This window comes from Acinetobacter sp. yr461 (genome assembly GCF_900110445.1).
Taxonomy (GTDB): Bacteria; Pseudomonadota; Gammaproteobacteria; order Pseudomonadales; family Moraxellaceae; genus Acinetobacter; species Acinetobacter calcoaceticus.
The window spans coordinates 1-230,686 of record NZ_FODU01000001.1; the positions used below are offsets into that span (position 1 = coordinate 1).

A 230,686-nucleotide genomic window follows, 5' to 3' on the forward strand; every position below is an offset into this window, starting at 1 on the left:
CTGGTGGACCGTATTATTGTCGTTAACGAAGGCAAAATCGTGATGGATGGTCCAAGAGATCAGGTCCTTAATCAATCAACAGCCCAACAAAAACAAGTGCAAGGGGGTAATTCATGAGCGAACCACAACAAGAACAAGAACTCACCCGTTCAATGAATGTCTCTTATACTGAGCCACCATTACCACGTGCCAGTTTAGTGATCTGGATTGTGGGGATTGGTTTAGTTATTTTCTTTATCTGGGCATGGGTATTTAAACTTGAAGAAGTCTCTACCGGCACGGGTAAAGTGGTTCCATCGTCTAAAGAGCAGGTTATCCAGTCTTTAGAGGGCGGTATTTTAACCAAGCTGAATGTACAAGAAGGCGATATTGTTCAAAAAGGCGAAATTCTTGCACAACTAGATCCCACCCGTTTGGCATCGAATGTCGGTGAATCAAGATCTTTGCTTATTTCTGCTCAGGCGACAGCTTCACGTTTGCGGGCAGAAGTAAATGGTACACCATTGGCTTTTCCTGAAATTGTGCTGAAAGAACCAAAACTTGTACATGAAGAAACCGCATTATTTGCATCCCGCAGAGCTAATCTCGAACAAACACTTGCAGGTTTTAGACAGGCTTTGCAACTGGTACAACAAGAGCTGGCAATGACCGAACCGTTAGTTGCTAAAGGCGCGGCAAGTGAGGTTGAAGTTTTACGTTTACGTCGCGAAGCAAATGACCTTAGAAACAAAATGAATGATGCGCAGAACCAATATTTCGTAAAGGCTCGTGAAGAGTTATCTAAAGCCAATACCGATATTGAAACGCAGCAACAAGTCGTACTGGGTCGTAGTGACAGTTTAGATCGTGCTATTTTTAAAGCACCAGTACGCGGTGTTGTGAAAGAAATTGCGGTTACCACCCATGGCGGTGTTATTCCGCAAAATGGCAAGTTGATGACCATTGTACCGATTGATGAACAGCTACTCATTGAAGCGCGTATTTTACCGCGTGACATTGCATTTATTCGTCCGGGACAAGAAGCACTGGTTAAGATTACTGCCTATGACTACTCAATTTATGGTGGTTTAAAAGGTAAGGTTACGGTTATTTCTCCAGACACGATTCGTGATGAAGTTAAACAAGACCAGTTCTATTATCGTGTTTATATTCGAACCGATTCAGACAAGCTTTATAATAAAGAAGGTAAGGCATACGGTATTACACCGGGTATGGTGGCAACTGTAGATATTCGTACGGGTGAAAAAACGGTACTGGATTACTTGCTTAAACCATTCAATAAAGCCAAAGAAGCTTTAAGAGAAAGATAATAAAAAAAGCCCCGAGATTCGGGGCTTTTTTTATGGGTTTGATTCTATTAAATTCACGTTATAATTTGATTTTTATTATGCTTTATTTAATTTATGGCTTTTACGATTGCATCACCCGTTACGTTTGAAGAAGAAATTAAAAAAAGTAGATTTCAAGCTATCGCTGCACCAGTAGAAAATGAACAGCAAGTTAAAGAATTTTTAGAACAAAACAAAGATATCTCGACAACTCATCAATGCTGGGCATGGAAAATTGGTCACAATGTTCGCTTTAATGATGATGGTGAACCTTCAGGAACAGCAGGGCGTCCAATCTTGGCAACCATTGAAGGGAATGACCTGACTAATATTATTGTAATGGTTAACCGTTGGTATGGTGGAATAAAGCTAGGGACAGGCGGCCTTGTAAGAGCATACGGTGGCTGTGCTGGGCAATGTTTGCTATTGGCTGAGCGTATTGAACTCATTGCAAAGAAAACTATTTATTTTTCCTGTCACTTTAATGAGTGGGCAATATTTCAATATGAGCTTACTCAACAACAAATTGAATATCAGGAAACCTATACTGCAACGGGTGTAGATATCGAAGCAAGACTACAAATACATCAAATTGAGCCACTTGCCTTAAAACTCAGAGATGTAACGCGTGGTCGTGAAGAGTTAAAAACTGAAGAGGAATTAAATGATGACTGATTCCTTACTCAAATATCGGGAACAACATAAGCACCGTTTAAATTATATGCCATGGCTATATTGGACTTTAAAACCTAAAAATCGTGTTTGGGCCGAAGAGTGGCAACAAGAATATCAGGCTTATTTGATGGAGATGGAAACAGTTGAGATTGGTAAAAACTGTTTTATCTCGCCCTTAGCTCACATTTTTGCTGAACCGGGACGAAAAATTATTATTGGTGATAATTGTTTTATTGCAGCAGATTGCAGTTTGCATGGACCCCTTGAAATAGGTAATGAGGTCGCGATAAATCATCATTGTATTTTAGATGGGGGGCGAGCCGGCATAAAGTTGCATGATCAGGTCCGTATTGCTGCATATTGCCACTTATATGCATTTGATCATGGTATGCAGTTAGATCGTCCACTTTACCAGCAACCTGTCACCTCTAAAGGAATTGAAATTGAGCAGGACGTTTGGTTGGGTGCACATGTGGGTATTAAAGATGGTATTAAAATAGGTAAGCATGCTGTGGTCGGCATGAATAGCATGGTGACCAAAGATGTGGAACCGTACCATATTGTAGGTGGCAATCCCGCAAAATTTCTTCGTTTAAGGGAATAATTCAGTCTCAATAATGTAATAAGATGTTTGATCTTTAAACAAAAAAGTTGATTTTTATACATAAAGCTTAACATACGAATTTTTATCTATGTTAAGTTAAAGCTAAGTTTTAAGAATAATCTCCAAGGCAAAAGACCTGAAGAAGAGAGGCTGACATGAACCGTGTTATTGCGTGTATTGACTCATCACCGTGTATTAATGCTATTGCCGATGCAGCAGCATGGGTTGCTAAAGCAACCGGACGAGAACTTGTATTATTACAAATTCTAGACTATTACCCTGCAAGTTATCATCTTGGTGAAATTAGTGGAGTAATTGGCTTTGAAAGCAATGCAATGCTGCTAAAAGAGTTAGCTGAGCTGGAACAAAAACAAAGTGAACTCGCTTTAGACTATAGCAATAATTTACTTCGTCATATTTCGGATCTTATTCAAGAAAAACATGGAATTACATGTTCAAAAATTCAAGAAAAAGGTGATTTTTTAGAGCAAAGTTTTAATCTCTTGCATGAAAATGACATCGTAATTTTAGGTCGAGTAGGTGAAAGAGCTGCCGAAAAACAGAAACCTATTGGAAGTAATGTAGAAAACTTTATTCGTGGGGCCAATTGTACTGTTTTGACCATTGGCGAAAACTTTAAAATACCGACACGATTTATTTTCGCCTATGAATATTCTCCGACATGCCAAAAAATGATGCGTCGTATTGCTCAAAGTGATTTATTGCGAACACTGCAATGTCATTTGGTTTATGTCGGCGATCATCCAGAAGTACTCAATGAACCTGAGCATTACCTTAAACAAGCGGGTATAGATGTAGTGACCGTATATCGCTATGGCGATGTTGCACAAAATATTTTAGAGTACCAACAAGAGCATGGTATTCAAATCATTGTGCTAGGTGCATTCAGTCATAGCAAAATTCATCAGTTCTTCTTAGGAAGTATTGCAACAACCGTATTCCGAAACGCGACTGTGCCATTGTTGGTAGCTAAATAATAAGATTTGCATATAGTTATCCGCAAATCTTGTGGATAACTATATGGAAAAGCAACTGTAATAAAAGTAATTTATTGATTATAAATAATAAAATAAAAAAGACGATTTTTTAACCATTATTTCACAATTGCAATTGCGAAGCCATCATGGCCTTTTGAGCCAACTGTTTGTAATGCTGTACAAGACAAGATTTGTGGATGGTTTTCGAGGGCTTTAAACATTTCACGGATGCCTTCAATACTTGGTTTTTTATTATCTGGATTTAAAATATCACCTGCGCGAATCACATTATCAAGCACAATAATTGTACCTGATCTGGAAAATTTCAGGCTCAATTCTAAATATTCCGGATATCCCTGTTTATCTGCATCAATGAAAATAAAATCAAAAGGCTCGATAGATTGAGGATCAATCTCAGAAAGAATATCTGCGGCACGGCCAGTTTTAAGTTCAACTTTTACAGGAAGATTTGCATGGTCGATATTTTTTTGTGCCATTTCTGCGTGAGTGTCACGGCCTTCTATCGTCAGTAAATAACCATCTTCAGGTAACGCACGGCCTAACCAAATTGTACTGTATGCAGCAAAGGTTCCAATCTCTAAAACTCGTTTGCATTTATTCATTTGAATAAGCATCTGCAAGAACATTCCTTGGTTAGGAGCCACTGCAAGATGATTTGAGAAGCCGTGTTCATCGGTATTTTTTAATGCATATTCGAGTCGCGGGTCTTCGGGAATTAAATGTGAATCGATATATTCGTCAATGTCTGTCCACATCTGCTGCATAATCAAATTTACCTATATGTTGATAGGGGTATTTTAAACGTTTATGCCTAGAGTGCAAAAATCTTCGTTTCAGTAAATTTTGGTTGATTATTGAATGAGCAAATTACTTTTTCTGAGTTATCAACCCAAATTAAACAAGGAGTATAAAAAGGTTCATTTCTTGCTTATTTTTATCAATGTGTAGTTAGGGATGTATAAATGAGAATTACGTTGTGTGCTTTCACAAGTGTAGATTTTGAAGAGGGTATTGAGGTTTATTGTTCAGCTTTTAGTAATGAGCCATGGAATGAGCAGTTTGATGATTTAGAACCAATTAGAAAATATTTTGAGAGATATTTTCAATATTCATCTTCTTTTGGCTTTTGTGCAAAATGGGGAAACCAATTAATTGGTGTAGGAATGGGGCATATTCACCCAACTATACAAGGACTTCGTTATTATCTAGATGATTTTTTTATTCATCCCCAATATCAGGGAAAAGGAGTTGGTTCTAAGCTTTTAAAGTATATAGAAGGAAAGTGTAGAGAAAATAATATAGAAACCATTGTTTTGCATACTTTAAGAGCATCTATTTCCGAAGATTTTTACAAAAAGCATGGCTTTAAAAACCGCTCAAAACTCATCTCTTTAGCCAAACGTTTGTAATGGGTTTAAGTGAAAACTCCTTTCGATTGAAAGGAGTTTTTTAATTTAAAAATTACACATCGAACTGCTTCGAGTTAAATCAGGTCCCCAAGTACGATAGCCTTGAGTATCGATATGAATTTGTCCGGAGCTATATAAACCAATACCCATATTTAAGCTTTGACCATGCTGAGCCCAGAATTGACAGAGTTTAAATTTGGTATTTTCAATAAATGCGTAATCTTGAGCTTGTGGAAACTCAGGACCAATACGGAAATCAATTGCAGAATTAAATAAATGCTTAGAAGAGCTTGCGCCACCAGCACATTCATTTAAAGGTAAATCTCGGTAAACCGAGGTTACTTCAAAGTCGGTTAGAACTTTTGATGCAACTAAATATTTAAATACGCGAAGGGTCGATAAAGAATTTCCCCAAAGTTCACGATTAGGCACAGCATATTCTGAACGCCCACATTTTTGCCAATCGCGTGCTGAACGTAATAGCTCAAAACTTGGCACAATGCCCGCGACATTATTTCGGGTTAAGAATTTTTCGTATTCACGAACACGTTCGTAATTTTCACCAGAACTTAACCAACCTCGATAAGATGTAGGCTCAACTTTAGGAGGAATTGGGCGCTCGATAATAACGCGCTCTTGTGGAATAAAGATTCGTTTACCACTTGGAGAGGTTTTGCCTGTTGTTGTGTGTTGGGGAGAGCTGACACAACCTACCATAACCGCTGGGATTATGCATAAGGGCACCATACTCTGCAAAAACTTCCGCATAAGAAAAATTAAGCACTTATAAATATTGCGGCTATTTTAATGCAAAACAGTGCACAAATTACGAGGAAATTGCAATGAAATGTTTGAATAGGGTATAAAAAAGATCAGCGGTTGCTGATCTTTTTTGAAATTACTTTTCAAGATATTGTAATTTATCAGGTTTGCCGTTCCATTCTTCACGGTCAGCCGGTTGATCACCAATTTGAGTAATGTTAGGCCATTTTTGAGAAAGGTCAGCATTGAGCTCAATAAATACTTCTTGACCTTCTGGTAACTCATCTTCAGAGAAAATTGCATTTGCCGGGCACTCTGGTTCACATAATGCACAGTCAATACATTCATCCGGATTGATCACTAGGAAATTCGGACCTTCGTAAAAACAGTCTACAGGACAAACTTCTACGCAATCTTGGTATTTACATTTAATACAATTTTCAGTGACAACAAAGGTCATGGCGACAGCTACCTAAAAAATATGGTTTCATTTCGAATAGCTTATTTTAGGCAAAAAAGGGGTAAACAAACAATTGCTTTTATTGATATTCTTTATTCATGCATATGAAGATAAGTTAATACGTTGATAATCAAACGGATCTTCCATCCTTAAGATGTGTTAATCTATAAAATTAAAATTATAATATGTTTTATAAAACAATTACTTAAGAAATATTTCCTTTAAATATTCAGATGTCATTTAAGTCAAGCCATCTATTTTATTAAATACCTTAATTTCTCATTTTTTCTTTTACAAATTTTGATTTTCTGCTTTTTTTGTTGAAAATCACTTAAACCTGTAGAACTAAAGGGTACAGAGCAAATGGATATCTTCAGGTTCTAATTGCCAAAGTTGTTGATCTGGGACACTTAACGGTTCTGCACCATGCTTAATGTAGAAATCTACAGTGCGTCGACTTGGTGTCGCTGAAATATACAGTTGATTTGCACCGAGTTGTTTGGCGGACTCTTTTGCGGCTTGCATAAGTTTGGCACCAATGCCTTTACCTTGTTGGTCTGCATCTACATAGAAATAGTGGAGTAATTTCGCGTGAGGGTAATCCGCTATAAGTTGATTTGAGACTACGCTCACACCAACCAGTTTTTCTGCGGCATCAAATGCACCGACAAATATTGAGCCTTGCTCAAAGAGTTGTTTCAGTTTGGGTGGGTCATTTTCTAAATGATATGAGTCCCAATGTTGGACATCAAAAAAACAATCAACCAATTCTAAGTGTTGATTTTGAATATACATTTGAGTGATTAATTCACGGCGGCTAATCTGCTGCCAAATAAGATCGATTTCTGAACTTTGTAAAGATCTTAAAATCATATAAATATTATTCTCCGATATGAATAAGCAGACCTAAGCCTGCTTATTCAGACGTGATTTATTAGGATTTTAGTGCAGCTTTTAACTCGTAGAGTTGTTCAAGCGCCTGACGAGGCGATAAGTTATCGACTTCAATTTGTTTAAGTAAATCTAGAGCAGGGGATGAAACCTCTATTTCGACAACTTTCTCTATGACTTGTGAACCAGCGTTCGCATCTGGTGGCGCAAACAAATCATTTTGAAAGCTCGTTTGTAGATGTTGCTGCTGCTGTTTCTCCAAAATACGCAAACGTTTTTGAGCTTCTTTAATCACATTGGCAGGAATACCCGCTAATTTTGCGACCTGTAAACCATGACTTTGACTTGCAGGGCCTTGCTGAACCTTATGCAATAAAATCAGGTTACCGTTAAGCTCTTGCGCCGTGACATGGTAGTTATCAATTCCTGCTTCACCACCAAGTTCAGTCAACTCGAAATAATGGGTTGCAAAAAGACATAAACATTTGACGCGTTTGGTTAAATCAACCACGCATGCCCATGCTAAAGACAAGCCATCATAGGTACTGGTTCCGCGGCCAACTTCATCCATCAAAACAAGAGATTGATTAGTCGCATGATGCAGAATTTGAGAGGTTTCTGTCATTTCAACCATAAAGGTCGATTTGCCTGTAGATAAATCGTCGGCTGAACCAATACGAGTGAAAATACGATCGATTGGACCGAGTTTGGCTGCTTTGGCTGGAATATAACTGCCACAATAAGCCAATAAACTAATTAATGCCGTTTGACGCATGAATGTTGATTTACCACCCATGTTTGGGCCGGTAATGATTGCCATGCGATGTTGGCTATCAAGAAAAGTATCATTTGGTGTAAATGGTGCTTTATTTAATGCTTCAACTACAGGATGACGGCCTGCCTGAATTTTAATGCCCGTTTCTGGGGTAAATTCAGGACGCGCCCAATTGTTTAAGCGTGCTTGATGAGCAAAGTTAGCAACCACATCAATTTGAGCAATTGCTGAACTCATCATTTGGAGATGAGCAATATTTTCGCGAAGGTTTTCAAGTAAAGCTTCAAATAATGCTTTTTCACGTGCTAATGCACGCGACTCGCTCGACAGGACTTTATCTTCAAAACTTTTTAACTCAGGGGTAATGTAGCGTTCAGCATTTTTTAGAGTCTGGCGACGGATATAGTCGGCTGGAGCTTGCTCTGCTTGAGCACGAGTGAGTTCAATGTAGTAACCACTTACACGGTTATAACCGATTTTAAGTGTGTTAATGCCTGTACGTTCACGCTCTTTAATTTCTAAATCAATGAGGAATTGACCTGCGTGATCGCGAATTTGGCGTAATTCATCAAGATCAGCATCATATCCTTCTGCAATTACATTGCCATCACGAAGTAATACAGGTGGGTTTTCAACAATGGCTGCCATCAAATGTTGATGAAGCGCTTTAAAATCACCAAGTTCTTGATCAAGTTGAACTAATAGTTTGGATTTTTTCGCTTGAATGACTGGAGTTAATGCCGTTCTTAAAGCTGGAATTTGTGCACATGCATGACGAAGTTGTACTAAATCACGTGGTCGCGCACTGCCCAGTGCAACACGACTAAGCACACGCTCAATATCACCAATTTCTTTAAGGACCAAACGAACTGGGCTTTCATGATATCCCTGAATTAATTGCTCAATGGCATCTAAACGAGCATCGAGTAATGCGGTATCACGAACAGGTTGCATCAGTGTACGGCTTAATAAGCGTCCACCCATTGCAGTTTGGCAATCATTTACCAGTTGGAATAATGACGTTCCGTGTTCAAATAACGGTTCAATAATTTCTAAGTTACGACGTGTGATTGGGTCAAGCGCAATAAAGTCTGTGCTTTGTTCAAGTTGAATTGAACGAATATGCGGTAATGCAGTTTTTTGTGTTTCTTTTGCATAGTGAATGAGTGCAGCGGCAGCAGCTTTGGCTAAAGGCAATGGGTCTAAACCAAAACCTGAAAGCGTTGATACTGTAAACTGGTCACATAAGGTTTTTTGTGCATTATTTTGATTGAAGTCTACATTCGGGCGTTTGGTAACGGGACAATCTAAGTGCTTTTTAATTTGTTCGATAATATTCGTGTCGACCAAGTCTTCATCAATCAAAATTTCACTTGGCATTAAACGCGCAAGTTCGATAGGCAATTGTTCTGGCTTGTAATCTTGTTGTTGAACTTTAAAAATGCCTGCACTTAAGTCGAGTAAAGCAAAACCAATCTGATTTTGATGGATGCATAATGAAACTAGATTGGATGATTGATAACTGCTGAGTAATGCATCATCAGTTAATGTACCCGGAGTGAGGATACGAACAACTTTACGATCAACCGGACCTTTACCTGTTACTTCTCCAACTTGTTCGCAAATGGCTACAGTGCGCCCAGCTTTGACAAGACGTGCAAGATAACCTTCTGCCGCGTGATAGGGAACACCCGCCATTGGAATAGGTCGCCCACTGGCTTTGCCACGATGGGTTAAGGTGATGCCTAAAAGTTTGGCTGCTAAATGAGCATCTTCAAAGAAGAGTTCATAAAAGTCACCCATACGATAAAACAGCAACGCATGTTGATAGTCCGTTTTGACTTTGAGATATTGCTGCATCATAGGTGTATGAGAAGATAAGTCAGCCATGATTTCAGCGCTATTCATGCGTATTAAACCCTTAAAAAATCAATAATAAATAAGTTAACTTTGAAAGTTTGGTTATCGAACCAATTCTAACAACTTCTGTGTAAATCTGACTTAATCTAAGAAAAAAGTATACCTTTGTAGTGTACCTTTTTTAGTGTCAATATTGAGTTAACAGTGTGTGAGAACTTAACTTAATTTTTCACGGTTGCTATCTTAACAAATTGAGACTGATTGACAAAAAGGATTCCTAAAATGAGCGAGGAAATAAATAGCAAAAAGAAAGTGGCCTTATCAGCTCAAACTATCACTCAATTTCTGCTGTATGAAATCAATAAGCGCTCTTGTTTTAGCGGGTAAGTAACGGCGATTTGAATAAAGTGCGAACAATTGCAATGGAGCTGCCGATTGTTCAAACTCAACCTCGATTAACCGTCCATCGCTAATGTATGGTTGGCAGGCTTGTTTGGATAGAATTGCAAAACCGACACCTGATATCGCAGCTTGTCCGGCCATCTCTCCGCTGTTTACTCGATAATGCCCTTTAACCTTGATGGTCTCGAATTCACCCTTTTTATTGACAAATTGCCAAGGTGCACCTTTGAGTGCACTTACCGTTGTAATACAGGGCAATTCTTCAAATTGCTGGATATGACTAGGGGTGCCATAACGCTGAATGATGGAGGGGGCTGCAACAATGGTACAAGGGATAGTCACCAGATGACGGGTGATGTAGTCACTGTTATCCATCTGACCGCGGGTAATAATGATAGCTAAATCCAGATCATCTCGAAGAGATTCGAAACCTGACAAATTGGTAACACAGCTGATCTCTAGGTCCGGGTACTGACAGGCGAAATCGGCAATAACAGAACCCAGCAATGCAGGACCTATTTCATTGGGAATACATATACGTAATGGGCCCTTGAGTTGCATTTGTCGCAACGTTAATTCTGTCTCAGTTTGCTCAAGCGCCTCCAGTAATGGCTTTGCTCGGGTATAGAGTAGTTGCCCCGCCTGAGTGAGTTTCATATGTCGGGTGCTACGCTCAATGAGCTGAAGATCCAGTTTTTCTTCTAACTGAGAAATACAGCGACTAACATTTGATGTCGGCATTTCAAGGATTTTCGATGCCCCAACAAAACTTTCTCTTTCAACCACAGCAATGAACACTTTTAGGGTATTAAAATCCAGAGCTGGACGCATCAATTATCCCATATTTGATAATAATATGTGCCATTTCTACCATATAATAAACACCATTGATAGTAGTTAAACTTGGATATCTTTTATCCATAGGTTGCTTGCTATGCCTCCGGTCAATCATAAAGTCCTCATACGGATAGCTATCGTAATTGCTTTTGTCCAGTTCACGAATGCACTGGAATATATGGTGTTCAACCCTGTTTTTGTTTTTATGGCAGCAGATTTTGCAGTGCCTGTATCGTTCTCAGGTTATGTGTCCGGCATGTACACACTTGGTGCCGTTCTTTCGGGAGTTATTGCCTTTTACTGGATTGGTCATTTCAATAAGAAAAATTTTTTAATCGCTAATATGGCGCTGTTAGGTTTACTAACACTTTTGACTACATTTACATCCAGTTATAGTCTTCTGCTCGCACTACGATTCTGTGCAGGGCTGGTTGGTGGTACGACAATGGGTGTGGGTATAAGTATATTGATAAACAACGCACAGCCTAACTTGCGCGGAAAAATGTTGGCGACGGTGATTGCGTCATTTTCGATAGTAAGCATTGTAGGAATGCCCACTCTATTATTTCTGTGCACAAATTATGGTTGGCATGTGGCTTTGTGGCTAATAAGTGCATTGTGTGTGTTGGCATTGCCATTGATTGTATCCATCATACCCCAAGACCCAGTCTCTTTAGACACGCTCCGTGCGCTGCCCCTCGATATGGATACTTTACTGTTCGCCTCCAGTAATGCGCTTGTACAGTTTAGTCCTATGCTGGTCATTCCTATTCTGGCGCCATTAATGATACAGCAGTTGGGCGCTTCGCAAGATCTACTGCCTTGGCTCTTCTTCAGCGGGGGCGTTATAGGTTATCTGTCTACAAAAATCACAGGGGCGTTAACCTCCCGTTTTTCTGCTTTGATGCTGGCTACAGGTTCAACCATCGTCTTTATATTGAGTTTGCTGATACCAATTCTAGGCTACCAATATGCAACGTTATTTATTACTTTATTTCTCGGCGCATCTTACAGTCGTTTGGTGTCATCTTCGGTGGTTTCGATTCAGTTTCCTGATGATAGACAACGAGCTGGATTCTCTTCATTACAGACATCAATCATGTATCTGGTTACAACCATCGCATTCTTCCTGTCTGCTTTTTTATTACCTGATCATGGTATGGCACCACAAAATGTAAACAAGTTACTGATGATATGTGCAATTTCTGCAGCAGGGTTCCCAATTCTCGTTATTATTCTGCAAAAGAAACTGGCTAAACGTTTTCGTCCAACATAACTCTAAAGTCGCTATTTTTCGGTACATTAAAAAGGTGTCGACTAAAAAGATTTTGGCCTTTGGCTCATCACTAACTTGAAGACTACATTATTTCTTATGATGTAAGTTTAACGTCTATGTAATAAAAAACTGATGGATAAATTGGCTATCCATCAGTTTGGGTTCTATTTATAAATCACGAGCAACTAGAGTTAAAATGTCGTAAGTTGCGACAAGTTCACCACGTTGATTTTTGACTTTAATATCCCACACCACAACCCCATGAGCAGGCTGAGATGGATCTTTTTGTGGCTTAGGTGTTTTCTGCTTACAGGTCAATTCAACCTGAATCGAGTCACCAATTTTAACTGGTTCAACAAAGCGTAAGTTGTCCATACCGTAATTGGCAATAACTGGACCTTGCGCTGCATCTACAAACAAACCTGCTGCGGCAGAAACAATAAAGTAGCCGTGCGCAACGCGTTCACCAAAGAAAGACTCGGCAGCTGCAATTTTGTCGGTATGTGCATAGAAGTAATCACCACTTAAACCAGCAAAATTGACAATATCTGCTTCACTTACGGTGCGCCGCGCCGTTAATAAACGTTCACCAATGACTAACTCATCAAAAGACTTTTTAAATGGATGTACACGGTCTTCGTTGACCTTAGAACCAGCAGTCCATGAGTGAGTAATTTGTGTCAGGCTGTTTGGAGAACCTTGAATTGCTGTGCGCTGCATATAGTGTTTAACGGCGCGAATACCACCTAACTCTTCACCGCCACCTGCACGACCAGGGCCGCCGTGTACTAAATGTGGAAGTGGAGAACCATGTCCTGTACTTTCTTTAGCTGAATCTGCATCGAGTACATGCACACGTCCATGCCAAGGCGCAATTTTTTGAATAATCTGTTCGATATTCTCATCGTTATTTTTAACGACTGAAGCCACTAAGCTACCTTCACCACGTGAAACGAGGTCGGCCAATTCTTCAATGTTTTGATATGGCATGAGTGTACATACTGGACCGAAAGCTTCTGTCGTATGAACATGTGTCGCTTGCAAAGGTTGTTCGCATAACAATAAAGTTGGAGAGAAAAAAGCACCTTTTTCAGGATCGTCCGCATTAAATGTAAAGGAGTCACTGTCACCAAAAACAATTTTTGCATCTTTGCTGAGTTCAGCAACTTTTTCTGCGACGTCATGTTTTTGTTTAATGCTTGCTAAAGCGCCCATGGTGGTTTCTTCTTTTTGAGGGTCACCCACCACAACTTTAGCAAGTTTGGCAGTCAGCTTCTCTTGCACAGTCGCTAATAAATTTTCAGGAACGAAAGCACGACGAATTGCAGTACATTTTTGACCTGCTTTTGTGGTCATTTCACGGAAGACTTCACGCACAAACAAATCAATCGTTTCTTCATTTGCCTCTAAGCTTAAAATTGCACTGTTTACCGAGTCGGCTTCCATGCTAAAAGGAATCGAATATTTATTGAGGTGAGGGTGGTTACGTAGTTTTTGGCCTGTGTAGGCAGAACCCGTAAAAGTGACGCAGTCTTGTGGACCTAAATGCTCTAACAGGTCATAAGTCTGACCGCAAATGAGTTGTAGTGAGCCTTTTGGTAATACATGGGCTTCTTCAATGGCTTTTACAACAGCTTGAGTTAATTGAGAACCATCGGTTGCAGGTTTAACAATACATGGCACACCCGCAAGTAGAGTCGGTGCAATTTTTTCAAGCATTCCCCAAATTGGAAAGTTAAAAGCGTTAATGTGAACTGCAACACCCGCTTTAGGACTTAAAATGTGTTTGGCACCGAAAGTGCCATTTTTAGATAATTGAATCCAGCTGTCTTCGGTAATAATTTTTTCATCATTGAGTTCGCGGCGAACCAGACTTGAATAAGCAAATAATGTCTGGATACCACCTTCAATATCAATCCATGCATCTTTACGGGTTGCGCCTGTTGCATAGGCAAGTTTGTAGAACTCTTCTTTACGTTCAAGTAAATATTGAGCAATTTGTTTTAGGGCATTTGCACGTTGGTGGAATGTCCAGTTTGCTAGTTCTGAACCATTTTGTTTGGCATATTGAACAACACGTTTCATATCAATGCCATGACTACTTACGGCATAAATAGCTTCACCTGTAATGGCATGGAAAACAGGACGTAGTTCTTCACTCGTCGAATGCCATGTTCCATAGACATAAGAAGCAAGGTGAGGTAGTTGATGCTCAGACTGCTGAAAATCTGTGTCAGTTGTGGTTCCTTCTAGGTGTGCTTGTTCAAGCATGACTAAACTCCTTTTTATGTGATACATCAATTATAAAAATTGCAAAAATATGATTCATAATTTCAGATTAATTTGTCTAAAAGTCAACTTTATTTTGATTTTTAAAAGTAAAAAAGTTTTTTACAATTGGTTAATTTTTATTAATTTCAATTATTTAATGTGTTTTTGTTTGGTGGATTTAATTTGATACTAAAAAATAGGTTGACTTTGTTTTTAGTGTATCGAAAAATAGATTTAAGGGTGATGCCTACAGGGAATGAAAGAATGGAAAACAACTACCAGAAATTTGAACAAAATATTGCCAATGACATTACGATCGAGGCTAAGGATGAAATGCCGGATGCCTATCGCAAAACATTGATTCGTCAAATCGGGCAACATGGCCATTCTGAAATTGTAGGTATGTTGCCTGAAGGGAACTGGATTACTCGTGCGCCAACTTTAAAACGTAAAGCAGTTTTGTTGGCGAAAGTACAAGATGAAGCTGGGCATGGTTTATATCTGTACAGCGCGGCAGAAACTTTGGGTGCTGACCGTGATGACATGATGGAAAAATTGATTAATGGGAAAATGAAATACTCATCAATCTTTAACTATCCAACTTTGACTTGGGCAGATGTTGCTGCAATTGGCTGGCTTGTCGATGGGGCAGCGATTGTCAATCAGGTAGCACTTTGCCGTACTTCATATGGGCCATATGCACGTGCAATGGTACGTATTTGTAAAGAAGAAAGTTTCCACCAACGTCAAGGTTTTGAAGCGATGATGGCTTTGGCAAACGGTACACCAGAACAAAAACAAATGGCACAAGATGCGGTAAATCGCTATTGGTGGCCTGCACTCATGATGTTTGGCCCAAGTGATGAGCATTCTCCAAATAGCGCACAAAGTCTGGCGTGGAAAGTCAAACGCTTTGGTAATGATGAATTGCGTCAAAAGTTCGTGGATAACACCGTACCGCAAGTGTTGCAGCTTGGCTTGGAAGTACCGGATCCAGATTTGAAACTGAATGAAGAAACAGGCCACTATGAGTTTGGCGAAATCGATTGGCACGAATTTAATGAAGTGATTGCCGGACGTGGACCGTGTAATCACGAGCGTATAGAAGCGCGCCGTAAAGCATGGGAAAACGGCAAATGGGTTCGTGATGCGGCAGTGGTCTACGCGAAAAAACAGAAGCTTGAAGCGAACAAAGTGGCTTAACAAGATTTATGGAAAAATTTGAGGAAATCAAAATGGAAGATAAAAACAACTGGTCACTCTACGAAATATTTGTACGTAGTAAACAAGGTTTAAGCCACCGTCATGTGGGTAGCTTAAGAGCACCAGATGATGAAATCGCACTTCAACATGCACGCGATGTTTATACACGTCGTAATGAAGGAATTAGCATTTGGGTGATTCGTTCAGAACTCATTAAGTCTTCACAGCCAGATGAAAAAGCTGAATTTTTCGATCCTGCTCTAGATAAGGTTTACCGTCATCCGACTTTTTATCATATTCCAGACGGCATTGAGCATATGTAAGGGGTTGGAAAATGAATCATTCAGTTTTATCTAAATTCTTATTACATATTGGCGATAGTCAACTGGTTTTATCTCAGCGTTTAGCTGAGTGGTGCGGGCATGCACCCGAACTTGAAATTGATATTGCTTTAGCAAACATTGGTTTGGACTTATTAGGTCAGGCAAGAAACTTTCTGACATTGGCAGGCCAATATGATGAAGCTAAACGTGATGAAGATCAGCTTGCGTATTTCCGTACTGAGCGTGAGTTTTTAAATCTATTGTTGTGTGAACAACCCAATGGTGATTTTGCACAAACGATTGTACGCCAATGGTTAATAGATCATTACCATCTTCATTTATTCACTGCTTTAACACAGAGTTCACTTCCTGAGTTAAGTGCGCTTGCTGTGAAATCTTTAAAAGAAGTGAAGTATCACATTCGTTTTTCTACAAGCTGGATGGAGCGTTTGAGTTTAAGCACAGATGAAGCTCATCAACGTGTTCAAGACGGATTAAATAATTTATGGCGCTTCACTGCCGAGTTATTTGAACTCAATGCAGATGAACAAGCCTTAGTCGCACAAGGTGTGATTCCAGATTTTTCAAATGAAAAAGAACAATGGAACCAAACCATTGCAGATGAGCTTAAGCGTTTTGAATTGAATGTTGCTGTGAACGGTGCTTATCGCCGTGGTGCGAAACAAGGATTGCATACCGAGCATTTAGGTTATTTGTTGGCTGAAATGCAAAGTATTCAAAGAACTTATCCAGGAATGACTTGGTAAGACAAGGAGGTGAGCCATGCACATGATTCGTCATTGCATCGACCAATGTTGGGATGTTCTACAAACGGTAAGTGACCCTGAAATTCCGGTTTTATCGGTTGTGGATTTAGGCATGATTCGGGGCGTAGACATTAACGATCAACAAGAAATTGTAGTTCGTCTAACGCCAACATATAGCGGTTGCCCAGCAACAGATATGCTCAAAGCACAAATTGTTGAGGCATTTACCGCAGAAGCGTTGACCCCAGTCAAAGTGATGGTCGATTTATCAGAAGCATGGACCACGGACTGGATGTCTGAAGTGGGTAAAAAGAAATTGCAAGTTTATGGCATTGCGCCACCTGAAGGGTTGGCACATCAGTGCGGTACGCATGTTCATTTGATTGATGGTATCGAGTGCCCACGTTGTAAAAGCCGACATACCCGACTGTTAACAGAGTTTAGTTCTACCGCCTGTAAAGCACTTTATAAATGTCAGGACTGTCTTGAGCCTTTTGATTACTTCAAATGTATTTAAGTCTTTAGATAAGGAAATCAGCCATGAGCCAATTTGTACCATTAAAAGTAAAAAGTATTACGCCTCAAACCGATCAGGCAATTTGTATTGCATTTGACGTTGTACCAGAACAACAAGAACAATTTCAATTTCAACCGGGCCAACACTTAACAATTCGTCATTTAACCGAAGCTGGTGAAATCCGTCGTTGTTATTCAATTTGTAGCTATGCGGCAAAAGAAGACATCAGTATTGCTGTTAAAAAAATTGATCAGGGTCAATTTTCACATTGGGCAAATGACCATTTAAAAGTGGGCGATGTGCTTGAAGTGATGCCACCACAAGGCGTGTTTTTTCAAAAAGCAGCCAAGATGGGCGGGCAAAACTTTTTAGGTGTTGCTGCGGGCAGTGGTATTACCCCAATTTTATCGATTGTTAAGCAAGTTCTGTTTGAACAGCCTGAAGCTAAATTTACGTTGCTCTATGGCAATCGTTCATGGAAACAAACCATGTTTGCCGAGCAAATTATGGATTTGAAAGATCAGTTTAAAGAGCGTTTTCAACTCATCAATATTTTTTCTCGTGAGTTCAACGATAGTGAACTAATGAACGGTCGTATTGATGAAGAAAAGCTAAAACAACTTTTTGATTTTGATGTGCTTGAAACGAGTTTTGACCATGTGTTTGCATGTGGTCCAGACGAAATGATGAATGCCGTAGAAAACACGTTGCCAAACTATGGTATTGCAAAAGAAAAAATCCACACTGAACGTTTCCACACAGGACAAGCCCGTAAACGTAGTGCTGAAGCTGATGCAAACCGTAAAGAGGAAAAAGTAAACATCATTTTAGATGGTCGTGAGCTGATTGTTTCTGTGGCTCAAGACGATGAAAGTATTCTTGATGCGGCTTTACGTGCGGGTGCTGACTTACCGTATGCCTGTAAAGGTGGGGTGTGTGCAACATGTCGTTGTAAAGTTGTTTCTGGTGAAGTGGATATGTTCCTTAACTATAGTCTTGAAAAAGATGAAGTCGAAAGGGGCTATGTGCTCAGTTGCCAGACCTTGCCAAAGGGCTCGAATGTTCGTTTGAGTTTTGATGAATAGAGGCCTCTCATGCAAGAGTTGATTAAAGCCAGCACAGCAGCTGACGGTGTTTTGTTATTAACACTAAACCGTCCAGAAAAAAGAAATGCTTTAAACAATGCAACATTGCAATGTTTATGCGAGTTGCTCGAAAAAGCTGAACATAATACTCAAGTCAAAGCGGTGGTTTTAACGGGTAACGCTCAATGTTTTGCGGCTGGGGCAGATCTTAGCGAGTTGGCTGCTATGGACGCTGTCACTTTGCAACTCGATATTCGTCCGAAGCTTTGGCAAAAAATTGATGCTTTTAGTAAGCCGCTCATTACCGCCGTCAATGGCTATGCCTTAGGCGCTGGGTTTGAGTTGGTTTTGCATTCAGATATGGTGATTTGTGGTGAAAATGCCCGTTTTGCTTTACCTGAAATTGGTCTTGGCATGTTGCCGGGTGCAGGCGGAACACAGCGTTTGGCGCGCTTGGTTGGGCAACAACTCACCATGCGCTGGGCCATGACAGGTGAGATGATTTCGGCAAAACAAGCAGAGCAACATGCTATTTGCAGTCAGGTTGTACCGACTGAATTAACCGTTGAATATGCTATTCAACTTGCAGCCAAAATTGCGAAACAAGCGCCTTTAGCGATTCGCGTGATTAAACAGTCAATTAAAAGTATTCATGAAACGACTTTAAGTCAGGGACTCAAGTTTGAACGTCAAAACTTTGTCTGGCTGGCGGCTACAAAAGATCGAAACGAAGGGATTAATGCTTTTTTTGAGAAAAGAAAGCCAGTGTTTAGAGGTGAGTGATGGACTATCAAAATATTATTGCTGAAGAAAAAAATGGTGTTGGCTACCTGACATTTAACCGCCCAAAAGCACTGAATAGCTTTAACGTCGATATGCACCGTGAAGTTGCTGAGGTTTTAAACCTGTGGAGCAAAAATCCGGATGTTCGCTGTGTTGTGATTAGTGGCGAAGGCCGAGGCTTTTGCGCAGGCCAAGATTTAGGTGATCGTGTAGTAGACCCAAATGCTGAAGCTCCAGATTTAGGATATTCCATTGAAACTTACTATAACCCGCTCATTAAAGCGATTGTAAATATGCCAAAGCCTGTGATTTGCGCCGTAAATGGTGTGGCAGCAGGCGCAGGGGCAAATATTGCGTTGGCGTGTGACTTGGTGATTGCAGCTAAATCGGCAAACTTTGTACAAGCATTTTGCCGCTTAGGTTTAGTTCCAGACTCGGCGGGTACATGGTTTTTACCACGTGCTGTAGGCCATGCGCGTGCTATGGGTCTGACTTTGTTAGGTGACAAGCTACCAGCAGAAACAGCAAAAGAATGGGGCATGATTTGGGATGTTGTAGAAGATGCCGAGCTTAAAACAAAAGTCACGGAACTTGCAGAACGTTTAGCGAAACAGCCTACTTTCGGTTTATCTCTTATTAAAAAAGCAATTCATCAATCAAGCAATAACACCTTTGATGAGCAAGTGCTATTAGAGCGTGACTTACAACGTATTGCTGGACGCTCGGAAGATTATCGTGAAGGTGTACAAGCCTTTATGAGTAAACGTGAACCAAATTTTAAAGGGCGCTAAGCATGACAGATTTAGACTTATCTCACGCCCGAATTGCCGTAATTGGTTCTGGCACCATGGGCATCGGCATTGCCCAGTTAGCCATCGTCAATGGACACTCGACCATTTTATATGATCTGGACGCTCAAAAAGCACAACAAGCCGTTGAGGGCTTGGAGCAGACTTTTAAAAAGCTGGTTGAAAAGAGCAAGCTCACACAACAGCAAGCTGATGAAGCCTTAGCGCGTTTAACTGTGGTGAATCAAGTTGAAGCGCTACGTGATGCTGACTTGGTCATTGAAGCGGTCGTTGAGAAAAAAGAAGTTAAACAATCTTTATTTAAACAACTTGCTGAAATTTGTAGTGCGCAAACCATTTTTGCAAGCAATACATCTTCAATTTCAGTGACTGCAATTTCGGCGGGCATTGCTCATCCTGAGCGCGTAGTAGGTTTACACTTTTTTAACCCTGCGCCAGTCATGAAACTGGTTGAAATTGTACAAGGATTAAAAACACCAAACAGTTTATGTTTGGCTTTAAAAAACTTAATGCTCGGTTGGAAAAAAATTCCGGTACTCACCAAGTCGACTCCAGGTTTTATTGTTAACCGAATTGCACGTCCGTTTTATGCAGAAGGTTTTAGAGCACTGCAAGAACAAGTTACCAGCTACAACCAGCTAGATTATGCCTTAAAGCAGTGTGGCGGTTTTGCGATGGGACCGTGTGAACTCACCGACCTCATTGGGCAAGATGTTAACTTTTCGGTGACCCAAAGCGTTTACCAAGAATTTTTTTACGAGCCACGCTACCGTCCAAGCCTAATTCAAAAAGAGTTAGTCGATGCTGGCGCTTGGGGCCGTAAGTCAAAACAAGGCTTTTATACCTACAATGAAAAAAATCAGTACGAGACGTTCCAGCCTAAAGCTGTGGTTACCAAGTCAATTGATGCACGTATTCAGCTAAAGGGTGCTTGGTCTCAGCTACCTGCTTTTTTAACGCGTTTAGGTTTAAAAAGCGGATCTGCGAGTGATGACAATATTCTTCAAATTGATGATATCGACTTACGTTTAAGCCAAGGTGAGTCAGCCAATATTCATTACCTAAGCCGTAAAGTGGTTTTAATGGATTGGCATCATGATTTTGAACAGGCGCAGACTTTAGTACTCAGTCATAACGAACTATGTGAAGCAAGTGACCTCGCTAAAGTTGAAGCTTACTTTGCACAGTTTGGTATCAGCGTGATGTGGATTAAAGACCATCCGGCACTGTTAACCTTACGTACCATCGCTTTACTCGTTAATGAAGCCTGTGAAGCAAGTTTACATGGTGTTGCGAGTCTGGAAGATATTGATAATGCCATGAAATATGGAGTGAATTATCCTAAAGGTCCTTACCAGTGGTTGACACAAATGGGTGGCGCTTATGTGCTCCAAACCTTAAATAACTTATATGCACTGTATGGAGAGGAAAAATATCGCGCGAGTATCTACCTCAAGCAATATGTAGCGAAAACTCAAAACATTGCTACTCAATATTCACGTGATATGACCGCATTTGCATAATCAGGAGTCAACATGGAAGACGTTTTAATTTGCGATTTTATTCGTACCCCAATTGGACGATATGCAGGTGCCCTAAGTGCTGTACGTGCAGATGATTTAGCTGCATTGCCAATCAAATATTTAAAAGATAAACACCCGAACTTACCGTGGAATACGGTAGACGAAGTATTTTTAGGATGTGCTAACCAAGCAGGTGAAGACAACCGTAACGTTGCACGTATGGCAACACTCTTGGCAGGCTTACCTGATACAGTCCCAGCGATGACCGTCAATCGTTTATGTGCCTCTGGTTTAGATGCGGTAGGACTTGCGGCACGCTCAATTAAAGCAGGTGAAGTGCAGTTCGTTTTGGCAGGTGGTGTTGAGTCGATGAGCCGTGCACCATTTGTACAAGCTAAACCAACCGAAGCGTTTAGCCGTACACCTGAAATTTATGACACCACCATTGGCTGGCGCTTTGTAAATAAACAACTTAAAGCTCAGTACGGCACAGACAGCATGCCGGAAACTGCCGAAAATGTAGCTGAAAAATATCAGATTAGTCGTGAAGACCAAGATGCTTTTGCATTGCGTAGCCAACAAAAAACGGCTGCGGCACAACAAAACGGTTTTTTTAACGATGAGATTTTGCCTGTCGAGATTGTAGATCGTAAGAAAAACGTGAACGTTGTTAATCGAGACGAACATCCACGTGAAACGACACTTGAAGCACTCGCAAAACTAAAAGCGCCGTTTAAAAAAGAAGGTGGTTCGGTCACTGCCGGAAATGCCTCTGGTGTAAATGATGGTGCCGCGAGTGTGTTAATTACCAACCGTGAATTTGCAGATACACATGGTTTAAAACCTTTAGCACGAGTGATTGGTATTGCAAGTGCAGGGGTTGAACCCAAATATATGGGTATAGGTCCTGTTCCGGCTGTGCAGAAAATTTTAAAGCAGACAGGTTTAACGCTAGATCAGATGGATGTGATTGAACTGAATGAAGCATTCGCAGCCCAATCTTTGGCTTGTATGCGTGAACTCGGTCTAAAAGATGACGATGAACGCGTTAACCCAAATGGTGGTGCGATTGCGTTAGGGCACCCGCTAGGTATGAGTGGTACACGTTTGGTGATTACGGCAACACGTGAGCTAAAAAAACGAGGTGGACGCTATGCACTTTGCACGATGTGTGTGGGTGTTGGACAAGGCGTCGCACTGATTTTGGAAAATTTAAATTAATTCAGACGGTTTTTAAAATTATATAATGAGGAGAGAGGCGATGGACAGCCTTACAACGGATAATGTTGAGCAATTAACACTTGCAGAACTTAGAGAGCTGCAAACTACACGGTTAAAACAAACCCTGACTTTTGTATATGAAAATAGTCCGGTCTATAAGAAAAAGTTCGATGACGCAGGTGTACATCCTGATGACTTCGTGACTTTAGACGATCTGGCAAAGTTTCCATTTACAACGAAACAGGATTTAAGAGACAACTATCCGTTTGGGATGTTTGCCGTACCGCAAGAGCAAATTGTGCGTTTACATGCGTCATCAGGAACAACGGGTAAACCGACCGTGGTGGGTTATACCCAAAAAGATATTAACACTTGGTCAGACATCGTTGCGCGTTGCTTACGCATGGCAGGTTTAACTGCTAAGGACATGATTCAGGTTGCTTATGGCTATGGACTATTTACAGGTGGTCTAGGCGCACATTATGGCGCTGAGCGTTTAGGTGCAACGGTTATTCCAATGTCTGGCGGGCAAACTGAAAAACAAGTTCAGCTCATTCAAGACTTTAAACCGACTGCAATTATGGTTACGCCATCGTATTGCGTGAGCATTATTGAAAAGCTCGAGCAACAATTTGGTACTGCACGTAATACGTCTTTAAAAGTCGGTATTTTTGGTGCCGAGCCGTGGACCAACGAACTGCGCCGTGAAATTGAAGAACGCCTCAACATTAAAGCACTTGATATTTATGGTTTGTCTGAGGTGATGGGACCGGGTGTTGCCATGCAATGCCTAGGCGAGGGCGAGGGATTAACCATTTGGGAAGATCATTTCTATCCGGAAATTATTAACCCTGAAACTGGCGAAGTTTGTAAAGATGGTGAACTTGGCGAATTAGTCTTTACGACCATTACTAAAGAAGGCTTGCCGATTATTCGTTACCGTACCCGTGATTTGACCCGTTTGCTCGCTGGAGAAAATCTGACAATGCGTAAAATGGATAAAATTGTGGGCCGTAGTGACGACATGCTGATTATTCGCGGTGTGAATGTTTTCCCGACCCAAATTGAAGAGCAAATTTTGCAAGTTCCGAATTTAGTTCCAAATTATGAAATTTTGGTGACTAAAAAAGGACATATGGATACTTTGCATATTCGTACAGAGATGTGTCATAACTGTACTATACAGGCCAATCAACTTGCTCAGGAGTTGATGAAACGTATTAAAACCATGATTGGGATTAGCGTTACTGTAGAAGTTGTGACAGAAGCGACCTTACCTCGTTCGGAAGGTAAGGCAAAGCGGGTAATCGATATGCGTCAGATTGCTTAACATCAAGATCATTCAGGGTATAGAATCTATACCCTGAAACTAAACACCAAGACATGAGTATGAGTGCAAAAATACAGCAAATAATTGATTCTGTTGTAAAGAATGAAACCTTAAGTGGAACTTCGCTTATTTCGACAATTTTTGGAGATTCAGTACTTCATCGGGGTGGAAACATTAGTCTTGCGAGCCTGATTCAGTTATTAGAGCTGTTTGGTTTTAATGACCGTGCTGTAAGAACCTCTGTTTTTCGTTTAGTTAAAAATGATTGGTTATGTTCAGACAAAATCGGCAGAACCAGTTTTTATCGAATTACCGATTCAAGCCGTTCGACTTATTTGCAGGCCGAGCAACGTATTTATAACGACCAGATGAAAGAGTGGGACCATTATTGGGATCTTATTCTGATGTCTAGCCTCGACACTGAAAATAAAGCGTTGCTAAAGAAAGAACTCGAATGGTTAGGATTTGCCAATATTTCAACAAACTTAATGGCTTATCCGGGTTGTAACCGTATTGAACTGCAACGCTTGTTGGTTGACTTAAATATGAGTGAGCAAGTGGTGGTGTTTAAAGCCGAAACATTGCAGCTCTTTAATAATTCGGTCGATACCATTGGTCGTATGCTCAGAACCAACTGGCCAATCGATGAATTACGCCAAAGATATTTACAGTTTCTCGATATTTTTAGAGAAATTGGCGTGTTGCTGATGCAAGAAAACGAACAACTCGAACCTGTTCAGGCCTTTCAAATTCGAACTTTGCTGATTCATTATTATCGACGGATTTTATTGAAAGACCCTGCATTGCCGCTTGAGTTGTTGCCGACTGACTGGCCTGCGATTAGTGCACGAACTTTATCAATGAATATTTATAAAAAAGTATTTGAACCTGCCGATGAATACTTCTTGTCTGTTGCTGCAACAGCAGAAGGGCCTATGCCAAATGCCACAGCACATTATTGGCGCCGTTTCGGAGGTTTGGTTGCGACAAATGAGAGGTTAAATCATGCCTTGTTATAGTATTGACGGTGTTATTCCAGTCGTAAGTCCAGAGGCTTTTGTACACCCAACCGCTGTTTTAATTGGTGATGTGATTATTGAAGCGGGCGTATATGTGGGGCCATTTGCTTCATTGCGTGCCGATTTTGGTCGTATTCATATTAAGCAAAATGCCAATATACAAGATAACTGCACCGTACATGGTTTTCCGCAAAGCGTGACGTTAGTTGAAGAAATGGGGCACATTGGGCATGGCACAACTTTACATGGCTGCCGCATTGGAAAAAATGTTTTGGTCGGCATGAACAGCGTAATTTTAGACTATGCCGAAATTGGTGAAAACACTATTATTGGCGCAAATAGCTTGGTCAAAACCAAAGATATTATTCCGGCAAATGTATTGGCAATGGGTAGTCCTGCCAAGGTGGCACGTGATTTATCAGAACAAGAAAAAAAGTGGAAAACCAGAGGCACGCAAGAATACATTGAGCTTGCACAGCGATGCTTAAACTCAATGCAAGAAGTTCAGCCTTTAAGCTCAGAGTTAGATGACCGCCTGACCTATAAGGACTTTAATTCTTCAAACTATCAGATTAAACAAGATAGTGTTTAACGACGATTCATAAGTCGATTTCAATACACATGAGTTCATAAAACTTAAGGAATACTCGCACGAGTAGGGAGACGTTTGTGCAAAAAATGGAAACCACTGCGGTTGATCAATTCGCAGAGCTATTGGGTGTTCAAGTGCTGCATCGCAGTTTTGATGAAGCGCGTTGCCAGCTTCATGTGAAAGACGAACACATGAATGCCTTGGGCGGCGTGCATGGTGGCGTCATATTTTCTTTAGCCGATATCGCTTTTGCGATGGCTTGTAATGCAGGGGATGCGCCATATACTGGCCTACAGGCGGATATTCGCTATATGAGTGGTGCGAAAGATAGGATGTTATTTGCAACGGCAACCAAGGTCGGTAGTAGTAAAAAATTTGCGCATTATGAAGTGTTAATAACAGACGGTTTGAATAATAAAGTCGCTTTATTTACATCTACATGTTACAGGCTCGCACCATAACATGCGGTTATGAGGCTTATTTCTCCGTTTTTTGTAAGCATTTCCAGATTTAAAAGTTTTTTATTTTTTAAATAGATTGTACTTTTTTATCTCATTAAATCAGGTGTCTACAAAACACTCATCAATGAGCCAATTTCATTGATTTATTCAAGATCAAGTTGATTATCGTCTTTAGTAATTTTAATTTTTAACTTTTTATATTTGCGTTTGTTTGGATCAATTGCAGAATTTATGACCTCATCTGAGAAAGAGGAGCATAACATTAATTTTGCGTATGCACGGTAGCCTATTAAAATTCTGCGTAGCGGATAGTCCGTTCTTGTAGAGTAATATTCGATACGCGAGTTAAGCTCTTGTAGTAGGGTCTGTTCGGCCATTCGAATAATTTTCTGTAAGTGGTGCATTGCAGCATATAGAGATTTAGCTAATCAAAGAAGGGTTATTTAGGAATGATATGAAATTTAGAAAATTAAACACTGATATTGCTTATTAAAATATTCTAGACATACAATTTATTTTTTATCACCTGTAAGTTTAAACAGATACGCTAAAATCATAATATACTGATAAATAATGAAAAAAATTACTGGTAACAACTCTTTTTCGAGCAACTGGTCTATGTGTGTTATAGTCAAATTCGATTAATAATTGGTATTAAAATGGATATTTGTATTGGCGGCATACTTGATGGTCAAAAAAGAAAGGATGATCAAACTCATTTCAAAGTAGACAACCATTATTCTGATCATGGTTCTCAATATAATAAAGAGTATTTTCATTTAGATGGACAACTTCATTCATTTTGGGTAAGTGAAGAGCTTGGCTTGTATGAGGCACAAAAAAGAGTTGAATTAATACTAAATACGAGATTTTTAGTTACCTAAATTAAAATAATTTATTTATAAGAAATAATATGAAAGAAGTCCAATATTGGACTTCTTTCATATTATTTAAAATTTTATCTTTTTATTTATTTTTTTCTTCATTATTTTTAATTGATGAAGAGTCTTCTGATTCAGATGGCTGAGCTGGTTTTTCAACTTTATCCTCATTTGGTTTTGGATCGGAATCATTCTGGTTTTGAGTTGCTTTTTTTGAAAAGTCTTTGAAGTCAGACATTTTAAACTTCTTAATAAGAGTAGTGAAGCTTAATCGTATACCTTTAACTGAGTTACATTGCGGTAGTTATAGGGGTGGTATGTAGAGATATGTTCCTTTATATATTTTTATATTGAAATAATTTTTAAAAGATATCTTATATGTTGATTTAAATGGTGAAATTTAAATTAATGGTGAGAATTAATTAATATTTTAAATTTATTTTATTTATAGAGGGTAATAAAAATTTAATATTCATGTCTACATTAAAGAGTGTGGGGGTTTTATAGCATTGTTTTTATGGGTTAAATTTGTATTTGAGAAGTGAAAGTGAAATTAATAAAATTTAAAATAATAGAAAATATAGAGATTTAAAATATTTATTTGGTAGGGGGAGTTAAAATATCTATATTATTTTGATAATAAACAACGGTATTACATTCAGATACACTTGCGTTGTATCTATATAAAGATAAAGGGCCTATGTTAACTAAGTGTTAGATAATCATCTGCACAACATTAAATAGGAGAGACTCTAATGTCTCAGGACCAAGTTAAAAGCGATCAAGACAAATCAAAAGAGCAACAACAGCAACAACAAGATGGTAAAGAGTTTGAGCCTAAAACTCCTGATCAAAATGATTTAGAAAAATTGAATGAAAATGATAAAAATGAGAAAAAATCATAATATAGATAATTATATTTTTTCTTAAAAAATTGGTTGGTAGAAAGAATAACCATTCTTTTTGCCAATTTATAAAATTAAGAGGAATATTTTTAATATGTATTTTATTCTAATAGTTTTTATTTTATTTATTTTTGCTTATATTTTATTTAAAGTTTTTTCTAAAGTTAATCTTGAGCTCCCCGAAAGCACCCTGAAAATAGCTGGGAAAATATTTACAGAGAATAAAAACTTTTTTGAACATGAAATAATTGTAATTTTATACCAAGAAGAATTGATAACTTTAGTCGGTAACCAAAATGGTGGCAGATTTAAGGTCTTTAAAAATGCTGTAATATGCCTCGAAAAAGAAACAAATAAAATCGCAGTATATATAGATACTTTAAGAGTAGGGTATCTTAATAAAATAAACTCTTCTAGTTTTGTTAATTTTTTAAAAATAAAAGGTTTTAGTGAGAGAGATGCTTTTGAAGTTGATGCAGTTATAATGAGTGAAGAATCAAGCCAATGGAGCGTAAAGCTAGACATACCATACGATATGGAAAAGTTTAGGTTTGATAAATATTAAAATCCAATAAATATTGGGTTAATTCTTTGTAAGATATATTTTGGTACATATTTTTTAGGATTGGAAATAAAAAAAGATCATAATTAATTGTAGTGATAATAAAAAGGAGAAAAGATATGGAACTGAGAGCAGTAAAAATGCATAAAATGTTTAGAGATTTTCATGAAGAAAAGGCGCTTGGCTATATAGGAGAATATGATGAAAAACATGATCTTGTAGCCATATATAATATTTTAAAAGAAAAAATGCAAAAAATAGAAGGAACCTATCAATGGATTCTACCTTCATCCGGTGAAGTGTTTTTTGTTGAAGAAGATCCACTCTATGTTCGTTAATTAATTTTCCCGTCTAAAAAATCACAAGGATATCAGCTAATGAAGTTTCTAAAAATTCTAAGTTTTAGTGCTATTTTTACGTTATCCGCACATAGTTATGCAACTGTCAGTGGGGGACAAAAGATTGAAGTATTGGGTTATCTGGAAAAAGAGAAAAAACTTTATGTATTAAGACATTATGAAGATGGTCGAGGACGTCTACCACAATTATATTATTATCTATTAAATAGTAAATCGCCTGATAAACTTATTGAAGTTAAATCTCTTTATATCAATCCAAAAACTCATAAAATTGATTATGATCAAGATAGTACAGCGTTTAATAAGGCTCTAAATAAAATTAAAAAGAATTTAACCCCTTTGCTAGTAAGTAAGAGTAAGACTGTAAAAATTCAAATATTAAAAACTCATCAGAATCAAGTATCGGCTTGGTTCGATCCTTCAGGAAAGATCACCCAATATAAAACAGAATATGTTGTAAAATCGCCGTCTTTAAAAAGTAAGACCCATGTTGCTGTTCATTACACCAAAGCAATAAAAATTTCCCAAAATTATAGCGTACCTAAACAAAATAAGAGGTTAGTTGTCGTTAAATATCTGGGGGTTCCAGAAGAAACTGGTTACGATATTGAAGACCCTGTTTTACTACTCCCTATGAAAAAATAAATTTAAGAGTAAATTATTTTCTTGGTTCAAATCGGCAATATACACAGCACCTGTGTATATTCCGCTTAAAAAAATATTCTCACTAGGCTGTTTTATTTATCCCTTTATAAACCCCAATTTAACAATAACTCACTCATTATTTATTCTTACTTTTTAATGATCTAATTTAAATCAAATGTCATTTTGTGTGCTTGACTGCAAAAGGGTTGGACACTATCCTTTGCCTGCTGGCCTACATTGCCAGTCGGTCGTCGCGGACCGTCCCTTAAGGGCATTAAAGGTTTTAAACTTTTAGTGTGTACACCCTCGTGCCCCCTCTATGGTGGAACGGAGGGGGACACCCTTGGGTGTGCTGGAGTCTTAAGGCCAGTCCGCGAACCCCCTTCGTTCTGCCACCATAATTTTAATGTCGGCAGAACTCCCAATAAAAAGGAGTTGGCTTTGCACATCCATTATTTCTTGGCTCTCAATGCCAAAGTCTATAACGACACAACTTAAAAATTTAAAGCAGCTTGAATGCCCTAAGGTTTTCAGGCTTTAAGTCATTACGGCTCAAAAAAACTTATTTAAACAACAAAACTTGAGATGTGCCACGCACAGTCTTTACGGCTTTGCTGTGCCTTTTTTTCTCCCAAAGAAGTATCTCATTTAGAAACAACAAGAATTTATAACGGTAAAACTATGCCAAATTTAGTACTTTCTACACGTGCCATACAAGTTATCAATAAGTCGATTGATTTATTTCACCATCGCGGATTTCACACTGTTGGGGTCGATAGAATCGTGCAAGAGTCTGAAATTCCCAAAGCGACTTTTTATAACTACTTTCACTCTAAGGAACGGTTTGTTGAAATCTGTTTGATCGTACAAAAAGAACGTTTAAAAGAAAAAGTAGTTTCAATTGCTGAATATGGTCTTGATGCGGGTGCGATGGATAAACTCAAGAAACTGTATTTTTTACATACTGATTTGGAGGGGCTGTACTATCTATTATTTAAAGCAATTTTTGAAACGAAACTGACCTATCCAAACGCCTATCAAGTTGCCATTAAATATAGAACGTGGCTCATCAATGAAATCTATAGCCAGCTTATAAAACTAAAAACCGATGCGACTTTTCAGGATGCAAAACTATTTTTATATATGATTGAAGGGGCCATTATTCAGCTTTTAAGCTCCGATGGGGCAATTGATCGGGAAAAGGTGCTGGATTGTTTTTTGGCAGGGTTGAATAAGGTGTAGAGAATATCGAAGTAATCTTCTATGATCTTCAAGAATAGTTATATTAGAAATTAAATAACTGTCATGTCAGTCATTTGCTAATATCGGTTTCGACTTGTTTATATCCAATAGAAAACTGAATGAATTTAACGAGATCATCTTCGAGATCTAATAATTCAGTAAACTTGTTTTGACAAATATAGCGAAAAATAATTTCATAAGCGCCGCCAATAGCTGCATCATAAAATAAATCAGGGACACTTACCCATTGTTCGGGGTGATTCATTTTAATGACGTTATGTATAGATTTTAGTCTTTTTCCTAACTCTGCGAAAAACAAATTACGTTGTTCTAGACAGCGACTTCCCGCATTTGGGAACTCGATTGCCCAAGCCTTGGTGAAGTCTTGTTCACTATTACAAAGTTGCAAATAGGCGCGGACAGAGGATCTAATCCATTGATCTGCATGAATACCTTCAAGTTTAATATCAGAGAGAACTTGCTCAAATAAAGCTTTTCTACCTAAATCATCCGCTGCTAGAAAACAATCTTCTTTGTTCTCAAAAATTTCATAAAAGGCCTGCTTCGATACTCGTGCTCTTTTTACAATGTCTGTAATGGTTGTGGCAGCAAACCCTTTTTCTGCAAATGCACTGATGGCTGCTTTAACCAAACGTCGGCGCTGCTTTTCACGTGTTTCTTCGGTTAACAGGCTAGTACGACCTCTGGGTAAGCCCGCTGCTTGAGTATCGTAAGCGCCAGAGAGTTTTTCCACACTAATTCTTCTAAAATTTGAAATCTTGCTAAAACTATCACTAACCGCTTTTTGGCTCAAGATTGTTTTTTTAAAACATTGAGCTCTTGAAATAAATATATGAATTTCAATTGGATGAAAAATAACTATTGACTAGAAATATAAAGCAATCTACAAAAGAACTAATTGGTACTTTTGTAATTGGAATAATTATGTCTACGCTTGAAGCCATTAAACCTAAACCATCTTCCATAGCCCATCGCCTGAAAGCTTCTTTTCCAGTCAGACGATTAAGTTTTGATTTCACCAGTTCAAAGCGCTATTGGTTTGATAATGACGCTTATTGCACGCATTTAATGAATGCAATGTCAGCTATTTTTCCCCAAGGAGAATTAATGTTGATTGAGGCTTTGAGAAATATTCGGGACAAAATTGATGATGCTGCGCTGCAAGCGGAAATAAGTGCTTTTATTGGACAAGAAGCGATGCATGCTAAAGAGCATTTGGCATTTAACCGTTATGCAGATGAACAGCAAATCAATATCAATGAGCTACAGAATGAAGTTAAAGCCTTATATGCCCTAATGCAAAAAATATTACCAACTATGCATATCATGTCGGTTGGTTGTGCAATTGAACATATCACTGCAACCTTAGGTGCCGAACTCTTGCGTAATGATAACTGGAATCATCGCTTAGTAGGTCCAGTTGCTGAGTTATGGCTATGGCATGCAGTTGAAGAAAATGAACATAAAGCAGTATTTTTTGATGCTTATGTCGCATCAGGCGGGGGATATTTATCACGTATTTTTTATATGACATTTGCAGGAAGCATTTTACTGTTCTTAATTGCAAATAACACACGAAGATTACTCAAAGCAGATCAAGTACTTTCTTTAAATGGCATCGCTAAATTTTTTAAAAAAGCAGTCGGTAGTCAAGGATTACTGACACTACAAACCGTTAAAGATTTTTTAGATTATTACCGACCTGATTTCCATCCTTTTGACCACGATACCAAAACGTTAGAAAACCTTTGGCAACAGCGTTTAGACCTCAAAATTTAAATTTTTAGAACAGGACCTGAAATGAAACCAACCTTAAGTGCTGATGTAAATAATATTCAAGCGCAATCTGAAGAAATCGTTGAACGATTTCTAAACGCACTAGTGGAACAAGATCATGTCACGATCAGTGAATTGCTCCATCCCGACATCCTTTATACCAATGTTTCTTTACCGACATTTAAAGGTGGAAAAAGGGTCGCTGGTCTAATAAAGCTTGCGCTTAGCCGCACAAGAAAATTACAAGTTAAAAATCATCAAATTGTTGCTAAAGGGAACGTGGTCCTCACTGAGCGTACCGATATTGTGAATATTGGACCATTTCATGCTGGATTTTGGGTATGCGGTACATTTAAAGTTGAAAATGGAAAAATAATTTTGTGGCGTGATTACTTTGATTGGTTAAATGTGAGCAAGGGACTCATCAGAGGATTTCTGGGAATAGGAATAACCAGTTTACGTCCAAAAATTTAGATTAAACATCAATAATCTGTCCAAACGTCAGGTCCGTCTTCGATTTCATCTAATGTTAATAAACATTGATCAAGTTGCTGCTGAAGTTGTTCCAAATCAATATTTTGACCGATAAAAACAATTTCCTGTCGACAGTCGCCTGTACGTTGGTCCCATTTTTCAAAAATACTATTACGACGATAAGTATCCTGAGGCCAGTCAGTCTGATTAATAAAATTCCACCATTTGCCTACATATTCCCATGCAAATTGATTTCCTGTTTGCACCAGCATTGCAATATCCTGATAACTGTTGGCAAACCAGATGTAGCCTTTACAACGTAATAAAGCACCATTATTCCATGCCTGCTGTAAAAAGCTCTGAAAACGCTGAGGATGAAAGGGAAGGCGTTCACTATATACCCATGAAGAAATACCATAATTTTCAGATTCAGAATGAATATTTTCATTCGGATCCATATGTTTCATCCATCCTGGAGATTTCACCAAATCAGGCAAATTGAATTTATGAGTATTTAGAATTTTTTCGAGATCAATTTCACCAAAGGACATGGGAAAAATTTCTGCTGCTGGGTTAAGCTCAGTGAGTAGTGATCGCAATTGATAAAATTGTTCTTGTCCAATCACATCAACACGACTGACTAAAATAACATTTGCATATTCAACTTGTTCGATCAATAGATCAGATAAAGGGCGTGTTGTCGGTAACTGTTCATCTTGATGAGCTGTCTCTACTTCGTCATTTGATTGAATCATTTGAGCAAAGTTTTCGCCATTTACTACAGTGACCAGCGTATCCAAGCGGGCCAGTTCACTTAAGCTAAAACCATTTTGATCAAGAAAAGCAAAAGTTTCGGCAACAGGCATGGGCTCTGAAATACCTGTTGATTCAATTAAAATATAGTCAAACTCTGCTTTGCGTGCGATTGTACTAATTTGTTCGAGTAAATCGGCTCTTAATGTACAACAGATACATCCGTTGCTCATTTCAATCAATTGATCAGTACCACGACTGAGATCTACATGACGACGCACATCTTCAACATCAATATTAATTTCACTCATATCATTGACGATTACTGCTACTTTCATATTCTGCTGATGATTCAGAATATAGTTGAGTAGGGTGGTTTTGCCTGAACCTAAAAAGCCAGATAAAACAGTCACAGGAATACGAGAGGAATTAAGTTCAAATTCTGATTTTAATGATATTGCTGTCATGTAAGATCTCATCAGTTCGTGATAATGAATATAGAAAATCAGGTTAAGAAGAGGCCTGAGCTTTGTCCAAATAGCTTTCAAATAAATCAACGACTACAGAACCTTCAAGAGTTGCATCTCCCCATAATTCCTGTGTTGTAAATTCCACATGATAAGTTGGTTGTGGTAATGCATCGGAATGACCATGACCCGCAGCATCTGGAAATGGCCATTTTTCTGTGGTGCGGTGAAGGACAACACCTGTTTTTCCTCTTACATAAGCAGGTACACGAATATGACCGGAAATATATTCATCGCGGACTGTAACCAAGTCTCCAACTTCAAATGGTGGACGTCCTGAAATTGCTGCGCGGCCATTTGAATGGTGTGGATTGGCGAGCTGAAAATGAGAACCTAAAGCTTCATCCAGTTCTTCTTGTGTAATCACACCAGTTTCTGTGAGCAGAGTTGCTGTTGCAATCACATAACGCTCGTAATATTCAGTCCCAACATGTTGCCGTAATCCAATACGTTCCACAGCATGACGAATCTGATCAATATTAAATTTATTTAGATGTCCGGCACCTAGAAACATTAATGTGTAGGCGAGGTGTTCCCAGTCTTTTTTAAATACAGGTTTGTAACTTTTACTATTAATTTGGTGATCAATTGGGCCAAAACCTTGCATACCACCTAAATCATGAAAACCATCCATTATCATTACTCCACTATATAGTTGATAAAGCGTTACTAAAAACTAAGGCAATTTTGGTAAGGCAACACCAATAAGTACGTCCTTTGTGATGAGCTTTTGAAGTTCTTCTTCAGTCATATGCTCAGTTCCTTCAGGACGCATTGGTAATACCAGATAGCGTGTTTCGGCAGAGGTATCCCATACTTTAATTTTGATATCTTCGGGTAATTCGGTGCCCAGTTCTTTTAGTACTGTGCGACCTTCACGCACTAATCGCGCCCGAAATTCAAAACTCTTGTACCATTCTGGTGGTAAGCCCAACACGGGCCAGTTAGTGCAAGAACAAAGGCTGCAAACAATCACATTTTTGATTGTTGGTGTATCTTCAAGGGCAATAATATATTCTCCCTGCGGGCCGGTATAACCAAACATTTCACAGGCTGCTGTACCATTACTTAATAAAAGCTCGCGATAGGCTGGGTCAGCCCACGCTTTAGCAACCACATGAGCGCCGTTAGCCGGATCAAATTTATTGGCAAGCAGATCAGTTAAACCTTCAATAAATCCTTCTGGTATTAATCCTTTATTGCTCAGCACTTTGTGTAATGCCCATGCTCTCTCGCCTGGGGTGGAGTTTGATGTTTTAGAAACAGATGTACTCACGTGTAATACTCCTTGGTAGAGATGAGTTTCAACGAACCATATTCATGAAGAAATGGTTTGATTGAATGAACGTTTTGATTTCGCTTAAAAAGTTTTCCAGTCAACGGCTGCTTCAAAAGCTGCTGCTGCTTGATAAATCGTGCCTTCGTTAAAGTGACGTCCGATGAGCATCATGCCAACAGGTAGATCATCTACGAGACCGCATGGAACACTCATCGCTGGATGGCCCGTAATATCTTGTGGTGCTGTATTTCCAATCATTTCAAATGCACGGGTAATATATTCAGTTAATGAACAATCTGAGTCAGGCAGAGGTTGGGCAACAATAGGGAGAGTTGGCATTAATAACAGATCGTATTCAGCCAATTTCCGGTCATAACCTGCACGGGCACGTCTTACAATATTTTGTGCTTTAGCGTAGTAACGACCTGAATAGTTTCGAATGCCGTATTCGCCCACAAACATACAGACTTTTAATGTTGGAGAAAGTTGATCGGCTTTTTGGCGCCAGTCTTTATGTTTATCGAGTAGTTTGACATCGTATAAGCCTTCCCAGTTGAAGCCCATGCCATTCCCATGCATCATTTGTGCAGTCAGGCCTTCACAGCCGATCGGTGTCCATAATGCACCTGCGAGTTGATGTTCAGGTAAAGAGATTTCTTCAACAATTGCACCGAGTTTTTCAAACTCCGCTGCGGCTTGGCGGACTTTGTCTGCCACTCTTAAGTCCATATTGGGTAGAGCAAAGCCTTCCTTAACAATACCGATTTTTAAACCCTTCACACCACGATCTAAATAACTTGTGTAGTTTTCAACATGAACAGCATATTGACGTGGATCCAGCCCATCGATGCCTGCGATGACTTCAAGCAGTAGTGCATTATCTTGAACCGAACGGCTTATTGGCCCTGCATGATCAATCGTATTTTCAATAGGCATAATCCCGCTATATGGAACCAGTCCATGGGTGGGTTTCATCCCATAAACACCACAAAAAGCAGCCGGAATACGGATTGAGCCGCCTTGATCGCAAGCAATTGCTAAATCAACATCGCCGTTTGAAACAAGTGCAGCACTCCCAGATGATGAACCACCTGCACAATAGCCGTGACGATATGGATTGTGTACTGGGGCAGGGTCTGAGGTGTGGCTGCCACCCGATAAACAGAAATGTTCACAAGTCGCTTTACCTAAAATCGTAGCACCTTCATCAAGCATACGAGTAACGACAGTGGCATCATATTCTGGGATGAAACCTTCCAATGTGGATGAACCATTCATCATTGGAACGTGAGCAAGTGAGACATTATCTTTCAGAGCAACGGTTTTTCCTGCAAGTTTTCCAGTGGTGGCACCTTTAACTTCAGTTTTGTAATACCATGCATTGAGATGATTTTCGGTTACGTCAGGACGATAAAGTTGAGTACGTGGGTAGTGGACTTCTGGAATTTCATCAGCCAGTTCATCAATCAAATCGTATGCATCAAAATTTGCTTGCATAACACTTAGATATTCCTCGGCTTCTGCGTCAGTCAACTGCATGTGCAGGTTGTTTGCAATCTGTTTTAAATCGTCGATAGTTGGTCTTTGAATTGCCATAATTTTTTACCCGTCACTTATTATTCTGACTGAAGATATGTTTTAAATTAGTCTGTTCTTTTCTTGAAAACTTGATTTAAAGCGCCAGACATTTGTTCAAAAAGGACAACATGAGCAGTTATCCTGATAGGGGCTAACTTTTAAAAAATGCGTAAATAACGCAAGTTCAAACGGAAATCTTCTTTCAGGCCATTTTCCACTGAAAGATCACGTCCCAGCTGCACGACGAACTGGTCTTTAGGCGTCATAAATTTGCTAATAGCAAAGCGAATGTTGGTGGTTTGGGTGGAATCATCCTGTGAAACATTATTGATTTTAGTTTCACCACCCCAGTTATGACCGATGCCTAATCCCAGAGAGGTTGTGGCATTTGGCATATAGCGTCCCATGACTTGTGTTTCAAACGAGATATCCTGTTTAAGGGTGTCAGAATTTGCTCCGTAATTATCGTTATTGGTGTAAAACACCACATCACCCACCAGATCTAATGCCCAGTTTGGTGTGAAATGCTTAACATATGCACCCTGTAGATCGAGTTTCCAGCGATTACTCCCCAAATTTAACGGTTTATCATTGTCGTAATCTCCGGTCGGAGCATTAATATAAAGCGTTCCTGCAAGAACATCTTTAGCATCATTTAAGCGATAGCGGACAGGAGCGGTTAAAACAAGATCTCCTATACCAGAGGTGCTCCCAAGTCCGCTGGCATTGTCTTTACCTTCAACGCGACCAAAGGGTAATAAGAACTGTGGCTCAATTGTGACGCGATCGCTGAGTTCGAATACATGGATCATCCTTGCGATTCCTATGTTTGATTCGACTTTCATATCTTTTGCGGCAGTTGAACCATTGCTATAAAGTGCATCGGTCGTGGCATGTTGATAATATATTGCACCGAGAGTTAGGCCGCCGGGAGCTTGCTCATAGTCACCTGGCATCACTTCAGCCCCATGTGTTTCAGCATATGCAGCCAGTAGGGCTATTAACATCATGTAATATTTATAATATTTTGAATTCATTTGCATTTCCTTTAGGCAATAACCAGCCATGAGTACAGTCAGACTGTGCCTGTATTCTTGTGAAATAAAATAATTTTTAGGGTTATTTAGGGCGTTTGTGCGTCCCGCATCATGCCTGTTTGGGAGTGGCAATTGATGTATTCAAATATTTGATGTTTGGCATCACTGACTGAAACTTCATGATAAAGACGCAAGTTTTGTAAGCCAGTAACAACTTTGAAAAAAGTGGTAAAAATTCTGAGATGTGTGGGATGTGATTCTGCCCAACGTTCTAGTTTATCTAATGAGCGCCAGTAACCTATATCGTAAGCGATATCAAGTAAGTTACCATCAAGATCAACATTCCGAACAAAGCGGTTGCTATAGCATCCTACAGATTGGCCTTCATCGCGAAGGAAATCCATGCCATCCTGCAATGAAGGAAGCATTTCATTAAAATATAATGCTCTTTCTTGTTCATCTGCATTGACCCAGTCCTGACCAGAGCGGATTAACGTAATATTGTCATGGCCCTGTACGACAACACGTCCACCTTTTTGAGGATCACCTGAAAGTATAGTTAATTCACCATTAGCTAACATGCGATCTGTCTGTGAAACCGGAAAGCGCTCTCGTGCAGATCCCCAATATCCATGTTCTTGAATATCATCACTGATACTATCCATAACAGCGCCTACACCCGGCAAATCTTCTTTAAACGCATATAAGGTTTCAAATTGTTCAGCCCGTGGCGAAACAATTTCACGAAAATAACCGATGCCATCATTTAGACGTTCATCTGAATTCCACCAGTCATTGACCTCTGCTAAACGTGCCCATTGACAGTAGGCAGCGGGATCACGCCAGTAACCCACTACAATATAATTTTCATAGTTCTGATTATCAGTATGATGTGTTATATCGTGGTTTAATGGTCCGTTTTCTAAACCAAAACTTTTTACGATGTGCTGCATCGCTTTTACAGCCGCAGCTTTTTGGTCAGGTTTAAACTGTATACCTAAATAAGCCATCACAACCTGCTGAAGATCAGCATCAGCCCGAGCTACCCACATGGCAAATGGGGGTTCATATTCATCATGAATACGGCGGCTTAGTGTGCGAGGACATTTTAGATGTTTGTCGATTGCTGATTCCATTTCCTTTCTCCTACATCTCTTATTGCAGTGTTTCAATCGCAAAATTCGTATTGCCTTAATCAAAACAATTAGGCGTTGTTTTAACGGTTGTTTATGTTGGGGGAGTACCGTCGTTATATTGATATTACGCAAGGCATAAAACGAAACTTGGTCAGAATGGACAATCGCTTGTTTAAAAAAGACAGGTTTTAATTTGATCAAAAAAAATATATCGTTTAATTTATAGTGAGCTGTTGATGTTGCAGGATTGCTCTATCAGCATCTAAAAAAGTATAAGTAGATGAATAAAACAAACGAGTCTTATGGAAAAGACTTTAACTGTGCAAAGAGATAACAGAAGAGTAGTGGTATGAAAGTTGCTTGATAAAAGCAAGACCTATTTTTTGACATCTTGCGTAGTCGTATAAGGGATTAAATTGCCATGAATCATTATCAGTCATTAAATCCGATTCATTATTCAACTCAAGATATAAATGCATCTGAACGTTTCGAATATTGGAACGATGTTGTGTTACGGCACTGTATTCCAGCTCAAAGCAAGCCTGAAGATGAAAAATCTTTTAATGGTGAATTAAGTGTACGTCATCTTGGTTTGATAGATATATGCACTATTTCATCAACTATGCACTTTTGGGAACGCACTGAAAAGCATCTACGGTTTGGGCCAAATGATGATTTGTGGCTTGGATTTATGGAAAATGGTTGTGGACAATTAGCCCAAGGTGGCAGAACAACACAATACCGAAATAATAGCCTCATGCTATACGATGCTGCACAAACCTTTCAGTTCAATTTGGCTGGAAGCAAAAATCACTTAATCCGAATTCCTCGTTATTTATTAATCAATCGTGTGCCTAATATTGAACATTTAACTGCTCAAGTTTTGGATGAAACTCGGCCTGGAATTATTCCTTTGCGTGAGATGCTACGACAATCAGTAGATCAAACATTTGATTTTTCCAACATAGATTTTGCTGAACGCTTTACTAAATCAGCTTTAGAGTTATTGGTATTAAGTTTAGAAGTACAGGATATTGCGAAGGTAAATATCGAACGGGATTTGTATAGTAAAGCGATGAGTTTTATTTTAAGAAATTTACAAAATCCTGAACTTAACTTAGAAAAGATTGCACAAGCACATTGTGTATCAACACGAACATTGAGTAGGGCATTTGCAAGACATCAAAAGACAGTCATGTCAGTCATTTGGTCTGAACGTTTAATAGCAAGTCGTGATGCGCTAAAAAGTGGTCGGGTGGCTAGCATTTCTGAAGTAGCTTTAGATTATGGTTTTACTGATTTTTCACATTTTAGCCATGCATTCAAAAAGGCTTTTGGTGTAACACCTCGAGAATATTTTAAAAAATGTTAAGAATATTTAGAAGATTTGGAAAAAATTGCATGGCTCTTAAGATAAAGGATTAAGTCAAAAAACCATGCAATTTATAAATAAAGTTTTTTAAAGACCTCAAAGCTTATTTAATTCGATACCACGTTTGGTTCCGACCAATTATTCAGCTTTTTAGATTTGGAGAACATCATTTTAGAGTTGCGTATTTCGATAAAACCAATTTACACAAGCATCCGCCAAAATTTGTGTGGTATCAAAGCTCACATCTAAAATTGGAGATTGGATTGCATGTAATCCAATCGGAATTTCTGTACAAGCTAAAATAATCGAACCAGCACCTTTATCTATGAGTCTTTGGCTTAATTCTTGAAAAACGCTACCCGCTTTAGCCGATTCATTGCGTTTTACAGCATAAACAGCCGGCATAAATTCCTGTTCTATCTCTTCATCTGAATTAATGACAAAAGGGATGTGATGCTTGCTTAACTCAAGTTGATACAACTGAGTAGAAAGGGCACCTTTAGTTGCCAATATTCCAACCTTATCACCAGATTGATAGTTCTTTAAAATCTGTTGCACCGTAATTTCAACCATATTTAAGATTTTAATATGGGTATGTTGCTGTAAGTCAGAATGCCAGAAGTGCGCGGTATTACATGGAATTGCGATTTTAGAAACGCCACTACGCTCTAAAATTTTTAGTCCATGTATCATTGCATTTAAAGGGCTTTCACCTAAGTTTCTAAGTGCAAGTTGTCGGTCAGGAATACCACCATGATTCCAAGCGATTGTTGGAATATGTTCCTGATCTTTAGTGGCAGGGCTTGCATCGAGCAGACGCTGTTGAAAATCAACAGCAGCGCCCGGTCCCATACCACCCAAAATTCCAAGGATGGGGAGTTGTGAAAATTCAGTCATCTTACAAACGGTATGCATCTTTTTTAGAGAAGGTTTTACGATAACCGAATAAGCCTACGGCACCGCCTGTATGAAGGAAGATCACTTTGTCATCTTTAGTGAAATGACCTTGACGAATGAGGTCGACTAAGCCCGCAAAACCTTTACCCGAGTAAACAGGGTCAAGCAAAATACCTTCAGTTTGAGCCAGAAGTTCAACTGCTTCAACCATGCTATCAGTTGGAATACCATAGCCATCGCCAACATAGTCACTATTTGCAATCACTTTTTCACGGGCAATAAGATCTGCGCTTAAACCAAGATGCTCTAAAGTTGCGCGAGTAAGTTTATAAACATTTTCTTCTTGTTTAGATTTTTCAGCACGAACACTAATACCGAGTACTGGTAAGTTTGAGTGAGTTGCCGCAATACCCGCTAAGAGGCCAGCTTGAGTACCCGTGCTACCTGTTGCATGTACAAGATGAGTCGGAGCGAGTTGAATCTGGTTAAGTTGGTTGATTAATTCAATTGCTGTTGATACATAACCTAAAGCACCAATAGCGTTTGAGCCACCACCCGGAATAATATACGGGCGATCACCTTGTAGTTCTAATTCTTTTGCTTTGGCTTCTAAAGCCGCAACCATGTCTGTGCCACCCGCAACAACTTCAATTGATGTTGCACCTAAAATCTTGTCCAACAATAAGTTTCCGTTATTGTAATATTCATCTGTACCATCACTAACGCGTTGTTCGAGTAAAACAGATGCTTTTAAGCCAAATTTATTTGCTGCCGCAATCGTTTGGCGAACATGGTTAGATTGAGTTGCACCTTGAGTGAGTACATGGGTTGCACCTTTTGCAAGTGCATCACCAATTAAAAATTCTAATTTGCGGGTTTTATTACCGCCTGTAGCCAGCCCTGTAGCATCGTCTCGTTTGATGTAAATCTGGGGACCATTTAACGTTTTAGTTAAATTGGGTAAAAGCTCTAGAGGAGTAGGTGCATGAACAAGTTGAACACGCGGCAAATGACTTAATAACATAATAATGTCCTAAAAATTTAATGTATGTAATCAATCATGCGACTTACTTCTTTGCGCATAATTTCTAAAATATGTTTTTTGGTTTCAATAAATTCTTGCTGTGGCGCAATATTTTCAATGCTGCGCGCACGGGGTAAATTCACTTGAATATCTTCAGCAATACGCCCAGGATGGCCTGCCATTAAAATAATGCGATCTGCTAAAAGTAGAGATTCATCAATATCGTGAGTAACAAATAAAACGGTAGTTTTATTGTCTTGCCAAAGCTGAGTCAGTGTTTCCTGCATCAAAATACGTGTTTGAGCATCTAAAGCCCCAAAAGGTTCATCCATCAATAAAATCTTTGGCTTCATAACCCACGCACGGGCAAGGGCAACACGTTGCTTCATACCACCTGAGATTTGCCAAATTCGATGATTTTCGAATTTCTTCAAGCCCGTTTTTTCTAAATAGTATTCAGTTTGCTCAGCAATATATTTAGCTTCAGCTTTTGATTGTTTAAGTGGAAATTGAATATTTTCTTTTACTGTGAGCCAAGGAAATAACTGAGCCTGTTGAAATACAACAGCTCGGTCAACGCCCGGTGCTGAGATGGTTTGACCATCTACATAAATGTCACCTAAAGTTGGTTTTTCAAAACCAGCAAGTAAGTTCAAAATAGTTGATTTACCACAGCCAGAAGGCCCAAGTAAGCAAACAAACTGACCTTCAGTAATTTTCAGATTAATATCTTCTAAGACCGTATTTTCCGTTTTGTTTTGTTTAAATATTTTCTGAACATTATTTAGCTCAATAAATGGTTGAGTCATTATGCTTTTCCTGTCCAAGGGGCCCATTTTTGCTGTGCTTTCACAATGAGCCAATCTAAAATAAAGCCAATTGTTCCAAGTAAAATAATTCCGACAATCACAACATCTGTACGCAAATAAGAGCCGGCATTAATAATCATCCAGCCTAAACCAGAAGTTGCTGCAACCATTTCCGCTGCAATTAATGATGTCCAACCAATGCCAATAGATAAACGAATGGTGGTGAAAATCTCAGGAAGCGAAGAGGGTAAAATGACACGAAATAATATTGCTGTTTTTCTTAGGCCCATCGTTTGTGCTGCTTGAATCAAACCATATGGAACGTTTTGGCTTGCAGCTGTTGCACCCACAATGACACTAAGCAAAGTCGCAATAAAAATAAGGAAAAACTTAGATTCCTCGCCAATCCCTAGCCACACAACAACTAATGGAATGAGGGCAATTTTGGGAATAGGGCGTAAGAATTGTACAAATGGATCTAAAACGGCATTAAGTACAGGGCGACGACCCATTAATAATCCCAAAGGCACACCAATAATGATTGCAACGAAGAATGCAAAGAATGCACGCGCCGTACTTACTAAAATGTGTTGGTAAAAAGGAGCATCACGGTAACCGTTTTTAAATAAATCTAAAACGGTATCTAAAATCTGTAGAGGAGAGGGCAACAAAATTGGTGAGACAAGTTTAAATGTACACACAAGCTGCCAAATCATCACAAAAGTGATTAGCGATAATGTACTAATCACTTTTATTTTAAACGGGTTCAACTGAATCATCTCATAACCTTATTTTGTCGCTTCAATAAGGTATTTACTGTCGATATTAGGCGCATAACTCTTTGGAACATCTGATTGTTTCAACTCGCCAATATTGACTAAGAATTTAGCAATATCTTGAGTTGCTTTAGCTAAGCCAGAGTTTTCATCGTTTGGTGTCGCACCTAAATATTTTTCAGTGGCTTGATCTTTCAGAGGAATATACTCAATACCAGCAAGTGTGGTTTCGACTTGATCATATGGAAGGCTTAAATATTTAGAAATTTTTTGGGAAGCAGCTTTAGGATCTTGTTTATATTCATCAACTTGTTCTTGGTAAGCTTTCAAGAATTTAATTACAAGATCAGGGTGTTTTTCTGCAAACTCTTTACGGACAGCAAAGTTGTTGTAAACCAAAATGCCTTTTTCATTTAGCGTCGTTGTACGATAAATTTCTTTACCGCCTTCTTTTTCTAGCTGCTGAGTAAATGGTCCCCAAACATAGGCTGCATCAATATCACCACGTGTCCATGCAGAAACAATTTCAGCAGGCTTAAGTGGGATTAATTTGATTTTTGATTTATCAATTTTATTTAATGCAAGGGCCTGTTCTAAAGCATATTGTGCAGTGGAGTTTGCGGGGAAGGCAACTTTTTTACCTACTAGATCTTGCAGGTTTTTAATGTCAGGACGGACGATTAAACGTTCTGCACCAGAAATTAGACCTTCCAAACCAATGATTTCAATTGGTAGCCCACGAGTGATACCAGCAACAGCTGGGCTTGAACCAAAACGAGCAATATCAATTTCGTTTGCGGCGAAGTAATTAATTACATCTGCACCCGAAGCAAATTCAACCCACTTAATTTTTGTACCTAAAGCTTTTTCAAAATCTCCATCAGCTTTACCAAGAACCCAAACTCGTGGGCCGCCGCCCCAAGCAAACCGTACTTCTTTTGGAAGTTCAGCAGCAGACGCAGTTTGAGGCGCTTCTACCTTAGTTTCATTATTTTGCTGTGAATTATTTCCACAACCCGTTAAAAGTGCAAAGCTGAGAACCCCTAATGATAAGACCGCATTTTTAAAGTGAAAATGTGTTGCAAACAACATTATATTTCCAGTAATTTTCGAAATTTACTCGATCTTAGTGAAAATTTATGATTAATAAAAATATGAAAAAGTGGAATGGATATATGCAAAGATGAGTTTATATTTATGAATAAAAAAGCATTATTTATCACTTAAACTTGATAGTTGTCCTTTTAGTTAAAATTGGTGCATGAAAAAATAAGAACTTTTTAAAACTATTTACTTATAGGTTTAGTACATGATTAAACTTATTAATTAACCTAAGAATATTCAAAAAATTGCATGGCTCTTGAGATAACAGATTAAGTCAAAAAACCATGCGATTTATAAATAAAGTCTTTTAAAGACCTCGAAGCTTATTTAATTCGATACCACGTTTGGTTCCGACCAATTGCAGAGATACCAATGTATCCACGAGCGATAAGTTTGCTCCCATCTGGTGACATTGTTGCACTAAAACGATATGTCTTATCTGACTGTGGGTCGAGGATAGATCCTTTGTCATATTTATTTTGACCTACACTTTTTAAATTTTTGACGATGGTTAAACCAATTAAAGATTTGTTTTTGTAGGTACCTTCACACATCGTACATTTGTTGGCTTCGTTTGGGACGAGTATTTTTTCGATGTTAGCAGAGAGGTTACCATTTTTATCTTCGCTAAATTTTACCAGTGCTCTGGGTTCATTGGTTGCATCATCAATTGTTTTCCAAACACTGCCATGTAGTTTGTCTGAAGCAAATGAATGAATCGAATAAAAGCTGAGTAAAAGTAATAATAAATATTTTTTCATATCAATAGTTTCTCTAATTAAAAATGGATGGCTTTAATCGCCAGAATGATTCATTTTAAATTTAACTTCACAATCTTCTTTATATTGAATCAATAAGATAAATAATATGTAAAGTTATAATCTATTTCCCGTAATATTATTTTGATCGTTTTTTTTATGCAATTGCGATAATGGACATAATCATTAAATTGGGTCTCAAAAGCCGATGATCAGATTATTAATAATCTTTAGAAGTAAGGCGAGTAGACTGGTATACATTGTGATAAATGATGACAAAATATGTGTTTAAGAGAAATAAAAAACATCAACTACTTTTAAAATTAATTAGATTGCGTGCAATACGTCACAAATTATAAAAAATAATATGAAAATCATTTGTTTAGTATTGATTGACAATCCGCAATATTAAGTTTTATAACTAAACCATCCTGAAAACTGTTTCTTTAGTAAGAACAGAGAAATAACAATATAAAGACGAATAGATATTAGAACGAAAATATAAGGAGAAGAAATGAAAGTCATTAGATATGCCTTATTTTCTCTTGTGGGAATGCTGATAATAAATAGTGCAGATGCTGGAAATACATCTACAGCATTAAAGGTCAGTTTAACCATTGTAGAAACGTGTGAAGTTTCCACACAAGGAAATTTAGATTTTGGTTCAGTTGTTCGCTCTCAGCCAGTTGCTGGTGCAAGAACGGATGTATCTGTCCAATGTACCCAAAATACACCGTATCAATTGGCAGTAACTTCAGACAATAACTTTGAACTTAAATCTGCTGCAAGCACAGCATCTGTTGCATATGTACTCTATCAAGATGCTGGCCATACCCAAATTTGGGGAGGATCAGGGAGTAAAATACGTTCAGGAGTCGCTACAGGAATGAAAGAAATTATTCCTATTCATGGGGCAATTACATCGAGTACCAATGTTCAGGCAACCAAGTATGAGGATTGGGTTCGTGTGAATGTCATATATTAACAATAGAAAAAATAATGATGAATATAAGAACCACTGAAACACTTAACAAATCAGTAGCAACCGATACTCGCCATCCTTTTCAATAGGTGCCCTATGAACACAAGGTAAAACCTGCTGTGTAGGATGGTCTACAGCCAAACGCCACAAATGTCCTGTGCCTAAATTTACAGGTTGGGCGTTAAGTTTAGGTTGATAATGTAAATCAAAAAAATACTCTGCCAAGAAAGCTTCAAATTCAGCATCTGGGCCATCATGTAATTCTTTGAGCTTGTTTCTAATTTCTGGGATTAAAACTTTTTGTTCAACCTGATCATTGGGCACAATATCGCTAGCAGCGCCGTGATAAGTACATAAAAAGGTGTCGGTTTCAATTGGGGAGCGATCAACATGAAATGAATATACGTCTGTTGAAATGAAATCTAGCTCTTCATCGCGCTCATAATGTTTAAGTAAGTTAAGTACTGGCGATGCACCAAATTCAGTTAACTGCTCGATATCTTCTAAAATAGTTTTCCTTGCCAAATTGCCTTGTTCTGAAAGCTGTAGCGCTAAAAGGTCTTCAACAGTAACTTCTGTAATGTTTTCTTTTAAATGAAGTTTATTCACAATTTCTTTAAAGTCACCAACCAAATTTCTGTGCCAACACATCGCATTTGCCTCTCCTTGAAACTTTGTACTTATAAGTTCAGGGAAACTAGAAACTTGTCTAATTTGATTGTTGTCAGAAAATGCATTCTTCATATGAGAATTAAATAAAATAATAGAGCATGTCTAATATTATAGCCTGAGCTTAGTCGAAAATATTCTAGTCCAGCTTATTAAGCCGATTTAACCTTACTCCAGAAGAACGTTATTTGCCTCTGAAGTAAGGTTATTAGAAGTCGACTGATCTATTTACCACTCATATTTCACGCCCACTCGAAAATTGGTTGGAGCGCCGTAATAGCTATTTGTCGTCGCTAAATGGTATTTCTCATTAAATAAGTTATTAACATTAAAATTGAGCATAAGATTATTGTTCACTTTATAACGTGCCATTAAGTCGACTAAAGCGTAACTTTCTTGAGTAAATCTACCCGTTGCAGAGACTGCATTTTTCTCATAGATTTCACTTTGCCAACGAACACCGCCACCAATAGTAAGGGCTTCATCAAGATAAGGCAGGGTATAGGTAGTAAACAGTTTGGCTGTGTTATTTGGTACACTGGTATTTAATCGGTTGTCTTGGCTATCTTTTGATAAGTTACGGCTAAAGCTTGTTGAAACTTGCCATAAATCGGTCAACTTACCTGTCGCTTCAATTTCAAAGCCGCGGCTTTCAGTGCCAGATTCTGTTCGATATGCTTGAGAACCATCTGGGGCAAATACATCGGTTAACGCGACAGCAGTATTGTCCTCTTTAGTTTGGTAAACAGCCGCTCCGACATTTAACTGATTATCAAAAAATTCACCCTTAATACCCAGCTCGGTACTATTACCTATTAATGGGTCTATGTATTCGCCTGTAACGGCTTTCTTATCTTGCGGTGAAAAAATATTGGTGTAGCTTGCATACGCAGTCCAGTTGTCAGTGAAATCATAGGTAACACCGACATATGGAATGACTTTGCCGCTTTCTTCTTGTGTTGTATAGGTAGTCTTATTGTTAGCATCTGAATGGTTACCCGTTACGCGCTCCCAGTCTTCTACACGTGTGCCTAAAATGACTGCAAGATTATCGGTTGCTTTAAGACGAATGGCACCAAAAATAGATTGGCTACGGTCATCTCCGCTGTACCAGCCATCTATTTTTGTTTCGGGGCGGTTAGGTGTACTACCATCCCAAGCAAAAATATCGTTTAGAGTTCCATCCCATGTCATTTTATCGTCAACTGTGTTATTCCAGCCCGAATAGGTAGGGCGTTTATTTTTACTTTTTGTGTAAGTCGTGCCGAGTACTACGTCATGAGTTTGATTAAACAAATCAAATGAACCGTTTAAGGTTAAATTGAACAAGTCTTGAGTTGGGCGATAATCCCAACGGGTTGCATACAACATCGCGCCGCTGCCTGTGGCCTTATCGATTCCTTTACTTGAGTAGGTATAGCCTACAATTTCGTCTGAGTCTGTAATGGTTCTAGACACCACACCTTTTAATTTCCAGCGGTCATTAAACTGATGTTCAATATCTGCAAAGTAAGATGTAGTAGAACGGTCAGACCCCGTCCAACTCGCTGCCGCTGAATCTGAGCGAGACCAGTCGATTAATGTCCCGTCGGTATAAAAGCTAGGTAAGCCACCTCTAGCGACGCCAGTCATGTCAATTTGTTGATAGCTAGCACCTAAACTACCTTTGGTTTGATCGGTTAAATCAGCTTCTACTACGGCATAAGCCACTTTACGTTCTTCGTTGTAGCGGTCGATATAGGAGTCTGATTTTTGGTAGGCAAATAGGGTACGACCACGAATACTTCCTGATTCATTAAGCGGTGTAGAAACATCAATATCGGTACGGTAAGAATCCCAAGAACCAATGTCAGCACTCACCGAAGCTTTAAAGTCCTGTAATGGTTTTTTGCGGACCAGATTGATACTTGCGCTTGCACTTCCAGCACCCGTCATTAAGCCATTTGCACCTCGCACAACCTCTACACGATCAAATAAAGCCATGTCCTGACTTTGGAAAATACTTGAATATGAACTCATGAGCTTCACGCCATCGAGTAAATAACTATCTACTTCTTTACCGCGAGCGTAAATAGGGGAATTATCACTACCAATATTTCCGCCTTGTTTAATAGAGAGTCCTGCCGCCTGACTGACAACATCGGTTAATTGTGTCAGGTTCTGATCTTTCATTTGTTGGTTGGTGATTACACTGACCAGTTGAGGTGTTTCTTTCAAACTTAAAGCTAAGCCTGTAGAAGCCGTGGTGGCTTTCGCCGTATATAAACCTGAACCTTCGGTTGTTAGGTTTTCGCCATGATCAGCATTAACATGAATTGTTGCTAAATGGGCCGTACCTGCTACACCACCCGCCGTATCAAATTCTTTACTGCTATTTGCTTTGGTTTTAATTGCTTCTAACTGAAAGACTTTGGGTTCAATCGGAGCGGGAGATGACTTTACTCGAATGCTATAGCCGCTATTGTTGACTTTAACTGCTTCAAACGGATGATTTTGTAATAATAGACTTAAAGCATCGTCAACAGCGTAATTCCCTTTAAGTGCTTTGCTTTTCGTTTTTGAAAGGCTGGCATTATCGTAGCTAATGGTTGTACCTGTTTGAATCGCAAGTTGCTTAATGGCCTGATCAAGGGTGCTTTGATTAATTGAAATACTATAAGTTTGTGCAGCGTAAGCAGAAGTTGTGGTAAGCGCCGTGACCACCAATGGCGTACTCCACAGTACTGCACGTATAGCCAAAGCCAATTTACTTTTTGCTTGATAATCCTTCATGTGGTCTTCTCGACAGAGAGTGTATTTCTCTATAAGTCGAACCAGATCAAAAAAAGGGTCATGTTTTTTTATCTTTTTTTAATATTTAACAGATAAGGACTGTAATAGGTCAGTTCAAGTTGATGGCTATAGGCCAAAGTTTCTAAGCTTTGCTGAGGGTTTTTTAGAGAAAATACGCCAGAAATCTTAATATTTTTTAATTCTGGGTCGATGCTATAGGTTCCTTTTTTATAGCGGAATAGTTCATCCAACACTTTTTGTAGCGGCCACTGATCTACCACTAAAAGTTGTTGTGTCCAGTAAGGCTGATCATTATCGAGTGGAAGTGATTTTGAAATATATTTTTCATCAAAAAAAGCACGCTGACCTTGTTTTAATATCTGCCGTTTAGATGAGTTCTCTGGCTCAATGGCTACTGCATGTTTATAAACTTTAACTTTTGTTTGTTCGCTATTTTCTTGGCGAACCGTAAATTGAGTACCTAAGGCTTCTACTGAACCATTCTTGGTTTCGACAATAAATGGCCGATGCTGAGCATCTTTTGCCGTTTCAATATAGATTTCGCCATCAATTAATTTTATTTGTCGTGTCTCTTGCGTGAAATTTACATCGACATAGCAATTACTTGCCATAATGAGTTGAGAACCATCTTTTAATAGCACTTTCTTAATTTCGCCCACTTGGGTGTGGTAGTCGGACTGCCATTTTTCCCAAGGTATGCAGTAGGCTGACAAGCCAACAATGACTAAACCTGAAAGGCTTAACAGCATATTGCGTTTTGCAGCGAGATTAAATTTTTGATTAGACTGAACCAAAGCTTCTGAAGGGAAGTTATCTGCAAGGTTTGATAAACCGTGGCTAAATTTTTCCATTTGCTGGAGTGCTAATTGATGTTCTTTTTTTTCAGCTTTCCATTGCTCAAACTGTTGCTGCTGTAACGCTGTCATTTCCCCTGAATGCAAAAGTACCAACCAATCTGCGGCTGCATCTAAAACATGGTGAGGGATTTTAGTGATATCTGACATAGGAGAGAAATTTAAGCGCGTTTAACAGGTTTAATTATAAAGATCTATACATGCCAAAAAAGCTTGTTTCATATCTCTTTTTACCGTGGCCTCAGAAATATTGATTTTTTCACTAATTTCTTTATAAGTCATGCCGTCTAGTTGAGACATCAAAAACACTTGAGCCGTTCGGGTCGGGAGTTTTTCCAAAATTAAATGAACCTGATACAAGGTTTCTTGAATATGAACTTCATGTTCGGCAGAGGGGTAATATTCTTCTGGAAGGTTTTGTAGGGTATCTAGATAGAGATTTTCAATATGTTGACGGCGCCAATAGTCAATCATGACATGCTTGGCGATTCCCATTAGCCATGCTTGTGGTTCCTTAATTTGTTTAAAACAATATTCGCTTTTTAAAGCACGATAAAACACTTCCTGACTCAGGTCTTCAGATTGATGATGATGCTGAAGTTTATGTTTAAACCATGACAAGAGCGTGGTTTGCTGAGAACGGTAAATTTGGCTAAACCATACTTGTTTATCTACATTCAGGTTCATAGCAGAGGAGCCCACAAATTGGTAATGAGTAGCACAATTAAACAAACATTTAAGATATTCTTAAATAGTAATGATAATTATTATTAATATCAATCATTGAAACGATATATTCTAAAAATGGTAATGTTCTAATTTTTCACTATTTAAAGCCTGTACCTTCGTCGCTGAGGCATGTATCGTTAGGGAATAATACTTTAAAATTATAGGGTGATTGAAAAAGCAACATCATTCAATTAAACAACTGGACTGTACCACCAAAATTAAAATAACACTGATCTCAAGACGAATCATATAAAGAATAAGGGAATAAAACATGAAGTTTTATTGGTGAATATTGAAAAGGAAAATCAATGAGCAAGATGGGGGTCTATGAAGAAATATTTTACGGTTGATTTATTTATGATAGCTTCATCTTACTTTAAAAAACGTCAGAAAAATTACCGTGCCGTAAAGGATCAGCAGCTTACAATCGCAGCAAAAGCGAATATCTTTATTTGCATTATTTTTTGCTTGTTTTGGACCATATATTTCGCATTTGCACAAATGTGGTTGATTGTTGGTATGGACATCTTTTTTACACTGATCTCCATATTTAGCCTTTTTCTCATTTATATCAACCGTGTTTCAGCGGGCATTCTTTTATCTCAAGTCGTTTTGCTTGTTTTTCCAGTCATTTTTTGCTTATTTTTTGATGTAGCTACAAGTGACCGTCCGCAGGTGGCTCAATTGTTTTTACCTGCTGGGGCGATATTGGGATATTTAAATTACCGTAGAAATCCAAGCTTTTTGCAAATCGTTTTAATTCTATTATCGATCGGGTGCTTTATATTTTTTAGTGGCAGCTCTTTTAATCTTGAGAGCGCTATACCTTTGCCCGAAGATATTCGTGACCATGGTGGATGGATTGCAACTTGTGTCGCTACGCTCATGATTTGTATTTCAATTTACACCATGCAATTAGAGATACAAACAGAAAATACCATGGTGCAAGACCTACGCTTAGCACTGGCAAAAGAACAATTTGAGCTTTTTTATCAACCGCAAATTAATGCTTCTGAAACGCTAATTGGCGCAGAAGCTTTATTACGATGGCATCATCCTGTTTTAGGTTATGTTCCCACAAAAGATTTTATTCCCGCGGCCGAAACTTTTGGGTTAATGCCAGAGATTGGGGAGTGGGTATTGGCTCAAGCCTGTAAAGTTTTAAAAGATTGGAGTAAAAAAGACGAGACCAAAGATCTTACACTTTCAATCAATATTAGTGCTGATCACTTCATGCAACCAAACTTTGAGCAGACTGTGATCGGGCTGATTCAGCAGTATGAGATAAATCCATCTCGACTCATATTAGAAATCACTGAAAATATTGCTTTAACGAATTGTGTAAGCATGATTGAAAAAATGCATTTCTTGTCTAAAAATGGAATTCAGCTTTCTCTTGATGATTTTGGTACAGGATATTCATCTTTAAGCTATTTACAAAAAATGCCCATTAGACAAATCAAGATTGATCGTAGCTTTGTACAAGCAGCTTTGGATGATAAACGTAGTAATAAATTAGTCACTGGTATTATTAAAATTGGACTAGATTTGAACCTTCGTGTGTTAGTAGAAGGAATAGAAACCGCTGAACAATTTAGCACTTTTAAAAACAATGGCTGTACTGAGTTTCAGGGCTATTTATGGGGACGTCCAATGCCTTTAAAAGATTTTCTTGAACAATTACCGCATCTGAATAATTTTTGATGTTCTTCTTATTTTTTATGAGTTTTTTTAAGAAAAAAGAGAGCTAAAGCTCTCTTTTTTCTTAACTTCGTTATGTTTGTTTATTGCGTTTAGCCCAATGCTTTTTAAATTAACTGGAAACTCAATGATATTACTTTTTATCCAAAGAGATAGTTCCAGGACCAGTGAACGCTAATAAAATGAATCCCCCTATAATGCTTATATTTTTGTAAAAATTAATCATATTAGGATGAACGGCATCACCTGTCATATTCCAATACGCATGGCCGATGATTGCAGTTCCTAGTGTGTATAAAGCAAAAATTAAAGCAACTGGACGGGTAAAGAAGCCAAGCACAATAAGAAGAGAACCACCTACTTCCATTGCTACAGCAATAGCGGCTGCAACAACAGGGAGAGGGGTATGTAATGATTGCATGTAACCCACAGTGCCCTCAAACCCAATCAATTTTGGTATACCTGAGATGAGAAAAAGAGCAACTAGCAGTACACGTGCAAGTAATAATAAAATTGATCTGGCACTTTTTAGCTCAAAATATTGTAAGTTATTCATGTGAAATACACCTTATATGTATATTGTTGATAGTGTGATAGAGAGCACCTTTAATCGTTTTTGATAGTTCTAATTAGAGTGGTTGTACTCTTATAATTCTATATCGATAGCCGAATCAGCCCATATCAAACATGGCGTTCCTTAGTGTGAGTATAGTATCACCTAGAATGTTTCACAATTGCGTCCTCTGAACCTAGATATCCTTGTCTTTAAAGAATTTCCTTATTCATTTGCTTATGAGCAGTTCTGACCTATAAAACTGCAAAGATATTATTTAGAATAAATTTAAATTAACTAGTGATATGTAATAACAGCTAAACATTAATGATGAAAGATACGGATATTTATTAAACGGGTCACATCATGTCAAGCTTTAAAATAAATACACTTTTACTTTCTCTTATCTCTTGTTCGGTCTTTTTTACAGGTTGTAATGACAGCAATTCTTCTGATGATAATTCGACAGCAAATCAAGAAATACCAGCAGCTCCAAAGGGCGTAGGATATGAAGATACCGCTTTTGTACCATCAAATATCACCACCATTGTAGATTCATGGATGACCAATCAACGTGGTGATGCACGTTATGCAACGGTTGAAACAAATGCTGGTGTACGTGTGCTGAGTGGCTTTTTAGATGTATGGACGCCCTCAAGTTTATTTGTAGATGCGGGTCAATCTGCGGAGGCAAAAGACGGCTTTCCGGCGGTAGTCGAATCAAACTGGGCAGGTTTGCCGGGTGACAGTACGGACGGTACAAAAAAGAATGCAGATGTATTGAACTACAATATTAATTATTCAATTCAGACGACTCATAAACGTACAGACGAAGAAGCTATACGTGCCTATTTAGATGATAGACGTGGAAAAAGTTATAGCGTGACGACAGGGATGGGAGCATTAACCGATCCATGGAGAAAGCTTACTGGGCAGACCACCACAATCAATTCAGTGCCAGCCGATGCCGCACAAGTAAAATATGATGACAAAGGAAATAATAGTGGGCTGACGACGGCTGATGGAAATGCCAACTTTGGAAAAGTCGTTGAATTTGTTCAAGCGATGGGAAATAACTCTTCGACGGAATCAGCAAAACGCTTTTATAAATATGCTCGTCCGTGGCGCTGGAGTTCTGAAGTTATTGTAGTGCCTAGTTTAGAGTCTGCAAAAAGTAGTACACCAGCAACGGACGGTGGTTTCCCAAGTGGACACACTGCCGAAGCTGGCCGAAATGCAATTGCAATGGCTTATTTAGTGCCTCAGCGTTATCAAGAACTGATCGCTCGTGGTTTAGATTTGGGTGATTCACGTATTATTGCGGGAATGCATTCAGCTATGGATGTGATTGGTGGACGACTTCAGTCAATTGCAGCAGATGTTGCGAACTTAAATGCCATGACTGTAGAGCAACGAAAAGAAGCGTATCTTCAAGCGCAGACACAGCTTATGAAAGAAACCAATAGCTCAACGTTTGAATCATTTTATAGTTTGGCTAAAACACCTTATGACGCGAATGACCGTTTTGCCGATCTTGAAAAATTAAAACAACAGGTTAATCACTGGATGACCTATGGTTTTAACCAAATTGGCGATAAAACAAAAATAGCAACAGTGCCTAAAGGGGCTGAGGTTTTACTGGAAACCCGACTTCCTTATTTAACAGCCGATCAGCGCCGTGTAGTACTAAAATCGACTGCGCTTGCTTCGGGTTATCCTGTCATGGATGATGCCGAAGGATATGGTCGCTTAAACCTGTTCAGAGCGGGCGCAGGTTATGGCAGTTTTGATGGTGATGTAAATTTGACCATGGATGCGAGTTTAGGTGGCTTTAGCCAATATGACCAATGGAGTAATGACATTACGGGTGCAGGTAAACTCACTAAATCAGGCACGGGAACTTTAGCACTGACAGGAAATAACTCTTTTACTGGCGGTATTGATTTAAAACAGGGTGGTTTAGAAATATTGTCTGAGCATGGTGCTGGTCAAGGCGATATTTATATGCATGAAAATAGCCTATTAAAAACCAACGCAGCTAAAACAGTTAACATTGCGGGTCATTTAACTCAGCTTGCAGGAACGACATTCAACATCACTTTAAAATCGAATGTACTTCCAGCAGTTCAGGTAGCAAATACGCTTACTTTAAATGGAACATTGCAGCTTGTCACAAAAGACAATTTAGCAGCAGGCACTTATACGGTGTTATCAGCTAAAAAAGTCCAAGGCACCTACAAAAAGGTGACACTCAATGGCAAGGATATTACGCCAATCTATCAAAATAATAGCGTTAAGTTCACGGTGTCATAAGCGTAATGAGGATAACCGATATCCATAGTTAAAATGTAATTGGGCCACTCCAGATGTGTAATTAAACAATTTTGAAGAGTGGCCCGACTAAGTAATATGTTTGAATAATGGAAACAAATATATTTACATACGAATTTTGCTATAGATAGATTTTACCTGTTCGGGGCTAATTGCCAACATGTGAATCGCGCCGTGAATCATTCCATCTAACAAATGAAAGTTCACCTGAACACCCGCATCCTTCAATTTTTTAGCATATCTTTCACCATCATCACGAACGGGATCATATTCACACACAAAAATGGTTGCATCTGGTAGTCCCTCCAAAGACTGAGCGAGTAACGGACTTACAAGTTCATTCTGTTTTTCACTTTCATGCTGCACATATTGATCCCAGCAATAAACCATTGTGGATGATTCCAAACCATAACCTTCGGCGTATTGGCTATAAGACTTGCTACTCATCGTGGCATCTAAAGCTGGGTAGAAAAGAAGTTGATGGCTCACCTTAATTTCTGGGTGTTGTTTTGCCATTAGACATGTGGCCGCAGCTATGTTTGCGCCGGCACTATCTCCACCTACAGCAATACGGTTTGGATCAATTCCAAACAGTGAAGCATTCGCATTGATATAGCGGAATGCCGTAAAAAAATCATTTAGAGGAGTTGGAAACTTAAACTCTGGAGCCAAGCGATAGTCCACAGAAAACACAACTTGTTGAGTTGATTCTGCTAATAACCGACAAGCGCGATCCCATGCGTCTAAACTTCCCAGACACCAGCCTCCACCATGAGCAAAAACCAAAGCGGGCCGTTGCTCAGCGTTTTCTAGAGAATGGGGAATATAAACACGCACTTCAATTTCGGCACCATCTGACACAGCCACATAAAAACTTTGCTGATAGCTTGCATCATGTTGAATGCCTTGCTGATCAATAATGTCTTTATTTACTTGTTCCCTTAGCTCTTGCAAGGAGTTTACGGCTTGTGCGATTGGTCTGGATTTAAGCCAGTTTTCAATTTCAGCAAGTAGAGGCATGGCTTTTTTCCTGCTGTAAAAAATCTAAAATGAGAGAACTAAATGTTTCTGACTGTTCTTCCATAATGAAATGACCGCAGTCTTTTACAATCGCACTGGTTAAATGAGGTGAAACCTTTTTCATGGTTTCATAAGGCGCATTATCTGTGGCATGTTCAGCGCCTATGGCTAAAACTGGCATTTCTAAACTTTTAGTTTCTCTAATTTTATTTTGACGTATGGTCTCTGGAATAGAGCGGTAATAATTAAAACCTGCCGTTAAACGACCCGGAATTTTATAGGCTTCAATATAAGTTTCAGTCGCAACTTTATCTTTGTGCCACGACCATTTATCAAACATATAATTTAAATAAGTATCTTCACGGCCCGCGATTAAAGCTTCAGGTAAATCTAGGGTTTGGTTAAACATGAAGTGCCAAAGAAAGATATTTTCACTCGGCTCAACAAAAATAGGAGGTGCGGGGGCCAAACCGGGAATCACAGCTTCTGTTACCGCAAGACGAGTCACTGACTCAGGAAAGTCAGATGCAAGCGCATAGGCAACCCACATCCCAATATCATGACCAACAACCGAATAAGTTTGATATTCAAGTTCAGTCATGAGCATCGATAAAATTTTAGCGATACGTCCCGTATCATAGCTTCCATCCAGTGGAGCTGAATTTCCTGTGCCGGGTAAATCAACAGCGATTGCCTGATAACCCTGTTTCGCCAATTCAACCATGACTTTATGCCACGCGTACCATGTTTGCGGCCAGCCCGGAATAAGCAATACAGCTGGACCTTCCCCTAAGATGACGTAGTGTAATTTTTTACTTTCGATGTGAATGTAATGATGATGGAATTCGTTATATAAGTTTTCATTGAATAATTGAGTTTGCATGTTGATCTCTTACGATTCCTTAAATACCTAATAACTGATTAATTTGAGTCTGATTCACAGGGGCAGCAGCAAAGTCATCAAACACTTTATCGGTGACATGAATAATATTTTGTTTAATAAACTCGGCACCTTCGCGCGCGCCATCATCCTTATTTTTGAGGCAGCATTCCCACTCTAATGTTGCCCAGCCTTCGTAGTCGTAATGCGCTAACTTGGAAAAAATCGCTTTAAAGTCAACTTGACCATCACCTGTAGAACGGAATCGAGCCGCTCGATTTCCCCAGCTTTGATAGCCGCTATACATTCCTTGGCGGCCTGTAGGATTAAATTCGGCATCTTTAACATGGAACATGCGAATGAAATCTTTATAAATATCGATATATTCCACATAGTTCAGTTGCTGCAAAACAAAATGGCTTGGGTCAAAAAGAATATGGCAACGTGGGTGGTTATGAGTTCGCTCTAAAAACATTTCAAATGTAATGCCGTCATGCAAATCTTCACCGGGGTGAATTTCGTAGCAAAGGTTGACGTCTTGTTCATCACAAGCATTCAAAATAGGAAGCCAGCGACGCGCTAATTCATCAAACGCCGTTTCGATGAGTCCTGACGGTCTTTGAGGAAATGGAAATACATAAGGCCATGCTAGCGAGCCAGAAAATGTCCCCATGTCTTTAAGACCTAAACGGGCAGATGCTTGAATTGAAGCGAGCATTTGCTGTTTTGCCCACTCGGTTCTAGCAGCTGAATTGCCATGTAAATGAGAGGGGGCAAAGTTATCGCACATTGAGTCATAAGCAGGATGCACAGCCATTAACTGACCAAAAATATGAGTCGTTAACTCACTAATTTTTAAGCCATGATTGTTTAAAGTACCTAATATTTCATCGCAATAATCTTGGCTTTCTGCTGCCAAATTGACATCAAATAAACGCTTGTCCCAAGCAGGAAGTTGTACCGCTTCAAAGCCTTGGTTTGCTACCCAAGCAGCAATATCTTCTAGACGGTTAAAAGGGAAAACATCATCACTAAATTGAGCAAGATGAATACTTGGGCCTTTGATGGTTTTCATAATAAAACTTAATTGGTTGTTGATCGACAAACAATAGGCTTAATTTTGGATAAAAACAACTTTTTATTGGAAAATCAAAACAAAACGAAAGTATTTTGAATAAATCTCATTGATTTATTTGTGAAAATATTTTTTTCGAATAATAATAAAAAGACGTAATAAATTTGATGAAGTGTCATTATGGCTGGCAGACCAAGAGAGTTTGATCGAGAAGAAGCCCTCGTAAAAGCGAGAGATTTTTTCTGGCTTCACGGCTATGAAGGCACATCAATGTCAGATTTAGTTGAAGTTTTGGGGATTGCCTCAGCTCGAATTTATAAAGCATTTGGCTCTAAAGAGGCTTTGTTTAGAGAGGCCGTAAATCACTACGAAAAAAATGAAGGTAACTTTGCGTTAAATGCTTTAAAGCAAAAAAATATTAAGGATGCAATAACGCAATTATTTCAAGATGCGCTAGCGCTTTACACGCAAGCCAATCACTCGTATGGCTGCATGGTTGTGTCTGCAGCGAGTGTATTAGGTGAAGAGAACCAAGCTGTTTTAGACTGGATGAAAGTACAGCGTATTGCACGGGGTCAGAGTCTAGTCGACAGATTTGTTCAGGCAAAATCAGACGGTCAATTGGTGGCAGAGGCTGACCCTAAAACCTTAGGGCAATATTACGCACTTGTTCTGCATGGACTATCTGTTCAGGCAAGAGATGGATATTCACAAGAAGAGCTTTCTGAGGTGATTAATTTTGCATTAAAAAATTTAGATCAATATGTTGTAAATGTTTAATCAATTGGGTTTATTTGATTTGTGGGGGCAGAACTCCAGATATAAGAGATCTGTCTTTCTACCAAAGAATCCAACTTTGGGTGTTTCAATACTTGGTGTCAGCTCACGATAAAATTTTCTGTTTTAATTTCTTTTAATTCTAATAAATATTCAAGATGTCCTAAGAGTTGTTCATAACTTTCTTTGTCATAAACATCTTTTGAATAATGTAAACCTGTTTGAGCAATAGCAGTAATTTTTTCATATTTTTCATGCCAAACTTTCGTTCAAACAGTTAGGGATTTGAAGAGAGTTAGAATTTTAGTGTATTAAAAAATTGACATAGTGTGATTGTGGTTGAGTACAGCAATGTCAAAAAAAAAAGAAAAAATGAAATTACTATTCCTCTAGGAATTGTTTTACAGGTACAGCTCTTTTGACATCAAAAATGGCTGATCATTATTGTGAGGGAAGGGACATATGCGTTTTTCATTGCCAGCTAAAATTGCAAATAATATTGATCGTTCGGGTTTAATAAATAGTATGCCTTTCAATCCAGATACGTCATTGAGTACGCCCCAAGGAAAATATACCTGTGTTCACTATGGAATTATGATTCCAAATTTACCTGAACCTTTTAATTTCCTAAATATTATTGTGGTCGTGGGACAACCTCAAGTTAAGCTATTTCGAAATCAACATTTAATCAAGACAAGTGATGTAGATACGGCTAACGTTTTAATTGGTACAGCTACTGGAACCCCTGATCACTTTAATGGCTATAGTGTAGAAAAAGATTGCACACTAGTGACTAATGGTAGCTACTTAAAGTTTGGCAATGATGTGACGATTGAAGGAACATATCCCGAATTTTATGCTCACCGTGAAGGCCACAACTTTAATTTTGATTTAAAGCTTCGTGCAACAGATAAAATTGCACACTTCACGAATCTTGTGGGTGGTTTATATGACCATTGGGCTTTGCTGTGTGAGTACGAAGGATATGTAGAGCAAGCGGGTGTAAAAACAGAAATTAAGGGTTTATGTACTTACGAATATGCTCGTGGCATTAGTGTCAAACTTCCCATTAACTTTTTTACCTATCAAATTTTAAATATTGATGAAAAAACCCAAGTCCTATTTGTAGATTCGTTTGGTCCATTAGGTTTAACGTTGCAAAGTAGAGTCTATGTGCGCTCTCTAGATGACCATGGCGGAATTTATTCTCGTGGTTTTAAATCTATTGTTCATGAATATGAGCCTGAAAGAGTTACGACGCCAGATGGAATTAGTATGCGTTTACCACATAAATTTAGTTGGCAAGTGGATGATGATCATGGAAATCTGCTAATTAAAATCGATGGTATTACTAACCGTGACTTTAAGTATGGTATGGCGGGAGGCTATGCGGGAAGTTACCAATATAATGGGCTATTTAAAGGGAAACCAATAGAAGGTAGAGCCTATATTGAATACATAGACCCGAAATAATCTTAAAATTTAATCAAGCACTTGTCCTCAATACGTTCTGCTTTTTACATCGGGTCGGGGCGTTTTTGAAAATTACATTTACATGTATAAGAGCTTTAAACTTACGGTTCATACTGAATAAAAACTTTATTGTTAACTTAGTTAGGTGGTATTTTACTCAGCTATTGCTTTGGTTTCGATTGAGTTTGTAATTGTGAGCATGTCTATAAAAGAATCAAAAATTCGTAGTGATGCGGGCATCTTTCCTTGGCTAACTTATTTAACAATGAAAGACATGGGATTAGATACGGATGCTATCTTCTCAAGTGTTAATTTTTTAGAGCATGCACTGAATATCCCAGATAAAAACGTAAGATATGACAATCGTATTCAAGAGAAATTTTGGGCTGCTGCTGAAAAGGTCAGTGGTAATAAAGATATTGGATTAGTCGTAGGCGGGCGAATGCCTGTACTACGTGGCGATTTATTTGAATATGTATTCTTAAGTAGTGCTACTTTCGGTCAAGGTCTAAATACAGCAATAAAATATTATCATCTATTTACCAGTGCATTTGATGTTTTAAAGCTTGAGGTAAAAGGCGAGGATGCTTACTTGATTGGTTTAGAGCATTCTATTCGGCACTATTTAGAATGTGCGATCTCAGTTTTATTAGCATATTTAAAACATGTTTCTAATGAAAAATTTAAGCCTTTAGAAGTGTGGCTGACTTATCGTGAAGGTGCGGATGCAAAGCGATATCAAGAGATCTGGGGATGTCCTGTATATTTCAATATGCCTGAAGGGTGTATCAAGTTTAATGCCAGTATTCTAAATGACTCTTCTGTAGCGGCTAATAAAACATTAAATAAAATCCATGAGACTATTATTGAAGAATCTTTAAATCAGATAGAAAAGCATGAACTGGTTTTTAAAATCGAAAATACTCTTCAAGATCAACTAAAATCAGGAAATTTTAAAATAGATGATATTGCTAAAACACTCAATATCAGTTCAAAAGCCTTAAGAACTGACTTAAAAGAAATTGGTACGAGCTATGAAAAAGTATTAAATGAATACCGTCAAAAGCTTGCACGCGATTTGTTAGAAAACACACAGTTAAAAAGTGATGAGGTGGTTTACTTGCTAGGCTTTTCTGAGCCTTCAGCTTTTTCTAGAGCATTCAAATATTGGACTGGTGAAACTCCTTCACAATATCGGAAACGTAAAAGTAAAAAGATTATTACTCTTTAAATGTATTTGACTTAATCATGAGCGGTAGACCAAGTTCAGATAATAAATCTGTCCGTGAATTTGGAACACTTTTTCTCTCTAAATCAATAAGCTCAATAAATTCTTTATTAAATTGTTTTCTAGGGTATTTTTCTAAAATTTCATTTCTAAAAGATAGGGGAAGTCTATATAGACCGTCACTAATCACATCACAGGATGCGCCTTGCTGTAATAGAGTAATTTCAGCTGGGTCAGAATGATCTATATAGCCATTCATATGTAAGCAGATGGCATTTTTAATAACTTCACTTTTCTTTTCATCAAAGCTATGTTCTCTAGCTTTTAGCTCAAATTGTTTGGCGCTCTCATAGGTAAAACAGTTACAACCTTTACTCTGAATATGTTGCTCAGTTAAGCCAATATCATGAAAAAGTGAGGCTATTAAAAGTGATTCATGGTCAAATTGCTGTTTTTGTATATTGCCTAAGGCAGCTCCCCAGAAGTAGGTCCGCCATGAATGATTGCAGATAGATATATTTGCTTTTGCTTCTAGTTCATCAAGTGCGACTTTAACCATTTGAGTATCTGGTATTACGATCTGATTCATATCAAAATCGTTGGAAGTTTTGAATCGAAAGTAATTTATTTTTATAGAGGCCATAATACTTGGCAGCATAATTTTTTGAATTAACTTAATTTTCTCTTTAAAGCTAAGCTGACCATTTGTAGCTTGCATCCAGTTATATGAACCAATTCTTATAGTTTTCATTAGTAGATCTCATTTTAGAGCAATTACTCTAAAATATTGCCGCAGGTGATTTTTTGCAAGTTGTATCTTTTAAGAAATTGATAGTTTTTTGATTAATATATGTTTATATAATTTTTTATAGCATTAAAAGCTAACAGGAATCTCATAGGTTACAAATTCGTATTTTGGACCTGTAGATTTTGAAACTACTTTACCCCCTAGAGATTCTGCAATTTTTCGACTTGGATAGTTCTCTTCAGCGACTGGATAAATAAAATAGTCAGGCTTAACAAAGTCGACTGCCCATTTAGCGACTGCTGATACAGCTTCTCTTCCATAACCATGAAAATGGTAATCTTCGCGTACCCATATGCCTAACTCTGGGTTACTAGTTTGAATACGATGTAGGCCAACCAGGCCTATAAATATTTGAGTATGGGCTTCTCTTATAACAAATATAATTTCAGATCCAGCTTTGAAGTTTTTTAACCAATCATTCCAAGTTTGATCGAACTCATGTCTTGGTTGAGGATCCCAAGCCATATAGCGTGTCAGGGTAGGCGTAATACAGTTGTAAATTTCATCTGCATCTTCTGCTGTAAAAGGGTTTAAACTCAGTCTCTGAGTAGAAATACTCACTTCATGCAAGCTCATAATAGTCCTTATATAAATCACTTAAATTTAATTGTTATCAAAAATATATTATCCATATTAGTCTTAAATAATGAATAAACTATCACTAATAATAGCTATAAAAGCGTTTTAGTCTTGAATGGTAAAAATAAAGGACTACATTCATAAGCTATCTATAAAATATGTTGAAACGTACTGATGATATACTTTATTGGAATAGACAACGATAGGAGAAAATAGTGTCTTACGCATGTCCATGTTGTGGTTATCTTACATTTGATGACTTACCCTATGGCTCTTTTGAAATCTGTCCAGTTTGTTTTTGGGAAGATGATAATGTTCAGAATGAAGATCCTGATTATATGGGGGGAGCAAATGGTATTAGCTTAAATATGGCTAAGCAAAATTTTCAATTACTTGGAGCAATAAAAAAAGAATTGATACCATATGTCCGTAAAGCTCTTGAAGAGGAAATACCTCGATAAATAAATATACTGGTATAAATGGGATGGAATAAAATAAATTTACATATTTACGTCCCCTGTAATGAGGTTTTATCAATTTATTTGAAATTCTTAAAGCAGAAATAATAGCTATTTGCTTTTATACGCATGTTTTATAAACCCCAATTTAACAATAAATTTTAATTATTTATCCTTACTTTTTAATGATCTATTTTAATACGATTGTCATTTCGTGTGCTTGACTGAAAGAGGGTTGAATACTATTCTTTGCCTGCTGGCCTACATCGCCAGTCGGTTTTAGCAGACCGCATCAAACGTACATTAGAAGTTTCGCGCTTCTAGTGTTGAGCCCTCGTGCCCCCTCTATGGTGGAACGGAGGGGGACACCTTCGGGTGTGCTGGCCACGTTTGACCAGTCTGCTAACCCCTTTCGTTCTGCCACCATAATTTTAATGTCTGGCAGAACTCCAAATAAAAAGGAGTTGGCTTTGCACATTCATCATTTTTTGGCAGCTATTGCCAAAAGTTATAACGACACAACTTAAAATTTTTAAAGCAGTTTGATCGCCGTTAGGCTTATCAGACTTTAAATCATTACGTCTAAAACTTAGCAACAATAAAACTTGAGATGTGCCAAGCACAGTCTTTATGGCTTTGCTATGCCTTTTTTATCTCATTTATATACAACAAGAATTTATTTTAAAACGGTAAAACTATGCCACATTCAGATCTTCCATTTCGTGCTTTAAACGTGCTTCACACTTCAAGATTTCTCTTTAATAAATATGGCTTTCATAACGTCGGGGTCGACCGAATTATCGAGTCGGCAAAAATTCCCAAAGCGACTTTTTATAATTACTTTCACTCAAAAGAAAGGCTGATTGAAATGAGCCTAACCTTTCAAAAAGATGGACTTAAACAAGAAGTAATTTCAATCATCTATGTTCAAAAAGACTTAACGTTACTTGAAAAACTGCGCAAGATTTACTTTTTACATGCCGACTTAGATGGGCTTTACCATTTGCCGTTTAAAGCCATTTTTGAAATTTCGAAAACACATCCAAAGGCATATCAGACCGTAATTGATTATCGGAACTGGCTGATTAATGAAATCTATAATTTGCTTTTAACCACCAACACAAATGCTTCAAAACAAGATGCTCACATGTTTTTGTTTGTGATTGATGGAGCAATGGTTCAGCTTTTAGACCCTAATAAACCAGATGAAAGAGAGCGGTTGCTTGAGTACTTCTTGGTGGGGGTTGGGTAATTTTTTAATAGCGTCCGCATTTAAAGATGATATGTCATTTTTAGACAAGGTTGATGTCATTAGTGCACAAGTCAGGTCAATATAAATATGTTGAAATCAGATTTATCAAATGGGGCTGTAATAAATAATTAAGCTCCAAATTATCTAAATTTATTAAATATAATTTATTGATTTGTAGTGAGGGAGATTTAAAAGCTATCAGGATTAATAAATATTAAATTGAGCTAAAAATAATCATTATGCCTAGTTTTTAATTATAAAAATATAAAACTAGGAAAGTGATTAATTATATTTAAAGGAAAGGATTCTATGTATATATCTAAACAAGGATGTATAGGTACACTCGTGCTTTTATATAGTATGAGTGCAAATGCAGAAGTTAGTCTAAAAGATAATTTTAAGTTCACAGCTAATTTTATTGATTTAGCGATGTATAGCCAAGAAAGTGCTGTAGATGACAATTTTACTAATTCAGCAGGTTTGTTTTTAAATACTGAAATTAAATTGGCGAATGAAAGTCAGGATTTTGGGGTTTTAAAAGCACAATATGTATTTAATGGTTTAAATGATGATGCACAGCTAAATACCTCAAACAATTGGTTTGGAGGCGTAGGAAGTTATGTCGGTGGAGCAATTGCTGCCAATGATTTGGCTTCATCCCAACTCAGTTTGCTGACTTGGGATAAGTATTGGAGTGATAAGAAACTATACACTTCCGTTGGGCGTACCAACCTAAGACGGTATTTCCTCTATAACAATTGTCAAAATATCCTGTTATGTACTGACCCGATTAAAGGGGCAATGGGTTCATTACCGACTAACTATGCGTATTGGGGCGGCTATGCCAAATATAATTTATCAGACCATATCTATATGCATGCAGGAGTTTTTGAAGTCAACACAGATGATTATGTCTATAAGAAAAAAGGATTAGATTTCTCATTTCATCACCAACTAGGTTACAGCCAAGTGTATGGTGTGGGATATAAAGATAAAAATAGTAAAGCAGAGTTGTTATATTTTTATAATAATTCTGAATATCGTAATGCATATACTCAAGAAAAATATAATGGTACAGATGGTTTGAATTTTAGATTTAATCATGATTTTAATAATCAGAATATTCCAACTGTATTTGGTGCTTACTCATATATTGATGAGAAAAACCAGCCTTATAAAAATTATTGGGAACTCGGGTTAAGCTACAAAATAAATCAAGGAAAAAATCATTTAGGCGTGAAGTTCGGTCAGTCTCAACTCAATGATGACTATGTTTTAATAACAGAAAAAATTAATGGTAATAATAATAAAACAACCTCTTTTCTTTCTTTAGATACCGATATTAATTACAAACGTCTGACTCTAAGCCCATTCGTACAATACATCTGGAATCCAGATAACTACTACCGTTCTACAGGAAAAACCTTCAACAGCAATGTGATTGTCGGTTTAGTTACTCAAATTAAGCTCTACTAAGGGAAAAAAGAGATGAAGATTACAAAAATTAGCTTACTGTTCACGAGTCTATTCGTCAGTAGTGTCGCTTGCGCTGAATATAGCTGTCAGCAGTTGGAACTAAAGGATTGTCCAACGACCGTAGATAAAAAATTACCTGACCCACATGATATGTTGACATGGACACAACAACAAAGGGTGGTTGGTTTTAGAAATACATTCCGTAGTTATGATGGCAGTGTTTTTCACCCTGATAAGAAAAACATACTTGCGCTACCAAAGCTAAAGAACAGCATTAAAAATAAGGATATCCATTACTCGGTAGATGGGAAAAACTATAATTTAAATGATTATTTAAAAAGTCAAAGTGTTGCAGGTCTGATTGTATTAAAAGATGGCAAAATTGCTTATGAATATTATGGACAAGGCAATAATGAGACGACTCTATGGACTTCTCGTTCAGTGGCAAAGTCTATTGTGGCAACGCTCATAGGTGTTGCTATTCAACAAGGTAAAATCAAATCGATAGATGATCCAATCATTCAATATTTACCTGATTTGAAAGGAACGGCTTGGGAGAAAGTATCCTTAAAACAGCTTTTACAACACACATCAGGCGTTGAATGGAATGAAAACTATAAAGATCCAAATTCAGATTTTGCAAAAATGACCTATTGTGAGGCAGCTAACGATCCAGATGCTTGTGTCTATAAAAATGTAAAAAACCTGAAAGCGAAATATGAACCGGGAACGGTATGGTCATATAGCACAGGTGGGGCATATCTGGTGGGTAAAGTCTTAGAAGCTGCAACACATGAGAATATTGCTAAATACCTAGAAGATAACGTCTGGAAACGGGTAGGCATGGAGCGAGAAGGTGTTTGGCAGTCTTATACCCGCAATCAAGTTGATATGGGGGGCCATGGGTTTAATGCAACTTTACGTGATTATGCGCGTTTCGGACAATTTATATTGAATGACGGACGTGTTTCTAATGGAGACAAGATGTTACCTGATGGTTGGACAGCCCAAGCGACTAAATGGAATCAAGCGAAAGGCTCTGTCTCAGAAAACTACCCAAAAGGCATATATGGTTTTCAATGGTGGAACTCACATGCTAAAAAAGGTTCGCCATTAACGACTCAAAATTCTGATGAAACTTTCTGGGGACTGGGTATTTTTGGGCAGATGTTAGCCATTAACCCTAAAGACAAGATTGTCATGATGCAGTGGAGTACATGGGAAACTGCAATGCCATCCGCTGAGCTTGATAATGAAAAAAGTTTATTTTTTAATGCGGTAACTCAGCATCTTACTGAGCAAAAATAAGCAGTTTTTATAGCTTAGCTTGTCACGAAATTTTAACTTGATATTTAACAAAGGTAATTTTAGAATCCGCCCAACTAATTTTTAGGAGCTTCAATGTGAGTGCTTGCTCGAGTGACAGTAGTCGATCGGTAATAGTCTAAGTATCCACTGAAGTCCTGACAGACCTCTTTTTGTGGATGCAAGAAGAGGTCTTTTATTTTTATCTTTTCATTTCTATTATTAGCCCATGATTTAATCATGACGGGTTGCAGTATTCGCATATGCTCCATAACTTATGGGAGTGATGCCAATGGTATTTATTTTAAAGAAACGCTCACTTATTTTTGGTTTCTGCTTCTTGGCTTTATCTAACGCTAGCCATAGTGGAAGACCTATGGTTGTTGACGATGCAGCTCTTGTTTCGCCAAAAAACTGTCAACTCGAAACATGGATGCAGCATAATCCTGACAACAAAGAATATTGGGCAATGCCTGCTTGTAATTTTGGTGGTAATTTTGAATTTGCTGTAGGGCTGGGAAGAGTAAGCGAGGATACTGAGCATGTCAGCTATACAACCTTACAAGGTAAAACCTTATTAAAGCCTTTAGAAACCAATAATTGGGGAGTTGGTTTTTCTTTTGGCACTCAAATGAATACTAAAGATTCTTCAAAGAAAGATTGGACTGTCAATGTTCCATTAAGTGTTTCTACTTTCGATGATAAATTTTTAATCCATGCCAATATGGGTTGGTTACGCGAAAATACCACGCATAAAAACCAGACCACGTGGGGAATTGGAACCGAAACACAACTTACTCATCCTTTAACGCTCACTGCCGAAGTATATGGCAACGACCGAAATGAATCCTTTTACCAAACAGGTTTTAGATACATGGTCTATAAGGACTTTGCTCAATTCAATGCAAGTTATGGCAATCAAATCTCTCATCACGATAATGCATTTTTCTCTGTCGGATTTGTATTCCTAACAAAACCATTTTTACTTTGATGATTTAGAAATATCTGAATCTATCAATAAATCTGACAGATTCTAACTTTTGATATCAGATAAATACATTTATCCTAATTGGACTTGAGCACAAATTCTTGAAGTGTTCCTCTTTTAGTTAGATTTTTAGGTATTTAAAAAATGAATAAAATGCACGTAACTTTAGCGGTAATTATCGGCTTAATTGTTGGTGGAGTAATCGGCGCTCTAGGTTACTCTAAAACTGTTGCACGTTATGACGCCATGACCACAGCATGTGTAATGGTCAATCAAGCGGTTGAACATGGGATCTTGAAACCTGAACAAGTGAAAGAGTTAGGTGAGTTAACAGGTCAAAGCCTTAAAAAAGATTATGAATCTGTTGCATCCAAATTCAAATTCTCTGAAAAGCAATTAGGTAACGCATCAGAAGGCTCTAATTGTAGTCAGTTTATTGTTGGTGTGAATGCCGCAAAATAATGAGTAGGAAGCCCGCAGCGTGTGGGCTTTTTTATGAAGCCTTTTATTAGAATTTATCAAGAGAAGAAACAAGATCAGCTGAACATATTATCTACAAACTGCTATAATAATTTTCATCACAAAATCTAACTTAAGCTTGCTCCAAGAGCAGGCTTTTTGTATGCGCAAATAAACCTCCTAGGAAATATGAAGCGATATCTAAAACAAATTAAATCAACCACTTCTCATTGGACAACAGAGCAAGACTGTTTCTTGATAGAAAATAATTCTCTCCCAATTCATGAACTCATAGAACATTTGCCTTTTTCTGAAGAAGAAATAAGAGTACGTAGAGCTGTTTTGGGTTTAGTGCGTAGAGATAAACAGATGAGGACATATTAATTTTACCATTTGGTAAAAAATAATATGAAAGTAAATGTTTCTAATTATCTCTATTCAACCATTCATTTTGTGGATGAGTTATCAAAACCATAATTTTTTTAGGTGTTTTTTTGGTGTGATTTACATAAGGCACTAATTACTTACAAACCACACCAATAAGATTACCTTTACTTACACTTCTTTGAGCATAATCAAAGTCATAAAAGATTCTTAGATCAGCACTTTATAACAATAGTACGGAGAGAGAGGTTAATGCCAAAGTATCTAGCTGTAGCCGAAAAGGTTTATAAAAATATTAAAAAAGATAGCTTATTCACTGATGACATTACTCAGAATCTTAACTGTTTAATTAGTCAGATTCGAAAAGCAATCAAGGGAACTGAGTTTAAGCTCAAGTTCAACTATATAGATTTTGAAGAGAACTTAACCAAACCTTTAAGTGAATGCAAAGTTCAAATTGACTTGAGTGTCATGCCAAAATTTGCAAATGAAGGAGAGTATCTTCTTTGGTTAGCTGGTTTTATAGAGCGAATTACGGAAGGTGGAAAACCTAAATTGCCGCCAATTTCACAATTTCTTCCGCCAGGCTTTAAGATGTCGAAAGATGCATTTCCTGTATCTGTAGCTCCTCAAAAAGAAGAGCATGCAGACATGATTATCAATTATTTTAAATCTGAGGATTTTAGTAAAAACAATAAAACTCCTTCATAAAAGAATATAGAAGTGACGTCCACCATACTTCTATATACTGCTGGTTTAACTTCAGCGACCGCCTTCTGGGGCGGTTTTTTTTGTCTTAAATCTGCTCATAACTAACTTTTAAACTTGTCTAAACTCAGATTTTAAAAAACATTAAATGTATGTAAATGTTCAGCTATGCAGTGTTTTTATATAAATAACAAAAACTTAGTTGTATTGTGTGGTAAATAGAAATATACATTTTTCACATAAGCAACGTGTCAAGTAACGCAATTAAACATTTAGCTGTTCATAATCTTTAAAAAAAGGGGAATATAAATAATATGAACGAAAATGCCGAGTTAATAAAATACATAGACGTTGCTGAAAATGTATATGAACGTATCTATGAAAATAATCAAGTTTCAAATAACTTGATTGTTAACCTTAATCGAATTATGGCGGAAATCAAAAAGCAGGCCGAAGAAAAAGATCTCAAATTAAAGTACAACTCTATCGACTTTGAATATTGCTTGAGTTTGCCTTTGGCAGATAGAGATATAAAAATTGATTTAAGTTTGATTCCTCATTTTGAACATCGTGATGAATGCATTTTATGGCTAACCAATTTTATTGGAAAAATTAGTGTGCAAAAAAAGATGATGAGGCAAAAACTAAATTATCATTAAAAGGAATTAGATTGTGAATGTATCAACGAACTGTCTTTAGACGGTTTTTTGTGGGTGAAATATATAATATGATTTACCTTAGCTTGATATTCCATAATTAGAAAATGACATAGAGCACTTTAAAATGAAAAAGCTTGTAATGACTTTTGCTGTATTGATTCAACTATCGACCTATAGCATAGCTAATGATTCTACGGGCTATGTCGGTACGGGTGGGATTCAATATCTCAAAAATTCGCAGATTGCCATGCAAAGCGAAGATCTATTTATTAGTAAAAAACTAATTAAAGTCGATTACCTCTATAAAAACCTAAGCAATAAAGATGTCACTGAAACCATTTTATTTCCCTTACCGCGTATTGATAATTTCTTTGAGTCTGATTTTGCCCATACAGAAGAACTTTTAAAAAGTTTTAAGATCGTGGTGGATGGTAAAAATATAAAACCGGAAATGCATGTCAGAACGTTTATTCAAAAAGATGAAAAATCACCTCTGATTGATGCCACGGATGAGTTTAAGCAATGCGGTTTTAGTGAAAAAGACATGCTCAACCCATGGGTTCGAGACAACTATGATTATGAATATTATGTAGATAAGCTAAAACAATGTAAGAAGCCGAACATACAAAAAATCTTAGCCAATTTTAAAAAAGATGATGTCATCCCGTGGTCATCTCAAGTGATCTATAGTTGGAAGCAAACCTTTAAAGCCAATGGTTTGACTAAAATTCACCATGAATATAAACCCTTGGTGGGTGGCTCTGTTGCTTTATACCCGGATGAATACAACCAGCAATTTTGTATGGACAAACAATTTAAGCAGGGCTTAAAAAAAGCCAGCGCCCAAAACTCCCCGTTTAGTGCTTTGGGCTATATTTTGACAACTGGTGCAAATTGGGCAAAGCCAATTGAAAACTTTAAGTTAACCATTGAGCGTGATAAAGACGAACTAGTTTCATTTTGCTGGGATGGTCAAGTTAAAAAGATTAGTCCAACTCAATTTCAGATGACTAAAACCAAGTTTGTTCCTAAAAAGGATCTAGATATTATTTTTGTGAGAGTGAAATAAGCCGAACTCAAATAAAAATAAATAAATGGCTAGCCTAATCATGTTAAGAAATTCCATACTATAAAAGTAGAGGGATTTCTAATGTGGGATATAACGTGAATTTAAAGAATCTGGAAGCTTTTTATTGGGTTGTGACTTTAAATAGCTTCAATAAGGCTGCAACTAAATTGCAAACAACCCAACCTGCGATATCTCAAAAAATCACATCTCTTGAAAATGAATTAGGTTTTAAAGTTTTAGACCGAAGTTTGCGAAAATTTAAACTGACTCACAAAGGCATCACACTATTTAAATATGCTGAAAAGTTTATGCGGTTGGAAACCGACCTTGTCGCAGAGCTTACCGAAAACCAGCACCTGACGGGAACAATTCGTTTAGGTGTTTCCGAAACAATCGTTTATACGTGGTTGGTCGAATACATCGAAAAAGTTCAACAAGAGTTCCCAAAAGTTTCAGTCGAAATTGTGGTCGATCTAACACCTAATTTACAAGAAGGCGTTCGGACAGGGGACTTGGACATGGCCTTTTTGCTTGGGCCAACATTGGCTTTTGAATGTATTGAACAGGCATTGTGTGACTTTGAGCTGAGTTTCTTGGCTTCACCTTCCTTTAAAGGCTGTGTAGCTCAAATGTCTTTTAAAGCTCTTATGTCTCATACCATTTTAACTTACCCAAAAATTACCTATCCCTATAAAGAATTAAAAGCCAGAATGAAAGAGCAAGGCATTGATGAACCACTTTCAATTACCAGTTATTCATTAGCAACTTTATTGCGTTTAGCCGAACAGGGCCTAGGCATTGCAGTCGTACCGACCTTAACGGCGTTAAAAGAAATCACTGATGGTCGACTAGAAATATTAAATACCCCCATTCAGTTAAAGACATTTCATTTTACCTCTATCTATATTCATGGGAATGACGTTGCCTTGAAAGAGAAATTGACAGAGGTCGCCGTTAAAGTATCGACGAGCGCCATGAAAAGTCTCAATGAAAGAATCCAAAAATAAAAAGTTCTCGTTATTTTTCTAGATAAATTTTTTGTTCCAGAATAGCTGTTTGACTGTAAAGCCATAAAAGCAGCTTATGCAGTTCGATAAGTAAAGCTTATCCTGATTTTTTAATAAACATTAAATCTTTTAAAATCATGTATTTGATTTTTTAATTTTATGTAAAAAGTCTTATTGTCCGTAGGGATGAGCTATGTTTTTATTTTAAATACAAGATTTGATCACCGATTGTGTTGATTGGGGAACAGGGAATCTTTGTCATTTAAAAGGATTAAAGAATATTGTTTGGGAAAAATGATGTTCTTGGTTCAACCTGAAAATAGCGTTGTTAAGCTCAAATGGATGAGGAACGCATTAATATGTCTTTACTGAAATCTTCTTTTTTATCAGATCGCCAATGGGCCATAGTTGCCTCGATCTTTATGATGGCGACCTCTGCAATGGGGCCCGGCTTTTTAACCCAAACTGCTGTATTTACAGTGAAGTTAGGTGCGGCATTTGGCTTTGCCATTTTAGTTTCCATTCTGATTGATTATGTGGTTCAACAAAATATTTGGCGAGTGGTAACCCTCACTCAAATGCGTGCATCGGATATTGCCAATAAAGCAATTCCCGGCAGTGGCTACTTACTGGCGTTTCTGGTCATTCTCGGTGGTTTTTTCTTTAGTATTGGTAACATTGCAGGTGCTGCCTTAGGTCTCAATGCGCTTTTTGGCCTCGACACAAAGTGGGGCGGTATTTTAAGTGGTGCTTTAGCTATTTTGATTTTTGCATCAAGAAAAGCAACGCTTGCCATGGATAAAAGCATGATCGTGTTGGGATTGCTTAAAATTCTCCTGATTATTATTGTTGCCGTGATTGTGATGCCTCCTGTGGGTCAAGCTGTACATCAAACCTTTGCTCCAGACCAGATCGACTTTGCCATTATTACCACCATTGTCGGCGGTACAGTCGGTGGTTATATCTGCTATGCCGGTGCACATCGTTTACTCGATAAAGGTGCGGTTGGCCCTGAAAATATTGATGAAGTCGCTAAAGCTGCAACCAAGGGGATTATTGTTGTCGGCATCATGCGCTATGTGCTGTTTTTAGCATTTTTAGGTGTAGTGGTGAGCGGGGCAAATATTGATTTAGCCAGCCATGACGCCAATCCGGCAGCTCAAGCATTCCAATATGCAGCGGGTACATTTGGTTTTAAATTGTTTGGTTTAATTTTCTGGGCAGCCGGTATTAGTAGCACCATTGGCGCAGCATATACTTCAGTGTCGTTCTTTAACGTGTTTAAAAAGAACTTAACACCAAAACAAAACAACTATACGACCATTACTTTTATCGCATTGGCTTTATTACTCTATGTGTTATTGGGCGCAACCCCAGCAGGTCTACTCATTTTTGTGGGTGGTTTTAACGGTTTAGTGTTGCCAATTGGTCTTACAATTTTTGTGTATGTTGCTGCGTGCCGTAAAGATTTAATGGGTAATTATAACTATCCAAAATGGTTGCTTATTTTGGGTGGGTTAACATGTCTGTTGACGTGGTGGATGGGTTATATGTCATTTACGACAGTGTTTAACTATTTGACCAAGCTTTAAGCCAGACTTTGTTAAGTGATAAAGGAATAATGCCATGTTTGTAGATTTAAATAGTGATTTGGGTGAGAGCTTTGGCTCATGGAAAATGGGTAATGATGATCAGATTTTACCTGTCGTGACCAGTGCTAACATTGCTTGTGGTTTCCATGCTGGCGACCCGCTCGGCATTTTAAAAACGGTTCGTAAAGCCGTTGAACTTGGCGTGACGATCGGTGCGCATGTTTCTTATCCAGACTTAGTTGGTTTTGGCCGCCGTAATATGGATTTGTCGCGTGATGAACTGATTGCTGATGTGCTTTATCAAATTTCTGCACTCGATGGTTTGGCTAAAGTGGCAGGCTCAAAAGTGCAATATGTTAAACCACACGGTGCACTCTACAACACCATTGCCCATGACCAAGCTCAGGCAGCAGCCGTCATTGATGCGATTAAAATGTATAACCCTGAATTGGTTTTAGTCGCTTTGGCAGGTTCAAATTTGGTAGAGCAGGCGCGTGCGGCTGGTTTAAAAGTCGTGTCTGAGGCATTTGCAGACCGCGCATATAACAGCGATGGTTCACTGGTGTCTCGTCGTCTAGAAGGAGCGGTTTTACATGACTCGGCATTTGTTGCTAGTCGTGTGGTTTCAATGCTTAAAAACGGTGGAGTTGAGTCAATTGATGGTGTCTTTACCCCAATTCAAGCCGATACCATTTGCTTACATGGTGACACCGACGGTGCGTTAGAGATGTCGGCAGCCATTAAAGCCGAGCTTGTAAAAAACAATATTGAAATCCGCCCGTTTGTAAATAAAGCATAAGGAAGAGCGCAATGTATAAGGATATTAAAGTCGACCCAGCTCAACTTGAAGCCGCTTTAGAAGCGCGTTTAAAAATTCGTGTTGGTTTTGATAAACCAACGGCAGGCATGGGCGCGGGCATGACACAGGTCAACATGATTTCGGTGCCAAAAGAGTGGGCTTACGATTTTCTGTTATACGCACATCGCAACCCTCAAAGTTGTCCAGTGCTTGATGTGCTCGAAGAAGGCATCTATGCAACTAAGCTTGCGGAAGACTCAGACATCCGAACCGATTTTCCACGTTATCGCGTTTGGAAAGATGGCGAAATGGTCGATGAAGTGACTGATGCAAGCGAGATTTATAATGCCCATCCAGATTTAGTCACGTTCTTAATTGGTTGCAGTTTTTCATTTGAAACGGCTTTGCAAGAAGCGGGTATTGAAGTTCGCCATATTCATGATGACACCAATGTACCGATGTATCTGAGCAATATTCAGTGCCAGCCAGCAGGCCGTATTTCAGGAAACATGGTGGTTTCAATGCGACCAATTCCATCTCATCAAATTAGTGAAGCTGTGAAAATTACCGCGCGTATGCCAAGTGTACATGGTGCGCCTGTACATATTGGGCACCCTGAAAGCTTAGGAATTTTGGACGTAAACAAACCTGACTTTGGTGATGCTTCTCGCATAGAAGCGGGTGAAATTCCAGTGTTTTGGGCTTGCGGTGTAACGCCTCAAGCGGCAGTCATGAACTCAAAAATTCCTTTTGCCATTAGTCATGCACCGGGCTACATGTTTATTACCGACATTCCTGACCGCGCTTGGATTGGCTAATTGGACTAAAGAAGAATTAAAAGGATAAGCAAATGCGTTTTTTATCGGTAAACGCCGATTGTTTTCTGATTGAGCTTGCAAGCCTCGAAGAAACATTGGCGTTATACAATAAATTGCAAAATACGCAATTGAATGGAATTAAAGACTTAGTCCCTGCTGCAAAAACAATTTTGGTTTTTTTTAACGAGATCGAAACCAATTTTAAAACGCTGGTTGCTTCAATTCAGAGCCTTAAGATTGATTCAGGGTTTGAGCGTAGCGGACAAGAAGTAATTGTACCGATTCGTTACGACGGTGAAGACCTTGCTCAGGTTGCAAAGTTGCAAGGATTATCTGTTGCCGATGTGATTAGAAAACATCATGAAAGCGTTTGGAATGTGGCTTTTATTGGTTTTGCGCCGGGCTTTGCTTATATGAGCAGTCCCGATAAGCCATTTACCGATATTCCACGCTTAACGGTTCCACGTAAAAAAATACCGTCAGGCTCTTTGGGCTTGGCTGGAAAATACTCTGGTATTTATCCAAAAGACAGTCCGGGTGGCTGGCAGCTTATTGGTACTACATCAGAAAAAATGTGGGATTTAGAGCGTAAAAATCCGGCACTACTTTTACCGGGCATGACCGTATATTTTGAAGATGTCACGCATCGCCCAACGACCGTGAATGTACCGAAGCAAATTACGCGTACGGTTGAGCCTAAGCAATCTACGCCACTGTTTAAGATCACTGCACCAAGTTTACAGATGCTCATTCAAGACGAAGGGCGTTTAAACCAGACCAATATTGGCGTTGGTGTTGCAGGTGCAATGGATGTTTCGGCCATGCATAGTGCCAACCGTATTGTGGGTAACCCAACTAACACACCCGTCATTGAAGTTTTAAATGGCGGCCTAAAAGCCAAAATGCAGCATGCAGGCGTTATTGCAGTGGCTGGGGCTATTTCAAACATTCGAGTGAAATTTGCTGATGGTCAAACCGTAGACTTTGAAAGCTATCAACCGATTGATCTGGATGAAGGTGATGAATTTCAAATTCAGCCACCCACAGCAGGCTTAAGAAACTATTTGGCAGTGCGTGGTGGCATAGACGTTGAACCTGTTTTAAATAGTGCTTCGTTTGACAGTTTGGCAGTGTTAGGGCCAGAGCCTTTAAAGCTTGGAGATACCATTTACCAAGGGCAAATTAAAGCCGCCAACATTAGCGTAAATAAAGTGGGTAAGTTCGATTTACCAAAAGCTGGCGAGTTGGTTGAACTAGACATTGTGATGGGACCACGCACAGATTGGTTTGAGCAAGACAGTATTGAACTGCTCTGTCAGCAAGAATGGCTTGTGACCAACGAAAGCAACCGCGTTGGGTTAAGACTTTCAGGTGAGCAGCCTTTAACTCGCAAAATTACCCATGAACTGGAAAGTGAAGGCACATGCATTGGTGCTTTGCAGATTCCACCGAGTGGTCAGCCTGTTTTGTTTATGAATGATCACCCTTTAACGGGCGGATATCCAGTCATTGGCGCTGTTGCTAAACACCATTGGGATTTGGTGGCGCAGATACCAGCAGGTTGCCATATCAAATTTAAAAAAATTGCCGAATTTACAGATTTTGAGAATGAATGATGAATACAGAAAAATTATTGATTGCTAACCGTGGTGAAATTGCCGTTCGTATTATTCATGCTTGCCGTGACATGGGAATTTCATCGGTCGCGTTATATGCAGATGACGATATTGGCAGCATGCATGTCGAACTTGCAGACGAAGCATGGGGCTTGGCTGGTGCAACCGCAAGCGAAACCTATTTAAATATTCCAGCCATTATCGAAGTTGCCAAAAAATCGAAAGCGACCATGGTGCATCCGGGTTACGGCTTTTTATCTGAGCGTGCCGAATTTGCCCAAGCTGTGATTGATGCTGGTTTAAAATGGGTAGGGCCATCACCAAGTGCCATTGAAAAACTAGGCGATAAAATCGAAGCGCGTAAAATTGCCGCTTCGGTAGGTGCGCCGTTAGTTCAAGGCACGCAAGACCCACTTAATAATGCAGATGAAGCTTTAGGTTTTGCCAAACAATTTGGTTTACCCATTGCCATTAAAGCTGCGTTTGGTGGCGGTGGCCGTGGCTTAAAAGTCGCTTGGAAACTCGAAGAGGTTAAAGAGCTTTATGAGTCGGCAGTACGTGAAGCAAAAGCTGCCTTTGGCCGTGGTGAATGTTTTGTTGAGCAATATTTAGATAAACCGCGTCATGTAGAAGCACAAGTGATTGCCGACCAGCATGGCAACATTGTCGTGCTTGGTACACGTGATTGTTCATTGCAACGCCGTAACCAAAAGTTAGTCGAAGAAGCGCCAGCACCGTTTATTAGTGATGAGATTTACCAGCAAATTTTAATCTCGGCAAAAGACATTTGTCAGGCAGCAAACTACGTTGGCGCGGGTACAGTTGAATACTTACTGAGTCGTGACGGCAAGCTTTCATTTTTAGAAGTAAACACCCGTTTGCAAGTCGAGCACCCAGTTACCGAAGAGACGTCAAAAGTCGATTTGGTAGTTGAGCAAATTCGTGTTGCGCAGGGCCAAGCGCTTTCTATTAAAGAAACACCAAAAGCCCAAGGCCATGCGATTGAGTTTCGTATTAATGCCGAAGACCCAGCACGTGGTTTCATTCCGGCCTTTGGTGTGTTGAGTTTATTTGAAGCGCCGTTTGGTAACGGTGTACGAGTCGACACAGGTGTTCGCACTGGCTCTTTAGTGTCTAGTCATTTTGATTCACTCATGGCAAAACTGATTGTGACTGGCCCAACTCGTGAAGTTGCAATTGCCCGAGCTAAACGTGCTTTGAAGCAATTTAAAATAGAAGGCGTGGCATCAGTTTTAGACTTTCACCGTGCAGTACTCAATGAACCTGACTTTACCGATGAGTTTAATGTCCACACCCGTTGGATCGAAAATGACTTTAAACAAGAATTAAAGCCAACTAAACGTGGTATTCCAAACCATCAACAACCAATGCTACTCAGCTATATTGAAATTGATGGCAAGTTACACCGTTTAGGTTTACCTGCGGGGATGTTTGCACAAGGCCCAGCCACCGCAGTTCAAGCGCAAACAGCCGAGCCAGAAGTAAGTGCTGAGCATTTACTAGCTCCGATTAATGGTGTGATTAGCGCTTGGAAAGTTGAAAATGGTGAGCAAGTCACCGAAGGCCAAGTGGTTGCCATTATGGAAGCCATGAAAATGGAAGTGCAGGTACTGGCACACCGTAGTGGTGTTATTCAGATTGAGGCAGAGAAGGGTGCGACCTGCCATGCAGAAACTGTGATTGGTAGCATTAATTAAGATTTGAACATGTGATTTGGCCTGATTGAGCGTTGGTTCAGTTGGGCTTAATCTATTTTAGCCATTGAGCTATTTGGAGTGAATGTTGCCACTTACGCCATTATTACCTGTTTATTGGCAGCGTTATTTTCTGGGGATTGTGGGTTGTATCGCCGTAAGAAGTTGATGGATTAGTGAGTGGTTTATTGGGTGGATTACTTGATTCTTGCTTAGTTAGCTCTAGTTAAAATTAATTTGAAGATTAAAGCTGAAAATAATCTCAAAAGAAGCTTAAAGTACTTTTAATGTTAAGTAGAAAAAATAAGGTTAAGTTTATTTAGTTATAGACAAGATAGATTATTTAAATAACCTTAATAGTAACAAATAACAGCTCAATATATTACACTGGGATAGATTCCTGGGGGGAGCTTATTTGTGCAGTCACTATTACTAATATTTGGATATTTTTTTGTTTGGTGTATTTATATTCTAGCTTTGTTATTGCCTTACTATGTTGCTTATTCAATCATAGAACCTCATAGTTTTATGGGGACAGTGGGAGTTTTTGTTTTAGGCTCAGTTATTGCTCCTTTAATTGTTATGGCAGCTATAACAGTTCTAGGAACAATTGGTCTAAGTTTTGATGCGTTAAAGAATAAATTTTCAAAATCGAATTCTTATGAGAAAAATTTAAAAACTGTTTATACAGAACCTGAAAAAAGAAAAGGTAAATCACTTATTTATTTTTTAATTTTAATTATTTTTATATGTGTAGGAATTATAATTTATTTATTGAATTCTCCCAAAAGCTATGTTGAGCAACCAGCCTACAGTGAAGCTGATAGTGTATATCAAGATGAGAATAAATTTAACAATCCTATAAATAATATTGATTATCAAGCTGAGAGTAGTGCCTCCTATACGAAGGATAGTGATATTTTATCTGAAGAAGAGCAACCGAAAGTATTAGAGGAGGAGTTAAATGAAAGTAATTCGACAAATCTTAGCTCACCTAATTTAACAACTTTAGGACCTTCACACTTAAAATTAGATATCCATTTCATTGATGAAAAAGGAATCTCTTTTAATATGGATTTTAAAAATACTAATAGACCTGAATTAAATACTTCTGGAACTTGTACTTATACTAAAAATCCCTTAGAAGGAGAAACTAGATACTCCAAACTTATAGAGAAGGAGTTGTCAGTATATGCTTTATATGAGTGTGATAATGGAAGAACAATAGAGGTTTCTAAGTTTAATGAATTAGATCAAGACCACTTAATAATGACCTTAAGTTTGACGAGTAATTCCAATAGAGTTTTTTATAGTGGTGAAATGGTTGAACCATAAAAAATTTAATTTTATATACTCAAAAGACGTTATAAAAATATTTATCTAAAGTTAAGAGGGTTAGAGTAAGTTAAATTTCAGTGATCTTTGACTTAACCAATTTTAATTATTTAACTACCCAACTGCTCTACTTTAATACAAATGTCAATTCCTACGCTTGACGCCAACAAAAGTGAATACTATCCTTTGCGTGCTGGCCTACATTGCCAGTTGGTTTTAGCAGACCATCAGCCAAAGTACACGAAAAAGTCTAACTTTTTTGTGGAAATCCCTGTGTGCCCCCTTTACGGTGGAACGGAAGGGGGACACCCTCGGGTGTGCTGGATTCTTTGGCTCCAGTCTGCTAACCCTCTTTCGTTTCACCACCATTATTTAGCAGTAATGCGGTGAAACTTCTTTTATAGCCAAAGGAGTCCGCTATGCGTACTAATTCTTCTCAATTTTTGGCCTTTGCCAAACTCTCTCTATTCATACCGCTTGAACAGTCTTTAAAACGGTTTAATCGACTCTAGGTTTTCTACGCCTTAAGAATCGTTACGATTCAAAAATCATAGCAACAATAAAACCAGAGATAGCTTAGGGCACATTTTTGTGCTGCTTATTCATGCCTGTTTTTTAACACTCATTTTAAGAGTGACGGCATTTCTATCTCTTTTAGATACAACAAAAAATTATTTTAAGCGGTATACATGAAAAATTTAGAATCTTCATTTAGAGCGCTGCGCGTGCTTCACGCAGCAAAAGATTTATTTAATCAAGATGGCTTTCATAAGGTCGGTGTCGACCGAATTATTGCAGAAGCCAAAATTCCCAAAGCTACTTTCTATAACGACTTTCACTCAAAAGCCCGACTCATCGAGATGTGTCTGACTTTTCAAAAAGATGCGCTCAAAGTAAAAGTATTTTCCATTCTTAATTCATATAAAGAGCAAATGGTGCTAGATAAACTTAAGCAGATTTACCTTTTACATGCCGACTTAAATGGTTTTTATCATTTGCCCTTTAAAGCCATTTTTGAAATTGAAAAGCTCTACCCAAAGGCTTATCAGGTTGTAACGGAATATAGAACTTGGCTAATCAACGAAATTTATAAACTGCTTTTAACCGTCAAAACTACGGCTTCAATGAAAGACGCCCACATGTTTTTGTTTGTGATTGATGGGGCAATGGTTCAACTTTTAAGTAAAAACAGTGTAGATGAGCGAGACAAGTTACTAGATTATTTTTTAATAATGCTGTCTTAGCGATAAACCCAAACACATTTTAAAAGTAAAAAGCCCGTAATTGGGCTTTTTATTTATTCGAGCTCTAGTTGATCGTCATCTTTTGTGACTTTGATTTTCAACTTTTTATATTTACGCTTGTTTGGATCTAAAGCAGAGTTTGTTACTTCATCAGCAAATTTTGGATTCTGCATGAGTTTGGCATAGGCTCTGTAACCTATACGAATTCTGGTAGGTGGACAATCTGTTCTTTTGGAATAATATTCAATAAGCGAATTTAATTCCTTTAACAAACTCTGATGTTCCATTGTATTGCTTATTTTCTATTAATTAGTAAGTTATTTTCAGCATACTAAACTTTAGAAAATTTCTAAAGATGTGGTTGATATACATCATTTTTAATAAGTGTTAATTTAATTGCATTTGTTTTATTAAGAGTGAATTAATTTGCATTTTATTTGGTATTTCTGATTTCTTTTTAATCAAACAGTCATAACCAAGGTGTAAATTAATGTTAGAAAAAGAAAATAGATAGAAGATTGCCACGAACAATAACTATTTAAGCAATTTTCTCACACTGTGGTATTAAGCTGACTTTAACGAGTCGGCTTTTGTTTTTGTGGCTAAATAAAAAGCCCTTAATTGGGCTTTTTATTTGATATGTCTCAATTAAAACTTAAGTTTTTTAAGTCCACGGCTTACGCCATTTTCTAAAGCTGCTTTAATGATAGGGCCAATAAAAGGCACTCGACCTTTAAAGCTAATGGTGTAATCCAAACGAGTACGGTTGTTTCCCAAATCAATAAACTTCATCACACCACGGTGACCTTTAATTGGGCTAATGCCGCTGGTAATCGCATATTCGATGAGTTCATTTTCTTTGTAGATTAAATTAGTTTCAACAAATGAAGGTGTAAATGGAATAGACATTTTACGAGCAGAGCCAACACCATTACGAGCGTCTTTTCCGTTGCTAATGCGAGTCACTTTAGCTGGAGCGAAAAGTTTGCTTAGGTTTTCATGCTCACTCAAGGTTGCAAAGACCTTGTCTACGGGTGCATCAAATTCTTGTACGATGTTGATTTTTTGAGTTTTTAACATCTTATTCCCTCTGAAAATAATTTTGACATGGGTGATTGTCAGAATTTGGATATTAGCACGCTTTGGGCAATGGGGGAATTCTAATCCGTCGGAGTTTTGAGTCTTTAGCAATCAGAGCCTGAATTTATCAATTGACCTAAATAGTAAAACATCTGTTTTAACCTAACATGGTAATTAAAATTTAAACGCCTAATATCTATGCTTGGGATAAGAACGAGTACAACAAAAATGAATGCTGTTCAGCCAACAAAGCCCGCAGGTATTATACGGTATTTAATAAGTAAACTGAGTGTAATAGGCCTCGTAGTCTGTGTCACAAGTGCATCTGCCGCTAAAGAAATAAAATCAGGAGATTCGGCAATGGGTTATCAAAATCAAGCTGCTTGGCAACAAATTGAACAATTTCTTCCTCAAGAATTTCATATTCCTAAAGACCAGTTACCAAAAGAAGAATGGTGGGCTTGGAATGGTAATAACATCCATTTAGATACTTATCGAAATCCAAATGCAAAAATTAAAGTGATTTTATTTCATGGTGTGGGTACGAATGGTCGACAAATGTCGATGATTTTAGGTAAACCATTGGCTGATCGGGGATATGAAACAATTGCAGTCGATATGCCGGGATATGGTGTCACTCAAGTTAGTAAAGGCAAGGTTATTAGCTATAACGATTGGGTGCAGGCTGGTAGTGATTTAATTGATATTGAAATAGCAAAAGATAGTCGTCCGGTTGTGCTTTATGGTTTAAGTGCAGGTGGAATGCTGACGTATCATGTTGCGGCAAAGAATAAAAAAGTGAAAGCAATTGTTGGAATGACTTTTCTTGACACAAGTAGCCAGAAGGTTACAGACACTGTAGCAAGTAACTTATTTATGAGTCGAGTAGGGACGCCAATTGCGCATTTGACTGCAAAAACACCTCTGGCCTCAATGCGGATTCCAATGAGCTGGACAAGTAAAATGAGTACTTTGGTGAACAATAAAGAGGCTTTAAAGGCTTTTATGAAAGATAAAACCTCGGCTGGTAACTCGGTTTCACTCACATTTTTAGACTCATATATACATTACAAACCTGAAGTGATGCCTGAAGAGTTTAATGTGTGCCCAGTCTTGTTAACTCAACCAGAAAAAGACCGTTGGACTCCACTTGATTTAAGTACACCATTTCTTAGCCGTATTCAGAAGGTACCTGTAAAAACCGTAATATTGGAAAATGCAGGGCATTACCCATTAGAGCAACCGGGTTTATCTCAAATGGTTGATGCTATTGATAGCTTTTACAGTATTACGGTGAAATAACGAGTAATTGTGACCCGTTTTAATTCTGCTCGTTACGGGTTTTTATTTCTTAATTTTTTAAAGAAAGGTTGAATCACAGACCAGTTGGTTGAAACCCAGCAAATAAAAGAACCAGTCGTAACCATGGCTGTACCTTGCCAAAAGCTTAAGGGTAATTGAGTTTGTAAAACAAACATTGCCAAAATAGAAGAAATAATAGGGGTGAAATACGAGGCCACTACAAGCATGGTAATGTTTCCATGAATGATGCCAATGTTCCATGCCGCATAGCCAAAGCCAATTGCAGCAGATGCAACTAAAAGGGTGATTACAGTTGGAATGTCCATCGAGGGAATGGCGAATTGCCCAGAGACAAGCAGCTTGAACCATAGTGTGAGTGCGACACAAACAAAGAAAATAGAGATCGGGTTTTGCCCATTACTCATTTTTTTGGTGAGTACACAGTAAAAAGCCCAAATAATGGCACCTACAAATGCCAAAATATAGCTCAGAGGGTTGCTATGAAAATTATCGACAATGCTACTTAGACTAAAATCACCGCTTCCAGTTTGAATAAAAATAATGCCGGAAATTGAAATAAGTAAGCCGAGAATAATAAGAAAATTAAACTTTAATTCCTTAAAAATAACAAAGGCCAAAACCGTTAAACTCGGCCACAGATAGTTAACAATGCTAACTTCAATTGCTTGTTGAGGGCTTTGAGAGTAAGCAATCGCAAAAGAAAAACACAGCTCGTAAGCAACGAACAGGATTGTGCCCAATATTAAATATTTTTTGGAAATTTGCTTAAAGTCTGGAACTTTGAAAATGGCAAGCAACAGTAGCGCACTTAAAGAATAAATAAGCGTAACACCTAGCTCAGGTCCAATGGCGGCACTGACTTGTTTCATTAAGCCCACCATAGATGCCCACATGAGAATGGCGCTTAGACCAATCAATGTTGCTAGATTTTTTGACATAAAGTTCAGTAAATAACGGTTAAAAAGGGTAAAAGATTAAGCTGTGCTGGCGAAAGGAATAAATTTTCAAGATAGGGAATATAGGACAAATTATATAAAATATAAACAATTAAATTTATTGATTGGTTGAATCTGCTATGTTTATTTAAGCATAAAATTGGGTAAAGAAATTTCGAGTAAAACAACATTGTGACGAGGAAAATATGGAAGTTATTAAAACGGTTGGTGTGGTAGGTGCAGGTGTAATTGGAGCAAGTTGGACCGCCTTATTTTTATATAAAGGATTTAAAGTTAAGGTTTACGACCCGTATCCTATAGATGAAGCGATTTTTAAAAAAAGAATATCTGCAAATTTAAATGATTTATTGGCTTTGGATGGAAACTCTGAGTATAGCCATGCTCTACAAGATGTATTACTTAATTTGGAAATTTCTAATCACTTAAAAGATGCAGTTTCAGAAGCTGATTTTATTCAAGAAAATGCCCCTGAACGTCTGGATGTAAAACAAAAGCTGTACCAAGAAATCACCTCATATTGCCCTGAACACACCATTATTGCTTCAAGTTCGTCGGGCTTAAAAGTGTCTGATTTTCAAAAAGAGGCCCAACATCCTGAACGTATTTTACTAGGCCATCCTTTTAATCCGCCTCATCTTTTACCTTTGGTTGAGATTGTTGGTGGTACTTTGACGTCTCCACAAGTTTTGAAGCAGGCTTCCGAGTTCTATAAACAATTAGGCAAGAACCCAATTGTTTTAAATAAAGAAGTCAAAGGGCATGTAGCAAACCGCTTGCAGGCTGCGCTATGGCGAGAAGCCTTTTCACTGGTTGAAAAAGGCGTGTGCTCTGCCGAAGATGTTGACGTCGCGATTACCAGTGGACCGGGTTTAAGATGGGCGCTATTTGGTCCCTACATTAATATGCAGCTTGCAAACCAAAAGGGCTTTAAAGAGGCGATCCATCATTTAGGTCCACCGATGACAGAATGGTGGAACGATATGCAAGCATTTCAACATTCAGAAGAAACAACGGACTTGTTAGAAACACAAACCAACCAGCTGTTAACACAATATGAAGATATCGATTTATACCAAACCAGAGATAAAGGATTGGTGGATATCTTAAAGCTCAGACAGCAACTCAAGTTAGATTAAGCCTAATCTTTACGACAGAGCCAATCATTTTACTGTAGAGATGATTGGCTTTTTGTTAGATCAATAAGAAAAACATTCCTAATTAAAATTGCTGTGCATTCATTAATTGTTACTCAAATCTCTATAGAGGCAATTACTGCGGTATTGATGCTTTGAAATGCACAATTTTTAGTGCAGCTTTTTACTTTGTATTTTAAATCGCACTCAAATTGCCCAAGTTTAGTATTACTTTTAACCAAAAACGTAATACTAAGCTGGCATGTCCTTTGCATAGTCATAAACAATCAAAAGTGATCTAGGGTTCCGATACTTCATGTATGACTGGACCGAGAGTTCACGGTTCCTAGCGAACTACACGGAGGGATAAAAGCCCGGGAGGAAGTCTAAAACTATCCGACAGGAGTAGCTATGAACACTACAACTTATCATAACAATCAGGCAATTTGGACCGAACTTTTACCCGGTGGACATCACTGGTCGGGTCGTATTCAAAAGGGAACCATTCTTAGATTTAAATCACTTGGCGCGCAAGCAAACGTTTCTTTGTTTTGTGTAAATGCTGCCGATGTGCTTGAACGCTTTAACATGCCTGACAGTTTAAAAGGGCAACACACAGCCTATTTAAAAGCTTCCAATGTGCTCTATTCAGACCTTGGTCGTGTCATGGCTTCAATTGTTCATGATGATCATGGTTGGAACGATGCACTCTGTGGGCCAAGCCGACCAGAACAAATTGAAAAGCAATTTGGAACGCGTACATTTCAAGATGCCCGCAATGATATGTACCAAAACGGCTTAGACAGCCTACTCATTGAAATGTGTAAATATGGGCTTGCAAGCCAAGACCTCAGTGCCGCCGTTAATCTATTTTCTAAAGTTGCGGCAGATGAAAGCGGGGCTTTGTCTTACGTAAATTCTGATAACACCGATCAAACCATTGAGCTGCGTTTTGAAATGGACTGTCTGCTATTTTTATCTGCTGCACCGCATGGTTTAGACACCAGCTCAAGCTATCAACCTGCCGATATTCAACTCAGTTTATTTAAAGCCAATTCCTTAACAGATAGCGATATTTGTCGTGATGCATGTTCGCAAAATCAGCGTGCGTTTCAAAACACAGCCCGCTACTACGCACTTAGCAATATTTAAATCAGGAGAAGCATCATGACAGTTTTACAATCATTTGAAAAAGCAGTTTTAAATGAAGTTTGTCCTGCGGGTGAAGCGTGGATGTGTGAGGTTAAAAAGGGCCAATATTTTCGAATTATTGATCTTGAGGGAAACCAAGCGGTCGATACTTTGTTTATGAGTGCCGAAAATCCAACTGAGCGTTATAGCGCAATGGATACTTTGGCCATCAACCAACACATTTATTTAGAAAAGGGCACCAAGCTCTACAGTAACTTGGGTCGCCCAATTGCGGTTATTCATGATGATAACTGTGGCCGTCATGACACCATTGGTGGTGCTTGTTCATGTGAAAGTAATACAGTTCGCTATGCACATGAAACTTACCCAATGCATAGTTGCCGCAACAATTTTATGTATGCCTTGGCAAAACACCCAATTGCAAAAAAGCATGGCTTAAATGTCCGTCATATTGGTCCAAACATTAACTTTTTTATGAATGTGCCTGTTACACCAGACGGGCAGCTTAAATTTGATGATGGAATTTCAGGACCGGGTAAATATGTCGAAGTTCGGGCAGAAATGGATTTAATTGTTTTAATTTCAAATTGTCCGCAGCTCAATAACCCATGTAATGCCTATAACCCAACCAAAATTCAGTTGGTTGTCCGCGAAGCGGAAGGGGTGTAAGCATGTTTAAAAAAGTTCTGATTGCCAACCGTGGTGCAATTGCCTGTCGTGTGATTCGCACCCTAAAAAAACTCGGTATTGCTTCGGTTGCTGTTTATTCGGAAGCCGACCGTGATTCTTTACACGTGACTTTGGCCGATGAAGCTTTCCTGATTGGCTCTGCGCCTGCGCATCAAAGTTATTTAAATATTGAAAAAATCCTTGAGGTTGCTAAACAGTCGGGGGCAGAAGCCATCCACCCTGGTTATGGTTTTTTGTCTGAAAATGCCGAGTTTTGTGATTTGTGTGAAAGCCAAGGCATTGCGTTTATTGGGCCAACTTCAAGCCAAATGCTCGATTTTGGTTTAAAGCATACGGCACGTGAACTCGCTATTAAAAGCAATGTGCCTTTACTTCCGGGTAGTTCACTCCTTGCAGACGAAGCTGAAGCTTTGACAGAAGCAGACCGTATTGGTTATCCGGTCATGCTTAAAAGTACCGCGGGCGGCGGTGGTATTGGCATGCGTTTGGTCTGGAATGAAACCGAATTAAAAGATGCCTATCAAACCGTGTCATATTTAGCACAGGTCAATTTTAAAGATGCGGGATTGTATTTAGAGAAATTTGTACAGCATGCGCGCCATATTGAAGTTCAAATTTTTGGTGATGGGCAAGGGGAAGTTTTAGCGTTGGGTGAGCGTGATTGTTCGGTACAACGTCGTAATCAGAAAGTGATTGAAGAAACACCTGCGCCACACTTAAATGAACAGCAACGCGACTACCTTCAAAAAGTTGCTATTCAACTCATGCAGTCGGTGAATTACCGCTCGGCAGGCACAGTTGAGTTTGTCATGGACACTGAAACTCAAGAATTTTACTTCTTAGAGGTCAACACACGTTTGCAAGTTGAGCACGGCGTGACCGAGCAAGTGTTTGGTGTCGATTTAGTCGAGTGGATGGTCACTTTGGCAAGTGGTGACTGGTCAGCACCGACTGAACAGTTAGAGCCAATAGGACATTCGATTCAGGTTCGTCTTTATGCTGAAGACCCGATTAAACAGTTCCAGCCGAGTGCGGGTTTACTCACTCATGTGAAATTTGACCCGAAAGCACGTGTTGAAACATGGGTAGAAACAGGTTCAACGGTGTCGTCTTTTTATGACCCGATGATTGCCAAAATCATTGTGACTGCTGTAACACGGGACCAAGCCATACAGGCAATGAGTATTAGTCTTGCCAACACGCAAGTCGCAGGGATTGAAACCAATCTGGAATATTTACAAAACATTATTGCTTGCGATGTGTTTGCTTTAGGTACTCAAACCACCCGATTTTTAAATACGTTTGAATGGAAAACTCAAAAAATTGAGGTGTTGCAGTCTGGTATTCAAACCGCCATTCAGGATGTAACAGGCCGATTAGGTTATTGGGATGTCGGTGTACCGCCATCGGGTGCGATCGACCCACTCAGTTTAACTGTGGCAAACCAACTGTTAGCCAATGAACCAAATACCGCAGGGCTTGAATGTACTTTGCAAGGTCCAACCTTAAAATTTCACTGCGACAGCCAAATCGTGATTACAGGCGGTGATATGCCTTCGCAACTTGATGGTGAATTGGTGCCAATGTGGCAAACCATCAATGTTAAAAAAGGCCAGATTTTAAAATGTGGACTTATTCGCTCAGGTTGCCGTAGCTATATAGGCGTTAAAGGTGGTTTCGATGTTCCTGACTATTTAGGGTCACAGGCGACTTTTACTTTGGGTCAGTTTGGTGGGCATGCGGGACGTAATTTATTAATTGGCGATATGTTGCCGATTACTGAATATTCAACTCAATCGACTACCGCTTTAGCTCAAGCACAAATTCCTAGCTTTACCCAAAACTGGGAAATTGCCGTGATGTATGGGCCACATGGTGCGCCAGACTTTTTCACTAAACAAGATATTGATACCTTCTTTGCCAATGAGTTTGAAATTCACTATAACTCAAGCCGTACAGGCATTCGTTTAATTGGACCAAAACCTGAATGGGCGCGCGAAGATGGCGGCGAGGCAGGCTTACATCCTTCCAATATTCACGACAATGCTTATGCCATTGGGGCAATTGATTTTACTGGCGATATGCCAATTATTTTGGGTCCAGATGGTCCGAGCTTAGGCGGTTTTGTATGCCCCGCGGTAGTTATTCATTCCGAGCTTTGGAAAATCGGGCAGCTTAAAGCAGGTGATAAGGTCAAATTTGTACCTGTGAGTTATGCACAAGCAAAAGCACTCGATCAAAAATATCATCAAAGCTTAACCGCGGCTGATACAACTTTGGTTGATTTTAATCCAATCATTCAAGCAGAACCCGATACTCTAAAAGATGCAGTTTTGGCAATTTTAGAAGGTGAAGCTGACTTACCAAGCGTGACCTATAGACCAGCAGGGAATAGCTATTTGTTGGTGGAATACGGTGAGTTAGTACTCGATCTAAATTTACGCTTCCGTATTCATGCACTCATGCAATGGGTCGAAAATCAGAATATTCAGGGCATTATTGACCTAACACCGGGCATCCGTTCACTACAAATTCATTTTGATTCAATCCAGCTCGATCAACTTGAGCTTTTACACAAACTTCAACAAGCAGAAGCCGAGTTACCCGACATTCAAAATATGCAGGTGCCTTCACGTACTGTCTATTTGCCTTTGGCTTGGGAAGATTCACAAACTCAACTCGCAACCGAGCGCTATACACAAATTGTTCGTCCAGATGCGCCTTGGTGCCCAGATAACGTCGAGTTTATTCGCCGTATTAATGGTTTAGCTTCAAAGCAAGCGGTTAAAGATGTGGTTTACAGTGCGAATTATTTGGTGATGGGTTTAGGCGATGTGTATTTAGGTGCACCAGTTGCGACACCACTCGACCCACGTCAGCGTTTAGTCACCACAAAATATAACCCTGCGCGAACTTGGACACCTGAAAATGCTGTGGGCATTGGCGGTGCTTATATGTGTGTATATGGTATGGAAGGGCCGGGTGGCTACCAGTTTGTTGGCCGTACCACCCAAATGTGGAGCCGTTACCGTAAAAATGCCGACTTCGAAGATGGCAAACCGTGGTTATTACGCTTTTTTGACCAAGTTAAGTTTTATGAAGTCTCTGAAACAGAACTTCTGCAAATGCGCGAAGACTTTAAGGCGGGCCGTCTACAACTTCGCATTGAAGATGGCGTGCTCAATTTAAAAGAATACAACGAGTTTTTAAAAATACATCAAGACAGCATTCAAGCCTTTAAAGACATGCAACAAGCCAATTTTGAGGCTGAACGCCGCCGTTGGCATGAAGCAGGTTTGCAAGAATATATATCTGAAAGTCTAGATGCAGTTGATGAAGGCGAAACCGTAGTTATTCCTGAAGGGGGCTGTGCAGTCGAATCACACATGCCAGGCTCAATCTGGAAAATCGAATGCGCGTCGGGAGATATTGTTGAAGAAGGTGCAACCCTTGCGGTAATTGAGGCAATGAAAATTGAAATCCCGATTATTGCGCCTGAACGCATGAAGGTAGAAACCATTACCATTGAAAAAGGGCAAACCGTAAAAACGGGACAAGTACTCTTTACCTTGGCACCTGTCGCTTAAACCCAAAAGAGAGCATCTATATCGATGCTCTCTTTTTATCTTATACTTCAGATAAATGCTTTAATACTTTATGACCATGTTCAATTGCTTCTAATTTAATTTTCGACTCTGGATTACCTGATAAAGGCGAAACGTCATAAAGCAAGTAAGTGGCGCTTAACTGCATTTGCGTATATTGAATTGAATATTGAACTGCTTTCAAAAAGCTATCAATTAAGTTTTCTCGGTCGTTCACCATATCGGCTTCTTTTTGCCCGACTGTCATACTAATGATGACTTTTTTATCTTTTAATTTATCGCCTTGAGAGCCATAGGCAAACTGATAAGTAAAGACTTCATCAAACCATAATTTCAAAATCGCCGGCATATTAAACCAGAACATTGGGTATTGCAGAATGATCGTGTCGTGGCGTAACAAGGCTTCTTGTTCAGCACTTACATCAATTTGATAGTCTGGATAAAGCTGGAAAATATCTCGGACTTCTAGATCTGGATAGGTTTTAACAAGCTCCTCTACAATTGCTTTATTTGCAATTGATTGAGCGTAGTAGGGATGAGCCAAAATAAGTAAAGCCATGAGAGTACCTTTTAACTATAAAAATCATAGTCACTATAATTTTTATAGTATTGGCGTACAATAACTATCAAAGTTGATAGGTAGCGTTTAAAAATGGCAAATACTGAAAATACATGTGAAGTTACGGTAAATGGAAAAACTTATCCATGTCATATCAGTATGGCTATGGACTTAGTTGGTGGAAAATGGAAATGCGTTATTTTGTATTATTTAAAAGATGGGTCGAAACGCTTTAATGAAATCAAGCAACTCATTCCTACAATTACTGAAATGACATTAAGCCTTCAACTCAAGCAATTAGAGCAAAGTGGCTTAATATCTAGAACTGTATATGGTGAAAAAGCACCGATCAAAGTTGTCTATGAAATGACAGATTTTGGAAAAACTTTTAGACCAGTTCTAGATTCTTTATATGTATGGGCGCATAGTTTGATTAATCTATCTGAAGAGTCAAAATCAAAACTCAATTTATTGTGATTTAATTAATATATAAGATTGGTTTTATTGTTCACATAAATTAGCCCCATCCCTGTGCATGGGGCTTTTTTGCCCAAAAATCACTCATAAATACCCACCAAAACTATCAAACCGCGCTTAAAAACTGGCACATTTTCTGCATCTCTTATCAGTAATACAAAAACTGAATTTGGTAATACCAAGCTAGAGGTGCGATATGAACGATGTAAAACCCGTGGTTCAACCAAAGCAAACTTTAAAAGCCTTTTTAGTCGAATTGCTCAGCGTTCGTGCAGGCGTATATATCAAACAAAACAATTATCCGACTAAAACAAAAGGATAAGACTGTGGCAAAACAAAAGTTAGCTCGAATCAGTATTACCGTGCCTGAAACGACACTCAACGCACTCGATCAGAAAATTGTCGAGCAGAGCTATGAAAGTCGCTCGCAAGCCATTGTTGACATGATTAATAAACACTTAATTGCAGAGCAAGCACAGGCCAATGAAGTCATGGTAGGCACCTTGACGCTACTTTATGACGCCAGTCAAATGACCCTGCGCAATCAATTGGTTGATTTACAACAACAGTTTTTAACACAAGTAATTAGTTCACTTCATATCCAGCTTGACCAACAAAAGATATTGCAAGTCATGTTAATGCAGGGCTCGAGTTCTGAACTCAGGCAGATTAGCCAGCAATTTATTGTGCTGAAAGGGGTGATTAAAGGGCATTTAGAACTGATGGATGCCGTGATGCCACCTATACAGCAAAATGACTAAATGAGGAGTAGCGTGTTGAAAAATTTATGGACAATCCAAGACTGGAAAACAGCATATCAAACTGGACAAATCCATATTGAAAGTCTGATTGCTTATGTTGCAGAAATTAAAAATGATGACCATGCATGGATTGAAATTGCATCGAACGAGCAGATTCAATCGCAAATTGATGTTTTAAAAGACCAGAATATTGCTGACTTACCTCTGTACGGTGTGCCGTTTGCAGTTAAAGATAATATTGATGTTGCGGGTTTTCACACCACTGCTGCTTGTGAGGATGTTCAATATTTAGCTAAGAAAGACGCTGCCGTAGTTGCCATGCTGAAAAAAGCAGGGGCAATTGTGGTGGGCAAAACCAATCTCGATCAGTTTGCTACTGGACTGGTTGGCGTTCGTTCTCCCTATGGTGCAGTAAAAAATAGTTTTAACCCTGAATATATCAGCGGTGGTTCAAGCTCAGGCTCTTCGGTGGTGGTTGCCAACGGCATTGTGCCTTTTAGTTTGGGTACCGACACGGCAGGGTCAGGCCGTGTACCTGCGGGCCATAACAATATTGTAGGCCTAAAACCGACAAAGGGCTGGTTCTCTACCACAGGTTTAATTCCTGCATGTCGGACCATTGATGTCATTTCCATTTTTGCACTGCATATTGATGACGCTTGGACAGTCGCCAACTTAATGCAGGGATATGATGAGGCAGATGAATATTCACGAGCGCATCCAGCCAATGTACCAACTCAGTTTTCTAAACGAAAAATTGCCATTCCTGCTCAGCTTGAATTTTATGGTGATCTTGAATCTGAAAAAGCCTTTTTAGTTGCAGTCGAGCGCGTAAAAAAGCTGGATTATGAAGTTGAGAATATTGATTTCAGCTCTTTTAATGAGCTTGCCGCTGCACTTTATAATGATGCATGGGTAGCGGAAAGAACGGTCGCCGTTGAACGCATGACAACACGTGACAAAGCACATCCGGTTATTGCCCAGATTATTGCGCAGGCAGATCGCTTCAAAGCAACAGATGCACTTCAAGCAGAATATAACCGTGCGGTATTAGCGCGAAGAATTAATTTGGTATTAGAGCCTTTTGATGCCTTAATGGTTCCAACCGCACCAACTATTTATACCATTGCCGAAGTTGAAGCCGATCCGTTAACTAAAAATGCGCACATGGGGGCCTATACCAACTTTGTAAATTTTGCTGATCTTTCGGCTTTGGCTTTACCTAATGTACTCCGTGAGGACGGCTTACCAAGTGGAGTAACCTTTATTGCACCAGCTTGGCAGGATCAGGCACTGGCAAATTTTGCGCAGCTCTGGCAAACCGAAACATTACTAAGCTTGGGTAAATCAACTCAACACTATCAAAAAAGTCTAGAGATCCAGTCCAACCATTCAGTGCAGCTTGCAGTTGTGGGAGCTCACTTAACAGGTATGCCCCTTAATTTTCAGCTGACTAGCCGTAATGCTACTTTGCTCAAGAAAACTCAGACTGCAGATACCTATAAGCTCTTTGCTTTAAAAAATACCACACCACCAAAACCCGGCCTGCAATGCGATGCAGCAGGTACTTCCATTGAAGTTGAAGTGTGGGATGTTCCTTTAGCAAATTTTGGAGCGATTGTGGCTGAAGTACCTGCACCACTTGGCATTGGCAACCTCAAATTAAAAGATGGAACATGGGTCAAAGGCTTTATTTGCGAAGCTTATGCCATTCACGATGCAACCGATATTAGCCATTTTGGAGGCTGGCGAGCCTATATACAGTCACTCAATCAAACCGCTCAAAGTGTTGTTAGTAAAAATGTTGGGGAAGTTTCTATATGATGAAAAAAGCGTTTTTATCCGTATCTATTTTATCGGCAGTTGTATTGGGTGGGTGTGACAATACAGCTAAAGTGCCCGAGGCTAAACAAGACTCTCAGGCAGCCACAAATACAAAACCAATTACCATTGGCTATAGCGATTGGCCGGGCTGGGTGGCTTGGCAAGTAGCCATTGAAAAAGGTTGGTTAAAAGAAGCAGGGTTAAATGTAGAGTTTAAATGGTTTGATTATTCGGCTTCGCTTTCAGCTTTTTCGGCAAATCAGCTCGATGCTGTTTTGGTCACCAATGGCGATAATTTGGTAACCGCTTCGGGTGGCACTCAAGGCATGATGATCATGGCAACGGATTATTCCGCGGGTAATGATGTCATTATTGCAAAAGAGGGCATTAACACCATTCAAGACTTAAAAGGAAAATCAATCGGCGTCGAAAAAGGCTTGGTTGACCATCTTTTACTGGCAACAGCTTTAACCGACCATAACATTAAAGCGAATGAGGTGAAGCTAGTAAATTCAGCGACTAACCAATTACCTCAAGTGTTTAATAGCCCAGATATTTCTGCCATCGCAGTCTGGCAACCTGTTGCAGGTCAGGCCTTAAAAGCCGTAGCGGGTTCTAAAATTATCTATACGTCTAAGGACAAGCCGGGTTTAATTTATGACACTCTGACTGTCAATATGAGCCATTTAACTGCTCATCAAGAAGAATGGAAAAAAATCATTCAGGTGTGGGACAAAACAGTTAAATATATTAATGACCCTGCAACCCATGCCGATGCAGTTAAAATCATGGCAAACCGTTCAGGGGTTGACCCGAAACAATATGAGTTGATGGTCAGTGGAACGCATCTATTAGATATCAATGCCAATAAAAAAGTATTTGCTAAATCTGAAGGGTTTGACTCAATTTATGGCTCTACTTATCACGTCAATAAATTCAACGTTGAAAATGGTATTTATAAAACTGAACAAAATGTAGATGGGCTGATTTACCCAACACTGGTAGAACAACTTAAATAAGCCAAATAAATAAAAAGCCCAAGTTCAACTTGGGCTTTTTAATATCTTTATTATTTCTCTGTGCTGACCTGAGTCATACGCGGTATTTTTGGTAAATCTTGTAAAGCTGGGTCAAGTTCATCTTCGTCAGCATGTACCAAATAATCAACCCGTGAGCGGAGCTGTTTAAACTCAGGTGTACTCATTAAGTCCAGTGAGCGTGGACGTGGTAAATTAACTTCAATAATTTCCTTAATTTCACCTGGGTTGGCTTTGAGTGCCACAATTCGGTCTGCCAGTAAAATGGCTTCATCCATGTCATGAGTCACAAAAATAATGGTGATATCAATGTTTTGCCATAAATCCATTAAATGCTTTTGCATTTTTTGACGTGTGTGCGGGTCGAGCGCACCAAAAGGTTCATCCATCAGTAAAATTTTAGGTTGATTAACCAGTGCTCTAGCAATCGCAACGCGTTGTTTCATGCCGCCAGAAAGTTGATGTGGATACTGATTTTCATATTTTTCTAAACCAATAATATTGATCCATTCACGGGCTTGCGCCTCTGCTGTCATTTGACTAGCGCCGCGCATTTGCGGACCAAACATCACGTTTTCTTTTACAGTTTTCCAAGGGAAAAGGGTATAACCCTGAAACACCAGGCCGCGTTCAGGACATGGGCCAGTAATGCATTCGCCGTCTACTAAAACTTCTCCGCTATGGTATGGGTCTAAACCTGCAATGACACGGCTCAGCGTCGATTTACCACAACCAGAAGGACCAATCACACAAATAAATTCTCTTTTATGAATTTTCAAATTGAGTTTATTTAAAACCGTACGTTCTGTTTGACCATGTTTAAATACTTGGCTGAGCTGTTTGGCTTCTAAAATAACAGGGCGTTCATAAATTTTTTGAAAGTATTCATGCGCGTTAAATGTTGAATCATTCATTATTTTGCTCCTACTTTCCAAGTGAACATCCGCTCACCTAACTTCATTAATGCCCAATCACATACCAGACCAATCACCCCAATAATCAAAATAGCCGCATAGACATTGTCAAAGTTTTGATAGCGCGCCTGTTGAGTAATAAACCACGTAATACCAGAGGTTGTACCAATCAATTCTGAAACAATTAAATAGGTCCATGCCCAGCCCAATAACACCCGTAAGTCACGATAAATATCGGGTAAGGCAGCGGGGATCACCACATGGAATAAACTTTTGAGTTTGTTGGTACCAAGGGTATAACCAGCTTCAATTAAGCTTCGATCTACCATTCGGGTGGTATTGGCGATAATTAAAATTTGCTGAAAAAGCGTACCAATCACAATAATTGCAATTTTAGGGGCATCATTAATTCCTAAAATTGCCACTGCAAGTGCGCCAAAAGCTGGTGCAGGCAAGTAACGGAAAAACTCGACAAACGGCTCTGTTAACAGTGAAATGCGCTTAGAAAAACCACACAAAATACCCAGTGGAATCCCAATAAGCGAAGAGATAAAAAAGGCGGAAAACACCAGTTTAATACTGTGCCATAAACTTTGATGAAACCACGGTGAATCAGGTTGTTCGGGTGGTGTGGTAAAGGCGGTGACCAAAGCCTGAGCGACTTCATGAGGAGCGGGTAAATAAATCGGATTAACTAAAATACCTTGTGGTGGTGCAGAATTTCGATTGACTGCATTTTGTGCTTCGAGATAGAACACATTTTTATCAACACGACTTCCTACTTGTAAGTAAGAAACACTTCCCGAACTCGTGATTTGTACTTGAGGATGCCAAACAAAAGGTAAGTAACTGATTGCGCACCAAAGACATATTGGAATAACGAAAGAACAAATACTGAGAATCAGCTTGTTCTTTCGCGTAAATTCCTTTGCAACATAACCCATATCGAGAGCTCCCCATTTTGATCAGTATTACGATTTTCATAAAACGTAATATTATTAAGCAAAATAAGTGCCATCTTTAAGGTGCTCTAGATGAGTTAAGAAGGTGAGGGAACTAAAGTTTCATGTAAATAAACCCAATAACATTTTTCGCCTTCTACTTTAATGCAGGCTGTGGAAGTACGTACTGTCTCGGTTTCATTGGTTTGTTGATGTTCCTGATATTGCACCCAACAATAATTTTCAAATTCGTATAAAGCTGTGCTTTTAAGTATGGTGATTCTTAAAGAAGGTTTGTTGCCGATATTTTGGCTAAATAAACTATTCACTTCAGTTAAACCAATGCTCTGACCTTGAACCGTGACCATCTTAAAATTTTGATCGAAACTATCTAAAAGCGGGTTAAGACTCTGTTCTGCATTTTGGCCTGTAAATACATTTTCGATCAAAACGTGTAGGTCAATCACGCTTTGAATGGCCTGATTCATTTGGTTAGACATGTGTTTTCTCCTTTAAAATGGGAATGAGTGAAAGTAAGCAGAGGACTGCTGCAATTAAAAAAGTATGTTGATAACGAATGAGATCGCTTGAGCCAGACATCAAGTTATATATCGAAATGAGAATAACAGTACCGACACTAAATGAAACTTGTCGATTAATATTCCAGAGCACACTGCCTTGTAATAAATCTTGCTCAGTAAAATCAATTAACGAGCTAATTTGGGCAGTATTGGCGCTTAAGCCGCCTCCCATACCTATCACTAAATAGGCGAATACTAAAAAGCTTATGGGGCTAGTGTTTGAAATAAAAAATAAAAGAAAGATTCCAAGGCTATGAAGGGTAATGCCAATAATAAGTAAATATTTCTTTCCTAAGCGTTGATAGAGTAGGCCACCGCTGATCATTGCCACCAGCGCACCTGCTGCATAGAGCAACATGAATGAGCCAGTTTGTTTTGCGCTAAAGCCAAGGTTAACCTGTAAATTAAAAATATTGAGTAAATTAACGCCTGTAAAAATACCGGGAACAGCGTAATAGACAATAAATGCATTGCGTAAATTTTTATTTTTTAATAACTGAAGGTTAAGAACAGGATGATCGATTTTTTTCGAATGTTGAATGTAAAAAATAAGCATTCCCACCGAAATTAGAAAACTGCTTACAGCCAACGTGAGATTCTGATAATCACCATAGAATGAAAATGAGAGTAACAAACATAACAGGCTTATATTAAAAACAACCAAGCCTTTTATGTCTGGTCTTTCACTCGACACATTCTCTGTTTTTTTTACCCATATCCACGCTAGAAATGAGGCAAGTAAAGAAAATGGAAGATTAGAAAAAAATACCCAACGCCAATTCAATGAATCAATAATTACACCACCAAGGGCGGGTGAAAAAGCTGGAGCAATTAAGGCAATTGCCATAATCATTGTAGAAATGCGTTGGCGTTCTTGATTGGGAAATAAGGCATATACGAGTGCTTGGCCTACGGGAATTAATAAACCTCCAGCTATACCTTGAATAAAACGCCAAAAAATTAAGCTATAAATCGATTCACTAAAGCCAGTAAAACAAATGCTTATAGAAAATAACAGCATCGAATAACACAATAACTTTTGGTTCCCAAGCTTGGTGGCTAACCATAAACTCATGGGCATGATTAAAATGAGGCCGAGAATATAGGCATTTGTTACCCAAGCGACCATGAATTGGCTGACTGAAAATGATGATGCAATATTAGGTAAAGCAATTGCTGACATAAAAATGTTAATGCAATCAATAAAGAACCCAAGTAAAAACACCGTTGCTATTTTATATCGATAAGACATACCTACCTCCGTGCAGGCAGGGTAAGATTCAGCTCTTTTATTGTCGATGCAGCCGAAGTAAAATCATTGTTTAATAATTTCAAACAATCGGCTGAATTGTGCAAAAAAATCTCAAGCAAATTACCAGTTTTTTACAAGTTGTCGATTCCGGGTCTTTTACTAAGGCCGCCGAAATTTTGGGACTGAGCCGATCAATGGTCAGTATTGATATAAAACAATTAGAAAAGCAGTTAAATACAAGCCTCTTAATTCGAAATACCCGTAATATTGCATTAACTGAAATAGGTCAGCATTTTTATCAAGATTTTAAACAAATCCTGCTTCAGATTGATGAGGCTTTTGAACGAAGCCAACATTTAGGAACAAGCATTACAGGCACTTTACGTTTTTCATCAACCAATGAATTTGGTCAACGTTTTATTCTGCCTTTACTTCCTGAGTTTTGTCGGCTTTACCCACATTTACGCTTACAGTATTCGTTTAATTCATCTCTCGATGATTTAGTCACTGAAAAATTAGATCTTGTTATACGGCTAGGAAATTTAAAGAATTCATCTCTAAAAACTCGAAAAATTGGGGAATATCCAATTTATATAGTTGCCACTCCGCAATTTATACAAAACCATTCTGTAAAAAATATATCCGATTTGGCAGATGTTCCGTGGATTGGTCACACCTTATTAAATTGGCAAGATTCGCAATATATTTTGCAAAATAGTTTAGGCGAGCAATATTCATTACCTTTTATTCGAAGTCAGTATGAATCAAATTCGGTAACAGCAATTCATCAAATGGCTCTTTCATCCTTAGGTATTGCGATTTGTCCTGCATGGTTAGTTGATGAAGATATTCAACAAAACCGCTTAATTCGGTTATTCCCTGATTTCTCGTTACCGCTACAAAATATTCAATTACTTTACCCTAGTACTTCTAATTTACCGGCCAAAACTCGGGCATTTATAGATTTTTTGGTGGCCCGTCTTTCTTTTAGATAAACTAAAAAATATGTAAGTTATGAACGATAAGCTATTTTATATAAATAGACAATTCTGTCTGTTTTTTATAAAATAGCGCTGATTATGACTCAATTTTATAATAATGATGTCCCATAAAATATTTCAAATTTTAGATAGTTTAGGTTTGGTTGCACAGAATCGTGTACTTCATGTGCAATTTTCCAACCCATCATTAAACAATCAAGTCTTCTTGCAACGTATTGAAGGCGAACATACGCTCAACCAAGGCAGCGTTGCTGAGCTACTGTGTCTGTCGACTAACGCACACATCGCATTAAAACAATTTATTGGCTGTCAGGTTGCCGTCGATCAGGTCACTGACATGGGCCAGTTCTTTAGAACTACAGGCATTATTACCGAAGCGAGCCAAGGGCAAAGCGACGGCTCACTTACTATTTATAACCTGACCTTAAAAGACCCAACTGCACTTTGGCATAAACGCCGCAATAGCCGCGTGTTTATGAATAAAAGTGTGCGCGATATTAGCGAAATTTTGTTTAAAGAATGGCAGGGTAAAAGCCCATTATTTGCCTCAAGCTTAACGCTCGACACGGCAGGCTTAACTAAAGACTACGATGTGCGTCCATTTGTGATGCAGTCAAACGAAAGCGATTATGACTTTTTAACCCGTTTGTGGCGTAGCGAAGGCATTAACTGGCTAGTCGACGAATCGCAGCTTTTGGTCGCTGACCCAAATGCATCCATTCAGCCGCAAGTCTTACGTTTAATTGATGATAACCAAAATTATCAGGCCCTTGAGCGCCGTAGCCTACGCTACCAACGTAGTAGTGCTACAGAACAGTTCGATACCATTACCCAAGTTAAAGCTGAACGCCGCTTACAACCAACTTCGGTTCATGTGCAACGCTGGCAAGCCGATGCCTTACAACAAGAAGAAGGTAGCGGCAGCGTACAAGGCACCCAAAAGCACAGCGAACACTATGACAATGCTAGCCTGAACCTTGAAGATGCATGGCACGTTAGCCCCGCTTGGATGCAAGACCTAAAAGGTGAAGACCAAGCCACAGCTTCCGGGAATAGCCAGATTGAACAGCTCAACCAGCACATTAATGCTTATCATCACCTGAGTTCGAAACAGTTTACGGTTTCGGGCAACGTCCGCGATGCACAGGTCGGTTATTGGTTTGAACTGAATGATCATCCAGAACTTGACCAACATGACAGTGCCGACAAAGAATTTTTAATCTTAAGCAAACACTACTATAACCAGAATAATTTACCGAAAGAATTACAACAGCAACTTGAGCGTCTATTACCAAAAGACAAGCTCAAGGCAGCCCAACTCGACACGCAAAACCCTGAGCAGCGCCACTTTGCTGAACTCAATGTCGTTCGACGTAACATAAAAGCTGTGCCTGAGTATAGCCCGCTACAACACCGACCAGCTGCTTACCCGCAGCGCGCTAGAGTGGTGGGATTAGAGGGTGAAAGCATTCATGTTGACCAGTGGGGACGTATTAAAGTCCGCTTCCTGTTTACTCGAACTGATGACCATAGCCATGACGGTGGAGCGGGAAGTAACGACAATGATACCGACTCGGCTTGGGTAGATGTGCTCACCCCGTGGGCGGGTGCAGGTTACGGTGCACGCTTCTTGCCACGTGTCGGTGAGATTGTTGTCATCGACTTCTTTGACGGCAACATTGACCGCCCGTTTGTGGTGGGGCGTATTCATGAAGCTGAACGTCACCCCACCCAGTTCGACCAAAAAGGCCAACTGCCCGACACCAAAAAGCTCAGCGGCATTCGCTCCGAAGAAGTCGACGGCAAAGGCTTTAACCAACTACGTTTTGATGATACTACAGGGCAAATCAGTGCCCAGCTACAAAGCAGTCATGCAGCTAGTCAGCTAAACTTGGGTAACTTAAGCTATCCAAAAGACAAAGCCGAAAGTGACGGTCGTGGTGAAGGTTTCGAACTCAGAACAGACCAATGGGGTGCGGTAAGAGCTGGCAGTGGTTTACTTGTTAGCACCCACAAACAAGAGCAAGCCCAAGGCGTACACCTAGAGGCAGCTGAGGCCAAACAACAAATCGAAGGCAGCCTCAACATTGCCAAGGCACTCAGCGAAGTTGCTAAAAATCAACAAACTGATCCATTGGAAGTGCTTGAGAACTTAAAAACCTTCATAGAGCAAATTGAAGAAAAAGATCAAGACAAAGCTGCTGCTTTTAAACAAGCCTTGATGATATTAACTGCACCTAACAGTATTGCTCTAGCCAGTAATGAAGACATTCACCTCAGCGCAGATGCTCAGTTAAGCCAAACTGCTGGAGACAGCATTAGCCTGTCTACACAAAAGAACCTGATTGCGCATGCCCAAAATAAAATCAGCCTTTTCGCAGCGCAAGAAGGGGCAAGGCTGTACGCAGGCAAAGGCAAAGTTGAGATACAAGCACAAGGCGATGGAGCAGATTTAATTGCCCGTAAAGCTGTTCAGATTATTTCAACAGAAGACAAAATTGAAATTAGTGCTTCTAAAGAAATCGTTATCACGGCGGGTGGATCTCAACTCAAGATTAATGGCTCGGGAATTTTCCCTGTCACTGGTGGTAAGTTTGAGGTGAAAGCTGGACAGCATTTGTTTATGGGGGGAGGAAGTGCGAATTTTAGTTCTTCACTACCACCTCCGCCTAAACGTGGGCAGGGTGTGCTCGAGCTTTTACATGACTATTCACATGGTGAGTTTGTTAAAGGTGGAAGTTATACAGTTGTCGACAACTTAGGAAAAGAAGTCACTGGCAAGTTGGATGATAAAGGATTCGCAAGAGTTTCCGGCTTAGCGACAGGTGCAGTGAAAGTCTTCTTTGAGCCAGACCACCGTGATCCTTGGGATACAGCAAGTGATTTTAAACGCCCAGTTGAGTGGCCAAATAAGAATGATGTGGATAATGAGCAATCAGATTCATTAATTGCGCAAATGAGTAAAACAGCCCAGTCCAAACTTGGTGAATTATCTAAACAATTAACCAATCCTGCGAATATTATGAAAAATATTCAAACTGCACAAAGCATAAAATCTGAAGGGGCAAAGGCTTTAATGCCAATGTTAAAAACAGAGGCGAAGGGATTAGTGACTGATCAAGTGAAAAGCTTTTTACCCATTTCAGAAGTAGGCCAAAAAATAGGGAACAATATTGATCTTGCATCAATTCAAAAAATAAATGACTTCAGCAAATTAAGTTCTGTTGATAGCGGTAGTTTGGTTACTAACGCGCTTCCTCAATATTTGCAAAGCCCTTTTAAAAAGAATTCGTAGAGAAATTAAATGTCTGGAAAAACAGAAGTTGTTAAGCCGTTATCAGAAGTTGCTATTAAAGATGTTAGCCATTCAAAACAAAAAATAGATAATTGGTTAAAAAGTCATACTCATCAAATTGTGACATTAGACTTGGTCGCAAGTGTAATGGGGACAATTCCAATTATTGGAAATGTGATGGCTGCCATCGATGTGGTTTCCGACATTTGCTATATCTATGATAAAGGTTTTCAAAATGCCGATATTATGGATTGGACCACAATGGGTATCGACCTTATTGGGGTTGCGCCTATTCCGGGAACAACAGCAATCCGTACTTCTGCTCGTCCAGCCCTGTTTCTAGTCCGTCAAGAAGTTAAACATGTGGGTAAAGCTGCTTTAGGTGAAGCAGTTATTGTGGTGATCTCTAACCATTTAAACGATCAGGTTGCAGGGGACATAGAAAAATTCTGCAAAACTGGGTTAAACAAACTAAATTCAATTTTAGCCACTTGTGGTGGAACTGTCCAAAATGCTACTACACAAATTAATGGCGGAATTGTTCGAGTTGTAACAAAAGGCCAAGTATTTACAAATGCAGGCTCAAATACAAACCGCGCTCAACAGCAAGCTGCCGGTGTTATTAAAGGAATAAAAAGTGGCGACTTAACGCGAGCTGGAAAAAATTTAGTTTACATGACCGAAAACTGGGGGAAGGCTCTTATTAAAACAGGAGCAAACTCCAATGCTAAAGTTGTTACTGCTTTAGTTCCAGCACATTTAAAGCAGCCGATATTAAATGTAGGCGCAACGATTAATAAAATTGGTATCACTGCCAATACTAAAATTAAAGGCTTGGGAAATGCAGCGCAGCCGCAAACAATTGGGTGGCTATTTGATGTATTGAGAATGAGTGCTTCTAAATTCAGGAAAAAGAAACCAGCTCAAGTTAAGCCAACTCAAACTACACAAGTCAAACATGATAAGAAAAATAATAAATTAGAAAAGGCGAATACAGAACATACTGCGACTCATAATGCGAATGCATGTAAAAACTGTAAAGGTGGTGCGACTAAACGATCGATTACCTTTGCCATGGGTACTGAGTTTTTAAACCATACCGATGCACAAATTCACCCGTTACTAATAGAGCAATTTTCGAGAACGTACGTATCGAACTTATATCAGTATGATCAATCGATTTTCGGAGCGCGGTGGATTACACCTTTTACAACCAAGATTGCTCGTTGTTCTAGTTACAACATTAATGAACCTAAAGAACCGATTGAGCAAGAGGGCTGGGAATATATTGGTAGCGATGGCCGTCCTGTTTGTTTACCAGAGCTAAAAGTTGGGCAGAGTTACTATGATGAAGTGGAAACTTTTACTTATACAGTTGTCTCACCTGAAATTAGAGCAGTTTCATATGGTGTTTCAGAAACTCGCTTCTATCAAAAATATAAAAATGAATTTCGTTTAGTCTCCATAGAACGTCAACATGGATTTAGTATTGGACTACGTTATGACTATGAATTAGAAAATGGTGATAGCTATCTATCCGACATTATATTTAAACAGCAACAACAAAATTTGGCGCATGTAGCATTACAAATTAATGATGTGCAAAAAGTTGTTGCAGCTTGGTTGGTTGAAGATGGTCAACTTCTGAGACAACTATCAGCATATCAATATAACGAGCAAGGCGATTTAATTAAGGCAACCAATGAGTTTGCTGCTTCTTATGATTATCAATACCAAGCTCACTTATTGACTCGTTATACTGATCTTACTCAAAGAGGAATGAACTTAAAGTGGGATGGGGTTTTACCTAGCTCAAAAGCGATTGAAGAATGGGCCGATGACTATAGTTCCGCTACTAAATTAGATTGGGATGAAAATGTTCGAGTAACTTCAGTCATGGATATCGATGGTAACGTGACTGAATACTATTATGGTATTACGGGTTACACCTATCGAATTATTTATCCAGACAATTTGCAAGAATGGTTCTTTAGAGACCAAGCAAAAAATATAACATCGCATATTGCTACAGATGGAACAGAAACATCGTATACCTACGACGAACGCGGTAATGTCTTAAGTATGGTTCAGGCCGATGGCTCAACCTTCTATTATGAATATGACGAAAAAGATAATCTGACCGGTTTTGTTGATGCTGAACAGGGGCGTTGGTTTAAAGAATACGATGTTTCGGGAAATATAATTAAAGAGATTGATCCGCTGAAGCGTGAAACAGTCTATGCCTATAATGCAATGGGTTTGGTAACTTCCATTAAAGATGCGAAAGGCGGTAAGAAGACACTTAAATATGATGATCAAGGCAACTTGGTTACGTATACGGATTGTTCGGGTAAAAAAACTCACTGGCACTATGATGACCGCGGGCGCGTCAAATTTATTGAAAATGCTTTAAAGCAAAAAGTTGAATATTTCTATACGGAATTAATTGCTGAACCAAGACAGCCTATAGCAAAAGGGTTGCCGCTGAATGCTTTTGGACAGCTCGAAAAAATTAAACATGCTGATGGGGCTGAAGAGCATTTTATTCATGACGAAGAAGGTCGATTATTAGTTCATATTGACCCTAAAGGCCAGCAGACACGTTATGAATATGATGCGGCTGGTTTAATTACTAAGCGTATTGACCCATTAAATCAAACTTTAAAATATCAATGGGACCGTTTAAGTCGCTTAAAACGTTTAATTAATGAAAATGGCGCAAGTTATGAATTTATTTATGATGTTGCGGGTCGATTAGTAAAAGAAATTGATTTTGATGGTAAAGAAACTGCTTATACGTACGATGAATATAATGGTCGTTTAACTAGTAGCATTGAGGTCGCTTCTGCCTATGGTCAAGATTTCAAAGATCGTGCTGTGCCTAAAGACCGTATTCAGCAATTTATTTTTGACAGTATGGGACGTTTAGAGCAACGTACAGCAGGATATGGCTATCAAGGGCAAGAGCTTGAAGAAAAACAAACAGAAGAATTTTCTTATGATGGCTTAGGTCATTTAGTTCAGGCTAAAAATGCCGAAACTAACTTGCAATGGTTTTATGATGCCGCAGGCAATTTAATTAAAGAACATCATCAAGATGTTGTGACTCAGAAAACTGCTGTGTGGAAACATGTCTATGATGAATTAAATAATCGAACTACAACTATCCGACCAGATGGACAGAAAATAGATTGGCTGACTTACGGGAGTGGACATGTCTATGGCATGGCTTTAAATGGTGAAGATATTGTTAGTTTTGAACGTGATGATTTACATAGAGAGACATTACGACACTATGCAAATGGTCTTAGCCAGCAACAACGTTATGACGAAGTCGGGCGCTTAACTCAGCAATTAATGTTGAATGGGCATGACAAAGGATATCAGGCCCAAACTCAAAATAATGCCATCCAGCATACCAATCAATTGATTGAACGCTTATATCACTACGATAAAACAGGTGAGTTAACCCTCATTAAAGATACACGTCGTGGAACCATTCACTATAAATACGATCCTGTTGGGCGTTTATTAGAAGCGACCAGTAAGCTTGGGAAAGAGACATTTAATTTTGACCCAGCAAGTAATATTCTAGATCGCTATAACAGTACCAAAGAGCAAACTTCACAACATACTACTACTGAAAAAGGTTATGGCTATAACCGCTTAGTCAATAACGTGGTGCAGGAATATCTTGAACAACAATATCAATATGATGCTTTTGGGCAACTGATTCGACAAAAGTCATCACAAGGTGATTTAAATCTTGAGTGGGATGTGTTGGGACGTCTTGTACGTAGCCGAAACAATCAATACACGGCGCATTATCGTTACGATGCGTTAGGCCGACGTATTCAAAAAAGAAGTAAGCACCACCATACAGGGCAAGAGCAGAACATTATTTATGGCTGGGATGGTGATACTTTAGCTTATGAATCTAGCGCTGATATAACAAAACACTATTTCTACGAAAAAGATAGTTTCGTGCCTTTGTTGCAAGCGGCGTATCATCACTCAATTGAGCTGCATCAAACCCAAGACTGGACAGAAAAAACATATAGTATTTATAAAGACCCGTTATGGAATACGGTAAAACAAAGCCAAGGCTTTGATAATGTATGGTTCTATCACTGCGACCACTTAGGCACACCGCAAGAAATGAGTAACCAGACAGGCGCCATTGTCTGGAAAGCTCAATATAAAGCTTGGGGTGAGTGTAAGGTAGAACAGGCTAAATCAGATTTCTTTGAAAAGTCAGAAATTATTAGCAATAACATCCGTTTCCAAGGTCAGTATTTTGATGGCGAAACAGGGCTTCATTACAACCGTTATCGTTATTATTCGCCGTATGTAGGGCGGTTTATTAGTAAAGACCCGATTGGTTTGTTGGGTGGATATAATTTATACCAATACGTAGATAATCCTATAGCTTGGATTGATCCATTTGGTCTACGCAAGAAAAGAGGACGTGATGCACCTAGACACGGACCTTCGGCTGTAGAAAAAGTGAACAATAGAATGCCCATAAACTCATGTTTTGCTGGTAAAACTATGATGGGTAAAGATTTACCTGCCTCAGTGCGTGGTAATTATCCTAATGGAGTTCCTTTTAACATGAAAGGTTTCCCTGATTTTTCTAGATATGCTAAAACTACGGTAAATATTGGTAGTTTTACTAAGGATAGTGTGGATTTCCGCAGTGCAAATGCGAAAATAGGCTTAAGTGGTTCACAAGCACCTGATGGTTTTGTATGGCATCATACGGATAAAAATGGGGTTCTTCAATTAATTCCACGAGATATTCATGATGCTGTGCGTCATACCGGTGGCGCAGCAATTTGTGGTATTAGGTAATAGAGGTTTATATGGAATATAGAAATATAGAGTTTGATAAAATTGCTAAAAGCGAACAGCAATTACAGTCGCTCTCATTTATTGGTATTAATTATGATAAAAAATTAAAAAAAGCATTAACAGAAGAATATAAAAATCCTTCTGTTGTTGATATTAATATGCTTAAAGACTTTGAGGATAAATATAATTTAGTTCTTACGGAAGAATATAAGAATTTTTTATTGGAAACGAATGGTGGAGTACCTTCAAAGAGTATTTTTGATCTTACTAAGAAAAAGGATGTTGTTATAGGACATTTTTTTACATTGTACTCTAAGGTTGAAATGTACACTCTTGAAAACAATAATAATTCTGTAATTTCCTTTCCTGTGGGATATTTTTCAATAGGTGACACAGTGAATGGGGATTATATTTTAATAAATTTAATCATTAATGATAGTGATTATGGTGCAATCTTTATATTCTTTCATGAAAAAGATGAGTTGAAGAAAGTATCTAATTCATTCAATGAGTTTTTAGATAAATTACATGATTGATTTTTAATTTGAGATGTTCTAGAAAATAAAAATTAATTTTAATATATTGAAAGACACCCTTAATTTGGAATAAATCATTTTATTATGATTTTTCAATAATAGGGTGTTTTATATAGGTTAGTTATATGAGTAAATAAATGAAAAGTTGGGATCAAGTGACTAAAGATTCTAGTGATTTTATTTCATTCTTAGAACAAGGAAATTTCTTTAATAAACCATTTCTGATGAGTGGATATTATAAAATCATTACTGATGCTAAGGTTGGTATGAATTATGCTACGAATGATGACTTTGATACTTTTGATGAGTGGGAAACTGTAACGGATACACCCAACGTATTTCCAGATGATTTTGAATGGAATGATAAGATTAAATATAAGTTAAAACAGAATAATTATTTTGATTTTGAACAAAAAGAATTTAATGGTGCTAAAGAAAAATGGGTTTATGGGGGAGCTTGTATACTTACTGAATTAATGTACAGAGATATAGGGATTATTTTTCAGTGTTATGCGAATGATTGTTTCCCAGAAATCTGGAAAAAAATTCTTGAAGTCTATTTAAATGGTGGGTTTCCATGTGGTTGGGATGATCATCTACCTAATGGTAAATTAGTAGTTTACTCAAATAACTGAATTATTTTTTGTTTTATGAAAAGTATAAAGTTTATAATACTTATACTTTTCATAGGTGTTATTAAATTTGAGATGAATAAAATTAAAAAATCTATAAGCTTGTGGAATCTTGATGATAACTATTTGTCTTTTTTAGGTAAATTTAGAGAAATAGAAATTACACCCGATATTATAATATTGGGATATGAAACAGCATTAAAAGAAAATCAACATCTTTATGAAAATTATCCTGAAATTAGTGAGAAAGTTTGGGTGATTGGTCGTGCTAGTCAAGGTGATGAGTGGTTTATAGGTAAGGAAAAAAATAATATCTTGTTTTATGATCATAACCAAGGCGAGTATTTGAAGATTAATCAGTTTCTAGATATGAAAATTAATTTTGAAGACTTTCTTAAAATGGCATTTTCTTATCAAAAACTTGAAGAAGAATTGAATGTGCACGAAGAGCTTAATAAATTTGAACAAGATCAATTTAAGAAATTAGTCAATTCTATTAATGAAGGTTTATATGAAAGATATCCATTTAAATATTTTTAAATTTTTAATTGTATGGAGCCTTGATAATTTTTAGATAAAAATATTTGATACTATTTAATTGTCTTAAATGGAAATGATACAGGGCCATCTGATATCAAAAGATACATAACTAATTTTAAGGTGTTGTTAACTATTTTTTAATGTATAAAGCGTTAACAGGAAAAACTATATGTCACAATTAAATTTTTTACCAATTCACACAAAATTTGGGATTCTTTCATCTCGCACTGATTTTTGGTTAAATGAGTTTAAATTTAATCCACAAGGCAATAACTTAGAAGTTGATTTAACATTTAGTCAGATTAAAAAAGATGAAAAGGGTAAAAGTTTTAAATCGCCTGAGTTGTTATCAATTGTTTTTACAAATGTGAATAATTTTAAAATGTTTCAATATGATGATTTTGAGCATATTTATTCTCATAAATCCAATTCAAATTTAGACTATGCAAATTATGACAAGAATGGCTTGAATCTCTATCTTTTATGGACATATGATCACTGCTTTGAAATATATGCAAAAGGTTATTCTTTTTTACCAACAATAAATGATAGGAGCGTAAGTTAATTAGAAATAGGTTATATAGATTATTATTTAAATATATGAATTTATTAGAAATAATTGAAAATAGTGATGATTCAAAGTTATTGGATTTGAGTTGTGATCAAGATGAAATTACGTTGACTATAGCTCATGATCATTTTGATAAAACTATTCGTATCACTTTTCCTTTTCAAAACTTTTTTAGTAGTTTTTCGAGTAAAAGTGATGGTATATGTTTTTTATCTATTGAAAATATAAAAGACACACTAAATGTAAAAAATGGAGTTTATATTCCTTCTACAGATTTTGGTGATTTTATGTATGACGTGAGAGAAGGTAATAGCAGTGGATATGGTTTGAGAGAAAGTAAATTTAAAATTTTTTTTAAAGTTATAGGAAGTTTTAAAGTAGTCATTCCTGTTGAAAATTTTGAAAAAATCAAAATTGAATTTTTAAATAATTAATAGATAAAGTTTTAAAAGTATTAGTCTGGCTAATGCTTTTAAAACTTAAATAATTCTTAGGTATATTTTTAATATATAGTTGAAAATATTCATAACTTTTTTAACTAACTTGTAGGTTTTGTGAGCTTTTATACGATTTATCCATCTGAGTATATTGATAGAGATTTCTCCTTTGATGTGAAAGGGAAACAAGAAATTATCGTTGATTATTTTAAATTTGATTTAAGTGATAACTTTTTAAAAAATCCTAGAATAAATTTAGATTATGATAATATTTTTTCTGATCAATTAAATGAGATATTAGAGACTGATTTTTATTATTCATCTTCTGGAATTTTACTATTTTCAAAAAGATTTTTTAATGAAATGAAAGAAATTCTTGAAGATGAGAGTGATTTCTATAAGTGCTATATGAAGAATGAAGAGGTAGATATTTATGCTATGTATATTAAGAGAAAAAACAATTTATTAGATGAAGATGACTTCATAAAAAAAGATCTTGTAACAGATGACTTTTTTATTGCTAGAGATACGGATAAACCTTATATCTATGTAGTAAGTCAAAAATTTGTGGATACTATTAATAAATTTAAATTAAAAATGAATTTCTTAGAATACTAAAATATTAACAACTTTTAAAAGTGAACTAATAGCGTAAGTTGTTAATTCACTTTTTTATATTTATCACGAATAGCATTCTCATTCATTCGTGTATTCATATGGTTAAGTTTTTCTTTACAAAATAGACAGATGTTTCTGTATTTTATAAAATAATGCCAATCCTGACAAAATTTTCATAAAAAGATGTTATCTCATATACATAGAATTCTAGAAGATTTGGGTATCAGCTCGCAAAAACGCGTGCTTCATGTTCAATTTTCTAATCCATCGTTGAATACTCAAGTTTTTTTACAAAGTATTGAAGGGCAGCATCAGCTAAATGAAGGACTGACTGCTGATTTATTTTGTCTTTCTACTAATGCCCATATTTCATTAAAACAATTTATTGGTTGTCAGATTGCAGTCGATCAAGTAACTGATCAGGGGCAATTATCTAGAACTACCGGAATTATTACCGAAGCCAGTCAGGGGCAGAGTGATGGTTCATTAACATTGTATAAATTGAAACTACAAGATCCGACCGTGCTATGGCATAAACGCCGAAATAGCCGTGTATTTATGAATAAAAGTGTACGGGACATTACTGAAATTCTATTTACTGAGTGGCAGAACAAAAGCCCGTTGTTTGCTTCTGCCTTAACTTTGGATTTAAAAAACCTAAGCCAAGACTATGATGTTAGACCTTTTGTCATGCAAAGTAACGAAACGGATTATGAGTTTTTAACCCGACTTTGGCGTAGTGAAGGTATTAACTGGTTAATTGATGAAGCTCAGTTGTTTGCCACTAATAGCTCGGATGAGATTCAATCACAAAAGTTACGTTTAATTGATAATAATGAATCATATTTAGCATTAGACCGAAGAAATATCCGTTATCACCGTAGTAGCGCTGTTGAACAACAAGACAGTATGACAAGCCTTGTGGCAACCCGAAACTTGCAATCTACAGCCGTGCATGTACAACGCTGGCAGGCTGATGCCTTAAGTCAAGAAGAAGGCATGGGCAGTGTTCAGTCAAAGCATAGTCATAGTGCTAATCAGGATAATGCGAGTTTAAGTCTAGAACATGCATGGCATGTCAGTCCTGCTTGGATGCAAGACTTAAATGGGGAAGACCAAGCCACCGCATCGGGTCACCAGCAGCTAGAAAAACTCAATCAAAATCTATCTGATTATTATGCATCTCAATCGAAATATTTCCGTGCACAAACCACAGTACGTGATGCGCAAGTTGGCTATTGGTTTGAATTGAATGAACATCCAGAAATAGATACGCATAGCGGATCAGACAAAGAATTTCTGATTATTGGTAAAAGATTCTATTTGCAAAATAATTTGCCTAAAGATTTGCAACAACAAATCAATCAACTTTTTAGTCAAAGCCAATGGCAAAACAATCAATCAGGGCTAAACGACCAGACTGAGCGTCAAGGTAATGAACTCATTTTGTCCCGTAGAAATATTAAAACTGTTCCTGAGTATCATCCGTTAGAGCACCGACCAGCAACTTACCCACAGCGCGCTAGAGTGGTAGGCTTGGAAGGCGAAAGCATTCATGTTGACCAGTGGGGGCGCATTAAAGTCCGTTTCTTATTTACCCGTGGTGACGACCATAACCATGATGGCGGAGCAGGAAGCAACAATAATGACACTGACTCGGCTTGGGTGGATGTATTAACCCCATGGGCTGGCGTTGGTTACGGTGCACGCTTCTTACCACGTGGGGGTGAGATCGTAGTGATCGACTTCTTTGACGGCAATATTGACCGCCCATTTGTGGTGGGTCGTATTCATGAAGCCGAACGTCACCCGACCCAGTTTGACCAGAAAGGCCAATTGCCAGAGACCAAAAAACTCAGTGGTATCCGCTCCGAAGAAGTCGATGGTAAAGGTTTTAACCAACTACGTTTTGATGACACCACAGGGCAAATCAGTGCCCAGCTACAAAGTAGCCATGTGGCAAGCCAACTCAACTTGGGTAACTTAAGCCATCCAAAAGACAAGGCGGAAAGTGATAGCCGTGGTGAAGGTTTCGAACTCAGAACTGATCAGTGGGGTGCAGTCAGAGCGGGAAGTGGCTTACTCATTAGTACCCACAAACAGGATCAAGCTCAAGGTGTACATCTAGACGCAAATGAAGCTAAGCAACAAATCGAAGGCAGCCTTAACAATGCTAAAGCACTCAGTGAAGTGGCTAAAAATCAGCAAACTGACCCGTTAGATATGCTTGAGAATATTCAGACTTTCTTAGAAATTCTTAAACAAGAAGATCCTAAAAAGGCTGCTGAGTTTCAATCAGCGGTAATGGTGTTGGCATCTCCAAAAAGTATTGCTGTAAGTAGCAATGAAGATATACATTTCAGTGCAAATGGTCAGCTTACTCAAAGTGCAGGAGATAGTATTAATATCAGTACGCAAAAGAATATAGTGAGTCATGCGAGCCAAAAAATTAGTCTATTTGCAGCCCAACAAGGCGCTCGCCTTTTTGCTGGTCAAGGTAAAGTAGAAATTCAGGCGCAAGGTGATGCCTTAGATGTGATTGCTCGAAAAGGTGTGCAGATTATTTCAACCGAAGACACGGTTTTTATTACTAGTCCAACTGAAATTAATCTGACCGCAAATGGATCTCAAGTTAAGTTGAATGGTTCAGGCATTTTCCCTGTTACAGGCGGTAAGCTTGAGGTGAAAGCTGGTCAGCATTTGTTTATGGGGGGAGAACAAGTTACTCCTCCTAAAAAGCAGGAAAATAAACCTTATTATTTGACTTTTGAAATTACTGATTTAGATGGAAAGCCAGCGAAAAATGTAGAGTATATTGCTTTTAGAATGGATGGTAGCCGGCAAAAGGGGCGAACTAATGCCCAAGGTTTAACTCAAAGATTTGAAACTGATGGCTCAGAACAAATTTCCATTCATATTAGTGATGAAAATGCTTCTAAATATAAACTAGCGGCAAAAGGTTAGAGATATAATGAATCCTTATACTACTTTTGAATATACAATAGTTTTCTATAATCAAAGAAATAAAGAATTACCAAATGTAAAATACAGCATAATCTTTTTCTGTGAAGATGGGACGAAAGAGACTTATAAGGGTGCTACAAACCCAAAAGGACAAACAAAACCAATTTCATTAAATCAAAATGGAAAATTGCATATTTTTGTTGAGGGGCATGAAACTATTTTCAGCCCTAAGAAGACTATAAAGCCTATTTTGGCTGAAGGAAGCAATATAGTTGAAGTAAATGCCATAAGCCTTAATCAAAATGCTTTTTTCTTAACAAAAGCTCAGTATGAACTCAAGCAGAGAAAAGCAAATAAAGATTTGGAAGAGCTAAGAAAAAATGCTAAATCAGTTAAACAAAAAAACTTTTTTAATTTGTCAAAAATACAACCAACTTTTCCTTTGGATTTAGCAGAAGAATTAAATGAAAGAATTAATATGTCTTATGAGGAATATAAAAAAAAGAATACTCATGTCGTAAAAAAAACAAAATATCTTAAGTTTAAAAACTATGCTTTATATAGATTTATTGATAGTGCAGGAAATGGGATTCCAATTGTAGATTATCAAATTTTTGCTCAAGATCAGAGTAAACCCTTAGTTAATTTGAAGCCTGGCCCACCTGATAAAAAAGGGTATACTCAATTAGCTTATACGTATTTGAAGAGTAGAGTTACATATACTTTAGGAACCACAAAAAAAAATAGTGAATGGTATGAGCCAATAACTTGTGTAGATAAACAAGTTATTTATCAAATTATTTTTCCTACTTCAACAGCGGTAACTCAGCCTGATATTAATCATAAGGAAAATATGGGTGCAAGACAAAAACCACCTATTGTGATTAACCCTTGCACGAATGAAGTGCTTGTTTTACCGCCCGCAGTCTATGCTGAATTTGATAAAAAAACCAAGATATTATCTGATGCAGTGAAGGAAGTTCATAAATCTAATAAGGATCTAACACAAGCAATCCAAAGTCGTGATTTAGAAGAAATTAAAGAATTGGAAAAGCGTTTAAATATAAATCAGGAAAAAGCCATTGAAAAGATTAATGGTGAATTTAAGCAAAGAGCTGATTTAAGAGAAGTCTGGGTAGTTGAGAGCACGGGTAAAACAAACGAACAAGCATCTAAATATAATTTAAAACGACGTTATTTAAAAGTTACTGAATATGAGGAGTTAAAAGCAAAGCGTAGGAACCCTCAGACAAGTGTAGATGTAACCGCGAATCAATATACAGTACAACAACCTGCACAAATCCGTAGTAGTTTCGAAAAAATTTCGCAGCAACTTTTGACAGCAAAAGGGAGTGTTGGAAGTGATGAGAAAGCTGTTTATAACCTAATAGGAGGTTTGGGTGGGGAAATTGCAGAAGAATACAAAAATAGTAGAGATATTACAGTTACCCAAGAAGCACAATGGATGCGCATGGTCGCAGGGGCAAGTGGTGAAGGTTCAATAAGTGCTGCGCCGAAAGGTGTAAGTATTAAGGCTTCTGGAGATATGTCGACTAAATGGACATTATTTGAAGGAGTGAAAGAGTGGCGTAAATTTTATCCTTGTGAAACAGGCTGGAAACTTGAATATGATAACTATGATTTAGGAACAATCCGTTTTTTAATTGGGGCTGAGATATCTGGTTTTTCAGGAGCAAATTTAGGGATCGCTGGTAATCTATCCGTTGATATTTCTTATCAAGGCACAACTCAGGTCATAAAGGCTGCTGTAAGACCAACAGAAAGATCAATGAGTCAGATGGTAGATCGTAATAAAAAGCCTATGTTTCAACCTGCGCAAGGAAGTTTGAAAATAATTGGTGATAATCGGGAAAATGCACAGAATCAGGGAAATATTGGTATTAATGCATTTGCTGGAGCTCAAATACAAGGTTTACTTAAAGGGGCTATAGAGTGGTTTAAGCCTAAAGGTGATGGTAGTGGTGAGGGCGAGTTTGTGGCAATCGCTTCAGCTGCAGCTGGGGGGGGAGTTAGTATGGGAGCAGGTGCGCAAGGCCAATTTCAAATTGGTTATGACCCTGATTCAGGCAATTTTAAAATATTGGTAGCAGCTCATTTGTGTTGGGGCGTGGGAGCAAAAGGAGTTGCATCATTTGTTGTGGGCACGGAGCATTTATTGAGTTATCTTGGTTTTGTTAAATCACAAGTTGCTCATGCAGGATTTAAGACACTACTATACATAAATGAAGCGGCATTTTTGTTGGCCGCACAAATTTTAGCTTATTGTATAGGTGAGAACCATCCTGTAACAGAAAATATAAAAAAAATATCAGAACTATATGGGGAGTGGCTTGATAGGTTGGACATAGATCAAGGGCGTTATAAAACTGCGCAAAATATAAACTCTAGTTCAGGGAAAAAAGAATTACTTTATGCAACGCCTGAAACTAAAGGAATTTTACTTTATGCGGTAACTCATTGGACGGATCGCACAGCCCCTATTTTTGATATGAACGTTAAATTCTCAGATATGAAAATTGAATTTTTCCCAACTCGAAAAACAGCGGTGATTAATATCTTAAAAACATGTATTTCTACAGAAGAATGGGAAAATACAATTCAGCATATTAATCCACAAGGAGTAAAACTTACTAAAAGTCAATTAGGTAAGGTAGAGGGGGATATTATTCGTTTCCTTAATTATGGAAGTGATGAAAAGTACGCTGAAGATATAATCCGTTGTTTAAATTCTGGTATCGAATATAAAGGTACCCAAATTAATACATGGCTTCAGGATTATTTAAAATATCGTAAAGGAGCAAAAAAGATAGCAGGTTCTTTGAATTATATGTTGGTAAAAAATCAGGATGATATTCGTTTTAGACAGCTGCAAATACAGCAAGCAGTGTGGGATGGCAAGGAAGATATGACTCTCATGGCGAGTAATCAAGATATTCTGAAACCTTTTGATGATGCTTCTGAAGGTAAAGTATATAAGACTTAGTCGCCTTATATACTTTTGTCTTTTAGTAATTAATAGCACATCGTACAGAATTCAACCTGTTTAAATCTATATTATATTTTTTAATATCAGGATCATTTGATAATTTGGGATCTTCAATAGGATGAAGTGCATGTCGACTAAAGGTAAATCCTCCAAACATTTGTAAGTTCTGACCATCAGACGGCTCTGAGCTTCTTACGACCTTTAGAGTTCCTGTTTTAGGACCCTGAGGGTTTTTTTCTGGAGATTTGCTGTAATATAGAGGGTCATACCAATCTAGCATCCACTCATAATTATCAGTAATCATGTCATATAAACCTAACGGTGTGGCGGGAAATTGTTGGAGAATAGAAATAGCTTTATTCGCATGATATCGTTGTTTTGAAAGACTACGTTGTTGAAAGCTCCAAACGTTTTTACCACTATTAATACTACCGTTATTTGTTGGATAAAGAATGTATTGTCCACGATTTCTTGCTGCATATTCCCATTGCGCTTCGGTAGGTAAATCCATTTTTAAATTTAATTGTTTTCCTAACCACTGACAGTAGTTTCGTGCTTGCTGCCAATTGATGCCTGCCGCAGAATCAGGAATACGATATTTTTTTGAAATGTTATCAAATTTTCCTACTTGGTTTTGCCCAGTAACTTCGGTGTATACATCAAAGTCAGCATAAGTTGCTTTTGTTGCGCTTAATGCATAATTATCTAAAGTAACTTTGTGTAAAGGTTTGCTATCTGCATCACTATCGTAGGGTAATTTGTCTGGGCTTTTTTGCTCGCCAAAATCCCCCATCATAAAAGTACCACCTTTAATCTCTACAAGATTCTTTTTGGTTTTATCAAGTAGTTGTTGCAACTTCTTTTGCTGCTCTGATGAGAGATTTTGGTTGGTCGTTGGGGTTTCTATTTGCTGTGTATTATTTGTTGATTTAGCACACGCGCTTAAAGCAAGGCTTGAAAATAAAACAACAGCTATATTCTGTTTCATCATTTTGTTGGAAATCATTAGGTTGAATATTGATAAAACTATTTTAATAAGAGATGTAAAAGATATAAAGAGCGGTTTTGTTATTCAACTAAATGAATAATCAGCATAGTTTATAAAAAAATAAAAGAACTAAGATATTTTATAATTCTTTACCTTATGCTTACAAAAACAAACTTAATTTTTTTGCTTCTAGATTTTTGATGAAAATATATTGAAAAAGCATGCTTAGGGGCGGGAGTGGTACTTTTTAACCTTTATCATGGAAACTAAATTTATTTAAAAAGTATAATAGATAGACAGATTAGTCTTGACAAGTTTCATGGTTTTTTGTAGCGCAATTTTTTACTATAATTTTTGATGGTTTGTTCGTAACCAAATAGAAGCACCTTGTAGTTAATATAAACTTAAATATTGTTAAGCAAATGTTTCAAAAAAACTAAATAAATGATATTTAAATAAATTTTTCATTCAGTTTTTATTTTTATTTATTTGATTAAAATCAACAACTTATTTTTAATTACAAAAAATAACAATATTATATTTTTATAAGAATAACTTTATTAAGCTATATTTTATAACCATCTTAACTATTTACTTTTAGTTTAAGTTGATATGATTTTTATATAAAATATGTTTGTTTATATGATAAACTGCGCATAAATTTTTTGAATATAAGGTTTATAGTCTGATTTTTTAATGTTTTCTCAATATTAACTTTTCAGTAAAGCCTTGAATAAATAAGAAAACAGAGGAATGAAAGTTGTGTTGAAACGAAGTATTTTGATACTTTTTCTGACTGGAAACATTATCGGTCTATCAGGTGCTCAAGCAGCAGAACTAGAGCCTGTAAAACTTAAAAAAAGTTGTATTAAAAAGAATCCGTTAGCAGAAGGCCAAAATGATCCTGAGCTATTGAATATTTTTAAGCAAGTTTGTGATAGTGATAATACGACTCAAAAAAATGATTTATTAGCTAAAGCAGCCATGCGGTTTTATCAAACCAATCAACCAGTTAAGGCTTTGAATTTGGCTAGTCAATTGCAAAGTCAAAATATACGCGGTTCATTAATAACAGATGTTTTATTTTTATCTGGTGTAAGCATTGCAAATAACTCATTGCAGCAAATGCGAAGTCAGGAAATGCGTTATTTAAGCAACGATGTAACGTACCCACCCGCTAAACAATTAATTGAAAATATTCATATTTCAATGCCTGCGCCTGATACTTCAAATGTTAAGGCTGCTACAGAAGGTGGCTCAGTTGATAACGAACGAAGAAGTTATAAAAAACAAACTGTAACACGTAACAGAGTTACTACTTCCAGAACAGCAACTAAACGAGTAGCAACTCCAGCAAAAGCAACTGCGGTTAAACAAAAAACTGCCCCTGTAGCCAATGTTAATAAATCAAAAAGTTCGCCTTTTGACCCTTTAATTAAATAATCAGGAATAGAATCTTATGGCTAAGAGAGAAAGCGTACAAAAGAAGCTTCAGCGAATTCGACCTCCACGTGTTCAGCTTACATATGATGTTGAAATTGGTGATGCAAAAGAAGCGAAGGAACTACCATTTGTTGTTGGTGTGATGGGTGATTTTTCGGCAGCATCTGAGCTTGAACGTACAAAATTAAAAGATAAAAAATTCATCAATGTCGACTTAGATAATATTGATGAAGTTATGGAGTCATTGTCTCCAAGAGCAGCTTTTCAGGTAGATAATACGCTAACGGAAGAGGGCGGGAGAATTGCAGTTGATTTAACATTTAAGTCAATGGAAGATTTTCGCCCAGAAAATGTTGTTCAACAGGTTGACCCATTAAAGAAACTGGTTGAAGCACGTGAGCGTTTAACTGATTTGAGAAATAAGATTTCGAATAGTGAGCGTTTAGAAGACTTACTTGATGAAGTGCTTAAGAGTACTGATCAGATCCGTAAATTAAGTGCGGAGGCTGATCATGAATAATACTCAATCTGCAGCAATGTCACTTGTTGAAAATGAACAAGTTAATCTTTTAGACTCGATTGTTGAAGAAAGCCGTATTGCCCGAAATGAAGAAGAACATTCGCGTGCAAAAAGCTTAATCGGTGAACTTGCTAAAGAAGTAATGGCAGGAACAATTACAGTTTCTGAAAATATGACTTTATCAATTGATAAGCGTATTGCCGAAATTGATGCACTGATTTCAAATCAATTAAGTCAGATCATGCACAATGAGCAATTCCAAAAGATTGAGTCAACTTGGCGTGGTCTTTACTACTTCTGTCAAGAAACACCATCTAATCCGCTCATTAAAATACGTATGTTAAATACGACTAAAAAAGAGTTGGTAAAAGATTTCCAAGGTGCTACAGACTTTGATCAAAGTACTTTGTTCAAAAAAATCTATGAAGAAGAGTATGGGTCTTTTGGTGGTGCACCATATTCAGCACTCATTGGTGATTTTGAGTTTGACCGTACGCCTTCTGATATGTATTTGCTTGAGCAAATCTCTCATGTAGCAGCAGCAGCTCACGCACCATTTGTTTCAGCTGCTAGCCCAAGCATTTTGGGTCTTGAGTCATTTACAGACATTGATCGCCCTAGAGATGTTTCAAAAATCTTCGAAACGGCTGAATATGTTCAATGGCGTTCATTCCGTGACAGTGAAGACTCTCGTTATGTCGCATTAACATTGCCGCATGTGCTTGGTCGTCTTCCTTACCATCCAAAAGAAGGAACAGCTACAGAAGGGTTTAACTTTGCTGAAGATGTTTCAGGTGCAAACCACAACGAATATTTGTGGATGAATGCTGCTTATGCTTTCGGTACGCGTTTAACAAATGCATTTGATATGCATGGTTGGTGTGCTGCAATTCGTGGTGTTGAAGGTGGTGGTCTAGTAGAAGGCTTGCCAGTTCATACGTTTAAAACACAAGATGGCGAAGTGGTATTCAAGTGCCCTACAGAAATTGCGATTACTGATCGCCGTGAAAAAGAATTAAGCGATTTGGGCTTTATTCCTTTAGTGCATTGTAAAAATACCGATTACGCTGCTTTTTTTGGTGCGCAATCAACTCAAAAACCTAAAAAATATGACAATGATACAGCAAATGCTAACTCTGCTTTATCAAGTCAAATTCAGTACATCATGGCCGTTTCACGTATTGCTCATTATTTAAAAGCAATGATGCGAGATAAAGTGGGTAGCTTTGCTTCTGCTGGAAATGTTGAAGCATTCTTAAATGAGTGGTTGTCACAGTATGTATTGCTGGATGATGGTGCTTCTCAAGAAGCGAAAGCTCAATACCCACTACGTGAAGCGTCTGTAAAAGTTGTAGAAGATCCTGCTCAACCAGGTCACTACAAATCTGTGGTTTTCTTACGACCACATTTCCAGCTGGACGAGTTGTCAGTTTCTTTGCGACTTGTCACTGAGTTACCTCAGTCCTCAAATTAATAAAGGTCAGCGAAAGAATAACTTTAAATTAAAAATAGGAAAGTTCTAAATGAAAGATATATACGTTGAGTTTCGCGGTAAGTATAAAGTTGATGGCGAGTCTCGTGATTCTGAGCACAAAGGCTGGTTAGAAGTTAACTCTTGGTCTCACAACATTCGTCAACCTAAATCTGCTACTTCAAGTAGTGTTGGTGGTCATACTGCTGAACGTGTTGAACATTCAGATATGCTTTTTATTAAAGACCTAGATGCAACTAGCCCGAAATTATGGGAAGCATGTTCAGCTGGTTATACATTTGATGAAGTACAAATTGATTTTTATCGTGCGAATGGCGACAAACGCATCAAGTACTTACAAATTAAATTGAAGCATGTTCTTGTTTCTAGTGTAACTCCAACAGTTAACGAAGAAGGTGTTCCAACTGAAGCGTTTGGTTTGAAATACGCAGCTGTTGAGTGGACATATAACCAACAAGATATTAACGGTACTGCTAAAGGTGCTGTTACTAAGAAATGGTCACTTTCTAATAATACTGCTTCTTACGCAGCATAATTATTTAAGTGAATATTTGGTGGAGGCTGACATAAAGTTAGCCTCTGCTGTCTTTAACCATGCTTGTTGTGAACTCGAATGAATTTAGATCGGCTTTATCCATACGGATTTCGTTCAACTCTGTTTGATCGTTTAATTCCTGAAAGTGAAGATTATGCAAAAGGTCTTTCTATTCAGCAATTAAGAGAATCGGTAGCGAAAGATTTAGAAGACTTGCTAAATAGTCGGGTCGCTAAATTGGACCACGTGGTCGATGATTATCCGCTAGTTAAAAAATCTATACTTCAGTTCGGGATTATTGATTTTGTGGGGCTTTCTACAGCCAATCCACTAGATCGAGATAAGATTTGCCAATCAATTGAACAATCAATTGCAGCTCATGAGCCCAGATTAAGACAAATACGGGTAGAGATGTTGTTGGATGGACATAATATGGGGGCATTGTGTTTAAGCATTCAGGCTTATCTAAATATTCATCCACTGTATGAACCTGTCGTTTTTGATGCATTGCTAAAACCGACAACGCAACAATATGTAATTTCGGCGAGAACCTAGGCGTAGTGGGTGTGTTGTGATAGAAGAGCTTTTACCGTTTTACGAAAAACAACTACAAGAATTTGGTCAGCAATCTCGAGAATTTGCCCAAAAATATCCGAAAATTGCTCAGCGTTTATCGTTAAATCAAGAGCAAATTGATGATCCGCATATTGAGCGTCTCATACAGGCGTTTTCATTAATTGCTGCTCGCATTGATAAAAAACTTGCTGATAGTTATGACGTATTTACACGTTCTTTATTTGAGGTGATGTTTCCTCAATACTTACGACACTTTCCAGCTTGTTCGGTGGTAAGTTTCGAAGATATAAATAAAATCAAACAGCTCACAGAAGCACATATTGTTCCTCCACACACAGTCTTGAAGTCTCGCAGTTTTAAAGGTGTTCAGTGTGAGTTTAATACCACGCAAGAAATCAAATTACTCCCGATAGTTTTGCAAGCGCTAGAGTTTAAAAGTACACCTAGTGCACATATGCATTTAAGTCAAAATGCGACTTTAAGTTTTAAGTTTGAAATTTTTAATCATGCTCATTTATGTTTAGTAAATGAAAAACTTCCTATTTATTTAGATGCAATTTCTAATTTTCCGCTTCAAGTACTAGACAGTATTTTTAAGAAGGGAACAACTTTTGCCATCAGAATAGGGCAGAAAGTTGTAGCGCTGGATAAAAATCCATTTGAGCTAACTGGTTTTTTAGAACAAGAAAGTTTATTACCACTCGATCAGCATACTCATCATGCGTATCGTTTGCTCATGGAGTATTTCTGTTTTCCTGAAAAATTCAATTATCTTAAGCTAGATTTAGACTTTTTAAAGAATCTATCTCTAGAAGAGAGTGATTTTGAACTGCTTATCTATTTTAAATTAAATTTAAATGATCAAGCCGTAGTTCGAAATTATTCTGAATTAAATGTCGCTAATTTTAAATTGTTTACTACACCAGTCATTAATTTATTTGAAAAATATGCTGAACCTCAAAAGGTCGTACACAAGCAATTAGAATATCCGTTAATTACAGATGCACATCATCCTGAGTTTTATCAAGTCTATTCAATTACTGAAATGAATATGGTGCGTGAAAAAACCAGTCACGAAGAAAGCTATGTTCCAGTGCTGCCTTTTTTTGCGATGAGCCACTACCATGCAGACAAGGCTCGCTTTTTCTATTCAGTAAACTATCAAAAGTTACAGCCCAATTTCGTCGAAATGGGTTATTCAATTATTTCTAAAAATTTAAATCCTTCTTCAACACGTTCAGATTTTATTAGTACAAAATTATTATGTTCAAATCGTGACTTGCCACATGAAGCATTAGGGCAGTCTAATAATATATTAAACTTAAATGATAGTAGTCTGGCCAGACGTGCGATTGTTTTAAAAAGACCCACTAAACCTTATCAATTTGGACAAAGCCAGACTGAGCAGTGGCGTGTCATTTCACACCTTTCATTAAATATTTTAGCTTTAATGAAAGGTGATGCCGTATCTCATATTAAAGAGTTACTTGCTTTATATAACTTACCGTTATCAAAAGAAAATTATCTAATTATTGAATCAATTAAACATCTTGAATTTTCACTTACTCACAAACTGGTAGATGGTAAACCATTCCCAATGTTTGTAAGGGGCGTAAAGGCCGAGTTACAAATTGATTCATCTGTATTCAGAGGGCATAGCCTATACATTTTTAGCCAATTGTTAAGTCGTGTTTTTAATTTAAAGGTCCAAATTAATAGTTTTGTTGATTTGGTTGTTAAGGATTATTCATCTCAGCAGGAGTTATACCAATGCAGTCAGAACGTTGGTGGCAAGACTCTTCTATAACAGCTGAGCTGTTTACCAAGCCAAAGTCTTTTGAATTTATTCAAGCAACACGTCTATTAAGGCACGATTCAAGTCGTGCGGTTGGTTCATCTTGGAGTGATCATTTCAAGTTTGAGACATCCTTTAATTTAAATTTTCCTGCTACAGAAATTGAAAATTTAGAATTAACGGATGAGCGGATTTATATCACGAATTTAATCGTTGGTCTTACAGGTATACAAGGTGCTTTACCTTATACATATACGAATAAGATTAAACAGGCCCCACGTCAGCAAAGAGCTGAAACTAAAGAGTTTCTGAGCTTATTTAACCATAAGCTTACTGCTCAATATGTAGAGTCCAGCATTACATATAATTTACCGATTCGATATGAGACTGAGTATAAAAACGATTATTTAGATATTCTGCATGCATTGAATGGCTATGTGCGCTCCCAACATCAGCAAACAGAGCTTGATGACTATTTTGCAGAGTTTTCTGGATTAATGCAGGGCCAGAATAATACAGTTCATGCATTAAAAACGATGCTGTCCTGTATTTTTAAGCATGAAATTACGATTAAAGAGTTTATACAAGAATCTTTTAAGTTGGCGAGTGATCAATTAACAACTTTAGGTGGAGGTCAGCCGAGCTTACTTGGCATTAATACGTTTTGTGGGGAAACCATTCAGCAAATTGATGGAAAAATTGAAATTCAGATTGGACCACTAAAGCGTCAGCAATATTTAAATTTCCTCCCAAATCAAGAGTTGAGTTTAAAACTAAAAAAAATTGTAGAAACGTGGTGTAGTCCAACTTTATCGATAGATCTGCGGCTCGTATTAGATGAGTCAGAAATACAACCTATTTGCTTAACTAAGAATAACCAGAACGGTTTAGGGCAGGGTTCTTTTCTCATATCACGACAACCAAAAGTACATAGTCATGAAACTTGCTATAGCCTTATTGGAGAGAGAATGTGATTAAAAAAATATTACTCTCATTTATTGCTATTTTTACAGTGGTTAGTGGATTTATTATTTTCTATTGGCGTGACGTTCAATATAACCCTGATAAAGGTGATTTTTTTCTTTATTTCTTATTATTGCCAGCAATTATTACATTGGTGATCTTATCGCCTTGGTTAATTTATAGTGCCTATAAAACTTACAAAGATAAAAAAGAACAATCTATAAATCAAAATAAAGACGATGCTAATCAAAAGCAAACCACTGTAATTGACGCACCACTCGAACAGTTAGATTTTAATATTTACTCTGCTTTTGCAGTACATGCATTAGGTGAGAATGAAACAATTATTGAGCAGTTACAAAACTTCAAAAGCCCAGAGTTAGACAATCAACTGTTAAATTCTTACGGGTTGCCTCTATTATCTTATCGTATTAAAGACTTGGATGAAGACAATCATGAGGAGAGTGATTACTCATCTCCACGACAAGTTCGTATGATGTCATTAATAAAACAGCAACTAGAACAAAATATAGAAAATTTATATCTTCTTGCAGAGCATTTAAAACGTTCGACTTTATTTTATGAGTCGCAACAATCTCGTGAATATCATATGCATCCGGCATGGGTTGATCCCGAGTCTGAATATGATGATGTTGAAATGCCTGTAGTCGAAGTTTACCGTTTAAATCGTTTAAATTTACATATCCTTCTTTCGGAGGATTTACTACATATCTGGAATGATGATCAAAGTAATGAATTAATTTTAGAATTCTTTGCTGAGATTGGTATTGCTCCGCAAAAGGTTCATATTGAATATCATTTTTTTGGAGAGCAATTAGCTTATCAAGAGTTGATACACTTATTAAAAGGTATTCATAAAAGAGAGCATGAGATGTTCTTTTTAGTCGTCGCCGATTCAGAAGTTGATCAAGATCTAGTCGATGAAAAATCTTGGATGATTAAAGATTATATTCCTGCTGAATTTGCAGCAAGCTGTTTACTCGCAGATCCTTTAGTAAAAATTCAAGAATTAGAGCCTACTAAAGCACTGAAAGTGGTTGTGGGCCAACAAGATACAGCGAAGCTTTTTAATAACTTTGAATTTAATGATTTACCTCAGCATGAGGGTGAGGAACCTTATGTGCTGATATTGTCAGATCAGACGGATATAAAAGTTTCGAAGAAATTGCAGCAACACTTTCTTAAAACACCTGTAGAACCGCATCACTATATTTATGTGAAATCTTCATTAGGGCATACCCAACATTTAGCTGATATTTATGGCTTTATGCTAAGTATGCATTTCCCTGAACATATCATTCCTTTTGTCTTTGGTGAAAATACGGTGTCAGCACATACGTTTGTGCAGCATGTCACCGAAAATTCAGAAGATGATGTGATGGTGTTGAATAACTAATTTAAACTTTGGACTTAGAACGAGAATAGAATGCATACAATTTTAGGCTACTTGTGGCAGTACATCACGAATCCTAAAGCAATTATCGCCTTGTCATTGTTCGTGGCATTGATGTCTTCATATACTTCAATTCCCCGTCATATATTCTGGGCTTTAGCGACTGCCTATGCTTTGGGTCTTATTGTTTATGGTATCTATTGGCTTATTCAACGAAGAAAACATGCTGCTCAAGGTGAAGAGTTAGCTGAAGCGATTGAAAAAGATAATCAAGCTGAGTACGGAAAAAATAAAGATAAAGAAGAGCTTCAGCTTGTTAATCAACAAATGAAAGAATCAATTCAACTGATTCGTAAATCTAAGTTGGGTGATAAAAAAGGGAATGCTGCACTTTATGAACTTCCTTGGTATATGGTTATTGGTAACCCCGCTGCAGGTAAAAGTTCAGCTATCTATAATTCGGGTTTAAAGTTTCCATTCGAAGAAACGCATCAGAAAATGGTATCTGCTGGGTTAAGTGGTACTCGAAATTGTGACTGGTTTTTCTCTACAGAAGGTATTTTACTCGATACAGCTGGTCGTTATTCTGTTTATAGCGAAGATCATTCTGAGTGGTTAGGTTTCTTAAATATTCTAAAAAAGAACCGTTCTAAAGCTCCTGTCAATGGTTTGATTTTAATTGTCAGTATTGCTGAGCTGATTAGTCAAAGTCCTGAAAATTCGTTAAAGCTTGCTAAAAATTTACGTGCTCGTATTCAAGATTTAACTGAGCGTTTAGAAGTGGTTGTGCCTGTCTATTTAGTCTTTTCAAAGATGGATTTGATTGCAGGTTTTACAGAGTTTTTTGAATTTTATGAAGCTCAGGAATATAACCAAGCTTGGGGTGCGACTCTTCCTTATGAACAGAGTTCCTCCCACAATGCCGTAGATTTATTCGAGAAACATTACAATATTCTTTACGATGGTTTAAAAGGGGTAAGTTCGACTCATTTAAGTCGCTGCCATTCGCAGAATATTTCTCCAAGTGTAATGACTTTTCCATTAGAATTTAAAACATTAAAACCAGCTTTAAAAAGCTTTATTGCGACACTTTTTGAAGATAATCCATATCAATTTCAACCAGTTTTCCGTGGATTCTACTTCACTAGTGCTTTGCAGGAAGGTGTCATTGAAAGTCCAATGACTGAGCAAATTGCACAAGAATTCCAGCTTACTCAAATTGCTCAAAGTGATTTAAAAGATCATTCAAAAATTACCCCTAACCACGGTTATTTTTTAAATGGTCTATTTTCAGATGTTATTTTAAAAGATAAAGATCTTGTTAAGCAGCATGTAAATGCTGGTAGAAAACGTCAGCGTTACATTGCATTTATTGGCGCTTTGGCGGGTGTTTCAATTATTCTGGGTGTTTGGGTTTGGTCATATCGCAATAACCAGCAATTGATTGGTGAAGTTCAAGCAGATTTAAATAAAGTTGTTCAATTAGAAAAATCTTCAGGCCAGCAATTATCAACCCAGTTAGAAGCTTTACTTATTCTTCAAAGACGTCTACAGCAGTTAGATGAGTTTGATGAAAATAGACCACTTAAGTTTAGTTTTGGTTTATATCAGGGCAACGAACTTCGTGAAAAACTAAAAGCGGAATATTTAAAAGGCGTTAAGCAAATTGTTTTAACACCGACACAGCAAAATATTGCTCAATATTTGCAACGCGTAAAAAATAATGAAGCAACATTAAAAGCCAATCATACGAATGTTGAAATTAAACAAACTGCTCAGTCTCAACAATATTTGGAACCTTCAGATACAAATCCTCAAGATGCTTACAATGCATTAAAAGCATATTTAATGATGAGTAATCCACAGTATATGGATGCAAGTCATTTAAGCGATCAGGTTACGCGTTTCTGGCGTTCTTGGCTTGATGCCAATAAGGGCCAAATGCCACGTGCAGATATGATTCAGGAAGCTGAACAGATCTTGTCATATGCAATGACTTTAGCAAATGATAAACAATTTCCAATTTTAGATGCAGATTCGCAAATTGTTGATCAAACACGTCAAGTGTTGCTCTCTGTTGTCAGAGGAATGCCTGCGCGTGATCGTGTTTATAACGAAATAAAAATGCGTGCTGCGGTACGTTTCCCTGCGCTTACTGTAAGTCAAATTGTGGGTGAGGCAAATAAAAATGTTGTATTGGGTAGTTATGCATTGCCTGGTGTATTTACCCAAAAAGCATGGAATGACTATGTAGAAAAGGCGATTGAAGAAGCGGCAGATAAGCCAACAGATAGTAAAGACTGGGTGCTAAATAGCCGTCAATCTGATGATTTAACTTTCTCAGGCAGCCCTGAACAAATTAGAAAGCAACTGACAGCACTCTATAAGCAAGAATATATTGCAGAATGGAGAAAATTCTTAAGTGGTATTCATTATGCTAAAGCTGGCCAATTTGCCCAGCAAGTAAAAAATATTGATGTTTTAGGTGAGCCACAGAACTCTCCGATTCGTACCTTAATTGAAAGAGTGGCAATCGAAACAAACTGGGATAATCCAGTTGTGCAAGCAGAACTCGCAGCTCCACAAAAAGGATTTGTTGCGTGGTTTAAACGTAAAGTTTTAAATCATGATGATAAGGTTGCCAATCAAGTTGCAACAAATGCTCAGGGCGCTATTTCTCAAGAATATCAAATGTTCTATCAGTTGGTTCGCAAACGCGATGATCAACAAGGTAAATCATTACTTGATGAATATATGACAAATTTAGCTCTAGTTCGTAGCAAGTTTAACGAGCTTAAGAATGCAGGTGAAGTTGGGCCTAATGCGATGACATTAGTCAAGCAAACCCTTAATGAGCAAACTTCTGTATTTAACCAGACGCAAAAAATTGTAGATGAAAAAATGGCGGTTGGTTTCAATGAAATTGATCAGCGATTACTACAAAAATTGGTAGTTAGTCCACTTACGCAGGCTTTTGAAAGTTTAATTACACCGACACAAGACGAAATTAATAAATTGTGGGTAATGCAAGCTTATCAACCATTTACAGCAAATCTTGCTAAGAAATATCCATTTAACTCATCAGCTTCTTTGCAAGCGACAAGCAGTGAAATTGGTCAAATCTTGGGTGAGAATGGTAGTATTTCACGCTTTGTAAAAGAAAGCCTTGATCCATTTGTGATCCGTCGTGGTTATACGTTAACGTCTAAAACATGGAAGGATTTAGGAATTAGTTTAAATCCTCAATTCGTCATGAATTTCCAAAGATACGTTACTCCAGCGAATGGTATGGCAACAGGTGAGTTGAATGCTCAAGCTCCAGCAGCACCAGCAACCAACCAATCGAACTTCCAGTTCTACCCAATTCCAAATCCACAATTGCTTTCATATACCGTTGATATTGATGGTCAGCGTATGACTTATGAAAATGGTGTGCAGCAGTGGGTTAACTTTATTTGGCCAAATCAAGGCAGTATTCCAGGTGCTCGTATTACTGCAGTAGATTTACAAGGTCAAACGCACACGATTTTTGATGAGCCAGGTGAATATGGTATTAACCGTTTAATTGATAGTGCTCAACGTAAAGAACAAAATGGCGGATTTGAAATGCTTTGGCGTAGTAAGACCGACCCATCAATATTTGTAAAAATGAATTTCCGTCTAATCAGCAGTAATTCAGGCAGCATTGGTTCAAGCCGTGGTTATGCAGGTATGCAACTGGTTGATAAAGTCACTGCCGATAAAGCAGCTCGAGTGGTGTCTGCTCAGCAGGCGCCAGCTCAAGTGGCTCCAGCAAAAACAGAAAATCCTGTTGCAGCACTCGCTCAGCCTTCTGTGGGAGTTAAACCATGACATGGAAAATAACCTCTATGCGAAAGGAGGAGCAATAATGCAAACATTAAAAACAACTCCTTTGTATTACGGCAAAAGTCCTGCACGAGGCGACTTTTTAAAAACAAAAGGTCAGAATGCTCTAATACAGTTGCTTGATCAGTGGATTACTGAAGCATTGGAATATGCGATGCAATCGGGCAGCTTTAAAGAAGCTTATAGCACGTTGCCTTCTCTGGATTTCTTCATTGCCAACCCGAAAGAAAATATGTTTTTGGTTGCGAACTTACTCGCAAGTGAAGATAGTTCAGGTCGATCTTTTCCAATGGTGCTGAGCCATTTATTAGAAATTGATTTACCGTATGATAATTTGTTATATGCACCATATAGCTATAAACATGTACTTGTTGATTTATTTCAAAACAATCGCGCTTTAAAAGGCATTAAAGATTCAGATTTGTTACTTGGAAAATTAGGTCACTTACAAAATCAAATTCAAGTTTTAACTGAACGAGAGTGTGTAGGTTTCTATGAAAATCATACGATGCACTCATTTTCTCAGTTAATGAAGTTAAGTATTTATGAGTTAGCGCAAAGTATGATTGGGCTGGGATTATTGCTACAGCCAATTTTACAAAATGGAACCAGCCGCTTAAATAAAGTTTTAATTTTGCCTATTAATAATCCTGCTTACAGTTATGAAATAGCAGCTTTTTGGGTCAGTATTATTTGCCGTTTTTTAAAGGAGCATAATACTGAGGTACTCATAGGCTTGTTACATCGAGAGCAACCTGTATTATTCTTCGGTTTTCAAGGTGCTGATATTTTAGCCCTTAGCGATATTTTTACTCAGAATATGGATAGTAAACATTGGGTTTCTTTAATAGAAGCTCAGTGGATTGATACTTATTTGGAGCAAAATGCTGGTTTAGCTACGCTAGAACAATCATTATGCCAACGCCAATTAAGTTTAAATCAAGGCTTAAAACTATTTAGACAGACTTTTTTGGGTGAATAATAATGAATCAACGATATCAAACTAAACTTTCACAGCTCATAAAAGGCTGTTTTATCTATGCCGTTGCTAATTATGCTTTGGCTCAGCCCATTGTTGTAGAAGGTGTAGTTCCTAACGAGGCTAGTAAACAGGCTATCTTATTAAAAATGCAGTCTGTTTACGGTGCAGATCAGGTTGTAGATAAAATACAAGTTAGACCGGTAGCTGCTCCAAATGGATGGAGTGATTCTGTTACACGAGTCATTACACCTGATCTTAAAAAAGTCTCGCAAGGTAAGTTAAGCGTAAACGGTACTCGATTTGAGTTGAGTGGAAAAATGCTGAATCCAGCAGATATTCAGCCGACCATTCAGTCTTTTCAAGGGTTAGTTCAGCCTCCGTATCAACTGTATTCACAGTTATCAGTCAATCAAGCTGAACAGAAAATTATTGATGATGCACTTAAAAATCGAATTATTGAGTTTGAATCTGGCAGTGCAGTGTTAACTGATGCCGGTCAAAAAATTCTAGATGAGATGGCTGTTGCTTTAAATAAAGTAGGCGGCAAAAAAGTCAAAATTGTAGGGCATACAGATAGTTCTGGCGATGCGACTAAAAACTTAAAACTTAGCCAAGATCGAGCATTGGCAGTGAAAAACTATTTGATTAGTAAGAGTATTCCGGCAGACCATTTATCTGCGGAAGGTTTAGGTTCTTCTAAACCAGTCGCAGATAATACTTCTCCAGAAGGAAGAAAGAAAAACCGTCGAATTGAGTTTACCGTTCTATAAATATAAGGAGAAGAACATGGCTAGCCCTTACATTACGATTGGATGCCCAACCACAGGTGGAGGGCAAGTCATTTCTGGTAATAGTACGTTTTTAATTGATGGAATTGCAATTGCGTGTGTAGGAGACAAGGCAACTTGTCCGTTACACAAAACGGTTTCTACGATTGTATCGGGAGATCCGAATATGCTTGTTATGGGAAAATCTGGAGCGCGCGTAAATGATTCATTATCATGCGGTTGTAAATTATTACCAAAACAGAGTTTAGTTAATCAAGGATAAGGGTAGAGATATTTTTATATAGATATAAATATCTACTAGAACATATTAACGCTTGAAATAATGAGTAGTTTGTCTGATAAAGCTGAATTTTGTTAATATACAGACATTATGATTTTAAGCATTAAATTATTTAAAAATATTGAGAGTAATGATGAGTAATTTAAAAATTTTAATTACAAAACTTTCTACAGTTGCGCGTACTGCTTTAGAAAAATCGGCTAATGCTTGTGTTATTCAACAAAATTACGAAATTGAAATTGAACATTTATTTTTAGAGTTACTTAATCAGTCTCTAGAGAATGATTTAAAAATTTTATTAAAGAAATATAAAATTTCACCTGAAGCTTTAGCTGATGATTTAAAAGAAACTATATCTCAATTACCTAAAGGTAATAATCGAACTCCTATTTTTGCTAAATCAATCGTTCGTTTGTTCGAACAAGCTTGGTTATTGGCTTCAGCTGAGCAAAATCCAGTCATGCGTAGTGGTCATTTATTAGTTGCGTTATTAACTGCACCTGATTTATATCAAATTGCGACTCGTGCTTCGAGTTTATTTGATCTTTTACCAATTGATTCAATGAAACATAAGTTTCTTGAAATTTGTGAGAAGAGTGTTGAACAACAAGATGAAACAAAAACACCTTCTGGTGAAGCTGAAGCAACAGAAACGACTGTAGCGAATACCAAAACTGCTAAAACACCAGCACTTGATCAATATACGATTAATCTCACTGAAAAAGCGAAACAAGGCGGTATAGATCCGGTTATTGGGCGTGAATATGAAATTCGATTAATGCTCGATATTTTAATGCGTAGACGCCAAAATAACCCGATCTTAACTGGAGAACCAGGGGTTGGTAAAACAGCGGTGGTCGAAGGTTTAGCCTTAAAGATTGCTCAAGGTTTAGTGCCTAACGCCCTAAAAAATGTCCATTTACATGTGCTGGATATGGGGCTGTTACAGGCTGGCGCAAGTGTTAAAGGCGAGTTTGAAAATCGTTTAAAACAAGTGATTCAAGAAGTTCAAGCTTCTGCTCATCCTATTATTTTATTTATTGATGAAGCGCATACTTTAATTGGTGCAGGCGGACAAGCAGGGCAAAATGATGCTGCGAATCTTTTAAAACCGGCACTTGCACGTGGTGAGTTGCGCACGATTGCTGCAACAACATGGGCTGAATACAAACAATATTTTGAAAAAGATGCTGCATTGAGTCGACGTTTTCAGGTGGTAAAAATAGAAGAGCCAACTGAAGATGTTGCCGTTGATATGTTACGGGCAATGATTCCTGTGATGCAGCAGCACTTTAATCTACAAATTGATGATGAGGCGATTGTTACGGCGGTTCATTCTTCACATCGATATATTAGTGGTCGTCAACTTCCGGATAAAGCAGTGAGTGTGCTTGATACAGCAGCAGCACGTGTGGCTTTGACTCAAAATGCACAACCGGTAAAGCTTGACCAGTTAAAGGCTCAAGAGCATAACTTAAAGCTTGAACAGCAAATTTTAGAAAATGAGCATCGTCAGATTCCAATTCATCATGAACGATTGGAAATTTTAAAAGTCAATTTAGAATCTTTGCAAAAAGAGATTCATGAAACCCAAGAGCAGTGGCAAAAAGAATTAGAACTTGTTCATAAAATTCAGGAATTAGAAGCACAGAATCATTCTAATGAATCTGAAGCTTATGACCAGATCAATCTACGGCGTAAAGATCTTGCTGATATTCAAGGCCAGCAACCATTAGTATTTGAAAGAGTAAACTCTCAAATCATTAATGAAATTATTTCTGATTGGACCGGTATTCCTGTTGGGAAAATGGTGAATGATGAAATTAAACAGATATTAACGCTTGAAGATAAATTGGGCGAGCGTGTAATGGGTCAAGATTATGCACTCACACAATTAGTTCAGGGCATTAAAACTTCAAAAGCAAGACTTGAAGATCCGAATAAGCCACAAGGTGTATTTCTTTTGGTTGGGCCAAGTGGTGTAGGTAAAACTGAAACTGCACTAACGTTGGCAAATGAATTATATGGTGGTGAGCAGCATTTAATTACCATCAATATGTCTGAATATCAGGAAGCCCATACTGTATCTTCGCTTAAAGGTGCACCTCCTGGATATGTGGGATATGGTCAAGGCGGTGTTTTAACAGAAGCTGTTCGCCGTAACCCTTACAGTGTTGTGTTGCTTGATGAAATTGAAAAAGCACATAGTGATGTTCAGGAACTGTTCTATCAAGTATTCGATAAAGGTACGTTAGAAGATGGTGAAGGACGAGTAATTGACTTTAAAAACACCACTATTTTGTTGACTTCAAATGCTGGCTCAAGCGCGATTATGCAAGCGTGCTTAAATACGCCTGTAGAAGAATGGCCTACAGCTGAAGAGTTGATTGACCATTTAAAACCAAGTTTATACAAGCAATTCAAGCCTGCATTTTTAGGTCGCATGAGAATGGTGCCATATTTCCCATTGCATGATGATTTACTCGTACGAATCATTAAACATAAGCTAGGCAAGATCACAGCAAGAATTGAGAAACAATACGGTACACAAGTCCAATATTCTGATGATTTGGTAGAGTTGCTCTTAAGCCGCTGTACAGAAGTCGATAGTGGTGCTCGTAACGTCGATAATATTTTAAATTCTACGGTGTTACCTGCATTGGCTACAGAAATTTTGGTGGCTTTGGCAGAGCAAAAATTGCCAAAAATTATCATGATTGATGCTAAAGATGACGAAATTCAATATTTACTAGATCCAGTTGCAAAAGCTGCTAAAAAAAGGACGAGTAAAAAGTTGAAGTCAGAAGTTTAAAATTGAATAGAGCTAAAATTAGATGAATATTGATATTTCTGAACTACTTGAACCCATTAGTGATAGTTTGCCTTGTGGTGACGACTTTTCGTTTTCTAATGAATTTCATGAAATAAAAAAAGCGAAGACACAAGATGATCTATTGCTAGATCAAGGTGATTGGGTTGCTGAGCGTAAACAAGCCGATTGGGACTTTGTATCAAATAAAACGAGCGTTTTGCTAAAAGAGAATACAAAAGATATTCGTCTATTAACTTGGCTCTTAGAAGCTTGGACTCATCTTTATGGTTTTGATGGTATGGCTAAAGGTTTAACTCTAAGTCATACCATGTTGAATCAATATTGGCAGGAAATTCACCCTGTTATCGAAGATGATGACTTAGATCAACGCATTGGTTTATTACAGGGTTTAATTAATCAACTTCCGATGTTGTTAAAGAAAGTTTCTTTAAACAATACAGCTCCTTATTATAATTTGCTTGATTACGATAATTTTCTATATCACGAAAATGTTCGTCGTAAACAGACTGAAGATTACGATAGTCAGTCGGGACCATCGGAGTTAGAGCAATTCGATCAAGCTATTTTTAATACGTCTAAAACTTTTCAATATTCTAATTATCAAGATTTTAGTTCAGTCTTAACTGAATGGGATGTTTTAAAGCAAACCCTTGATCATTTAATGGGACTAGATTCGCCGAGTTTTGGTGCAATTGATTCAGCATTTGAAACCATTCACAGCACATTACGCAAGATTTATAAAGCAGAAGCTTTTGGTACTGGGCTTGCGCCAACCCAAGAGCAGGCGACAGTCATCACGAGCTCATCTATGGAAAATCAAGTGCCTGTACAAGTTGTTTCAGATCAGCCTGCTTTTCAGCCTCAAGCTCACACACACTTGGCTAACCGTGAGCAAGCAATGAAAGTGCTGCAAGAAATCGCGGATTACTTTCAAGCAAATGAGCCTCATAGCCCTGTGAGTTATATGCTTCAAAAAACCATTAAATGGAGTCAAATGCCGTTACATGAATGGCTAGCACAAGTCATTAAAGATGAGCATCCATTGCAAATGGTTCAGGAAATGTTAGGTGTACAGCCTAAAAATGAATACGAATAAAGATTGGTAAAGACATATGTTTAAAGCTGAAAAAGTCCTTTGGGGCGAAGGTTTATTTTTAAGACCTCAACATTTCCAAATACAAGATACCTATCATGAACAACGGTTGAATCATACGGTTAGAGCAGTTGTGCCTTTTTCGTATGGTATTCAGAAATTAAATTTCGATGAGGCTCAATTGAGCACACATATTCTTGCTCTTGAGTCTGTAGAGATGATCTGGCAAGACGGAGAAATTTATCAGGCTCCTGCTTACGATTTATTGCCTGAGCCAATTTTATTGGATGATCTTAATTTACGTGGTGAGATGCTAATCTATTTAGCATTACCACTGTTACAAGCAAATAAGCAAAATCTAATTGATCAAAACCAAGCGCAAAAGGGCAGATATCAATCTCACCTTGTCGAAACGCATGACCTATTTACTAATGCAACCGAAGCAGATATTAGTTTGCTACGCCGTCGTTCTGTTTTTAAACTATTAGATGTACATAGTAATCCTGACCATAATTTAGATGGTTTCTTATATCTGCCTATTGGAAAAATTAAGCGTCAAAGCTCAGGTGCTTTTGAAATTGATCGAAAATTTATTCCACCAATTTTGCATGTGGATGCCTCTGAAACACTGATTTCAAATTTAAAAAGAACACTGAACGTTATTAAGGCAAAAATTAAGACAATTCAAACCAATAACCGAGAAAATGAACAGAAATTAATTGAATTCCGTTCTGGTGATATTGTTTCATTCTGGTTAGTGAATGCATTAAATACAGCTCATGCTGGTCTAAATCATTTTGTGCAATATCCACAAATCCATCCAGAGCGTTTGTTCTTTGAATTATTGCGTTTAGCAGGTTCATTATTAACTTTCTCGACGGCCTATGATGTCGATCAATTACCTGCCTATAAACACCATAATTTACAAGAAAGTTTTTCGCAGTTAGATACGATTTTGCGTGATTTACTCGATACGATTATTTCGAGTCGTTACATCAGCATTGCACTTAAAGAAATCCGTCCTTCATATTGGGTGGGAAGTCTTGAGACCGATAAGATTACTCGAGACACTCGACTTTATATTGCAGTATCAAGTAGCGCAATGCAGACACATGAGTTGATCCAGATTGTACCTTTACGATTCAAAATCGGTAGTACTTTAGATGTCGAGCAACGTGTGGTTGCTGCATTGCCTGCAATTCCATTGCATCACTTAATTCAAGTTCCAACTGCTATCCCTGTACGCTCTGGTGTGAGCTATTTTGAAATTGAACCGCACCACGAGCTATACCAACGCATGTTAGATTCAGAGACGATTTGTATTTATGTTCCAGCTGGCTTCCAAGATATCAGTATTGAACTGATTGCGGTCATGAACGCTTAACGATAAAGGAGAGAAAAATGTCACAATCCACAGGTGCTCCTTCTTTATTTGATGATGGGCAAATTGGAACGGGTGGAAATAATAATAGCCAGTCTCAAGCAAAACTACAGGCAATCAATCTTATTGACTTATTGCATGATGGTTTTTATTTAGTTTTTTTGATTCGAAATCAGTATGTGCCGGCAGATGCTCAGCAGTTTCGTGAAAAAATCTTAAATTTACTCAATCAATTTGAGCAACAAGCCAAAAAGTTGCAATTTTCAGCCGATGATATTCATGATGCTAAATATGCATTCTGTGCTTTGATTGATGAAACGATCGTAACGCAACAAGATGCGAGTTATTTTAATTTGCAAAATGCTTGGTTGATTAGTCCATTGCAATTGAGCTTGTTTGGTTCTCAATTAGCTGGTTATCGCTTCTTTGAAATATTGGAGCAATTACGTAGCCGTGGAAAAGAACGTCTAGCTGCTTTAGAAGTATTTCATTACTGCCTTTTGTTAGGTTTTCAGGGCAAGTACCGAATTGAGTCAACGGAAAGCCTGAACCATTTAGTATCACGAGTGGGTGATGAAATTGACTATTTGAAGGGGAAAAAGCTCGCATTTTCGCCGTTCTCGGCAATTCCCGATCAGATCCGAAATATTATTCATCGCGAAGTACCGTTCTTCTGGATTTTGATCTTTTTATTGATTTTTGCATTACTTACCTTTGCAGGACTAAGATTTATGCTGAACAATCAAAATGATAAAGCATTATCTAATTATCAAAATGTGATTTCTGCTCCTCAAGAGCAAGCACATATTACAATTTATTTACCTTGATGATGGTACGAAATGGCTCAGGAAAAACCAACTTCTATTCGAGTTTTACAGTCGAATAAAAAAAAGCCGAAATCACCAATACTTTATATTGTCATTGGTGTTATTGCCGGGGTGTTTGTAAGCATCTCGCTATTCCTGTTCTTGTCTCAACCGTATTCTTCAGAATCAGCAGTAATTGAGAGTAAATCAACAGAAGAACAGATTTTAAATCAAGAAACTGCTCATTCTTCTGATGAACAAAATCAGGTTGCTGTCAGTCAAGACAACGAAACAGATTCAATGAGCCGTGATGGTTTTGAACAACCTAAAGATAATGAATTAAGTAATATCTTTAAACCTGCTCAGCATAAGCCTGCTACTGTCAATCAACAGCGAGTTTCTCCATTTGACGAACAGCTCACGGGTGAAAAGAAAGTTCAGGTTGTGCCTCAACTACAGACGGGTGCAGCTAAAACGGCTCAACCGAAGGTACAGCCGGCTCAGCAAAAGCCAGTGAGTAAACCGCAACAGCAACAAGCTGCACAGGCTAAACCAGTTGTTGAGAATAAAGCTCCAGCCGAACCTGAAGTGGAGGTTGAACCACCTAAAGCATCGGTAGATATTAAAATTACACGAAGTCCTTTTGCTGTGAATTAATGAACTGATGATGATTTTTCTCATTTTCTTTTGCTTTACATGCTTGGCAATTGGTTTAGCATTTTTAATGTCTTATGAGCTAAGAAGTAAAAGCAAAGATTTTGTTTTGTCATTACTGCCACAAGGCCGTAAACAGCTTAGTCAGGTTAGACAATTTGCTCAAACAATGAATCAGGCAGCTGCGCCTGAAAAGCTACAATCCCATTGGCATTTACAACAGTGGTGGATTGTAATTGCAGGTTTTTTCTTGTTTGCCAGTATTCTAGTGTTTGCTTTCACCAGACCTATTAGCTCAACTCGAATTGAAGCTGAATATCTCAAAAAAACAGATCCTCAAATTTATGCACTTTTGAATGGTGAAATATTATCTCCACCGCCAGAAGTGGACGAAAGCTTAATTGAAGCAGCGATTGTAGAGGCCACACAACTAGAGCAACAATATTCTTCTCAAAATAGTGGCGCTATTAATTCTTCACCTATTGATAATGCGAGTTTCGATGGGCGAGCTATTTTAGATACCAGTCTAGTAGATCGTAAATGGAGCAAAATGAACCCACGCTATAAGCAGCGTTTACTCATGGTTTTTAAAATCATGAAAGAACAGTATGGTTATGAGTTGGTTTTATTAGAAGGTTATCGTAGTCCTACTCGTCAGAATATGCTGGCAGGTAATCCGAATACGACCAGAGCAAAAGGGTATCAGAGTTACCATCAATTTGGTTTGGCGGCAGATGTAGCCTTTAAACGAAATGGAAAAGTGGTTATTTCTGAAAGAGACCCGTGGGCTATGCAAGGCTATCGTTTATATGGACAAGTTGCTGAATCGGTTGGTCTTACGTGGGGCGGACGTTGGAAATCTATTCAAGATTATGGACATACCGAGTTCCGTATGCCGGGATTAAGAAAAACTCAAGAAATGGCAGAAAAACTCATTGCCGAAAGCTTGAATGATATAAATTAAAAAGAGAAAAATATGTTTACAGAACCTAAAATACAGGACATTAAAAGCGATTCAGTGATTAGCCAATTGAGCTTTCTATGACTTCATCTTTAAAACGTTTGGCTCTATTTAATCAAGGCTTAGGAAAGATTAGCCCGTTTGCAAAAGGTGTGGATGGGACTTTACAGGTTATTGAGCATTTGGGTTATGTGCAGATTGATACCATATCAGTCGTTGAGCGAGCTCATCACCATATATTGTGGAGTCGAGTGCCTGATTATGATTTAAGTCATTTAAATAATTTGGTTCGAGAGCGTCAGATTTTTGAATATTGGTATCATGCGGCGTCTTATCTTCCTATGAAAGACTACCGTTATGCACTGCCTGCCATGATGTCGGTCAGGAAAGGGGAAAGCCGTTATTTCAATAGAGGTGATCAACATCTCATGAATGAGATCTTAGCCCGCGTTCGTGCAGAAGGTAGAATTCGACTACGAGATATTGATAAGAATAATAAAAAGAGTTTGGGAAATTGGTGGAATACAGGTCCAGGTCGCCGTGCTTTTGAGCAGTTATATATGCAGGGTGACCTGATGATCTGTGAGCGTAACGGAATGGAAAAAGTCTATGATTTGACCGAACGTTGCTTACCTGAAAATATTGATTTAAGTATGCCTACGCTTTATGAATATGCGCAGTATTTATTTAATACAACGCTTCGAGCACATGGTGCATTTACATGGAAGCAATTGGTTCATTTAAAGGGAAAAGATTTAAAAGAAGCTATGCGTGTCGTGCTGAAGGAGCAGATCGACGCAGGTGTAGTATCAGCGATTAAACTTGACGATGGGCAAACTCTATATGTCGATGTAGCTGCAATAGAACAAAACGTGAATACTGATTTTGGATTAAAAATACTTTCGCCTTTCGATAACTCGCTTATTCATCGTGACCGCTTAACATCTTTATTTGAATTTGATTATCGGATCGAATGCTATGTGCCAGCGGCCAAACGGGTATTTGGTTATTTTTGCTTACCTATTCTTTATCAAGATGAGCTAGTGGGCCGCATAGATTGCAAAGCACATCGGACAGTAAAAGAGTTAGAAGTCATTAGTATACATCTCGAAAAAACAATCAAAGATAAAGAGCTTTTCTTTTTCGAATTAGAGCAAGAGATCAAGCGCTTTGCAGAGTTTAATCAATGCTCAATTATTAATGACAAAGTCATCAAGCTCATTCGCTAAGGTGTAAGCAGGGAATTATGTGGCCTTAAATAAAATATATTTAAGATAAAACACCAAAAGAATTAAAGCTTTTGGTGTTTGCAATTGGTTTAGATTAAAGGCATACGATATTCAATTATTCCTGGTTTTTGTGCAATCCAGTCATAGAGTTTTTGAGCCGTGTGATTGGTTTCTTGAGTGTGCCAATATAAACGGTCACAGTTATGCTCAATTGCCTGCTTTTGTACATATTCAATGAGTTGCTTACCAATGTGTTGCCCACGGACTTCAGGTGAAACAAAAAGGTCTTCTAAATAACAATAATTATTCTCTGCCCATGTTGAGCGATGAATAACATAATGCACAATTCCTAAAACTTGCTCGCCTTGTTTGGCAACAGCACAATAAACGGGTTCATTTTCATCAAAAAAGCGCTCCCAAGTCACTTTAGTAACATGAATGGGTAAATTTACCTGATAGAAATTTTGATAAGCAAGCCAATATTTTTCCCATTGTGAATAGTCCTGCTGCTGAACAGGGACAATCTGAATATCTTGATTTTGCATAATAATTACACTCTGTTTTAAAGTTCTAGAAAATCGAAAACAAGAGTGTAGTTTTGATAGTGGTATTTTTATAAGATACACTTTTGATATTTTCTACAGTACCAGTTTGTTATGGCAACTTCGATTTCTGCATCTTTTCCACATTTGATTTTGCCAAAGGGCCAGATTAAAGATGGACTATATTCTGCTTTGCGTGATGCTATTTTAGATGGAAGACTTAGTGCTGGAACAAAATTACCCTCAAGTCGTGCTTTAGCGGAGATGATGTCGATTTCACGAAACTCTGTGTTAGCTGCGCTTGATCGGTTACTCGATGAAGGATACTTATTTACCAAACCAAGTTCTGGTACTTATGTTGCTGAGGTTGTGCCAGATCAGTTAATACATATCCAAGAAAATTCAAAAAAAACTACGCTAACCAATCACCATTCCTTAAATATTAATCCGAATTTTGAAGGTTTATTAACTTCATGGCGAGAGCAGTCATGGTCGACTCCAAAGAAAAAAATGTTTCATGTGGGAGTGGGCTGTATTGATTTATTTCCTCATCAGCTTTGGGGGAAATTATTAACACAAGCTTGGCGGCAATCTTATTATCAACTGGGCCAATTTCACGACCCACGGGGCTATTTACCTTTGCGTCAGGCAATTTGTGAATATGTCCGTTCCACCCGAGGGTTGAACTGTAACGAAGAGCAAATCATTATTGTAAATGGAACGCAGCAGGCAATTCATCTAGCTGGCTATGCTTTACTTCAAGCAAATGATGAGGTGTGCCTAGATGAACCAGGTTACGACGCAGCTTTTAATATTTTTCGAAGTTTTGGTGCTCAGGTCAATTTGATTGAAAGTGATGAAGAGGGAATGCGAATCTCTGACATTACAGATCATTATTTAAAAAGCAAGCTTGTTTATACCGCACCTTCACATCAGTTTCCTGTAGGTGGAACTTTAAGTTTAGCTCGCCGTTTTGCGTTACTCGATTGGGCATGCCAACAAGGTAACTGGATTTTTGAAGATGATTATAATAGTGAGTTTCGCTATGGCACACACCCCATTCAAGCTTTACAAGGTTTAGATCAGCAGCAAAGAGTCATTTACTCTGGCACTTTTACCAAAATGATGTTTCCTGAGTTTCGGTTAGGGTTCATGGTTGTGCCCGAAGCATTAATTGAAACCTTTAGTGCAGCCAAATATTATACGGATGTTCGAAGTTCTTATTTAGAGCAAGTGGCTTTGTCTCTATTTATACAAAAAGGCCACTATGCACGGCATGTACGTAAAGTTAGAAAAGCATGCTATGAGCGCCAACAAGCATTGATTAAAGCTATTGATGAGTATCTTTCAGATGTGCTCGACGTTCAACCAACCGATTCAGGTATCCATGCAGTGTGCTGGTTAAAAGGTGCGTGGACAGAGCAAGAATTTATTGACCAGTGCTCAGCTCTAAACTTAGCTGTTCAGCCGTTATCAAGATATTGTCAGATGCCAAACAAGAAGGCCGCTGTACTTATTGGCTATGCAGCCCACACACCTAATGAAATTATTGAAAACATTCAAAAAATTGCACAATATTTAAAAGCTAAATAATAGCCTAAGTTATGCTATTTACATAAATTTAATCATTATTCAAATACTTAAATGCAAATTTTTATGACGATCAATTGGTTATATGAAAATAGGAATGCTATTAAAATTTTTAAAAATTAATTTTAATTAATATTATTTTAAGCTAGCACAATTAATCTAACTACATCAAAGCTTATTTAGTACACCTTTTAGCCACATTCTCCAGATGTGGCTCTTTTTTTATAAAAAATAAATATAGTTAAGAACAAATTAATTAATTTTTTAAGAGAAGTAAAAATTAATCTTCTTCCATGGCATTATTGTAAAACTTAACACCTAGTTTAATACGATCACGCCCATTACCCATACGCCAGCGGTTAGTATCTCGTAAAGAATATACACAGCCACAATATTCTTGCTGATAAAATTCTTCTCGTTTACTGATTTCAATCATACGGCTTGAGCCACCATTTTTACGCCAGTTATAGTCCCAGTACTGAATTTCAGGATAGTGAGCAGCAGCGCGAATTCCGCAGTCATTGATTTGCGCCATATTTTTCCAACGAGAAATTCCTAGCGAACTACTGATGAGACTAAAGCCGTGTTCATGTGCGTAAAGGGCAGTTCGTTCAAATCTCATATCAAAACACATGGTACAACGAATGCCACGTTCAGGTTCATCTTCCATCCCTTTTGCTCGGGCAAACCAGTTGTCAGTGTCATAGTCTGCATCGATAAATGGAATATTATGCTTTTCTGCAAAACGAATATTTTCTTCTTTGCGGATTAAATATTCTTTTACTGGATGAATATTAGGATTATAAAAAAATATTGAAAATTTAATTTCTGAGTCGATTAATGCTTCCATAACTTCTCCTGAACAAGGAGCGCAACAAGAGTGAAGTAATAATTGATCGTGTCCAGAAGGGAGTTCTAATTTTAAACGTTGAGTAGACATAATAAAAAATTTAAATTGTAATGCTATTAATTATATATTTATTATTTGTATAATGTGAAATGAATTATTTTCAATTTTACTGTGAAATTAATTTAATATTTTAAAGAAAATCTATTGTTATATTTAAGGTTAAGTTGAATGTAAATAATTAAATAAATGTCATGTTATATATTGAGGTTGGATTTATAATTAAATTTAAAGCTATTGTTAAATATACTATATAATTAAATAAATTATGGATGGATTTTATATATTTAAAAATAATAAATCTTAAATATTTTTGATAAGTGATTGATGTATCTGAATATAGTTTGAAGTTTTTTATTGTGATATGTGTCACAAATAAACCTTATTTTTTCAATTAAAATATTTCTTTAGATTTATATCCTTAATAAATTTATACTATAAAATTCAGTGTGTTTTTTTAATTTAAGCGTGTGATAATTTGAGATATGGAAGATTGGCAATGTAAGTATTGTAATGGTTACATTCTGGTTAATCATTCAAAGATCGGTGTAGGAGAAAAAGTTTACTTTTTGGTATATAAATTTGACGCAAAGAATGAAAGGAAAAAATTATATAAAAAGGGAGTTGTGGTTGCCCGTTACGATAATATACTTCACATTGAGTCACGTAAAAAAACTTATAAGATCGAGCAGATAAAAGTCTATCCATTAGGTGCACCCATGCCTTTCGTTTACAACATGTTTTGGATTTGTGGATGTCCGTTTACTCTACAAAACTAATTTCTTAAATTTAAATGACAGCAAGTTATTTTATAGATTGAATTAATTATCAGATCCATTTTGTCATCAGTTTTTACAGATAAGACTTATACCTTGGGGAGAGTAGTTCATAGCGTATAAGAAAATCTCTGTTATTTATTTGACAAAATAAAAGCGCTCTCTTATAAACCTCAAGTAAAGTTGAGGTCAATCATGATGAGTGAAAATAAAAAAGCTGACTCTAGTCGAGTTTTGACTGTGGGTGAAGTTGCAAAAAGGAGTGGAGTTCCTGTTTCGACCCTACATTTTTATGAAGCGAAAGGGCTTATAAAAAGTATAAGAACAAATGGTAATCAACGTCGGTATCCCTTAATTATTTTAAGATATATTGCGATTATTAAAGTCGCTCAAAGAGTGGGTATTCCTTTAAATGAAATTAAAGAGGCTTTAAGTCAGTATCCTGTGGGTAGCAAATTAACAGCCAAGCAATGGAAAGATCTATCAAGTCATTGGCGAGAAAATCTGGATGATCGAATTCAAAAATTAACTCGCTTAAGAGATGAAATGGACTGGTGCATTGGCTGCGGCTGTTTATCATTAGAGCAATGCCCATTAAGAAATCCTGAAGATATTTTAGGGCTAGAAGGATCAGGGCCACGAATTTTAGAAAGACCTGAATAGAATATTTCAAAAATAGCTTTTAATTGGGAATATCTTAATTTCCAATAAATTAAATTTATTTTGCTAGAACATTCAAATGAGTTTTTTCTTGTAAAGAAGTGACATGGAATATGAAATTTTTTGATATCTTTAGTTTTTTTACTAAGAAGCAAAAAATTATGAAAAAAATTCTCTTTCTTGGCTTGGCACTTGTTTCATTAACGGCTTGCTCGTCTGTACAACATAAAGATCCGACTCCACCAAAAATTGGTTCACCAAATCCAGCTAGCCAATATTGTGTTGAACAAGGCGGAAAATTAGAAATTAGAAATGAAGCAAATGGTCAGGTGGGCTATTGTCATTTACCAAATGGCCAAGTTGTAGAAGAATGGAAATTATTCCGTGACAATCAAGCGAACTGTGTAGCAGAAGAAGCTCAAAAATTAGTGGGGCAATCTGGCCTTACTGATGATCAAATTAAACAAAAGACTCAATCAGAAATTGTGCGTAAAGTTGCTCCGGGTCAACCGATGACTATGGATTATCGTACAAACCGAGTTACAGTCACCATTGATCCAGCTTCTAAAAAAATTACGAATGCAACATGTGGCTAACTTTTTAATTAAAAGCTAATAGACCGAATTTTAAAATAAAAAAGCCTGCTGAAATGCGGGCTTTTTTACGACTTTAATTTTGGGAATAGTGAATGACTGGATATTCTTTTTGTTGAGGTAGTTGTTGTAAAGCCTTGTTAATGTTGATTAGAAAAATATCAACTTTATCTTGGCTTGAATTGTTGGTGTTGTAAGAAGCTCTTTCTTGATAGTTAATTCCGCATCCAATAATTTTCATATTTGCAGGGTTAAAACTCCAGTCATTTTTATTTTTGATCGAGATATCTAAATCACTATCACATTCTTTCCAGAGTTTTAAAAATTGATTGGAATATGTGGCAGGAACTTCTTGGGCACGGTAGGCGGTAAATCCCTGCATTTCGGAATTAGCAAATTGAAGCAGATGATTTGTGGGCATTCCGCCCCAAAGAATAGCAGTATCTTTTGGTAGTTTTATCGAAGTTATATTTTCTTCTTTAAGTGGAGCAGTTTGTTCATTTTTCTGTTTTGACTTTTGAGATTTATAAACCAGTTTTGTTCCAACTGGAACAGTTACACCTTTGGCTTGAGTTATTTGGGTCGTATAGAAATAAGGCGAATCATCACGGTTACAACCTGTTGGGTTATAACAACCAATACAGCCACTCAAGAATAAAACCGGAAAACTTAGAATACTTAATTTTAAAATTCGACTCATTTTTCTTCTCTTTCATTATTTCTATAAATTTAATATATCAGGCTTTAAATCAATAATAAAAAAAGCCTCTAGCGGACTAGAGGCTGAAAAACATCAGATGCGGTAACAGGTGAATTATGCATCTGAGTTAAGTAGGTTGTATCAAACCATGTAAAACACTTTACCAGCAAAAATGAATAAAAATAGAGAGGTACGACTAATGGCTAATATTTGTGGTTTTTTATTTATACAAATTGGCGTGCTTATTTAAAGACTATTTCTAGAATATCTATTAGGGGATAAAAGCTCCACAATTTATATTTTTGATTAAACCGATCGATGTTGATTGTTCAACCGTTGTCTTTTTGCGCTGCTAACCAATAGTTATTCGTGATTTGTACTCGGCTTAATGATAATTTTAGAGTTATCCGAAAGGACACAATAATGACGAACATACGAATAATAATGAATTGAAGGTAGGATCCCTGTGTTTATAAGTGTATTTGATCTTTTTAAAATTGGTGTAGGCCCATCTAGCTCCCATACGGTTGGGCCAATGCGAGCAGCTTGTAGTTTTGTGGATGATTTAGTTAAGCAAAATGATCTACAAACGACGTTTCGAGTTCAGATTAAGTTATACGGTTCGCTTGCAGCAACTGGTGTTGGTCATGCGACAGATAAAGCTATTCTTTTAGGATTAATGGGTTTTGATCCTGAACATATCGATACTCAAGTAAGTACAAGTTTGATTGAAGATGTTCTTGAAAATAAAACGATCCAGCTCGATCAGCAAAAGAGTATTTCTTTTAACTATAAGCGTGATTTGCTTTTTTTAGATGAATCTTTGCCTCATCACCCAAATGCAATGGAACTGATTGCTTATAACGAAGCGGAAGAAATTTTATATGCTGAAACGTATTACTCGATTGGTGGCGGTTTTATTGTTAGCCAAAGGCAATTAACACAAACCCAGTCTGAGACTGGTGAAATTAAGGTTCCATATCCATTTCATAGTGCGGCTGAACTTTTAAGCTTATGTAAAACTCATCATTTATCAATAAGTCAGTTAATGCTTGAAAATGAGAAAAGCTGGCGTAGTGAAAGTGAGATTCGTGCCAAGATTATGGATATATGGAAAGTGATGCAGCAGTGCATTCATAATGGATTAATTAATGAAGGAATATTACCAGGCGGATTAAATGTAAAACGTCGGGCTAAAAAAATTCACGATAAGTTATTAAATAAGAAAAACTCAAACCTGATTGTGACGACTTTTCATGCCATGGAATGGGTCAATTTATTTGCGTTAGCCGTAAATGAAGAAAATGCTGCTGGTGGTCGAGTAGTGACAGCTCCCACAAATGGTGCAGCAGGGATTATTCCGGCAGTTTTATATTATTACGTGACTTTTTCTAAAGACTTTTCAGAAGACAAAGTTGTTCGCTTTTTTCTCAGTGCGGCGGCAGTCGGCATTTTATGTAAGCTCAATGCGTCTATTTCCGGTGCTGAGGTAGGATGTCAGGGCGAAGTTGGTTCGGCGTGTGCGATGGCTTCTGCTGGTTTAGCCGAGATTTTAGGTGCATCACCTGAACAAGTAGAACATGCGGCCGAAATTGGTCTTGAGCATAACTTGGGTTTAACGTGTGACCCGATTGGTGGCTTGGTTCAGGTGCCTTGCATTGAGCGAAATGCAATTGCTGCTGTAAAAGCAATTAATGCAGCACAAATGGGACTTCATGATGAGGGGGAGCATTTTGTGACGCTAGATAAAGTCATTCAGACCATGAAAGAAACAGGCAGAGATATGTCTGAGAAATATAAAGAAACTTCAAAAGGTGGCCTCGCTGTTAATGCAATTGAGTGCTAAAAAAGTGAGATGGGGACGTGGTGCCCCATCTCATTTTAAACATTAAGCAGTGCGAGCCTGAATTGAACTTGCACAGCGATGTTTAAATTCAATGCAAGAAGTTCAGCCTTGACAGGCTTAATTTATAAACTCATAATTAACAATAACTTATCTATTTAAATAAAGAAGCATAGATTTTTATTGAGAATCTATTTTTTCAAAAAAAGAATAAACATTTCTTCCGAGTGTTCCAAAGTCTATAGATGGATTTACTTTTTTAAGATCTTCATATATTAAAATACTAAGTTTAATATTTTTAAATTGAGCTTTAAATCTTGCTTTAAAATCTTCTAAATTAGATCTTATTTGATCTATTTTTTCCACATCTTGAGAGTACTTTTCAAAAGCTAGAAAAGCTTCATCAGGAGCTATATATTCTATTAGTTCTATGAATTTATCTACTTCTCTATCTCTTAATAAAAAATAGTCTGCACTACGTTTAGCCTCACCAGCAAAGAAAATTCCATCATAAATACCAAGTAAATCAATCTCATTGAGTTGCTTTGAATTTTTAATATCATAATAAATATTAACTTCAGGTAAATATAAAAAAGAATTTTTATAACTTATACCTTGAATATAATCTAAAGCCCATAATACATTAAATCCATCATGCTCAAAAATAGTTTTGTGAATGAATTTATTAAGTAAATAATCCCATGAGAAATCTTCAGTAGTAGAGATTGTATGAAATTCTTCGCATATTTCACAGTTGTTTAATAATTTAATGGAATCAACTGTTTTTAGATTTTTATAACCACAGTAACTACAATTCCATGTATATATGGGGTGGAAAATTTTAAATTTTATTAAATCATCAAAAGCATCTTTAAAACATGCGGTTAAATATTGAGATGAGTGAATTGTTTCATTGAAATTCATCTTGTTTTTAATAAATTTTAAATAATCATCATTTCTATATTTTTGCTGAAAAGCTCTGAGCCTATTTAAAGTATATATATAGTCTTCTTTTTTATTTCTGGATGAAGCATCTTCAAAAACATCTTTCCATAATTTATTCGTTAGGAAATTAGAAGCGATATCAAGTTTCTTAAATAATGAGATTACACCATTAAAATTTTTTCCTTTATCCGAATTGGCTATATGCTCAATTTTTGATTTAGGTAGATTGTTACGTACGTCTGTATGAGAATATTTATTTTTTTGAGTTAAAAGATAGTTAAATAGATTTAAGTCTTCGGGTAAATTTATTCCTATTTGGAAATCTTCATTTTCAATACTTCTTCTAAAGGGGCTAGCATATTTTCCTGCAATTAAAACAGGAAGTTTACTTTTACTTATACGTTCATATTTATTTCCAAAGACTTTAGCTAAATATGCTCTTTTAGGTAAAATCCATTTATCTATAACAATTGAGTACCTAGACAAGTTATTATGCCGGTCGATACTACACTCTATCGCAAAGTCTCCAAAACCATGATTTTGAAACTTTAATGGTATATATCTTAAATGTTTCGGTCCATTGATAGAAATTGAAGAAGGATTTTCTGAAATAGATAATACGGAATTATCTTTAATAGAAATTGAATATTTAACCTCTGAGCAATTGGTTGGTATGATAGTTTTGGAGTAATAAGAAGGAACACTTATTAAATTATAAGTAAACTTTTGCAGGTTATCTCTTATTTGTTTTAGATCCTCTTCTGCTATAGCTTGAGAAAATAATGAAACTTGATATGGTCCTGATCCAGAGTTTAAAAAATTTAGATTACTTAAGTATTTGCCAAGAGATTCTAGAAAATTTTCATCATTAGATAGTTCTTCACTAATGATTAATGAATTTATTGACTCACTTGATCCATCATAAAAATGTCTTACATTCCAAAATGATATTCGATCTTTAATTCTAGAACCTATTATTATTGAAAATGAAAAACTAAAGGTGTGTTCAAATATAGTTTCAATTGATTCCGAATGAATTCTTGCTAAATGAGCAACTGTAGTGGCTTCTCGGTTTGCCAATAAATCTAAGACTTCTGTTCTAGATTTAATTACTGTAGTTCCTACATAATTATTAGGAGGAATATTTTTTAGAGAAAGGCAATATGTTTCAAAAACTTCTTTAATTCCATTAAGATAGCTATTAGTTTCTAATCTATTGCCAAAATTATCAGTTATAAAACGATCGCCGAATTCAGGAGAAAATTGTGCAATTAGACTTATTGGATTATTGGTTACTTGATTTCTCAAATAACTAAATATATAAGGGCTATAAACTGTAGATATAGACTTTACTGGGTTATAGAAAGGTATATTTACAGAGAAATATTTTTGCTCATTTCCAAAATCATGTTCCATCAAAAGAGCAGGAGAGTTGATATTTTCAACTTTTTGAATTTGTTCACTCGTTAGTTTTATATAGCTGTAAACAATATCTGCATCATAAAAGCTTAACCATTCTAAATAGCTTTTTTCATCAGAGTTAAGAGGGAGAATTAAAAACCTCGCTCCACCCCAACAGGTATAAGAATATTTAAAAATTTCATCAAGAATTAAATGGTTAGTTTCATTTTCTTCATCCGATATAAAAAAAGCAATCTTAATTGGCCGTTTATGGATATCAATTTGTACATCTTTTTCTAGTCTTTTAGAGTCTGTTAGTCTTTCCATAGTGGCCTTTCTTTAAAAATGATGATTGTTATGAGTCTTATGCAAAAAGTATGAATAAGTATTTTTATAGCATTTTATTAATTTTATCAAAATGTTCGACAGATTTTTTCAACTTAATACTTTCATTTTGAATCATAGTTTCATTACTCTCTACAACCTCCACTTAACAATAACTCCCTCATTATTTAGCCTTACTTTTTTAATGATTTAATTTAAAACAAATGGCATTTTGCGTGCTTGACTGCAAAAGGGTTGGGCACTATTCTTTGCCTGCTGGCCTACATTGCCAGTCGGTCGTCGCGGACCGTATACAACAGCATCAGAATTATTCCTTTCTGAGGGATAGTTTTGCGTGTAAGCTCCTCGTTCCCTCCCGTAGCGGTAGGACGGGAGAGGGACACCTTCGGGTGTGCTGGTTGTTGTACCAGTCCGCGAACCCTTTCTCGTTCTGCCACCATAATTTTAATGTCGGCAGAACTCCCAATAAAAAAGGAGTTGGCTTTGAACATCCATTATTTCTTGGCAGCCTTTGCCAAAAGCTATAACGACACAGCTTAAAAATTTAAAGCAGCTTGAACGCCCTAAGGTTTTCAGGCTTTAAGTCATTACGCTCAAAAAACTTATTTGAACAACAAAACTTGAGATGTGCCAAGCACAGTCTTTATAGGCTTTGCTATGCCTTTTTTTCTCCCCCAAAAGTATCTCACTTAGAAACAACAAGAATTTTTATAACGGTAAAACTATGCCAAAGTTAGTTCTCCCAACACGTGCCATACAAGTTATTAATACGTCGATTTATTTATTTCACCATCACGGCTTTCATACGGTTGGGGTCGACAAAATTCTGAAAGAGTCAAAGATTCCAAAAGTGACTTTTTATAACTACTTTCACTCTAAAGAGCGATTTATTGAAATCTGTTTGATCGCGCAAAAAGAGCGTCTAAAAGAAAAAGTGGTTTCAATTACTGAGTACACCAGCCACCCAAGCGCTAGAGATAAACTCAAGGCACTTTATCTTTTACATACCGATGTAGATGGGCTGTACTTTCTATTGTTTAAAGCCATTTTTGAGATAAAACTGACTTATCCAAAGGCCTATCAAGTCGCAATTAAATATAGAACTTGGCTTATCAATGAAATCTATAGCCAGCTTATAAAACTAAACACCGATGCGACTTTTCAAGACGCTAAACTATTTTTATATATGATTGAGGGCGCAATTATTCAGCTTTTAGACTCAAATCAAATGGATGAGAGGGAAAAGGTGTTGGATTGTTTTTTGCGCAGTTTAGGTAGTTGATGTAATTTGAGGTCTCAGAATGCGCTAGACAGTCGATAAAATTAAAAGCCAATTTGTCACCATATCTACGGATGTGGTTTTTTTATGTTTTTAACACATTTACTTTATTACTTAATCAGACAAATGCCGAGCTGATAACAAAAATTATTAGACCGGTCGTCTATCAATCTATATAGTGAGGCCTCACTTTGTTGACCTTCTAGTTTAAAAGAGAAAATTAATGTCTATTATTCTTCATCATTTAAATGCTTCACGCTCATTTCGCATTCTGTGGTTACTTGAAGAAATTAATCAACCTTATGAATTAAAAAGTTATTTTCGAGATAAAACTACAAATCTTGCACCTCAAGAATTAAAAAACATTCATCCTTTAGGAAAATCACCTGTGATTGAGCTCAATGGAAAAGTAATTGCTGAATCAGGTGCCATTGTAGAAATTTTGATTGAAAAGTTTGCTCCTCAACTTATGCCCGCGAAAGATTCAGACAGTTATCTTGATTATTTACAATGGGTTCATTTTTCAGAAAGTTCGGCTATGGTTCCATATTTATTAAATATTTTTAATTCGATTGAGTTAAAAAATGGCACTCAATTAAAGTTCTTAGATCAATATGCACATGCTGAGTTGGATAAAGTATTTTCATATTTAGATCAACAATTAGTAGGCAAAAAATTCTTAGTAGACAATTGCTTAACGGGTGCAGATTTTATGATTGGTTTCGTAGTCTATGGACTAATTAATTCTTTAAATATTCGATCAAAATATCTTAATATTGAACAATATGTAAAAAGTCTAGAAAACTTAGAAAGCTGGCAAAAAGCCATGTCTATTGAACACAATCTTCCTCACCGAATCAATGCCTAAAATTGCTGTTAGTAATTTTTTCAATATTGTTTAGCTGCTCAATTGGCTCGTATTCGTTCTTTCATTAGTTCTGGCAGACCAGTGATTTAAAGAATTCGCCATTTAAAATCATGAGCTGAAACTCTTGTACCTCTAATTGATGACAAGAGTTTCTATGTCTATTTAAATCACATTTCTGAGTTCATTTGCCGTGTTACGCAGTAAGGGCAAGATTTGTTGAACCAAATAATCCTCTTGTACACGGTTGGTTTGAGACATGCAGTTAAGTGCTGCCACGGCTTGACCTTGTGCATTAAAAACAGGCACTGCAATCGCAATCACGCCAAGCTCATGTTCTTCTTTAGAAAGACAATAATCCGATAATGAAATGCCCTTAAGCACTTCAAAAAACTTTGATTCATCGACAATAGTAAATGGGGTTAAGCGCTTTAAACCATAAGTTTTTACCCACGTGTGCTGAGCTTCTTCAGATAGTGCTGCAAGTAAAACTTTACCCGTCGAAGTGGCATGGGCAGGGAGTCGATTTCCTAAATGCATGCCGTAAGGGCTTACACGCAAATTATCTTGCTGTGGTAAATAACTACGGGCAATCGGCACAACTTCGTTATCGTCCAGCACCACAATCGAAAAAGTAAGAGATGTCTGTGCACACAAAAGATTTAAAAATGACTGAGCAACTTTAGGCAGGTGGGCAGAGCTTAAATAAGAACTCGAAAAGCGCAGCACGCGATGAGTGAGCCAAAAGTAATGTTCATCTGTTTCTAAATAGCCTAAGTATTTTAAAGTTTTAAGATAACGCCTTGCCGCCGTGCGGCTAATACCGGTTCGCTCGGCCACTTGAGTCACATTGAGCCGTTGCCGATCTGTTCCAAAAGCTTCCAGTAAAGCCAAGCCTTTTGCTAATCCTGCAATGTAATCTTCTTGACGAATTTTCTCATGCGAGTTTGGGTGCTCTAAAAAAGCATCGAGAGAAGGCATCCTTTCATTCCTGCTATTTTGGTTGTTTCTGTCCGCTATTCGGACAAACTAAATGATAAACGGTTATTTTCGTCTTGGATACATAGTGCACAAAACTTAAAGCCAGTAATTTAAAAGTCAGGATGAAACAAGGATGAAGTTATGGATATTTTAAAGACACAGGTTGCAATTATTGGATCTGGACCAGCAGGGTTATTGCTTGGGCAACTTCTATATAAAGCTGGTATCGACCATATTATTGTTGAGCAACGCAGTGCTGAATATGTGGCTTCACGGATTCGTGCAGGAATTTTAGAGCAAGTTTCGGTCGACTTACTTAAACAAGCAGGCGTTGACCAAAATTTAAAAGACAAAGGATTACCGCATTCGGGCATTGAAATCTTAACCAATGGTGTAAAACATCGGGTTGATTTGGCGGCACTAACAGCTGGAAAACAAGTGACCGTATATGGTCAGACCGAAGTCACTAAAGACTTGATGACTGCGCGCGAAGCAGAGAAGCTGACTTCATTTTATGAAGCTCAAAATGTGCAGGTTAAAGATTTCTACACTGCGCCCAAAGTTGAGTTTGAGTACCAAGGTAAAGCCTTTCAAATTGAGTGTGACTTCATTGCAGGTTGTGATGGCTACCATGGTGTCTGCCGTGCCAGCGTGCCAGAAGATAAAATTAAAACCTTTGAAAAAGTTTATCCGTTTGGCTGGTTAGGTGTGTTGGCAGATGTTCCACCTGTAGCCGATGAATTGATTTATGTACAGTCAGAACGCGGATTTGCTTTATGCAGTATGCGTTCTGAAACGCGTAGCCGTTATTATTTACAAGTCCCTTTAACAGATCACGTAGAAGACTGGTCGGATGAAAAGTTCTGGGATGAGTTAAAAAACCGCCTAGATCCTGAAAGCCGTGAAAAGCTAGTAACTGGGGCCTCTATTGAAAAAAGTATTGCGCCGTTACGTAGTTTTGTGACTGAGCCAATGCGCTTCGGAAAACTATTTTTAGCAGGTGATGCTGCGCATATTGTTCCACCAACAGGAGCAAAAGGCCTAAATCTCGCTGCTTCCGATATTGCTTATTTATCAAGTGCACTTGTTGAATATTATGTGGAAGGTTCAGAACAAGGTATTGATGAATATTCTGAAAAATGCCTACAACGCGTATGGAAAGCAGAGCGTTTTTCTTGGTGGATGACTCATTTATTACATCGCTTTGAAACTGAAAGTGAGTTTGATCATAAGATTAAACAAGCCGAACTAAGTTATGTACTTGGTTCGATTGCAGGTAGAACAACATTGGCTGAAAACTATGTTGGTTTGCCTTATGAGATTAAGCAAATTGATAGTTTTAAGCACGCAAGTTGATTTTCTAAGTAATGAGAACCTGCTTTTTAAGCTTAGCTCCCTTGGGAACTAAGCTTACCTAAAAAATTAAAATGAAGAGTAGATAAACTCTACATGTTTGGAAATAAGGGGCAACTTTGAGGAGTAGATTCCTTATTTCCTTCTAACGATTTAAAACACATGTTTAGATCGTTAGAACCATCACCATATAGGCATATGACCTATGTGATAGATCTCTTTACGACTTTTGTGGGTCATATAGTTTTTCTTTAATGAATAGGGCAGGAATCACGCCACAAATCAGGTAGGCAGCGCCCATTACGACAAAACCTAAACCAATAGAACCACCAGACGCTAAGAAGCCAATTGTGGCAGGGGCAAGTGCTGCTCCAAGACGACCAACATTATAAGCGCCGCCAATTGCCGTACCGCGGATAGCTGTCGCAAAACTTTCAGTCATATAGGTTGCATTTACGCCGTAAGGAATACCGTATAGGAAACCAAAAGTAACCAGTAAATATAAAATATTGCTTGGAGAGTTATAAAAAACAATAAGTGGTAAGAAAATAGCAGTACCAATGGCACCAAAGGCATAGGTAAAACGACGACCTAGTTTGTCTGCCATCATGCCGGCAAGGACTTTACCTAAAATCATGGCGGTATAAGTACCGACCATATAAGCCGTCATTTCTTTAAACTTCATACCCAATTCACTTTCTAGGTAAGAAGGCATCCAGTTATTTACGCCATAATAGCCAAACTGTAAGAAACCTGCGGTTAATGCCCAAAGGATAAACATATTACGGTTCTGTTTATCTTGAAAAATAAGCTTAAATGCCGATGTTTTCGGAGTGTTTTGCGCTGTAACAGGTTGTTGAAGTCGAGACTTTTGCCATGCTTCTGGTTCTGGTACAAGAATATGCATGAGAACAGCAATAATGACCGGAATAATCGCAACATAAAACAGCATGCGCCAGCCATGATCTGGAATAATCCAACCTGCAAGTAATGTTGCAACAATATATCCAACCGTCCAGCCCGCTTGTAAGGTTCCGAGTACTGTTGTGCGGTAACGTGTCGGAACATATTCGGCCATCAAGGTATTACAGGCAATGTAGAGCGAGCCAAGTCCTAGTGAAGCAAAAAATCTTAAAATACCGAATTGAAGAAAGCTCTGAGTAAAACCAAGTCCACAAGTTAAGAGTGAAAAAATTAAAATAGAAATAACAACAATTCGGACGCGACCAAATTTATCACATGCCCAACCGCCAAAAATTCCACCAACAGCCATACCTGCTAAAGTAAAACTACCGAGCATGCCTGCTTGTACCGAACTTAATCCAAAATCTGCCTTAATACTATTTAAGCTATAAGACAGCAGCATCAAATCTGCACCATCTACCAATAGCGCCAGAAAGGCAAAAATAAATGCGATTTTCCACGTATGTGGTTGTATGCGTGAAAGACCTTCTTTGTAATTTGTAGCCATAATCCATTACCTACATTTGATTGAAAGCACTTCAAGTCGTTTGAAAGTGCTTAAAATTGATTAAGACGCAGCGCGAATCATGTTTCGGGCAATAATCATTTGTTGAATTTGGGTAGTTCCTTCATAGAGGCGGAACAAGCGAACATCTCGATAAAAACGTTCAATCGCATATTCACTGATGTAACCTGCACCGCCATGGATCTGTACGCAGCGATCTGCAACTCGACCACACATTTCGGTTGCAAACATTTTTGCGCATGAGGCCTCGGTACTTACGTTTTGTCCTGCATCACGTAGGCGTGCAGCGTCTAACACCATGCATCTGGCTGCATAAATCTCGGCTTTGGAGTCAGCGAGCATGGCTTGAATAAGTTGGAATTCGGCAATCGGTTGCCCAAATTGCTTACGTTCAATGGCGTACTTTAAAGAGTCGTCTAGCATTCTTGTCGCGGCGCCCACACTCAATGCAGCAATATGCAAGCGGCCCTTATCAAGCACTTTCATAGCGGTTTTAAAGCCAACGCCTTCAACTCCACCAATGAGTGCTGAAGCAGGAATACGACAATTTTCAAAAATCACATCACAAGTGTGAGCGCCTTTTTGCCCCATTTTTTTATCGCGTTTGCCAAGAGAAATACCCGGTGTTTGACTGTCGACAATAAAAGCAGAAATACCACCAGCACCCTTAATATCAGAGCTTGTGCGTGCCATGACTGTAAATACGCCAGCATGAGGAGCATTGGTAATAAAGCGTTTGGTGCCATTTAAAATATAAAAGTCGCCGTCTTTTACTGCACTCGTCTTTAAAGATGCAGCATCAGAACCCGCATCTGGTTCAGTTAAGCAAAAAGAACTGATTACTTCACCGCGAGCTAAACGTGGCAAGAAAAATGATTTTTGCGTTTCTGTACCGTCAATAATGAGACCACTTGAACCAATGCCATTATTGGTACCAATAAGCGAACGAAAAGCAGGAGAGGTTCGTCCTAATTCAAACGCCACATAGACTTCTTCTTCCATTGTGAGTCCAAGGCCTTCGTACTCTTCAGGAATGGTTAAACCAAATAAGCCCAGCGCTTTCATTTGCTCAACGATATCTTGAGGAATTTCATCCGTTTCAGCGACTTCATTCTCATGAGGAATTAATACACCTTCAACAAATTGTCGAATCATATCAACAAGTTGATTTAAGGTTTCCTGATCTCGAATCATAGTCTCATCCTTTTACTACATGCTAAGAACATCAATGTGATGTTCGTAAAATCATCAATATTTGAAGCGATAGTAATCAAAGGATGGATGCAAAACAATATATTTTGAAAATTAATTTCGCAATGCGATATATTGTTATTGATTTATAATAAGCTAATTTATTGATTTATTTAAGCTATATTTTCTTATAAAAAATCATCATTTTTAGTGGAAAATTAAAGTTTGATTTTTAAAATGAGGTGTGTATATTAAAAATATATATCGCTATGCGAAATTTTAAATGGATAAGTTTTCCTATAGGAAATGAGTCACCAGATAGAGTGGGATGAAGATGGGTGCTTTAAATGGAATTCGGGTGCTTGACTTAAGTCGGGTATTGGCTGGGCCTTGGTGTGGACAGACGCTGGCCGATTTAGGTGCAGAGGTCATCAAAATTGAAAGACCCAAAGTCGGTGACGATACCCGTTCTTGGGGACCACCTTGGATGAAAGATGACTCTGGTCTTGATACTCAAGAGGCGGCTTATTATCAGTCTACAAACCGCAATAAATTATCGGTTGCCATCGATATTGCCAGCCCTGATGGTCAAGAATTGATTAAAGCTTTAATTCAAGACACAGATGTGGTGATTGAGAACTATAAAGCGGGTTCTTTGAAAAAATATGGCCTAGATTACGAGTCTTTATCTGCAATTAACCCCAAATTGGTGTATTGCTCAATTACAGGTTTTGGTCAAAATGGTCCGAGAGCTGAAGAACCCGGTTACGACTTTATTATTCAGGGAATGGGCGGACTCATGTCGGTCACGGGTGAGCGCGATGATTTACCGGGTGGTGGTCCTCAAAAAGTAGGGGTGGCTTTTTCCGATTTAGCGACTGGACTTTATTCTACGATTGCCATACAAGCTGCTTTACTTAACCGTCATGTAACAGGTTTAGGTCAATACATTGATATGGCCTTGCTTGATGTCCAAATTGCGACTATGGCAAATCAGGGAATGAATTATCTTTCATCGGGTAATATCCCTAAGCGTTATGGCAATGCGCACGCCAATATTGTGCCTTATCAAGTGTTCAAAGCTTCTGACCGTGATTTCATTATTGCATGTGGAAATGACACTCAGTTTATTCAGCTCTGTAGAAGTATTGGTTTACCTGATTTACCCAATGATGCGCGTTTTGCCCGAAATGCAGACCGAATCAAATATCGTAGTGAAATTATCGAAATTTTATCAAATCACTTTTTAACAAAGACGGCAGATGAATGGGTAGATGCAATCTATGCGGCTAAAGTTCCGGTAGGTGTAATCAATAACTTGGAACAAGCTTTTCAAGAGCCACAAGTGATTGCCCGAGAAATGTTGGTCGAGATGAATCACCCGCAACGTGAAAAATTGAAGGTCATTGGTTCGCCAATCAAACTTTCAAGAACACCTGTTGAGTACAAAACAGCTCCTCCGCTGTTGGGTGAACATACACAAGTGGTTTTAGGTCGAATCGTTTCTCTGGAAAAATTAGATGAGCTTAAGAAAAAAGGCGTGATTGCATAAGCTGGCCTGAAAGCGAAGGGTTAAAATTATTTTTAAAATTAGAAAATAAAATATTTAGCCTTTCGCTTGAATGGTTTAAATCAAGTTATATTTTAGATGCAGACTCGGACGTTTGCTTTTTTGCTATTTATAGAAAAAATAGATTATAATTTTCGCAGTGCGAAACAAAATACGGATTGGTATGACAATGAATGATGCAGTAGATGCAGAACAAACAGAAAAATTATTAGCGCCTTTAAGACATGAATTATTACATCCGATTCAAGACATGCAGGATGAAAATGATCGTCAATTTATTACTGCATTAGCCCGTGGTTTAGAGCTATTACGCTGTTTTACCCCAAAACATCAGCATTTAGGAAACCAAGAACTCGCACAAATGACGGGTTTGCCTAAGCCAACCATTACTCGTCTAACGCACACTTTGTCTCGTTTGGGTTATATCAAACAAGTACCAAATTCGAGCAAATTTCAACTTTCAGTTGGGGTTCTTGCTTTTGGTTATTCGATGCTTTCTAACGTGTCGATTCGTTCTATTGCTCATCCATATATGAAAAATCTGGCAGACTATGCTGGCGCTGCGGTCGCAATGGCGACACGTGATCGACTCAATATGATTTATCTTGACGTAGTACAAGGTAAAGGAAATATGACCATGCGCCGTCAGGTCGGAACCTATTTACCGATTCATTTAAGTTCCATGGGACGTGCGTGTTTAGCCGCAATGCCTGAAGATGAAAGAGAGTTTTTGCTTGATGCGATTCGTACCAAGCATAAAGAAGACTGGATCAAGATTAATCGTGATTTAGACAAAGCTTTTAAAGACTACCAAGATTTTGGATATTGTTTTTCAATTGGCGAATGGCATAAAGATGTGAACTCAGTTGCAGTTCCACTGATTCATGAACAACATGGTTTACTAGTGTTCAACTGTGGCGGTCCAAGCTTTATTATGAACCGAGAAAAACTTGAAGAAGATATTGCACCACGTCTCTTACATATGGTGAATAACATTCGTACTGAGATTAGTTAACTGTACTGAATTAAAAAATGAAAAAGGCCAGCAAAGATATTGATTGCTGGCCTTTTTCATAAGTTCTATTTTAAATGATGTGTTTATGAAAATTCGGTTTTCTTTTTTCTTTGAAGGCGCTTAGGGCTTCTTTAAATTCTTCACCTTGCAAACAATGCGAGAAAATAGCCGACTCATGATCAATACGATTCAATAGATCATCAATAGGCATATCTCTTAGCAACTTTTTACTCAGTTGTAATGCTTGACTTGGTTTATTTGCGAGTTTGGTTGCCGTATCTTCAACAAATTGATTTAGCTCGTTCTCTTCAAATATTTCATTCACTAAACCATAATTTTTTGCTTGGCCTGCCGAGAATTTTTCACCGAGTAAAATAATTTCAGAAGCCCGAGCAAAACCTAATAATCTCGGTAAGATATAACTTGAACCCGCTTCAGGCACAAGTCCGAGGTTCACAAAAGGGAACTGAAAAATAGAGTTTTGACTTGCATACACGAGGTCACAATGTAAAAGCATGGTGCTGCCAATGCCAATTGCTACACCATTTACCTTGGCAATAATCGGTTTTGGAAAAGTTGCTAAGCTTTTTAGAAATACAATTGAAGAGGGCGGTTCGGTACTGGTTGTATTACGCGTTTCGAATGCATTTACATCATTGCCACTGGTAAATGCAGAACCTTCGCCTGTGAGTATAACAACATGAACTTCTTCATTGATTGCTGCCTCATCTAATGCCTGACTGAGTGCAGAATACATTTCATAATTAATCGCATTCTTTTTGCTGGGATTGCTCATCGTTAGCGTGAGTATATTTTTATTTAAATGTTGCTTAATCACACCTATTGCCAATTTATTTTGACTCTTATCATCCTGCTGCATCATTCATTCCTTTTGTTTAACTATTTGAAGAATATTTGCTTTATTGTTGATTCAAACCAAATATTCTTAGACAGATTTGAAGTTAAAACTTTAAATTAATAAGATAATCCTATCGAAAATAAATTCCGTTATCAATTAATTTGTTTTATATTGTGGTATATAGTTTTGTATTGCGAAATTTTAAGCTTTGTAAGTTTAAATTGTTTACAGGATTTATTGGTAATAAAGTACCTAGACATGCTAAGGAAATCAGAAGCTAGGTATATAAAAAGTGAGTGGAAATAAGATGAAGACCAAAATTACAGAATTATTTGAAATCGAGCACCCGATTATTCAAGGCGGTATGCATTATGTCGGTTTTGCGGAGCTTGCTGCTGCGGTTTCAAATGCAGGTGGATTAGGCATTATTACTGGCCTGACGCAAAGAACGCCTGAAAATCTAGCAAAAGAAATTGCGCGCTGTCGAGAAATGACTGATAAACCTTTTGGCGTAAATTTAACTTTCTTGCCTACCGTAAATACACCAGATTATCCGGGTTTTGTAGAAGCAATTATTAAGGGCGGAGTAAAGGTTGTAGAAACAGCGGGTCGTAATCCTGAACAAGTCATGCCTTATTTAAAGGCTGCTGGAATTAAAGTTATTCATAAATGTACCTCTGTTCGACATAGCCTAAAAGCTCAACAAATTGGATGCGATGCAGTTTCTGTAGATGGTTTTGAGTGTGGTGGGCACCCGGGCGAAGATGATGTACCGAATATGATTTTATTGCCTTTAGCAGCCGATGCATTAGAAATTCCATTTGTTGCTTCAGGCGGGATGGCGGATGGACGTTCACTCGCGGCAGCTTTAGCCATGGGGGCAGATGGAATTAATATGGGAACACGTTTTATTGCAACTCAGGAAGCTCCAGTTCATGCAAATGTGAAACAGGCAATTCTGAATGCGACTGAAAGAGATACCCGTTTAATTATGCGTGCTTTACGCAATACCGAGCGCGTGCTCAATAATGTGGCCGTTGAAAAAATTGTAGCGAAAGAAAAAGCGCTTGGTGACAACATTAAATTTGAAGATATTATTGAAGAGGTTGCAGGAGTTTATCCTAAAGTCATGATAGATGGCGATGTAAATGCTGGAGCATGGTCATGTGGGTTAGTTGCAAGTTTAATTCATGATATTCCGACCTGTGATGAATTGGTCAGCCGTATTGTAAAAGACGCAGAAGATATTATTCGTGGACGTTTATTAGGGCTTTTATAAAATCTAACTTTAGCTCATAACGTTTATTACGAAATTATTGAAAGTTATTCGTTTAAGATCAGCACAAGCTTACTAGTTGTGCTGATCTTTTGCATCGGCGATACAATAATAAAGACACAATACGGCAAAAATTAAGCCTAAAATACAGACACCTGTCCAACCAAAATGTTTCCAAGCGTAGCTTCCAGCTGTGGTGCCTAAAGCGCCGCCAGCAAAATAACCAGTCATATAAATCGCATTAAAACGCGAACGTAATTCTTGATTAAGCTTAAATACAATACTTTGATTGGTGACATGAACTGCGGAAAGTGAAGCGTATAGAATGAGTAAGGCAATAATATAAAAAATGAAATGGTAGGGTAAAAGTGAAAAAAGAACCCAACTTAGAATAAGTCCCACGCCGCAATAAATTGAAATTTTGTGGATATACCCTTGATCAATAAATTTGCCTGAAAAATTGGCAACGAAAGTTCCTAAAACACCAACAAAACCAAAAAGGCCAATCGTAAAGTCGCTAAAAAAATAGGGAGCGGGAGCCAAAAGTAATGACATGGTAGTAAAGGTTAAACTTACACAGGCAAATGTAAAACCACCAATATAAGTTCTGGTTCTTAAACGTCGATTTTGAATAAAAATTTGTGGAAGTGAGCGGATGGTTTTCGCATAGTTTTCAGATTTGGTGGGTGGGAACAATCCAATACTACGGTGCAAAATAATGGCGATAACCAATAATAAAAAGCCACTGACCAGATAAATCACATTCCATGCAAAAAGCGTAGACATTAACCCTGATAGGGAGCGAGCGAGTAAAACTCCCATCATGAGACCACTCAGTAAAAACCCAACAACACGACCACTTTGTTGAATTGGAACCAGACTTGCAGCAAGGGGTAATAGAAGCTGGGCTGAACTGGAAAATAGACCGGTAATGATTGTACCTAGTAAGAGCAGATAAATATTGTGTGAAAAACCACTAATAATTAATCCACTTGCAGCCAGTAACATAAAGATGAAGAGCAGTTTGCGCTTTTCTAAAATGTCGCCTAGTGGCATTAAAAAGAGTAAGCCACAAGCATAGGTAATCTGGGCTAAAGTAGGCACCCATGCCGTGGTGGTTTCGGTTAAATTTAAGCTCAAACTAATCGAATGAATAAGTGGTTGGCTAAAATAATTTCCGCCTGTACAGATGCCTGCTGCAATAGCCATTAAAATAATGGTTGGGGTATAGAGTGCGTTTTTCATCATGCCTATTGTCATAATGAAAGAGGAACTTTAACCATCACAACCATTACTTTTCTAAGTACGGTTGTCAGTGCGTTTCATTCAAAGCATCTTGAATATTGTGCACCATATGGATTAAACGTGGTCCAATTTCACCTTCAAGTTTTTCCGGATTTAAATGGAAACTTGGCGCACCACAGTTAAAGACATAAAGACCGTGTTTAGAGCTGACTAATGGTACAGCGACCGAGTTCACTTCTTTATGCCATTCACCTAAAGACAAACAATATCCGTAATCTTGATAATCTCGGAAAGCTCGTTCTAAAGAGCGTTTGATGGCAGGCCAGTTTTCAGCGTTCTTTTGTTTAAGCGCATCAAGTAAAAAATTACGTTCACGTTCAGGAGTCGCCGCTAAGCATGCTCTTCCCATTGAGCTACTATGAAGTGGCAAAGTTGAGCCAATTGGACGGCGCATATTTAATGCAGTTTCAATTTGTACCACATCGATATACACCATATTGAGTCGGTCACGTGTTGCCATTGCCACAGGCGCTTGCACATGTTGACTCATCTCTTCCATATATTGATGAGCAATAGTACGGATAGAAATATTCGACAATGCTGCATATCCTAAAGATAAAACACCAATGTCTAGCGTATATTTGGTCGAGTTAGGCAATTGTTTTAAATAACCTAATGACACAAGGGTATTGGTAATACGTGCAATAGTCGGTTTTGGTAAACCTGTCATTTTTGCGAGTTCTTGATTTCCAAGTACCTGATTATTTGCAGAAAAGCAGCGTAAAAGTTCTAAGCCACGTGCTAAAGAAGCGATAAATTGAGGGTTATTTTCCCGATGAATATGTGAAATAGGATCTAGGCGTATCTCATCAAAATTTATTGGTTGTTCAGTTTTTGAATTCTGAGACATTCGATCCTCAAATATAATAAAGCAAAGTTTTGCTATTATATTTCGCTCTGCAAAATAAATCCATTCATCACTGCGCTGTTGTGATGAATGGATATCTGGTTTGGTGATTATGAAACGTTTTCAATCACCATAGCGAGGCCTTGACCCACACCAATACATAGGCTTACGACAGCATATTTCTTTTTACAGCGAATGAGTTCGCGTGCCACTGTTAAAGCAAGACGGGCACCAGAAGCACCAAGTGGATGACCAATAGCAATCGCACCGCCATTTGGATTTACGCGAGAGTCATTAAAATCAACATTTAAGCCTTTTAAGCAAGACAACACTTGTGAGGCAAAAGCTTCATTAATTTCAATAATATCCATGTCATCTAAAGTCAGCCCTGCACGTGCAACTGCCTTTTTAATGGCTTCGATAGGGCCGGCCCCCATAATACGTGGTTCAATACCAGCTGCTGCTGCTGACAATATTTTTGCCATAGGCTTTAAGCCATATTTTTGACCTGCGGCTTCTGAACCAATCAGGAGTGCCGCAGCGCCGTCATTAATGCCTGAAGCGTTCCCAGCAGTTACTACACCACCTTCAAACAATGGTTTTAATTTCGTAAGTGCTTCAACAGTCGAGCTTGGGCGAGGGTGTTCATCTTCAGAAACCAGTTTTGGTGGAAGCTTTTTGCCTTGGAAAACCTCAATTGGGGTGATTTCACCCGCAAAGAAACCTTCTTCTTTGGCTTTTTGATATTTGGCTTGTGACTGAGCCGCAAATAAATCGGCTTGCTCTCGTGTAATACCAAAGTCGGCAGCAACATTATCGCCCGTTTCAGGCATTGAATGACCGCCGTACTGAGCAATAATTTTTTTATTCGGAAAACGAGAGCCAATCGTGGTGTCATAAATTTTAGCATCACGGCTATAAGCACTTTCAGCTTTACCCATCACAAAGGGTGCACGTGACATACTTTCTACACCACCTGCAATATATAATTCACCTTCACCACAAGTAATGGCACGCGCAGAGTCAATTATCGCACCTAAACCACTAGCACATAAACGGTTTACGGTTTGACCGGGTACAGTGACAGGTAAACCTGCAAGTAAAAGCGCGTTTCTCGCAACATTACGGCTATCTTCACCTGCTTGGTTGGTATCGCCTAAAATTACATCTTCAATATCAGCACCCGGAACACCGGTTTTTTCAAGTAACTTTTGAATGACTGTCGCTGCTAAATCATCTGGACGAATTGAGGCAAGTTCACCTGCATGGCGACCAATTGGGCTACGTAAACCATCATAAATATATGCATTTAACATTGAGAAATTCCTTTTCAAGACTCATGAGTAAAAGTGAGAGGTAAATTAAGCGCGACGCGGCGCTGTAACCACGGGCTAGGGCGGTAACGTGGGTCATGCGTAAGTGCTGTTATACGGTTGAGAATGAGTAAGATTTTTTGACTACCGACTTGATCGCCCCACTCAATTGGGCCAAATGGATAGCCTAGGCCAAGACGTACTGCCGCATTAATATCATCTACTGTTGCAATATTTTGCTGTGCAATATCGCAGCCCAAATTAATGACCATGGCTAAAACACGCTGAGCAACGAACCCGATACTTTCAGCAATCATGCTGACCGTATTTCCATCTAAATTGAAAATAGAGTGAGCTGCCTGACGGTAGTCAGCTTTGGTAACAAGTGAAGGCATTAATGTGCGATGTTTTGTAATGCCATATAACATGTCTATAGCAACTGCTTGCTCAGGATTAACGCTTAGGCGTGTAGCTGCTTGAGTTGTGTCTTCGCCATAACAAGCGAGTAAACATAAACTGTCTGATTGCGGTGCAGAGCCAGTATCTAAGGCAATATTTTGCTGAGTTAAATAATCTTCAAGCTGGGTTTTATCTTCAGAGAAATCTGCTGCTACCCAAACTTTTGGATATTGCGCTAAACGGTCTACAAACTTGGCGGGTTGTTCACCTTTTTTTGAACCGGTTTCATAATTATAAAAACCTTGATTAACCTTGCGTCCGAGTTGTTTAGCCTCCAACATTTGTTTGGTTAACGGATTTGGTTTGTAACGGGCTTCTTCATAATATTGATGGTAAATCGACTCCATGACAGGATGAGAAACGTCAAGCCCTGTTAAATCCATTAGCTCGAAGGGTCCCATTCTAAAACCAACACTGTCACGTAAAATTCGGTCAATTTCACTAATGTCGCAGACATTTTCATTTAGAATTTTTAAAGCTTCAGTTCCGTAAGCTCGTCCAGCATGATTAATAATAAATCCTGGTGTGTCCTTAGCAACCACAGGGCGGTGGCCGAATGCACGAGACAAGCTATTTAAAGCGTCGATAATAAGTGGATCGGTTTTTAAGCCTCGAATGACCTCAACAACCTTCATGAGTGGAACAGGGTTAAAGAAATGGTAGCCCACCACACGTTCAGGTTTTTTGCAGTTTGCAGCAATTGCCGTGATAGAAAGAGAAGATGTGTTGGAAGCTAGGATGGTATTTTCGGAAACAACCTCTTCAAGTTGTTGCATCAAACTTTGTTTGATATCCAGACGTTCAACAATGGCTTCAATAATCAGGTCGCAATCTTTTAAATCTTCAATTTGGTGTGCAACAATTAAATGACTATTTGCAGTTGCGGCTTGTTCAGGCGTAATTTTATTTTTTTCGACTAGCTTTTGAAATGTAGCAGCAAGTTTTTCTTTGGCCTGTTCTGCTGCACCAGCCTTAGCATCATATAAATAAGTGGTATGTCCTGATTGTGCAGCAATTTGAGCAATACCGCTGCCCATAATACCTACACCAATCACAGCCATGCTTTTAATATCATAAGTCATGTCGATCATCCTGATTATTGATCTGTATTTGAAATTAAGCGGATAAATAAGGGTGGGTGATTTAGCTTAAGCATTGTTTATCACCATCAATTGGTAAGATCTGGCCTGAAATAGAACGCCCACTCTCTGAGACTAAAAATAGGCATAAATCTGCGATATGTTTCGGATTTACAAAATATTTGAGCGACTGATTTTTAAGTGCATTTTGTGTGACTTGTTCAAGTGAGCTATGGGCTACATCGGCGCGGGCCTGTAAAACGCGCTGGACACGGTCACCATCAACTGCACCTGGAAGAATCGCGTTAACTCGAATATTATCTGCACCGAGTTCCATAGAAAGCGTTTTGGTAAAACCAATGAGCCCCCATTTAGAGGTTGAATACGCCAAACGATATGGATAGCCTAAGCGACCTGCAATTGATGACATATTAATAATGACACCTGCATCTGATTGCTTTAACAAGGGAATCGCTAATTGAGTAATTAAAAAAGTGCTATTCAGATTCAAATTAATAACCGTATTCCAATCTTCAAAACTTAGCTCATCTGCTGCAATGGTCGGGCCTGAAATGCCTGTGTTGTTCACTAAAACATCAATATGGCCAAGTTTTTGGATTGCTTCGGCAAACATCAGCTTAATTTGTTCAGGCTTTGCTAAATCACATGCATATATATGCAGATTTGGAAAATCCTGCTGAAACTGCTCGAGGCTTTTAGCATTGATATCACAAACGAAAACTTCATCATCATTGTTTAAGAACGCCTCAGCAATGCAGCGTCCAATCCCTGAACCCCCTGCACTAATAAATACTTTTTTAGCCATTTTCATTCCTTTGTTCTTATTGATTTAAATTATTTACCTTGATAAGACGGTTTGCGTTTTTCAATAAAGGCTTGAACACCTTCATTTTTATCTTCGGTAGAGAACAGTAGTTGGAATGCTTTACGCTCTAGGGTTAAGCCAGCATTTAATGGAACATCTTCACTCATGAGTGCAACTTCTTTAATTTGCTGCAAGGCGATAGGTGGCATTTTTGCTAGGCTTTGCGCCATTTGAATAGCGGCTGAAATAGTTTGGTCGTCTTCTGTCACTTGTGAAACAAGCCCAATGATATAAGCTTCTTCAGCCTTCACCATTGCACCTGTCATAATCATGCGCATAGCATGAAATTTACCGACTGCACGAAACAAACGCTGTGTGCCACCAGCACCTGGCATTAAACCAACTTTAATTTCTGGTTGTCCAAAAACTGCACTTTTACCGGCAATAATAATGTCGGCATGCATTGCCAATTCACAGCCACCACCTAACGCATAGCCATTTACAGCCGCAATCACTGGTTTAGGACACTGGGCAATTGCGTTCCAATAACGTTCAGTGTGACGTAATAGCATTTCTGTTGAAGTTGCTGTTGCCATTTCTTTTAAATCTGCACCTGCAGCAAAAACTTCATCGCCACCTGTGAGTACAACGGCATTGATGTCATCGTTAAAACTTAATTCGGAAAAAATTTGTGCTAATTGCTTACGAACTTCACCGTTTAAGGCATTTTTAGCTTCTGGGCGGTTAATTTTTACAATCGCTATTTTTTGAATGGTGTAATCAACATCTACGAAATTATTCCCTATTTCTTTGCTCATTTTTGCATTCCTTGTTTCGCATATCAAAACTATATTCCTTTTATGATGCTTATTTTGGAATTTATTTCAAGTCTTATTTACTCTAATAGAGCAATTGTGATCCCTTAAAGAACCTAAGTGATTGATATTGTGTATTGGTCTGTTTTTAAGTTTCGTTAAACGAAATTAATTTTCAAAAAAGCTTGAAATTTGTGTTTTTGTTCTCGTACTATGAAACAAATCCGCAGTAAACAAGATTTAAAACATGGTAGCTAGACAAGCTGGAATTGGCTGATGGGTACGATGAAAATACATAAGAAGGGAGATCACAGATGATCCGTGATGAAGGGATGTTGGAGCAGTTACTTTCAACAATTCGAGATTTTGTAAAAAATGAATTGATCCCTCGTGAAAACGAAGTGGTAGAGAAAGATAAAATTCCGGATGACATTGTGCAGCAAATGCGTGAGCTTGGTTTGTTCGGACTCACAATTCCAGAAGAATATGGTGGCTTAGGCATCACCATGGAAGAAGAGGTAAGAGTCGCATTTGAACTTGGGCAAACCTCACCAGCTTTCCGTTCTTTAATTGGTACCAATAATGGAATTGGCTCAAGCGCGATTTTGATTGATGGCACAGAAGAGCAAAAGCAAAAATATTTACCACGTTATGCAAGTGGCGAAATTATAGGTTCATTTTGTTTAACTGAACCTGAGTCAGGGTCGGATGCAGCCTCTTTAAAAACCAGTGCAGTAAAAGATGGTGATTTTTACGTTCTAAATGGTACTAAGCGTTTTATTACCAATGCACCGCATGCTGCAACTTTTACGGTAATGGCACGAACCAATCCTGAAATTAAAGGATCGGGTGGTATTTCAGCCTTTTTAGTAGAAGCCAACACACCCGGTATTACCTTGGGCAAAATTGATCAAAAAATGGGGCAAAAGGGTTCTCATACCTGTGATGTCATTTTTGAAAATTGCCGAGTACCTGCATCTGCACTGATTGGCGGTGTAGAAGGTGTTGGTTTTAAAACTGCCATGAAAGTTCTAGATAAAGGGCGTTTGCACATTGGTGCATATAGCGTGGGTGTTTCTGAGCGCATGTTAAATGATGCTCTTCACTATGCAATTGAGCGTAAGCAATTTGGGCAACCTATTGCTAACTTCCAGCTTATTCAAGCCATGCTCGCCGACTCAAAAGCCGAGATTTACGCTGCTAAATGTATGGTTCTAGATGCAGCTCGCCGCCGTGACAATGGCGAAAACATTAGCACAGAAGCTTCTTGCGCAAAAATGTTTGCGACCGAAATGTGTGGTCGAGTGGCAGATCGCTGCGTACAAATTCACGGTGGGGCAGGTTATATCAGCGAATATGCCATTGAACGTTTTTATCGTGATGTGCGTTTGTTCCGTTTATATGAAGGAACGACGCAAGTTCAACAAATTATTATTGCTAAAAACATGATTAGGGAAGCTACAACCTAATAAAAAATTAAATGCCATGAGGCATTGGATGCCTCATGTTCCTTCTGAGGATATGGACATGACAACAGAAACAATTACGCAAAATACGGCTAGCAGTGAAGCTATTCAAACGCCGAAAAAGATTTGGATTACAGCATTTATATTCGCTTTTTTAACATTGTTATGTGATGGGGCCGATTTAGGTTTTTTGGCATTGAGCCTTACTAGTCTTAAAGCAGAGTTTCATTTAACGGGTGTGCAGGCAGGTACTTTAGGCAGTTTAACACTTTTAGGTTCAGCAATTGGTGGTCTGATTGGTGGTTGGGCATGTGACCGTTTTGGACGGGTTCGCATTATTGTGTTTTTTATTGCTTATTCTTCAGTTTTAACATGTGCGCTTGGCTTTACTGATTCTTATATGCAGTTTGCCATTGTACGTGTCTTTGGTTCGATGGGGCTGGGTGCATTATATATTGCCTGTAATATTTTAATGTCAGAAATGGTTCCGACTAAACATCGTACCACGGTATTGGCAACCTTGATGACGGGTTATACCTTAGGATCATTACTTGCAACCTTGTTAGCAGGTCATATTATTCCTGAACACGGTTGGCGTTTCCTGTACTGGATTGCAATTACCCCTGTGGTGTTGTCGATTTTGATGCACTTTTGTGTACCTGAACCTGAATCATGGAAAAAAGCTCGTCAATTAAAAGCTGTAGAAGTGGCTCAAAGTTCTCACCCTAAAAAACGTCAAAATCCTTATCTTGAAATTTTAAGAGATAAAAAACATGGCACCATGTTTGTTCTTTGGATTATTAGTACAGGCGCTTTACAGTTTGGTTATTACGGCGTAAGTAACTGGTTACCAGCTTATTTAGAGTCCGATCTTGGCATCAAGTTTAAAGAAATGGCGATGTATATGGTCGGTACCTTCCTGATTATGATGTTTGCCAAAGTGATTGCAGGGATTGTTGCGGATAAATTGGGTCGCCGTGCTGTATTCGCTTTTGGAACCATTGGTACAGCCTTATTTATTCCTGTCATTGTCTATTTAAATACACCCACTAATATTTTATGGATGATGCTGTTCTTCGGTTTCTTGTATGGCATTCCATACGCCATTAATGCCACCTATATGACTGAAAGCTTCCCGACTTCGATTCGTGGTTCTGCGGTTGGGGGGGCCTATAATATTGGCAAGGTTCTATCAATTTTCTCTCCATTAACAATTGGTTATCTGTCGCAAAGTGGTTCTATTGGCTTAGGGCTCTTGGTGATGGCGGCTGCGTACTTTATCTGTGGCGTGATTCCATTGTTATTTATTAAAGACCGACTATTTAACCCGCAAAAGGCAGAGTGACAGATCAATCTGTCACCTTAAATTAAGGATGAAAAGGGACAAGTGAGATGATAAATAAAATCACCAGTGACATTGAACCGATTTTAAAAGCTATTCCTGATGGAGCAACCATCATGACAGGCGGGTTTGGTGTTACGGGGCAACCTGCTGAATTAATTGAAGCCTTAATTGATTTAGGAAAAAAAGAACTCACCATTGTAAATAACAATGCAGCTTCTGGTGATCGTGGTTTAACAAATCTGATTATTGCTGGTTGCGTTAAAAAAATGATTTGTTCATTTCCGAAATCTGCTGGATCAACTGTTTTTCAAGACTTATATCGTGCGGGAAAAATCGAGCTAGAGCTGGTTCCACAAGGGAATTTGGCATGCCGTATTCAAGCAGCAGGCGCTGGTCTAGGCGCTATTTTTACTCCAACAGGCTATGGCACCAAAGTTGCCGAAGGTAAAGAAACCCGAACCATTAATGGTAAAAATTATGTACTTGAATATCCACTTGAAGCTGATTTTGCATTGATTTATGCAGATAAGGCGGATCGTTGGGGTAATTTAACTTATCGCAAAGCGGCCCGTAATTTTGGCCCCATTATGGCAAAAGCCGCAAAAAATACGATTGTTCAAGTTAATGACACCGTAGAGCTAGGAACACTTGACCCAGAGTGCATTATTACACCGGGAATTTTTGTTCAGCACGTTGTAAAAGTAGGAGATATCTAATGTCAGTTCAAAAACGTTCCCGTGAAGATATTGCCAAACTCATTGCAAATGACATTCCAGAAGGTTCTTATGTCAATTTAGGTATTGGCCTGCCTACCAACGTTGCCAAATTTTTGCCAAAAGACAAAGAAATCTTTTTACATTCAGAAAATGGTGTTTTGGCTTTTGGTCCACCGCCACAACCCGGCGAAGAAGACCAAGATCTAGTGAATGCCGGAAAAGAACTTGTCACTTTGTTAGACGGTGGGTGCTTTATGCATCATGGTGACTCGTTTGACATTATGCGTGGTGGCCATTTAGACATTTGCGTGATTGGTGCATTCCAAGTTGCTGTAAATGGAGACTTGGCAAACTGGCATACAGGCAAACCAGATGATGTACCAGCAGTCGGCGGTGCGATGGATTTGGCAGTTGGCGCTAAAACGATTTACGTCTATATGGAACATGTCACCAAAAAAGGTGAGTCCAAAATTGTAAAAGAACTCACATATCCAATGACAGGTGAGCAGTGTGTAAACCGTATTTATACCGATTTATGCATTATTGAACTGAAAGATCAGAAAGCCTATGTCAAGGAAATGGTGGAAGGCTTAAGTTTTGATGAACTACAGGCAGTCACAGACTGTGAGCTAATAGATGCACGTGTAGCCTAATTTATACACATGGAAAAAAAGCTTCTTTAAGGATTAAAAGATGAAAAAATTAATTTTAGCTGCGGCTTGCGCTGCGGCTTCAGGGACTATTTTTGCAAATTCTTCAGATACAACAGAACAGCGAATTAATTTGCTAGAAACCGAGCTACAAAAGTTAAAAGCAGAACTCGCAGCTCAAAAACAAACTCAAAATAATTTACAGGTCAAACAGGTAAAAATTGAAGAAAACATCGAAAAAAATAAAGCCACTGTAACAGAGAAGCCTATTGCTCCGTCATGGGTGACGTGGACTGATAATGTTAAGGTTTATGGTATTGCCCGTATTGATGCGGCGGTCGATTTTAAATCTTCACCTGATTCGGGGGGAAGAACAACCAGCAGTTTGTACCGAACACCTTTTGAGAGCGATAAACGTTCTAATCATGCCCGTTCTGATGCCATGATTAATGCAAGCAGACTAGGTGTTTATTTTAATAGCCCAAATAAAGCAGTGACGGGAAATATTGAAGCCGACTTCTTTGATAGCTCTAACATGGGAACGGGGGATGGTAAATTCCGTATTCGACATGCATTTTTTACATATAAAGATTGGACCTTTGGTCAAACATGGTCACTCATGTCCAACATGGAAACTCGAACAGAAGCTGTGGATTACACACAATTTGTGGGAACCTCTTATACACGGACACCTCAAATTCGCTATGACTGGAAAATTGATGCCAATAATGATTTAAAAGTGGCTCTAGAATATACAGGTTCCAGAGTCTCGGCTTTTCCATCATTAACGGGACGCTATAGCTTTAAACAAGGACCTTTAACTGCACTTGCTCAAGGTTTTATTAATGAAAAATCTGCAGATGTAGCCACCGCAACAGTGAAGAAAGTAAGTTGGGGCGCAGGGGGCGGGTTAAAATACCAATTAACGCCACAGCAATCTGTACAGGCTAATTATCAATATATTGTTGGTGATCAAAAATTTATGCCGTATACCACGCAAAGCGGCTTGGCAAATTCAACAAGTTTAAATGCAGCGGGTGATTTTTCTTTAAATGAAGACAAAACAGATTTAGTTATGAATAAACTCAATAGCGTAAATATTGGTTATTCATATAAATTCAATGAGCAATGGCGTGCAAACTTATCGGCTTCAGTGTTTGATTATGATGACGATACGGCTTATGCAAAACTCAATCCCGATGCCAATAAGCGTTTAACTGACTATGCAGCTAACGTCTTTTATTCACCTATTGAACAAATGGATATTGGTATGGAATACCATCAAGGTAAACGAGAAGTCTTTGATGGCAGAACAGCCGATGTATCGCGTGTAAATTTTGTGTCGATGTATAAATTTTAAAATAGGGCGTGATTAAAAATGGAAAAAATAGTTCGACCCGATGCAGAGAATATTTTGTCAAAAAGCTTTATTTTTATCATGGCGATGACATGCGGGATTTGTGCGGGCTCGAACTATTATAACCAGCCTTTAATTTATTCAATTGCCAAAGCCTTGCAGGCTAATGCCGAGCAAGTGGCTTTAACCATTGTGATTGGACAACTGTCTTATGCGGTTGGCCTGTTTCTATTGGTTCCACTCGGTGATTTCTTTGAAAAGCGTAGTTATATTTGTTTGCTCATGTGTTGTACGGGGCTTGCACAAGTGGGGCTTTCTTTTAGCCAAACTTTACCTGTCTTATATGGCTTTACCTTTTTAGCGACATTCTTTTCTATTGCAACTCAAGTTTTGGTTCCTTTTGCCGCAGGTTTGGCAGGTCCGAAAAAAAGCCCGCAAGTTGTTGGGACTCTCATGAGTGGTTTGTTCTTGGGAATTTTATTGGCGCGCTCTATTGCGGGTTTACTTTCTACGGTTTGGTCTTGGCATGCCGTTTATTTAATTAGTGGAATCGTCATTCTGTTTTTTGCTTGGATCATGTGGTCAAAATTGCCGGTTGCGCGTAAATCCCATCAACTCAATATTCTACAAATTTACAGTTCATTATTTTCATTAGCGGCGCATCAACCTCATTTGCTTCGCCGTGGTTTTGCTGGGGGAATTGGTTTTGGTATTTTGGCACTTATTTTTACAACCATGACATTCCTTTTAGCCAATGCTCCATATCATTTTAATGATTTCCAAATTGGTCTATTTGGAATTGTCGGGTTAGCTGGTGTGTTTGCCACACCGTGGGCGGGTAAGAAAATTGCAGCAGGACTTGAGAATAAAGTTGCACTGGTTAGCATGGTTTTATTAATTACTGCATGGATACCACTATTTTTTGCACAGCAATCTTTAGTGGCCTATGCGGTTGGCGTGATTATGGCTTACTTCGGGCTATCGGCATTTCATGTACTCAACCAAAATCTGGTTTATCGAATTTCCGCGCAGGCTCGTTCCCGCATTAACTCAATTTATATGACGCTCTATTTTGGTGGAGCTGCCTTGGGTTCTTTTATTGCAGTTTATGCATGGAAACACTGGGGATGGGAAGCCTGTGTCGCCTTAGGTATAAGTCTAGCCATTGTGAGTTTTATGATTGATCGCTTAGATTTTTATGAAATGAACAAAATCGCAAAACAAGAAAAAGCTCCAGAAGGAGGAGCTTAACACGACTTTTATTTTCGAATAATCATTAATGTGGCTGTGGCAAAAGCATATACTTTTCCATTTTCATCCACGATTTTACCTTCGGTGCTAATAATATTGCGCCCCGCATTAATCAACTCAGCCTTTGCGTAGTAAGACGTATCAACTTGCATAGGACGAATCATTTTTACATTCAAATCAATAGTCCCATAACCAACCCCATGTTCGAGTAGGGTATGCGCAGCACTTCCTGTAGCAGTATCTAAAGCTGTGGCACAAAAGCCGCCGTGTACACCGCCTTGTATATTTCGATGTTCTTGTCTAGGAGTAACTTTATAAGTAGCTTTACCTTCGGAAACTTCTACCAATTGCATGGGGATGGTGTGAGCCATAGGCGATGGAGAAACTTCGCCATTTTTTAAAGCTGTTAAAAATTCAAGACCTGTGTATTTCGGGCTATTCATAAATCGTCCTTGGATGATTAAGCAATGTAATCACAATACTATAAATTGATTTTTTACGGAATAATATTTTGCAGTACAAAATTAAAATATGGGTCAGTTTTTTAATTTTATACATAAATATTTAATAAAAATATTTAAATACAACATATTAAATATTTAATGGATGTTTTTACTGGTTAAATTTTATGAAAATAGTGAAAACTAGTTTTGCTATAAGAAATTTTTTGATATTTTGATAATGTTGAAATAATAAAAGTCTATTTAAGGAAAAAAACTATATCTGCCTGCATGAAACGGGCAGTGAAGTGAAAGGGAAAAAACTATGCCTTTATATAAAGCTCCATTACGTGATATGCAATTTGTTCTGCATGAAATGCTTCAAACTGAAGAGAACTACCAACATTTAAGTAAATATCAGGAAAGCGTAAATCGAGAATTAATAGATCAATATTTAGAGGCAGCAGCAGATTTCTGTGAAAATGAATTGGCACCTATTAATCAAAATGGCGATCAAGAAGGGTGCCATTTAAATCAAGGCGTAGTGACTACACCGAAAGGTTTTAAAGAAGCCTACCAAAAATATGCCGAGCTTGGGTTCACCTCTCTAGCCGCCGACCCTGAATATGGTGGGCAGGGCTTACCAACTCTATTACGCATTGCGATTTCTGAAATGTTATGTGGTTCTAACTGGGCTTGGGCAATGTATCAAGGGTTATCTCATGGTGCGATGAGAACAATTGAACACCACGGAACAGAACAGCAAAAGCAGCAATTTTTAACCAAGTTAATTAGTGGAATCTGGACTGGAACCATGTGTTTAACCGAATCACATGCGGGCTCGGACCTCGGTTTAATTAGAACTAAGGCTGAACCAAATTCGGATGGTAGTTACTCAATTACTGGGGAAAAGATTTTTATATCGGCAGGTGAACACGATCTTTCTGAAAATATTATTCATATTGTTTTAGCTCGATTACCTCAGGCACCCGCAGGCACAAAAGGTATTTCTTTGTTTATCGTGCCTAAATTTAATGTAGATGATGAAGGTAATTTGCAAAATCGCAATCAGGTCGTCTGTAGTGCCATTGAACATAAAATGGGAATTCATGGAAATGCCACCTGTGTTCTTAATTTTGATGGTGCTCAAGGTTATTTGATTGGTCCGGAAAATCGTGGGCTTAATTGTATGTTTACCTTTATGAATACGGCACGTATTGGCACGGCAGTACAAGGGCTTGCTGCTTCAGAAATTTCATTTCAGGGTGCATTAAGTTATGCAAAAGAGCGGCTCGCAATGCGTTCATTATCTGGTCCAAAATATCCAGAAAAGAATGCCGATCCGATTATTGTACATCCTGCCGTGCGCTCAATGTTAATGACACAAAAAGCATTTGCCGAAGGTGGACGTGCGCTGGCTTATTTTCTAGCTCAACATGTAGACATTGTTGAAAGTTCAGCCGATCAAGAGCAGCAAAAACAGTCAGATGAATTACTGGCTTTTTTAACACCTATTGCTAAAGCCTTTTTAACTGAGTCTGGTAATGAGTCTGCAAAACATGGTGTTCAGGTGTTTGGCGGGCATGGGTTTATTGTTGAGCATGGAATGGAGCAAATTGTACGCGATGCACGCATTTCAACATTGTATGAAGGAACAACCGAAATCCAGTCTTTAGATTTGCTTGCACGTAAAGTCTTAAATTCAGAAGGCAAGCTCTTGAAGAATATGACGGATTTAATTGATCAATTCATTCTTCAACATCAAGCAAATGTTGCACTGAAACCTTATTTAGAAAAATTAGGTGAACTTAAGCAACAATGGTTATCGCTCACTAAAACAATTGCCGAAAAAGCGAAGTATAACCCCGAAGAAATTGGCGCGGCCTCTGTAGATTATCTTTATTTTTCCAGTTACGTCGTGTTTGCCTATCTTTGGGCTCGAATGGCTCAAGTTGCCCATGAAAAATTGGCATTAGGTACAAAAGAGGAAGCTTTTTATAAAGCGAAGCTAAGCACAGCTAAGTTTTTCTATCAAAAACTTTTACATCGTACACAAAGCCATGCTGCCGCAATTGAGTCAGGAGCTGACTGTGTCATGGAGCTTGATCAAGAGGCTTTTGCATTTTAGTTAATCGTAGTTTTTGAGAATCAATGGGTGAAATTTTCATGTGGAATTTTACCCATTGATTAAATTTGTAACTTTAGACTCATGAGTTTTTGGTAGGAAAAACCAATTTAGCCAAAGGAATAGATCACTAATATAAGCATTAAAACGTGAACTTTCATCGAATATTGATGTTCGATAAGGACTAAGGAAAGAAAATCATGAATGCTTATTATCAATTACTGAATAGAACAATTGGTCCTCAAGGTGAAGTCATTGCTCATTATTGCTCAACTGTTCATGCACAAGGTGCTTGGAACCCTCATGAACAGCATATGGCGCCTGCAAGTGGAGTTATCGCAGCGGAGTTAGAGCAATTTTCACCACGACAAGATATGCGAATTGGTCGAATTAGTTTTGATATCTTCGGTCTTATTGCCTTTGGTGAATTTACAATTAAGACGCAAGTGATTCGTGCCGGAAAAACCATTGAGCTAATAGAAGCTGAAATGCAAGCGCAAGGTAAAACCTGTATTGTTGCCAGAGCATGGCGAATGTGTACTCAAGACAGTTCTGCTATTGCTGGTCTTGAAGATCAGCCAGTTCATCATCCAGACTCTTTTACAGAGTGGAAGGGTATGAAAAGATGGCCGGGTGGTTTTATTCAGACTCTAGAGACGAAAACTGACAATCAGCATCGCGCGGGCAAAGGTATCGTTTGGTTAAATAATGATAAAGAAATGGTTGAAGGGCAGCCGACCACAGATTTTGCACATTTGATTGGCATGGTAGATACCGCAAATGGAATTGTACCAAGACAAGAAGGTGAGTTTACGTGGGGCTTTCCAAATCTTGATTTGCAAATTCACATGCATCGTTATCCGCAAGGTAAATGGTTAGGTTTGGAAACTGTTCAGCAATATGGATCGGATGGTATTGGCTTAACAAGCGCGGTTTTACATGATATCTATGGCCCATTTGGACGAAGCGAGCAGATTTTGACTTTACGTAAGATGACCAAATAAATATTTGAACATATAAAAAGTCATCCCTGAGGATGACTTTTTTATTTTGAGATTTAATTTTTAAGCAATTTATTAGCTACGAACTTTAATCAGTGTCGGTGTAAGTTCATCCCAACGCACTTTTGCAGCGTCCATTGCTTTCATTTTGATATGTCCATAACCACGAACTTCTGCTGGTAATTTTGCAATTTGTTCAGCAACAGCCAAGTTATGATTTTCTGGCGCTTCAACCAGTGCTTCAACAAAAGCGATGTAACGGTCACGCCATGCTTGTTCGTGTTGACGCTCTTCTTGGCGCGCAAAAGGGTCAAGGAAAGTTTCACGAAGCCATTGTAGGCGAGCAAGCATCATCATTGGGAAGCGCACCCAGTAACCAAACGCACGTTTACGAACATTTTGCAGACCACCCAATAACGCTGGTGGAGCAAGATGGTAAGTTAAACGTAAGCCTTTACCGAACTGTGTTTCAATCGATTCTTTGAAGCTTTTGCCTGTTAACAGACGTGCAACTTCATATTCATCTTTGTACGCCATGACTCTATAAAGCTGGGTTGCAATGGTACCAGTTAATTCCTCTGGTAACTTTTTAGCAGCCAGTTCTACCAGCGTACGGTATTTAGTTGCGTAAGCTTCATTCCAATAGTCTGTCAGACGAGTAGAGCGGTCTTCAACAAGTTCAGCCAACGTTTGCGGCGTTTTGGTTTTTGGCATTGCCGCAAGTAAACGTGTAGCTAAAGTTGGATCACTTGCAAGATGACAACCCACACGGAAAGCTTCGATGTTCTTTTCAACAGCAGTACCATTTAACTTAATTGCTTTTTCAATGCTTTCACGTAAGAGCGGAATGCGGCCAGACTGCCATGCCATACCGAGTAATAACTGATTGGTATATATTGCATCGCCCAATAGTTGTGTTGCAATGCGAGCTGCTGGTAATGAAACCAATTGACCTTGACGAACACGACCACGAAGACGATCAATTAAATCGGTAATAGGTGCATACCAGTCACGAGATTTAATAAATTCAGAAGTCGGCGTGCTGTCTTCATTAACAATGACTAAAGCATCATCTCTTAAGCGCGAAAGTGCGGCACTACCACCAGCGACTACGGCATCTGCACCAATCAATAACTCACATTGTCCTGCTGGAATTTTTGTAGAAGAGATTTGATCATCACTTGCTGCAAGTTGTACGTATGAATAAACCGTACCGCCTTTTTGCGCAAGTCCAGCCATGTCCATAACACGTGTCGCTTTGCCTTCTAGGTGAGCTGCCATACCAAGGAGTGCACCAATAGTCACAACACCTGTACCGCCAATACCACCGACCATAATACGACTTGGAACATCATATAATTGAGGAATGATTGGTGATGTTGGCCAGCCTGCGGCAATTCCTTCAAATTTAGCTGGACGTTTCATATCACGTGTATGAACAGTCACAAAACTTGGGCAGAACCCTTCAGCACAAGTGAAGTCTTTATTACAGCTACTTTGGTTAATTTGACGCTTAGTACCTAAAGCTGTCTCTACTGGCTCAATAGATAAACAGTTTGATTTTTTCGAACAGTCGCCACAGCCTTCGCAAATATCACTGTTAATGTATAAACGCTCAGCTGGGTCAGGGTAGGCATCACGTTTACGGCGACGGCGTTTTTCACTGGCACAGGTTTGTACATAAATTAAAGCGGTCACACCTGAAACTTCACGTAACTCACGTTGAACTGCGTCGAGTTCATTGCGGTGGCGAATTTCTACACCCGGTGCAATGCCGTCTTCTTCGTTTAATAGTTTAACTTCATCAGTGACAATAACTTGTTTTTTGATACCTTCGGCAGCCAGCTGACGAGTTAACTGCGCAACGCTCAAATGTCCATCTACATGCTGACCACCTGTCATAGCGACCGCATCGTTGTAGAGGATTTTATAGGTAATATTAGTTTTTGCAGCGATAGACTGACGAATTGCTAAGTAACCTGAGTGGAAGTAAGTTCCATCACCAAGGTTGGCAAAAATGTGTTTTTCGTTAGTAAAAGGTGATGCACCTACCCAACTTACACCTTCACCGCCCATTTGAGAGAACGTTTCGGTACCACGGTCAAGTGAAACAGCAATATAGTGACAACCAATACCGCCTAATGCACGGCTACCTTCAGGAACGACTGTTGAAGAGTTATGTGGGCAACCACTACAGAAATACGGTTTACGTTCAGCAAGATCGATTACACGTTTTGATTCTTGCTCTGCTTTTAGCAGTAAGTCGATTCTACTTTGGATTTGTACTTTTAAGCTTTCTGGAATATCGAGTTTTAAGAAGCGAGCAGCCAACATTTTTGCAATAGGTTCAGGCTGAAACTCATAGTGACCAATGAGCGGTGCTTCCTCAATAGAAGTACTCCATTCACCTTTACCATCAGTTGCTTTACCAATCACATGTGGGCGTTTGCCATCAGGAAGTGAATACAGCTCATCTTTAATTTGTGCTTCAATAATTGGGCGTTTTTCTTCAATAACGATCAGTTCTTGCAAACCTTCTGCAAATTCACGAACGCCTTGAGGTTCTAAAGGCCAAATCATCCCAACTTGATAAACACGTAGCCCAAGCTGTTGGGCTTTTTCATCTTCAATACCTAAAATGCGTAAGGCTTCAATCGTATCTAAATAACCTTTACCACTTGCGGCAATACCGACACGGGCATTTTCACAAGGCCATGTTACTGTGTTGATTTTATTTGCGCGAGCATAGGCCAAAACAGCAGGTAAACGATATTTATAAAGACGTTCTTCTTGCTGAATGCCATGATCTGGCCAACGAATATTAACGCCGTCGGCAGGGAAATTAACGTCTTTTGGTATAACGGGAGTGACTCGGTCGAGGTCAACATGAACTGAAGCGGAAGTTTCTACAATTTCACTGACCAGCTTCATTGAAGACCATAGGCCAGAAAAACGTGAGACAGCAATGGCATGAACGCCAAAGTCTAAAATTTGTTGAACGGATGTTGGGTAGAAAATTGGAATACCACAACCAATCATGACATGTTCAGATTGGTGAGGGATTGTAGAAGATTTACATGAGTGGTCATCACCAAATAAAGCAACCACACCGCCACGTTCAGAGGTACCAGCTAAGTTCGCATGGCGGAGTACATCGCCTGAACGATCAACACCCGGGCCTTTACCATACCACCATGAAGACACTCCATCATATTTGCCTTGTCCTGAAAGGTTAACTTGTTGAGTACCCCAAATTGCGGTAGCAGCCAAGTCTTCATTTACACCAGGTTGAAATACGACATTATGGGATTTAAGTAATCCTTGAACTTGCCAAAGGAAACTATCATAGTTACCGACAGGAGAACCGCGATAACCAGAAATAAAACCAGCAGTATGATAACCATTAATCGCGTCACGGCGAGTTTGGGCAAGAGGCAACCGAACAAGTGCCTGAATGCCAGTCATATATGCTGTACCGTTATCACTTATATATTTATCTTCAAGTGACACATCCTTTGTTGCAATAATATTTGGAGTGACTTTTGTAGCTATGTTCATTTATATCTCCTTAGAATTTTTAGTAGTTCGGACTACTTTCTTTTTTCAACATCCAGTTGAATATTTGGAGCAAGTGACATACGAAATAAAAAAAAGATCGGTTCCTCTTCTTAAAAAGAATTAGTGCCAATGTATGTACATTTAGTCATTGTGGTTGATCTAAACTGGTGCAACAATCCGTAATTTAGGAAAACATATTTACGTTATGCGCAAAAATCTCGATGGTGGACTATTGCATGCAATGCATGCATTCCTGAAAGTGATTGATAGCGGGAGTTTCACAGCAGCAGCTGAGCAGATGGATCTGACCACAGCACAGGTTTCACGTCTTATCAGCGAGCTAGAAACACGCTTAGGTACAAAATTAATACAACGCTCAACGCGCCAGCAGGCTCTGACCGATATTGGTGCGACTTATGCAGAGCGCTGTCGCCAAGTCATTTCAATAGTGGATGAAGCAGAATCAGAAGTAACAGGAACGGCATCTAAACCGAAAGGGCGTTTACGTGTATTAAGCATGGGAAGCTTTGGGCATCACTATGTTTTTCCAGTCATGGCCGAGTTTTGCAAAAATTATCCCGAGTTAACGGTGGAATATACGACATCACAGTACGTTCCGGACCTGTTGGCAAAAGGGGTCGATGTCAGTCTTTATCTCACTGAGTCTTTAACAGATTCCCGCTTTGTCGCTCGCAGAATTGGCACTATTTTTTCTGTTTTATGTGCTTCACCTGCATATCTAGAAAAACATGGTGTTCCTAAGTCACCAGAAGACTTAAAAAACCATGCTTGTTTACGATTAGTCAATCCATCGATTACAGCAGATTGGCACTTGTTAAATGCAAATGGTGAGTCTTACCAAATTGATATTGGTGGGCAACTCATTGCAGATAACCCAGAATTATTATTAGATGTTGTACAGCAGGACATGGGCGTGGCGTTATTACCGATGTTTTCGGCTTTAGATGCAGTTCAGAATGGAAGATTATGCCATATCTTGCCAGAGTGGCGTTCGCCCGATATTGGGGTTTATACCTTATTGCCTTCACGCCATTTTATTGATGCCAAAACGCGTGCATGGTTGGATTGGGTGGAAGAATATATTTCGCCAAGAATTGAAATGGATGCATCTTATTTTTATAAATAATGAGATAAATTCTTAAGGACTAAGATAGAAAAGGATGAACAATAATACGGATTAGAATAAAAATAGGGTAGAGAATGCTTCTGTTGAGAGAGGCATTTAATACAGAGATAAATGATAGATTTTTAATAAATTGCATGAGGGATTTAGTCCCAATTCCTGATCAGAATGAGATAAAGACTAGACGCGATGATCTGGTACTCAGCCTAATAGATTAAGCCTTATACCAGATGCTGAGTTATTTTATTTATTACTACGCACACTTGGTTTGCCAATAAGCATTTGCATAATTCGACAAGCTTTTTCGGTTTAATACATTGCTAATATTTTGGCTGGCTTGCATCAGTTTTTCTAAGTCAATGCCAGTTTCAAATCCCATTTGTGACAGCAAATAGAACAGATCTTCAGTAGATACATTACCAGAGGCACCTTTGGCGTATGGGCAGCCGCCAAGTCCAGCAAGGGACGAGTCAAAAACGCGAATACCTTGCTGTAAAGACTGATAAATATTGGCAATTGCCATGCCATAGGTATTGTGGAAATGCCCAGCTAAAATCTTGCTGTCTAGTTCAGCGAGGCATGCTTGCCAAACTTTTTGAACTCGATCTGGGGTTGCTGTGCCAATGGTTTCACCTAAAGACACTTCATAGCAGCCCATGTCATAGAGCCGTTTAACGACTTTCACCACTTGCTCAGGTGCAATAGCGCCTTCATAAGGGCAATCGACAATACAAGAGACATAGCCGCGTACACGAATATTGTGTGCTTTCGCTGCGGTCATGACGTCGCTAAATTTTTCAAAGCTTTCATCGATAGAGCAGTTAATATTTTTACGGGTAAAGCTTTCAGAAGCTGCGGTAAAAACCGCAACCTCTTTGCATCCTACTGCTTGAGCAGTTTCAAAGCCTTTGATATTTGGAGTAAGCAGACTAAATTGCACATCTGTGGTCTGCGGTAATAGCTTAAACAGCTCATCACTTTGAGCCATTTGCGGCACCCATTTTGCCGAAACGCATGAACCGACTTCAATAGATTTTAGGCCTGCATTAATCAGGTCATTAATGAAGTTTAAGCGTTGTTCGACGGTTAAAGCCTGCTTTTCGTTTTGAAGGCCGTCTCTGGGACCGACCTCCACGATTTTGACAAACTCACTCATGCAACTTCCTCCTGAGCAGGTTGAAATTCCACAAGCTCATCGCCAGCTTTGACCTGATCACCAACTTGGAAGTAGGAGTCTACAATTAAGCCGTCTTTAGGCGCACGGATGGTATATTCCATTTTCATGGCTTCAAGCGTCATTAAAATATCGTCTTTTTTCACGCTATGATTTGCACTCACCAGCACTTGCGTGACAACACCCGGCATTGGCGCTTTTAAGTGACCTTCATCAGCTTGGCTATCTGCCTGATTAAAGTCTTGGCGAATATAAGCAAATTTATAGCTTTGCCCATTTTGGAACAATGTAATACCTTGCTGACTTTGGTTGAACGACAGCTTTTGCTGAGTCCCACCAATTTGAACAGAGGCTGTATGTGCATCAATTAATTGACCAGAAATAGGGTAGCTTTGTCCGTTATATTCTGCGGTGAAGCCTTGTTCATTTGAAGCAAATTTGATTTGGATATTTTGGTTTAAATAGTTCAGTTTAATACTGTGCTGGTAGGCAATATTTAAACGCCAAAGTGGTTGAGCTTGCCAAAGCTGTTTTTGGCTTGAGCGATTGTTTTCGAGTTTACTTAGAAACTCAATAAATGCTGCTGCCACTACAAGTTCTGGTTTGATCTCTTCAGGGCTAAACAAGAAGTTTTGTTCGCGTTGAATCAGGTTGGTATCAAGCTTGGCTTGTTTGAATGAGTCGCTGCGAACAATCTTTTCAAGAAAGGCAATGTTGTTGCCTAAGCCATCTACATGGAATTGACTTAAAGCGTGTTGCATTTGAATAAGCGCAGCTTCACGGTTTTTACCCCATACAATGAGTTTGGCAATCATTGGGTCGTAATAAGTCGTGATTTCATCGCCTTCAACAATACCGCTATCTACACGCACATATTGGTTTTGAGTTGGGTAGTGCAAATAGTCAATTTTACCAATCGCAGGTAAAAAGCCTTTTTCAGGTTCTTCGGCGTAAATACGTGCTTCGAGCGCGTGGCCGTGAATTTGCAATTCGTTTTGTAGTTTAGGTAATGGTTCGCCATAAGCTACACGAAGTTGCCATTCAACCAAGTCTTCACCAGTAATCATTTCTGTCACTGGGTGCTCGACTTGTAAGCGGGTATTCATTTCCATGAAATACGCCGTACCGTCTTGTTCCACAATAAACTCAACGGTCCCAGCACCGACATAGTCTACTGCACGTGCAGCATCAATTGCCGCTTGGCGCATTGCATCAAGCTTTTCGCTCGGCATTTGTGGAGCAGGGGCTTCTTCCAGTACTTTTTGGTGGCGGCGTTGTACAGAGCAGTCGCGTTCAAACAAATGCACATAGTTACCATGTGTGTCGCCAAACACTTGTACTTCGATGTGACGCGGTTGAATCACATAGCGTTCAATCAAGACATCATCATTACCAAAGCTCGATTTAGCTTCGCGCTTACAAGAAGCTAATGCATGTAGAAAATCTTCACTACGTTCAACCAGACTCATGCCTTTGCCACCACCGCCAGCACTGGCTTTAATTAAAACTGGATAGCCAATTTGGTCTGCCTGTTGTTTTAAAAAGTCGGCATCTTGGTTGGTTCCGTGATAACCCGGTGTTAAAGGGACGCCTGCTTTTTCCATTAAAGCTTTAGACGTGGCTTTTAAACCCATAGCTAAAATGGCATCGACTGGCGGGCCAATAAAGCAAATATTGTGTTGTTGGCAAGCTAGCGCAAACTGGTCATTTTCGGATAAAAAGCCGTAGCCCGGATGGATCGCTTGGCTACCTGTATCAATGGCAGCTTGAATAATGCGGTCAGCTTGTAAATAACTTTGAGTCGCAGGAGACTGGCCAATATAGATGGCTTCATCTGCAAGTTTGACATGTTGTGCATTTGCGTCTGCGTCTGAATAAACAGCAACTGTTGCGATACCCAGTTTTTTTGCGGTACGAATTACGCGGCAGGCAATTTCACCACGGTTCGCAATTAAAATCTTTTCAAACATGATGATCGTCCTTAATTGTTGTTATTCGAGTTAGAAACCCAAGCAGGCTGTTGTTTATTTAAAAAGGCACTCAGACCTTCTTTTGCCTCGCTACCTTGACGGACTTGAGCAATATGATGCGCCGTTTGTTGTAGCAAGTCATTGCTCATGGTCTGGTTGCTCACCATTTGAATGAGTTGTTTTGATGCAGCCTGAGCATGGGGGCCACCAAGTAATAGAGCATCAATAATTTCTTGAACTTTTCTGTCTAAGTCTTCCGCATCTGCGACTTCATGTGCCAAGCCAATTTGTTTGGCGTCACGTGCTGAAATACGTTCAGCAGTTAAGAAGTAACGAGAGGCTTGTCTTGCACCAATCGCACGAATCACATAGGGACTAATGGTAGAGGGCGCAAGGCCTAAACGCACTTCAGAAGTTGCAAACCTGGCATCAGTGCTGGCAATGCAAATGTCACAAGCCGATGCCAAGCCCATACCGCCGCCAAAGGCAATGCCATGAACGCGGGCAATGGTTGGTTGTCTCAGCGTTGCAAGTGCATCTAACATTTGCGCGAGTTTTAGAGCATCTGCTTCATTTTCTGCTGAAGATGCCTGACCTGCCTGTTTCATCCAATTCAGGTCAGCGCCGGCCGAAAAACTTTTGCCACGACCGGCTAAAACCACAACACGAATATCATCACGTGTATTAATTTGCTTAAAGCAAGCATGCAGCTCTTCAATGACTGTTGTATTGAAGGCATTGTGCAGTTCAGGGCGATTTAGCCAAACATAGGCAACTTGACCTTGTTGTTCGAGTTGTAAAAATTGATAGCTCATATACACCTCTTACATGCGGAACACGCCAAATTTAGTTGGCTGGATAGGGGCATTCATGGCAGCTGCAAGACTTAAACCCAGTACTTGACGGGTTTGAGCTGGGTCAATTACACCGTCATCCCAAAGGCGGGCAGAAGCATAATATGGATGGCCTTGGCGTTCGTATTGTTCACGAATGGGTTGTTTAAACTCATCTTCTTGTTGAGCTGACCACTCGGCACCTTTTTGCTCAATTTGATCACGCTTTAAAGTTGAAAGTACGCTGGCTGCTTGTTCGCCACCCATCACTGAAATACGAGAGTTTGGCCAAGTCCATAAAAAGCGTGGTGAATAAGCGCGTCCGCACATGCCGTAGTTACCCGCACCAAATGAACCGCCAATAATCAGGGTGAGTTTGGGCACATTGGCGGTTGCAACTGCCATGACCAGTTTAGCGCCATTTTTTGCAATCCCTTCGTTTTCATACTGGCGACCGACCATAAAGCCCGTAATGTTTTGTAGAAATAACAAAGGAATATTGCGCTGAGTACACAGTTCAATAAAGTGTGCACCTTTTTGTGCAGACTCTGAAAATAAAATCCCGTTATTGGCAATAATTCCGACTGGCATACCATACAGCGAAGCAAAACCAGTAATGAGGGTTGAGCCAAAACGTGCTTTAAACTCATCAAAACGAGAACCATCTACAATGCGCGCAATCACTTCACGAATATCAAAAGGCTTACGTGCATCACTTGGTACTACACCATAGAGTTCCGATGCATCAAACAATGGTTCATTAACTTGTTTATTTAAATCATTTGGCTTTTTATTGAGGTTGGCAACAATGTTCCGGGCAATCGCAATTGCATGTTCATCATTTTCAGCTAAATGGTCAGCCACACCTGAAAGACGTGTGTGCACATCACCACCGCCTAAATCTTCACTGCTCACCACTTCGCCAGTTGCAGCTTTTACAAGAGGAGGGCCACCTAAGAAAATCGTACCTTGATTACGGACAATAATGGTCTCATCAGACATGGCAGGCACATAAGCACCACCTGCTGTACAGCTCCCCATCACTACAGCAATTTGGGCAATACCAAGGCTCGACATGCGTGCTTGATTATAGAAAATACGTCCAAAGTGATCACGATCTGGGAAAACTTCATCTTGCATTGGTAAATAGGCACCACCTGAGTCCACCAAATAAATACAAGGCAAGTGATTTTGTTCGGCAATTTCTTGTGCACGTAAATGCTTTTTGACCGTAAGTGGGTAATACGTTCCACCTTTAACCGTTGCATCGTTGGCAACGATCATGCAAGTGATGCCGTTAACTTGACCAATACCTGCAATCACACCCGCAGCTGGAACATCATCTTCATAAACGTTGTACGCTGCCAATTGACCAATTTCTAAAAATGCCGTGCCGACATCAATCAGTTGATCAATACGTTCACGGGGTAAAAGTTTACCTCGAGCCAAATGTTTTTGACGGGCATTTTCACCACCACCTAAAGCAATACGTTGGGCCACTTGTTTGAGATCTGTGACCAATGTTTGCATGGCTTGCTGGTTTGTTTTGAAGTCTTCACTTCGAACATTAATCTTGCTTTGTAATTGGTTCATAAGATGCGTCCTTATTTATAATTATTATTTGGTTTCATTGAAGAGTTCGCGGCCAATCAACATACGGCGAATTTCAGAAGTTCCGGCACCAATTTCATAAAGTTTTGCATCACGCCATAAACGACCAGCAGGGAATTCATTGATGTAACCATTACCGCCCAGAGTTTGGATTGCTTCGCCTGCCATCCATGTGGCTTTTTCAGCAGAATATAAAATGGCACTTGCAGCATCTTTTCGTAGGCTGCGGTCATGGTCGGCTTTGTCGCAAGCAGCACCAACCGCATAAACGAGTGCTTTACATGCCAACCAAGTTGAATACATATCAGCAAGTTTGCCTTGCATGAGCTGGAATTCACCTAAAGCCTGACCAAACTGTTCGCGTTGATGTAAATAAGGAATCACCACATCTAAACAAGCATCCATAATTCCTAAAGGTCCGGCACTTAAAACTGCACGTTCATAGTCCAAACCACTCATGAGTACTTTTGTACCATTACCCACGCCACCCAGTACGTTTTCAGCAGGCACTTCCACATTGTCAAAAAATAGTGGGTAAGTGTTAGAGCCACGCATACCGAGTTTGTCTAAATGATTACCATGACTAAAGCCTTTCATGCCTTTTTCAACTAAAAAAGCAGTCATGCCTTTCGCACCAGCTTTAGGGTCAGTTTTTGCATAAACCACAAGTACATCTGCATCACCGCCGTTGGTGATCCACATTTTTGAACCGTTTAAAACAAAATGATCGCCTTTTTGCTCCGCACGTAATTTCATGCTAACCACATCAGAACCGGCATTTGGTTCAGACATGGCGAGGGCACCTACATATTCACCAGAAATCAGTTTAGGTAAGTATTTCTGTTTTTGTTGCTCATTACCGTTTCGGTTAATTTGGTTTACACATAAATTAGAATGAGCACCGTAAGACAGACCAATGGCTGCCGAAGCACGAGAAATTTCTTGCATGGCAATAATATGAGCTAAATAACCCATATTGGCACCGCCATATTCTTCAGAAACCGTCATGCCTAAAAGGCCCATATCTCCGAATTTTTTCCAGAGATGTGCAGGGAATTTATTGTCTTGATCAACTTGTTGGGCAATTGGTGCAATTTCCTTTGCACAAAATGCGGCTACTGAATTTTGAAGCGCAATTAAAGTTTCATCTAGACCGAAATTCAAGCTGCGAAGGTTCATGATATTTTCATCCTATTGGTTATATTTGTTGTCCATAAAATATTTTGTGGGTATTTGATATGTACCATACAATGATTTTTTAAAAAAGTGAATACAGATTCATAAAATGATTTACAATTCATTTTATTTGTTAGAGAATAAATTATGAGCTATAAACGATCATCTTTAATGCAAGAGCGGATGGAGCAAAATCGTAAGTCGATTTTGAGTTCAGCCAGAAAATTAATTTCAGAGGGAGGGTTTAAAGACGCACAAATACAAACAATTGCAGAGCAAGCGGGTGTATCAAGTGGTCTGGTTTATCGCTACTTCGATAATAAAAGCCAAGTGCTCATTGAGGTTTTGTCTGAGGCCATTAACACAGAACTATTGGTGATTGATTCGATTACTGAAAGTGATTTATCGGCAAAGCAGAAATTACACAAGGCGGTGGCAACCTTTGTAAAACGGGCACTGAATAGTCCTCAGCTTGCATATTCACTCATGTTTGAACCCGTCGATTCAACGGTTGAACATGAGCGTTTTCGTGTGAAGCAATTGATTAAACAAAGTATTAAAAAAATACTTGCGGATGGAAATGCAAGTGGTGAGTTTGTCTTGGATGATTTAAATACAGCAGCACTTTGTGTTGTTGGTGCCATGACCTATGTGGTGGTTGAACCCCTAGATCCAGCTCAAAATACAAAGTTTGATCAAGCACACAGAGACTATTTTTCAAAACAGATTGCTGACTTTTGTGTGGATGCTGTGCAGAAGAAATAGGGCATATAAAGGATAAACATTACAAAGTAGGCGGTTTGGAAAAGTAGTTGCAGTAACAACAATTAGATCAGGTACGAAGAGAATTACAAAGAATCAAGGAGAATGATTCAATGCAACAAGAACGGTTAAGCTACGCCTCGGGACCAAGCACACAGCCCTTATTGGGTATGACCATTGGTGAACAATTTGATCAGGCCTGTCGGCAATATGCAGAAAAGGAAGCAATTGTCAGTTTTCACCAAAACAGACGATTAACCTATAAAGCTTTACAGGATGAAGTAAATGCTTTTGCTTGTAGCTTGTTGAAATTGGGTTTAAAAAAAGGCGACCGATTAGCCATCTGGTCACCAAACTGTGTGGAATGGACAGTTACCCAATTTGCAGCTTTTAAAGCAGGAATTATTTTAGTCAATCTAAATACAGCTTATAAAAGCCATGAACTTGAATATGTGTTGAATAAAGTCTCATGCAAAGGATTGATTATTGCTTCTCAATTCAAAACCACCGATTACCAAGAATTACTCACAAAAATTGCCCCTGAGTTAACCAACAGTCCTGATAAAGTGCTCAGTTCAGAACGACTGCCACATTTAAAATTTGTCATTAAAATTGATGACCAGCAACACACAGGCATTCACCGTTTTAGTGATTTAGTTACAACACCAAACTCCGAGCAGCTTGAACAATTAAAACAGTTAACCAAGCAACATCAGTTTGATGAAACCATTAATATCCAATTTACTTCAGGTACAACAGGTAACCCAAAAGGGACCATGTTGACCCACCATAATATTTTAAATAATGGCTATTTTGTTGGCGAAGGCATTCGTTTAACGCCTCAAGATAAAGTCTGTATTTCTGTACCGTTGTTTCATTGTTTTGGCATGGTGATGGGGAATTTAGCATGTGTTACGCATGGGGCAACGATGGTCTATCCATCGGCGGTATTTAATCCTTTAGAAACGTTAAAAGCCATTCATCAAGAACGCTGTACGGCAGCTTATGGCGTGCCAACCATGTTTATTGCAACTCTAGAACATGAACAGTTTAATGAGTTTGATCTGTCGAGTTTAAGAACGGGCATCATGGCAGGCAGTCCTTGTCCACGTGAAATTATGCAGCGGGTCATAGACCGTATGCATATGTCTGAAATCACGATTTGTTATGGCATGACTGAAACCTCGCCAGTCAGTGTACAAAGTTCGGTAAATGATTCGATTGATAAACGAGTAAGCACAGTTGGGCATGTTCATCCGCATGTTGAAATTAAAATTGTCGATTTAGAAGGTCAGATTGTTCAGCAAGGGACTTTAGGCGAGCTATGTGTTCGTGGCTATTCAGTCATGGCTGGTTATTGGGGTGAAGAAGAAAAGACCCGTGAAGTGATTGATGCGGCTGGCTGGATGCATACGGGTGATATTGCAGAAATGGACCAAGACGGCTTTATTAAAATTAAAGGTCGTATCAAAGATGTCGTGATTCGTGGAGGGGAAAATCTCTTTCCAAAAGAAATTGAAGACTTTTTATATACTCATCCCGATGTGAGCGATGTACAGGTGATAGGCTTGCCAGATGCGAGATATGGCGAAGAACTCTGTGCATGTATTATTTTGCATGAACATCATCAAATTGATGAAAATAGCATTCGTCAATTCTGTAAAGAGCATATTTCCCATAATAAAGTGCCGCGCTATGTTCGTTTCTTTAACGAATTTCCAATGACTGCTTCAGGCAAAGCCCAAAAGTTTAAGTTACAAGAAATTATGCGTGCTGAGCTTAATTTAACAGGAAATGTCTTTGACTAAAGAAGCCAAAAGACCAGTCAAAGTGCAGCAAACTATAAATTGAAAGGCAGTTTGAAAAGAGGATAAAACAAAATGGCAAAAGACTTTAATAGCCCAAAAGTAGTCGATGGTTATGATGAACATATCCGTAAATTAATTCCGGGTTATGAAGTGATCCATCAACAGGTGGATGCCATTTTGCAATCAGTGTTGAAACCAAACTCTCACATATTAATTGTGGCATGTGGCACGGGTTATGAACTCGAATATTTACTTAAAAGACATCCGAACTGGAAATTTACAGCCGTTGATCCATCTTTAACGATGCTTCAAAAAGCCCAAGAACAGGTTGAACTTTTAGGTAAATCTTCACAAGTGACTTTTGTACATGGGGAAACTTCAGCTTTACCTCTTGAAAATTTCTTTGATGCTGCGCTGTCTATTCTTGTGGCGCATTTTATTGCTGATGATATAAAACCTGCGTTCTTTAAAGATATTTATGATCGCTTAAAAGAAAATGCTGTCTTGCTCACCTACGATTTAATGACGTGTATAAACCCTCAGCAGCTTCAAGCTTTACGTTATTTATGCTTGGCACAAGGCTTAACTGAGGAGCAATGCCAGAAAATGTTAGAGCGTATGGCTCAAGACTTTTTTAGCCTAACCACAGAAGGTTATATAAAACTTTTGCAAAAGACTGGCTTTGAAAGCGTGCAGTCCTATGCACAGGTTCTGACTTATCAGGGTTTTATTGCAAAAAAATAATGCCAGTAGAGACATAGGAATGTTGTCTTAACACCTAAATATTCTCAATGAGGAAGAGAATATGAAAACTGAAAAAAAATAGAAGAACTCGCTTTACTTAAAACAAATTAAAAAGTGGCCCTAATGCCGCTTTAGGGAGGTTTTGTCTAAAAAATATGATGGAAGGTCTTTCTTGAGAAAGAAAGTCAAATTTTCAAGGACCTATCTAAATAGGTACATAACAAAAAGGATGTCGAGATCTTTAAGTCTATTTAAAGATCAAAAAAGGAAAGTTTTATGATAAATGCTTTAAATACAACGGTTCAAAAAAGCCTATTGGCGGTTTCTGTGACCCTGTTTGTGTCTTCTGCCTTTGCAGCTCAAACAACAGATCCTGAAATAGAACAACTTCGACAAGAAGTGAAAGAGTTGCGGGCTATGCTACAAGCCAACATAGACGCACAAAAAACTTTATCGCAAGGACGAGTTGAACTAGCAACTTCTGCAACTCCTCAAGCTGCGCAGCCAATACAGCAAGGGTTAACGAAGTCTGGTGCAGAATTTAACCTCTATGGATATATACGGGCAGATGCTTCTTATCAAATGAAGGGTGCATCTACGATGTATAACAACATTAGTGGGGTTCCACTCGAAAATACTCCTGAAGAATCTGCTCAAAAAGATCAGTTGCACAGTACCGTCAATGTAACGCGTTTTGGGTTGAATTTTAAAACTCCAACAGCCGTGGGTGATGTGGGTGGAAAGTTAGAAATGGACTTCTTTGGGGCAGCCACTCGTGATCAGTTCCGTATACGCCATGCTTATTTAACTTTTGATAAATGGCTGATTGGTCAAACGTGGTCGACATTTATTGCACCTGAATATTATCCGGAAACGATTGATGCAGGCACATTTGTAGGCAGTGCATTATTAAGATCACCGCTCGTACGCTATAGCGATAACTTAACTGCCAATACAAGTTTTGCAATATCGGTTGAAGACCCGAAATATACGGCTACATCAGACCCTGATAACAAAATGCGTTTACCAGCCTTGGTAGGACGCTTAAACCATAAATTTACAAATGGCTCTATGTTGTCAGGTCGTAGTTTTGTGGCTGAAAAGAGAACCAATAATGATGAAGAAGTGGCTTGGGGTGTAGGCCTAGGGGGAAAATATCAGATTACGTCAGATACATTACTCAAAGCTGATTATTACCATGTCAAGGGAGATGGACGTTTCCTACTCTGGAGTAACAGCGGCTATGCAATAGATGATCAAAACAATATGCATAGCAATGAATTTGACACTGTTTCATTAGGCATAACCCATCAGTTTACGCCACAAATTCGTTCAACCTTAGGTTATGGCTATATGAAAGCCAAAGATGATAACCGTTTTGCCGAATTACAACGTAATAGCACAACTCAAAACAAAGAGCTTTGGCAGGGCTGGGTGAATGCACTTTATAACCCTTATAAACCAATTACTTTGGGCGTCGAATATGTTTATGGCGAACGAGAAACTTTTGATGGGCGTAACGGGACGGATAACCGCTTCAACATGATGGCGAGTTACGATTTTTAATTAATTCAATAAAACCTTGAATAATCTGTTTTTTCTTTAGGATGCAGTATGTCGTTTTAAAAAATTGAATATGAATTTATCTCACAGAGGAGGTGGGTAAATGACAACATCTAAATTAAATGTAAATGAAATTATTGATCAGGCCAAATTTAGACCTTATCACTGGAGTATTTTACTTTGGTGTTTATTAATTATTATCTTTGATGGGTATGATCTGGTTATTTATGGTGTAGTGCTACCTTTGCTGATGCAAGAGTGGTCATTGACGGCTGTACAGGCGGGAATGTTAGCAAGTACAGCACTATGCGGAATGATGTTTGGGGCAATGTTCTTTGGAACTTTGGCAGACAAAATAGGCCGTAAAAATGTGATTTTAATTTGTGTCGCTCTTTTTAGTGGTTTTACTTTTTTAGGTGCTTTTGCATCAAGTCCACTTGAGTTTGGGGTGCTTCGATTCTTGGCAGGACTAGGCATTGGTGGGGTCATGCCAAATTTAGTTGCACTCACATCAGAATATGCACCCAAACGTATACGCAGTACCTTAGTGGGTACCATGTTTAGTGGCTATGCGATTGGGGGAATTCTTTCAGCATTAATTGGTAGTTATTTGGTTGAAAGTCAGGGGTGGCAAATTATGTTCCTGATTGCAGGCATTCCTTTATTTTTGTTGCCTGTTATATGGAAGTTTTTACCGGAGTCTTTAACTTTTTTGGTTAAAACTGGTAAAACTGAACAAGCACAGCGCATTATTCAAAAAATTTCACCTCAACAAAGCCTAACGATCAATACGCAGTTAGTGCTTAATGACGATAATGTTCCAACAGGCAGTTCTGTAAAAGGATTATTTCAACAAGGCCGCGCATTCAATACACTCATGTTCTGGTTAGTGTTCTTTATGTGCTTACTCATGGTGTATGCCTTAAGCAGCTGGTTACCAAAACTCATGCTTGCCGCAGGCTATTCACTCGGAAAGAGTATTTTATTCTTGTTTGCTCTAAATGTCGGCGCAATGATCGGTTCAATCGGTGGTGGTATTCTTTCTGATAGATTCCATTTAAAACCTGTAATTATGGGAATGCTGCTGGCGGGTGTTATGGCATTAGTCGGTTTAGGCTTTAACTCACCAGCCTATGTTTTATATGGCTTGGTGACTGTGGCAGGAGCAGCAACCATTGGTACCTCAATTCTCCTTTATAGCTACGTTGCTCAATATTATCCATTAAGTGTGCGTTCTACTGGAATTGGCTGTGCTTCCGGTGTTGGCCGAATTGGGGCAATTGTCGGGCCAATTTTAACTGGCATGTTATTAGGCCTCCAGTTACCACATAAAATGAATTTCGTGATGATCGCGATTCCTGCAATTCTTGCTTTTTTAGCAGTCATGATGCTTCGACGACAAGCTGTTGAAAAACAGCCGATTGCACCGAAACTTACCGCTGAATTAGAAGGTAACTAATCGATATTGATACAGGTAGGGGGGGAAATTCCTACCTGTATCTGGAAATTTTATTTGTTAATTAACTGGTTTAAATGAACTAGATTCGCCATTTGTTGATTACCTTTATCATTTGGATGTAAATGATCACCTGAGTCATAAATCGGGTTTAATCGATCGGGATGTTTTGAATCTTTTAAACCTTGATCAAGATCAAGAACTCCATCAAATGTTTGACTTGTTCTTATCCAATCATTAATTTTTTTCCGTAATTGGTCTTTGTTCGGTTGGTAGTAGTTATCTAAAGGGGTATTGGATAAAGCACCTGAAAATGGAGGTAAGGTTGCCCCAATCACTTGAATGCCTTGTTTGTGTGCTTCATCTACGACACGTTGATACCCATGAGTTAATGCTTCAAAAGACGGTATTTCTTGTTTAGGAGCAAAAGCTGTACCCGGCCATGAAATATCATTAATGCCCACCAGAACAATTAATGTTTTAACACCTGAATATTGAAACACTTCTTTTTTTAAGCGCTCTAAAGCACTGTCGCCCATACCGTCTGTAAGTAGTCGATTTCCTGAAATTCCGCTATTAATCACCGCTATTTGATGTGGCGATAAACGCTTAGCTAAAAAGTCGGTCCATCTCGTGTTTGCATCTAAAGTTGCAGTTGCTCCATCGGTAATTGAGTCTCCAATGACCGCAACAACATGGGCTTTATACTTTGGTTTTACCTCTATCGCAGAGAGTAATAATCTTGCAGTGGTTGTTTTAGCAGCGCTAGGAGTATTTAAATTTGCGGTTTGGTTACCCGTAATCAGCCAACTGGTTTGTTTAGCATCCCAATGAAAAGTTTTAAATGTCGTTGGTTTTTGAATAAAACTATTTACCATTAATTGTGCATGATCAGGAACAGAGAGATGAATTGGGTCACTAATCAATTGTTTACCCGGTAAAATTTGTGCTTTGAGCTTACCCGAGAAGTAAACAGGATAAGCACTCTTAGACTTAAGACTTTTTGAATTAACTAAGCCTACGGTGGTTTTATCAATATAAAGCGGTTGTTCACCATATTGATTTGTGAAAACGAGTCTAACTGCTTCACCACCTAAACTAATTTGACTAACTTGTCTGATTGTTTGATTGGATATTTGCTCAGGAATATGCGTTGGGAAAACAAAATCTTTATTCCAAACCTTTTGTGGGCTGGCAGACCAACTGGTGATCCATTGGCTCTTTTGTGCTTCTGCTTGCGCTACGGTAGATAATAAAACTAAAGAGAAAAGGGTAGATTTATAAAGTTTCATCTCATGAATCCTTAAAACGAATTAGAGTCATCTTGAAACAAATTAGTGGCTTGTTATAGCAGTCTAAGCGGAATAAGATTTGTGAATTAGATTCATAAATAGATTTCGTTATGTCATATTTTGATATTAATCGATCTGGCGAGCTGGCAATTTTTATTCGGGTGGTCGAATTAGGAAGCTTTTCAGCAGTAGCGAGAGCATGCGATATGACGCCGTCTGCTGTCAGTAAATTAATTGCTCGGCTCGAAAAACGACTTGGCGTAAGGTTACTGAATCGTTCAACACGCCAGTTTCAGCTCACAAGTGAAGGCTGTCAGTTCTATGAGCAAGGTCTTCAAATACTCAGTGAGCTAGATGAACTCGAACAATCTGTTACTGCAAATCACACACCTAAAGGCCGAATCAGAATACATACCAGTCTTTCATATTGGACCCATTTTTTGTTGCCGTGTATTTCTTTATTTAATCAGCGCTATCCACAAATTGAATTAGAAGCTCATTTGAGTGATGAAGTCATTAATTTAGTTGAGCAAAGAATTGATGTCGCGATTCGGACAGGACCATTAAAAAGCTCAAATTTGGTGGCTCGTTCACTTGGAAGTACTACAAAACATTATGTATGTTCATCCGCATACATTGAACAATATGGCTGTCCACAGCATCCAGATGAACTATCTGAACATCAGCTTTTAGACGTCAGCTATCAGCGCCAGAATAAGACATGGTTATTTAAAAAAGAGAATCAAGAAATCACACTCATACCTACTCAGGTTTTAACAGTAAATCATGGGGAAGCGATTTTGCAGTTAGCACTTGCCGATGCAGGCATTGCACAACTCAATGAATTTCAAGTTCGAAAAGCGCTAGAACAAAAGCAGTTAATTAAAATTCTTGAAGACTGGAATGTTAATGCTTCTGAAGAATTTCATGCTGTCTGGATCGGGCATGATAAATATGTTCCTAAACGTGTAAGAGTCTTTCTAGATTTCTTGGTGGAACATGCAAATATCAGTTAATTTAGTCTTTTCTTGCACTTAACTGACATTGGTGAATTGTTTCATTCATTGTTTCCACAAAGTTCATGTTCGCATCAATATTTTGTAAGCTTACTTTTTCTAGATCTTCTACAAATTGTGGCGAATAATGTGCTTCTAAAGCGTTATAAATACAATTGCATTGTGAGAGCGCATGACCTGACCACACACAATGTGTATTGAATTCGTTTTTACTGATAGGTCTGCACCCTAATAAACTTATAGAAATTATTAATAGAGTGCACACTAAAACAATACGATATGAAAAAAACATCATTATTGCTCTTCGTTGGTTGTTGTTATCGTTAAGTTATGCTTATAGATGCGCTCATCTTTAACTGGCGTTAAATAGTGAGATCTTTTCCCTAAAAAGATAAAAGTAGGGATAGGTAAAAAGATGGGAAGAATTCTTTAAACGTGTTTTAAGCTGAACAATAAGATAATGAAGAGCAATAAAAATAAAATGATATAAAATAATAGTCATTAGAGACTCCTTGATAAAAGAAGTTGTGCCCAATCACTGCTATTAATTATGGTGGTGAAACGAAAGAGGGTTAGCAGACTGATACCTAAGAAACCAGCACACCCGAAGGTGTCCCACTCCCGTTCCTCCGTCAAAGGCACGAGGGGCTCCACACCAAAAAACTTGTTTTTAGTGCACTTAGGTAGACGATCTGCTAAAACCGACTGACAAAATAGGTCAGCCGGAGCATCATAAGCTGAGCATTAAAGCGGGTCAATTGCAAAAATAAAAGATTGGTTTATATAAACAAATATTAATATTTTTAAATTTTCATTAATAAAATAACAAGTTATTTAGAATTTAAACAATTGAATAATTATTAAACCTAATTTCTATAATTGAGTTTTAATGTTTATATATCAAAGATTTATTAATTGTTTATTTGTATATTGTTTGCAATCATTGGCTTAATAAGACACAAACTCATAAAGGATGAGCAATTTTGGTTTTATGAATATGGCAATCTTAAATAATTAGCTAATGCCAAAATTTAATTAAAATATCAATTGCAAGAATGGTATTTTTTAATCATTTATTTAATTTAGATTTTTACAAAAGCTTGCATAATCTACAAAAGTTAAGAGAACCACAGTGGTAGGCCAACAGAAGATAATGCTATTCATAAGTCGACATCTTAAAATTCATAAGGGTGACTTCAATGTTAAGAGTTTTTTGTGCAGTTAGCATGGTCGTTGCAATTGCAATGGGTATGAGCGCTTGCCAAGATAGAAATTCAAGAGATGACGGGACTCATGGCGTTAATGACCCCACAACCCCTCACAAAATGGATAAAAACTCATAACTATTTTTTCTAAGAAAACTCATTTTTAGGTGAGTTTTCTTATCGTTATTTTCTATAAAATATGTAACATAATAAAAATGATAATTATATGAAAATATAAAATTAATCAATAAATTAGTAAGTTATTATCTTTCTACGAATTTGTTGTTACTGAAGTGTTTCTATAATGAGTTATAGTTTCAAAAAATTAATAAAATAAACACAATAAATTACTTATATTCATCCTAAATTCATTGTAGTCATGACAGTTTTATAAAGGTAAGGATATGCCCCAGTACTTAAGAATAGCTGAGAAAATATATCAAAATGTTAAAGAAAAAAAAGGTTTTACAGATGACCATATGGAAGATCTTAACAATTTGATGATTGAACTCAGACATGAGCTTAAGGGGACAAAGCTTAAGCTTTTATACAATTATATTGATTTTGCTGAATTACTTATTAAACCTCTACAGGAATCTAAAATTAAATTGGATTTAAGTATTATTCCGCAGAGTAAGAATACTCAAGAATTTGTATTGTGGCTTGCGAGTTTTATTGAGCGGATTACAACGGGCGGACAAGAAAAATTACCGCCGATACGAGCTAAGGTTACTTTATCTTCATATGATTACGAAGATAATTACTCATCAATGCAAAATCCGGTAAATAATGGGGAAGAAATTATTGAATATTTTAAGAAAAAAGATAATTAAATAAGATGTTATAAAAAGAGCTTATTTCCAGGGGCCAATAGGAAATAAGCTCATATTTTTAAATTAATAAATAGAAGATACTACATTACAAATACTATCTATCGTTCCATGCGTCTTTAATTGCCTGTTTAGCATGTTCCCATTTTAAGCGGGATTCAGCTTTTAGCTCTTCCCATTTTTGTTGAAGGCTACCTTCGATATCTTCAAATTGAGCACCTTCTTCAGATTCGGTACGGGCACGATGACCTAATTCATAGGCTGTCGAGAAATCTCGATCATAATCTAGATCTGGAGTAGTAAGCTGAGCTTCTTGATAATAAGGACGAGTAACGTAACTTTCGCGCCAATAGGTATCAGAATAGTTATGGTCGCCGGCTGGCAGTCGTGCGTGATCGCTATTTTGATCTGTCATCAGTTTTTCCTCATCTATTATTAAATTTTATGCTTATGTTGAATTTAGGAAGGTGAGTGCACCTTCCTAAATAAAATGAATGACCGCATCAAATGACAATTAAATCGGCAATGAATTAACGTTGCTGATTATTGTTATTTGGGTTTTGTTGGCTTGGATCTTTTTGATTAGAGCCTTGTTGCGGGCGGCGGTTGTCATTTTGCTGTTGTTGCTGATTGTTTTGTTGCTGTTGATCTTTTTGCTGTTGGTTGCCATTTGGCTGTTGCTGGTTATTACGGTTGTCATTTTGCTGCTGTTGTTGCTGCTGATTATTAGGTTGATTGCTTTGATTATTAGTAGTGCTCATCTTTAATTACCTCATATCATTTATGATGTGTGTTTTATCTGAGAGCTTCAGATAGGTTTATTTAAACACGAAAATTTTAAATGTGTAGCCTAATGGTGTTACCCTATATTTAACTGTAACTTTATAAGTTAATTAAAACCTTGATTTTTATATGATGAAGTTTTTATCAATAAACATAATTAATATGAAGATGGATAAAATTACATTTAAGTACATTGGTGTTAAAGAAACACTATGATCATTTCTAAATATGTATTTGTTATTTTTTATTGGTGAGATTCTATTTTTTATTATCTAATATTATGAATTCTATATCTTGAGTAATGGAATAAACAAGTTGTCTAAGTTTAAAGTAAGAAAGGCCTTTAAATACACGCCGAAAATTATAAAAATTATTTTTATAATAAATAGAATAAAAGAAGGTGCCTACAGGTTTTTCTTTTGTTTCTGATCCACCTTTTTTTTAATAATCCTGTGCAAGCAACGTAAAGATCTGCCTTTATAAGTTCTTTGCCTTTTTTGATCATTTCTATAGTCACTTGCATTGACTCAGGTGTATGTTATTTCAATAAGTTCAGAAGAAATATGAAGTGTATTTTCTTTAATACGTAAGTCATAACTGACTAAGCTTCCAATAAAAATATCGCCAGAATAGGGGCTTAAAGAAAAGCGGTAAGCTAAATAGCCCGTAGAAGCACTTTCAAAAAATACAATTTTAATTTTTTCTTCTGCTAATAATTTGCAACATGAGTTAAACATTTCCTATCCTTAGCTATGTTTTTAAGTTATTTATAGAATTATTTTTAATTGCTTTATGTTAATTTTTTAATCTTTATGATTTTAAAGGTAACTATAATGTAATTTAATTTTTATATATTTTTTATAAAAACAGACAGTTAAGTTATTCTAAAGATGAGAATGTAATTTTGTGTTATAGGTTATGTGATTGAATTTAAAAAGTTTATGCAAAAACAATTGTTTTTAATAACGCAATATAACAAAGAGAAGCTGGGATTATAGGATGAGTAAAGTATGGTATTTTATATCTCACAAAAGGAGAATAGAAATGCCTGTTGTAGTGAAAGAAAGATTATTAGACCTATTACAAGATAATCAACAGAACTATTACGAATTATTTGTTTTTTTCCTTGATCCTGATATTTCTAGTTTTGAGAAAGAAAAAAAAGCAAGAGATTTTCTTGCTTATGAAATCGAAAAGGTAGATCAGACAGAAATTGATTTTCCTTCAAATATAAATACGATTAAAGAATTGTGTCAGAAAAATAATAAAGAAAATTGTGAGGTATTTCAGGCTTATTTAAATCGTCGGCAAGCGGGTGGTGAGAGAGAGTACTTCAAGAATGTTGGTCAGGCATTTGAATTTTTAATTAAAGTTTCTCCAACCAAAAAAGTAGATGGTGCATGGCTATATAGTTGTGTTCATTATTGGAATGACCCAGTTTTCCATGATCTTATTATTACCTATTTGGAAGAGCTTGGATTAGGTGAGCCTAAGGCAAATCATGTATGTATTTATGATGACTTGCTACGTAGTTTGGGACTCGATAGCTTGGAGCTGCTTTTAGACGATGAATATTATCATAATGCTGTGATTCAATTGGCGCTTGGTTATGCTCCGCCTGAGTTTATTCCAGAGATTGTGGGCTTTAATCTGGGCTATGAACAGCTACCGCTTCATCTACTTATTAGCAATTATGAGCTTGCAGAGCTTGGCATCGATTCTAAGTACTTCAATCTGCACATTACCATTGATAACATTGATAATGGACATGCAAATAAAGCAATTAAAGTTATAGAAAATATTTATGATAAATATAGAGATAAAGAACTTTTTCTGAGTAAATTAAAACGTGGTTTTGCGTTAAACAATCATGGCGTAGGCTCTTCTAACATTATAAAAAATTTAAATCTTGAAGATTTTGTCCTTAAAATTTTAAAGAGAAAGGCGCTCGTAGGGCAATTAATTCATAACGAAACTAGAGATTTTGGGTGTAAAACAATTAATCAATGGCTATCTAACCCAGACGATGTTGAGGGACTGATATCTCATTTAATTGAAAATAAGTGGATTAATTTTAATGCTGACCCTGAACAGAGTGTTTTCTGGAGATTAATTAATGATGAGAATGGGAAAATGTATGGGGTATTTAACCCTGTAGAGCGCCAGATCATTCATGACTGGATTGCTGGCAATGATCATTCTTCTAATTTCTTGGCATATAGCAGAGCATTAAATACTAGCCAGCGTATTCAAGATTATTTATTTAGTTATATCTCTGATGGCGAGCTTGATGCATTGCAAGAGCGTGTGCAGAAGTCACATGATCTTGCCATAAAAATATGCAAACTGACTCCGTTTTTGGGGCCAGATTCACATCATAAAAGTATTGGGCTTTGGAGCACGCGCAAATATGTTGAGCTGCTTTTCCCATATTTAAGTTCTTTTAATAAAAACTAGTTCTTTAAGTTTTTTTACTTCACCCCACGTTTAACTTTAAAACATAGGTAATGAACATGACTGATAATGGTAAATTAACAAATAAAACAAGTGAAATGGCTGGCGCTGATGAGGCAAATAAAGCCAATACTACTCAAAAAACTGAACAGTTAGACACAGTCAGAGATGATGCTACAAATCAGGCTTTAACCACAAATCAGGGGGTTAAAATTGCTGATAACCAAAATAGTCTAAAAGCAGGAACCCGTGGATCAACACTATTAGAAGATTTTATCTTAAGAGAAAAGATTACCCATTTTGACCATGAACGAATTCCAGAGCGTATTGTGCATGCTCGTGGCGTAGGAGCTCATGGTTATTTTCAGGCATATGAAGGCAATGAACGCTTAACAAAAGCTGGTTTTTTGACGGATTCATCTATTCAAACGCCAGTTTTTGTACGTTTCTCGACTGTACAAGGGCCACGTGGTTCAGCTGACACCGTTCGTGATATTCGTGGATTTGCTATCAAATTTTATACACAGGAAGGCAACTTCGATTTGGTCGGCAATAATGCTCCGGTTTTCTTTGTACAAGATGGTATTAAGTTCCCTGATTTTGTACATGCGGTAAAACCTGAACCAGATACTGAAATGCCTACTGGAGGGAGCGCCCATGATACATTTTGGGACTTTGTGTCTTTAGTACCAGAGTCAGCACATGCAGTGATATGGGCGATGTCTGATCGTGCTATTCCTCGTAATTTACGTTCAATTCAAGGCTTTGGTGTGCACACCTTCCGTTTAATTAATGCTGAAGGTAAAGCTCATTTTGTCAAGTTTCACTGGACCCCGAAACAAGGCTTAAGCGCTCTGGTTTGGGATGAGGCACAAAAACTTGCAGGTAAAGATCCTGATTTCCATCGTCGAGATCTTTACGAAGCCATTGAGCAAGGCGTATATCCTGAATGGGAATTAGGGGTGCAAATTGTTGCAGAAGAAGATGAAATGAAGTTCGATTTCGACTTACTTGACCCAACAAAAATTATTCCTGAAGAATTAGTTCCTGTCACACCTATTGGCCGTTTTGTTTTAAATCGAAATGTTGATAATTTCTTTGCTGAAACAGAGCAGGTTGCTTTCTGTCCGGGGCATATTGTTCCGGGTATTGATTTTACGAATGATCCACTCTTACAGGCACGACTATTTTCATATACCGATACACAGTTAAGTCGTTTAGGCGGACCGAATTTCCATCAAATACCGATTAATAAACCTGTATGCCCATTCCATAACAATCAACGCGATGGTATCCATCAACATACCATTCATAAAGGGCAAGCTTCTTATCAACCAAATTCAATTGATGGGAACTGGCCAGTTGAGACACCTCCGGCGGCAGAAAATGGTGGATTTGAAAGTTACTATGAAAGAGTGAGTGGTCAAAAGATTCGTGAAAGAAGTGAATCTTTTTCAGATCATTTTTCTCAGCCTCGTCTTTACTACAAGAGCCTTGCACCTCATGAGCAAAAACATGTGGTCGATGCGTATAGCTTTGAACTCAGTAAGGTAAAAAGAAAATATATTCGTGAACGTCAGGTCCAACAAATTTTGGCTAATATCGACCTCGATTTAGCACGTCAAGTGGGTGAAAATTTAGGTATAGAAGTACCTGATCTTAGCCTCGATTTTAAGCCTCAAGCCGTTGAAAAATCGGCTAAGTTATCCATGCTCGCTTTCCCGCCAGCCGATATTAAAGGTCGAAAAATAGCCGTACTCATCCATAATCTGGTGAAGTCTGATGCATTAGAAACGATTAAAAACTGGGCAATTAAGGAAGGGGCTATTGTGCATTTATTGGCACCGAATCTAGCACCAGTTAAAGATCATCAAGACAAAGTTATTGCAGCTGATGGTATGCAAATGGCAGAACCATCCATTGCTTATGATGCGGTGATTATTCCCGATGGCGATAATTTAAATACGGTGATACAAGATGGGGTAACTCGTCATTACATATTAGAAGCCTATAAACATTTAAAACCAGTCGTTTTTTTAGGTAATAAATCTGACCTACTAGACCCACTTAATTTGGTTGCAGATGAAGGAACACTAATAGAAGGTGAATTTAAGCATATTTCAGAGAAGCTTAAAAACTTGCTTAAAGCCCACCGTGTTTGGTCTCGAGAGCAAATAGCTCAGCACGTTCCTGCTTAAAAAGAAAAGCCCTGAAAGTGATTAAGCTCTCAGGGCTTTTTTATATCGTGGCCGCAGTCGTGACGACGATGAGGATGGCCGTGGTCGGAACTCTCGTAATCAAAAATGTGATGCTTCTGGACGTTTTACGTCTTAAGCATCGCGCTCTAAAAACAAAGGAGGCTTTTGCCTCCTTTGTTTTTTAATTTATATTTACTTTACTGTGGGAGCAGTTGTAGTCCTTTTACAATATCAATGTACTCAGAACCGTTTAACCAAAAAGATTTTTTTAAAAATAACGTCGTCATAATACTTTCCGCTGCTTCACTTTCCGGATTTTCACAGAAAATTCCATAGCTTTCGCCTAATACGGCATCATTTTCAATCAGGCGAATATAGTAGGCATGTTGCTCATTTGCATAACCTAAAACTGCATCACGTTGATTTTTCATTTCGCATGTCTCCATACCAAAAACTGAATTTAACCAGAATGTTAAGTGCTCAGAATCTCATTTGATAAAAATCATAAAACAGTCAGTAATCAGGACTATCCCATAATAGGTTTTGATTTTCTTCAAATTGCCATTTTGATTTAAACATCCCTGTTAAAAGCAAAATGGATTAAAATCTGATCATGGGATTTATTGTTATGCAAAAAAAATATTTCGTCAACTTGAAAATGTAACTTTTTCAAGTTACATTGTCTGTGTAGGATTTGAACGGTGAAATGGAGGCGAGATGTCAAAGAAAAACGAGTTTGAGCATGGCGGTGCCCGTGAAAATGCTGGTCGTAAAGCACAGTTCAATGAACCCACAAAAGTGATTCGTGTTCCTGAGTCTCAAGTGAACTTTATCAAAAATTGGTTACTGAATAATGTCAAAACCGACAACCGGACAGATTTTAGCTCAAAATTGAAGGTTCAACAGGTCCATGCAAACAACGATAAAATTTACCATATTCCTTTAGCTACTGAACGTGTTGCTGCGGGTTTTCCTTCGCCAGCGCAAGATGATATTGAGCAAGCACTCGATTTAAATGAATATTTAATTCGAAATGAAAATGCTACATTTATTGTCAAAGCCAATTCTTTGTCAATGTTAGACGCTGGAATTGATATTGATGATCCACTTATTGTGGACCGTAGTCTTCCCGCTAAATCTGGGGATATCGTAATTGCGCTTATTGACAATGATTTTACCGTTAAACGCTTAATGATTGATAATAATTACCACCCACCTAAAATTTGGCTAAAAGCAGAAAACTCCGATTATCAGAATATTTATATTGAAGAGGGGCAAGAACTGGTCATTTGGGGAGTCGTGACTTATAACCTCAAACGAATGAGATAAGGCGTTGCTTTCATATTTTATGGTTTTAGTTACTGATCTGAGGTAGGGACCAGTAACTCTAAGCTAAGTAATATTTTTAAATTTGCCCAATCAATAGACATGTGGCGATAATTACCATAAGACCACCTGAAAACCGTCCGACTAAGCGTGCTGCCTGTGGTCTGCTTTTTAGAATAGCTTGTGAACCGTAACCTACCATTAAGTAAATAATCGCGCAGCTAATCATGTGGACAACCCCAAAAGCAACAATTTGCGTAGTCACCGTCCATGATGCGGTGGTGTCAATAAATTGAGGAAGCAAGGCTAAAAAGAGTAGAAAAACTTTCGGGTTTAAGCCACTCACATAAACGCCTTTTGTTGCCCAGCTTAACCATGATTGAGCTTTTTCAGACTCAGACTGATTTGGAGTAGGAGGGGTAAGTAATAAATTTATTCCCATCCATAACAAATAAGCAGAACCCGCAACAGTAAGAATCATCAGAGCCGTCGGGTTATTTGCTACAAGCAGACCAACACCAGCCGCGACCAATAAAATCGTAATAAAGTGCCCACATAGCATACCTGCAACAGCGGGTACGACGACTTTGCCTTTAATTCCTGCCGAGATGGCATACGCCCAGTCTGCCCCTGGGGTAATAATAAAAAGAATGGAGACACTCCAAAATGCGATAAAAATGTTAAAAGCCATATGCTTATCTCGGCAAACTATTTTCCAAAGGTTTCGCTCGTGGTTTAGAAAAAATTTCTATTCATTCGAACTTGTTGAAAATAATATGCTCATGTATTTAGAATGTGCTTTTAAATGTTTGCTCATATCACACTCATTTGGGGTAAATTTTTCTAAATGGATCGCACAGATAAAAAGATTCTTGCTGAATTGCAGTTAAATGGCCGATTATCTATTACTGAATTGGCAGAAAAAGTAGGCTTAAGCATTTCACCATGTCATAGGCGAGTGAAGGCTTTAGAAGAGTCAGGAGCCATCAAAGGCTATCGTGCAGAACTCGACCCCAATTTGGTTGGATTTGAATTTTCAGCGATTGTTTTTATTACGCTTAAAGAAGGTGATAAGCAAGCAGTCGAGAAGTTTGAAAATGCCGTGATTGATATTCCGCAAATCATTCAAGCCCAACGTTTATTTGGTGAGCCAGATTATTTGCTACATGTGGTTGCAAAAGATTTACCCGCTTTTCAACGGCTATATGATGAAAAGTTATCGGCTATTCCGAGCGTACAGCGGCTCATCTCAACCATTGTGATGAAAGATGTCGTGCCTGAACGTTTATTTCCGATTGGCTAAAATCTTTAGGGATAAAAAAAGAAGCTTTAAAAAGCTTCTTTTTTAGTCTTAAGGATATTTAGGTATCAAGTGTTTTACACAAAGAGCAGATCGTACCGTTATGTTTGTGAGAGTACATAATATCTGGACGCTCGTAACCTTCTTCACATACACGGCAGTGGTAAACTGTTGCAACTGGTGTACCTTCGGCATCAAAACGTGGTTCTTTAATGCCGTCATCATGTGACTTGATGTAGTATTTTCCTTTGGTTAATAAACCCATGATTGGTGTTAATACAAAGGCAAGTACAAGCGCGATAAGTGGTGAGTATGGAGCCAAGAAACTACCAAGTAATCCGAAGAATGCTGCAATCGATAAGCCTGCTGATACAAGGAAAGCAACCATACCGACAGGGTTTACGTTGTATAACATGTCACGGCGGTATTCCGGTTCTTTTGGTGAAAGCTTTAAAACATATTTGTTGATTGAAATATCTGTTGCAACAACCACAACCCACGCAATTGCAAAGTTTGAATAGAACCCTAAGATTTTACCCAGTACTGCAAACATGTTGCCTTCCATTAACGCAAGGGCAATTGCCAAGTTCACCATTACAAAGACAATACGACCTGGATAATGTTTACTAATACGAGTGTAGGCACTTGTCCAAGCAAGGGAACCAGAGTAAGCATTGGTTACGTTAATTTTAATTTGAGAAATGACCACCAAAATAACCGCAAGTGTTAGAGCAGCCCAGCCCGGAAGCATGTCATGAAACGCTGCATTAAATTGTTGAACAGGTTCAGTACTGTTTACACCCGGTAATTTTGTTAATAAGTAGAAACCTAAAAATGCCCCAATAATTTGTTTGATTGCCCCTAAAATTACCCAACCTGGACCTGCTGAAATCACAGCAGCCCACCATGCTTTGCTATTTTCTTTTGTTTTAGCAGGCATGAAACGTAAATAGTCAATTTGCTCACCAATTTGCATGATTAGCGATAAACAAATACCAGCACCTAACATGATCGCTGCCATGTCTACAGTCGCAAAACCTTCTTTACCTGTAAAAGTAGCAAACTGGCTGACTAAGGTGGGTTCTTGGTAAATCAGATAGGCCACAGGACCAATCATGAGAATGAGCCAAAGGGGAGTTGTCCATACTTGTAATTTACTCAAGGCTTTCATGCCGTAAATCACCAACGGAATCACCATAACGGTCGAGATGAGGTAACCTGCCCAAAGCGGAATACCTAAACCGAGTAATAACCCTTGCGCCATGATTGAACCTTCAAGGGCAAAGAAAATAAATGTGAAACTGGCGAAAATGATACTGGTGAGGACCGATCCGATGTAACCGAAACCTGCGCCACGGGTAATCAAGTCGAGGTCGATGTTATAACGTGCTGCATAGTAGGCAAGAGGAATACCAGTTAAGAAGATAATAATTGCTGCAAATAAAATGGAGAAAACCGCATTGGTTGTTCCATAAGACATACCAATACTGGCGCCAATAGAAAAGTCAGCAAGATAGGCAATACCGCCAAGTGCAGTAATAGCGACAACTTTGGGACTCCAGCGCCGAAAGCTATGTGGAGCATAACGTAAAGTATAATCTTCTAAGGTTTCATTCACTGCTTTTTGTGAATCTGTACCTTGCACAGTGTCCAGATTTGGATGTTCAGATACACTCATAACATCAATCTCCCAATCGTTTTCGGTCAATCAACACAAATATTGATCATTGTTTTTTGATGAATTTGAGTGTGTGATTTTTGATGAAAATTGGAAATACGTTATTTTGCGTATATGTGCGTATTCGAGAAAATCGCCATGATAAATGACTTTTGGCATAAGGATTGCTGGGTTTAATACCAGCCACATGCCAAACATGAGTGTTATGCCAGATTCTTCACGCCCCCAACAAGCGCCACAACGTGTGATCAAAACGCGCCGTGAATATAATATTTGGGTGGCAGATGAAAGTATCGAAGATTATGCGCTCCGTTATGCGCCCACATCAGTACGTAAATGGTCGCCTTGGACCGTTACCAATACCGCAATTTCGACAGTTAGCTTCTTGGCTATGGAAGCCATCGGGGCGACCATGCTTTGGCAGTATGGCTTTAGCAATGCGCTGTGGGCGGCAATAGTCGTATGTACCATCATATTTTTAACCAGTTGGCCGATTAGTTACTACGCTGCAAAATATAATGTAGATGTCGATTTGCTCACCCGTGGTGCAGGTTTTGGCTATATTGGCTCGACCATTACTTCTCTGATTTATGCCAGCTTTACCTTTATTTTACTTGCATTTGAAGCCGCAATTATGGCGATGGCACTTGAGCTTGCCCTTGGCATTCCACAAGTTGTTGGTTACTTAATTTCTGCATTGGTGATTTTGCCTTTAGTGGTCAAAGGTATTGGTTTTATTAATAAAGTTCAGGCAATCACTCAGCCAATCTGGCTCTTGTTGCTGTTGTTACCGTGGTTTTTTGTACTTTGGAAACAGCCACAAATTTTAAGTAGTAGTCTGCATTTTGTTGGTGCGGTTTCAAACTCGACCGATTTTAATCTGTATTACTTTGGTGCGGCGTGCACCCTTATTTTTTCATTTGTGATCCAAATTGGTGAGCAAGCTGACTATTTACGCTTTTTACCACAACAGGAAAAAAATAGAACTGCGTGGCGTTTTGCTGTTTTTTTAGGTGGTCCATCTTGGATTATTTTTGGTTTTCTCAAAGTTTTGATGGGCATGTTGCTGATGGTTTTGGCTTTTCAGCTTTTGATTCCAGTCTCTGAACTAGACAATCCGACGTATCTGTATTGGGTTGCCTATCAACAATTTATTCCAAATCCGCAGCTTGCTTTAATCTTCACTCTGGCACTTGTTTGCTTGGCACAAATTAAAATTAATATGACCAATGCCTATGCTGGTTCATTGGCATGGTCAAACTTTTTTGCCCGTTTGACCCATAGCCATCCTGGGCGAATTGTCTGGCTTCTTTTTAACGTTTTCATTGCCATTGTTTTAATGGAAATGGGCATTAGCCATGCGGTCGAGCGCATTTTGGGACTATATAGCAATATCGCTTTGGCATGGATTGGCGCTGTTGTTGCTGATTTAATTATTTGTAAACCTTTGGGTTTAAGCCCGAAGGGAATTGAATTTCGCCGTGCTTATTTATATGACATTAACCCTGTAGGTGTGGGTGCCTTACTGATTGCTTCAGTGCTATCGATGCTTAGCTATTTGGGCTTTTTCGGATTAATGGCGAAAGGCTTGGCGAGTTTTATTGCGCTGGGAAGTGCGATGTTATGTGTTCCTATCATTGCTTACTTAACCAAAGGCAAATATTACATTGCACGCCAGCCTGAAAAAATTCAGGCGACGTCAGTTGCGAATTGTGTGGTTTGTGAACGGGATTATGAACTCGCTGATATGGCAGGCTGTCCAGCCTATAACGGTACGATTTGCTCATTATGCTGTTCACTTGAAGCACGTTGTCACGATTTATGTAAACCCGATGCACGTTGGTCAGTACAGCTTAAAAAAGCTATCTGGCATTATTTACCTGAGCGTTGGGCCAGTCGTTTAAACAGTCGGGTCAGTTTATATTTACTACTGACTTTAGGGCTGTCTATTGTTTTGGCCGTGAGTTTGAGTCTGGTTTATATCCAAGAAAAAGCATATCTGGAAATGATTAATGCTGAAGGAGTTCCTCAGCTATTTACGCTATTTGTCAAAATTTACACCATCTTGTTTTTATTAATGAGCGTTGCGGCATGGTGGTTAGTGCTAAACGATGAAAGCCGCCGTAATGCTGAAATTGAAACACATCAACAAACAGCCTTATTGATTGATGAAATTGCTGCGCATGAAGTCACTTCAAAAGACTTGCAAGATGCCAGAATTTCAGCAGAACGGGCAAATGATGCAAAAAGCCGTTATGTCATTGGAATTAGTCACGAACTACGAACACCCCTAAATAGTATTTTGGGCTATAGCCAATTACTTCAAAAACAAGAGCAGCTTTCGGAACAAGGCAAAATGGCGCTTGGGGTAATTAGCCGTAGTGGGCAGCATTTGACGTCACTGATTGACGGGTTACTGGATTTAGCACGAATTGAGACAGGCAAAATTTCTTTAAATGTGGTGGATGTTCACTTCCCCAATTTTATAGAACAGATTATTCAAATGTTTCAGCCGCAGTTTGAACAGAAGAATTTACAGTTTATTTATGAAATTGGAGATAACCTTCCGCACTATGTTCGTACCGACAAAAAGCGCTTAGAGCAAGTGCTCATCAATTTATTGGGCAATGCTTTGAAGTTTACAACGAGTGGCACAATAACCTTGAAAGTCGAGTACCGTTTTCAAACGGCTTATTTTGAAATTAGAGATACAGGTTGCGGCATTGCCGAAGCGGATTTAGAGCGGATATTTAATCCGTTTGAACGAGGCAGTAATGTGGTTCAAGGCGGATTTACCGGAACAGGGCTAGGCCTACCGATTGTAAAATTATTGGTCGATTTACTTGGCGGGCAGCTGTCTGTGAGTAGCCAACTCAATCAAGGTTCACAGTTTAAAATTAAGTTTTATTTGCCTTCAAAAGAGGTGGTTCATCCAATTTCTAACGTTTATTCCAACCAGATTACGGGCTATCAAGGTGAGCGAAAACGAATTTTAGTTGTCGATAATGAAGCTGTGGATCGAGGTTTAGTCGCTAATTTTCTAAAACCTTTAGGATTTATTATTGAAGAAACCGAGTCAGGCATTGATTGTTTAAGACGTGTTCCTATTTTTCAGCCTAACCTGATTTTAATGGATTTGAATATGCCTTTGATGGGTGGCTGGGAAACTGCGCGGTTATTACGTCAAAATAATATTACCAATGTGCCGATCTTAATTATTTCGGCCAATGCAGGCGAACGTGAGGTCAATCCACAAGATGCGGTTTTAAGTGAAGACTTTATGCTAAAACCAATCGATCTCAATTTGTTGCTGAGTAAAATTGGAGACAAGTTAGGGCTGGTGTGGGCTGATTCTAAATCAGAGGCACTAATTGAAAATAATGAGGTTCAAGCACTTGATGTAAAGACGTATAAGCAAGAACAAACCGCTGTTCATACACCAACAAGACAACCAGAAAACAATGGCCCACAAGATTTAACTCAAGCCTTGCAGCAACTAGATGAATTGATTGGACAAGGCTATATTCGAGGCATTCAACATGCTTTAACGCATTGTCGTCAAGATTTTCCGGAGCATGACGAGTTATGGGAACAGCTTGAGCAAGCTATTCAAAAGTTTGATTTAAAACATGCCCAACGATTAATTCAGGATAAGCAATGAGTACGCAACATGTTTCTTTTCAGCAGGCTTCAACAACTGAGCAGGCTGTTATTCTGATTGTGGATGATGTACCGGAAAATTTGGGCTTGTTACATGAAAGTCTGGATCAGGCAGGTTATCGCGTGCTTGTCACAACCGATGGTTTAAGTGCCATTGAAATCGCACATCGATGCTTACCGGATATGATTTTGCTCGATGGCAATATGCCACATATGGACGGTTTTGAAAGTTGTATACAGCTTAAAGCAAGCCCAATTACTCAGTTTATTCCCGTCATTTTTATGACAGGTTTGTCGGAAACAGAGCATATTGTGCGTGGTTTTCAGGTCGGTGGGGTGGACTACGTAACAAAGCCACTGAATATTGAAGAAGTACTGGCAAGAGTGAAAACGCATTTGGCGCATGCCAAACTATTGCAGCAACAAAAACAGGTGATTGACGCAACAGAGACGGCCATTCTTGCTCTAGACGTTCAAGGTAAAATTGTTTGGAAAACCCAAAAAGCCAGTGATTTATTGAATCAATATTTGCCGGAAATTGAGGGTTTTGAGGCAGGTTTAAAAGCTTGGTTTTCAGACTTAGAACATGAAAAAGACCCAAAAAAATTAACCAGCTGTTCTTATTCAACGCCATCTCAGCAATTACAGCTTTTACTATTAACGCCGTGGCAATCTGGCACAAGTGTGGCGAAAAATTATCTTATACAGATCAAGACCTCTACGCCTGCATTAGACGTCGCTGACATTTTAAAATATTGCCCACAGTTGACTCAGCGTGAAGCAGAAGTCATGCACTGGTTATTGTTAGGTAAAACCAATAAAGATATTGCGGAAATTTTGGAGCTGAGCCCGCGGACGGTAAACAAACATTTAGAACATGTTTTTGAAAAGCTTTGTGTTGAAAATCGAACTGCGGCAGTAGCGCATATTAATAGTCTGGTGCAAGAGTTTCATTAAATAAATTTTAAAAAATAGAGACCCCGTGGAGCCTCTATCATCACTATTACTTTAAGTTTTGTTTAAAGAAACTGGTCAATTTATCAAATGGAATAAGATTGACTCGATCATATAAATCAACATGTCCCGCACCTTTAACATAGTAAAGTTCTTTAGGTTGGCCTGCGAGTTTATAAGCTTCTTCACTAAACTCTTTTGAATGAGCCTGATCACCTGTAATAAATAGCATTGGGCGTGGTGAGATGGTTTCGATATCGTTAAATGGATAGAAGTTTAAAAATTTGACATTACTTGTCAGTGTTGGGTGGGTTGTAAGCTCTTTTGATGAACTTTTCGGCGTATATTCTCCGCGTGGGGTACGATAAAAGTCATAAAATTCACGTTGGATCGGATGTGTATCTGCCGTTAACTCATGTGTAGTGCCGCTGGTATATTTTTTTTCACCGCCTGTGAACTCGACATAACGTTGCGCAGCCGCTTCAGCAATAATTTGCTTTCTTTGCTCTAAGGTTTGTGAGTGACGTAAGCCATTACGGTTTGCAGCTCCCATATCATACATGCTGACAGTGGCAATGGCCTTCATACGAGGGTCAATTTTTGCTGCGCTAATAACGAAACTTCCACTTCCGCAAATTCCGAGCACCCCAATACGTTCACGGTTAATTAAAGATTGCGTTCCTAAATAATCTACAGCCGCACTAAATGCTTCTGCGTAAATGTCAGGTGCAACTACATTTCTGGGTTGGCCTGCGCTTTCACCCCAAAATGATTGATCAATTGCCAATGTTACAAAACCTTGTTCAGCCAATTTCTGTGCATAAAGCATAGAGCTTTGTTCTTTCACGGCTCCCATTGGGTGACCAATTACAATAGCGGGGACTTTTAGTTTTTTATTTAAGTTTTTGGGGATAACCAGATTACCGACTATATCCATGTTGTATTGATTTTTAAAAGTGACTTTCTGAATAGTCACTTGCTGGCTTTGATAAAAATTATTTGCGCCATTAGACATGTCTGCTGCCATAGCTGAAGTTGAGGAGAATAAACCAATTGTTGCAGCGCAAATCGCAGCCGCCGTATGGGTTTTAAGCTTTTTAAACAAGGGAGATGTAGTCATGGATACCTCAATTTAAATAATTTGAATGGGTGAATTTGCTCATGCTTATTTCATTTGGGAAATTGAAATTTTGATGGGTTGTTTTTGCTTGAACTCTTGGGGAATAGCCTCAAGTTTCCCAAGCAAAATAAGACCATTTGCGTAGCCAACAGTTGAGTCTTTATAGAAAAAAGCCAGATTACCCCAAGGGGCGTAATAGGTAAGATCACCAGCTTTTCCTGCATAGCCATTGGGTGCATTCTGTGTAGTTAGCTTGGTGGGTAAGTCGGCTATTTTTTCAGTAGAGTCATAATCTTTAAGGGTTAATGTCAACGGAAGCTGCTTGGCAAAATCTTGAACAGTCGGTGTCATGGGTAATGTTGCAAATAGCGATTGCTTTGATCCCTCAATATCAATACGGATTTTTATCATCGATAACCTTTGTTGATTGTTGCCCGTAGGCCTTGAGGCATAAGAGATAGATATGGCTGAAAACGAGAAAAAGATGCTGAGTAAAGCGAGAAAAAACTTCTGATTAGCCATATCGAAGAACCTTATTTCTTTAAGAGAACGCACTTAAATGCAGAGAAGTTATTCAATTTCTAGCGTAAAGGTATGAGCTAAATTTATTAATTTTTGATAATAATAAAATCAGGCACTTTTTATGCTTGAGCTCATCTAAATCTTGATGCTCACTGCTTGATATAGAGTTTAATGAATCTTCTTTATAATAATTAGCCTAAAAAACAAACATGGACTTATGAGCAATATTCATGAATGGTTTTATCATTTATAATTAAACTAAACCGTGAAAAGAGAGAAAAGCAGATGATAAACAAAGAAAACTATAATGATCTTTATGCTTTTTTAATGGTGGCTCGAGAAGGGAGTTTTACGAAGGCCGCAGGAAAAATGGGAATTTCGCAGTCTGCGCTAAGCCATACCATTCGCGGCTTAGAAGAACGTTTAGGGATGCTACTTCTGACCCGAACCACACGAAGCGTTTCGCCGACAGCCGCGGGTGAAAGGTTAAAGCAAACCATTAGCGCCAGCTTTGACCAGATTGATAATGAATTATCACTTTTAACATCATTTCGGGATCAGCCCGCTGGTACGGTTCGTATTAATGCCAGTAGCCATGCAATACGGGAAGTGCTGATTCCAAAACTTGAAAAGATTGCTGGTGATTATCCTGATGTACAAGTTGAGCTAGCTGCCAATAGCGGTATGGTGGATATTGTTGCGGAACGATTTGATGCAGGAGTTCGCTTTGGAAGTCGTGTAGCAGATGGCATGATTGCGGTACGTATTAGCGCAGATGTCAAAATGGCGGTGATTGCAACGCCACAATATTTTGAGAAATATGGAATTCCTGCAACCCCCAAAGATCTGGTCAATCATCAATGTATTGGCTTTCGTTTAACCACCCAAGGCAGTGTGTATGCTTGGGAATTTTTGAAGGATGGACAAGAAACAAAAGTTAAAATTCAGGGACAATGGATATTTAATGAAAGCTACGATATTGTCGAGGCAGTTAGAGCTGGATTTGGATTGGCTTACATTCCGCAAGAACTGATCCAGCAAGATCTAGATCAAGGCAAACTTGTGCAAGTATTGGAAGAGTACAGTATCCAGTTTCCCGGATACCACCTGTACTATCCACATCGTAGACAGCTTTCGCCTGCGTTAAGGTTGGTTATTGATGTGTTGCGTGAGTAGCACTTCGCCAAGTAATAAAAGCAGTAATAGCACCGAATAACAGCACAATGGCGCTCATATAAAACGTAGCACTATAGCCTTGTGAGTCATATAACAAGCCGCCTAAAGTTGCACCTAAAGTAATTGCAAATTGGATAATCGCAACCATCAAACCGCCACCAACCTCAGTATCTTGATGCAACGTCTGTGCAAGCCATGTGTTCCATGCGACTGGTGCCGAAGTTCCAATGAATCCCCATAATCCCATTAATATTGCGACCAACCACAAGTGCTGACCACCAAGCACGAAGGCATAAGCAATGCTTGCCATCATTAAAGGAATAAGGATGAGGTAGCGATAGACATGTTGATGAAGAATAAAACTAATCACGAATGTGCCAACTAAACCCGCGATACCTAATATGAGTAATAAAATGGATAACATGGCCGCATCGACATGACTGACGGTTTCTAGAAATGGGCGTAAGTAGGTAAATAGCGCAAATTGCCCCATAAATAGCAATAAAATCCCTGTCATGCCATAAAACACAATCGGACGTTTCAGTAATTCAAATGGATTTTTTGACTTCTCGCTAGATATAACTGCTGGAAGAGCGGGCATGCTTTTAAATTGCCAAATAAGTGCAATAATCGCGATAGGAACGATACAGAAGAACGCACCGCGCCAGCCAATAATTGAACCTAAAAAACTTCCTAAAGGTGCAGCAATTGTGGTTGCTAAAGCATTGCCTCCATTTAATAGACCAAGTGCTTTGGGTACAGCTAAAGGAGGTACAAGTCTCATCACAATCGAAGTCGACATGGCCCAAAAACCACCAATCACTACACCTAAAATTGCACGACCCACCATGAATAACGCAGCAGAGTGAGCAAATGTAATCAGCATGCCAGAAACGATCATGAGTAGGGTAAGTAACAGCATGATATGACGGCGATCCCATGTCTTAAATACACGGCTAATAGTTAAGCTGGTTACCACAGCAAAAATGCCTGAAATTGCGATCGCCTGACCTACTTGGCCTTCACTCATATTTAAATCTGAAGAGATTGGTGTGAGTAAACTTACGGGCATGAATTCTGAGGCAATTAATACTGCACAGCATAGTGACATTACAAATACAGCACCCCATGCAGGTGTGCTATTTTCATGTGTATCTTGCTCAATTTGATGGAAAGAAGACATAAAATTCCGACTTTTAAAACCGTTAAATGTTCATAAAAGAAATGAACAAATCTGGTTGCAGAGCTTATCAGCAAGGGTTTGAAAGGATTAGGCCTAGAATTACGAATAGAATTATGAGTTTTATGCATGAATTGTCTTTAAAAAGCATACAGACTCGCTGCTAAAAACAGGCTATTTTTTTACACTTAGATTTGTTCTTATAGTTCAAGATATACAAAGTCATTTTTAAATAAATATGAGTCGTAAGAAGAGGAATTTATTGTGAATATTCAACAAAAAGATGATACAAAACACGGTAGCTTTAGTTTACTTGATGGTGAAACCATTGCAGGTGAAATGACTTATACATGGGCAGGCGAAGGCATGCTGATTATTGATGCCACAGATGTAAATGAAAATTATCGGGGACAAGGTGTAGGTCGACAATTACTTGATGCTTTAGTTGCTTTTGTTCGTGAGAAAGATGTAAAAGTGATTCCGCTTTGCCCTTATGCAAAATCGGTATTTGATAAAGATCCAAGCATTGGCGATGTCCTTAGAAAATAAGCAATAGACTGAAAGTTGTTTCATGGAAATCGGGCGTTGATGTCCGATTTTTTTTATTGGCTTTTATTATATATGGGCTGTGATGAACATGTTTTAAGCGGTTGTATTCAACTGATTTGAATGCTTTCGATTGCCAAATCGAATTTATCAAACTTATAGAAAAGCTTATCTAATAAAAATAGTTTTAGACCAATTGGGAAAAAAATAAACTCGGTACACAAATATTTGATCGCTGACTAGAGCTAAATATTTATAACGTTTTAATATTATTTTTTGGAATTTTCCTTGAACTGGCAGTATATCCATAGTGTGTTGCCGCAATTTTTCTCTGCAACTTTGACCACGCTGAAAATTTCAATTATCAGCATTATTCTGGCCATTATTGTAGGGCTGATTTGCAGCATTTTAATCACATATCGCGTGCGGGTACTAAATAGAATTGCCCAGTTCTATATTGAGTTATCTCGAAATACCCCTTTATTAATTCAACTATTCTTTTTGTATTACGGTTTGCCCAAACTTGGTATCAAAATCGATGGTTTTGCTTGTGGTGTGATTGGACTGACATTTTTAGGCGGAAGCTATATGGCAGAAGCTTTTCGAGCGGGTCTACAATCTGTAGCAAAAGGTCAGATTGACTCTGCAAAAAGTATCGGTCTGCAACCGACTCAAATTTTTAGATATGTCATTTTTCCTCAAGCGCTTGCTATTTCAATTCCGGCAATTGGAGCAAATTGTCTATTTTTAATTAAAGAAAGTTCTGTTGTAAGTGCGATTGCTGTCGTTGAGCTGCTTTTTGTCACCAAAGACTTAATTGGGATGGACTATAAAACTACGGAAGCTTTGTTTTTACTCATCATGGCTTATCTGATTATTTTATTGCCCGTGTCTATTTTAACCAGTTATCTGGAACACAGAAGTCGGAAGGTGAGCCATGGAACTTGATTATTTATTTCAGGTAAGTCATCTCGAACGTTTAATGTGGGGACTGTGGGCAACCGCAAAAATTGCTTTTATTTCAGTATTTTTTTCTGCAATTTTGGGCACGGTTTTAGGCGTCATTATGACTTCTAAAAACATAGCTATTAAAGCGTTGTGTCGTTTGTATTTAGAAGCAATTCGAATTATTCCAATTTTAGTTTTGCTTTTTGTTTTTTATTTCGGCTTTGCGACATGGTTTAACTGGCAGTTTTCTGCGATGTGGGTGTGTGTTGTCGTGTTTGTTTTATGGGGTACGGCTGAAATGGGCGATTTGGTCCGTGCAGCCATTACTTCAATTGATCAGCATCAACGAGATTCGGCCTATGCGTTGGGACTGACTCATGTTCAAGCATTGGTCTACGTTATTTTTCCGCAAAGTCTAAAACGAGTAACACCAGGCGCAATTAATTTATTTACCCGAATGGTGAAAACCAGCTCTTTGGCAGTTCTGATTGGTGTGGTTGAGGTCATTAAGGTGGGCCAGCAAATTATTGAAAATTCGCTTCTGACTGTGCCGAGCGCCTCGCTTTGGATTTATGGCTTTATTTTTATTTTGTATTTTCTGATTTGCTATCCCTTATCTCGTTTGGCGGCACATCTAGAAAAGGTCTGGGAGTAATTATGCCTTTGTTATCGATACAACAATTACAGAAATCATTTGCACAAAGTCATATTTTACAGGGCATTGATCTAGATGTAGAACAAGGAGAAGTGGTTGTAATTTTAGGCCCATCGGGCTGCGGTAAAAGTACCTTACTGCGCTGTATTAATGGATTAGAACCGATTCAAGGTGGTGAAATCTGTTTAACTGGTTCAGGTGTTTTGGGTAAAGATGTTGACTGGACTAATGCCCGTCAAAAAATTGGCATGGTTTTTCAGAACTATGAGTTGTTTGGGCACATGAATGTCATTGACAACATTTTGCTCGGGCCACTTAAAGTGCAAAAACGCCGCCGTGATGAAGCTGAACAAGTTGCAGATGAGTTGTTAAAGCGAGTGGGTCTATTTGAGCGAAAACTCGATTATCCGCGACAACTTTCCGGTGGACAAAAGCAGCGTATCGCCATTGTCCGCTCACTGGTTATGCAACCTAAAGTCATTTTGCTCGATGAAATTACAGCAGCACTTGACCCAGAAATGGTCAGAGAAGTGCTCGATGTTGTTCTGAAACTAGCCAATGAGGGGATGACCATGTTGATTGTGACTCATGAAATGTCCTTTGCCCGTAAGGTTGCCGACCGCATTATTTTTATGGATAAAGGCAAAATTATTGAACAGGCACCCCCTGAAGAGTTTTTTGAACAGCCGAAAACAGAACGAGCTAAAACCTTTTTAAATATCTTGTCGTATTAAGTCTTTTATTATTTGAATCATGAGGAAGTGAATGTTTAAACGTAATTCAATAAAAATATTAAGCAGTATTGCTGTTGCTGGGGTGTTATTAACGGCATGTAGTAAAACGCCATCAACTGAGCAAGCAAGTAATACTCAAGAAGACCATTCTTTAGAGCAAGTCAAAAAAAATGGGGTGTTGCGAGTTGCCGTTTTTGCTGACGATCCGCCGTTTGGTTATGTAGATAGTGCTGGCAATAATCAGGGCTTTGATGTGGCTTTAGCAAAACGAGTCACTAAAGATTTGCTTGGCGATGAAAAAAAAGTTGAGTTTATTGTGACTGAGGCTTCAAATCGGGTGGAGTTTTTAAAATCAAACCGTGCCGATGTTGTGTTTGCGACATTTACAGTAACGCCTGAACGTAAGGAGGTTGTAGATTTTGCCGAGCCTTATTTAAAAGGTGCTTTTGGCATTGTCTCGCCTAAAGCCAAGCCGATTACTGACATTGCCCAATTAGAAGGTAAAACGTTAATTGTAAATAAAGGCACCAGTTCAGATACCTACTTTACCAAGCACTATCCGAAAGTGAACTTATTGAAGTTTGAAAGAAACTCTGATGCGTTCAAAGCCTTGACCGACGGTCGTGGTGACGCAATTTCACAAGATAGTACTTATGCTTTGGCATGGGCCGCGAAGAATCCAAGTTATGTGGCGGGTATCCAGTCTATTGGTGATCAAGAATTTATTGCACCAGCAGTGAAAAAGGGCAATACCCAATTATTGAATTGGCTCAATACTGAAATTAAGCAGCTAAGAACAAGCGGTGAAATTAAGAAAATTTATGATGAAACCTTAAAACCAATTTATGGTGAATCGGTTAATCCTAATGTGTTTTTAGATGTAGGCCAATAATTTTTGATATCGCTGGAGCAGTGTCTGAAAGTAGGCACTGTGATTTTAAATAAGACTTTTACAAGAACGATAGGGTGAAATAATGACAATATTAACTTTACAAAATATAAAGCATGTCCTCGCTGCATCTTTGCTGAGTTTAGGTTTGGTTGCATGTGATAAAGGCACGCAATCTAATGAGAAAACAGCTGACAGTACTCAAACTGTGTCGAGTATTGAGCAGATTAAAAAGAATGGAGTCGTGCGTATTGGTGTATTTAGCGATAAACCGCCGTTTGGATATTTAGATGCTCAAGGTAAAAATCAGGGCTTCGATGTAGAGATTGCCAAACATGTTGCTAAAGACTTGTTAGGTGATGAAAACAAGGTAGAGTTTGTTTTAACTGAAGCTGCAAACCGTGTCGAATATTTAAAAGCCAATAAAGTAGATATTATTTTTGCAAACTTTACAGTTACGCCAGAACGTAAAGAAGTGGTCGATTTTGCTAAACCTTATTTAAAAGTTGCTTTGGGTGTGGTGTCTCCTAAAACTCATCCAATTACAGATATTGCTCAACTTAAAGATAAAACTTTGTTGGTGAACAAGGGCACGACGGCTGATTCATTCTTCACCAAGACTCATCCTGAAATTAAACTACAAAAATATGAGCAGAACACTGAAACTTTTGATGCTTTAAAAGATGGCCGTGGTGCTGCTTTAGCACATGACAACTTGCTGGTTTTAGCTTGGGCTAAAGAAAATCCAAATTACACAGTAGGCATTACAAACTTAGGTGAGCAGGACTTAATCGCACCGGCAGTGAAAAAGGGTGATAAAGAGCTACTGGACTGGTTGAATCAAGATTTAGAGAAATTGGCAAAAGAAGGCGTGATTCATCAGGCCTATGAAAAAACTTTAAAACCAGTCTATGGCGATACGATTAATCCAAAAGATTTATTGGTTGAGTAGTCGTACTCATAGCTCCTAATGATTAGGACTCTAGATAGTATTTGCTTGAGCTAGGATTCATCTACAGCCTGCCCATAATTTATAAAGATAATGTTTTTGCAATATTTTTATAGATGAAAACAGTGGTCAGGTTCTGTAGATGGTAAAGTTTTTTGGTTACTTTTTTCAAAAAAAGTAACCGAATTAGCTGATTGCTTTAGAGATAGAAAGGCAGGATTCCATCGTGTTAATTCCTTGACTTTATATCACTTGAACTTAAATAAAGTCGGCTCTGCTGCCAATTTATCTGCCAAATATTGAATAAAGACACTTAATTTAGGCGGGACATGTCGTGTCGGTGGGTAAAGTAGCCATAGCCCACCACTGTAATAGGTCTTAAAATCCCATTCGGGTAAAACTTGAACCAAAGTCTGTTGTTGTAAAGCATGGCGCGCAACAAAGTAGGGTAAGCTGGCTACTCCCAAATGCTGTAGGGCTGCGCTTAAACGTACACCTGTATGATTTGCAGCATAACGGCCACGTACAGCAACATTAATCGACTTATTTCCTTGTTGAAATTTCCATTTTGAATCACTGATTTGTTCACCTAAATAGATACATTCATGCTGTTTTAAGTCATGAGGATGGGTTGGTGTACCATGTTTTTCTAAATATTCAGGTGTAGCACAAATCAAGTGATCGATATCAATGAGTTTTCGTCCCATTAGGCCGCCAGAGGGTTGCTCTGTAATTCGAAGTGCTAAATCGACTTCATCATCAATTAAGTCAACATAACGGTCTTCTAAAAGCATTTGAATATCAATTTTGGGATAGCGTTCTAAAAACTCAGGTAAATGTGGATGAATCATAAAATGTCCAACGGCTTTTGGAACACTCAGGCGAATGATTCCTTGCGGTTCGACATGAAATTGGCCTGAACTTTCCATCACTGCCTGTGCCGCATTGACCATATCTAAACAACGTTGATAGACCTGTTGACCACTTTCACTCAAACGAAGCTTTCGTGTGGTTCGATAAAGTAAGCGGGTTCCTAAAGCACGTTCTAAGCGAGCAATCGCACGGCTTATCGCAGATGGTGTGGTACCGAGTTGTCGAGCCGTTTCAGAAAAACTGCCTGATTCGACCACTTTCACGAAAGTCGCCATTTCATTTAAAAGAACTAAACTTTGATTTGTGCTCATGAGGCAAAAGTTATTTGGATTTTGAGTGGATTATCGCGTTTAAGAAATCGCAATACAATCTTTTTCATCTTAAAGTAGATGTAGAAAAATATGACGCAAGCATTGTATTTAACAGGTGCTCTTGCCGCTGAGGTTGAAGTTCTAGCGTGTAATCCTTGTGAAGATGGGCGTTTTGCCGTGCATTTATCGGCAACACCATTTCATCCTCAAGGTGGTGGTCAACCGAGTGATACGGGCAAAATCGCAGAAGTTGATGTAGTGCATGTAGCGATTGAACAAGGGGAAATTATTCATTACTGCACACAACCTGTTGAGTTGGG

The 230,686-nt window shown here is 38.2% G+C and carries 207 protein-coding genes, 5 pseudogenes and 1 riboswitch (1 of these 213 cut by a window edge); of the genes and pseudogenes, 135 read left to right on the forward strand and 77 right to left on the reverse strand.

The window, feature by feature from the left end:
• The 5 genes and pseudogenes from BMW38_RS19265 to BMW38_RS00020 form a co-directional block, all read left to right on the forward strand.
• Positions 1 to 117, forward strand: a pseudogene (locus tag BMW38_RS19265) (ABC transporter ATP-binding protein); the annotation flags it as partial.
• A complete protein-coding gene (locus tag BMW38_RS00005; protein ID WP_092705329.1) occupies positions 114 to 1,310 on the forward strand; it encodes an HlyD family type I secretion periplasmic adaptor subunit in 1,197 nt (398 codons plus the stop codon). The pseudogene BMW38_RS19265 and the gene BMW38_RS00005, both read left to right, overlap by 4 nt.
• A 93-nt stretch (positions 1,311 to 1,403) precedes the next feature.
• Positions 1,404 to 2,003 carry an IMPACT family protein gene (locus tag BMW38_RS00010; RefSeq protein WP_092705330.1) on the forward strand — a complete coding sequence of 200 codons (600 nt, stop codon included), beginning with the start codon at positions 1,404 to 1,406 and terminating at the stop codon, positions 2,001 to 2,003.
• Entirely contained in the window at positions 1,996 to 2,607 is a 612-nt protein-coding gene (locus BMW38_RS00015; RefSeq protein ID WP_045435838.1) for a chloramphenicol acetyltransferase CAT, read from the forward strand. Before BMW38_RS00010 ends, BMW38_RS00015 begins: the two co-directional genes overlap by 8 nt.
• 155 nt (positions 2,608 to 2,762) lie before the next feature.
• Positions 2,763 to 3,605: a universal stress protein gene (locus BMW38_RS00020; RefSeq protein ID WP_092705331.1), complete on the forward strand. Its 843-nt coding sequence runs from the start codon at positions 2,763 to 2,765 to the stop codon at positions 3,603 to 3,605.
• 116 nt (positions 3,606 to 3,721) lie between these two features.
• Here BMW38_RS00020 and BMW38_RS00025 read toward each other — a convergent pair whose 3' ends face one another.
• Positions 3,722 to 4,390 (reverse strand): O-methyltransferase, encoded by a 669-nt coding sequence (locus BMW38_RS00025; RefSeq protein ID WP_056478888.1) that lies wholly within the window; start codon positions 4,388 to 4,390, stop codon positions 3,722 to 3,724.
• A 198-nt stretch (positions 4,391 to 4,588) separates the two neighbouring features.
• Here BMW38_RS00025 and BMW38_RS00030 point away from each other — a divergent pair, with 198 nt between their 5' ends.
• Positions 4,589 to 5,035, forward strand: coding sequence for a GNAT family N-acetyltransferase (locus BMW38_RS00030; protein ID WP_045125211.1), 447 nt, complete (start codon positions 4,589 to 4,591; stop codon positions 5,033 to 5,035).
• A 45-nt stretch (positions 5,036 to 5,080) separates the two neighbouring features.
• On the opposite strand, the gene BMW38_RS00035 is transcribed toward BMW38_RS00030, so the two are convergent.
• The 5 genes from BMW38_RS00035 to BMW38_RS00055 all read right to left on the reverse strand — a co-directional run bounded on the left by BMW38_RS00035 (position 5,081) and on the right by BMW38_RS00055 (position 11,016).
• Positions 5,081 to 5,803, reverse strand: a complete 723-nt coding sequence (locus tag BMW38_RS00035) for a D-Ala-D-Ala carboxypeptidase family metallohydrolase (protein ID WP_198078827.1) — start codon at positions 5,801 to 5,803, stop codon at positions 5,081 to 5,083.
• 130 nt (positions 5,804 to 5,933) lie between these two features.
• On the reverse strand, positions 5,934 to 6,257 hold the full coding sequence (gene fdxA, locus BMW38_RS00040) for a ferredoxin FdxA (protein WP_003650851.1): 324 nt from the start codon (positions 6,255 to 6,257) through the stop codon (positions 5,934 to 5,936).
• A gap of 345 nt (positions 6,258 to 6,602) precedes the next feature.
• On the reverse strand, positions 6,603 to 7,130 hold the full coding sequence (locus BMW38_RS00045) for a GNAT family N-acetyltransferase (protein WP_092705332.1): 528 nt from the start codon (positions 7,128 to 7,130) through the stop codon (positions 6,603 to 6,605).
• 61 nt (positions 7,131 to 7,191) lie between these two features.
• Entirely contained in the window at positions 7,192 to 9,831 is a 2,640-nt protein-coding gene (gene mutS / locus BMW38_RS00050; RefSeq protein WP_045435827.1) for a DNA mismatch repair protein MutS, read from the reverse strand.
• Positions 9,832 to 10,104: 273 nt separating this feature from the next.
• Complete coding sequence (locus BMW38_RS00055) at positions 10,105 to 11,016, reverse strand: LysR family transcriptional regulator (protein ID WP_092705333.1); 912 nt, start codon at positions 11,014 to 11,016, stop codon at positions 10,105 to 10,107.
• Positions 11,017 to 11,119: 103 nt separating this feature from the next.
• Between BMW38_RS00055 and BMW38_RS00060 the strand changes: the two genes are divergently transcribed.
• Positions 11,120 to 12,298 (forward strand): MFS transporter, encoded by a 1,179-nt coding sequence (locus tag BMW38_RS00060; protein ID WP_092705334.1) that lies wholly within the window; start codon positions 11,120 to 11,122, stop codon positions 12,296 to 12,298.
• Positions 12,299 to 12,466: 168 nt separating this feature from the next.
• Here BMW38_RS00060 and paaZ read toward each other — a convergent pair whose 3' ends face one another.
• Positions 12,467 to 14,569 carry a phenylacetic acid degradation bifunctional protein PaaZ gene (gene paaZ, locus BMW38_RS00065; protein WP_092705335.1) on the reverse strand — a complete coding sequence of 701 codons (2,103 nt, stop codon included), beginning with the start codon at positions 14,567 to 14,569 and terminating at the stop codon, positions 12,467 to 12,469.
• 264 nt (positions 14,570 to 14,833) lie between these two features.
• Here paaZ and paaA point away from each other — a divergent pair, with 264 nt between their 5' ends.
• From paaA to BMW38_RS00130, 13 genes are all read left to right on the forward strand, one after another.
• Positions 14,834 to 15,772, forward strand: a complete 939-nt coding sequence (gene paaA, locus BMW38_RS00070; RefSeq protein WP_092705336.1) for a 1,2-phenylacetyl-CoA epoxidase subunit PaaA — start codon at positions 14,834 to 14,836, stop codon at positions 15,770 to 15,772.
• Between the two features lie 32 nt (positions 15,773 to 15,804).
• Entirely contained in the window at positions 15,805 to 16,095 is a 291-nt protein-coding gene (gene paaB, locus BMW38_RS00075) for a 1,2-phenylacetyl-CoA epoxidase subunit PaaB (protein WP_213031068.1), read from the forward strand.
• 11 nt (positions 16,096 to 16,106) lie between these two features.
• Entirely contained in the window at positions 16,107 to 16,862 is a 756-nt protein-coding gene (gene paaC / locus BMW38_RS00080; RefSeq protein ID WP_092705338.1) for a 1,2-phenylacetyl-CoA epoxidase subunit PaaC, read from the forward strand.
• A 16-nt stretch (positions 16,863 to 16,878) separates the two neighbouring features.
• Positions 16,879 to 17,379, forward strand: a complete 501-nt coding sequence (paaD, locus tag BMW38_RS00085; protein WP_092705339.1) for a 1,2-phenylacetyl-CoA epoxidase subunit PaaD — start codon at positions 16,879 to 16,881, stop codon at positions 17,377 to 17,379.
• A gap of 23 nt (positions 17,380 to 17,402) precedes the next feature.
• Positions 17,403 to 18,464 (forward strand): 1,2-phenylacetyl-CoA epoxidase subunit PaaE, encoded by a 1,062-nt coding sequence (paaE, locus tag BMW38_RS00090; RefSeq protein ID WP_092705340.1) that lies wholly within the window; start codon positions 17,403 to 17,405, stop codon positions 18,462 to 18,464.
• Positions 18,465 to 18,473: 9 nt separating this feature from the next.
• Entirely contained in the window at positions 18,474 to 19,247 is a 774-nt protein-coding gene (locus BMW38_RS00095) for an enoyl-CoA hydratase-related protein (protein WP_092705341.1), read from the forward strand.
• Positions 19,247 to 20,038, forward strand: a complete 792-nt coding sequence (gene paaG / locus BMW38_RS00100; protein WP_092705342.1) for a 2-(1,2-epoxy-1,2-dihydrophenyl)acetyl-CoA isomerase PaaG — start codon at positions 19,247 to 19,249, stop codon at positions 20,036 to 20,038. Before BMW38_RS00095 ends, paaG begins: the two co-directional genes overlap by 1 nt.
• Before the next feature lie 2 nt (positions 20,039 to 20,040).
• Positions 20,041 to 21,579: a 3-hydroxyacyl-CoA dehydrogenase gene (locus BMW38_RS00105; protein ID WP_092705343.1), complete on the forward strand. Its 1,539-nt coding sequence runs from the start codon at positions 20,041 to 20,043 to the stop codon at positions 21,577 to 21,579.
• Positions 21,580 to 21,591: 12 nt separating this feature from the next.
• On the forward strand, positions 21,592 to 22,800 hold the full coding sequence (gene pcaF / locus BMW38_RS00110) for a 3-oxoadipyl-CoA thiolase (RefSeq protein WP_092705344.1): 1,209 nt from the start codon (positions 21,592 to 21,594) through the stop codon (positions 22,798 to 22,800).
• Positions 22,801 to 22,840: 40 nt separating this feature from the next.
• Complete coding sequence (paaK, locus tag BMW38_RS00115) at positions 22,841 to 24,130, forward strand: phenylacetate--CoA ligase PaaK (RefSeq protein WP_092705345.1); 1,290 nt, start codon at positions 22,841 to 22,843, stop codon at positions 24,128 to 24,130.
• A gap of 53 nt (positions 24,131 to 24,183) precedes the next feature.
• Positions 24,184 to 25,149 carry a phenylacetic acid degradation operon negative regulatory protein PaaX gene (gene paaX / locus BMW38_RS00120; RefSeq protein ID WP_000062822.1) on the forward strand — a complete coding sequence of 322 codons (966 nt, stop codon included), beginning with the start codon at positions 24,184 to 24,186 and terminating at the stop codon, positions 25,147 to 25,149.
• Positions 25,136 to 25,741 (forward strand): DapH/DapD/GlmU-related protein, encoded by a 606-nt coding sequence (locus BMW38_RS00125; protein ID WP_031993637.1) that lies wholly within the window; start codon positions 25,136 to 25,138, stop codon positions 25,739 to 25,741. Before paaX ends, BMW38_RS00125 begins: the two co-directional genes overlap by 14 nt.
• 77 nt (positions 25,742 to 25,818) lie before the next feature.
• Positions 25,819 to 26,202: a PaaI family thioesterase gene (locus BMW38_RS00130; RefSeq protein ID WP_092705346.1), complete on the forward strand. Its 384-nt coding sequence runs from the start codon at positions 25,819 to 25,821 to the stop codon at positions 26,200 to 26,202.
• A 143-nt stretch (positions 26,203 to 26,345) separates the two neighbouring features.
• Here the strand turns inward: BMW38_RS00130 and BMW38_RS19450 are convergent, their stop codons facing one another.
• Complete coding sequence (locus BMW38_RS19450) at positions 26,346 to 26,579, reverse strand: hypothetical protein (RefSeq protein WP_199990904.1); 234 nt, start codon at positions 26,577 to 26,579, stop codon at positions 26,346 to 26,348.
• A gap of 282 nt (positions 26,580 to 26,861) precedes the next feature.
• Between BMW38_RS19450 and BMW38_RS00140 the strand changes: the two genes are divergently transcribed.
• Positions 26,862 to 27,086: a hypothetical protein gene (locus BMW38_RS00140; protein ID WP_092705347.1), complete on the forward strand. Its 225-nt coding sequence runs from the start codon at positions 26,862 to 26,864 to the stop codon at positions 27,084 to 27,086.
• An 82-nt stretch (positions 27,087 to 27,168) separates the two neighbouring features.
• On the opposite strand, the gene BMW38_RS19395 is transcribed toward BMW38_RS00140, so the two are convergent.
• A complete protein-coding gene (locus BMW38_RS19395; protein ID WP_092705348.1) occupies positions 27,169 to 27,321 on the reverse strand; it encodes a hypothetical protein in 153 nt (50 codons plus the stop codon).
• Positions 27,322 to 27,838: 517 nt separating this feature from the next.
• On the opposite strand from BMW38_RS19395, the gene BMW38_RS00150 reads away from it, so the two are divergent.
• From BMW38_RS00150 to BMW38_RS00175, 5 genes are all read left to right on the forward strand, one after another.
• Positions 27,839 to 27,988: a hypothetical protein gene (locus BMW38_RS00150; RefSeq protein ID WP_092705349.1), complete on the forward strand. Its 150-nt coding sequence runs from the start codon at positions 27,839 to 27,841 to the stop codon at positions 27,986 to 27,988.
• A gap of 94 nt (positions 27,989 to 28,082) precedes the next feature.
• A complete protein-coding gene (locus BMW38_RS00155) occupies positions 28,083 to 28,553 on the forward strand; it encodes a hypothetical protein (RefSeq protein WP_092705350.1) in 471 nt (156 codons plus the stop codon).
• 146 nt (positions 28,554 to 28,699) lie between these two features.
• Positions 28,700 to 28,888 (forward strand): hypothetical protein, encoded by a 189-nt coding sequence (locus BMW38_RS00160; protein WP_092706060.1) that lies wholly within the window; start codon positions 28,700 to 28,702, stop codon positions 28,886 to 28,888.
• Between the two features lie 39 nt (positions 28,889 to 28,927).
• Positions 28,928 to 29,554 carry a hypothetical protein gene (locus tag BMW38_RS00165; RefSeq protein WP_213031069.1) on the forward strand — a complete coding sequence of 209 codons (627 nt, stop codon included), beginning with the start codon at positions 28,928 to 28,930 and terminating at the stop codon, positions 29,552 to 29,554.
• 681 nt (positions 29,555 to 30,235) lie between these two features.
• Positions 30,236 to 30,796 (forward strand): TetR/AcrR family transcriptional regulator, encoded by a 561-nt coding sequence (locus BMW38_RS00175; protein WP_092705351.1) that lies wholly within the window; start codon positions 30,236 to 30,238, stop codon positions 30,794 to 30,796.
• A gap of 70 nt (positions 30,797 to 30,866) precedes the next feature.
• Here the strand turns inward: BMW38_RS00175 and BMW38_RS00180 are convergent, their stop codons facing one another.
• The gene (locus tag BMW38_RS00180; protein ID WP_092705352.1) at positions 30,867 to 31,550 is read right to left on the reverse strand and encodes a TetR/AcrR family transcriptional regulator; all 684 of its coding nucleotides are present in this window, start codon (positions 31,548 to 31,550) and stop codon (positions 30,867 to 30,869) included.
• A gap of 191 nt (positions 31,551 to 31,741) precedes the next feature.
• On the opposite strand from BMW38_RS00180, the gene BMW38_RS00185 reads away from it, so the two are divergent.
• Both BMW38_RS00185 and BMW38_RS00190 read left to right on the forward strand, forming a co-directional pair.
• Positions 31,742 to 32,596, forward strand: a complete 855-nt coding sequence (locus BMW38_RS00185; RefSeq protein WP_092705353.1) for a metal-dependent hydrolase — start codon at positions 31,742 to 31,744, stop codon at positions 32,594 to 32,596.
• Between the two features lie 21 nt (positions 32,597 to 32,617).
• Positions 32,618 to 33,067 carry a limonene-1,2-epoxide hydrolase family protein gene (locus BMW38_RS00190; RefSeq protein WP_092705354.1) on the forward strand — a complete coding sequence of 150 codons (450 nt, stop codon included), beginning with the start codon at positions 32,618 to 32,620 and terminating at the stop codon, positions 33,065 to 33,067.
• Between the two features lie 8 nt (positions 33,068 to 33,075).
• Here BMW38_RS00190 and BMW38_RS00195 read toward each other — a convergent pair whose 3' ends face one another.
• From BMW38_RS00195 to BMW38_RS00220, 6 genes are all read right to left on the reverse strand, one after another.
• Positions 33,076 to 34,287, reverse strand: a complete 1,212-nt coding sequence (locus tag BMW38_RS00195; RefSeq protein ID WP_092705355.1) for a GTP-binding protein — start codon at positions 34,285 to 34,287, stop codon at positions 33,076 to 33,078.
• A 43-nt stretch (positions 34,288 to 34,330) separates the two neighbouring features.
• Positions 34,331 to 34,981 carry a nitrile hydratase subunit beta gene (nthB, locus tag BMW38_RS00200; RefSeq protein ID WP_092705356.1) on the reverse strand — a complete coding sequence of 217 codons (651 nt, stop codon included), beginning with the start codon at positions 34,979 to 34,981 and terminating at the stop codon, positions 34,331 to 34,333.
• 42 nt (positions 34,982 to 35,023) lie between these two features.
• Entirely contained in the window at positions 35,024 to 35,623 is a 600-nt protein-coding gene (gene nthA, locus BMW38_RS00205) for a nitrile hydratase subunit alpha (protein ID WP_092705357.1), read from the reverse strand.
• A gap of 84 nt (positions 35,624 to 35,707) precedes the next feature.
• Entirely contained in the window at positions 35,708 to 37,222 is a 1,515-nt protein-coding gene (locus tag BMW38_RS00210; RefSeq protein ID WP_092705358.1) for an amidase, read from the reverse strand.
• A 140-nt stretch (positions 37,223 to 37,362) separates the two neighbouring features.
• Positions 37,363 to 38,241, reverse strand: coding sequence for a transporter (locus tag BMW38_RS00215; protein WP_092705359.1), 879 nt, complete (start codon positions 38,239 to 38,241; stop codon positions 37,363 to 37,365).
• 86 nt (positions 38,242 to 38,327) lie between these two features.
• Positions 38,328 to 39,377, reverse strand: a complete 1,050-nt coding sequence (locus tag BMW38_RS00220; RefSeq protein WP_092705360.1) for an aliphatic aldoxime dehydratase — start codon at positions 39,375 to 39,377, stop codon at positions 38,328 to 38,330.
• Between the two features lie 421 nt (positions 39,378 to 39,798).
• Between BMW38_RS00220 and BMW38_RS00225 the strand changes: the two genes are divergently transcribed.
• Positions 39,799 to 40,749: an AraC family transcriptional regulator gene (locus BMW38_RS00225; protein ID WP_092705361.1), complete on the forward strand. Its 951-nt coding sequence runs from the start codon at positions 39,799 to 39,801 to the stop codon at positions 40,747 to 40,749.
• A gap of 171 nt (positions 40,750 to 40,920) precedes the next feature.
• On the opposite strand, the gene BMW38_RS00230 is transcribed toward BMW38_RS00225, so the two are convergent.
• The 6 genes from BMW38_RS00230 to BMW38_RS00255 form a co-directional block, all read right to left on the reverse strand.
• On the reverse strand, positions 40,921 to 41,646 hold the full coding sequence (locus BMW38_RS00230; RefSeq protein WP_092705362.1) for an aspartate/glutamate racemase family protein: 726 nt from the start codon (positions 41,644 to 41,646) through the stop codon (positions 40,921 to 40,923).
• Position 41,647: 1 nt separating this feature from the next.
• Positions 41,648 to 42,670, reverse strand: a complete 1,023-nt coding sequence (locus BMW38_RS00235; protein ID WP_092705363.1) for a D-cysteine desulfhydrase — start codon at positions 42,668 to 42,670, stop codon at positions 41,648 to 41,650.
• A 17-nt stretch (positions 42,671 to 42,687) separates the two neighbouring features.
• Entirely contained in the window at positions 42,688 to 43,479 is a 792-nt protein-coding gene (locus tag BMW38_RS00240; protein ID WP_092705364.1) for an ABC transporter ATP-binding protein, read from the reverse strand.
• Complete coding sequence (locus BMW38_RS00245) at positions 43,479 to 44,258, reverse strand: ABC transporter permease (protein ID WP_092705365.1); 780 nt, start codon at positions 44,256 to 44,258, stop codon at positions 43,479 to 43,481. The genes BMW38_RS00240 and BMW38_RS00245 overlap by 1 nt, the downstream gene beginning before the upstream one ends.
• A gap of 9 nt (positions 44,259 to 44,267) precedes the next feature.
• The gene (locus BMW38_RS00250; protein ID WP_092705366.1) at positions 44,268 to 45,347 is read right to left on the reverse strand and encodes a taurine ABC transporter substrate-binding protein; all 1,080 of its coding nucleotides are present in this window, start codon (positions 45,345 to 45,347) and stop codon (positions 44,268 to 44,270) included.
• A 335-nt stretch (positions 45,348 to 45,682) separates the two neighbouring features.
• The gene (locus BMW38_RS00255; protein ID WP_092705367.1) at positions 45,683 to 46,120 is read right to left on the reverse strand and encodes a DUF2147 domain-containing protein; all 438 of its coding nucleotides are present in this window, start codon (positions 46,118 to 46,120) and stop codon (positions 45,683 to 45,685) included.
• 511 nt (positions 46,121 to 46,631) lie between these two features.
• Here BMW38_RS00255 and BMW38_RS00260 point away from each other — a divergent pair.
• Complete coding sequence (locus tag BMW38_RS00260) at positions 46,632 to 47,102, forward strand: Csu type fimbrial protein (RefSeq protein WP_092705368.1); 471 nt, start codon at positions 46,632 to 46,634, stop codon at positions 47,100 to 47,102.
• A 42-nt stretch (positions 47,103 to 47,144) separates the two neighbouring features.
• Here BMW38_RS00260 and BMW38_RS00265 read toward each other — a convergent pair whose 3' ends face one another.
• From BMW38_RS00265 to BMW38_RS00280, 4 genes are all read right to left on the reverse strand, one after another.
• On the reverse strand, positions 47,145 to 47,843 hold the full coding sequence (locus tag BMW38_RS00265) for a DUF1826 domain-containing protein (RefSeq protein ID WP_092705369.1): 699 nt from the start codon (positions 47,841 to 47,843) through the stop codon (positions 47,145 to 47,147).
• A gap of 153 nt (positions 47,844 to 47,996) precedes the next feature.
• Positions 47,997 to 50,540, reverse strand: a complete 2,544-nt coding sequence (locus BMW38_RS19510; protein WP_092705370.1) for a TonB-dependent siderophore receptor — start codon at positions 50,538 to 50,540, stop codon at positions 47,997 to 47,999.
• Between the two features lie 68 nt (positions 50,541 to 50,608).
• Complete coding sequence (locus BMW38_RS00275; RefSeq protein WP_092705371.1) at positions 50,609 to 51,565, reverse strand: FecR domain-containing protein; 957 nt, start codon at positions 51,563 to 51,565, stop codon at positions 50,609 to 50,611.
• Between the two features lie 30 nt (positions 51,566 to 51,595).
• Positions 51,596 to 52,102 (reverse strand): sigma-70 family RNA polymerase sigma factor, encoded by a 507-nt coding sequence (locus BMW38_RS00280; protein ID WP_092705372.1) that lies wholly within the window; start codon positions 52,100 to 52,102, stop codon positions 51,596 to 51,598.
• Between the two features lie 369 nt (positions 52,103 to 52,471).
• Between BMW38_RS00280 and BMW38_RS00285 the strand changes: the two genes are divergently transcribed.
• Positions 52,472 to 53,848, forward strand: a complete 1,377-nt coding sequence (locus BMW38_RS00285) for an EAL domain-containing protein (RefSeq protein ID WP_092705373.1) — start codon at positions 52,472 to 52,474, stop codon at positions 53,846 to 53,848.
• Between the two features lie 130 nt (positions 53,849 to 53,978).
• Here BMW38_RS00285 and BMW38_RS00290 read toward each other — a convergent pair whose 3' ends face one another.
• The gene (locus BMW38_RS00290) at positions 53,979 to 54,401 is read right to left on the reverse strand and encodes a DoxX family protein (protein WP_092705374.1); all 423 of its coding nucleotides are present in this window, start codon (positions 54,399 to 54,401) and stop codon (positions 53,979 to 53,981) included.
• Between the two features lie 363 nt (positions 54,402 to 54,764).
• On the opposite strand from BMW38_RS00290, the gene BMW38_RS00295 reads away from it, so the two are divergent.
• Complete coding sequence (locus BMW38_RS00295; protein WP_092705375.1) at positions 54,765 to 56,711, forward strand: acid phosphatase; 1,947 nt, start codon at positions 54,765 to 54,767, stop codon at positions 56,709 to 56,711.
• Between the two features lie 123 nt (positions 56,712 to 56,834).
• Here BMW38_RS00295 and BMW38_RS00300 read toward each other — a convergent pair whose 3' ends face one another.
• From BMW38_RS00300 to BMW38_RS00310, 3 genes are read right to left on the reverse strand one after another with little or no spacing between them, the layout of a single operon-like run.
• Positions 56,835 to 57,749 carry an alpha/beta hydrolase gene (locus BMW38_RS00300; RefSeq protein WP_092705376.1) on the reverse strand — a complete coding sequence of 305 codons (915 nt, stop codon included), beginning with the start codon at positions 57,747 to 57,749 and terminating at the stop codon, positions 56,835 to 56,837.
• Positions 57,733 to 58,632 (reverse strand): alpha/beta fold hydrolase, encoded by a 900-nt coding sequence (locus BMW38_RS00305; protein WP_092705377.1) that lies wholly within the window; start codon positions 58,630 to 58,632, stop codon positions 57,733 to 57,735. The genes BMW38_RS00300 and BMW38_RS00305 overlap by 17 nt, the downstream gene beginning before the upstream one ends.
• Before the next feature lie 19 nt (positions 58,633 to 58,651).
• The gene (locus BMW38_RS00310; protein WP_092705378.1) at positions 58,652 to 59,704 is read right to left on the reverse strand and encodes a sugar phosphate isomerase/epimerase family protein; all 1,053 of its coding nucleotides are present in this window, start codon (positions 59,702 to 59,704) and stop codon (positions 58,652 to 58,654) included.
• Positions 59,705 to 59,884: 180 nt separating this feature from the next.
• On the opposite strand from BMW38_RS00310, the gene BMW38_RS00315 reads away from it, so the two are divergent.
• Positions 59,885 to 60,484, forward strand: coding sequence for a TetR/AcrR family transcriptional regulator (locus BMW38_RS00315; protein WP_092705379.1), 600 nt, complete (start codon positions 59,885 to 59,887; stop codon positions 60,482 to 60,484).
• 101 nt (positions 60,485 to 60,585) lie between these two features.
• Here BMW38_RS00315 and BMW38_RS00320 read toward each other — a convergent pair.
• Positions 60,586 to 60,729: pseudogene (locus tag BMW38_RS00320) on the reverse strand (NUDIX hydrolase N-terminal domain-containing protein); the annotation flags it as partial.
• 214 nt (positions 60,730 to 60,943) lie between these two features.
• On the opposite strand from BMW38_RS00320, the gene BMW38_RS00325 reads away from it, so the two are divergent.
• Together BMW38_RS00325 and BMW38_RS00330 are read left to right on the forward strand one after the other, a co-directional pair.
• Positions 60,944 to 61,954: a DUF6670 family protein gene (locus BMW38_RS00325; RefSeq protein ID WP_092705380.1), complete on the forward strand. Its 1,011-nt coding sequence runs from the start codon at positions 60,944 to 60,946 to the stop codon at positions 61,952 to 61,954.
• A gap of 199 nt (positions 61,955 to 62,153) precedes the next feature.
• Complete coding sequence (locus BMW38_RS00330) at positions 62,154 to 63,185, forward strand: AraC family transcriptional regulator (RefSeq protein WP_092705381.1); 1,032 nt, start codon at positions 62,154 to 62,156, stop codon at positions 63,183 to 63,185.
• On the opposite strand, the gene BMW38_RS00335 is transcribed toward BMW38_RS00330, so the two are convergent.
• Positions 63,175 to 63,933: an HD domain-containing protein gene (locus BMW38_RS00335; RefSeq protein WP_092705382.1), complete on the reverse strand. Its 759-nt coding sequence runs from the start codon at positions 63,931 to 63,933 to the stop codon at positions 63,175 to 63,177. The two genes, BMW38_RS00330 and BMW38_RS00335, sit on opposite strands and share 11 nt — an antisense overlap.
• Before the next feature lie 123 nt (positions 63,934 to 64,056).
• The gene (locus tag BMW38_RS00340; RefSeq protein WP_092705383.1) at positions 64,057 to 64,566 is read right to left on the reverse strand and encodes a GNAT family N-acetyltransferase; all 510 of its coding nucleotides are present in this window, start codon (positions 64,564 to 64,566) and stop codon (positions 64,057 to 64,059) included.
• 218 nt (positions 64,567 to 64,784) lie between these two features.
• Between BMW38_RS00340 and BMW38_RS00345 the strand changes: the two genes are divergently transcribed.
• From BMW38_RS00345 to BMW38_RS00450, 18 genes are all read left to right on the forward strand, one after another.
• Complete coding sequence (locus tag BMW38_RS00345) at positions 64,785 to 65,030, forward strand: CPCC family cysteine-rich protein (protein WP_092705384.1); 246 nt, start codon at positions 64,785 to 64,787, stop codon at positions 65,028 to 65,030.
• 694 nt (positions 65,031 to 65,724) lie between these two features.
• Entirely contained in the window at positions 65,725 to 66,279 is a 555-nt protein-coding gene (locus BMW38_RS00360; RefSeq protein WP_092705387.1) for a TetR/AcrR family transcriptional regulator, read from the forward strand.
• 309 nt (positions 66,280 to 66,588) lie between these two features.
• Positions 66,589 to 67,755, forward strand: coding sequence for a carbohydrate porin (locus BMW38_RS00365; protein WP_092705388.1), 1,167 nt, complete (start codon positions 66,589 to 66,591; stop codon positions 67,753 to 67,755).
• Between the two features lie 12 nt (positions 67,756 to 67,767).
• A complete protein-coding gene (locus BMW38_RS00370; protein WP_092705389.1) occupies positions 67,768 to 69,063 on the forward strand; it encodes a serine hydrolase domain-containing protein in 1,296 nt (431 codons plus the stop codon).
• A 283-nt stretch (positions 69,064 to 69,346) separates the two neighbouring features.
• Positions 69,347 to 70,051, forward strand: a complete 705-nt coding sequence (locus BMW38_RS00380; protein ID WP_092705391.1) for a hypothetical protein — start codon at positions 69,347 to 69,349, stop codon at positions 70,049 to 70,051.
• 141 nt (positions 70,052 to 70,192) lie between these two features.
• A complete protein-coding gene (locus BMW38_RS00385) occupies positions 70,193 to 70,510 on the forward strand; it encodes a hypothetical protein (RefSeq protein ID WP_213031071.1) in 318 nt (105 codons plus the stop codon).
• A 186-nt stretch (positions 70,511 to 70,696) separates the two neighbouring features.
• Positions 70,697 to 70,891, forward strand: coding sequence for a hypothetical protein (locus BMW38_RS00390; protein ID WP_092705392.1), 195 nt, complete (start codon positions 70,697 to 70,699; stop codon positions 70,889 to 70,891).
• A gap of 252 nt (positions 70,892 to 71,143) precedes the next feature.
• Positions 71,144 to 71,602: a hypothetical protein gene (locus BMW38_RS00395; protein WP_092705393.1), complete on the forward strand. Its 459-nt coding sequence runs from the start codon at positions 71,144 to 71,146 to the stop codon at positions 71,600 to 71,602.
• A gap of 311 nt (positions 71,603 to 71,913) precedes the next feature.
• Positions 71,914 to 72,258, forward strand: a complete 345-nt coding sequence (locus tag BMW38_RS00400; protein WP_017389288.1) for a hypothetical protein — start codon at positions 71,914 to 71,916, stop codon at positions 72,256 to 72,258.
• Between the two features lie 124 nt (positions 72,259 to 72,382).
• Complete coding sequence (locus tag BMW38_RS00405; protein WP_092705394.1) at positions 72,383 to 73,327, forward strand: DUF4424 family protein; 945 nt, start codon at positions 72,383 to 72,385, stop codon at positions 73,325 to 73,327.
• Positions 73,328 to 73,422: 95 nt separating this feature from the next.
• On the forward strand, positions 73,423 to 74,334 hold the full coding sequence (gene mumR, locus BMW38_RS00410) for a LysR family transcriptional regulator MumR (RefSeq protein WP_092705395.1): 912 nt from the start codon (positions 73,423 to 73,425) through the stop codon (positions 74,332 to 74,334).
• Positions 74,335 to 74,672: 338 nt separating this feature from the next.
• Positions 74,673 to 75,926 carry an NRAMP family divalent metal transporter gene (locus BMW38_RS00415; RefSeq protein ID WP_003650999.1) on the forward strand — a complete coding sequence of 418 codons (1,254 nt, stop codon included), beginning with the start codon at positions 74,673 to 74,675 and terminating at the stop codon, positions 75,924 to 75,926.
• A 34-nt stretch (positions 75,927 to 75,960) separates the two neighbouring features.
• Entirely contained in the window at positions 75,961 to 76,725 is a 765-nt protein-coding gene (locus tag BMW38_RS00420) for a LamB/YcsF family protein (RefSeq protein WP_000496072.1), read from the forward strand.
• 11 nt (positions 76,726 to 76,736) lie between these two features.
• On the forward strand, positions 76,737 to 77,543 hold the full coding sequence (locus tag BMW38_RS00425) for a putative hydro-lyase (RefSeq protein WP_092705396.1): 807 nt from the start codon (positions 76,737 to 76,739) through the stop codon (positions 77,541 to 77,543).
• A gap of 32 nt (positions 77,544 to 77,575) precedes the next feature.
• On the forward strand, positions 77,576 to 79,159 hold the full coding sequence (locus tag BMW38_RS00430) for a 5-oxoprolinase subunit B/C family protein (RefSeq protein ID WP_092705397.1): 1,584 nt from the start codon (positions 77,576 to 77,578) through the stop codon (positions 79,157 to 79,159).
• Entirely contained in the window at positions 79,159 to 80,877 is a 1,719-nt protein-coding gene (locus BMW38_RS00435; protein ID WP_092706068.1) for an acetyl/propionyl/methylcrotonyl-CoA carboxylase subunit alpha, read from the forward strand. The genes BMW38_RS00430 and BMW38_RS00435 overlap by 1 nt, the downstream gene beginning before the upstream one ends.
• Positions 80,878 to 81,291: 414 nt before the next feature.
• Positions 81,292 to 82,209 (forward strand): hypothetical protein, encoded by a 918-nt coding sequence (locus BMW38_RS00440; protein ID WP_092705398.1) that lies wholly within the window; start codon positions 81,292 to 81,294, stop codon positions 82,207 to 82,209.
• Between the two features lie 689 nt (positions 82,210 to 82,898).
• Complete coding sequence (locus BMW38_RS00450) at positions 82,899 to 83,453, forward strand: TetR/AcrR family transcriptional regulator (RefSeq protein WP_092705399.1); 555 nt, start codon at positions 82,899 to 82,901, stop codon at positions 83,451 to 83,453.
• A 53-nt stretch (positions 83,454 to 83,506) separates the two neighbouring features.
• Here the strand turns inward: BMW38_RS00450 and BMW38_RS19465 are convergent, their stop codons facing one another.
• Positions 83,507 to 83,740 carry a hypothetical protein gene (locus BMW38_RS19465; RefSeq protein ID WP_005047819.1) on the reverse strand — a complete coding sequence of 78 codons (234 nt, stop codon included), beginning with the start codon at positions 83,738 to 83,740 and terminating at the stop codon, positions 83,507 to 83,509.
• Positions 83,741 to 84,101: 361 nt separating this feature from the next.
• Positions 84,102 to 84,533 carry an SRPBCC family protein gene (locus BMW38_RS00460; protein WP_092705400.1) on the reverse strand — a complete coding sequence of 144 codons (432 nt, stop codon included), beginning with the start codon at positions 84,531 to 84,533 and terminating at the stop codon, positions 84,102 to 84,104.
• A 228-nt stretch (positions 84,534 to 84,761) separates the two neighbouring features.
• Here BMW38_RS00460 and BMW38_RS00465 point away from each other — a divergent pair, with 228 nt between their 5' ends.
• A complete protein-coding gene (locus tag BMW38_RS00465) occupies positions 84,762 to 85,835 on the forward strand; it encodes an alpha/beta hydrolase (protein WP_170834024.1) in 1,074 nt (357 codons plus the stop codon).
• Positions 85,836 to 85,867: 32 nt separating this feature from the next.
• Here BMW38_RS00465 and yddG read toward each other — a convergent pair whose 3' ends face one another.
• On the reverse strand, positions 85,868 to 86,794 hold the full coding sequence (gene yddG / locus BMW38_RS00470) for an aromatic amino acid DMT transporter YddG (protein ID WP_092705402.1): 927 nt from the start codon (positions 86,792 to 86,794) through the stop codon (positions 85,868 to 85,870).
• 203 nt (positions 86,795 to 86,997) lie between these two features.
• On the opposite strand from yddG, the gene BMW38_RS00475 reads away from it, so the two are divergent.
• The 4 genes from BMW38_RS00475 to uca all read left to right on the forward strand — a co-directional run bounded on the left by BMW38_RS00475 (position 86,998) and on the right by uca (position 93,374).
• Entirely contained in the window at positions 86,998 to 87,948 is a 951-nt protein-coding gene (locus BMW38_RS00475) for a 3-hydroxyacyl-CoA dehydrogenase NAD-binding domain-containing protein (RefSeq protein ID WP_092705403.1), read from the forward strand.
• A 284-nt stretch (positions 87,949 to 88,232) separates the two neighbouring features.
• Positions 88,233 to 88,328, forward strand: a riboswitch (guanidine-I (ykkC/yxkD leader).
• A gap of 28 nt (positions 88,329 to 88,356) precedes the next feature.
• Positions 88,357 to 89,097, forward strand: a complete 741-nt coding sequence (locus BMW38_RS00480; protein ID WP_092705404.1) for an urea amidolyase associated protein UAAP1 — start codon at positions 88,357 to 88,359, stop codon at positions 89,095 to 89,097.
• Between the two features lie 15 nt (positions 89,098 to 89,112).
• The gene (locus BMW38_RS00485; RefSeq protein WP_017389307.1) at positions 89,113 to 89,766 is read left to right on the forward strand and encodes an urea amidolyase associated protein UAAP2; all 654 of its coding nucleotides are present in this window, start codon (positions 89,113 to 89,115) and stop codon (positions 89,764 to 89,766) included.
• 2 nt (positions 89,767 to 89,768) lie between these two features.
• Positions 89,769 to 93,374 carry an urea carboxylase gene (gene uca, locus BMW38_RS00490; RefSeq protein ID WP_092705405.1) on the forward strand — a complete coding sequence of 1,202 codons (3,606 nt, stop codon included), beginning with the start codon at positions 89,769 to 89,771 and terminating at the stop codon, positions 93,372 to 93,374.
• Between the two features lie 40 nt (positions 93,375 to 93,414).
• Here the strand turns inward: uca and BMW38_RS00495 are convergent, their stop codons facing one another.
• Complete coding sequence (locus BMW38_RS00495) at positions 93,415 to 93,951, reverse strand: NAD(P)H-dependent oxidoreductase (protein WP_092705406.1); 537 nt, start codon at positions 93,949 to 93,951, stop codon at positions 93,415 to 93,417.
• Between the two features lie 93 nt (positions 93,952 to 94,044).
• Between BMW38_RS00495 and BMW38_RS00500 the strand changes: the two genes are divergently transcribed.
• The 5 genes from BMW38_RS00500 (at position 94,045) to BMW38_RS00520 (ending at position 98,032) form a co-directional block, all read left to right on the forward strand.
• Positions 94,045 to 94,428, forward strand: a complete 384-nt coding sequence (locus BMW38_RS00500; protein WP_092705407.1) for a winged helix-turn-helix transcriptional regulator — start codon at positions 94,045 to 94,047, stop codon at positions 94,426 to 94,428.
• A 196-nt stretch (positions 94,429 to 94,624) separates the two neighbouring features.
• The gene (locus BMW38_RS00505) at positions 94,625 to 94,750 is read left to right on the forward strand and encodes a hypothetical protein (protein WP_005047797.1); all 126 of its coding nucleotides are present in this window, start codon (positions 94,625 to 94,627) and stop codon (positions 94,748 to 94,750) included.
• A 4-nt stretch (positions 94,751 to 94,754) separates the two neighbouring features.
• Positions 94,755 to 95,189 carry a CopG family ribbon-helix-helix protein gene (locus BMW38_RS00510; protein WP_092705408.1) on the forward strand — a complete coding sequence of 145 codons (435 nt, stop codon included), beginning with the start codon at positions 94,755 to 94,757 and terminating at the stop codon, positions 95,187 to 95,189.
• Positions 95,190 to 95,201: 12 nt separating this feature from the next.
• Positions 95,202 to 97,013 (forward strand): allophanate hydrolase, encoded by a 1,812-nt coding sequence (gene atzF, locus BMW38_RS00515; protein WP_092705409.1) that lies wholly within the window; start codon positions 95,202 to 95,204, stop codon positions 97,011 to 97,013.
• Positions 97,010 to 98,032 (forward strand): ABC transporter substrate-binding protein, encoded by a 1,023-nt coding sequence (locus BMW38_RS00520; RefSeq protein ID WP_092705410.1) that lies wholly within the window; start codon positions 97,010 to 97,012, stop codon positions 98,030 to 98,032. The genes atzF and BMW38_RS00520 overlap by 4 nt, the downstream gene beginning before the upstream one ends.
• A gap of 50 nt (positions 98,033 to 98,082) precedes the next feature.
• Here the strand turns inward: BMW38_RS00520 and BMW38_RS00525 are convergent, their stop codons facing one another.
• From BMW38_RS00525 to BMW38_RS00540, 4 genes are all read right to left on the reverse strand, one after another.
• Positions 98,083 to 98,964: an ABC transporter ATP-binding protein gene (locus tag BMW38_RS00525; RefSeq protein WP_092705411.1), complete on the reverse strand. Its 882-nt coding sequence runs from the start codon at positions 98,962 to 98,964 to the stop codon at positions 98,083 to 98,085.
• Positions 98,964 to 99,908: an ABC transporter permease gene (locus BMW38_RS00530; protein WP_092705412.1), complete on the reverse strand. Its 945-nt coding sequence runs from the start codon at positions 99,906 to 99,908 to the stop codon at positions 98,964 to 98,966. Before BMW38_RS00530 ends, BMW38_RS00525 begins: the two co-directional genes overlap by 1 nt.
• 95 nt (positions 99,909 to 100,003) lie before the next feature.
• Complete coding sequence (locus tag BMW38_RS00535) at positions 100,004 to 100,405, reverse strand: hypothetical protein (RefSeq protein WP_092705413.1); 402 nt, start codon at positions 100,403 to 100,405, stop codon at positions 100,004 to 100,006.
• On the reverse strand, positions 100,398 to 101,738 hold the full coding sequence (locus BMW38_RS00540; protein ID WP_092705414.1) for an MFS transporter: 1,341 nt from the start codon (positions 101,736 to 101,738) through the stop codon (positions 100,398 to 100,400). The genes BMW38_RS00535 and BMW38_RS00540 overlap by 8 nt, the downstream gene beginning before the upstream one ends.
• A 98-nt stretch (positions 101,739 to 101,836) precedes the next feature.
• On the opposite strand from BMW38_RS00540, the gene BMW38_RS00545 reads away from it, so the two are divergent.
• From BMW38_RS00545 to BMW38_RS00600, 11 genes and pseudogenes are all read left to right on the forward strand, one after another.
• Positions 101,837 to 102,733, forward strand: coding sequence for a LysR family transcriptional regulator (locus tag BMW38_RS00545; protein ID WP_092705415.1), 897 nt, complete (start codon positions 101,837 to 101,839; stop codon positions 102,731 to 102,733).
• Positions 102,734 to 102,836: 103 nt separating this feature from the next.
• Entirely contained in the window at positions 102,837 to 106,034 is a 3,198-nt protein-coding gene (locus BMW38_RS00550) for a type VI secretion system Vgr family protein (protein ID WP_092705416.1), read from the forward strand.
• A 9-nt stretch (positions 106,035 to 106,043) separates the two neighbouring features.
• The gene (locus BMW38_RS00555) at positions 106,044 to 110,888 is read left to right on the forward strand and encodes an RHS repeat-associated core domain-containing protein (protein WP_092705417.1); all 4,845 of its coding nucleotides are present in this window, start codon (positions 106,044 to 106,046) and stop codon (positions 110,886 to 110,888) included.
• Between the two features lie 11 nt (positions 110,889 to 110,899).
• Positions 110,900 to 111,424 (forward strand): SMI1/KNR4 family protein, encoded by a 525-nt coding sequence (locus BMW38_RS00560; RefSeq protein WP_092705418.1) that lies wholly within the window; start codon positions 110,900 to 110,902, stop codon positions 111,422 to 111,424.
• A gap of 137 nt (positions 111,425 to 111,561) precedes the next feature.
• On the forward strand, positions 111,562 to 112,059 hold the full coding sequence (locus BMW38_RS00565) for a hypothetical protein (protein ID WP_092705419.1): 498 nt from the start codon (positions 111,562 to 111,564) through the stop codon (positions 112,057 to 112,059).
• A gap of 72 nt (positions 112,060 to 112,131) precedes the next feature.
• On the forward strand, positions 112,132 to 112,596 hold the full coding sequence (locus tag BMW38_RS00570) for an SMI1/KNR4 family protein (protein WP_092706070.1): 465 nt from the start codon (positions 112,132 to 112,134) through the stop codon (positions 112,594 to 112,596).
• Positions 112,597 to 112,765: 169 nt separating this feature from the next.
• A complete protein-coding gene (locus BMW38_RS00575; protein ID WP_092705420.1) occupies positions 112,766 to 113,161 on the forward strand; it encodes a hypothetical protein in 396 nt (131 codons plus the stop codon).
• A 35-nt stretch (positions 113,162 to 113,196) separates the two neighbouring features.
• A complete protein-coding gene (locus BMW38_RS00580) occupies positions 113,197 to 113,601 on the forward strand; it encodes a hypothetical protein (RefSeq protein WP_092705421.1) in 405 nt (134 codons plus the stop codon).
• A gap of 120 nt (positions 113,602 to 113,721) precedes the next feature.
• Positions 113,722 to 114,060: pseudogene (locus BMW38_RS00585) on the forward strand (hypothetical protein); the annotation flags it as partial.
• A 345-nt stretch (positions 114,061 to 114,405) separates the two neighbouring features.
• A complete protein-coding gene (locus tag BMW38_RS00595) occupies positions 114,406 to 117,186 on the forward strand; it encodes a DUF2345 domain-containing protein (RefSeq protein ID WP_092705422.1) in 2,781 nt (926 codons plus the stop codon).
• A 7-nt stretch (positions 117,187 to 117,193) separates the two neighbouring features.
• Complete coding sequence (locus BMW38_RS00600) at positions 117,194 to 120,190, forward strand: hypothetical protein (protein ID WP_092705423.1); 2,997 nt, start codon at positions 117,194 to 117,196, stop codon at positions 120,188 to 120,190.
• Between the two features lie 22 nt (positions 120,191 to 120,212).
• Here BMW38_RS00600 and BMW38_RS00605 read toward each other — a convergent pair whose 3' ends face one another.
• Positions 120,213 to 121,184, reverse strand: a complete 972-nt coding sequence (locus BMW38_RS00605; RefSeq protein WP_244524322.1) for a formylglycine-generating enzyme family protein — start codon at positions 121,182 to 121,184, stop codon at positions 120,213 to 120,215.
• 750 nt (positions 121,185 to 121,934) lie between these two features.
• Between BMW38_RS00605 and BMW38_RS00610 the strand changes: the two genes are divergently transcribed.
• The 19 genes from BMW38_RS00610 to BMW38_RS00700 all read left to right on the forward strand — a co-directional run bounded on the left by BMW38_RS00610 (position 121,935) and on the right by BMW38_RS00700 (position 144,793).
• Positions 121,935 to 122,624 (forward strand): hypothetical protein, encoded by a 690-nt coding sequence (locus tag BMW38_RS00610; RefSeq protein WP_092705425.1) that lies wholly within the window; start codon positions 121,935 to 121,937, stop codon positions 122,622 to 122,624.
• A 16-nt stretch (positions 122,625 to 122,640) separates the two neighbouring features.
• Positions 122,641 to 123,144, forward strand: a complete 504-nt coding sequence (tssB, locus tag BMW38_RS00615; protein ID WP_003651049.1) for a type VI secretion system contractile sheath small subunit — start codon at positions 122,641 to 122,643, stop codon at positions 123,142 to 123,144.
• Positions 123,137 to 124,618 carry a type VI secretion system contractile sheath large subunit gene (tssC, locus tag BMW38_RS00620; RefSeq protein WP_017389328.1) on the forward strand — a complete coding sequence of 494 codons (1,482 nt, stop codon included), beginning with the start codon at positions 123,137 to 123,139 and terminating at the stop codon, positions 124,616 to 124,618. Before tssB ends, tssC begins: the two co-directional genes overlap by 8 nt.
• Positions 124,619 to 124,667: 49 nt before the next feature.
• The gene (locus tag BMW38_RS00625; protein ID WP_003651052.1) at positions 124,668 to 125,171 is read left to right on the forward strand and encodes an Hcp family type VI secretion system effector; all 504 of its coding nucleotides are present in this window, start codon (positions 124,668 to 124,670) and stop codon (positions 125,169 to 125,171) included.
• 78 nt (positions 125,172 to 125,249) lie between these two features.
• Positions 125,250 to 125,726 (forward strand): type VI secretion system baseplate subunit TssE, encoded by a 477-nt coding sequence (gene tssE / locus BMW38_RS00630; RefSeq protein WP_002048404.1) that lies wholly within the window; start codon positions 125,250 to 125,252, stop codon positions 125,724 to 125,726.
• 16 nt (positions 125,727 to 125,742) lie between these two features.
• On the forward strand, positions 125,743 to 127,554 hold the full coding sequence (gene tssF / locus BMW38_RS00635; protein WP_092705426.1) for a type VI secretion system baseplate subunit TssF: 1,812 nt from the start codon (positions 125,743 to 125,745) through the stop codon (positions 127,552 to 127,554).
• Positions 127,518 to 128,516, forward strand: a complete 999-nt coding sequence (gene tssG, locus BMW38_RS00640; protein ID WP_092705427.1) for a type VI secretion system baseplate subunit TssG — start codon at positions 127,518 to 127,520, stop codon at positions 128,514 to 128,516. Before tssF ends, tssG begins: the two co-directional genes overlap by 37 nt.
• Entirely contained in the window at positions 128,513 to 129,922 is a 1,410-nt protein-coding gene (locus tag BMW38_RS00645; protein ID WP_092705428.1) for a hypothetical protein, read from the forward strand. Before tssG ends, BMW38_RS00645 begins: the two co-directional genes overlap by 4 nt.
• 30 nt (positions 129,923 to 129,952) lie before the next feature.
• Positions 129,953 to 133,771: a type VI secretion system membrane subunit TssM gene (gene tssM, locus BMW38_RS00650; RefSeq protein ID WP_092705429.1), complete on the forward strand. Its 3,819-nt coding sequence runs from the start codon at positions 129,953 to 129,955 to the stop codon at positions 133,769 to 133,771.
• 37 nt (positions 133,772 to 133,808) lie between these two features.
• Complete coding sequence (gene tagF, locus BMW38_RS00655; RefSeq protein WP_092705430.1) at positions 133,809 to 134,768, forward strand: type VI secretion system-associated protein TagF; 960 nt, start codon at positions 133,809 to 133,811, stop codon at positions 134,766 to 134,768.
• Positions 134,769 to 134,770: 2 nt separating this feature from the next.
• Positions 134,771 to 135,538 carry an OmpA family protein gene (locus BMW38_RS00660; protein WP_005041646.1) on the forward strand — a complete coding sequence of 256 codons (768 nt, stop codon included), beginning with the start codon at positions 134,771 to 134,773 and terminating at the stop codon, positions 135,536 to 135,538.
• A 16-nt stretch (positions 135,539 to 135,554) separates the two neighbouring features.
• On the forward strand, positions 135,555 to 135,818 hold the full coding sequence (locus BMW38_RS00665; RefSeq protein ID WP_003651066.1) for a PAAR domain-containing protein: 264 nt from the start codon (positions 135,555 to 135,557) through the stop codon (positions 135,816 to 135,818).
• Positions 135,819 to 135,966: 148 nt separating this feature from the next.
• Entirely contained in the window at positions 135,967 to 138,648 is a 2,682-nt protein-coding gene (tssH, locus tag BMW38_RS00670) for a type VI secretion system ATPase TssH (protein ID WP_092705431.1), read from the forward strand.
• 22 nt (positions 138,649 to 138,670) lie between these two features.
• Positions 138,671 to 139,765 (forward strand): type VI secretion system protein TssA, encoded by a 1,095-nt coding sequence (tssA, locus tag BMW38_RS00675; RefSeq protein WP_092705432.1) that lies wholly within the window; start codon positions 138,671 to 138,673, stop codon positions 139,763 to 139,765.
• 16 nt (positions 139,766 to 139,781) lie between these two features.
• Positions 139,782 to 141,146, forward strand: coding sequence for a type VI secretion system baseplate subunit TssK (gene tssK, locus BMW38_RS00680; RefSeq protein ID WP_092705433.1), 1,365 nt, complete (start codon positions 139,782 to 139,784; stop codon positions 141,144 to 141,146).
• A gap of 17 nt (positions 141,147 to 141,163) precedes the next feature.
• Positions 141,164 to 141,970: a type IVB secretion system protein IcmH/DotU gene (gene icmH, locus BMW38_RS00685; RefSeq protein WP_092705434.1), complete on the forward strand. Its 807-nt coding sequence runs from the start codon at positions 141,164 to 141,166 to the stop codon at positions 141,968 to 141,970.
• A 12-nt stretch (positions 141,971 to 141,982) separates the two neighbouring features.
• Positions 141,983 to 142,606 carry a hypothetical protein gene (locus BMW38_RS00690; protein WP_092705435.1) on the forward strand — a complete coding sequence of 208 codons (624 nt, stop codon included), beginning with the start codon at positions 141,983 to 141,985 and terminating at the stop codon, positions 142,604 to 142,606.
• Between the two features lie 7 nt (positions 142,607 to 142,613).
• Entirely contained in the window at positions 142,614 to 143,567 is a 954-nt protein-coding gene (locus tag BMW38_RS00695) for a M15 family metallopeptidase (RefSeq protein WP_003651080.1), read from the forward strand.
• 77 nt (positions 143,568 to 143,644) lie between these two features.
• Positions 143,645 to 144,793: a winged helix-turn-helix domain-containing protein gene (locus BMW38_RS00700; RefSeq protein WP_092705436.1), complete on the forward strand. Its 1,149-nt coding sequence runs from the start codon at positions 143,645 to 143,647 to the stop codon at positions 144,791 to 144,793.
• Positions 144,794 to 144,882: 89 nt separating this feature from the next.
• On the opposite strand, the gene BMW38_RS00705 is transcribed toward BMW38_RS00700, so the two are convergent.
• On the reverse strand, positions 144,883 to 145,338 hold the full coding sequence (locus tag BMW38_RS00705) for a GNAT family N-acetyltransferase (RefSeq protein ID WP_092705437.1): 456 nt from the start codon (positions 145,336 to 145,338) through the stop codon (positions 144,883 to 144,885).
• A 111-nt stretch (positions 145,339 to 145,449) separates the two neighbouring features.
• Between BMW38_RS00705 and BMW38_RS00710 the strand changes: the two genes are divergently transcribed.
• Complete coding sequence (locus BMW38_RS00710) at positions 145,450 to 146,928, forward strand: MocR-like pyridoxine biosynthesis transcription factor PdxR (RefSeq protein WP_092705438.1); 1,479 nt, start codon at positions 145,450 to 145,452, stop codon at positions 146,926 to 146,928.
• Positions 146,929 to 147,205: 277 nt separating this feature from the next.
• Here the strand turns inward: BMW38_RS00710 and BMW38_RS00715 are convergent, their stop codons facing one another.
• Entirely contained in the window at positions 147,206 to 147,865 is a 660-nt protein-coding gene (locus BMW38_RS00715; RefSeq protein ID WP_092705439.1) for an epoxyqueuosine reductase QueH, read from the reverse strand.
• Positions 147,866 to 148,317: 452 nt separating this feature from the next.
• Between BMW38_RS00715 and BMW38_RS00720 the strand changes: the two genes are divergently transcribed.
• The 3 genes from BMW38_RS00720 (at position 148,318) to BMW38_RS00730 (ending at position 149,864) form a co-directional block, all read left to right on the forward strand.
• On the forward strand, positions 148,318 to 148,611 hold the full coding sequence (locus tag BMW38_RS00720; protein WP_092705440.1) for a hypothetical protein: 294 nt from the start codon (positions 148,318 to 148,320) through the stop codon (positions 148,609 to 148,611).
• Between the two features lie 192 nt (positions 148,612 to 148,803).
• Positions 148,804 to 149,271 (forward strand): redox-sensitive transcriptional activator SoxR, encoded by a 468-nt coding sequence (gene soxR / locus BMW38_RS00725; RefSeq protein WP_080592416.1) that lies wholly within the window; start codon positions 148,804 to 148,806, stop codon positions 149,269 to 149,271.
• Between the two features lie 158 nt (positions 149,272 to 149,429).
• Positions 149,430 to 149,864 (forward strand): I78 family peptidase inhibitor, encoded by a 435-nt coding sequence (locus tag BMW38_RS00730; RefSeq protein WP_003651098.1) that lies wholly within the window; start codon positions 149,430 to 149,432, stop codon positions 149,862 to 149,864.
• 73 nt (positions 149,865 to 149,937) lie between these two features.
• On the opposite strand, the gene BMW38_RS00735 is transcribed toward BMW38_RS00730, so the two are convergent.
• Positions 149,938 to 150,561 (reverse strand): hypothetical protein, encoded by a 624-nt coding sequence (locus tag BMW38_RS00735; protein WP_092705441.1) that lies wholly within the window; start codon positions 150,559 to 150,561, stop codon positions 149,938 to 149,940.
• A 466-nt stretch (positions 150,562 to 151,027) separates the two neighbouring features.
• Between BMW38_RS00735 and BMW38_RS00740 the strand changes: the two genes are divergently transcribed.
• Positions 151,028 to 152,407 carry an L-serine ammonia-lyase gene (locus tag BMW38_RS00740; protein ID WP_092705442.1) on the forward strand — a complete coding sequence of 460 codons (1,380 nt, stop codon included), beginning with the start codon at positions 151,028 to 151,030 and terminating at the stop codon, positions 152,405 to 152,407.
• A gap of 177 nt (positions 152,408 to 152,584) precedes the next feature.
• On the opposite strand, the gene BMW38_RS00745 is transcribed toward BMW38_RS00740, so the two are convergent.
• On the reverse strand, positions 152,585 to 155,077 hold the full coding sequence (locus BMW38_RS00745; protein WP_092705443.1) for a hypothetical protein: 2,493 nt from the start codon (positions 155,075 to 155,077) through the stop codon (positions 152,585 to 152,587).
• Between the two features lie 742 nt (positions 155,078 to 155,819).
• On the opposite strand from BMW38_RS00745, the gene BMW38_RS00755 reads away from it, so the two are divergent.
• Entirely contained in the window at positions 155,820 to 156,377 is a 558-nt protein-coding gene (locus BMW38_RS00755) for a TetR/AcrR family transcriptional regulator (protein WP_092705444.1), read from the forward strand.
• A gap of 220 nt (positions 156,378 to 156,597) precedes the next feature.
• A complete protein-coding gene (locus tag BMW38_RS00760; RefSeq protein WP_092705445.1) occupies positions 156,598 to 157,242 on the forward strand; it encodes a glutathione S-transferase family protein in 645 nt (214 codons plus the stop codon).
• 162 nt (positions 157,243 to 157,404) lie between these two features.
• Here the strand turns inward: BMW38_RS00760 and pobR are convergent, their stop codons facing one another.
• Positions 157,405 to 158,220, reverse strand: coding sequence for an IclR family transcriptional regulator PobR (gene pobR, locus BMW38_RS00765; protein WP_092705446.1), 816 nt, complete (start codon positions 158,218 to 158,220; stop codon positions 157,405 to 157,407).
• Between the two features lie 141 nt (positions 158,221 to 158,361).
• On the opposite strand from pobR, the gene pobA reads away from it, so the two are divergent.
• A complete protein-coding gene (gene pobA / locus BMW38_RS00770; protein ID WP_092705447.1) occupies positions 158,362 to 159,576 on the forward strand; it encodes a 4-hydroxybenzoate 3-monooxygenase in 1,215 nt (404 codons plus the stop codon).
• A gap of 217 nt (positions 159,577 to 159,793) precedes the next feature.
• Here pobA and BMW38_RS00775 read toward each other — a convergent pair whose 3' ends face one another.
• Positions 159,794 to 161,044 (reverse strand): MFS transporter, encoded by a 1,251-nt coding sequence (locus BMW38_RS00775; protein ID WP_092705448.1) that lies wholly within the window; start codon positions 161,042 to 161,044, stop codon positions 159,794 to 159,796.
• A gap of 60 nt (positions 161,045 to 161,104) precedes the next feature.
• Complete coding sequence (locus tag BMW38_RS00780; RefSeq protein ID WP_092705449.1) at positions 161,105 to 162,256, reverse strand: acyl-CoA dehydrogenase family protein; 1,152 nt, start codon at positions 162,254 to 162,256, stop codon at positions 161,105 to 161,107.
• Positions 162,257 to 162,587: 331 nt separating this feature from the next.
• Between BMW38_RS00780 and BMW38_RS00785 the strand changes: the two genes are divergently transcribed.
• Positions 162,588 to 163,805: a CaiB/BaiF CoA transferase family protein gene (locus tag BMW38_RS00785; RefSeq protein WP_092705450.1), complete on the forward strand. Its 1,218-nt coding sequence runs from the start codon at positions 162,588 to 162,590 to the stop codon at positions 163,803 to 163,805.
• A gap of 187 nt (positions 163,806 to 163,992) precedes the next feature.
• Positions 163,993 to 164,838 carry an IclR family transcriptional regulator gene (locus tag BMW38_RS00790; RefSeq protein ID WP_017389939.1) on the forward strand — a complete coding sequence of 282 codons (846 nt, stop codon included), beginning with the start codon at positions 163,993 to 163,995 and terminating at the stop codon, positions 164,836 to 164,838.
• A 70-nt stretch (positions 164,839 to 164,908) separates the two neighbouring features.
• Here BMW38_RS00790 and BMW38_RS00795 read toward each other — a convergent pair whose 3' ends face one another.
• Positions 164,909 to 165,718 carry an enoyl-CoA hydratase gene (locus tag BMW38_RS00795; RefSeq protein WP_092705451.1) on the reverse strand — a complete coding sequence of 270 codons (810 nt, stop codon included), beginning with the start codon at positions 165,716 to 165,718 and terminating at the stop codon, positions 164,909 to 164,911.
• A gap of 286 nt (positions 165,719 to 166,004) precedes the next feature.
• Between BMW38_RS00795 and BMW38_RS00800 the strand changes: the two genes are divergently transcribed.
• The gene (locus tag BMW38_RS00800; protein WP_004642382.1) at positions 166,005 to 166,976 is read left to right on the forward strand and encodes an NAD(P)H-dependent flavin oxidoreductase; all 972 of its coding nucleotides are present in this window, start codon (positions 166,005 to 166,007) and stop codon (positions 166,974 to 166,976) included.
• A gap of 72 nt (positions 166,977 to 167,048) precedes the next feature.
• Here the strand turns inward: BMW38_RS00800 and BMW38_RS00805 are convergent, their stop codons facing one another.
• From BMW38_RS00805 to BMW38_RS00830, 6 genes are all read right to left on the reverse strand, one after another.
• Positions 167,049 to 168,221, reverse strand: coding sequence for an MFS transporter (locus BMW38_RS00805; protein ID WP_092705452.1), 1,173 nt, complete (start codon positions 168,219 to 168,221; stop codon positions 167,049 to 167,051).
• Between the two features lie 64 nt (positions 168,222 to 168,285).
• Positions 168,286 to 169,128: an IclR family transcriptional regulator gene (locus BMW38_RS00810; protein WP_004642385.1), complete on the reverse strand. Its 843-nt coding sequence runs from the start codon at positions 169,126 to 169,128 to the stop codon at positions 168,286 to 168,288.
• A gap of 107 nt (positions 169,129 to 169,235) precedes the next feature.
• Positions 169,236 to 170,441, reverse strand: coding sequence for a 3-oxoadipyl-CoA thiolase (locus BMW38_RS00815; protein ID WP_092705453.1), 1,206 nt, complete (start codon positions 170,439 to 170,441; stop codon positions 169,236 to 169,238).
• A gap of 14 nt (positions 170,442 to 170,455) precedes the next feature.
• Entirely contained in the window at positions 170,456 to 171,979 is a 1,524-nt protein-coding gene (locus BMW38_RS00820; protein ID WP_139193525.1) for a 3-hydroxyacyl-CoA dehydrogenase, read from the reverse strand.
• 61 nt (positions 171,980 to 172,040) lie between these two features.
• Positions 172,041 to 172,802 carry an SDR family oxidoreductase gene (locus tag BMW38_RS00825; RefSeq protein WP_092705454.1) on the reverse strand — a complete coding sequence of 254 codons (762 nt, stop codon included), beginning with the start codon at positions 172,800 to 172,802 and terminating at the stop codon, positions 172,041 to 172,043.
• 29 nt (positions 172,803 to 172,831) lie between these two features.
• Entirely contained in the window at positions 172,832 to 173,620 is a 789-nt protein-coding gene (locus tag BMW38_RS00830; protein ID WP_092705455.1) for an enoyl-CoA hydratase, read from the reverse strand.
• Positions 173,621 to 173,931: 311 nt separating this feature from the next.
• On the opposite strand from BMW38_RS00830, the gene BMW38_RS00835 reads away from it, so the two are divergent.
• From BMW38_RS00835 to BMW38_RS00860, 6 genes are read left to right on the forward strand one after another with little or no spacing between them, the layout of a single operon-like run.
• Positions 173,932 to 175,086 (forward strand): acyl-CoA dehydrogenase family protein, encoded by a 1,155-nt coding sequence (locus BMW38_RS00835; protein WP_092705456.1) that lies wholly within the window; start codon positions 173,932 to 173,934, stop codon positions 175,084 to 175,086.
• A gap of 58 nt (positions 175,087 to 175,144) precedes the next feature.
• On the forward strand, positions 175,145 to 176,428 hold the full coding sequence (locus tag BMW38_RS00840; RefSeq protein ID WP_213031073.1) for an MFS transporter: 1,284 nt from the start codon (positions 175,145 to 175,147) through the stop codon (positions 176,426 to 176,428).
• A gap of 47 nt (positions 176,429 to 176,475) precedes the next feature.
• Positions 176,476 to 177,144: a 3-oxoacid CoA-transferase subunit A gene (locus BMW38_RS00845; RefSeq protein ID WP_045436185.1), complete on the forward strand. Its 669-nt coding sequence runs from the start codon at positions 176,476 to 176,478 to the stop codon at positions 177,142 to 177,144.
• The gene (locus tag BMW38_RS00850) at positions 177,144 to 177,797 is read left to right on the forward strand and encodes a 3-oxoacid CoA-transferase subunit B (RefSeq protein WP_092705458.1); all 654 of its coding nucleotides are present in this window, start codon (positions 177,144 to 177,146) and stop codon (positions 177,795 to 177,797) included. The genes BMW38_RS00845 and BMW38_RS00850 overlap by 1 nt, the downstream gene beginning before the upstream one ends.
• Positions 177,798 to 177,837: 40 nt before the next feature.
• On the forward strand, positions 177,838 to 179,154 hold the full coding sequence (dcaP, locus tag BMW38_RS00855; protein ID WP_092705459.1) for an outer membrane trimeric porin-like protein DcaP: 1,317 nt from the start codon (positions 177,838 to 177,840) through the stop codon (positions 179,152 to 179,154).
• A gap of 18 nt (positions 179,155 to 179,172) precedes the next feature.
• Complete coding sequence (locus BMW38_RS00860; protein WP_092705460.1) at positions 179,173 to 180,402, forward strand: MFS transporter; 1,230 nt, start codon at positions 179,173 to 179,175, stop codon at positions 180,400 to 180,402.
• Positions 180,403 to 180,410: 8 nt separating this feature from the next.
• On the opposite strand, the gene BMW38_RS00865 is transcribed toward BMW38_RS00860, so the two are convergent.
• A complete protein-coding gene (locus BMW38_RS00865; protein WP_092705461.1) occupies positions 180,411 to 180,860 on the reverse strand; it encodes a PaaI family thioesterase in 450 nt (149 codons plus the stop codon).
• A 307-nt stretch (positions 180,861 to 181,167) separates the two neighbouring features.
• Here BMW38_RS00865 and BMW38_RS00870 point away from each other — a divergent pair, with 307 nt between their 5' ends.
• Together BMW38_RS00870 and BMW38_RS00875 are read left to right on the forward strand one after the other, a co-directional pair.
• On the forward strand, positions 181,168 to 182,970 hold the full coding sequence (locus BMW38_RS00870; protein WP_092705462.1) for an acyl-CoA dehydrogenase C-terminal domain-containing protein: 1,803 nt from the start codon (positions 181,168 to 181,170) through the stop codon (positions 182,968 to 182,970).
• 197 nt (positions 182,971 to 183,167) lie between these two features.
• Positions 183,168 to 183,971: a thioesterase family protein gene (locus BMW38_RS00875; RefSeq protein ID WP_092705463.1), complete on the forward strand. Its 804-nt coding sequence runs from the start codon at positions 183,168 to 183,170 to the stop codon at positions 183,969 to 183,971.
• A gap of 72 nt (positions 183,972 to 184,043) precedes the next feature.
• Here the strand turns inward: BMW38_RS00875 and BMW38_RS00880 are convergent, their stop codons facing one another.
• Entirely contained in the window at positions 184,044 to 187,526 is a 3,483-nt protein-coding gene (locus BMW38_RS00880; protein ID WP_092705464.1) for an indolepyruvate ferredoxin oxidoreductase family protein, read from the reverse strand.
• 205 nt (positions 187,527 to 187,731) lie between these two features.
• On the opposite strand from BMW38_RS00880, the gene BMW38_RS00885 reads away from it, so the two are divergent.
• Complete coding sequence (locus tag BMW38_RS00885; protein WP_092705465.1) at positions 187,732 to 188,673, forward strand: LysR family transcriptional regulator; 942 nt, start codon at positions 187,732 to 187,734, stop codon at positions 188,671 to 188,673.
• A gap of 250 nt (positions 188,674 to 188,923) precedes the next feature.
• On the opposite strand, the gene BMW38_RS00890 is transcribed toward BMW38_RS00885, so the two are convergent.
• The 5 genes from BMW38_RS00890 to BMW38_RS00910 are packed head-to-tail and all read right to left on the reverse strand — an operon-like array spanning position 188,924 to position 195,437.
• Positions 188,924 to 189,826: a hydroxymethylglutaryl-CoA lyase gene (locus BMW38_RS00890; protein WP_092705466.1), complete on the reverse strand. Its 903-nt coding sequence runs from the start codon at positions 189,824 to 189,826 to the stop codon at positions 188,924 to 188,926.
• On the reverse strand, positions 189,823 to 191,814 hold the full coding sequence (locus BMW38_RS00895) for an acetyl/propionyl/methylcrotonyl-CoA carboxylase subunit alpha (protein ID WP_092705467.1): 1,992 nt from the start codon (positions 191,812 to 191,814) through the stop codon (positions 189,823 to 189,825). The genes BMW38_RS00890 and BMW38_RS00895 overlap by 4 nt, the downstream gene beginning before the upstream one ends.
• Before the next feature lie 11 nt (positions 191,815 to 191,825).
• A complete protein-coding gene (locus BMW38_RS00900) occupies positions 191,826 to 192,629 on the reverse strand; it encodes an enoyl-CoA hydratase/isomerase family protein (RefSeq protein WP_092705468.1) in 804 nt (267 codons plus the stop codon).
• A 9-nt stretch (positions 192,630 to 192,638) separates the two neighbouring features.
• A complete protein-coding gene (locus BMW38_RS00905) occupies positions 192,639 to 194,240 on the reverse strand; it encodes a carboxyl transferase domain-containing protein (RefSeq protein WP_092705469.1) in 1,602 nt (533 codons plus the stop codon).
• A 24-nt stretch (positions 194,241 to 194,264) separates the two neighbouring features.
• Complete coding sequence (locus BMW38_RS00910; protein ID WP_092705470.1) at positions 194,265 to 195,437, reverse strand: isovaleryl-CoA dehydrogenase; 1,173 nt, start codon at positions 195,435 to 195,437, stop codon at positions 194,265 to 194,267.
• A 144-nt stretch (positions 195,438 to 195,581) separates the two neighbouring features.
• Between BMW38_RS00910 and BMW38_RS00915 the strand changes: the two genes are divergently transcribed.
• From BMW38_RS00915 to BMW38_RS00935, 5 genes are all read left to right on the forward strand, one after another.
• On the forward strand, positions 195,582 to 196,199 hold the full coding sequence (locus tag BMW38_RS00915) for a TetR/AcrR family transcriptional regulator (protein WP_205675519.1): 618 nt from the start codon (positions 195,582 to 195,584) through the stop codon (positions 196,197 to 196,199).
• Positions 196,200 to 196,309: 110 nt separating this feature from the next.
• A complete protein-coding gene (locus BMW38_RS00920) occupies positions 196,310 to 198,004 on the forward strand; it encodes an AMP-binding protein (protein WP_005047644.1) in 1,695 nt (564 codons plus the stop codon).
• A gap of 72 nt (positions 198,005 to 198,076) precedes the next feature.
• On the forward strand, positions 198,077 to 198,748 hold the full coding sequence (locus tag BMW38_RS00925; RefSeq protein ID WP_092705471.1) for a class I SAM-dependent methyltransferase: 672 nt from the start codon (positions 198,077 to 198,079) through the stop codon (positions 198,746 to 198,748).
• 279 nt (positions 198,749 to 199,027) lie between these two features.
• Positions 199,028 to 200,314, forward strand: a complete 1,287-nt coding sequence (locus tag BMW38_RS00930; RefSeq protein ID WP_092706074.1) for a DcaP family trimeric outer membrane transporter — start codon at positions 199,028 to 199,030, stop codon at positions 200,312 to 200,314.
• Positions 200,315 to 200,414: 100 nt separating this feature from the next.
• A complete protein-coding gene (locus tag BMW38_RS00935) occupies positions 200,415 to 201,770 on the forward strand; it encodes an MFS transporter (RefSeq protein ID WP_092705472.1) in 1,356 nt (451 codons plus the stop codon).
• 50 nt (positions 201,771 to 201,820) lie between these two features.
• Here the strand turns inward: BMW38_RS00935 and BMW38_RS00940 are convergent, their stop codons facing one another.
• Positions 201,821 to 203,059 carry an SGNH/GDSL hydrolase family protein gene (locus BMW38_RS00940; RefSeq protein WP_092705473.1) on the reverse strand — a complete coding sequence of 413 codons (1,239 nt, stop codon included), beginning with the start codon at positions 203,057 to 203,059 and terminating at the stop codon, positions 201,821 to 201,823.
• 110 nt (positions 203,060 to 203,169) lie between these two features.
• Between BMW38_RS00940 and BMW38_RS00950 the strand changes: the two genes are divergently transcribed.
• Positions 203,170 to 204,075: a LysR family transcriptional regulator gene (locus BMW38_RS00950; protein ID WP_092705474.1), complete on the forward strand. Its 906-nt coding sequence runs from the start codon at positions 203,170 to 203,172 to the stop codon at positions 204,073 to 204,075.
• Between the two features lies 1 nt (position 204,076).
• Here the strand turns inward: BMW38_RS00950 and BMW38_RS19525 are convergent, their stop codons facing one another.
• Positions 204,077 to 204,370: a hypothetical protein gene (locus tag BMW38_RS19525; RefSeq protein ID WP_244524323.1), complete on the reverse strand. Its 294-nt coding sequence runs from the start codon at positions 204,368 to 204,370 to the stop codon at positions 204,077 to 204,079.
• A gap of 904 nt (positions 204,371 to 205,274) precedes the next feature.
• Between BMW38_RS19525 and BMW38_RS19400 the strand changes: the two genes are divergently transcribed.
• Together BMW38_RS19400 and BMW38_RS00960 are read left to right on the forward strand one after the other, a co-directional pair.
• Positions 205,275 to 205,418, forward strand: a complete 144-nt coding sequence (locus BMW38_RS19400; RefSeq protein ID WP_170834025.1) for a hypothetical protein — start codon at positions 205,275 to 205,277, stop codon at positions 205,416 to 205,418.
• A 266-nt stretch (positions 205,419 to 205,684) separates the two neighbouring features.
• The gene (locus BMW38_RS00960) at positions 205,685 to 206,113 is read left to right on the forward strand and encodes a hypothetical protein (protein WP_092705476.1); all 429 of its coding nucleotides are present in this window, start codon (positions 205,685 to 205,687) and stop codon (positions 206,111 to 206,113) included.
• Positions 206,114 to 206,207: 94 nt separating this feature from the next.
• Here the strand turns inward: BMW38_RS00960 and BMW38_RS00965 are convergent, their stop codons facing one another.
• The 3 genes and pseudogenes from BMW38_RS00965 to BMW38_RS00975 all read right to left on the reverse strand — a co-directional run bounded on the left by BMW38_RS00965 (position 206,208) and on the right by BMW38_RS00975 (position 207,630).
• Complete coding sequence (locus BMW38_RS00965; protein ID WP_092705477.1) at positions 206,208 to 206,525, reverse strand: hypothetical protein; 318 nt, start codon at positions 206,523 to 206,525, stop codon at positions 206,208 to 206,210.
• Positions 206,526 to 206,640: 115 nt separating this feature from the next.
• Entirely contained in the window at positions 206,641 to 206,871 is a 231-nt protein-coding gene (locus tag BMW38_RS00970; protein ID WP_045436254.1) for a hypothetical protein, read from the reverse strand.
• A gap of 280 nt (positions 206,872 to 207,151) precedes the next feature.
• Positions 207,152 to 207,630, reverse strand: a pseudogene (locus BMW38_RS00975) (CinA family protein).
• Positions 207,631 to 207,937: 307 nt separating this feature from the next.
• Here BMW38_RS00975 and BMW38_RS00980 point away from each other — a divergent pair.
• Together BMW38_RS00980 and katE are read left to right on the forward strand one after the other, a co-directional pair.
• Complete coding sequence (locus BMW38_RS00980; protein ID WP_092705478.1) at positions 207,938 to 209,350, forward strand: iron-containing redox enzyme family protein; 1,413 nt, start codon at positions 207,938 to 207,940, stop codon at positions 209,348 to 209,350.
• Positions 209,351 to 209,400: 50 nt separating this feature from the next.
• Positions 209,401 to 211,545 (forward strand): catalase HPII, encoded by a 2,145-nt coding sequence (katE, locus tag BMW38_RS00985; protein WP_092705479.1) that lies wholly within the window; start codon positions 209,401 to 209,403, stop codon positions 211,543 to 211,545.
• Positions 211,546 to 211,742: 197 nt separating this feature from the next.
• Here the strand turns inward: katE and BMW38_RS00990 are convergent, their stop codons facing one another.
• Complete coding sequence (locus tag BMW38_RS00990; RefSeq protein ID WP_092705480.1) at positions 211,743 to 211,976, reverse strand: hypothetical protein; 234 nt, start codon at positions 211,974 to 211,976, stop codon at positions 211,743 to 211,745.
• Positions 211,977 to 212,262: 286 nt separating this feature from the next.
• Here BMW38_RS00990 and umuD point away from each other — a divergent pair, with 286 nt between their 5' ends.
• Entirely contained in the window at positions 212,263 to 212,874 is a 612-nt protein-coding gene (gene umuD / locus BMW38_RS00995) for a LexA family protein (RefSeq protein ID WP_005041445.1), read from the forward strand.
• Between the two features lie 76 nt (positions 212,875 to 212,950).
• On the opposite strand, the gene BMW38_RS01000 is transcribed toward umuD, so the two are convergent.
• Positions 212,951 to 213,562, reverse strand: coding sequence for a LysE family translocator (locus BMW38_RS01000; RefSeq protein WP_004642439.1), 612 nt, complete (start codon positions 213,560 to 213,562; stop codon positions 212,951 to 212,953).
• Positions 213,563 to 213,718: 156 nt separating this feature from the next.
• Here BMW38_RS01000 and BMW38_RS01005 point away from each other — a divergent pair, with 156 nt between their 5' ends.
• Positions 213,719 to 214,174: an Lrp/AsnC family transcriptional regulator gene (locus tag BMW38_RS01005; RefSeq protein ID WP_000376211.1), complete on the forward strand. Its 456-nt coding sequence runs from the start codon at positions 213,719 to 213,721 to the stop codon at positions 214,172 to 214,174.
• Positions 214,175 to 214,232: 58 nt separating this feature from the next.
• On the opposite strand, the gene BMW38_RS01010 is transcribed toward BMW38_RS01005, so the two are convergent.
• Positions 214,233 to 215,849 carry a purine-cytosine permease family protein gene (locus BMW38_RS01010; protein ID WP_213031074.1) on the reverse strand — a complete coding sequence of 539 codons (1,617 nt, stop codon included), beginning with the start codon at positions 215,847 to 215,849 and terminating at the stop codon, positions 214,233 to 214,235.
• A 196-nt stretch (positions 215,850 to 216,045) separates the two neighbouring features.
• Between BMW38_RS01010 and BMW38_RS01015 the strand changes: the two genes are divergently transcribed.
• Both BMW38_RS01015 and BMW38_RS01020 read left to right on the forward strand, forming a co-directional pair.
• Complete coding sequence (locus BMW38_RS01015; protein ID WP_092706078.1) at positions 216,046 to 219,510, forward strand: hybrid sensor histidine kinase/response regulator; 3,465 nt, start codon at positions 216,046 to 216,048, stop codon at positions 219,508 to 219,510.
• On the forward strand, positions 219,507 to 220,466 hold the full coding sequence (locus tag BMW38_RS01020; protein WP_092705482.1) for a response regulator transcription factor: 960 nt from the start codon (positions 219,507 to 219,509) through the stop codon (positions 220,464 to 220,466). The genes BMW38_RS01015 and BMW38_RS01020 overlap by 4 nt, the downstream gene beginning before the upstream one ends.
• A 46-nt stretch (positions 220,467 to 220,512) precedes the next feature.
• On the opposite strand, the gene BMW38_RS01025 is transcribed toward BMW38_RS01020, so the two are convergent.
• Together BMW38_RS01025 and BMW38_RS01030 are read right to left on the reverse strand one after the other, a co-directional pair.
• Complete coding sequence (locus BMW38_RS01025) at positions 220,513 to 221,583, reverse strand: alpha/beta hydrolase (RefSeq protein WP_092705483.1); 1,071 nt, start codon at positions 221,581 to 221,583, stop codon at positions 220,513 to 220,515.
• A gap of 45 nt (positions 221,584 to 221,628) precedes the next feature.
• On the reverse strand, positions 221,629 to 222,105 hold the full coding sequence (locus BMW38_RS01030; RefSeq protein ID WP_092705484.1) for a cyclophilin-like fold protein: 477 nt from the start codon (positions 222,103 to 222,105) through the stop codon (positions 221,629 to 221,631).
• 285 nt (positions 222,106 to 222,390) lie between these two features.
• On the opposite strand from BMW38_RS01030, the gene BMW38_RS01035 reads away from it, so the two are divergent.
• Positions 222,391 to 223,281: a LysR family transcriptional regulator gene (locus tag BMW38_RS01035; RefSeq protein ID WP_092706080.1), complete on the forward strand. Its 891-nt coding sequence runs from the start codon at positions 222,391 to 222,393 to the stop codon at positions 223,279 to 223,281.
• Here BMW38_RS01035 and BMW38_RS01040 read toward each other — a convergent pair.
• Positions 223,259 to 224,464 (reverse strand): MFS transporter, encoded by a 1,206-nt coding sequence (locus tag BMW38_RS01040; RefSeq protein WP_092705485.1) that lies wholly within the window; start codon positions 224,462 to 224,464, stop codon positions 223,259 to 223,261. The genes BMW38_RS01035 and BMW38_RS01040 overlap by 23 nt on opposite strands.
• 261 nt (positions 224,465 to 224,725) lie before the next feature.
• On the opposite strand from BMW38_RS01040, the gene BMW38_RS01045 reads away from it, so the two are divergent.
• Positions 224,726 to 225,010: a GNAT family N-acetyltransferase gene (locus BMW38_RS01045; protein WP_092705486.1), complete on the forward strand. Its 285-nt coding sequence runs from the start codon at positions 224,726 to 224,728 to the stop codon at positions 225,008 to 225,010.
• A gap of 107 nt (positions 225,011 to 225,117) precedes the next feature.
• Here the strand turns inward: BMW38_RS01045 and BMW38_RS01050 are convergent, their stop codons facing one another.
• On the reverse strand, positions 225,118 to 225,231 hold the full coding sequence (locus tag BMW38_RS01050; protein WP_080547582.1) for a hypothetical protein: 114 nt from the start codon (positions 225,229 to 225,231) through the stop codon (positions 225,118 to 225,120).
• A gap of 64 nt (positions 225,232 to 225,295) precedes the next feature.
• On the opposite strand from BMW38_RS01050, the gene BMW38_RS01055 reads away from it, so the two are divergent.
• From BMW38_RS01055 to BMW38_RS01075, 5 genes are all read left to right on the forward strand, one after another.
• The gene (locus BMW38_RS01055) at positions 225,296 to 225,955 is read left to right on the forward strand and encodes an amino acid ABC transporter permease (RefSeq protein ID WP_001104465.1); all 660 of its coding nucleotides are present in this window, start codon (positions 225,296 to 225,298) and stop codon (positions 225,953 to 225,955) included.
• Positions 225,945 to 226,610, forward strand: a complete 666-nt coding sequence (locus tag BMW38_RS01060) for an amino acid ABC transporter permease (protein ID WP_092705487.1) — start codon at positions 225,945 to 225,947, stop codon at positions 226,608 to 226,610. The genes BMW38_RS01055 and BMW38_RS01060 overlap by 11 nt, the downstream gene beginning before the upstream one ends.
• Positions 226,611 to 226,612: 2 nt before the next feature.
• Entirely contained in the window at positions 226,613 to 227,344 is a 732-nt protein-coding gene (locus tag BMW38_RS01065) for an amino acid ABC transporter ATP-binding protein (protein WP_092705488.1), read from the forward strand.
• Between the two features lie 31 nt (positions 227,345 to 227,375).
• Positions 227,376 to 228,236, forward strand: coding sequence for a transporter substrate-binding domain-containing protein (locus tag BMW38_RS01070; protein WP_092705489.1), 861 nt, complete (start codon positions 227,376 to 227,378; stop codon positions 228,234 to 228,236).
• A gap of 82 nt (positions 228,237 to 228,318) precedes the next feature.
• Entirely contained in the window at positions 228,319 to 229,185 is an 867-nt protein-coding gene (locus tag BMW38_RS01075) for a cysteine ABC transporter substrate-binding protein (RefSeq protein WP_092705490.1), read from the forward strand.
• 50 nt (positions 229,186 to 229,235) lie between these two features.
• Here the strand turns inward: BMW38_RS01075 and BMW38_RS01080 are convergent.
• Together BMW38_RS01080 and BMW38_RS01085 are read right to left on the reverse strand one after the other, a co-directional pair.
• A pseudogene (locus BMW38_RS01080) lies at positions 229,236 to 229,354 on the reverse strand (hypothetical protein).
• Between the two features lie 76 nt (positions 229,355 to 229,430).
• Positions 229,431 to 230,366, reverse strand: coding sequence for a LysR family transcriptional regulator (locus BMW38_RS01085; RefSeq protein WP_092705491.1), 936 nt, complete (start codon positions 230,364 to 230,366; stop codon positions 229,431 to 229,433).
• Between the two features lie 90 nt (positions 230,367 to 230,456).
• Between BMW38_RS01085 and BMW38_RS01090 the strand changes: the two genes are divergently transcribed.
• Positions 230,457 to 230,686: the 5' portion of a hypothetical protein gene (locus tag BMW38_RS01090; RefSeq protein ID WP_092705492.1), read on the forward strand. It continues 412 nt past the right edge of the window; only the first 230 of its 642 coding nucleotides appear in the window; the start codon lies at positions 230,457 to 230,459; its stop codon lies off the right edge, out of view.

Bases quoted from the DNA above. Each gene is read 5' to 3' on its own strand.
- BMW38_RS00005 (WP_092705329.1), top strand. From the start codon at position 114: ATGAGCGAACCACAACAAGAACAAGAACTCACCCGTTCAATGAATGTC.
- BMW38_RS00010 (WP_092705330.1), top strand. From the start codon at position 1,404: ATGGCTTTTACGATTGCATCACCCGTTACGTTTGAAGAAGAAATTAAA.
- BMW38_RS00015 (WP_045435838.1), top strand. From the start codon at position 1,996: ATGACTGATTCCTTACTCAAATATCGGGAACAACATAAGCACCGTTTA.
- BMW38_RS00020 (WP_092705331.1), top strand. From the start codon at position 2,763: ATGAACCGTGTTATTGCGTGTATTGACTCATCACCGTGTATTAATGCT.
- BMW38_RS00025 (WP_056478888.1), bottom strand. From the start codon at position 4,390: ATGCAGCAGATGTGGACAGACATTGACGAATATATCGATTCACATTTA.
- BMW38_RS00030 (WP_045125211.1), top strand. From the start codon at position 4,589: ATGAGAATTACGTTGTGTGCTTTCACAAGTGTAGATTTTGAAGAGGGT.
- BMW38_RS00035 (WP_198078827.1), bottom strand. From the start codon at position 5,803: ATGCGGAAGTTTTTGCAGAGTATGGTGCCCTTATGCATAATCCCAGCG.
- fdxA (WP_003650851.1), bottom strand. From the start codon at position 6,257: ATGACCTTTGTTGTCACTGAAAATTGTATTAAATGTAAATACCAAGAT.
- BMW38_RS00045 (WP_092705332.1), bottom strand. From the start codon at position 7,130: ATGATTTTAAGATCTTTACAAAGTTCAGAAATCGATCTTATTTGGCAG.
- mutS (WP_045435827.1), bottom strand. From the start codon at position 9,831: ATGAATAGCGCTGAAATCATGGCTGACTTATCTTCTCATACACCTATG.
- BMW38_RS00055 (WP_092705333.1), bottom strand. From the start codon at position 11,016: ATGCGTCCAGCTCTGGATTTTAATACCCTAAAAGTGTTCATTGCTGTG.
- BMW38_RS00060 (WP_092705334.1), top strand. From the start codon at position 11,120: ATGCCTCCGGTCAATCATAAAGTCCTCATACGGATAGCTATCGTAATT.
- paaZ (WP_092705335.1), bottom strand. From the start codon at position 14,569: ATGCTTGAACAAGCACACCTAGAAGGAACCACAACTGACACAGATTTT.
- paaA (WP_092705336.1), top strand. From the start codon at position 14,834: ATGGAAAACAACTACCAGAAATTTGAACAAAATATTGCCAATGACATT.
- paaB (WP_213031068.1), top strand. From the start codon at position 15,805: ATGGAAGATAAAAACAACTGGTCACTCTACGAAATATTTGTACGTAGT.
- paaC (WP_092705338.1), top strand. From the start codon at position 16,107: ATGAATCATTCAGTTTTATCTAAATTCTTATTACATATTGGCGATAGT.
- paaD (WP_092705339.1), top strand. From the start codon at position 16,879: ATGCACATGATTCGTCATTGCATCGACCAATGTTGGGATGTTCTACAA.
- paaE (WP_092705340.1), top strand. From the start codon at position 17,403: ATGAGCCAATTTGTACCATTAAAAGTAAAAAGTATTACGCCTCAAACC.
- BMW38_RS00095 (WP_092705341.1), top strand. From the start codon at position 18,474: ATGCAAGAGTTGATTAAAGCCAGCACAGCAGCTGACGGTGTTTTGTTA.
- paaG (WP_092705342.1), top strand. From the start codon at position 19,247: ATGGACTATCAAAATATTATTGCTGAAGAAAAAAATGGTGTTGGCTAC.
- BMW38_RS00105 (WP_092705343.1), top strand. From the start codon at position 20,041: ATGACAGATTTAGACTTATCTCACGCCCGAATTGCCGTAATTGGTTCT.
- pcaF (WP_092705344.1), top strand. From the start codon at position 21,592: ATGGAAGACGTTTTAATTTGCGATTTTATTCGTACCCCAATTGGACGA.
- paaK (WP_092705345.1), top strand. From the start codon at position 22,841: ATGGACAGCCTTACAACGGATAATGTTGAGCAATTAACACTTGCAGAA.
- paaX (WP_000062822.1), top strand. From the start codon at position 24,184: ATGAGTATGAGTGCAAAAATACAGCAAATAATTGATTCTGTTGTAAAG.
- BMW38_RS00125 (WP_031993637.1), top strand. From the start codon at position 25,136: ATGCCTTGTTATAGTATTGACGGTGTTATTCCAGTCGTAAGTCCAGAG.
- BMW38_RS19450 (WP_199990904.1), bottom strand. From the start codon at position 26,579: ATGGCCGAACAGACCCTACTACAAGAGCTTAACTCGCGTATCGAATAT.
- BMW38_RS00140 (WP_092705347.1), top strand. From the start codon at position 26,862: ATGGATATTTGTATTGGCGGCATACTTGATGGTCAAAAAAGAAAGGAT.
- BMW38_RS19395 (WP_092705348.1), bottom strand. From the start codon at position 27,321: ATGTCTGACTTCAAAGACTTTTCAAAAAAAGCAACTCAAAACCAGAAT.
- BMW38_RS00150 (WP_092705349.1), top strand. From the start codon at position 27,839: ATGTCTCAGGACCAAGTTAAAAGCGATCAAGACAAATCAAAAGAGCAA.
- BMW38_RS00155 (WP_092705350.1), top strand. From the start codon at position 28,083: ATGTATTTTATTCTAATAGTTTTTATTTTATTTATTTTTGCTTATATT.
- BMW38_RS00160 (WP_092706060.1), top strand. From the start codon at position 28,700: ATGTTTAGAGATTTTCATGAAGAAAAGGCGCTTGGCTATATAGGAGAA.
- BMW38_RS00165 (WP_213031069.1), top strand. From the start codon at position 28,928: ATGAAGTTTCTAAAAATTCTAAGTTTTAGTGCTATTTTTACGTTATCC.
- BMW38_RS00175 (WP_092705351.1), top strand. From the start codon at position 30,236: ATGCCAAATTTAGTACTTTCTACACGTGCCATACAAGTTATCAATAAG.
- BMW38_RS00185 (WP_092705353.1), top strand. From the start codon at position 31,742: ATGTCTACGCTTGAAGCCATTAAACCTAAACCATCTTCCATAGCCCAT.
- BMW38_RS00190 (WP_092705354.1), top strand. From the start codon at position 32,618: ATGAAACCAACCTTAAGTGCTGATGTAAATAATATTCAAGCGCAATCT.
- BMW38_RS00195 (WP_092705355.1), bottom strand. From the start codon at position 34,287: ATGACAGCAATATCATTAAAATCAGAATTTGAACTTAATTCCTCTCGT.
- nthB (WP_092705356.1), bottom strand. From the start codon at position 34,981: ATGGATGGTTTTCATGATTTAGGTGGTATGCAAGGTTTTGGCCCAATT.
- BMW38_RS00210 (WP_092705358.1), bottom strand. From the start codon at position 37,222: ATGGCAATTCAAAGACCAACTATCGACGATTTAAAACAGATTGCAAAC.
- BMW38_RS00215 (WP_092705359.1), bottom strand. From the start codon at position 38,241: ATGAATTCAAAATATTATAAATATTACATGATGTTAATAGCCCTACTG.
- BMW38_RS00220 (WP_092705360.1), bottom strand. From the start codon at position 39,377: ATGGAATCAGCAATCGACAAACATCTAAAATGTCCTCGCACACTAAGC.
- BMW38_RS00225 (WP_092705361.1), top strand. From the start codon at position 39,799: ATGAATCATTATCAGTCATTAAATCCGATTCATTATTCAACTCAAGAT.
- BMW38_RS00230 (WP_092705362.1), bottom strand. From the start codon at position 41,646: ATGACTGAATTTTCACAACTCCCCATCCTTGGAATTTTGGGTGGTATG.
- BMW38_RS00235 (WP_092705363.1), bottom strand. From the start codon at position 42,670: ATGTTATTAAGTCATTTGCCGCGTGTTCAACTTGTTCATGCACCTACT.
- BMW38_RS00240 (WP_092705364.1), bottom strand. From the start codon at position 43,479: ATGACTCAACCATTTATTGAGCTAAATAATGTTCAGAAAATATTTAAA.
- BMW38_RS00245 (WP_092705365.1), bottom strand. From the start codon at position 44,258: ATGATTCAGTTGAACCCGTTTAAAATAAAAGTGATTAGTACATTATCG.
- BMW38_RS00250 (WP_092705366.1), bottom strand. From the start codon at position 45,347: ATGTTGTTTGCAACACATTTTCACTTTAAAAATGCGGTCTTATCATTA.
- BMW38_RS00255 (WP_092705367.1), bottom strand. From the start codon at position 46,120: ATGAAAAAATATTTATTATTACTTTTACTCAGCTTTTATTCGATTCAT.
- BMW38_RS00260 (WP_092705368.1), top strand. From the start codon at position 46,632: ATGAAAGTCATTAGATATGCCTTATTTTCTCTTGTGGGAATGCTGATA.
- BMW38_RS00265 (WP_092705369.1), bottom strand. From the start codon at position 47,843: ATGAAGAATGCATTTTCTGACAACAATCAAATTAGACAAGTTTCTAGT.
- BMW38_RS19510 (WP_092705370.1), bottom strand. From the start codon at position 50,540: ATGAAGGATTATCAAGCAAAAAGTAAATTGGCTTTGGCTATACGTGCA.
- BMW38_RS00275 (WP_092705371.1), bottom strand. From the start codon at position 51,565: ATGTCAGATATCACTAAAATCCCTCACCATGTTTTAGATGCAGCCGCA.
- BMW38_RS00280 (WP_092705372.1), bottom strand. From the start codon at position 52,102: ATGAACCTGAATGTAGATAAACAAGTATGGTTTAGCCAAATTTACCGT.
- BMW38_RS00285 (WP_092705373.1), top strand. From the start codon at position 52,472: ATGAAGAAATATTTTACGGTTGATTTATTTATGATAGCTTCATCTTAC.
- BMW38_RS00290 (WP_092705374.1), bottom strand. From the start codon at position 54,401: ATGAATAACTTACAATATTTTGAGCTAAAAAGTGCCAGATCAATTTTA.
- BMW38_RS00295 (WP_092705375.1), top strand. From the start codon at position 54,765: ATGTCAAGCTTTAAAATAAATACACTTTTACTTTCTCTTATCTCTTGT.
- BMW38_RS00300 (WP_092705376.1), bottom strand. From the start codon at position 57,749: ATGCCTCTACTTGCTGAAATTGAAAACTGGCTTAAATCCAGACCAATC.
- BMW38_RS00305 (WP_092705377.1), bottom strand. From the start codon at position 58,632: ATGCAAACTCAATTATTCAATGAAAACTTATATAACGAATTCCATCAT.
- BMW38_RS00310 (WP_092705378.1), bottom strand. From the start codon at position 59,704: ATGAAAACCATCAAAGGCCCAAGTATTCATCTTGCTCAATTTAGTGAT.
- BMW38_RS00315 (WP_092705379.1), top strand. From the start codon at position 59,885: ATGGCTGGCAGACCAAGAGAGTTTGATCGAGAAGAAGCCCTCGTAAAA.
- BMW38_RS00325 (WP_092705380.1), top strand. From the start codon at position 60,944: ATGCGTTTTTCATTGCCAGCTAAAATTGCAAATAATATTGATCGTTCG.
- BMW38_RS00330 (WP_092705381.1), top strand. From the start codon at position 62,154: ATGTCTATAAAAGAATCAAAAATTCGTAGTGATGCGGGCATCTTTCCT.
- BMW38_RS00335 (WP_092705382.1), bottom strand. From the start codon at position 63,933: ATGAAAACTATAAGAATTGGTTCATATAACTGGATGCAAGCTACAAAT.
- BMW38_RS00340 (WP_092705383.1), bottom strand. From the start codon at position 64,566: ATGAGCTTGCATGAAGTGAGTATTTCTACTCAGAGACTGAGTTTAAAC.
- BMW38_RS00360 (WP_092705387.1), top strand. From the start codon at position 65,725: ATGCCACATTCAGATCTTCCATTTCGTGCTTTAAACGTGCTTCACACT.
- BMW38_RS00365 (WP_092705388.1), top strand. From the start codon at position 66,589: ATGTATATATCTAAACAAGGATGTATAGGTACACTCGTGCTTTTATAT.
- BMW38_RS00370 (WP_092705389.1), top strand. From the start codon at position 67,768: ATGAAGATTACAAAAATTAGCTTACTGTTCACGAGTCTATTCGTCAGT.
- BMW38_RS00380 (WP_092705391.1), top strand. From the start codon at position 69,347: ATGCCAATGGTATTTATTTTAAAGAAACGCTCACTTATTTTTGGTTTC.
- BMW38_RS00385 (WP_213031071.1), top strand. From the start codon at position 70,193: ATGAATAAAATGCACGTAACTTTAGCGGTAATTATCGGCTTAATTGTT.
- BMW38_RS00390 (WP_092705392.1), top strand. From the start codon at position 70,697: ATGAAGCGATATCTAAAACAAATTAAATCAACCACTTCTCATTGGACA.
- BMW38_RS00395 (WP_092705393.1), top strand. From the start codon at position 71,144: ATGCCAAAGTATCTAGCTGTAGCCGAAAAGGTTTATAAAAATATTAAA.
- BMW38_RS00400 (WP_017389288.1), top strand. From the start codon at position 71,914: ATGAACGAAAATGCCGAGTTAATAAAATACATAGACGTTGCTGAAAAT.
- BMW38_RS00405 (WP_092705394.1), top strand. From the start codon at position 72,383: ATGAAAAAGCTTGTAATGACTTTTGCTGTATTGATTCAACTATCGACC.
- BMW38_RS00415 (WP_003650999.1), top strand. From the start codon at position 74,673: ATGGATGAGGAACGCATTAATATGTCTTTACTGAAATCTTCTTTTTTA.
- BMW38_RS00420 (WP_000496072.1), top strand. From the start codon at position 75,961: ATGTTTGTAGATTTAAATAGTGATTTGGGTGAGAGCTTTGGCTCATGG.
- BMW38_RS00425 (WP_092705396.1), top strand. From the start codon at position 76,737: ATGTATAAGGATATTAAAGTCGACCCAGCTCAACTTGAAGCCGCTTTA.
- BMW38_RS00430 (WP_092705397.1), top strand. From the start codon at position 77,576: ATGCGTTTTTTATCGGTAAACGCCGATTGTTTTCTGATTGAGCTTGCA.
- BMW38_RS00435 (WP_092706068.1), top strand. From the start codon at position 79,159: ATGAATACAGAAAAATTATTGATTGCTAACCGTGGTGAAATTGCCGTT.
- BMW38_RS00450 (WP_092705399.1), top strand. From the start codon at position 82,899: ATGAAAAATTTAGAATCTTCATTTAGAGCGCTGCGCGTGCTTCACGCA.
- BMW38_RS19465 (WP_005047819.1), bottom strand. From the start codon at position 83,740: ATGGAACATCAGAGTTTGTTAAAGGAATTAAATTCGCTTATTGAATAT.
- BMW38_RS00460 (WP_092705400.1), bottom strand. From the start codon at position 84,533: ATGTTAAAAACTCAAAAAATCAACATCGTACAAGAATTTGATGCACCC.
- BMW38_RS00465 (WP_170834024.1), top strand. From the start codon at position 84,762: ATGAATGCTGTTCAGCCAACAAAGCCCGCAGGTATTATACGGTATTTA.
- yddG (WP_092705402.1), bottom strand. From the start codon at position 86,794: ATGTCAAAAAATCTAGCAACATTGATTGGTCTAAGCGCCATTCTCATG.
- BMW38_RS00475 (WP_092705403.1), top strand. From the start codon at position 86,998: ATGGAAGTTATTAAAACGGTTGGTGTGGTAGGTGCAGGTGTAATTGGA.
- BMW38_RS00480 (WP_092705404.1), top strand. From the start codon at position 88,357: ATGAACACTACAACTTATCATAACAATCAGGCAATTTGGACCGAACTT.
- BMW38_RS00485 (WP_017389307.1), top strand. From the start codon at position 89,113: ATGACAGTTTTACAATCATTTGAAAAAGCAGTTTTAAATGAAGTTTGT.
- uca (WP_092705405.1), top strand. From the start codon at position 89,769: ATGTTTAAAAAAGTTCTGATTGCCAACCGTGGTGCAATTGCCTGTCGT.
- BMW38_RS00495 (WP_092705406.1), bottom strand. From the start codon at position 93,951: ATGGCTTTACTTATTTTGGCTCATCCCTACTACGCTCAATCAATTGCA.
- BMW38_RS00500 (WP_092705407.1), top strand. From the start codon at position 94,045: ATGGCAAATACTGAAAATACATGTGAAGTTACGGTAAATGGAAAAACT.
- BMW38_RS00505 (WP_005047797.1), top strand. From the start codon at position 94,625: ATGAACGATGTAAAACCCGTGGTTCAACCAAAGCAAACTTTAAAAGCC.
- BMW38_RS00520 (WP_092705410.1), top strand. From the start codon at position 97,010: ATGATGAAAAAAGCGTTTTTATCCGTATCTATTTTATCGGCAGTTGTA.
- BMW38_RS00525 (WP_092705411.1), bottom strand. From the start codon at position 98,964: ATGAATGATTCAACATTTAACGCGCATGAATACTTTCAAAAAATTTAT.
- BMW38_RS00530 (WP_092705412.1), bottom strand. From the start codon at position 99,908: ATGGGTTATGTTGCAAAGGAATTTACGCGAAAGAACAAGCTGATTCTC.
- BMW38_RS00535 (WP_092705413.1), bottom strand. From the start codon at position 100,405: ATGTCTAACCAAATGAATCAGGCCATTCAAAGCGTGATTGACCTACAC.
- BMW38_RS00540 (WP_092705414.1), bottom strand. From the start codon at position 101,738: ATGTCTTATCGATATAAAATAGCAACGGTGTTTTTACTTGGGTTCTTT.
- BMW38_RS00550 (WP_092705416.1), top strand. From the start codon at position 102,837: ATGATGTCCCATAAAATATTTCAAATTTTAGATAGTTTAGGTTTGGTT.
- BMW38_RS00555 (WP_092705417.1), top strand. From the start codon at position 106,044: ATGTCTGGAAAAACAGAAGTTGTTAAGCCGTTATCAGAAGTTGCTATT.
- BMW38_RS00560 (WP_092705418.1), top strand. From the start codon at position 110,900: ATGGAATATAGAAATATAGAGTTTGATAAAATTGCTAAAAGCGAACAG.
- BMW38_RS00565 (WP_092705419.1), top strand. From the start codon at position 111,562: ATGAAAAGTTGGGATCAAGTGACTAAAGATTCTAGTGATTTTATTTCA.
- BMW38_RS00570 (WP_092706070.1), top strand. From the start codon at position 112,132: ATGAATAAAATTAAAAAATCTATAAGCTTGTGGAATCTTGATGATAAC.
- BMW38_RS00575 (WP_092705420.1), top strand. From the start codon at position 112,766: ATGTCACAATTAAATTTTTTACCAATTCACACAAAATTTGGGATTCTT.
- BMW38_RS00580 (WP_092705421.1), top strand. From the start codon at position 113,197: ATGAATTTATTAGAAATAATTGAAAATAGTGATGATTCAAAGTTATTG.
- BMW38_RS00595 (WP_092705422.1), top strand. From the start codon at position 114,406: ATGTTATCTCATATACATAGAATTCTAGAAGATTTGGGTATCAGCTCG.
- BMW38_RS00600 (WP_092705423.1), top strand. From the start codon at position 117,194: ATGAATCCTTATACTACTTTTGAATATACAATAGTTTTCTATAATCAA.
- BMW38_RS00605 (WP_244524322.1), bottom strand. From the start codon at position 121,184: ATGATGAAACAGAATATAGCTGTTGTTTTATTTTCAAGCCTTGCTTTA.
- BMW38_RS00610 (WP_092705425.1), top strand. From the start codon at position 121,935: ATGAAAGTTGTGTTGAAACGAAGTATTTTGATACTTTTTCTGACTGGA.
- tssB (WP_003651049.1), top strand. From the start codon at position 122,641: ATGGCTAAGAGAGAAAGCGTACAAAAGAAGCTTCAGCGAATTCGACCT.
- tssC (WP_017389328.1), top strand. From the start codon at position 123,137: ATGAATAATACTCAATCTGCAGCAATGTCACTTGTTGAAAATGAACAA.
- BMW38_RS00625 (WP_003651052.1), top strand. From the start codon at position 124,668: ATGAAAGATATATACGTTGAGTTTCGCGGTAAGTATAAAGTTGATGGC.
- tssE (WP_002048404.1), top strand. From the start codon at position 125,250: ATGAATTTAGATCGGCTTTATCCATACGGATTTCGTTCAACTCTGTTT.
- tssG (WP_092705427.1), top strand. From the start codon at position 127,518: ATGCAGTCAGAACGTTGGTGGCAAGACTCTTCTATAACAGCTGAGCTG.
- tssM (WP_092705429.1), top strand. From the start codon at position 129,953: ATGCATACAATTTTAGGCTACTTGTGGCAGTACATCACGAATCCTAAA.
- tagF (WP_092705430.1), top strand. From the start codon at position 133,809: ATGCAAACATTAAAAACAACTCCTTTGTATTACGGCAAAAGTCCTGCA.
- BMW38_RS00660 (WP_005041646.1), top strand. From the start codon at position 134,771: ATGAATCAACGATATCAAACTAAACTTTCACAGCTCATAAAAGGCTGT.
- BMW38_RS00665 (WP_003651066.1), top strand. From the start codon at position 135,555: ATGGCTAGCCCTTACATTACGATTGGATGCCCAACCACAGGTGGAGGG.
- tssH (WP_092705431.1), top strand. From the start codon at position 135,967: ATGATGAGTAATTTAAAAATTTTAATTACAAAACTTTCTACAGTTGCG.
- tssA (WP_092705432.1), top strand. From the start codon at position 138,671: ATGAATATTGATATTTCTGAACTACTTGAACCCATTAGTGATAGTTTG.
- tssK (WP_092705433.1), top strand. From the start codon at position 139,782: ATGTTTAAAGCTGAAAAAGTCCTTTGGGGCGAAGGTTTATTTTTAAGA.
- icmH (WP_092705434.1), top strand. From the start codon at position 141,164: ATGTCACAATCCACAGGTGCTCCTTCTTTATTTGATGATGGGCAAATT.
- BMW38_RS00690 (WP_092705435.1), top strand. From the start codon at position 141,983: ATGGCTCAGGAAAAACCAACTTCTATTCGAGTTTTACAGTCGAATAAA.
- BMW38_RS00695 (WP_003651080.1), top strand. From the start codon at position 142,614: ATGATGATTTTTCTCATTTTCTTTTGCTTTACATGCTTGGCAATTGGT.
- BMW38_RS00700 (WP_092705436.1), top strand. From the start codon at position 143,645: ATGACTTCATCTTTAAAACGTTTGGCTCTATTTAATCAAGGCTTAGGA.
- BMW38_RS00705 (WP_092705437.1), bottom strand. From the start codon at position 145,338: ATGCAAAATCAAGATATTCAGATTGTCCCTGTTCAGCAGCAGGACTAT.
- BMW38_RS00710 (WP_092705438.1), top strand. From the start codon at position 145,450: ATGGCAACTTCGATTTCTGCATCTTTTCCACATTTGATTTTGCCAAAG.
- BMW38_RS00715 (WP_092705439.1), bottom strand. From the start codon at position 147,865: ATGTCTACTCAACGTTTAAAATTAGAACTCCCTTCTGGACACGATCAA.
- BMW38_RS00720 (WP_092705440.1), top strand. From the start codon at position 148,318: ATGGAAGATTGGCAATGTAAGTATTGTAATGGTTACATTCTGGTTAAT.
- soxR (WP_080592416.1), top strand. From the start codon at position 148,804: ATGATGAGTGAAAATAAAAAAGCTGACTCTAGTCGAGTTTTGACTGTG.
- BMW38_RS00730 (WP_003651098.1), top strand. From the start codon at position 149,430: ATGAAAAAAATTCTCTTTCTTGGCTTGGCACTTGTTTCATTAACGGCT.
- BMW38_RS00735 (WP_092705441.1), bottom strand. From the start codon at position 150,561: ATGAGTCGAATTTTAAAATTAAGTATTCTAAGTTTTCCGGTTTTATTC.
- BMW38_RS00745 (WP_092705443.1), bottom strand. From the start codon at position 155,077: ATGGAAAGACTAACAGACTCTAAAAGACTAGAAAAAGATGTACAAATT.
- BMW38_RS00755 (WP_092705444.1), top strand. From the start codon at position 155,820: ATGCCAAAGTTAGTTCTCCCAACACGTGCCATACAAGTTATTAATACG.
- BMW38_RS00760 (WP_092705445.1), top strand. From the start codon at position 156,598: ATGTCTATTATTCTTCATCATTTAAATGCTTCACGCTCATTTCGCATT.
- pobR (WP_092705446.1), bottom strand. From the start codon at position 158,220: ATGCCTTCTCTCGATGCTTTTTTAGAGCACCCAAACTCGCATGAGAAA.
- pobA (WP_092705447.1), top strand. From the start codon at position 158,362: ATGGATATTTTAAAGACACAGGTTGCAATTATTGGATCTGGACCAGCA.
- BMW38_RS00775 (WP_092705448.1), bottom strand. From the start codon at position 161,044: ATGGCTACAAATTACAAAGAAGGTCTTTCACGCATACAACCACATACG.
- BMW38_RS00780 (WP_092705449.1), bottom strand. From the start codon at position 162,256: ATGATTCGAGATCAGGAAACCTTAAATCAACTTGTTGATATGATTCGA.
- BMW38_RS00785 (WP_092705450.1), top strand. From the start codon at position 162,588: ATGGGTGCTTTAAATGGAATTCGGGTGCTTGACTTAAGTCGGGTATTG.
- BMW38_RS00790 (WP_017389939.1), top strand. From the start codon at position 163,993: ATGAATGATGCAGTAGATGCAGAACAAACAGAAAAATTATTAGCGCCT.
- BMW38_RS00795 (WP_092705451.1), bottom strand. From the start codon at position 165,718: ATGCAGCAGGATGATAAGAGTCAAAATAAATTGGCAATAGGTGTGATT.
- BMW38_RS00800 (WP_004642382.1), top strand. From the start codon at position 166,005: ATGAAGACCAAAATTACAGAATTATTTGAAATCGAGCACCCGATTATT.
- BMW38_RS00805 (WP_092705452.1), bottom strand. From the start codon at position 168,221: ATGATGAAAAACGCACTCTATACCCCAACCATTATTTTAATGGCTATT.
- BMW38_RS00810 (WP_004642385.1), bottom strand. From the start codon at position 169,128: ATGTCTCAGAATTCAAAAACTGAACAACCAATAAATTTTGATGAGATA.
- BMW38_RS00815 (WP_092705453.1), bottom strand. From the start codon at position 170,441: ATGTTAAATGCATATATTTATGATGGTTTACGTAGCCCAATTGGTCGC.
- BMW38_RS00820 (WP_139193525.1), bottom strand. From the start codon at position 171,979: ATGACTTATGATATTAAAAGCATGGCTGTGATTGGTGTAGGTATTATG.
- BMW38_RS00825 (WP_092705454.1), bottom strand. From the start codon at position 172,802: ATGGCTAAAAAAGTATTTATTAGTGCAGGGGGTTCAGGGATTGGACGC.
- BMW38_RS00830 (WP_092705455.1), bottom strand. From the start codon at position 173,620: ATGAGCAAAGAAATAGGGAATAATTTCGTAGATGTTGATTACACCATT.
- BMW38_RS00835 (WP_092705456.1), top strand. From the start codon at position 173,932: ATGATCCGTGATGAAGGGATGTTGGAGCAGTTACTTTCAACAATTCGA.
- BMW38_RS00840 (WP_213031073.1), top strand. From the start codon at position 175,145: ATGACAACAGAAACAATTACGCAAAATACGGCTAGCAGTGAAGCTATT.
- BMW38_RS00845 (WP_045436185.1), top strand. From the start codon at position 176,476: ATGATAAATAAAATCACCAGTGACATTGAACCGATTTTAAAAGCTATT.
- BMW38_RS00850 (WP_092705458.1), top strand. From the start codon at position 177,144: ATGTCAGTTCAAAAACGTTCCCGTGAAGATATTGCCAAACTCATTGCA.
- dcaP (WP_092705459.1), top strand. From the start codon at position 177,838: ATGAAAAAATTAATTTTAGCTGCGGCTTGCGCTGCGGCTTCAGGGACT.
- BMW38_RS00860 (WP_092705460.1), top strand. From the start codon at position 179,173: ATGGAAAAAATAGTTCGACCCGATGCAGAGAATATTTTGTCAAAAAGC.
- BMW38_RS00870 (WP_092705462.1), top strand. From the start codon at position 181,168: ATGCCTTTATATAAAGCTCCATTACGTGATATGCAATTTGTTCTGCAT.
- BMW38_RS00875 (WP_092705463.1), top strand. From the start codon at position 183,168: ATGAATGCTTATTATCAATTACTGAATAGAACAATTGGTCCTCAAGGT.
- BMW38_RS00880 (WP_092705464.1), bottom strand. From the start codon at position 187,526: ATGAACATAGCTACAAAAGTCACTCCAAATATTATTGCAACAAAGGAT.
- BMW38_RS00885 (WP_092705465.1), top strand. From the start codon at position 187,732: ATGCGCAAAAATCTCGATGGTGGACTATTGCATGCAATGCATGCATTC.
- BMW38_RS00890 (WP_092705466.1), bottom strand. From the start codon at position 189,826: ATGAGTGAGTTTGTCAAAATCGTGGAGGTCGGTCCCAGAGACGGCCTT.
- BMW38_RS00895 (WP_092705467.1), bottom strand. From the start codon at position 191,814: ATGTTTGAAAAGATTTTAATTGCGAACCGTGGTGAAATTGCCTGCCGC.
- BMW38_RS00900 (WP_092705468.1), bottom strand. From the start codon at position 192,629: ATGAGCTATCAATTTTTACAACTCGAACAACAAGGTCAAGTTGCCTAT.
- BMW38_RS00905 (WP_092705469.1), bottom strand. From the start codon at position 194,240: ATGAACCAATTACAAAGCAAGATTAATGTTCGAAGTGAAGACTTCAAA.
- BMW38_RS00910 (WP_092705470.1), bottom strand. From the start codon at position 195,437: ATGAACCTTCGCAGCTTGAATTTCGGTCTAGATGAAACTTTAATTGCG.
- BMW38_RS00915 (WP_205675519.1), top strand. From the start codon at position 195,582: ATGAGCTATAAACGATCATCTTTAATGCAAGAGCGGATGGAGCAAAAT.
- BMW38_RS00920 (WP_005047644.1), top strand. From the start codon at position 196,310: ATGCAACAAGAACGGTTAAGCTACGCCTCGGGACCAAGCACACAGCCC.
- BMW38_RS00925 (WP_092705471.1), top strand. From the start codon at position 198,077: ATGGCAAAAGACTTTAATAGCCCAAAAGTAGTCGATGGTTATGATGAA.
- BMW38_RS00935 (WP_092705472.1), top strand. From the start codon at position 200,415: ATGACAACATCTAAATTAAATGTAAATGAAATTATTGATCAGGCCAAA.
- BMW38_RS00940 (WP_092705473.1), bottom strand. From the start codon at position 203,059: ATGAAACTTTATAAATCTACCCTTTTCTCTTTAGTTTTATTATCTACC.
- BMW38_RS00950 (WP_092705474.1), top strand. From the start codon at position 203,170: ATGTCATATTTTGATATTAATCGATCTGGCGAGCTGGCAATTTTTATT.
- BMW38_RS19525 (WP_244524323.1), bottom strand. From the start codon at position 204,370: ATGATGTTTTTTTCATATCGTATTGTTTTAGTGTGCACTCTATTAATA.
- BMW38_RS19400 (WP_170834025.1), top strand. From the start codon at position 205,275: ATGTTAAGAGTTTTTTGTGCAGTTAGCATGGTCGTTGCAATTGCAATG.
- BMW38_RS00960 (WP_092705476.1), top strand. From the start codon at position 205,685: ATGCCCCAGTACTTAAGAATAGCTGAGAAAATATATCAAAATGTTAAA.
- BMW38_RS00965 (WP_092705477.1), bottom strand. From the start codon at position 206,525: ATGACAGATCAAAATAGCGATCACGCACGACTGCCAGCCGGCGACCAT.
- BMW38_RS00970 (WP_045436254.1), bottom strand. From the start codon at position 206,871: ATGAGCACTACTAATAATCAAAGCAATCAACCTAATAATCAGCAGCAA.
- BMW38_RS00980 (WP_092705478.1), top strand. From the start codon at position 207,938: ATGCCTGTTGTAGTGAAAGAAAGATTATTAGACCTATTACAAGATAAT.
- katE (WP_092705479.1), top strand. From the start codon at position 209,401: ATGAACATGACTGATAATGGTAAATTAACAAATAAAACAAGTGAAATG.
- BMW38_RS00990 (WP_092705480.1), bottom strand. From the start codon at position 211,976: ATGAAAAATCAACGTGATGCAGTTTTAGGTTATGCAAATGAGCAACAT.
- umuD (WP_005041445.1), top strand. From the start codon at position 212,263: ATGTCAAAGAAAAACGAGTTTGAGCATGGCGGTGCCCGTGAAAATGCT.
- BMW38_RS01000 (WP_004642439.1), bottom strand. From the start codon at position 213,562: ATGGCTTTTAACATTTTTATCGCATTTTGGAGTGTCTCCATTCTTTTT.
- BMW38_RS01005 (WP_000376211.1), top strand. From the start codon at position 213,719: ATGGATCGCACAGATAAAAAGATTCTTGCTGAATTGCAGTTAAATGGC.
- BMW38_RS01010 (WP_213031074.1), bottom strand. From the start codon at position 215,849: ATGAGTGTATCTGAACATCCAAATCTGGACACTGTGCAAGGTACAGAT.
- BMW38_RS01015 (WP_092706078.1), top strand. From the start codon at position 216,046: ATGAGTGTTATGCCAGATTCTTCACGCCCCCAACAAGCGCCACAACGT.
- BMW38_RS01020 (WP_092705482.1), top strand. From the start codon at position 219,507: ATGAGTACGCAACATGTTTCTTTTCAGCAGGCTTCAACAACTGAGCAG.
- BMW38_RS01025 (WP_092705483.1), bottom strand. From the start codon at position 221,583: ATGACTACATCTCCCTTGTTTAAAAAGCTTAAAACCCATACGGCGGCT.
- BMW38_RS01030 (WP_092705484.1), bottom strand. From the start codon at position 222,105: ATGGCTAATCAGAAGTTTTTTCTCGCTTTACTCAGCATCTTTTTCTCG.
- BMW38_RS01035 (WP_092706080.1), top strand. From the start codon at position 222,391: ATGATAAACAAAGAAAACTATAATGATCTTTATGCTTTTTTAATGGTG.
- BMW38_RS01040 (WP_092705485.1), bottom strand. From the start codon at position 224,464: ATGTCTTCTTTCCATCAAATTGAGCAAGATACACATGAAAATAGCACA.
- BMW38_RS01060 (WP_092705487.1), top strand. From the start codon at position 225,945: ATGGAACTTGATTATTTATTTCAGGTAAGTCATCTCGAACGTTTAATG.
- BMW38_RS01065 (WP_092705488.1), top strand. From the start codon at position 226,613: ATGCCTTTGTTATCGATACAACAATTACAGAAATCATTTGCACAAAGT.
- BMW38_RS01070 (WP_092705489.1), top strand. From the start codon at position 227,376: ATGTTTAAACGTAATTCAATAAAAATATTAAGCAGTATTGCTGTTGCT.
- BMW38_RS01075 (WP_092705490.1), top strand. From the start codon at position 228,319: ATGACAATATTAACTTTACAAAATATAAAGCATGTCCTCGCTGCATCT.
- BMW38_RS01085 (WP_092705491.1), bottom strand. From the start codon at position 230,366: ATGAGCACAAATCAAAGTTTAGTTCTTTTAAATGAAATGGCGACTTTC.